Origin of the sequence: Chryseobacterium defluvii (assembly GCF_003634775.1) — a bacterium.
GTDB lineage: Bacteria > Bacteroidota > Bacteroidia > Flavobacteriales > Weeksellaceae > Chryseobacterium > Chryseobacterium defluvii.
Genome location: NZ_RBXB01000001.1, coordinates 173014 through 403699 on the forward strand (window position 1 = coordinate 173014; position 230686 = coordinate 403699).

216 protein-coding genes, 4 tRNA genes, 1 CRISPR repeat array and 1 riboswitch (1 of these 222 cut by a window edge) are annotated in these 230686 nt (G+C 35.7%); of the genes, 149 read left to right on the forward strand and 71 right to left on the reverse strand.

Features of this window, described 5'->3' with window-relative positions; all coding sequences use genetic code 11:
• The 4 genes from BCF58_RS00800 to BCF58_RS00815 all read left to right on the forward strand — a co-directional run.
• Positions 1 to 304, forward strand: partial view of an ATP-binding protein gene (locus BCF58_RS00800; RefSeq protein WP_121459905.1) — the 3' portion only. 1061 nt of this gene lie to the left of the window's left edge; 304 of the gene's 1365 nt are visible here — the last part of the coding sequence; the start codon falls outside the window, past its left edge; its stop codon occupies positions 302 to 304.
• Positions 305 to 367: 63 nt separating this feature from the next.
• On the forward strand, positions 368 to 1624 hold the full coding sequence (locus BCF58_RS00805) for a TolC family protein (protein WP_228434697.1): 1257 nt from the start codon (positions 368 to 370) through the stop codon (positions 1622 to 1624).
• Between the two features lie 2 nt (positions 1625 to 1626).
• Positions 1627 to 2712, forward strand: a complete 1086-nt coding sequence (locus BCF58_RS00810; RefSeq protein WP_121459906.1) for an efflux RND transporter periplasmic adaptor subunit — start codon at positions 1627 to 1629, stop codon at positions 2710 to 2712.
• A 47-nt stretch (positions 2713 to 2759) separates the two neighbouring features.
• Positions 2760 to 5858, forward strand: coding sequence for an efflux RND transporter permease subunit (locus tag BCF58_RS00815; protein WP_121459907.1), 3099 nt, complete (start codon positions 2760 to 2762; stop codon positions 5856 to 5858).
• 71 nt (positions 5859 to 5929) lie between these two features.
• Here BCF58_RS00815 and BCF58_RS00820 read toward each other — a convergent pair whose 3' ends face one another.
• Positions 5930 to 7426 carry a DUF4394 domain-containing protein gene (locus tag BCF58_RS00820; protein ID WP_121459908.1) on the reverse strand — a complete coding sequence of 499 codons (1497 nt, stop codon included), beginning with the start codon at positions 7424 to 7426 and terminating at the stop codon, positions 5930 to 5932.
• 342 nt (positions 7427 to 7768) lie between these two features.
• Between BCF58_RS00820 and tuf the strand changes: the two genes are divergently transcribed.
• From tuf to BCF58_RS00935, 23 genes are all read left to right on the forward strand, one after another.
• On the forward strand, positions 7769 to 8956 hold the full coding sequence (tuf, locus tag BCF58_RS00825) for an elongation factor Tu (protein WP_121459909.1): 1188 nt from the start codon (positions 7769 to 7771) through the stop codon (positions 8954 to 8956).
• A gap of 55 nt (positions 8957 to 9011) precedes the next feature.
• Positions 9012 to 9082 (forward strand) — tRNA-Trp (locus BCF58_RS00830).
• 12 nt (positions 9083 to 9094) lie between these two features.
• The gene (gene secE / locus BCF58_RS00835; protein WP_121459910.1) at positions 9095 to 9301 is read left to right on the forward strand and encodes a preprotein translocase subunit SecE; all 207 of its coding nucleotides are present in this window, start codon (positions 9095 to 9097) and stop codon (positions 9299 to 9301) included.
• 19 nt (positions 9302 to 9320) lie between these two features.
• The gene (nusG, locus tag BCF58_RS00840; RefSeq protein WP_121459911.1) at positions 9321 to 9863 is read left to right on the forward strand and encodes a transcription termination/antitermination protein NusG; all 543 of its coding nucleotides are present in this window, start codon (positions 9321 to 9323) and stop codon (positions 9861 to 9863) included.
• A gap of 490 nt (positions 9864 to 10353) precedes the next feature.
• Positions 10354 to 10800 carry a 50S ribosomal protein L11 gene (rplK, locus tag BCF58_RS00845; RefSeq protein WP_027375531.1) on the forward strand — a complete coding sequence of 149 codons (447 nt, stop codon included), beginning with the start codon at positions 10354 to 10356 and terminating at the stop codon, positions 10798 to 10800.
• Positions 10801 to 10811: 11 nt separating this feature from the next.
• Positions 10812 to 11504, forward strand: a complete 693-nt coding sequence (gene rplA / locus BCF58_RS00850; protein WP_121459912.1) for a 50S ribosomal protein L1 — start codon at positions 10812 to 10814, stop codon at positions 11502 to 11504.
• Between the two features lie 18 nt (positions 11505 to 11522).
• The gene (rplJ, locus tag BCF58_RS00855) at positions 11523 to 12116 is read left to right on the forward strand and encodes a 50S ribosomal protein L10 (protein WP_121459913.1); all 594 of its coding nucleotides are present in this window, start codon (positions 11523 to 11525) and stop codon (positions 12114 to 12116) included.
• Positions 12117 to 12162: 46 nt separating this feature from the next.
• On the forward strand, positions 12163 to 12531 hold the full coding sequence (gene rplL, locus BCF58_RS00860) for a 50S ribosomal protein L7/L12 (protein WP_072997912.1): 369 nt from the start codon (positions 12163 to 12165) through the stop codon (positions 12529 to 12531).
• A gap of 581 nt (positions 12532 to 13112) precedes the next feature.
• A complete protein-coding gene (locus tag BCF58_RS00865; protein ID WP_121459914.1) occupies positions 13113 to 14327 on the forward strand; it encodes a hypothetical protein in 1215 nt (404 codons plus the stop codon).
• Positions 14328 to 14377: 50 nt separating this feature from the next.
• Positions 14378 to 16963 (forward strand): T9SS type A sorting domain-containing protein, encoded by a 2586-nt coding sequence (locus BCF58_RS00870; protein WP_121459915.1) that lies wholly within the window; start codon positions 14378 to 14380, stop codon positions 16961 to 16963.
• A 187-nt stretch (positions 16964 to 17150) separates the two neighbouring features.
• Positions 17151 to 20828 carry a DUF11 domain-containing protein gene (locus BCF58_RS00875; protein WP_121459916.1) on the forward strand — a complete coding sequence of 1226 codons (3678 nt, stop codon included), beginning with the start codon at positions 17151 to 17153 and terminating at the stop codon, positions 20826 to 20828.
• Between the two features lie 31 nt (positions 20829 to 20859).
• Positions 20860 to 21390, forward strand: coding sequence for a hypothetical protein (locus BCF58_RS00880; protein WP_121459917.1), 531 nt, complete (start codon positions 20860 to 20862; stop codon positions 21388 to 21390).
• A 419-nt stretch (positions 21391 to 21809) separates the two neighbouring features.
• Entirely contained in the window at positions 21810 to 25631 is a 3822-nt protein-coding gene (gene rpoB, locus BCF58_RS00885) for a DNA-directed RNA polymerase subunit beta (protein WP_121459918.1), read from the forward strand.
• Positions 25632 to 25744: 113 nt separating this feature from the next.
• Positions 25745 to 30010 carry a DNA-directed RNA polymerase subunit beta' gene (gene rpoC, locus BCF58_RS00890; RefSeq protein WP_121459919.1) on the forward strand — a complete coding sequence of 1422 codons (4266 nt, stop codon included), beginning with the start codon at positions 25745 to 25747 and terminating at the stop codon, positions 30008 to 30010.
• Positions 30011 to 30105: 95 nt separating this feature from the next.
• The gene (locus BCF58_RS00895; RefSeq protein WP_121459920.1) at positions 30106 to 30411 is read left to right on the forward strand and encodes a DUF3467 domain-containing protein; all 306 of its coding nucleotides are present in this window, start codon (positions 30106 to 30108) and stop codon (positions 30409 to 30411) included.
• 208 nt (positions 30412 to 30619) lie between these two features.
• Positions 30620 to 31270 (forward strand): Crp/Fnr family transcriptional regulator, encoded by a 651-nt coding sequence (locus BCF58_RS00900; protein WP_228434698.1) that lies wholly within the window; start codon positions 30620 to 30622, stop codon positions 31268 to 31270.
• A gap of 123 nt (positions 31271 to 31393) precedes the next feature.
• Complete coding sequence (locus BCF58_RS00905) at positions 31394 to 32233, forward strand: DUF5777 family beta-barrel protein (RefSeq protein ID WP_121459922.1); 840 nt, start codon at positions 31394 to 31396, stop codon at positions 32231 to 32233.
• Position 32234: 1 nt separating this feature from the next.
• Positions 32235 to 32573, forward strand: a complete 339-nt coding sequence (locus BCF58_RS00910) for a c-type cytochrome (protein WP_228434699.1) — start codon at positions 32235 to 32237, stop codon at positions 32571 to 32573.
• A 19-nt stretch (positions 32574 to 32592) separates the two neighbouring features.
• Complete coding sequence (locus tag BCF58_RS00915; RefSeq protein ID WP_121459924.1) at positions 32593 to 33138, forward strand: YceI family protein; 546 nt, start codon at positions 32593 to 32595, stop codon at positions 33136 to 33138.
• Positions 33135 to 33662, forward strand: coding sequence for an ankyrin repeat domain-containing protein (locus BCF58_RS00920; protein ID WP_121459925.1), 528 nt, complete (start codon positions 33135 to 33137; stop codon positions 33660 to 33662). The genes BCF58_RS00915 and BCF58_RS00920 overlap by 4 nt, the downstream gene beginning before the upstream one ends.
• A gap of 2 nt (positions 33663 to 33664) precedes the next feature.
• Positions 33665 to 34423, forward strand: coding sequence for a T9SS type A sorting domain-containing protein (locus tag BCF58_RS00925; RefSeq protein WP_121459926.1), 759 nt, complete (start codon positions 33665 to 33667; stop codon positions 34421 to 34423).
• A gap of 127 nt (positions 34424 to 34550) precedes the next feature.
• Complete coding sequence (locus BCF58_RS00930) at positions 34551 to 35828, forward strand: alkaline phosphatase family protein (RefSeq protein WP_121459927.1); 1278 nt, start codon at positions 34551 to 34553, stop codon at positions 35826 to 35828.
• 172 nt (positions 35829 to 36000) lie between these two features.
• Complete coding sequence (locus BCF58_RS00935; protein ID WP_121459928.1) at positions 36001 to 37332, forward strand: carboxylesterase family protein; 1332 nt, start codon at positions 36001 to 36003, stop codon at positions 37330 to 37332.
• A gap of 59 nt (positions 37333 to 37391) precedes the next feature.
• Here the strand turns inward: BCF58_RS00935 and BCF58_RS00940 are convergent, their stop codons facing one another.
• The 5 genes from BCF58_RS00940 to lpxK all read right to left on the reverse strand — a co-directional run bounded on the left by BCF58_RS00940 (position 37392) and on the right by lpxK (position 42214).
• On the reverse strand, positions 37392 to 38864 hold the full coding sequence (locus tag BCF58_RS00940) for an alpha-amylase (RefSeq protein ID WP_121459929.1): 1473 nt from the start codon (positions 38862 to 38864) through the stop codon (positions 37392 to 37394).
• A gap of 44 nt (positions 38865 to 38908) precedes the next feature.
• A complete protein-coding gene (gene dinB, locus BCF58_RS00945; protein WP_121459930.1) occupies positions 38909 to 40006 on the reverse strand; it encodes a DNA polymerase IV in 1098 nt (365 codons plus the stop codon).
• Positions 40007 to 40048: 42 nt separating this feature from the next.
• Positions 40049 to 40504 (reverse strand): GNAT family N-acetyltransferase, encoded by a 456-nt coding sequence (locus BCF58_RS00950; protein WP_185144815.1) that lies wholly within the window; start codon positions 40502 to 40504, stop codon positions 40049 to 40051.
• Entirely contained in the window at positions 40504 to 41028 is a 525-nt protein-coding gene (locus tag BCF58_RS00955) for a TlpA family protein disulfide reductase (protein WP_121459931.1), read from the reverse strand. Before BCF58_RS00955 ends, BCF58_RS00950 begins: the two co-directional genes overlap by 1 nt.
• A 160-nt stretch (positions 41029 to 41188) precedes the next feature.
• Positions 41189 to 42214 carry a tetraacyldisaccharide 4'-kinase gene (gene lpxK, locus BCF58_RS00960; protein WP_121459932.1) on the reverse strand — a complete coding sequence of 342 codons (1026 nt, stop codon included), beginning with the start codon at positions 42212 to 42214 and terminating at the stop codon, positions 41189 to 41191.
• A gap of 132 nt (positions 42215 to 42346) precedes the next feature.
• Here lpxK and truA point away from each other — a divergent pair, with 132 nt between their 5' ends.
• The 5 genes from truA (at position 42347) to BCF58_RS00985 (ending at position 46779) form a co-directional block, all read left to right on the forward strand.
• The gene (gene truA / locus BCF58_RS00965) at positions 42347 to 43081 is read left to right on the forward strand and encodes a tRNA pseudouridine(38-40) synthase TruA (protein ID WP_121459933.1); all 735 of its coding nucleotides are present in this window, start codon (positions 42347 to 42349) and stop codon (positions 43079 to 43081) included.
• A 19-nt stretch (positions 43082 to 43100) separates the two neighbouring features.
• Entirely contained in the window at positions 43101 to 43445 is a 345-nt protein-coding gene (locus tag BCF58_RS00970; protein WP_121459934.1) for a hypothetical protein, read from the forward strand.
• An 11-nt stretch (positions 43446 to 43456) separates the two neighbouring features.
• Entirely contained in the window at positions 43457 to 44044 is a 588-nt protein-coding gene (locus BCF58_RS00975; RefSeq protein WP_121459935.1) for a Crp/Fnr family transcriptional regulator, read from the forward strand.
• Between the two features lie 77 nt (positions 44045 to 44121).
• A complete protein-coding gene (locus tag BCF58_RS00980; RefSeq protein ID WP_121459936.1) occupies positions 44122 to 44892 on the forward strand; it encodes an alpha/beta hydrolase in 771 nt (256 codons plus the stop codon).
• A gap of 126 nt (positions 44893 to 45018) precedes the next feature.
• Positions 45019 to 46779, forward strand: coding sequence for an ABC transporter ATP-binding protein (locus BCF58_RS00985; protein ID WP_121459937.1), 1761 nt, complete (start codon positions 45019 to 45021; stop codon positions 46777 to 46779).
• Positions 46780 to 46851: 72 nt separating this feature from the next.
• On the opposite strand, the gene BCF58_RS00990 is transcribed toward BCF58_RS00985, so the two are convergent.
• Together BCF58_RS00990 and BCF58_RS00995 are read right to left on the reverse strand one after the other, a co-directional pair.
• Entirely contained in the window at positions 46852 to 48633 is a 1782-nt protein-coding gene (locus BCF58_RS00990) for a M43 family zinc metalloprotease (protein WP_121459938.1), read from the reverse strand.
• Between the two features lie 68 nt (positions 48634 to 48701).
• Positions 48702 to 49316, reverse strand: a complete 615-nt coding sequence (locus BCF58_RS00995) for a class I SAM-dependent methyltransferase (protein ID WP_121459939.1) — start codon at positions 49314 to 49316, stop codon at positions 48702 to 48704.
• Positions 49317 to 49619: 303 nt separating this feature from the next.
• Here BCF58_RS00995 and BCF58_RS01000 point away from each other — a divergent pair, with 303 nt between their 5' ends.
• A complete protein-coding gene (locus tag BCF58_RS01000; RefSeq protein WP_121459940.1) occupies positions 49620 to 49832 on the forward strand; it encodes a hypothetical protein in 213 nt (70 codons plus the stop codon).
• 58 nt (positions 49833 to 49890) lie between these two features.
• On the opposite strand, the gene BCF58_RS01005 is transcribed toward BCF58_RS01000, so the two are convergent.
• From BCF58_RS01005 to BCF58_RS01055, 11 genes are all read right to left on the reverse strand, one after another.
• Positions 49891 to 51186, reverse strand: a complete 1296-nt coding sequence (locus tag BCF58_RS01005; protein ID WP_262696981.1) for an MFS transporter — start codon at positions 51184 to 51186, stop codon at positions 49891 to 49893.
• A 134-nt stretch (positions 51187 to 51320) separates the two neighbouring features.
• A complete protein-coding gene (locus BCF58_RS01010) occupies positions 51321 to 52073 on the reverse strand; it encodes a DUF3575 domain-containing protein (protein WP_121459941.1) in 753 nt (250 codons plus the stop codon).
• 186 nt (positions 52074 to 52259) lie between these two features.
• Positions 52260 to 53255 carry a T9SS type A sorting domain-containing protein gene (locus BCF58_RS01015; protein WP_121459942.1) on the reverse strand — a complete coding sequence of 332 codons (996 nt, stop codon included), beginning with the start codon at positions 53253 to 53255 and terminating at the stop codon, positions 52260 to 52262.
• Between the two features lie 145 nt (positions 53256 to 53400).
• The gene (gene ribB, locus BCF58_RS01020) at positions 53401 to 54051 is read right to left on the reverse strand and encodes a 3,4-dihydroxy-2-butanone-4-phosphate synthase (protein ID WP_121459943.1); all 651 of its coding nucleotides are present in this window, start codon (positions 54049 to 54051) and stop codon (positions 53401 to 53403) included.
• 93 nt (positions 54052 to 54144) lie between these two features.
• Positions 54145 to 54270: riboswitch (FMN riboswitch) on the reverse strand.
• A 175-nt stretch (positions 54271 to 54445) separates the two neighbouring features.
• Positions 54446 to 54805, reverse strand: coding sequence for a DUF2200 domain-containing protein (locus tag BCF58_RS01025; RefSeq protein WP_121459944.1), 360 nt, complete (start codon positions 54803 to 54805; stop codon positions 54446 to 54448).
• 4 nt (positions 54806 to 54809) lie between these two features.
• Positions 54810 to 55355 carry a dihydrofolate reductase family protein gene (locus BCF58_RS01030; RefSeq protein WP_121459945.1) on the reverse strand — a complete coding sequence of 182 codons (546 nt, stop codon included), beginning with the start codon at positions 55353 to 55355 and terminating at the stop codon, positions 54810 to 54812.
• On the reverse strand, positions 55352 to 56074 hold the full coding sequence (locus tag BCF58_RS01035; RefSeq protein ID WP_121459946.1) for a hypothetical protein: 723 nt from the start codon (positions 56072 to 56074) through the stop codon (positions 55352 to 55354). Before BCF58_RS01035 ends, BCF58_RS01030 begins: the two co-directional genes overlap by 4 nt.
• A 68-nt stretch (positions 56075 to 56142) precedes the next feature.
• Positions 56143 to 56673, reverse strand: coding sequence for a DinB family protein (locus BCF58_RS01040; protein WP_121459947.1), 531 nt, complete (start codon positions 56671 to 56673; stop codon positions 56143 to 56145).
• Positions 56674 to 56774: 101 nt separating this feature from the next.
• Entirely contained in the window at positions 56775 to 57434 is a 660-nt protein-coding gene (locus BCF58_RS01045; protein WP_121459948.1) for a DUF2461 domain-containing protein, read from the reverse strand.
• Between the two features lie 131 nt (positions 57435 to 57565).
• Entirely contained in the window at positions 57566 to 58411 is an 846-nt protein-coding gene (locus tag BCF58_RS01050; RefSeq protein WP_121459949.1) for a hypothetical protein, read from the reverse strand.
• Positions 58412 to 58520: 109 nt separating this feature from the next.
• Positions 58521 to 59045 carry a hypothetical protein gene (locus BCF58_RS01055; protein WP_121459950.1) on the reverse strand — a complete coding sequence of 175 codons (525 nt, stop codon included), beginning with the start codon at positions 59043 to 59045 and terminating at the stop codon, positions 58521 to 58523.
• 512 nt (positions 59046 to 59557) lie between these two features.
• On the opposite strand from BCF58_RS01055, the gene BCF58_RS01065 reads away from it, so the two are divergent.
• Entirely contained in the window at positions 59558 to 59782 is a 225-nt protein-coding gene (locus BCF58_RS01065) for a helix-turn-helix domain-containing protein (RefSeq protein WP_109622130.1), read from the forward strand.
• Positions 59783 to 59901: 119 nt separating this feature from the next.
• Here BCF58_RS01065 and BCF58_RS01070 read toward each other — a convergent pair whose 3' ends face one another.
• From BCF58_RS01070 to BCF58_RS01095, 7 genes are all read right to left on the reverse strand, one after another.
• The gene (locus BCF58_RS01070) at positions 59902 to 61374 is read right to left on the reverse strand and encodes a P-loop ATPase, Sll1717 family (protein ID WP_121459953.1); all 1473 of its coding nucleotides are present in this window, start codon (positions 61372 to 61374) and stop codon (positions 59902 to 59904) included.
• 121 nt (positions 61375 to 61495) lie between these two features.
• Positions 61496 to 63121 (reverse strand): chaperonin GroEL, encoded by a 1626-nt coding sequence (groL, locus tag BCF58_RS01075; protein ID WP_121459954.1) that lies wholly within the window; start codon positions 63119 to 63121, stop codon positions 61496 to 61498.
• Positions 63122 to 63187: 66 nt separating this feature from the next.
• Positions 63188 to 63544 (reverse strand): four helix bundle protein, encoded by a 357-nt coding sequence (locus tag BCF58_RS01080; RefSeq protein WP_121459955.1) that lies wholly within the window; start codon positions 63542 to 63544, stop codon positions 63188 to 63190.
• A 52-nt stretch (positions 63545 to 63596) separates the two neighbouring features.
• On the reverse strand, positions 63597 to 63875 hold the full coding sequence (locus tag BCF58_RS01085; RefSeq protein ID WP_121459956.1) for a co-chaperone GroES: 279 nt from the start codon (positions 63873 to 63875) through the stop codon (positions 63597 to 63599).
• 174 nt (positions 63876 to 64049) lie between these two features.
• Positions 64050 to 64181 carry a hypothetical protein gene (locus BCF58_RS17635; RefSeq protein ID WP_262696982.1) on the reverse strand — a complete coding sequence of 44 codons (132 nt, stop codon included), beginning with the start codon at positions 64179 to 64181 and terminating at the stop codon, positions 64050 to 64052.
• Between the two features lie 266 nt (positions 64182 to 64447).
• Positions 64448 to 66826, reverse strand: a complete 2379-nt coding sequence (locus BCF58_RS01090; protein WP_121459957.1) for a M1 family aminopeptidase — start codon at positions 66824 to 66826, stop codon at positions 64448 to 64450.
• A gap of 65 nt (positions 66827 to 66891) precedes the next feature.
• The gene (locus BCF58_RS01095) at positions 66892 to 67470 is read right to left on the reverse strand and encodes a HupE/UreJ family protein (protein ID WP_121459958.1); all 579 of its coding nucleotides are present in this window, start codon (positions 67468 to 67470) and stop codon (positions 66892 to 66894) included.
• Positions 67471 to 67534: 64 nt separating this feature from the next.
• On the opposite strand from BCF58_RS01095, the gene BCF58_RS01100 reads away from it, so the two are divergent.
• Positions 67535 to 68041, forward strand: a complete 507-nt coding sequence (locus BCF58_RS01100) for a DUF6702 family protein (protein WP_121459959.1) — start codon at positions 67535 to 67537, stop codon at positions 68039 to 68041.
• A gap of 492 nt (positions 68042 to 68533) precedes the next feature.
• On the opposite strand, the gene BCF58_RS01105 is transcribed toward BCF58_RS01100, so the two are convergent.
• The 4 genes from BCF58_RS01105 to BCF58_RS01120 form a co-directional block, all read right to left on the reverse strand.
• Complete coding sequence (locus BCF58_RS01105; protein ID WP_121459960.1) at positions 68534 to 69127, reverse strand: acyl carrier protein phosphodiesterase; 594 nt, start codon at positions 69125 to 69127, stop codon at positions 68534 to 68536.
• A gap of 78 nt (positions 69128 to 69205) precedes the next feature.
• Complete coding sequence (locus BCF58_RS01110; protein WP_121459961.1) at positions 69206 to 70744, reverse strand: M12 family metallo-peptidase; 1539 nt, start codon at positions 70742 to 70744, stop codon at positions 69206 to 69208.
• A 95-nt stretch (positions 70745 to 70839) separates the two neighbouring features.
• A complete protein-coding gene (gene radA / locus BCF58_RS01115; RefSeq protein WP_121459962.1) occupies positions 70840 to 72189 on the reverse strand; it encodes a DNA repair protein RadA in 1350 nt (449 codons plus the stop codon).
• 58 nt (positions 72190 to 72247) lie between these two features.
• Positions 72248 to 72835: a hypothetical protein gene (locus tag BCF58_RS01120; protein WP_121459963.1), complete on the reverse strand. Its 588-nt coding sequence runs from the start codon at positions 72833 to 72835 to the stop codon at positions 72248 to 72250.
• 98 nt (positions 72836 to 72933) lie between these two features.
• Here BCF58_RS01120 and BCF58_RS01125 point away from each other — a divergent pair, with 98 nt between their 5' ends.
• Together BCF58_RS01125 and yidC are read left to right on the forward strand one after the other, a co-directional pair.
• Positions 72934 to 74541 (forward strand): CTP synthase, encoded by a 1608-nt coding sequence (locus BCF58_RS01125; protein ID WP_121459964.1) that lies wholly within the window; start codon positions 72934 to 72936, stop codon positions 74539 to 74541.
• Between the two features lie 178 nt (positions 74542 to 74719).
• A complete protein-coding gene (yidC, locus tag BCF58_RS01130) occupies positions 74720 to 76519 on the forward strand; it encodes a membrane protein insertase YidC (RefSeq protein ID WP_121459965.1) in 1800 nt (599 codons plus the stop codon).
• Between the two features lie 107 nt (positions 76520 to 76626).
• Here yidC and BCF58_RS01135 read toward each other — a convergent pair whose 3' ends face one another.
• A complete protein-coding gene (locus BCF58_RS01135) occupies positions 76627 to 77211 on the reverse strand; it encodes a ribonuclease HII (protein WP_121459966.1) in 585 nt (194 codons plus the stop codon).
• A gap of 134 nt (positions 77212 to 77345) precedes the next feature.
• Between BCF58_RS01135 and BCF58_RS01140 the strand changes: the two genes are divergently transcribed.
• From BCF58_RS01140 to argS, 3 genes are all read left to right on the forward strand, one after another.
• Positions 77346 to 80357 carry a SusC/RagA family TonB-linked outer membrane protein gene (locus BCF58_RS01140; protein WP_121459967.1) on the forward strand — a complete coding sequence of 1004 codons (3012 nt, stop codon included), beginning with the start codon at positions 77346 to 77348 and terminating at the stop codon, positions 80355 to 80357.
• Between the two features lie 11 nt (positions 80358 to 80368).
• Positions 80369 to 81805, forward strand: a complete 1437-nt coding sequence (locus tag BCF58_RS01145; protein WP_121459968.1) for a SusD/RagB family nutrient-binding outer membrane lipoprotein — start codon at positions 80369 to 80371, stop codon at positions 81803 to 81805.
• Between the two features lie 117 nt (positions 81806 to 81922).
• Entirely contained in the window at positions 81923 to 83689 is a 1767-nt protein-coding gene (gene argS, locus BCF58_RS01150) for an arginine--tRNA ligase (RefSeq protein WP_121459969.1), read from the forward strand.
• A 44-nt stretch (positions 83690 to 83733) separates the two neighbouring features.
• Here argS and BCF58_RS01155 read toward each other — a convergent pair whose 3' ends face one another.
• The 5 genes from BCF58_RS01155 to ccoN all read right to left on the reverse strand — a co-directional run bounded on the left by BCF58_RS01155 (position 83734) and on the right by ccoN (position 95489).
• Complete coding sequence (locus BCF58_RS01155; protein ID WP_121459970.1) at positions 83734 to 84663, reverse strand: YihY/virulence factor BrkB family protein; 930 nt, start codon at positions 84661 to 84663, stop codon at positions 83734 to 83736.
• A 1-nt stretch (position 84664) separates the two neighbouring features.
• Positions 84665 to 86992, reverse strand: coding sequence for a translocation and assembly module lipoprotein TamL (gene tamL / locus BCF58_RS01160; RefSeq protein ID WP_121459971.1), 2328 nt, complete (start codon positions 86990 to 86992; stop codon positions 84665 to 84667).
• Positions 86992 to 92013 carry a translocation/assembly module TamB domain-containing protein gene (locus tag BCF58_RS01165; protein WP_121459972.1) on the reverse strand — a complete coding sequence of 1674 codons (5022 nt, stop codon included), beginning with the start codon at positions 92011 to 92013 and terminating at the stop codon, positions 86992 to 86994. The genes tamL and BCF58_RS01165 overlap by 1 nt, the downstream gene beginning before the upstream one ends.
• 285 nt (positions 92014 to 92298) lie before the next feature.
• Positions 92299 to 93186 (reverse strand): c-type cytochrome, encoded by an 888-nt coding sequence (locus tag BCF58_RS01170; protein ID WP_121459973.1) that lies wholly within the window; start codon positions 93184 to 93186, stop codon positions 92299 to 92301.
• A 23-nt stretch (positions 93187 to 93209) separates the two neighbouring features.
• On the reverse strand, positions 93210 to 95489 hold the full coding sequence (gene ccoN / locus BCF58_RS01175; RefSeq protein ID WP_121459974.1) for a cytochrome-c oxidase, cbb3-type subunit I: 2280 nt from the start codon (positions 95487 to 95489) through the stop codon (positions 93210 to 93212).
• A gap of 182 nt (positions 95490 to 95671) precedes the next feature.
• Here ccoN and BCF58_RS01180 point away from each other — a divergent pair, with 182 nt between their 5' ends.
• From BCF58_RS01180 to cas2, 18 genes are all read left to right on the forward strand, one after another.
• Positions 95672 to 95980 carry a helix-turn-helix domain-containing protein gene (locus tag BCF58_RS01180; RefSeq protein ID WP_121459975.1) on the forward strand — a complete coding sequence of 103 codons (309 nt, stop codon included), beginning with the start codon at positions 95672 to 95674 and terminating at the stop codon, positions 95978 to 95980.
• 427 nt (positions 95981 to 96407) lie between these two features.
• Positions 96408 to 97337: a hypothetical protein gene (locus BCF58_RS01185; protein WP_121459976.1), complete on the forward strand. Its 930-nt coding sequence runs from the start codon at positions 96408 to 96410 to the stop codon at positions 97335 to 97337.
• A 652-nt stretch (positions 97338 to 97989) separates the two neighbouring features.
• Positions 97990 to 98982, forward strand: coding sequence for a site-specific integrase (locus BCF58_RS01190; protein ID WP_170148957.1), 993 nt, complete (start codon positions 97990 to 97992; stop codon positions 98980 to 98982).
• Between the two features lie 634 nt (positions 98983 to 99616).
• Positions 99617 to 101173, forward strand: coding sequence for a T9SS type A sorting domain-containing protein (locus BCF58_RS01195; protein ID WP_121459978.1), 1557 nt, complete (start codon positions 99617 to 99619; stop codon positions 101171 to 101173).
• Between the two features lie 109 nt (positions 101174 to 101282).
• Positions 101283 to 104111, forward strand: coding sequence for a hypothetical protein (locus tag BCF58_RS01200; protein ID WP_147462000.1), 2829 nt, complete (start codon positions 101283 to 101285; stop codon positions 104109 to 104111).
• 11 nt (positions 104112 to 104122) lie between these two features.
• Positions 104123 to 107713: a DUF6443 domain-containing protein gene (locus tag BCF58_RS17530; RefSeq protein WP_185144816.1), complete on the forward strand. Its 3591-nt coding sequence runs from the start codon at positions 104123 to 104125 to the stop codon at positions 107711 to 107713.
• Entirely contained in the window at positions 107700 to 108185 is a 486-nt protein-coding gene (locus BCF58_RS01210; RefSeq protein WP_121459981.1) for an ankyrin repeat domain-containing protein, read from the forward strand. Before BCF58_RS17530 ends, BCF58_RS01210 begins: the two co-directional genes overlap by 14 nt.
• An 88-nt stretch (positions 108186 to 108273) precedes the next feature.
• A complete protein-coding gene (locus BCF58_RS17550; RefSeq protein WP_228434700.1) occupies positions 108274 to 108906 on the forward strand; it encodes an immunity protein Imm33 domain-containing protein in 633 nt (210 codons plus the stop codon).
• A gap of 216 nt (positions 108907 to 109122) precedes the next feature.
• Entirely contained in the window at positions 109123 to 109914 is a 792-nt protein-coding gene (locus BCF58_RS01220; protein WP_121459982.1) for a hypothetical protein, read from the forward strand.
• A 75-nt stretch (positions 109915 to 109989) separates the two neighbouring features.
• Entirely contained in the window at positions 109990 to 110778 is a 789-nt protein-coding gene (locus BCF58_RS01225) for a hypothetical protein (protein WP_121459983.1), read from the forward strand.
• A gap of 109 nt (positions 110779 to 110887) precedes the next feature.
• Positions 110888 to 111166, forward strand: a complete 279-nt coding sequence (locus tag BCF58_RS01230) for a helix-turn-helix transcriptional regulator (protein ID WP_121459984.1) — start codon at positions 110888 to 110890, stop codon at positions 111164 to 111166.
• A 10-nt stretch (positions 111167 to 111176) separates the two neighbouring features.
• Positions 111177 to 111611 carry a hypothetical protein gene (locus BCF58_RS01235; protein WP_121459985.1) on the forward strand — a complete coding sequence of 145 codons (435 nt, stop codon included), beginning with the start codon at positions 111177 to 111179 and terminating at the stop codon, positions 111609 to 111611.
• 101 nt (positions 111612 to 111712) lie between these two features.
• The gene (locus BCF58_RS01240; protein ID WP_147462001.1) at positions 111713 to 112726 is read left to right on the forward strand and encodes a hypothetical protein; all 1014 of its coding nucleotides are present in this window, start codon (positions 111713 to 111715) and stop codon (positions 112724 to 112726) included.
• An 11-nt stretch (positions 112727 to 112737) separates the two neighbouring features.
• The gene (locus tag BCF58_RS01245; protein WP_121459987.1) at positions 112738 to 113055 is read left to right on the forward strand and encodes a hypothetical protein; all 318 of its coding nucleotides are present in this window, start codon (positions 112738 to 112740) and stop codon (positions 113053 to 113055) included.
• A 225-nt stretch (positions 113056 to 113280) separates the two neighbouring features.
• Positions 113281 to 113871, forward strand: coding sequence for a hypothetical protein (locus BCF58_RS01250; protein WP_121459988.1), 591 nt, complete (start codon positions 113281 to 113283; stop codon positions 113869 to 113871).
• Positions 113872 to 114114: 243 nt separating this feature from the next.
• Complete coding sequence (gene cas9 / locus BCF58_RS01255) at positions 114115 to 118404, forward strand: type II CRISPR RNA-guided endonuclease Cas9 (protein WP_228434701.1); 4290 nt, start codon at positions 114115 to 114117, stop codon at positions 118402 to 118404.
• A gap of 7 nt (positions 118405 to 118411) precedes the next feature.
• Positions 118412 to 119305, forward strand: coding sequence for a type II CRISPR-associated endonuclease Cas1 (cas1, locus tag BCF58_RS01260; protein ID WP_121459989.1), 894 nt, complete (start codon positions 118412 to 118414; stop codon positions 119303 to 119305).
• Positions 119302 to 119640 carry a CRISPR-associated endonuclease Cas2 gene (gene cas2 / locus BCF58_RS01265; RefSeq protein WP_121459990.1) on the forward strand — a complete coding sequence of 113 codons (339 nt, stop codon included), beginning with the start codon at positions 119302 to 119304 and terminating at the stop codon, positions 119638 to 119640. Before cas1 ends, cas2 begins: the two co-directional genes overlap by 4 nt.
• A 57-nt stretch (positions 119641 to 119697) precedes the next feature.
• Positions 119698 to 120976: direct repeats of the CRISPR family, unit length 47 nt; unit sequence GTTGTGACTAATCACGAAGATAATAATTTTTGAAAGCAATTCACAAC.
• 339 nt (positions 120977 to 121315) lie between these two features.
• Here cas2 and BCF58_RS01270 read toward each other — a convergent pair.
• The 4 genes from BCF58_RS01270 to BCF58_RS01285 are packed head-to-tail and all read right to left on the reverse strand — an operon-like array spanning position 121316 to position 124277.
• The gene (locus tag BCF58_RS01270; protein WP_121459991.1) at positions 121316 to 122590 is read right to left on the reverse strand and encodes a site-specific integrase; all 1275 of its coding nucleotides are present in this window, start codon (positions 122588 to 122590) and stop codon (positions 121316 to 121318) included.
• A gap of 4 nt (positions 122591 to 122594) precedes the next feature.
• The gene (locus tag BCF58_RS01275) at positions 122595 to 122918 is read right to left on the reverse strand and encodes a hypothetical protein (protein ID WP_121459992.1); all 324 of its coding nucleotides are present in this window, start codon (positions 122916 to 122918) and stop codon (positions 122595 to 122597) included.
• Positions 122896 to 123438, reverse strand: coding sequence for a DUF4468 domain-containing protein (locus tag BCF58_RS01280; RefSeq protein WP_121459993.1), 543 nt, complete (start codon positions 123436 to 123438; stop codon positions 122896 to 122898). Before BCF58_RS01280 ends, BCF58_RS01275 begins: the two co-directional genes overlap by 23 nt.
• Before the next feature lie 14 nt (positions 123439 to 123452).
• Positions 123453 to 124277, reverse strand: a complete 825-nt coding sequence (locus BCF58_RS01285; RefSeq protein ID WP_121459994.1) for a helix-turn-helix domain-containing protein — start codon at positions 124275 to 124277, stop codon at positions 123453 to 123455.
• Between the two features lie 124 nt (positions 124278 to 124401).
• Here BCF58_RS01285 and BCF58_RS01290 point away from each other — a divergent pair, with 124 nt between their 5' ends.
• From BCF58_RS01290 to BCF58_RS01420, 26 genes are all read left to right on the forward strand, one after another.
• Positions 124402 to 124635 carry a hypothetical protein gene (locus BCF58_RS01290; RefSeq protein WP_121459995.1) on the forward strand — a complete coding sequence of 78 codons (234 nt, stop codon included), beginning with the start codon at positions 124402 to 124404 and terminating at the stop codon, positions 124633 to 124635.
• Positions 124622 to 124843, forward strand: coding sequence for a hypothetical protein (locus tag BCF58_RS01295; protein ID WP_121459996.1), 222 nt, complete (start codon positions 124622 to 124624; stop codon positions 124841 to 124843). The genes BCF58_RS01290 and BCF58_RS01295 overlap by 14 nt, the downstream gene beginning before the upstream one ends.
• Before the next feature lie 4 nt (positions 124844 to 124847).
• Positions 124848 to 125162, forward strand: coding sequence for a DUF3853 family protein (locus BCF58_RS01300; RefSeq protein ID WP_121459997.1), 315 nt, complete (start codon positions 124848 to 124850; stop codon positions 125160 to 125162).
• Positions 125163 to 125186: 24 nt separating this feature from the next.
• Positions 125187 to 125507, forward strand: coding sequence for a hypothetical protein (locus tag BCF58_RS01305; RefSeq protein WP_121459998.1), 321 nt, complete (start codon positions 125187 to 125189; stop codon positions 125505 to 125507).
• Between the two features lie 388 nt (positions 125508 to 125895).
• The gene (locus BCF58_RS01320; RefSeq protein ID WP_121460001.1) at positions 125896 to 126570 is read left to right on the forward strand and encodes an ERF family protein; all 675 of its coding nucleotides are present in this window, start codon (positions 125896 to 125898) and stop codon (positions 126568 to 126570) included.
• Between the two features lie 11 nt (positions 126571 to 126581).
• A complete protein-coding gene (locus tag BCF58_RS01325; protein ID WP_170148958.1) occupies positions 126582 to 127577 on the forward strand; it encodes a PD-(D/E)XK nuclease-like domain-containing protein in 996 nt (331 codons plus the stop codon).
• Entirely contained in the window at positions 127577 to 127951 is a 375-nt protein-coding gene (locus BCF58_RS01330; RefSeq protein ID WP_121460003.1) for a DUF3127 domain-containing protein, read from the forward strand. The genes BCF58_RS01325 and BCF58_RS01330 overlap by 1 nt, the downstream gene beginning before the upstream one ends.
• 12 nt (positions 127952 to 127963) lie before the next feature.
• Positions 127964 to 128401, forward strand: coding sequence for a hypothetical protein (locus tag BCF58_RS01335; protein WP_121460004.1), 438 nt, complete (start codon positions 127964 to 127966; stop codon positions 128399 to 128401).
• On the forward strand, positions 128398 to 128565 hold the full coding sequence (locus tag BCF58_RS17315; RefSeq protein ID WP_170148959.1) for a hypothetical protein: 168 nt from the start codon (positions 128398 to 128400) through the stop codon (positions 128563 to 128565). Before BCF58_RS01335 ends, BCF58_RS17315 begins: the two co-directional genes overlap by 4 nt.
• Before the next feature lies 1 nt (position 128566).
• Positions 128567 to 129163 (forward strand): hypothetical protein, encoded by a 597-nt coding sequence (locus BCF58_RS01340; protein WP_121460005.1) that lies wholly within the window; start codon positions 128567 to 128569, stop codon positions 129161 to 129163.
• A gap of 3 nt (positions 129164 to 129166) precedes the next feature.
• On the forward strand, positions 129167 to 129775 hold the full coding sequence (locus tag BCF58_RS17555; protein WP_228434702.1) for a hypothetical protein: 609 nt from the start codon (positions 129167 to 129169) through the stop codon (positions 129773 to 129775).
• A 4-nt stretch (positions 129776 to 129779) separates the two neighbouring features.
• Positions 129780 to 130385: a hypothetical protein gene (locus BCF58_RS01350; RefSeq protein ID WP_121460006.1), complete on the forward strand. Its 606-nt coding sequence runs from the start codon at positions 129780 to 129782 to the stop codon at positions 130383 to 130385.
• A 1-nt stretch (position 130386) separates the two neighbouring features.
• On the forward strand, positions 130387 to 130644 hold the full coding sequence (locus BCF58_RS01355) for a hypothetical protein (RefSeq protein WP_121460007.1): 258 nt from the start codon (positions 130387 to 130389) through the stop codon (positions 130642 to 130644).
• Between the two features lies 1 nt (position 130645).
• A complete protein-coding gene (locus BCF58_RS01360) occupies positions 130646 to 131863 on the forward strand; it encodes a DEAD/DEAH box helicase (RefSeq protein ID WP_121460008.1) in 1218 nt (405 codons plus the stop codon).
• 6 nt (positions 131864 to 131869) lie between these two features.
• On the forward strand, positions 131870 to 132115 hold the full coding sequence (locus BCF58_RS17250) for a hypothetical protein (protein ID WP_147462003.1): 246 nt from the start codon (positions 131870 to 131872) through the stop codon (positions 132113 to 132115).
• A 42-nt stretch (positions 132116 to 132157) separates the two neighbouring features.
• Entirely contained in the window at positions 132158 to 133078 is a 921-nt protein-coding gene (locus BCF58_RS01370; RefSeq protein ID WP_121460010.1) for a Lin1244/Lin1753 domain-containing protein, read from the forward strand.
• The gene (locus BCF58_RS01375; RefSeq protein ID WP_121460011.1) at positions 133066 to 134157 is read left to right on the forward strand and encodes a P-loop NTPase family protein; all 1092 of its coding nucleotides are present in this window, start codon (positions 133066 to 133068) and stop codon (positions 134155 to 134157) included. Before BCF58_RS01370 ends, BCF58_RS01375 begins: the two co-directional genes overlap by 13 nt.
• The gene (locus tag BCF58_RS01380) at positions 134132 to 134566 is read left to right on the forward strand and encodes a hypothetical protein (RefSeq protein WP_121460012.1); all 435 of its coding nucleotides are present in this window, start codon (positions 134132 to 134134) and stop codon (positions 134564 to 134566) included. The genes BCF58_RS01375 and BCF58_RS01380 overlap by 26 nt, the downstream gene beginning before the upstream one ends.
• Complete coding sequence (locus BCF58_RS01385; RefSeq protein WP_121460013.1) at positions 134553 to 134792, forward strand: hypothetical protein; 240 nt, start codon at positions 134553 to 134555, stop codon at positions 134790 to 134792. The genes BCF58_RS01380 and BCF58_RS01385 overlap by 14 nt, the downstream gene beginning before the upstream one ends.
• The gene (locus tag BCF58_RS01390) at positions 134789 to 135202 is read left to right on the forward strand and encodes a hypothetical protein (RefSeq protein ID WP_121460014.1); all 414 of its coding nucleotides are present in this window, start codon (positions 134789 to 134791) and stop codon (positions 135200 to 135202) included. The genes BCF58_RS01385 and BCF58_RS01390 overlap by 4 nt, the downstream gene beginning before the upstream one ends.
• Positions 135199 to 137925, forward strand: coding sequence for a DNA methyltransferase (locus tag BCF58_RS01395; RefSeq protein ID WP_121460015.1), 2727 nt, complete (start codon positions 135199 to 135201; stop codon positions 137923 to 137925). Before BCF58_RS01390 ends, BCF58_RS01395 begins: the two co-directional genes overlap by 4 nt.
• Positions 137925 to 139718 carry a DNA cytosine methyltransferase gene (locus tag BCF58_RS01400; protein ID WP_121460016.1) on the forward strand — a complete coding sequence of 598 codons (1794 nt, stop codon included), beginning with the start codon at positions 137925 to 137927 and terminating at the stop codon, positions 139716 to 139718. Before BCF58_RS01395 ends, BCF58_RS01400 begins: the two co-directional genes overlap by 1 nt.
• A complete protein-coding gene (locus BCF58_RS01405) occupies positions 139715 to 140632 on the forward strand; it encodes a phosphoadenosine phosphosulfate reductase domain-containing protein (protein WP_121460017.1) in 918 nt (305 codons plus the stop codon). The genes BCF58_RS01400 and BCF58_RS01405 overlap by 4 nt, the downstream gene beginning before the upstream one ends.
• Positions 140633 to 140683: 51 nt before the next feature.
• Positions 140684 to 140977, forward strand: a complete 294-nt coding sequence (locus BCF58_RS01410) for a hypothetical protein (protein WP_121460018.1) — start codon at positions 140684 to 140686, stop codon at positions 140975 to 140977.
• 11 nt (positions 140978 to 140988) lie between these two features.
• Positions 140989 to 141285 (forward strand): hypothetical protein, encoded by a 297-nt coding sequence (locus BCF58_RS01415; RefSeq protein ID WP_121460019.1) that lies wholly within the window; start codon positions 140989 to 140991, stop codon positions 141283 to 141285.
• A 147-nt stretch (positions 141286 to 141432) separates the two neighbouring features.
• Positions 141433 to 141885 (forward strand): ASCH domain-containing protein, encoded by a 453-nt coding sequence (locus BCF58_RS01420; protein WP_121460020.1) that lies wholly within the window; start codon positions 141433 to 141435, stop codon positions 141883 to 141885.
• On the opposite strand, the gene BCF58_RS01425 is transcribed toward BCF58_RS01420, so the two are convergent.
• Complete coding sequence (locus BCF58_RS01425; protein ID WP_228434703.1) at positions 141875 to 142129, reverse strand: helix-turn-helix domain-containing protein; 255 nt, start codon at positions 142127 to 142129, stop codon at positions 141875 to 141877. The genes BCF58_RS01420 and BCF58_RS01425 overlap by 11 nt on opposite strands.
• A 140-nt stretch (positions 142130 to 142269) precedes the next feature.
• Here BCF58_RS01425 and BCF58_RS01430 point away from each other — a divergent pair, with 140 nt between their 5' ends.
• The 20 genes from BCF58_RS01430 to BCF58_RS01520 all read left to right on the forward strand — a co-directional run bounded on the left by BCF58_RS01430 (position 142270) and on the right by BCF58_RS01520 (position 153167).
• Positions 142270 to 142638 carry an LPD29 domain-containing protein gene (locus tag BCF58_RS01430; RefSeq protein WP_121460021.1) on the forward strand — a complete coding sequence of 123 codons (369 nt, stop codon included), beginning with the start codon at positions 142270 to 142272 and terminating at the stop codon, positions 142636 to 142638.
• A gap of 73 nt (positions 142639 to 142711) precedes the next feature.
• Entirely contained in the window at positions 142712 to 142912 is a 201-nt protein-coding gene (locus BCF58_RS01435) for a hypothetical protein (protein WP_121460022.1), read from the forward strand.
• 8 nt (positions 142913 to 142920) lie between these two features.
• Complete coding sequence (locus tag BCF58_RS01440) at positions 142921 to 143151, forward strand: hypothetical protein (protein ID WP_121460023.1); 231 nt, start codon at positions 142921 to 142923, stop codon at positions 143149 to 143151.
• Positions 143152 to 143214: 63 nt separating this feature from the next.
• A complete protein-coding gene (locus tag BCF58_RS01445; RefSeq protein ID WP_121460024.1) occupies positions 143215 to 143424 on the forward strand; it encodes a hypothetical protein in 210 nt (69 codons plus the stop codon).
• Positions 143425 to 143460: 36 nt separating this feature from the next.
• A complete protein-coding gene (locus tag BCF58_RS01450; protein ID WP_121460025.1) occupies positions 143461 to 143859 on the forward strand; it encodes a hypothetical protein in 399 nt (132 codons plus the stop codon).
• Positions 143860 to 143866: 7 nt separating this feature from the next.
• Positions 143867 to 144139, forward strand: a complete 273-nt coding sequence (locus BCF58_RS01455) for a hypothetical protein (protein WP_121460026.1) — start codon at positions 143867 to 143869, stop codon at positions 144137 to 144139.
• A gap of 103 nt (positions 144140 to 144242) precedes the next feature.
• Positions 144243 to 144569 carry a helix-turn-helix domain-containing protein gene (locus BCF58_RS01460; RefSeq protein ID WP_170148960.1) on the forward strand — a complete coding sequence of 109 codons (327 nt, stop codon included), beginning with the start codon at positions 144243 to 144245 and terminating at the stop codon, positions 144567 to 144569.
• Positions 144570 to 144822: 253 nt separating this feature from the next.
• Positions 144823 to 144925 (forward strand) — tRNA-OTHER (locus tag BCF58_RS17320).
• A gap of 137 nt (positions 144926 to 145062) precedes the next feature.
• A tRNA-Cys gene (locus BCF58_RS01465) sits at positions 145063 to 145134 on the forward strand.
• A gap of 127 nt (positions 145135 to 145261) precedes the next feature.
• Entirely contained in the window at positions 145262 to 145894 is a 633-nt protein-coding gene (locus BCF58_RS01470; RefSeq protein ID WP_121460028.1) for a hypothetical protein, read from the forward strand.
• A complete protein-coding gene (locus BCF58_RS01475; protein ID WP_121460029.1) occupies positions 145891 to 146130 on the forward strand; it encodes a hypothetical protein in 240 nt (79 codons plus the stop codon). The genes BCF58_RS01470 and BCF58_RS01475 overlap by 4 nt, the downstream gene beginning before the upstream one ends.
• A gap of 1 nt (position 146131) precedes the next feature.
• Positions 146132 to 146713, forward strand: coding sequence for a DNA-packaging protein (locus BCF58_RS01480; RefSeq protein WP_228434704.1), 582 nt, complete (start codon positions 146132 to 146134; stop codon positions 146711 to 146713).
• Positions 146700 to 147062, forward strand: a complete 363-nt coding sequence (locus BCF58_RS01485) for a hypothetical protein (protein ID WP_147462004.1) — start codon at positions 146700 to 146702, stop codon at positions 147060 to 147062. Before BCF58_RS01480 ends, BCF58_RS01485 begins: the two co-directional genes overlap by 14 nt.
• Positions 147063 to 147069: 7 nt before the next feature.
• Entirely contained in the window at positions 147070 to 147279 is a 210-nt protein-coding gene (locus tag BCF58_RS01490; protein WP_121460031.1) for a hypothetical protein, read from the forward strand.
• Positions 147280 to 148836, forward strand: coding sequence for a hypothetical protein (locus tag BCF58_RS01495; RefSeq protein WP_228434705.1), 1557 nt, complete (start codon positions 147280 to 147282; stop codon positions 148834 to 148836).
• Positions 148836 to 149186: a hypothetical protein gene (locus tag BCF58_RS01500; RefSeq protein ID WP_121460032.1), complete on the forward strand. Its 351-nt coding sequence runs from the start codon at positions 148836 to 148838 to the stop codon at positions 149184 to 149186. Before BCF58_RS01495 ends, BCF58_RS01500 begins: the two co-directional genes overlap by 1 nt.
• On the forward strand, positions 149183 to 150595 hold the full coding sequence (locus BCF58_RS01505) for a phage portal protein (RefSeq protein WP_121460033.1): 1413 nt from the start codon (positions 149183 to 149185) through the stop codon (positions 150593 to 150595). The genes BCF58_RS01500 and BCF58_RS01505 overlap by 4 nt, the downstream gene beginning before the upstream one ends.
• A complete protein-coding gene (locus BCF58_RS01510) occupies positions 150595 to 150981 on the forward strand; it encodes a hypothetical protein (RefSeq protein ID WP_121460034.1) in 387 nt (128 codons plus the stop codon). The genes BCF58_RS01505 and BCF58_RS01510 overlap by 1 nt, the downstream gene beginning before the upstream one ends.
• Entirely contained in the window at positions 150962 to 152929 is a 1968-nt protein-coding gene (locus tag BCF58_RS01515) for a hypothetical protein (protein WP_121460035.1), read from the forward strand. Before BCF58_RS01510 ends, BCF58_RS01515 begins: the two co-directional genes overlap by 20 nt.
• A gap of 1 nt (position 152930) precedes the next feature.
• A complete protein-coding gene (locus BCF58_RS01520; protein WP_121460036.1) occupies positions 152931 to 153167 on the forward strand; it encodes a hypothetical protein in 237 nt (78 codons plus the stop codon).
• A gap of 184 nt (positions 153168 to 153351) precedes the next feature.
• On the opposite strand, the gene BCF58_RS01525 is transcribed toward BCF58_RS01520, so the two are convergent.
• On the reverse strand, positions 153352 to 153756 hold the full coding sequence (locus BCF58_RS01525; protein ID WP_121460037.1) for a hypothetical protein: 405 nt from the start codon (positions 153754 to 153756) through the stop codon (positions 153352 to 153354).
• Positions 153757 to 153768: 12 nt separating this feature from the next.
• The gene (locus tag BCF58_RS01530; protein ID WP_121460038.1) at positions 153769 to 153978 is read right to left on the reverse strand and encodes a hypothetical protein; all 210 of its coding nucleotides are present in this window, start codon (positions 153976 to 153978) and stop codon (positions 153769 to 153771) included.
• Positions 153979 to 154140: 162 nt separating this feature from the next.
• Between BCF58_RS01530 and BCF58_RS01535 the strand changes: the two genes are divergently transcribed.
• The 19 genes from BCF58_RS01535 (at position 154141) to BCF58_RS01620 (ending at position 172660) form a co-directional block, all read left to right on the forward strand.
• The gene (locus BCF58_RS01535) at positions 154141 to 154773 is read left to right on the forward strand and encodes a hypothetical protein (protein ID WP_121460039.1); all 633 of its coding nucleotides are present in this window, start codon (positions 154141 to 154143) and stop codon (positions 154771 to 154773) included.
• 27 nt (positions 154774 to 154800) lie between these two features.
• Positions 154801 to 155172, forward strand: coding sequence for a hypothetical protein (locus BCF58_RS01540; protein ID WP_121460040.1), 372 nt, complete (start codon positions 154801 to 154803; stop codon positions 155170 to 155172).
• A 19-nt stretch (positions 155173 to 155191) separates the two neighbouring features.
• Positions 155192 to 156301 (forward strand): major capsid protein, encoded by a 1110-nt coding sequence (locus tag BCF58_RS01545; protein ID WP_121460041.1) that lies wholly within the window; start codon positions 155192 to 155194, stop codon positions 156299 to 156301.
• Positions 156302 to 156303: 2 nt separating this feature from the next.
• Positions 156304 to 156630, forward strand: coding sequence for a DUF6706 family protein (locus BCF58_RS01550; protein WP_121460042.1), 327 nt, complete (start codon positions 156304 to 156306; stop codon positions 156628 to 156630).
• Positions 156630 to 156947 carry a hypothetical protein gene (locus BCF58_RS01555; RefSeq protein ID WP_121460043.1) on the forward strand — a complete coding sequence of 106 codons (318 nt, stop codon included), beginning with the start codon at positions 156630 to 156632 and terminating at the stop codon, positions 156945 to 156947. Before BCF58_RS01550 ends, BCF58_RS01555 begins: the two co-directional genes overlap by 1 nt.
• Positions 156938 to 157408 (forward strand): hypothetical protein, encoded by a 471-nt coding sequence (locus BCF58_RS01560; RefSeq protein ID WP_147462005.1) that lies wholly within the window; start codon positions 156938 to 156940, stop codon positions 157406 to 157408. The genes BCF58_RS01555 and BCF58_RS01560 overlap by 10 nt, the downstream gene beginning before the upstream one ends.
• Positions 157405 to 157806 carry a hypothetical protein gene (locus BCF58_RS01565; RefSeq protein ID WP_121460045.1) on the forward strand — a complete coding sequence of 134 codons (402 nt, stop codon included), beginning with the start codon at positions 157405 to 157407 and terminating at the stop codon, positions 157804 to 157806. Before BCF58_RS01560 ends, BCF58_RS01565 begins: the two co-directional genes overlap by 4 nt.
• Positions 157807 to 157817: 11 nt before the next feature.
• On the forward strand, positions 157818 to 158324 hold the full coding sequence (locus BCF58_RS01570) for a hypothetical protein (protein ID WP_121460046.1): 507 nt from the start codon (positions 157818 to 157820) through the stop codon (positions 158322 to 158324).
• Positions 158325 to 158387: 63 nt separating this feature from the next.
• The gene (locus BCF58_RS01575) at positions 158388 to 158918 is read left to right on the forward strand and encodes a hypothetical protein (protein ID WP_121460047.1); all 531 of its coding nucleotides are present in this window, start codon (positions 158388 to 158390) and stop codon (positions 158916 to 158918) included.
• Between the two features lie 8 nt (positions 158919 to 158926).
• The gene (locus BCF58_RS17255) at positions 158927 to 159136 is read left to right on the forward strand and encodes a hypothetical protein (RefSeq protein ID WP_147462006.1); all 210 of its coding nucleotides are present in this window, start codon (positions 158927 to 158929) and stop codon (positions 159134 to 159136) included.
• Positions 159133 to 163932 carry a tape measure protein gene (locus BCF58_RS01580; protein ID WP_121460048.1) on the forward strand — a complete coding sequence of 1600 codons (4800 nt, stop codon included), beginning with the start codon at positions 159133 to 159135 and terminating at the stop codon, positions 163930 to 163932. The genes BCF58_RS17255 and BCF58_RS01580 overlap by 4 nt, the downstream gene beginning before the upstream one ends.
• The gene (locus BCF58_RS01585; RefSeq protein ID WP_121460049.1) at positions 163932 to 164429 is read left to right on the forward strand and encodes a hypothetical protein; all 498 of its coding nucleotides are present in this window, start codon (positions 163932 to 163934) and stop codon (positions 164427 to 164429) included. Before BCF58_RS01580 ends, BCF58_RS01585 begins: the two co-directional genes overlap by 1 nt.
• Positions 164422 to 165444 (forward strand): hypothetical protein, encoded by a 1023-nt coding sequence (locus tag BCF58_RS01590; protein WP_121460050.1) that lies wholly within the window; start codon positions 164422 to 164424, stop codon positions 165442 to 165444. Before BCF58_RS01585 ends, BCF58_RS01590 begins: the two co-directional genes overlap by 8 nt.
• 20 nt (positions 165445 to 165464) lie before the next feature.
• Positions 165465 to 167993: a hypothetical protein gene (locus BCF58_RS01595; RefSeq protein ID WP_121460051.1), complete on the forward strand. Its 2529-nt coding sequence runs from the start codon at positions 165465 to 165467 to the stop codon at positions 167991 to 167993.
• A 3-nt stretch (positions 167994 to 167996) separates the two neighbouring features.
• On the forward strand, positions 167997 to 170717 hold the full coding sequence (locus BCF58_RS01600; RefSeq protein ID WP_121460052.1) for a phage tail protein: 2721 nt from the start codon (positions 167997 to 167999) through the stop codon (positions 170715 to 170717).
• 11 nt (positions 170718 to 170728) lie between these two features.
• A complete protein-coding gene (locus BCF58_RS01605; protein ID WP_121460053.1) occupies positions 170729 to 171283 on the forward strand; it encodes a hypothetical protein in 555 nt (184 codons plus the stop codon).
• Positions 171258 to 171833, forward strand: a complete 576-nt coding sequence (locus tag BCF58_RS01610) for a hypothetical protein (protein ID WP_121460054.1) — start codon at positions 171258 to 171260, stop codon at positions 171831 to 171833. The genes BCF58_RS01605 and BCF58_RS01610 overlap by 26 nt, the downstream gene beginning before the upstream one ends.
• Positions 171830 to 172411 carry an N-acetylmuramidase family protein gene (locus BCF58_RS01615; protein ID WP_121460055.1) on the forward strand — a complete coding sequence of 194 codons (582 nt, stop codon included), beginning with the start codon at positions 171830 to 171832 and terminating at the stop codon, positions 172409 to 172411. Before BCF58_RS01610 ends, BCF58_RS01615 begins: the two co-directional genes overlap by 4 nt.
• An 18-nt stretch (positions 172412 to 172429) precedes the next feature.
• Positions 172430 to 172660, forward strand: a complete 231-nt coding sequence (locus tag BCF58_RS01620; RefSeq protein WP_121460056.1) for a hypothetical protein — start codon at positions 172430 to 172432, stop codon at positions 172658 to 172660.
• Between the two features lie 73 nt (positions 172661 to 172733).
• Here BCF58_RS01620 and BCF58_RS01625 read toward each other — a convergent pair whose 3' ends face one another.
• Together BCF58_RS01625 and BCF58_RS01630 are read right to left on the reverse strand one after the other, a co-directional pair.
• Complete coding sequence (locus BCF58_RS01625) at positions 172734 to 172961, reverse strand: hypothetical protein (RefSeq protein WP_121460057.1); 228 nt, start codon at positions 172959 to 172961, stop codon at positions 172734 to 172736.
• An 88-nt stretch (positions 172962 to 173049) separates the two neighbouring features.
• A tRNA-Gln gene (locus BCF58_RS01630) sits at positions 173050 to 173120 on the reverse strand.
• Positions 173121 to 173223: 103 nt separating this feature from the next.
• Between BCF58_RS01630 and BCF58_RS01635 the strand changes: the two genes are divergently transcribed.
• The 5 genes from BCF58_RS01635 to BCF58_RS01660 all read left to right on the forward strand — a co-directional run bounded on the left by BCF58_RS01635 (position 173224) and on the right by BCF58_RS01660 (position 177008).
• Positions 173224 to 174234 carry an AMP-binding protein gene (locus BCF58_RS01635; protein WP_121460058.1) on the forward strand — a complete coding sequence of 337 codons (1011 nt, stop codon included), beginning with the start codon at positions 173224 to 173226 and terminating at the stop codon, positions 174232 to 174234.
• A gap of 18 nt (positions 174235 to 174252) precedes the next feature.
• A complete protein-coding gene (arfB, locus tag BCF58_RS01640) occupies positions 174253 to 174645 on the forward strand; it encodes an alternative ribosome rescue aminoacyl-tRNA hydrolase ArfB (protein ID WP_121460059.1) in 393 nt (130 codons plus the stop codon).
• Positions 174646 to 174691: 46 nt separating this feature from the next.
• Positions 174692 to 175339 (forward strand): autotransporter domain-containing protein, encoded by a 648-nt coding sequence (locus BCF58_RS01645; RefSeq protein ID WP_121460060.1) that lies wholly within the window; start codon positions 174692 to 174694, stop codon positions 175337 to 175339.
• A gap of 26 nt (positions 175340 to 175365) precedes the next feature.
• Positions 175366 to 176340 carry a deoxyhypusine synthase family protein gene (locus BCF58_RS01650; protein ID WP_121460061.1) on the forward strand — a complete coding sequence of 325 codons (975 nt, stop codon included), beginning with the start codon at positions 175366 to 175368 and terminating at the stop codon, positions 176338 to 176340.
• A 371-nt stretch (positions 176341 to 176711) separates the two neighbouring features.
• The gene (locus BCF58_RS01660; RefSeq protein WP_121460063.1) at positions 176712 to 177008 is read left to right on the forward strand and encodes an MGMT family protein; all 297 of its coding nucleotides are present in this window, start codon (positions 176712 to 176714) and stop codon (positions 177006 to 177008) included.
• Here BCF58_RS01660 and BCF58_RS01665 read toward each other — a convergent pair whose 3' ends face one another.
• Complete coding sequence (locus BCF58_RS01665) at positions 177009 to 177380, reverse strand: helix-turn-helix transcriptional regulator (RefSeq protein ID WP_121460064.1); 372 nt, start codon at positions 177378 to 177380, stop codon at positions 177009 to 177011. It abuts the gene before it with no gap.
• Between the two features lie 141 nt (positions 177381 to 177521).
• Here BCF58_RS01665 and BCF58_RS01670 point away from each other — a divergent pair, with 141 nt between their 5' ends.
• Positions 177522 to 178220, forward strand: a complete 699-nt coding sequence (locus BCF58_RS01670) for a hypothetical protein (RefSeq protein WP_121460065.1) — start codon at positions 177522 to 177524, stop codon at positions 178218 to 178220.
• A 454-nt stretch (positions 178221 to 178674) separates the two neighbouring features.
• Here the strand turns inward: BCF58_RS01670 and htpG are convergent, their stop codons facing one another.
• The 4 genes from htpG to BCF58_RS01695 all read right to left on the reverse strand — a co-directional run bounded on the left by htpG (position 178675) and on the right by BCF58_RS01695 (position 184042).
• Positions 178675 to 180567, reverse strand: a complete 1893-nt coding sequence (gene htpG, locus BCF58_RS01680; protein WP_121460067.1) for a molecular chaperone HtpG — start codon at positions 180565 to 180567, stop codon at positions 178675 to 178677.
• Positions 180568 to 180813: 246 nt separating this feature from the next.
• Positions 180814 to 181815 carry a recombinase RecA gene (gene recA, locus BCF58_RS01685; RefSeq protein ID WP_121460068.1) on the reverse strand — a complete coding sequence of 334 codons (1002 nt, stop codon included), beginning with the start codon at positions 181813 to 181815 and terminating at the stop codon, positions 180814 to 180816.
• A gap of 194 nt (positions 181816 to 182009) precedes the next feature.
• Positions 182010 to 183206, reverse strand: coding sequence for an oxygenase MpaB family protein (locus tag BCF58_RS01690; RefSeq protein ID WP_121461010.1), 1197 nt, complete (start codon positions 183204 to 183206; stop codon positions 182010 to 182012).
• 56 nt (positions 183207 to 183262) lie between these two features.
• On the reverse strand, positions 183263 to 184042 hold the full coding sequence (locus BCF58_RS01695; RefSeq protein ID WP_121460069.1) for a response regulator transcription factor: 780 nt from the start codon (positions 184040 to 184042) through the stop codon (positions 183263 to 183265).
• A 571-nt stretch (positions 184043 to 184613) separates the two neighbouring features.
• Here BCF58_RS01695 and BCF58_RS01700 point away from each other — a divergent pair.
• Positions 184614 to 185543 carry a hypothetical protein gene (locus BCF58_RS01700; RefSeq protein WP_121460070.1) on the forward strand — a complete coding sequence of 310 codons (930 nt, stop codon included), beginning with the start codon at positions 184614 to 184616 and terminating at the stop codon, positions 185541 to 185543.
• Between the two features lie 359 nt (positions 185544 to 185902).
• Here BCF58_RS01700 and gap read toward each other — a convergent pair whose 3' ends face one another.
• The 5 genes from gap to BCF58_RS01725 form a co-directional block, all read right to left on the reverse strand.
• Positions 185903 to 186907 carry a type I glyceraldehyde-3-phosphate dehydrogenase gene (gene gap, locus BCF58_RS01705; protein ID WP_121460071.1) on the reverse strand — a complete coding sequence of 335 codons (1005 nt, stop codon included), beginning with the start codon at positions 186905 to 186907 and terminating at the stop codon, positions 185903 to 185905.
• Between the two features lie 28 nt (positions 186908 to 186935).
• On the reverse strand, positions 186936 to 187922 hold the full coding sequence (gene pfkA, locus BCF58_RS01710) for a 6-phosphofructokinase (protein WP_121460072.1): 987 nt from the start codon (positions 187920 to 187922) through the stop codon (positions 186936 to 186938).
• An 80-nt stretch (positions 187923 to 188002) separates the two neighbouring features.
• Positions 188003 to 188878 (reverse strand): DUF4846 domain-containing protein, encoded by an 876-nt coding sequence (locus tag BCF58_RS01715; RefSeq protein WP_121460073.1) that lies wholly within the window; start codon positions 188876 to 188878, stop codon positions 188003 to 188005.
• A 108-nt stretch (positions 188879 to 188986) separates the two neighbouring features.
• Positions 188987 to 189745: a TIGR03915 family putative DNA repair protein gene (locus tag BCF58_RS01720; RefSeq protein WP_121460074.1), complete on the reverse strand. Its 759-nt coding sequence runs from the start codon at positions 189743 to 189745 to the stop codon at positions 188987 to 188989.
• A gap of 37 nt (positions 189746 to 189782) precedes the next feature.
• Positions 189783 to 191042: a putative DNA modification/repair radical SAM protein gene (locus BCF58_RS01725; protein WP_121460075.1), complete on the reverse strand. Its 1260-nt coding sequence runs from the start codon at positions 191040 to 191042 to the stop codon at positions 189783 to 189785.
• A 199-nt stretch (positions 191043 to 191241) separates the two neighbouring features.
• Between BCF58_RS01725 and BCF58_RS01730 the strand changes: the two genes are divergently transcribed.
• The 5 genes from BCF58_RS01730 (at position 191242) to BCF58_RS01750 (ending at position 196305) form a co-directional block, all read left to right on the forward strand.
• The gene (locus BCF58_RS01730; protein WP_121460076.1) at positions 191242 to 192570 is read left to right on the forward strand and encodes a hydroxymethylglutaryl-CoA reductase, degradative; all 1329 of its coding nucleotides are present in this window, start codon (positions 191242 to 191244) and stop codon (positions 192568 to 192570) included.
• 166 nt (positions 192571 to 192736) lie between these two features.
• Positions 192737 to 193123 (forward strand): DUF423 domain-containing protein, encoded by a 387-nt coding sequence (locus BCF58_RS01735; RefSeq protein ID WP_121460077.1) that lies wholly within the window; start codon positions 192737 to 192739, stop codon positions 193121 to 193123.
• Positions 193124 to 193131: 8 nt separating this feature from the next.
• Positions 193132 to 194409 (forward strand): chloride channel protein, encoded by a 1278-nt coding sequence (locus BCF58_RS01740; RefSeq protein ID WP_121460078.1) that lies wholly within the window; start codon positions 193132 to 193134, stop codon positions 194407 to 194409.
• Positions 194410 to 194540: 131 nt separating this feature from the next.
• Positions 194541 to 195731 carry an ADP-forming succinate--CoA ligase subunit beta gene (gene sucC, locus BCF58_RS01745; RefSeq protein WP_121460079.1) on the forward strand — a complete coding sequence of 397 codons (1191 nt, stop codon included), beginning with the start codon at positions 194541 to 194543 and terminating at the stop codon, positions 195729 to 195731.
• Between the two features lie 79 nt (positions 195732 to 195810).
• Entirely contained in the window at positions 195811 to 196305 is a 495-nt protein-coding gene (locus BCF58_RS01750) for a hypothetical protein (RefSeq protein ID WP_121460080.1), read from the forward strand.
• A 49-nt stretch (positions 196306 to 196354) separates the two neighbouring features.
• Here the strand turns inward: BCF58_RS01750 and BCF58_RS01755 are convergent, their stop codons facing one another.
• A complete protein-coding gene (locus BCF58_RS01755) occupies positions 196355 to 197239 on the reverse strand; it encodes a mechanosensitive ion channel family protein (RefSeq protein ID WP_121460081.1) in 885 nt (294 codons plus the stop codon).
• Between the two features lie 95 nt (positions 197240 to 197334).
• Here BCF58_RS01755 and BCF58_RS01760 point away from each other — a divergent pair, with 95 nt between their 5' ends.
• Positions 197335 to 197967, forward strand: coding sequence for a peroxiredoxin (locus BCF58_RS01760; protein WP_121460082.1), 633 nt, complete (start codon positions 197335 to 197337; stop codon positions 197965 to 197967).
• A 94-nt stretch (positions 197968 to 198061) separates the two neighbouring features.
• On the opposite strand, the gene BCF58_RS01765 is transcribed toward BCF58_RS01760, so the two are convergent.
• The 3 genes from BCF58_RS01765 to BCF58_RS01775 form a co-directional block, all read right to left on the reverse strand.
• Entirely contained in the window at positions 198062 to 198652 is a 591-nt protein-coding gene (locus tag BCF58_RS01765; protein ID WP_121460083.1) for a hypothetical protein, read from the reverse strand.
• A gap of 161 nt (positions 198653 to 198813) precedes the next feature.
• Positions 198814 to 199329 carry a hypothetical protein gene (locus tag BCF58_RS01770; RefSeq protein WP_121461011.1) on the reverse strand — a complete coding sequence of 172 codons (516 nt, stop codon included), beginning with the start codon at positions 199327 to 199329 and terminating at the stop codon, positions 198814 to 198816.
• A gap of 85 nt (positions 199330 to 199414) precedes the next feature.
• The gene (locus tag BCF58_RS01775) at positions 199415 to 201649 is read right to left on the reverse strand and encodes a TonB-dependent siderophore receptor (protein ID WP_121460084.1); all 2235 of its coding nucleotides are present in this window, start codon (positions 201647 to 201649) and stop codon (positions 199415 to 199417) included.
• A 163-nt stretch (positions 201650 to 201812) separates the two neighbouring features.
• Between BCF58_RS01775 and BCF58_RS01780 the strand changes: the two genes are divergently transcribed.
• Entirely contained in the window at positions 201813 to 202871 is a 1059-nt protein-coding gene (locus tag BCF58_RS01780; protein WP_121460085.1) for a Gfo/Idh/MocA family oxidoreductase, read from the forward strand.
• A 63-nt stretch (positions 202872 to 202934) separates the two neighbouring features.
• Here the strand turns inward: BCF58_RS01780 and BCF58_RS01785 are convergent, their stop codons facing one another.
• Positions 202935 to 204836: an ABC-F family ATP-binding cassette domain-containing protein gene (locus BCF58_RS01785; protein ID WP_121460086.1), complete on the reverse strand. Its 1902-nt coding sequence runs from the start codon at positions 204834 to 204836 to the stop codon at positions 202935 to 202937.
• A gap of 101 nt (positions 204837 to 204937) precedes the next feature.
• Between BCF58_RS01785 and BCF58_RS01790 the strand changes: the two genes are divergently transcribed.
• The 4 genes from BCF58_RS01790 (at position 204938) to BCF58_RS01805 (ending at position 209122) form a co-directional block, all read left to right on the forward strand.
• Positions 204938 to 205585 carry a DoxX family membrane protein gene (locus BCF58_RS01790; RefSeq protein ID WP_121460087.1) on the forward strand — a complete coding sequence of 216 codons (648 nt, stop codon included), beginning with the start codon at positions 204938 to 204940 and terminating at the stop codon, positions 205583 to 205585.
• Positions 205586 to 205668: 83 nt separating this feature from the next.
• Positions 205669 to 206187, forward strand: a complete 519-nt coding sequence (locus BCF58_RS01795; RefSeq protein WP_121461012.1) for a DUF1761 domain-containing protein — start codon at positions 205669 to 205671, stop codon at positions 206185 to 206187.
• A gap of 7 nt (positions 206188 to 206194) precedes the next feature.
• Positions 206195 to 207355 carry an 8-amino-7-oxononanoate synthase gene (locus BCF58_RS01800; RefSeq protein ID WP_121460088.1) on the forward strand — a complete coding sequence of 387 codons (1161 nt, stop codon included), beginning with the start codon at positions 206195 to 206197 and terminating at the stop codon, positions 207353 to 207355.
• Positions 207356 to 207475: 120 nt separating this feature from the next.
• Entirely contained in the window at positions 207476 to 209122 is a 1647-nt protein-coding gene (locus BCF58_RS01805) for an alpha/beta fold hydrolase (protein WP_121460089.1), read from the forward strand.
• Here BCF58_RS01805 and BCF58_RS01810 read toward each other — a convergent pair.
• Positions 209119 to 209982, reverse strand: coding sequence for a glycoside hydrolase family 25 protein (locus BCF58_RS01810; RefSeq protein WP_121460090.1), 864 nt, complete (start codon positions 209980 to 209982; stop codon positions 209119 to 209121). The two genes, BCF58_RS01805 and BCF58_RS01810, sit on opposite strands and share 4 nt — an antisense overlap.
• 65 nt (positions 209983 to 210047) lie before the next feature.
• Here BCF58_RS01810 and BCF58_RS01815 point away from each other — a divergent pair, with 65 nt between their 5' ends.
• The 5 genes from BCF58_RS01815 to deoC all read left to right on the forward strand — a co-directional run bounded on the left by BCF58_RS01815 (position 210048) and on the right by deoC (position 214524).
• Complete coding sequence (locus BCF58_RS01815) at positions 210048 to 211310, forward strand: NAD(P)/FAD-dependent oxidoreductase (protein WP_121460091.1); 1263 nt, start codon at positions 210048 to 210050, stop codon at positions 211308 to 211310.
• Positions 211307 to 211978, forward strand: coding sequence for a tRNA (guanosine(37)-N1)-methyltransferase TrmD (trmD, locus tag BCF58_RS01820; protein ID WP_121460092.1), 672 nt, complete (start codon positions 211307 to 211309; stop codon positions 211976 to 211978). The genes BCF58_RS01815 and trmD overlap by 4 nt, the downstream gene beginning before the upstream one ends.
• 366 nt (positions 211979 to 212344) lie before the next feature.
• Complete coding sequence (locus BCF58_RS01825; RefSeq protein WP_121460093.1) at positions 212345 to 213277, forward strand: endonuclease/exonuclease/phosphatase family protein; 933 nt, start codon at positions 212345 to 212347, stop codon at positions 213275 to 213277.
• 27 nt (positions 213278 to 213304) lie between these two features.
• Positions 213305 to 213775 carry an Lrp/AsnC ligand binding domain-containing protein gene (locus BCF58_RS01830; protein ID WP_121460094.1) on the forward strand — a complete coding sequence of 157 codons (471 nt, stop codon included), beginning with the start codon at positions 213305 to 213307 and terminating at the stop codon, positions 213773 to 213775.
• A gap of 5 nt (positions 213776 to 213780) precedes the next feature.
• A complete protein-coding gene (gene deoC / locus BCF58_RS01835) occupies positions 213781 to 214524 on the forward strand; it encodes a deoxyribose-phosphate aldolase (protein ID WP_121460095.1) in 744 nt (247 codons plus the stop codon).
• Between the two features lie 60 nt (positions 214525 to 214584).
• Here the strand turns inward: deoC and dusB are convergent, their stop codons facing one another.
• Both dusB and BCF58_RS01845 read right to left on the reverse strand, forming a co-directional pair.
• Complete coding sequence (dusB, locus tag BCF58_RS01840) at positions 214585 to 215580, reverse strand: tRNA dihydrouridine synthase DusB (RefSeq protein WP_121460096.1); 996 nt, start codon at positions 215578 to 215580, stop codon at positions 214585 to 214587.
• Positions 215581 to 215685: 105 nt separating this feature from the next.
• Positions 215686 to 218937 (reverse strand): hypothetical protein, encoded by a 3252-nt coding sequence (locus tag BCF58_RS01845; protein WP_228434706.1) that lies wholly within the window; start codon positions 218935 to 218937, stop codon positions 215686 to 215688.
• A 187-nt stretch (positions 218938 to 219124) separates the two neighbouring features.
• Between BCF58_RS01845 and BCF58_RS01850 the strand changes: the two genes are divergently transcribed.
• The gene (locus BCF58_RS01850; RefSeq protein ID WP_121460097.1) at positions 219125 to 219946 is read left to right on the forward strand and encodes a T9SS type A sorting domain-containing protein; all 822 of its coding nucleotides are present in this window, start codon (positions 219125 to 219127) and stop codon (positions 219944 to 219946) included.
• 64 nt (positions 219947 to 220010) lie between these two features.
• Here the strand turns inward: BCF58_RS01850 and BCF58_RS01855 are convergent, their stop codons facing one another.
• The 8 genes from BCF58_RS01855 to BCF58_RS01890 form a co-directional block, all read right to left on the reverse strand.
• Positions 220011 to 222833 carry a gluzincin family metallopeptidase gene (locus tag BCF58_RS01855; protein ID WP_228434707.1) on the reverse strand — a complete coding sequence of 941 codons (2823 nt, stop codon included), beginning with the start codon at positions 222831 to 222833 and terminating at the stop codon, positions 220011 to 220013.
• Between the two features lie 54 nt (positions 222834 to 222887).
• Positions 222888 to 224267 (reverse strand): orotidine-5'-phosphate decarboxylase, encoded by a 1380-nt coding sequence (gene pyrF / locus BCF58_RS01860; RefSeq protein ID WP_121460099.1) that lies wholly within the window; start codon positions 224265 to 224267, stop codon positions 222888 to 222890.
• 118 nt (positions 224268 to 224385) lie between these two features.
• On the reverse strand, positions 224386 to 224733 hold the full coding sequence (locus BCF58_RS01865; RefSeq protein WP_121460100.1) for a YkvA family protein: 348 nt from the start codon (positions 224731 to 224733) through the stop codon (positions 224386 to 224388).
• Between the two features lie 85 nt (positions 224734 to 224818).
• On the reverse strand, positions 224819 to 225358 hold the full coding sequence (locus BCF58_RS01870) for a TlpA family protein disulfide reductase (RefSeq protein WP_121460101.1): 540 nt from the start codon (positions 225356 to 225358) through the stop codon (positions 224819 to 224821).
• Positions 225355 to 225918, reverse strand: coding sequence for a thioredoxin family protein (locus tag BCF58_RS01875; RefSeq protein ID WP_121460102.1), 564 nt, complete (start codon positions 225916 to 225918; stop codon positions 225355 to 225357). Before BCF58_RS01875 ends, BCF58_RS01870 begins: the two co-directional genes overlap by 4 nt.
• Positions 225919 to 225933: 15 nt before the next feature.
• A complete protein-coding gene (gene aroC / locus BCF58_RS01880; RefSeq protein WP_121460103.1) occupies positions 225934 to 227004 on the reverse strand; it encodes a chorismate synthase in 1071 nt (356 codons plus the stop codon).
• 50 nt (positions 227005 to 227054) lie between these two features.
• Positions 227055 to 228689 carry an LIC_10190 family membrane protein gene (locus BCF58_RS01885; RefSeq protein WP_121460104.1) on the reverse strand — a complete coding sequence of 545 codons (1635 nt, stop codon included), beginning with the start codon at positions 228687 to 228689 and terminating at the stop codon, positions 227055 to 227057.
• A 53-nt stretch (positions 228690 to 228742) separates the two neighbouring features.
• The gene (locus tag BCF58_RS01890) at positions 228743 to 229294 is read right to left on the reverse strand and encodes a YMGG-like glycine zipper-containing protein (protein WP_121460105.1); all 552 of its coding nucleotides are present in this window, start codon (positions 229292 to 229294) and stop codon (positions 228743 to 228745) included.
• A gap of 233 nt (positions 229295 to 229527) precedes the next feature.
• Here BCF58_RS01890 and BCF58_RS01895 point away from each other — a divergent pair, with 233 nt between their 5' ends.
• Together BCF58_RS01895 and BCF58_RS01900 are read left to right on the forward strand one after the other, a co-directional pair.
• A complete protein-coding gene (locus tag BCF58_RS01895; protein WP_121460106.1) occupies positions 229528 to 229983 on the forward strand; it encodes a hypothetical protein in 456 nt (151 codons plus the stop codon).
• 243 nt (positions 229984 to 230226) lie between these two features.
• Complete coding sequence (locus tag BCF58_RS01900) at positions 230227 to 230433, forward strand: hypothetical protein (RefSeq protein ID WP_121460107.1); 207 nt, start codon at positions 230227 to 230229, stop codon at positions 230431 to 230433.
• Positions 230434 to 230686 lie beyond the last annotated feature (253 nt).

The following is a 230686-nucleotide window of genomic DNA, read 5'->3' on the forward strand; positions in this document are numbered from 1 at the left end:
CGTATTCATTAATTTGTTCAAAAATGCAGCCGTATATTCTGATAATATTGAAGTTGATGTTTTAATTACTGAAACCAATTCCGAACTCAAAGTAGATGTTATTTCTCAAGGGAATACTATTCCTGAAGAAGAACGGTCCAAATTATTCGAAGCCTTTATGAGGGGAAACAACTCCCAGAATATTTCAGGTTCCGGTTTAGGCCTTAGAATTGTTAAAAGAATTCTTGAGTATCATGGTGCTGAAATTACCTATTCTTCCCCTGAACAGCACATCAACAAATTCACTGTATTTTTCAAAAAATAAAATTTAATTTTTTTTTAAGCGCCCTTTAAGTTCGTTTTAATTGTGTAAAGGCAATTTTGTCTCATGAAAATTGAGAAAATAAACAGAATTGCCGGACTGTTTGTTGTCATTTCTTCATTCATGACAGCACAGCGCCCGATGTCACTTTCAGACTGTGAAGAAGTCTTTCAGAAAAACAATCTGCAACTGCTTGCCGAGCAATATAACATCAATATGGCAGATGCAGATATTCTGCAGGCAAAGATTTGGGAGCTTCCTCAGCTAAGCGGGCAAATCAATGCATACAATCCTGAAGATAAGAAAATATTTGATATCGCTCATGCAAAAGGTGCTCAGGTAACCCAGTTAATTTATATGGGTGGAAAAAAGAAGAATGAAATAGCTTTTGCAAAATCAAATAAAGAACTTGCCCAACTTCAGTTTTCTCAATTGCTGATTGATCTGAGGGCTCAACTTCGTACGGCTTATTTTAATCTTTATTATGAAAATCTGAAACTGGAAAATACGAATAAGCAATTAGGCTATATGAATGATCTTCTAAAAGCATATAGGATACAGTCTGCTAAAGGTAATGTATCACTTAAAGATGAGGTCAGATTACAAAGTATAGTTATTCAGCTTAATAACGACAAACAGGGGATCAATAAAAATATTTTAGAACAGCAACGGAATTTGAAAGTCCTGACAGGAATTGCAGAAGATATTGAGCCCCTGCTTTCCGATACTGAGGCAATGGAAATCCTGGCTTCCCAACCTTTCGGAGATGATGAAGACCTGAAAAGAAAAGCATTGGAAAATAATGCAGATTATCAGTATTATTTAAAACTGATTGATAACAGTAAGCTATACGCTCAATGGCAAAAATCTTTAAATGTTCCTGATCTGAACGTAGGAGCAGGGTGGGATCAAAATGGAGGCACTTTTAAAAATGAAGTAAATCTGATGGTAGGAATTCCTTTACCGTTGTGGAAAGCCAATCAGGGAAATGTTGAAAAAGCAAACTACACCATTCAGCAAAATCAAAAAAATGCAGCTTACCGTAAGCTGGATCTGGAAACACAGGTAGAGTCTGCATTCAAAGCTTGGAAGAATCAGTATGACCAATTAGCGGAAATTAAAACGACGGACCTCGATGATATGAATCTGGTGTATAATGGAATGCTCAAGAACTTTAGAAACCGAAATGTAAGCCTTATAGAATTTACCGATTTCATGGAAAGCTACAGGCAAACTGCTCTTCAGATCTATGACATGAAAAACGAGGTGATACGGTCAATGGAATTGCTCAATCAATTAGTACAAACAAAAATCTTCTATTAGAAATGAAAAATTATATCATACCTGTATTCCTGATGCTTGTATTTTTTTCCTGTTCAGGGAAGAAGGAAGAAACGGTACCGCAAGCTAAAAAAGGATTTGAGCTCAGCAATACCATGCTAAAATCAATCTCTCTGGCAAAGGTTGAGAAACAATACATAGAAGATGATTACAGTTTTTACGGGAAAATATCTGCAGATAAGAACAGCTATATCGATGTTTATCCTTTGGTTGGCGGAAATGTTTTGAGTGTAAATGTCGAATTGGGAGATTATGTAAAGAAAGGAGAGGTTTTGGCAACGATAAGAAGTACGGAGCTGGCGGAAATTCAAAAAGATGTAAGTGATGCCAAAACAGATTTGGTAATAGCTCAGAATAATGTGAGAGTCGCCAAAGAAATGTATGAAGGCAGACTGAATACAGAAAAAGATGTCCTGGAAGCCAAAAGCCAATTGCAGAAAGCCCGGGATCAATTGCAGAGAGCTTCTGCGGTAAGTACAGTTTATAATGTCAGAAAAGGAAATATTTACAGTGTTGTAGCACCAATCAGTGGATACATTGTTCAAAAAAACATTAATAAAGATATGCAGTTGAGAAGTGACAGAAGCGATAATATCTTTGATGTCGCCAATACAGCCAATGTTTGGGCCATCATGAATGTCAATGAATCCGATATTGATAAAATCAGTCTCGGGATGAAAGCTGAAGTATCCACCTTGTCTTATCCGGACAAAATTTTTCACGGAAAAATTGATAAAATTTTTAAGATTATCGATCCCCAAACCAACGCCATGCAAGCGAGAGTCGTCCTTGATAATGCCAATGGGTTGCTAATTCCGGAAAGTAAGGCGACCATCAAAGTGACCAGTTCGGAAAACAATAGGGCACTCACCGTTCCGTCTAATGCAGTAATCTTTGATGATAACCGCAGTTTTGTAGTGATATTTAAATCACGAACAGATGTAAAGATTAAAGAAATAAAAATTTTAAAGCAAACCGGAAATACCACATACGTTTCTGAAGGATTGTCTGAGGGGGAACAGGTAATTACCAATAATCAACTGCTGATTTATCGGTCTCTGAACAGTTAAAATGAAATTTTTCCTTCAACGGCTTTTTAAGCCATCAAAACCATCTTATGAACAAATTCATCAAAAATATCATTGCCTTCTCATTAAAAAATAAAGCATTCACCTTTATCTGGGTGGCTATACTGGCGATTGCAGGATTTATAAGTTTCAAAAATATGCCTATTGAAGCTTTTCCTGATGTTACCAATACCCAGATCGTCATTATTACCCAATGGAATGGGCGAAGTGCGGAAGAAGTAGAGCGGTTTGTGACTACTCCCATCGAATTGGCAATGAGCCCGGTTCAGAAAAAGACCAGTGTGAGAAGTACAACGATGTTTGGGTTGTCCATTGTTAAAATCCTGTTCGATGACGGAGTAGATGATACTTTTGCCAGAAATCAGGTTAATAATCAATTAAGGACCGTCAGTCTTCCCGATGAGGTAGATCCAGAGGTACAACCACCTTACGGACCAACCGGTGAGATTTTCCGATATACGTTAGAAAGTAAAACCAAAGATTCCCGGGAATTGCTTACTCTTCAAAATTGGGTGATAGACCGTACTTTGAGAGGAGTTCCCGGAGTGGCAGACATCAATGTTTTCGGAGGACAGGATAAAGTTTTTGAACTGAGCATTGATCCGAGAGCACTGGATAAATACAATCTTACGCCGCTTCAGGTCTATGATGCTGTAACGAAAAGTAATTTGAACGTAGGAGGTGACGTGATTGAAAAAAACGGACAGGCTTATGTGGTAAGAGGAATAGGCTTGGTAAAATCTGTAGCTGATATCGGAAATATTACCATCCAGAATGATAGTGGAAATCCCGTTTTGGTTAAAAATGTGGCAGATGTACATGAAAGCTCAATGCCCAGAGTGGGACAAGCCGGATTGAATCATCATGAAGATACGGTGGAAGGGATTGTGGTTATGAGAAAAGGCGAAAACCCGCGTGAAGTATTGGTCGGCGTTAAAGCTAAAATTAAAGAGCTCAACGAGAAAGTATTACCGAAAGATGTAAAAATGGTTACTTTCTACGACCGGGACAATCTGATGGATTTTACAACCCACACCGTAATGCATAACCTGATCGAAGGAATTATTCTGGTCACTGTAATGGTACTGATCTTTATGGCAGACTGGAGAACAACATTTATTGTTTCCATCATTATTCCGCTCTCCTTACTGTTCGCTTTTCTGTGTCTGAAAATAGCGGGAATGAGTGCTAATTTATTATCACTGGGAGCTGTTGACTTCGGAATTATCATCGACGGAGCCGTCGTTATGGTAGAAGGACTCTTCGTCATGCTCGATCATAAAGCGCATAAATATGGTCCGGAAAGATTCAATAAGCTCGCTAAAGCAGGCTGGATCAGGCAAACCGGGACAGGATTAGGAAAAGCCATCTTCTTTTCAAAATTAATTATCATCACCTCATTAATCCCCATTTTCTCATTCCAGAAGGTAGAAGGTAAAATGTTCTCACCACTGGCTTTTACCTTGGGGTTTGCATTAATAGGAGCTTTGATTTTTACTTTAACGCTGGTTCCTGTTCTTTCCCACCTTTTACTGAATAAAAATGTAAAGGAAAAGAATAACCCGTTTGTGAATTTTTGGGACAGAATGGTTTTAAAAGGATTCAGCTATACTTTTAAGCATAAAAAAATAAGCTTAATTGCAGCCCTTTCATTTCTTGGAGTTACCCTGTTTTCCGGAAAATTTTTGGGAACGGAATTTTTACCCCAACTGAATGAAGGATCACTCTGGATCACTGCAGAAATGCCGATGAGCTCATCATTAAAGGAATCATTGAAAACCGCAGATCTTTTAAAGAAAGATATCATGAGCTTTCCTGAAGTTACGGATGTTTTGGCACAAACAGGCAGAAGCAATGACGGAACAGATCCAAACGGATTCGGATTTGTTCAATTTGCAGTAAACCTTAAACCCAAAGAAGAGTGGAAGAGAAGTATCAGCTATGAAGAGCTTATAGAAGGAATTGATCAAAAGCTCAGGAGCTATCAGGGAATTACCTTTAATTATTCCCAGCCGATCTCCGACAACGTAGCAGAAGCAGTAGCCGGATTTAAAGCGGAAAACGGAATTAAAATATATGGAGATAATCTGGCAACATTAGATAAACTTGCAGAAGAAGCTTTAAAAGCCATTAAAAATGTGGAAGGGGTAAAAGATCCGGGAATCATTAAAAATATAGGACAGCCCGAAGTAAGTGTGGTATTGGACAGAGATAAAATGGCTGCGTACGGAGTAATGCCTGCGGATGCACAAGCCGTTCTCGAAATGGCCTTTGGAGGGAAAACAGCTTCGGAAATGTTCGATGGAGAACGGAAATTCCCCATCCGTTTACGTTACTCCCAGGAATACAGGAAAGATGAAAATGATATAGCCTCCTTAATGGTTCCCACACAAGACGGAACAAAAATTCCGCTGAAAGAAATCAGCAATATTGTTAAAGATAATGGAGCGGCATTTATTTACAGAGATGATATCAAGCGGTATATTGGGGTGAAATTTTCTATTCGTGACCGGGACTTGGGAAGTACTATTGCAGATGCGCAAAAAGAAGTCTCAAAAATTGATCTTCCCGATGGATATTCTGTCGGTTGGACGGGGCAGTTCGAAAATCAGCAGAGAGCTTCCCACAGACTGGCCCAGGTGGTGCCGGTAAGTATTCTGATGATTTTCTTCCTCTTATTCATTCTTTTCGGGAATATGAAAGATTCATTGCTGGTATTGGCTAATGTACCTTTTGCATTGATCGGGGGAATTATTGCACTCCACGTCACCAGAATGAATTTTGGGATCTCGGCAGGTGTGGGAATGATCGCTTTACTGGGAATATGTATTCAAAACGGAGTTATTCTTATCACTGAGTTTCATCAGAATGTCAGAAACGGATTACCCCTTGATTCAGCCATATTGAATGGTGTGAAATCAAGGACAAGACCCGTAGTAATGACAGCTTTAATGGCTTCGATAGGGCTCTTACCGGCAGCATTATCCACAGGTATTGGTTCCGAGTCTCAAAAGCCATTGGCTATTGTCATTATTGGCGGCTTAATTACAGCCACGATACTTACATTGCTTATTTTTCCCGTTATTTTCTGGATATTTAGCAGAACAAAGAAATCACAGGAAATCTGACCATCTTTTAATATAATGAAGCCCGGAACCAATTTGTCCCGGGCTTCTACCTATTGAAATCGCGTTACGAGCTAAAATCCTAGTCCAATGGAAAAAGCTTTTACTGCATTAGGGAAATTGGAAAAAGATGTCACCGCTCCCGTTGAAGTATTTACGGTATATATTTTTGTAGTGCCATTTACAGTTGCTATTAAATAAGCTTTCTGGCTTTTACTGCCTATATCGAATCCATTGGCGCTGCTTATGTCGATGCCTAAAGATCCTGTTTCTATTAGAGTTCCATTATTAGGTGGGTTTTGTTGATAAAGTTTATCACTATTATGATCTGTAACAAATAAAACCGTTGCCGTAGCTCCTGCAAAATTATTAGTGTAAGCAGCTGCAGTCACGGCAGGAGTACCTGGATTAATATTTCCGTCTACAGCGGCAATGGTACCATCATTTGGGTTGATGCGTAAATTTTGTCCTGTATTGCTTACGACTCTTATTCTGTCAACAGTAGGGTTGAAGTCAAAGCCGAAATCAGTTCCCTGAAGTGCCGTTGAGAATGGAGTGGTGTTTACTGCTGTAGCTGCTCCGGTAGCAAGATTGATGGTGTAAAGCCTGCTTGAGCTTCCCAACGCATATAATTGCCCATTCAAAGGACGGAAATCTATGCCAAGAATATTTTCTCCTGACTGAAGCCCGGCAATAGCTTTCGAGATGGGGCTTGGATTTTCAGGATTAAAGATTTGTAAATTATTGGAAGAATCCACCGCGTAAGCTACAGGCTCTGTTGGAATGGCTAAATCGCGGATAGGGTCCTGAAGCGAGCCTATAAGGCCGGCTTTTCCGTTATTTATGTCTACTAAATATAAATTATTGCCCGCTCCTAATAAGGCAACATTATTATTGGGATTAATGTCAAATGCGGCCTGTCCGTTCAATGTAATCCCCAGGCTGCCTACTTCCACTAATGTTCCGTTATTAGGTGGATCCTGTTTAAACAGTTTTCCTGAAGCAACGTCAATATCATATAAAATTGTTGAGGATGCCCCTGCTTTACTGTTGGTATAGGCAATGCCTGTAACGGAAGGTGTTCCCGGGCCGTTAATAGACATATCCGTGGCGGCTGTTGCTCCGGTTTCAGGATGAAGACGGAGATTTTGTCCTGTATTGCTCACTAATCTTATACGGTCTACGGTTGGGTTAAAATCAATGGAGGCAATGGCTCCCGATAAGGCAGGTGTAAATGCAGTTCCGATTGCTCTTGCTGAGGAAGAAGAAGTATTGATGACATATAGTTTGCTTGCACTGGACAAGGCATAGAGTTCACCTGTAGAAGGCCTGAAATCGATACTTAAAATTTGTTCTCCGGAAGCAACTCCGGTTATGGCGCTTTTCGATAAGAACATTCCCGGTTTTTTTGCATTGAAAGAAACCAGCTCATTGGCGGCTGTAACGGCATATACCAAAAGATCCGGTCCCTGAATCGTATTTTCAGGCATGTTGAAATCTTCTGAATCATTGCAGGATAAAGAAGTTCCCAATAGTATCACTGCGAATAAGGCTCGTAAAAACTTTTTCATAATGCTTATTTTTAGGTTAATTAAAAGAATATACGAGAGATTATCTGTCTTGGATTTACAATAACTTTTTTTCCTGAATAGGATAGGAAAAAGAGGGCTCCTTTATTCCTAATAGCAGATAATTTACATAAAATACAGAGTTTTTTAGGAAATCCCTTTTTAGGATTTTTTCAATTGAGAAATTTGTGTAAATTTGCAATCTCAATACAGAGAAATATGAGTTTGTAATTCTTTGGATTTTGAATATTAAAATTTTTTTAATAAAAAGGTTTTGATATTTAAAAAATCGCTATATTTGCAAACCGAAATTTTGAATAAACAATAAATAAATAATTTTAAATCATGGCAAAGGAAACGTTTAATCGTAACAAACCACACTTGAACATTGGTACTATTGGTCACGTTGACCATGGTAAAACTACTCTTACTGCTGCAATCAGTAGCGTATTAGCTAACAAGGGTCTTGCTGAGAAAAAAGACTTCTCTTCTATTGACTCTGCTCCAGAAGAAAAAGAAAGAGGTATCACTATTAATACAGCTCACATTGAGTACGAAACTGAAAAACGTCACTATGCACACGTTGACTGTCCAGGTCACGCCGACTATGTAAAGAACATGGTAACTGGTGCTGCTCAGATGGATGGAGCTATCTTAGTATGTGCTGCAACTGATGGACCAATGCCTCAAACTAGAGAGCACATCCTACTTTGCCGTCAGGTAAATGTACCAAGAATCGTTGTTTTCATGAACAAAGTGGATATGGTGGATGATGCTGAATTATTAGAGCTTGTTGAGCTTGAACTTAGAGATTTATTATCTACTTACGAATATGATGGAGATAACTCTCCAGTAATCCAGGGATCTGCTCTTGGTGCTCTTAACGGAGATGAGAAGTGGGTTAAAACTGTAGAAGAATTAATGGATGCTGTTGATACTTGGATCGAGCAACCGGTAAGAGATCAGGATAAGCCATTCTTGATGCCAATCGAAGACGTATTCTCTATTACAGGTAGAGGTACTGTAGCAACTGGTAGAATCGAGGCTGGAGTTATCAATACTGGTGATGCTGTTGACATCGTAGGTATGGGTGATGAGAAGTTAACTTCTACTGTAACTGGGGTTGAGATGTTTAGAAAAATCCTAGACAGAGGTGAAGCTGGTGATAACGTAGGTCTATTGTTGAGAGGTATTGAAAAAACTGACATCAAGAGAGGTATGGTAATTGCTAAAGCTGGATCTGTAACTCCACACAAAAAATTCAAAGCTGAGGTTTATATCCTTTCTAAAGAAGAAGGTGGACGTCACACTCCATTCCACAACAAATATCGTCCTCAGTTCTACGTAAGAACTACAGACGTTACAGGTGAAATCTTCTTACCAGAAGGTGTAGAAATGGTAATGCCTGGTGATAACTTAACAATCACTGTAGAATTGTTACAACCAATCGCTCTTAACGTAGGTCTTAGATTTGCGATCAGAGAAGGAGGTAGAACAGTTGGTGCTGGTCAGGTTACTGAAATCTTAGATTAATATCTTAAAATAATATAAAGCTTCCGCAAGGAATCTCTTGCGGAGCTTTTTATCTACGGGCATCGTCCAATGGTAGGATACCGGTCTCCAAAACCGTTGATCAGGGTTCGAATCCTTGTGCCCGTGCAAATAAAAATTATGAGTTCATTTATCGATTTTTTAAAAGGTTCTTATAACGAATTCAGACATAAAGTTGAATGGCCAAAGTGGAGTGACTTACAGTCTTCTACTATCGTTGTAACCATTGCCACTGTTATTCTTGCGTTATTTACCTTTGGAGTTGATGAATTGTTTTCTAAAGCAATCAGCAACATAATAGGAATGCTAATCAACGTGTTCAACTAACAAAAAGTATTTTCCCATAATGAGCGAATTGAAATGGTATGTGCTGAAAGCAATCAGCGGACAGGAAAATAAAGTGAAAAACTATATTGAGACAGAAATCAAACGTTTAGGGTTTGAGCAGTACGTTACTCAAGTGGTTATTCCTATGGAAAAGGTTATCCAACTTAGAAACGGTAAGAAAGTTCCTAAGGAAAGACCTTATTATCCTGGTTACCTGATGATCGAAGCTGATCTGATGGGAGAGATTCCTCATATTATTAAGAATATCCCGGGAGTTATTTCTTTCTTGAGCTTAACAAAGGGTGGAGATCCTGTTCCAATGAGAAAATCAGAAGTGAACAGAATGTTGGGAAGAATGGATGAGCTCTCTGAATTTGCTACCGATGTTGAAATCCCTTACGTAGTTGGTGAAAACGTTAAAGTAATTGACGGACCATTCAACGGATTCAACGGAACAGTAGAAAAAATCCTTGAGGATAAGAAGAAGATTGAAGTTTCTGTACTGATCTTTGGAAGAAAAACTCCAATGGAACTAAGCTACATGCAGGTAGAAAAAATCTAAGAAATATTTATTTCAACATAAATAAAAGACCACTTCATCAAGTGGTCTTTTTGTTTTCTCTATCGGATTCTATTTTTTAATGAATTTCTGAGATATGATATCTCCTGACGAATTCATTCGCCTCTAAAATGAATATTTTTTGTTGCATATCGGTAGCCTGAGAAATGTCCAGGTTCCCAATCGGCTGATCAAATAACAGGGTGTTGAAAAATAATTAACTCATATCAGCCACTTTGGAAACATATATGTTTAAAATTAGTATAGGTTGCATTATTGGGCACAGAATTTAATGGAGTGCCAATCAATTAATATTCAGAACGGGTGTTATATTATCAAATGTTTCTAAAAATCAACATATTCTGTTTGCTATTTCAAAAATATTTTATACTTTTGCAATCCGAAAAGTAGGTTTATCTAATGTGAGAATGGGTAACCTGCTGAATAATAATGCTTCCAAACTCATTAATTATTCAAATTTAAAAAACAAAAAATGGCTAAAAAAGTCTTTAAAATGGTAAAACTTCAGGTGAAAGGTGGCGCTGCCAACCCTTCTCCACCAGTAGGTCCAGCTTTGGGTTCTGCAGGTGTGAACATCATGGAGTTTTGTAAGCAATTTAACGGAAGAACCCAAGATAAGCCAGGGCAAGTTTTACCTGTAGTAATTACAGTATACGAAGACAAATCTTTTGAATTCGTAATTAAAACTCCACCTGCAGCAATCCAGTTAATGGATGCGGCTAAGATCAAAGGAGGTTCCGGAGAACCAAACAGAAACAAAGTAGGTTCTGTATCTTGGGATCAGGTGAAGAAAATCGCTGAAGACAAAATGGCAGATCTTAACTGCTTTACAATGGATTCTGCAGTTTCTATGGTTGCAGGTACTGCTAGATCTATGGGATTAAGAGTAACAGGAACTAAACCAACTTTTAACGCTTAAAACTAATAGAAATGGCAAAATTAACAAAAAAGCAAAAGGAAGCTTTAAGCAAAGTAGAAAAAGGAAGAATCTATAACCTTGAAGAAGGTTCAGCTCTTGTAAAAGAAGTGAACACTGCAAAGTTTGATGCTTCTGTAGATATCGCTGTAAGATTGGGTGTAGATCCAAGAAAAGCAAACCAAATGGTAAGAGGTGTTGTATCTCTTCCTCACGGAACTGGTAAAGATGTTAAAGTTTTGGCTTTAGTAACTCCAGATAAAGAAGCAGAAGCTAAAGAAGCTGGTGCTGACTATGTAGGTCTTGATGAATATTTACAAAAAATCAAAGACGGTTGGACAGATGTTGACGTTATCGTTACTATGCCGGCTGTTATGGGTAAATTAGGACCTTTGGGTAGAGTATTAGGACCAAGAGGTTTGATGCCTAACCCTAAATCAGGTACTGTAACTATGGAAATTGGTAAAGCAGTTACTGAAGTAAAAGCTGGTAAAATTGATTTCAAAGTAGATAAATATGGTATCGTTCATGCAGGTATCGGAAAAGTATCTTTTGATGCTGCTAAATTGAAAGAAAATGCTCAGGAATTAATCCAGACATTGATCAAAATGAAGCCGACAGCTGCTAAAGGAACTTATGTGAAAAGCATCTACTTGTCTTCTACAATGAGCCCGGGGATTGCAATCGATACTAAATCTGTTAACTAATATTAAATCCTTAAGACAATGACAAAAGACCAAAAAGTTGTAGCAATACAAGAGATCAAAGATTTGCTTCAGGATGCAAAGGTAGTATACGTAGCAGATCTAGAAGGATTGAACGCTGCTAAGTCTTCAGAATTCAGAAGACAGGCTTTCAAACAAAATATCAAAGTGAAAGTGGTAAAAAATACACTTTTACAAAAAGCAATGGAGCAAATCGAAGGGGTAGATTACTCTGAGATGTTTGAATCTTTCAAAGGAAACTCAGCTTTAATGATTTCTGAGACGGCAAACGCTCCTGCAAAACTAATCCAGAACTTCAGAAAGAAAGAAGAAAAGCCGGCCTTAAAATCAGCTTATCTTCAGGAAACTTTCTATGTTGGTGACAACAACCTAGATGCGTTGGCAAACATCAAGTCTAGAGAAGAAATGATCGGTGAAATCATCGGATTACTTCAGTCTCCAATCCAGAGAGTTGTTTCTGCTCTTCAAAACAAACCTGAAACAGTAGAAGCTAAAGCTGAAGAAGCTGCACCTGCTGTGGAAGAAACTCCTGCTGCTGAAGCTCCGGAAGCTCCTGCTGCAGAAAGCACTGACGAAACGCCAGCTGCTGAATAATTACACTCAAAAAATTAAATAAATAATCAACAAAAACATTAGAACAATGTCAGATTTAAAAAATTTAGCTGAAACGCTAGTAAACTTAACAGTAAAAGACGTAAATGAATTAGCTGCTATCCTTAAGGATGAGTACGGAATTGAGCCAGCTGCTGCTGCTGTAGTAGTTGCTGCAGGTGGTGCAGGTGAAGCTGCTGAAGAAAAGACTGAATTCGACGTAATTCTTAAGTCTGCAGGTGCTTCTAAATTAGCTATCGTTAAATTAGTAAAAGATTTAACTGGTGCTGGTCTTAAAGAAGCTAAAGATATCGTAGACGGTGCTCCAGCTCCAATCAAAACTGGTGTATCTAAAGACGAGGCTGAAGCTCTTAAGAAGCAATTAGAAGAAGCTGGTGCTGAAGTAGAATTGAAATAATTCAATTGAACTCTAAAAATAATTAGCCCGGGCAATTGCCCGGGCTTTATTATTTCTATAAACTCATTAAATTGTGAGTTATTTATAAAGGTATTTAAATATTGTTAGTAAATAAATATAAATATAACATTATTTTTTGTTAATTAACAAAAAAAATACATTGTTTTATGATTAAAATTCAATAAAATTTTCAATTTTAATGTTAATTATTAAAAAATAGAACTTTTTTTTGAAAAAATCATTATATTTGCATCGGAAAAAAACACACATAGTTTGAAAAGAAATTATTTTCTTTTTTTAAAATTATTTTTTGATTGTATCCACTTTGGAGAGCTATAAGGAAAATTTAATTCGCCAATAAGGCAATTGCGGAAAATTTTGTTAATATGACTTTCTATAGCTCTGCATAATCTGATGGTAATGATGTTGATCCTGTACAAGGATAATCTAATGTGTGTTTTTTTTAAGGTATTAGGAGTGCACAAATAGGGATGGGATAAACTCCAGTCATCCATAGTAGTAAATTCTTAAACTCTTTTTTCTAAAATAGAACATAAAAAAACAACAAATATTATTACAAAATGAAAAACAGATTATTAACGCTTGCAGTTGTATCTTCTACTGCTTTTTTGGCAAATGCACAAGTTGGAATTAATACAAATCAGCCGGCAGCTACTTTAGATGTAGTAGGCTTTCCTGCAAACATTACCAAAGCTGACGGGATGATTGCTCCAAGGCTTACAGGCGATCAGCTAAGAGCAAAATCTGCCGTTTATACAGCTTCTCAAACAGGAGCAATGGTATATGTAACGGTAGCAGATAGTGCTCCTGCGGGACAAACGATTAATGTAACTGTTCCGGGTTATTATTATTTTAATGGGACCTTGTGGGTAAGAAATGATGTTGGTTGGCGTACCTCTGGAAACACTGATGCAGAAATTGGAACTGTTGCGGAAACATTAGGAAATGCTCCGGCTTCAACCAATTATCTGGGAACAAAAGGAGTTGGTGATGACCTTGTAATTGTTACAGCCAATCAGACCCATGCCGTATTAGATATAAATGGTTCATTAAAAGGGGGGAACTCTAATACTGTGGCTCCTTTTGCTTCTTTATCATGGGGGTCAAACAATACTATCTCCAATGCAGCTTCTTCAAGTATTGCCTTAGGAAGAAATAATACAGTTTCTGCATCAGCAGCAAACTTTCCGGGCGTTGCTGTGGGGGCGAATAATAATGCTACCAATGGGGCCAAGTTAATTGGAAATGGCAATTCAGGGGATAACAGCAGTGCGTATGTATTGGGAAACAATAATACAATTACTTCTCCTGCCGGCGGATTCGCTGTTGGAAACGGTAATACAACCAATGGTTTTGTTTTCGGTACAGGCAACACGGTTACGTCTGGAAACTATGCATTCGGAAATAACAATAATGTTACAGGAACAGCCAATGCAATGGTATTCGGTAGTGGAACAACCAACAGTGTTGCCAACCAAACTGTATATGGAAACGGGGCTCATGTTTTTTCGGGGCAGGGAGCTGTTGGAAGCGCAATCACAGACGTAGGAATCAATATGGTTCCCAATACTACCAATGTAGCTGATTTGGAGGTGAGCAAAGGGATTTTGTTGAAGCCGAATTCAGGAGCGGGTGTTCCGAGCCTGACATGTGATTCATCCAATGCAGGAACTCTTATCTACTGGCTGAATACAAGCACAGGTGTTGGAAACTTCTACGGTTGCAGACAATTATCTACTACGCCGTCCGTTACTTTTGGCTGGTCTTCATTATAATAAAGCACAAATAAAATAAAACACACAATTTAACAACTAAACAAAAACAAATGACAAAAGAATTATTCGGGAAAATTACAACGGTTCTAATGTTTTTAGTGACTACTGTAATGGTTTTGGCACAGGGCTATACTCCAATAAGAGGGATGGGAGTAGAAGCGAAGCCGGTAAATAGCAATGGAATTTGCTTAGGGTGTTATAATGGGAGTATGAATCCCGTTATTGATGCAAATCTTGATAATAGTGTAAGTCTGGGTAGCTTTGCTACGTTGGTGGGTGGAAACGGAATTTCGGTAAAAAACACCAATACTACTTATCCTGCCGGTTATATCACCGGTTTCAATGTTGACCTTGGAACAAGTGTCATTACTGCGAGTCTTTTAAGCAATATAAGAATCAGTACTTATAAAGGAGGAGTTCTTCAGGAAACTTCTTCGAGCTCGACTTTATTATCTGTTCCTGCTTTTGGAGGAACAAAGACCAGAATTTTCTTACATCTTAGAACAACAAAGGAATTTGATGAAGTAAGACTGTATCAGGTAAATGCACTTTCCATCTTTAGTGCTCTTAATGTATACTATGCTTTTGCATTTGATCCTACTAAAGTACCGGTGGATAACAATGGTATTTGTGATGACATTATTGCAGGAAGCGGAGTAGATGGAAATGTATCTGGAAGCAGCAGTTTCTTAGCGCCGTTATCATACGTTACTGATAGGGAAAAAATTGGAGATGGGGATAAAAATTCTTATGGACAGATTGTTTTGCCGGCTGGTTTATTAGGTTCATACTCGGTAGGAGTATTGGATAAAAATCAGATTTATCCGGCCGGGAATAAAGCCGGGTTTGTTATTGAGCCGGACGATCAGGGGAAACTTTTAAGTGCTGAGTTTTTAAAAAATATTACCATCGAAACTTATCTGTTTGGGCAACTGCAAGATTCTAAAAACCTGAGTGATGGAGGAGGACTTATCAACATTAAAGTGTTAAGATTTGGTTCTAACAAACAGAAGATTTCTCTTACAACGACTAAGCCTTTTAATGAAATAAGATTGAAAGTAACTCAAACTTTAGGAGTGAATTTCGGTGCGTTAAAAGTGTTCTATGCCTTTGAAGAGCCGCAAGGTTGCGATTGTAATGAATATATCCAGACTTCAGGAACGTCCAGGTTAGGAGACATCGTGTACGGGTCTTCGTGGACAGGTGCTTCGGGAACCCTTTTCGGGCTTACTAATATTACAAATCCGGGAAATGTTGTAGATACCAATACCACCAATTTTGCAACAGTGAATTTATCTCCGATCAATCTTTTGATTCCTACTGTAAGGCTTACAGTAAAAAGTAATACAGGTGTGTATCCTGCCGGAACATTCGGAGGGTTTACCCTGACAAAAAGTGCCAATCTTTTTACCATCAACGCTCTTGATTATATTACAATTACCTTCTATAAAGGAACTACGGTAACAGAATCCAGAACGTCAGGTGGTCTGTTCAGCGGACAATTTATTACCTCGGCTTCCAATCAGTTTTATGTAGGATTTACTGCTACAAAGCCGTTTGACAGGATGAAAATTGAGATCAATCCGGGAATTGGTATTACATTGGCACAACAATATTATATTTATAATGCCTTTGTTCAGTTAGATGATGATGGGGACGGAGTGTCCAACTGTAATGATAAATGTCCTAATGGTGATGACAGTATAGATGCTAATGGAAATGGTATTCCGGATTGTGCTGAGGGTTGCACGGTGGTGAATGATAAATCTCCTTCAATGGATTCAGATGGAGACGGAATTGTGGATGCTTGTGACGGAGATTCAGATAATGATGGTATTCCTGATGCTCTTGAAGACCTAAACAATAATGGTAAATTTGAGGATGATGATGCTGATGGGGATCCTGTATTTGTGGCTGTACCGGGTGATGGTGTGCCAAGTTATTTGGATTTGGATTCGGATAATGATGGGGTTTTAGACTTATTTGAATCCGGTATCCCTGTTTCAGTGATTGATCAGATCGACACGGATCATAACGGAATTGTTGATAGCGGAGTAGCAAAAGGAAACAATGGCATTGCTGATGTTTTAGAGACTTCACCTGATTCCGGTATTATGAAATACCCGCTTAGGAATACAGACGGTGATGATAAGCCTGACTTTGTGGATTTAACATCTAACGGATCTCAGTATGACCTTTATGTAATTGGTAAAGATAATCTGGATGATCTTGGCGGTGGATTTATCTCAAGAATTAGTGATGCGGATTCAGATGGTATCCAGGCTGTAGTAGACACTGATCTTGTAAATAAAGGAGCTCCGGATTCTCCACTTTCTCCTTATGCTTCATTTGCTAAGAACGGAAGTTTAACCACAGGTTCTAAAGCTTCAGATACAGCTGCTGCAATCAATGATATTAAAATATATCCAAACCCTGTAAAAGCAGGTGAAAACCTTAATATCAGATCTTCAGAAGAAGGAACTTATACCATCTTCTCCATTCAGGGGCAGATTGTAAAGTCTGATAAGTTTGAAAGAAATACTGAGATTAATACGTCTGCACTACCGGCAGGAATGTATGTCATTAAAATTGACACAAAATCTACAGTGAAATCATATAAAATTATTGTGAAATAATAGCTGTAGAATATTTTTTACAAGAAAAAGGCTGTCCATTTTGGGCAGCTTTTTTTATTCTTTTAAAAATTATAATAAATTAATATTGTACATGTTAGTGTATTTAATTCATATTGTATATTTTTGTAAAATAATAATTAATATATATAATTGTTGTTTATTTATATTAATCTAAAAAAAACAATTTATGAATGATAAATCTTTATTTCTTTCCAAGAAACCTTGGAACAGGATTGGTAAAAAGCTACCTTGTATTATAGGTTTTCTTTTTATTTTCTTTGTAAAAGCACAGAATCCGGCTTTAGAAATGACAGATGGTGATAGTAATCCCACTGCGAACGTAACTAACGTTGTAAGTAATACAACGATTAGACTCAGGAATAACACCAATAACCCCACAGGGAATACATTTGCTACCTACGCAAATCCCACGGCATTAAATGTTACCTACACTTTAAGCAATCAACAGTATGCGCAGACCAATTTTACAGGATATAACGGATCTGTGTTTATGGGGTATCCGGGTGAACCAATTCTTACTTTAATGAATGCTTTTGGAAGTACCACTGCGAGTACTCCTTTTACGAGCAATGGTGCACCAGTAGGGAATGGAATAGATGTCGCAGTAAACAGGGCGGTTAATATGATGGTTAATGTACAGCCGCTTACTGCGGCGGGAAGAGCAACCAATCAAAGGTGGCAGATGGCAGATCTTACACTTACTTTCAGCAGGCCTGTTACCAATCCCTATCTACAGGTCAATGCATTGGGAGGTACTTCTAACGGACAGAGCTATACTACTGAATTCGATTATGTTTCTTCTAATGTACCTGTTACCTTTTCTAAAATTTCAGGGACTGCTCTTCTGAATGTTACCTCTACGCAGATTTTGAATTCGGCCACCACTCCGGATGGGACGGCCGCCAATGCATCAAGGGGGACTGTACAAGTTACCGGAACAGGCATTACTACCCTTACATTAAGGATATACATGCGTGGAGGTACTGCAAATACAGGGACCAACTGGCATGGGACAACAGCAACAGCAGGTGATGGCTTCATGATCGGAGCTACTGCTGCAGAATCTAATTTAAGTGTGACTAAAACGATAAATAACTCTACACCGGCAGCTGGAAACAATGTGAGTTTCATGATTACCGCAACCAATACGGGGGCATCCAATAACACCGGAGTTGTTGTGAATGATCTGCTTCCATCAGGATATACTTACGTTAGTTCCACGGCGTCTACGGGGACTTATATCAGTGGAACCGGAGTTTGGACCATTGGTAATCTTAATGCGGGGCAAAGTGCAAATCTGGAAATTATAGCAACCGTAAAAAGCACAGGTAGCTATACGAACACGGCAACTATTTCCGGAGATCTTATAGATCCTGATACCACTAATAATACAGCAAGTGTAACACCTGCTCCTGTTATTACCGATACAGATGGTGACGGAATAGATAACAGCCTGGATCTGGATGATGATAATGATGGGATTTCGGATACGGTAGAAGGATTTTGTACTTCCCAAAGTGTGTATACATTAAATATGGCCAATACTTTAGCAGGAGCTACTTTCGGGGCAAACGGGGGAAGTTTTAATTTGGTATATACATTGACGTCAGGTAGCGCTGTACCATCGCTCGGAGCTAGCTTTAATGTTCCTTTTTCCTATTCAGATTTCAATAACACTGTAAATGCGCAGAATCATACCTGGAGTGCATTCAATACTTCTGCAACTGAATTTAGAATTCTTCCTAATACTACAGCTTTATATACAGGCCTTCCAACCAATAATACAACCACTGAAGATCAGAGCGGGGCATCACCCAATACATCGGATTCATGGTTCAGGTATTTTCTGAGTACCAACAGGATCTCCCAGTTGGGAACCTTTACCACCACCATAGGAAATTTACCAACGGTGACAGGAACTTCTTCTTATAGCAGTAATACTTCATTGGATCTTTTTTCATCTTTCAATGCAGCTAATTCTGGTGCAGTTTTGGGAAGTGGATATTATGCAAGAATGGAATTCCAGAATACCACTAATACAGGAGCTGGAGCGAGCACATTGCCTTTTGGGGTGAGTTATGGCAATACTTATACCTGGGATTACACGGCATTTACAAGTACAGCAGGGACAGGAGCGACAAATGCTGGAAACAGAGGGCTTATAACCATTTCACAGAATACGGTCACTTTCTGTAATCACAGAGATACGGACGGGGACGGAACTCCGGATTATCTTGACCTGGACTCCGACGGAGATGGTTGCTTTGATTCTATTGAAGGAGATGAAAATGTAACCAAAGCACAGATTAATGCAAATGGGAGTATATCAGGGAGTGTAGATGCTCAAGGGGTGCCTGTTCTTGTAAATACAGGCGGAGCGGCAGATGTGGGTTCAGACCAGGGGCAAGGCGTTGGATCTTCTGCAAATGCAAGCATTCAAGATGTTCAGTGTGCCAATGCTTTTGGTTGTACGAGTGCAATGTATCTTTCTCAGACGGCAAGTCTTTATAATGTGAATACGACTACTAATCCATTCACTTATCCGCTTATAGGAACAGCTTCTTCTAATTATAATGCAATTGGAATTAACCCATTGAACGGCTATATGTATGGTATGGTAGCTAATACAAATAATATTGTAGTTATTAATACAGATGGGACTTCTATTGCTTTAGGTGCTGTAACAGGTCTTCCTTCGGGAGTTATATATAATTCCGGAGAAATAGATAACCTGGGCAACTATTATGTAAAAATAAATACAAACAATAACCAGCTATACAGGATAAACCTTACGACATTAACGGCAACATTAGTAACGCTTTCTGCAAGTAATACTTTGCCGGATATTGCGTATAGTGTGACAACCGGACTTTTATATGGTGTGAATTCAGTAAACGGACAGTTGGTATCCATTAATCCTACAACGGGAGCTGTTACTCCAATAGGAATTACGCCGGGAGCGGTAAACTTTGGAGCTATGTTCGCATCAAGTACCGGTGAAATGTATGGTGTTGATAATGCGGGAGGGTTTTATCAGTTTAATCTTACTACAGGACAAAGAGTTCTTATTTCCGGAGCTCCTGCAAGTTCGGCAAATGATGGTGCACATTGTGTTACCACGCCAATAGCATTTAGTGCAGATCTGGCTGTAACCAAAACAGATGGCGTTACATCATATGCTCCGGGAACCAGTACCACTTATACGGTAGTTGTAAGTAATAATGGTCCTTTTGGGGTTTTAGGAGCTACTGTGGCAGATCCTGTGCCTGCAGGAATTCCTTCAGCGAATGTTTCCTATACTGCTGCTGTAGCTGGCGGAGCCACGACTTCTGTGACGGGAACCCAGTCCGGGGCAATTAATGATGTGGTAAGCCTTCCTGTTGGAGGCACTGTAACCTATACTATAGTGGTGAATATCCCTGTTTCTTATTCAGGAAACCTTGTTAATACGGTTACTGTGACTTCACCTTCCAATAGCACTGATGGAACTCCTGCCAACAATACTGCAACAGATACGGATACTCAGGCAGCGTGCTACAGGCCGGCAGTGACTGCAGGAACTATTTTGGATACCCCTCAGGGAATTACTTCGCTGGGAAGAGCCGGAAATAATACATCAGGGAATAACTGGCCAATGGTAAGAAAAGGAGCATGGACTGTGTTGGAAGCCAAAACAAAAGGATTTGTTCTCAACAGGCTTACTACGGCACAAATCGCTGCAATTCCTGCTGCTGATCTTGTAGAAGGGATGATGGTGTATAATGTTACCTTAGACTGTCTTCAGGTAAATACCACGGGTACCCCTGCGGGATGGGCTTGTTTTAATACGCAAACATGTCCTTAACCTTATTTGTATAATTAAAATTGAAATTAACATGAAAAATATATTCATACTTATCGCAGCATTATTTTTTAATAGTTTGTTTGCGCAGGTTGCAATTGGAAAAGTATCTGTTGCCTCTCCGTCTGTTTCATTAGATTTCGGAACGGCAAACAGGGGAATGATTCTTCCCTGGGTTACCTCAACAGGGGCGGTTACAGGCGTTGTAAACGGGACCATGGTTTACGATCTTACCGATAAGAAAATAAAAGTAAAATATGCTTCCGGCTGGAAGGATCTTTCTATTCTTACAGGAACTACAGTTGATCCTTTAACCAGTGTGGATGGAGCTACTATCCAAAACGCTCCTGTGGAAAATTCTACGGCAAAAACTGCTATAGGTACTCCTACAGCTACACCGGGAATTCTGGTGTTGGAGGATGCCAATAAGGCTATGGTTCTTCCTAAAGTGGCCAGTCCGCACCTTAATATCATAAATCCTGCCCCCGGGATGATGGTTTATGATACAACTGCTAAACTTCTAGCTGTTTTCAACGGAAGTGTTTGGACTTTCTGGAAACAATAGCCTGGGATTGTAGCAAAAAAATAGAACCGTTTCATTTTGAAACGGTTTTTTATTTGTGAATGTGGATAACTTTTTGTATCTTTGCTCCTCTTTTGGCGCGAATAATTGTTTGTAAATCTGTAAAATATTATGAATCAGCTCTTTCATATTTATGAAAGGGATTTCGTGTATATAGATATTGCGGTAATTTCTGCCTCAAAAGTAATAAAAATATTTTGCATTACGCTGTGAAAAGATATACCAGTGTTGCAGTTAGAAGTCAGATTGAAGACTTTAAGAATAAAGGATAAAGAACAAAGACCGATGATTGCGCCAAAATTTTCTTGCTTTTTCTTTTTCTTGCCTCTTTTCTCTTTACTCTCTTCTGATATTTTTTTAATGAAATCAAAATATTTTTTAACCCCTTTCTTTAAAGTTTTATGAGTAAAACAACAGCAACAACTCAGGGAAATCAGAGAATTAATTTCTCATCAGCGAAAGGAAAAATCATTACTCCGGACTTCCTGGATATCCAGATCGAGTCCTTTAAAGAATTTTTCCAGCTTGATACACTTCCTGAAGACAGAAGGAGTGAAGGTTTATACAAAACCTTCCAGGAAAACTTCCCTATTACGGATTCCAGAAACCAATTCGTATTAGAATTCCTAGACTATCTGGTAGATTCTCCACGTTATTCAATCGATGAGTGTGTGGAAAGAGGTTTAACGTATTCAGTTCCTCTGAAAGCAAGACTTAAATTGTATTGTACAGATCCTGAGCACGAAGATTTCCAGACCGTAGTTCAGGATGTATATTTAGGCCCGGTTCCTTACATGACGCCTAGTGGTTCTTTCATCATCAATGGTGCTGAAAGAGTTATCGTTACCCAGTTACACCGTTCACCTGGTGTATTCTTCGGACAAACATACCACGCCAACGGAACTAAACTTTATTATTCAAGAATTATCCCTTTCAAAGGATCTTGGATGGAATTTACAACTGATATCAACAGCGTAATGTACGCGTATATCGACCGTAAGAAAAAATTGCCATTAACGACATTATTAAGAGCAATCGGATATGAATCTGATAAGGATATCCTTCAGATTTTTGACCTTGCTGAAGAAGTGAAAGTTTCTAAAGCTGCCCTTAAAAAAGTAGAAGGAAGAACATTAGCTGCGAGAGTATTGAACACCTGGTTCGAAGACTTCGTAGATGAAGATACAGGAGAGGTGGTTTCTATCGAAAGAAACGAAATCATCCTGGATAGAGAAACTGTTCTTGAAAAAGAACATTTAGATCTTATTTTGGATGCTGGTGTGAAATCTATCCTGATTCATAAAGAAAACAGCAATGAATTCTCTATCATCCAGAATACATTACAAAAAGACCCTACCAACTCTGAAAAAGAAGCGGTAGAATATATTTACCGTCAGTTAAGAAATGCAGATCCGCCAGATGAGGAAACAGCAAGAGGAATCATTGAAAAATTATTCTTCTCTGAGCAGAGATATTCATTAGGTGAGGTTGGACGTTACAGACTAAACAAAAAGTTAGGTCTAAACATCCCGACTACCACTGAGGTTCTTACAAAAGAAGATATCATTGCGATCGTAAGACACTTGATCGAGCTTGTAAACTCTAAAGCTGAGGTTGATGATATCGACCACTTATCAAACAGAAGAATTAAAACTGTTGGTGAGCAATTGGCAGGACAGTTTGGTGTAGGTCTTTCAAGAATTGCAAGAACAATCAAGGAAAGAATGAACGTTAGAGATAACGAAATCTTTACTCCGCTTGATCTTGTGAATGCTAAAACGTTGACATCTGTAATCAACTCGTTCTTTGGTACCAACCAGCTTTCTCAGTTCATGGACCAAACCAACCCGTTATCAGAGATTACTCACAAGAGAAGATTATCTGCATTGGGGCCTGGAGGTTTATCAAGAGAAAGAGCAGGGTTCGAGGTTCGAGACGTTCACCATACCCACTACGGAAGAATTTGTCCGATTGAAACTCCGGAAGGACCGAACATCGGTTTGATCTCTTCTTTAGGTATTTATGCAAAAATTAATACTTTAGGTTTCATTGAAACACCATATAGAAAAGCTGAAAACGGTAAAATTGATTTGAATTCAGATCCGATTTACTTAAATGCTGAAGATGAGGAAGCTAAAGTAATTGCTCAGGCCAACGTTGAAATGAATGATGACGGTAGCATCAGTACAGACAGGGTAATTGCAAGATTGGATGGTGACTATCCAGTGGTAGAGCCTAATCAGGTTGACCTTATTGACGTTGCCCCTAACCAGATTTCCGGTATTTCCGCTTCATTGATTCCATTCCTGGAGCATGATGATGCGAACCGTGCATTGATGGGATCGAACATGATGCGTCAGGCAGTTCCTCTATTGAAGCCACAGGCTCCGATCGTAGGTACAGGTCTGGAACAGCAAGTTGCAAAAGATTCAAGAATCTTAATTAATGCAGAAGGTACAGGTGTTGTAGAATATGTAGATGCTGACAAAATTGTTATCAAATATGAAAGAAGTGAAGATGAGGATTTAGTACAATTCGAATCTGCTACTAAAACTTATAACTTAACTAAGTTCAGAAAGACCAACCAAAGTACAACCATTACACTAAGACCAAACGTAAGAGTTGGTGATACGGTAGAAAAAGGGCAGGTACTTTGTGACGGGTATGCTACTGAAAATGGAGAGCTAGCGCTTGGTAGAAACCTGGTGGTTGCCTTCATGCCTTGGAAAGGGTACAACTTCGAGGATGCGATCGTAATCAACGAAAAAGTTGTACGTGAAGACTGGTTTACTTCCATCCACGTAGATGAATATTCATTGGAAGTTCGTGATACCAAATTAGGTATGGAAGAATTGACAGCAGATATTCCAAACGTTTCTGAAGAAGCTACCAAAGATCTTGACGAAAACGGTATGATCCGAATCGGTGCTGAAGTGAAGCCTGGAGATATTATGATCGGTAAGATCACTCCAAAAGGTGAATCAGACCCGACTCCTGAAGAAAAACTTCTAAGAGCGATCTTCGGTGACAAAGCCGGTGATGTAAAAGATGCTTCATTGAAGGCGGACTCATCATTAAGAGGTGTTGTGATCGATAAGAAATTGTTCTCAAGAAATATTAAAGATAAAAAGAAAAGAACTGAAGAAAAACTTAAGCTTGAAGAAATTGAAAACACTTACAAGGCTAAGTTTGATGATTTGAGAAACACTTTAATTGAAAAATTAAATACACTCGTAAGCGGTAAAACTTCTCAGGGAGTGAAAAACGACCTGGATGAAGAAATCATCGGTAAAGGGGTGAAGTTTACTCATAAATTATTGACTTCAGTTGAAGATTATGTAAATGTTAGTGGTTCAGACTGGACTGTTGATGCTGATAAAAATGAATTGATCAAACAATTAATTCACAATTACAAAATCAAATACAACGATATCCAGGGAGTTAAAAACCGTGAAAAATTTGCAGTTTCTATTGGAGATGAGCTACCTGCAGGTATTATGAAGCTGGCTAAAGTTTACATCGCTAAGAAACGTAAACTGAATGTTGGAGATAAAATGGCAGGACGTCATGGTAACAAAGGTATTGTTTCAAGAATCGTTCGTGAAGAAGATATGCCATTCCTTGAAGACGGAACACCGGTAGATATCGTATTGAATCCATTGGGGGTACCTTCCCGTATGAACATCGGTCAGATCTATGAAACAGTTCTTGGATGGGCTGGTCAGAAATTAGGAATGAAGTTCGCTACGCCTATCTTTGACGGAGCAAGCCTTGATCAGATTACTGAATATACAGATAAAGCTGGTCTTCCGAGATTTGGTAACACTCACCTTTATGATGGTGGTACCGGAGAAAGATTTACACAGCCTGCAACAGTAGGGGTAATCTATATGTTGAAATTAGGACACATGGTTGATGATAAGATGCACGCACGTTCTATTGGTCCTTATTCATTGATTACTCAACAGCCGTTAGGAGGTAAAGCTCAGTTCGGGGGTCAGAGATTCGGAGAGATGGAGGTTTGGGCTCTTGAAGCATTCGGAGCATCCAATATCCTGAGAGAAATCCTGACTGTGAAGTCGGATGACGTGATTGGTAGAGCGAAAACTTATGAAGCAATCGCAAAAGGAGAAGCAATGCCTGAACCAGGTATTCCGGAATCCTTCAACGTATTACTTCACGAGCTACAGGGTCTTGGATTAGACGTAAGATTGGAGGAGTAAATTAAAAGATTTAATTATTAAAAAATTAAAGAATTAATGAACTCCGAGATGATAAGAGCGAAAGTAATTTTTAAATCTTTCAATCTTTTAATCTTTTAATCAAAATAAAAATTATGTCAAATAAAAATAAATCAAGTAGATTTAATAAAATAACCATCGGTTTAGCTTCACCGGAATCAATTCTTCAGGAATCGAGAGGGGAGGTTTTAAAGCCGGAAACTATTAACTACAGAACACACAAGCCTGAAAGAGACGGGTTGTTCTGTGAAAAAATCTTTGGTCCTGTAAAGGATTACGAATGTGCTTGTGGTAAATATAAGAGAATTCGTTACAAAGGGATCGTTTGTGACCGTTGTGGAGTAGAAGTTACTGAGAAAAAAGTAAGAAGAGAAAGAATCGGGCACATCAATCTTGTAGTTCCAATTGCGCACATTTGGTATTTCCGTTCATTGCCAAACAAAATCGGATACCTGTTAGGAATCCCTTCTAAGAAATTAGATATGATTATCTACTACGAAAGATATGTAGTGATTCAGCAGGGTATTGCTAAAAAATTAGATGGTTCCGATTTTGATCACATGGAATTCTTAACAGAAGAAGAGTATCTTGATATCTTAGAAACCCTTCCGGTTGAGAACCAGTATCTGGATGATTCAGATCCTAATAAATTCATCGCCAGAATGGGTGCTGAAGCTGTGGAAGATCTTTTAAAAAGAATCGATCTTGATGCATTGTCTTTCGATTTAAGACACAAAGCTCACAATGAAGGCTCCAAGCAAAGAAGAACTGAGGCTCTAAAAAGATTGAATGTTGTAGAAGCGCTAAGAGGTGCCAATACAAGAATGATCAATAAGCCTGAGTGGATGATCATGCGTGTGCTTCCAGTTATCCCACCGGAATTAAGACCATTGGTTCCATTGGATGGTGGACGTTTCGCAACTTCTGACCTTAATGACCTTTACAGAAGAGTAATTATCAGAAACAACCGTTTGAAGAGATTATTGGAGATCAAAGCTCCTGAAGTAATCTTGAGAAACGAGAAGCGTATGCTTCAGGAATCAGTAGATTCATTATTTGATAATACAAGAAAATCTTCAGCCGTAAAATCTGAATCAAACAGACCGTTGAAATCACTTTCAGATTCATTGAAAGGTAAGCAAGGGCGTTTCCGTCAGAACTTATTAGGAAAAAGGGTTGACTACTCTGCGCGTTCGGTAATTGTTGTAGGTCCAAACTTACAGCTTCACGAGTGTGGTATTCCTAAAGATATGGCTGCGGAATTGTACAAACCGTTTATCATTAGAAAACTAATTGAAAGAGGTATTGTAAAAACGGTAAAATCTGCCAAGAGAATTATTGATAGAAAAGAACCTGTAGTATATGATATCCTTGAAAATGTGATGAAAGGCCACCCTGTTCTACTGAACAGAGCACCTACGCTTCACAGACTGGGTATCCAGGCTTTCCAGCCTAAGATGATCGAAGGTAAAGCGATCCAGCTACACCCGTTGGTAACAACGGCATTCAACGCCGATTTCGATGGTGACCAGATGGCGGTACACTTACCGTTAGGCCCGGAAGCAATCCTTGAAGCTCAGTTATTGATGTTAGGTTCTCAAAACATCCTGAACCCTGCTAACGGTTCTCCTATTACTGTACCTTCTCAGGACATGGTTCTTGGTCTTTATTTCATGACTAAAGAAGCAAGCTCTACAGAAGACTATAAAGTAAAAGGTGAAGGATTGGCATTCTATTCTCCGGAGGAAGCGGAAATTGCTTATGCTGAAGGGAAAGTTTCTTTAAATGCGAAAGTAAGATGTAGATTACCGGTTAAAGAAAACGGAGAATTAGTAACAAGATTAATTGAAACTACAGTAGGTAGAATTTTATTCAACCAGATTGTACCTAAGCAAGTAGGATATATCAATGAGCTTCTAACGAAGAAATCATTAAGAAATGTTATCGGTAAGATTCTTGCTGACACAGACTTCCCTACAACAGTGAAGTTCCTGGATGCAATGAAAGACTTAGGATATTCAAATGCATTCAAAGGAGGTCTTTCATTCTCATTAGGAGATATCGTAGTTCCTGCTGAGAAGAAGCAAATGATTGCTCAGGCTGTTGAAAATGTAGACGAAATTAGAGCCAACTATAACATGGGTCTTATTACAGATACGGAACGTTATAACCAGGTAATTGACGTTTGGACAAACACCAACGCGGGATTAACGGAAATGATCATGAGCAGAATGAAATCTGACCAAGGTGGATTCAACTCTGTATATATGATGCTTGACTCTGGTGCGAGGGGTTCTAAAGAACAGATCCGTCAGTTATCAGGGATGAGAGGTTTGATGGCAAAACCGCAAAAAGCCGGATCTACCGGAGCGGAAATCATCGAAAACCCGATTGTTGCCAACTTTAAAGAAGGTCTTTCGATCCTTGAATACTTTATCTCTACCCACGGTGCACGTAAAGGTCTTGCGGATACTGCTCTTAAAACAGCTGATGCGGGTTACCTGACAAGAAGATTGGTAGACGTAGCGCAGGACGTTATCGTAACGGAAGCCGACTGTGGTACTCTAAGAGGTACTGAAGTTACTGCACTTAAGAAAAATGATGAGATCGTTGAAAAAATCTCTGAAAGAATCTTAGGTAGAGTTTCCCTTCATAATATTTATGATCCTGAAACAGATGAATTAATCGCTGGAGCAGATCAGGTAATCAACGAAGAGCTGGCTAAGAGAATTGAAGAAGCAGGATTAGAAGCAGTTGAAGTTCGTTCACCATTAACCTGTGAAGCTAAGAAAGGTATCTGTGCGAAATGTTACGGAAGAAACTTAGCAACCGGTAAAGTAATCCATATGGGTGAAGCGGTAGGTGTAATTGCAGCACAATCCATCGGGGAACCGGGAACTCAGTTAACATTGAGAACCTTCCACCAAGGGGGTACTGCAGGAAACGTATCAGAAAACCCTTCTATCGTTGCAAGAAGAGACGGTATCGTAGAAATGGATGAAGTAAGAACCATTACTTCTGAAGATGAAAACGGTAACACGGCTGAGGTTGTGGTTTCCCGTTCAACAGAATTCAGATTGGTAGCTGATAACGAAACCAGAACTCCGCTAATGATTGCCAACGTTCCTTATGGTTCCGTATTGGCAGTAAAGCCTGGTGATAAAGTGAAGAAGGGAGATATTATCTGTAAGTGGGATCCTTATAATGCGGTTATCATTGCTGAAACGGCTGGTAAGGTAGAATACGAAGATATTATCCAGGGGGTTTCATTCCAGCTTGAAATTGACGAGCAGACAGGATTTGAAGAAAAAGTAATCTCTGAATCCAGAAATAAGAAAGCCGTACCTACATTGAGAGTAGTAGATTCTAAAGGTGTTGAGCAAAAAGCTTACAACTTACCGGTAGGAGCTCACTTAATGGTTAACGACGGTGAAAAAATTAAAGCTGGTAAAATCTTAATCAAGATTCCGAGAAAATCTGCAAAAGCAGGGGATATCACCGGAGGTCTTCCGAGAGTTACCGAATTATTCGAAGCAAGAAACCCTTCAAACCCGGCGGTTGTTACAGAAATCGATGGGGTAGTTTCTTACGGAAAAATTAAGAGAGGTAACAGAGAATTGATCGTTGAGGCTAAAACTGGGGAAAGAAAAATTTATTTAGTTAAATTATCAAACCAGATTCTTGTTCAGGAGAATGACTTCGTAAGAGCGGGAGCACCGCTTTCTGACGGTTCTATCACACCGGAAGATATCTTAAGAATCAAAGGTCCAACTGCGGTTCAGGAATATCTGGTGAATGAAATTCAGGAAGTTTACCGTCTGCAAGGGGTGAAAATTGATGATAAACACTTTGAAATCATTGTAAGACAAATGATGACGAAGGTAGAAATTGTTGATGGAGGTGATACCCAATTCCTTGAAGGTGCTTTAGAGCATAAGTATGATTTCTTGGAAGAGAACAACAGAGTATTCGGTCTTAAGGTAGTTGTAGATGCTGGAGATTCTAAAGAATTCAAACCAGGTCAGATGATTACAGCAAGAGAATTAAGAGACGAGAACTCCAAGCTGAAACGTGAAGATCAGAAATTAGTAGAAGTAAGAGAAGCGCTTCCTGCTACGGCAACGCCGGTACTACAGGGTATTACAAGAGCCGCTCTTCAGACTAAATCATTCATGTCTGCAGCATCGTTCCAGGAAACTACGAAAGTACTTAACGAGGCAGCGGTTGCAGGTAAAGTTGATGAACTGAATGGTCTTAAGGAAAATGTAATTGTAGGACACAGAATCCCTGCAGGTACAGGTCTTAAAGAATATCAGAGTGTAATCGTAGGTTCTAAGAAAGAATTCGAGGATATTAACTAAAAAATTAATTATAGATTACGGATTTTAAATTCTAAATGATTTATATTCGTAGTCTATAATTTAAGATATAAAAATTAAAAATTTTTTAAAAAAACATGGACAATCAAAATCAAAATCAAGACGGAAACATCAACATTGAATTAAATGAAATGGTAGCTGCTGGAATCTATGCTAACTTAGCATTGGTAAACCACTCTCCATCAGAATTCGTTGTAGATTTCATCCAGTTAATGCCAGGTGTTCAACAAGCTAAAGTAAGATCAAGAGTTATTCTTGCTCCACTTCACGCGAAGAGAGTTTTATCTGCTCTTCAACAAAACATCGCTAACTACGAGCAACAATTTGGTGAAATCAAAGAAGTTGAGCCTTTCGTATTAGGTGGTAACAATGTACAAGCTTAAGATTTTTATCTAAAAAATAAATCAGAATGCCTCAAATTTATTTGAGGCATTTTTTTATGCTTTTTTGATATTTTAAATGATAGTGATGAAATCTGTTGGATTTTAAAAATATATTTATGTTTTATTGATAATTTGTAATAAAAGTTTAATCCTATACTGTCTTATCAATACTTCAATTTTATATATTTGTCTTAAATATGTAATGGATATGATAGATCATCAGTTTATAATCAATAAGTTCGGGTTCCTGGGTAGTGATTTCTTTGATGAAATGCAGAAACATGCCATAATAGATACAATAAAAGCAAAGACCGAAATCATACGGGAAGGGCAAAAGATAAGGTATGTCCCTTTTTTAATCAAAGGATCTATAAAAGTCTATTCCCTGAATGACGGCCGCGAACTTATTTATTATTATGTCCGGCCGGACGACAGCTGCCTGATGACCTTTGCTTCCATTTTTGGGGATTACACCAGCAAAGTATATGCGATCGCTGAAGAGGATTCGGAAGTATTGCTGATTCCCGCTTCCGTTTTGCACAATTGGCTCATCCGTTTCCCTGAGATTAATAAACTCTTCTATCACGAATATGACAAAAGATTTACTGATGTCATGAATATGGTCAATGAAGCTGTTTTCCACAGACTGGATAAAAGGATACTCAGCTACGTGAAACAACAGATTTCACTCACAGGAAATAACCCTATTAAGCTTACTCATAGAGAAATTGCCAGCAACCTGGGAACTTCGCGGGAAGTTGTAAGCAGGGTATTGAAAAAAATGGAAAATGAAGGAGAAGTTGTACAGACTAGAGACGGAATACAAATACTTGCTAATGAAAATGTTAGAACAATCTAATAAATATTGTTTAATGTTTTTAATTCTATGATTGATAAAAACAATGCAGTAGGTGACTTTTATCACATATTTTTGAAACCATAACTCGATAAGTTTGTTATATACATTTTAATTGAAAATTATATGACGAAAACTCTCTTATTTTTGTCGGTATTGATTTCAAATCTTGCCTATTCCCAGGAAGATTTGCTTAAAGATATTGACACACTCAAGACAACCGAAACTTCACCACCTGCTTTTAAAGCCTTACAGGTCGTTACCGGTCAATCTACCAAGCTCACTGCCAAAAATGAATGGTATATTGTGGTGGCACACCGTTTTGGAGATATAAGTACCGGCTTCAAAAACTTTTTTGGATTAGACGATGCTTCCACCAAATTAGGAGTGATCTATGGTGTAACTGATGGACTTTCTTTAAGCCTTTCCAGAGAAACCAATATGAAAACATTTGAAGGAGCGGCCAAATATAAACTGGTAAAGCAAAATGAAAATTTCCCCGTAGACATTGTAGGATACAATGTAATGGGTGTAAATACAGATTTGGATAAAGATAACTATCCGCATCTGAAATTTGGGGATCGGCTTTCTTACCTTACACAGGCATTAATTTCAAGAAGGTTTAATGATAAGTTTTCTTTACAGTTAAGTCCTTCTTATATTCATAAAAATTTATATGATCCGAATATAGAAGACAAAAATCAGTTCTTGGCCGGATTAGGGGGACGTTATAAAGTCTCCAAAAGAATTTCGGTAAATGCGGAATATTTTGTCAATTTTGATAATCACAGTTTCTATAAAAACCCGTTGTCATTAGGAGTAGATATAGAAACCGGGGGACATGTTTTCCAGCTTTTGTTCACCAATTCCCAGCTCAATTCCGATATCGGATATTTATCCAATGCGACGGGGGAGTGGGGAAAAGGTCATATTTTCTTTGGGTTTAATCTTTATAGAGTTTTTTAAAATGAAAAAGATAATATATATATCATCACTCGCCATTACTTTAATCGCTTGTGAAAGCAGAACCTATGAAGAAATTTCAGATAACACGCCTATTGTTGAGAAAATAACGTATAACAAAGATGTAAAACCAATAGTAGAAGCCAATTGTGTATCCTGCCATTCTCCGGGAGCACAGGCTTTGACGAATTATGACCAGGTTAAAACACATATTGATAATATTTTGGACAGGATTCAGAGACCTAATGGTGATCCTGGGAAAATGCCGCAAGGAGGGGCGTTAACCCAAACTCAGATCAATATTTTCATCAAATGGAAAGCCGACGGTCTGGTAGAAAATTAGAAACAGAAAAAATAGAGAAATGAAAAATATAATACTAATCATTGTCACGTTACTGTTCAGCAACCTGATTTCGGCGCAGAAATACAGTTCTAAAACAGGGAAGGTAACGTTTGAAGCATCAGTTCCTTTATTTGAGGATGTTTTTGCACAGGATGACACTAATGTGGTGGTGTTGAACGCGGATACGGGAGATATCGCTTCTATTTCTGCCGTTAAAAACTTTCATTTTAAAGTGAAATTAATGGAAGAACATTTCAATGAAAGCTATGCCGAATCATCAAAATATCCCAAAACCACTTTTACCGGAAAGATTTTGAACTTCGATAAAACCAAACTTACAACCTCTCCTCAGAAATATACAGTTCAAGGGAAACTCAACTTCCATGGAGTGGATAAAGCAGTTACTTCTTCTGCAACCATATATGCTAAAGACGGGAAAATATATATGCAGGGAGGCTTCGTAGCAAGACCAGCGGATTTTAATGTGAAGATCCCTAAAATGGTTACGAAAAAAATTGCTGAAACGGTAAATGTTGAATATAATTATGCACTGGTAAAACAATGAAAAATCTACTCTTAATAATAAGTATGTTCCTGAGTTGTACATTTTTTTCAGCCCAGGAAAAAGCAAAATCAATTTTTGATATTGCAAGAACCGGAACAGTAGCAGAAGTAAAAGAACTGATGAAGCAGAATCCGGACGTCATCAACCAGGCTAATGAAAATGGCTTTTCTCCGCTTATTTTAGCATGCTATAGGGGAAATGTAGAAGTGGCTAAATTTTTGATGGATAACGTAAAAGACATTAACTATAAAAGTCAGGAAGGAACGGCATTAGCTGGCCTTTCTGTAAAGTATAATAAAGAACTCGTAGAGTATTTATTAGAGAAGAAAGCTGATCCCAATATTGCAGATTCTACAGGATCCACACCATTATTTTGGGCGGTGAAATTCGGGAATAAAGAATTGATAGAATTATTATTAAAGCATAAAGCTGATAAGTCTAAAAAAGATTCAATGGGAATGACTCCATTTGAATATGCCCTACAAACCAATAACAAAGAAATCATCAACCTCTTAAAAAATTGAATATGAAAAAAGTTTTACTAACACTAAGTTTAGCTCTTGCAGGGATCGTTGGAGCGCAATTTTCTTCTGGGACAGTAAGTCTGGGAGCAACAGGAATGACAGTAAGGCTGGAAACTACACCAACTCTGGCTACTTTAACAATTACGGGAAACAGTACTTCTTATTTGGGAATAGGATTTGGAGCAGTAGGAGATGGCATGGCTGATGGTGCTGATGGATTTATATATAACGCAACTGCTAACAGGGATTATACATTTAATGGAGTTGGAACGGCACCATCTCCTGATGCTGGTGGCCAGGATTGGACAGAAACTTCTAATACGGTTTCAGGTACCACAAGAACTGTAATTGCGACAAGATCACTGACTGGGGGAGCTGGAGATATGGCAATTCCTAATGCGGCAGGACCCATCCCTATTTTCTTTGCCAGAGGAGGAAGTACAACCATTACTCAACACAGTTCTACCAACAGAGGATATGCGACATTAAATATGGCTGCTACTCTGGGAACGCAAGAGGCTGCTCTGGCAGAAAGTAAGAAAGTGGTTCTTTATCCAAACCCGGCCAAAGAAACGGTAAGCTTTAAAAACTTTGATAAAATAAAATCTGTTGATATCTACGAATCATCAGGAAGAAAAGTAAAATCTGTAAAAATGGATGGTGAAAGTATCTCGGTTTCCGATTTAAAATCAGGAAGCTATTATTTCGAGATCACTTTAAAGGACGGAACTTTATCTTATGAAAAATTAATTAAAGAATAAATAAAAAAGCCGCTTTTCAGCGGCTTTTTTATTTACAACAATTCTAAAAAGAGCTTTTAATGTTTTTTTAACCTGCCAAACTTTCAGCAGCGGAATACAGATAGTAACTTTGCTGAAAATTTTTCTCATGAAGCGTGGAATGCAATTATTCTTGCTGTTTATTTCGTTATTTGTTTTTGCCCAAAAAGGCGATATAGATACGGCTCAAATAGTGATTCCGAATCGATATAACAGCGTGGAAGCACAAACAAAGCCTTATGTCATCATGATCTCTGCAGATGGTTTTCGTTATGACTATGCTCAGAAATACAAAGCTGAAAATCTTTTAAAGCTGTCTTCGCAAGGCGTTCAATCCAAGGCGATGATTCCAAGCTATCCAAGCATCACTTTCCCGAATCATTGGAGCCTGGTTACTGGTCTCTATCCATCTCATCATGGTTTGATCGATAATTATTTTTATGATTATCAAAGAAAAGAAGGATATGCAATGAGTGACCGGAAAAATGCCGAAGACGGAAGCTGGTACGGTGGAATTCCGCTTTGGGGATTAGCCGAGAAACAAGGAATGGTCTCCGCTTCCTTAATGTGGGTAGGTTCTGCAAGCGACGCCGGAGGTAAAAGACCCACCTATTATTACCCGTATCACGAAAAATTCACACCTTCTGAAAAAGTAGATAAGGTCGTCCATTGGCTACAATTACCAATGGATAAACGCCCTCATTTTATTTCATTATATTTTCCTGAAGTAGATGGAAGCGGTCATCATTATGGCCCGGATAGTAAAGAAACTGAGAATGCTGTTCATCTTGTTGACGAAGCTATTGGAGAATTGGTTCGAAAAGTAAATAATCTGGGATTGAAAAATGTGAATTATATCTTTGTTTCTGATCATGGAATGATCAAAGTGGACGGCAGAAACCCTTTGGAAATACCGGAAATTCTAATGGACAAAAAAAGGTTCGACTTTTATAATTCCCAGACCTTATTAAGAATTTATGTTAAGAACCCATCCGAAGTTAAATCGGTTTTTAAAGAATTAAAGGCCCAGAAAACAGATGACTATAAAGTATACCTGGATAAAAAATTTCCAAAATATCTTCATTTTGCCACCAAAGACGATAAATATAACAGAATAGGACAGATTCTGTTGGTTCCGAAAGCGCCAAAAGTATTTTTACCGAAAGGAAAAACAACTTCTGTTGGAAAGCATGGATATAATCCAAGAATAGTTCCCGAAATGAAAGCGACCTTTTTAGCTTGGGGAGCAGAATTCAAAAATAATTTGGTCATTGATGAGTTTCCGAATGTCCATGTATATCCATTAATTGCTGAAATACTAGAATTAAAAATAGACCAGCCTATTGACGGGAAAACAAAGGTTTTAAAGAAAATATTGAAAAAATAATAGTTTTCGGCGCACCGCAGGTGCGCCGAAAACTATTAACTATGTTCTAAACAATAATTTCGTCAGTAAATTCAGAGCTTTAATTAATATCAGATCAAGTGTTAAAAACGAAAAATAATTCGGATTTTTGAAAAAACAAGCTTAATTTTAAAAAGTAAAGTTATTGTTTTTAATGACGTCACATCAAAACATAGGAACACATACTTTTCATACTCCCCTTGGAAAGATCATAGCATTAAAAGAAAATGGTGTTATCAAAGCCAAAAGTATTCGTTATGCCTATTCTGAAAGATATAAAATGCCGGTTCCGGTAGATCCCTCTGAATCAGACATCATTTTCAAAGAAAAAACACCCGTTTGTCCGCAGATAATAAGCCCGCTTTTAGAAAGGTTGATAGAAAAAACGGATTTGGAAAAGTTCGAAGTGGAGGAGTCATCGCAATTCCTCACCGTTACTCGTCCCGGAGATTTTACAGAAAAGGAAAAGCTACCTGTTGTAGTATGGATTCATGGCGGGTCCTATGAAGTCGGTTGTGGCGATCTTCCTACTTCTGATCCTGAACTTTGGGTGAAAGAACAAAATATCATTGTTGTTTCAGTTTCCTATCGTCTTGGGCTTTTCGGATTTTTAGGCGGAGATGAAAAGAGACCTCCCAATCTTGGGCTTTTTGATATTATAGAAGCCTTGCGGTGGATTAAAAAGAATATCGAAAGCTTTGGCGGACATCCTGAAAACATTACTCTTTTCGGACAATCTTCCGGAGGAGATGCTATTGCACATCTTATCATTTCTGAGGGCGTTGAAAATTTATTTCAAAGACTGATCATTCATAGTGCTCCTTTAGGGTTTCGACATAAAAGGCAGAAAATGTCTGCAGAACTTTTCAGGAAAACAGAATATTTGAAAGATGAGACAGACGTTGTGAAAATGATTTCGGAATACACACAACATTTGCCTTCGGTGATCAAATATGGTCTGAAAGCATCAATGCCTTTCTGCTTACAGTATGGTTATCCTCCTTTGTGTACAGAAAACGAAAGTCTTGAGCGGTGGAAAAAGAATGCGGAAAAATATGATGTGTTAATAGGCTTAAATCATGATGAGACTGCTTTTTATGTAAAAACTGCCGAAGATGGCATGTACACTTACCTGAATGATCCTATTCTCAACAGAATAGTTCGTGCAACAACAAAATTTATTTATGAAAAACCAGCTCGCATTTTTGCCGAAAACTATGCGGAAGGCGGCGGAAATATTTACCTCTTTAAAATTCATTCAAAAATAAAACATAACTCTATCGGAGCGTCGCATTGTATTGATCTTCCTTTGATTTTTGAGAATGAACATGCCTGGGAAACTTCGGAACTACTAAAAAATATTCCTTGGGAATATATTCATGAGAACGGGAAAAAGCTGAGAGCGCTCTGGGCTGAGTTTGCCCGAAGCGGAACTATTTCCGATAACTCGGAAAGACCCGAAATTTTAGAACTCCGAAAAGTTTAGATCGTCTAAAAGATAAAATATTCTTTTAAACTAAGTGTTAGAAGCTTTTGTGGTTGAGATTATTCCGGCACCCAAACGCTTACATTTCCTGCCGGAACAGGGAAATCGCCCCAGCCGTTTTTATCAATAATTACCTTTTCCTCAGACCTTTTAAGCAGATCATAAAATTTTTTTCCGGCATATTGTTTACCTATTTCCATAGGTTTATTATAATGGTCCTTATTGCTCAGAACAACAGCACAACCTCCATGCTTTTCATTACCTTCACGAATCCAGCCTAGGCAATTGGCATCTTCAAAATAATCTCTTTGGGCTCCATAAGCGTGCTCTTTCCTTGCCTTTAAAAGCTCTTCGATGCCATCTACTTTAGGTAAGAAAATTTCCTGATCATTCCCCGCCTTGTCTTTATCAACATAATGAGCTCCATAAAGGTCGGGATAAAAAACACATGGATAGCCGTTTTCCCTTAATAGGATCAGAGCATAGGCAATTGGTTTGAACCAGCTTTCAACCGGAGCTTCCAGATCCTGTAAAGGCTGAGTATCATGATTGTCAACCAGACTTACAGAATGTAGAGGATCGGCCTGTGTGAGTGTTTCATCAAAAATCCGTCTTAAATCATAGGAAGCTCCTTCTTTGGAGGCATTGTGGAAATTATTCTGGAATGAGCTGTCAAAAAGACTCATACAACCTTCAGTCACGTCAATATATTTTTGGAGAAGATGTAAATATCCCGGGGCCCAGTATTCACCCACCGCAAAAATATCTTTTCCTGAATTGGAGCGCAACAACGTTAACCACTCCTTATAAAAATCAAAAGAGATATGTTTTAAGGCATCCAGTCTTACTCCGTCAAAATCTGTCTGATCAAAATACCACTTTGCCCATTTATTAAGTTCTTCCCGTACATGCGGATTGCGATGTTCAATATCATTGTACATCAGGTAATCATAATTTCCTTTTTCATCATCTATCATTTCTTCCCAGTTGTTTCCATATTCAGACTGGGTTTTGAAGATATGGGAATCTAATCCTTCTGCATAATCCACACCACTGAAACAGGTGAAATTCCATTCAAAATCCGAATACTTTTTACCCCTTCCCGGAAAAGTAAACTTGGTATAAGACTGAATATCGAAAAATTCTGAAATAATTTTATTCCGGTTGTTTTCATCCACTTTTGCCGCCTTGAAGGTCTCAAGCTCATCACCACCGCCTTTATGTCCGAGAACAATATCCACAATAACCTGGATATTATTTTCCTTAAGCGCCTTTATAGCATTTAAATAATCCTGTTTCGTCCCGTATTTTGTAGGAATGGTTCCTTTTTGGTCAAATTCTCCTAAATCGTACAGGTCATATGAATCATAACCCGTTGAATAGCCACCGTTTGCCCCTTTATAGGCAGGAGGAAACCATACTGATGTAATTCCCAGATTGGCTAAATGATTGGCTTCCTTTTCAGCTTCTTTCCACAGTTTTCCACCACCTTCCGAGTACCAGTGGAAAAATTGAATCATGGTCTGGTTCATATAAAGTAAGATTTGGTTCTTACAATGTAGTGAAAAAATACCAATTAATAACTTTCAAACTCTTTAAACGGGATTTTTAGTTGAACGGAAACCTGCTTTTTTTCTTCCGTATTGAGATGAGAAAGTGATAATCCTAACAAACGTACCGGCTTATCAAAAGGACGAAGTTTCCAAAGTTCTTTTGAAGTTTTGAAATATTCTTCTTCTGAGCTGAAATATTTCTCTTTGGTGATGCTTCTTGTAAAAAGTGAAAAATCTTTGTATTTGATCTTCAGCGTTAAAGATCTTCCGAGAATATTATTTTTTTGCAGTCTTTGATGAAGTTCAGCACTTAGACTGTTTAATTTTTCATCAATCTGTTGTTCATCAAGGAGATCTTCAAAAAATGTGCGTTCAACAGCAACACTTTTTTGAATGCGATGAGGTTTTACTTCCGAAGTATGGATTCCTCTTACTACATTATAATAATATGCCCCTGATTTCCCGAACAGCTTTACAAGTTCGTCCAGAGATTTCTTTTTGAGGTCACTTCCTTTGAAAATGCCCAGTGTAAACATTTTATTGGCAGTAACTTTTCCTACCCCGTAAAACTTTTCAACGGGAAGCTCTTCCAGAAAATCTTCAATTCTATCGGGATGAATGGTTTTTTGGCCGTTAGGTTTATTGATGTCGGAAGCTACTTTGGCCAAAAATTTATTTACGGAAATCCCTGCAGAAGCAGTTAATCCGGTTTGCTCAAATATTTTCTGGCGGATTTCCCTTGCTATCTGGTTAGCCGACTCTATATTTTTTTTATTTTCCGTAACATCCAGGTAAGCTTCATCTAAAGAGAGAGGTTCTACCAGGTCGGTATATTCATGGAAGATTTCACGGATCTTTCTTGAAATCTCTTTGTACCGGGCAAAACGGGGTGGAACAAAAATAAGATGCGGACATTTTTCTTTGGCTGTTTTACTAGGCATTGCAGACCGGACTCCGAATTTTCTGGCTTCGTAGCTCGCCGCGGAAACCACACCTCTGTGCCCGCCACCGACAGCAATTGCTTTTCCTCTTAGAGCCGGATTATCATGCTGTTCCACGGAAGCATAAAATGCATCCATATCTACATGAATAATTTTGCGGATGGGAAAAGGAAAATCCATATCACAAAGATATGGATTCTTGTATTTCTGATGATTCAAATATCATACTTTCAGCCGCATAGTGAGAAGGAGTGGCTCAAAGCCTGCTTTTTCATATGCCCTTACCGCGGGCTCATTCTGATCATATACATCCAGCCTGACTTCGGAAATTCCTTTTTCCTTTGTCCACCCGAGAAGTTGATCAAGAATTAATTGATTGACGCCTTTTCCTCTGTGTTCAGGCTTTACAAACATAAAGCCGAGATAGGCATATTTCTTAAAATTATAATAAGGCTTTCCGGATTCCTTTATCAAAGCATATCCTGAGGCAACGACCTCATTGTTTTCTTCAGCTACCTGCAATGTGGCATCAGGAGAATCAATTAAATAATCCAGATTATAATAGTGGATTTCTCCTTCAATCAATGTGCTGTCAAAAGGTCTTTCCGCATCCACGATACCTTGCTCAAACTTCAGGAGTGTTGTAAGGTCTGCTTTTGTAGCCTCTCTTATAATCATTATCTGGCATTTTTTAGCAGGTTGTCGATAGTTGATTGAATTTCCGGATCTTCCGGCGAAATAGCATAATATTTGGCTATAGCGGATTTCTGATCGATTACCATATATCTCGGAATCCAATTAAGATCTACATAATTATTAAAATCATTCTTCCAGCCGGATGCAAACCAATAATTATTCTTTTCTTTCATATGGAATCTTTCAAGGCTCTTATCGAAACCTTCCTTTGATCTTTCCAGGGAAAGGAACACAAAATCTATATCCGGATTGTTTTTTTCAAGCTCCTCGGCTTTTGGAAGTGCTTTTAAACAGTCTCTACACCATCCGGCCCAGAAATCAATTACCAGGACCTTTCCTTTATGTTGATCAAGAATTTGCTGTATGGTAACGCTTTGCCCCTCTTCATTTTCCAGTTTTTGGTTTAAAGCTTCTTTAGAAAAATTGGTTTTAAGAACTTTTGGAGTCTCCTGCGAACAACCCAGTCCAAAAATACCCATCATTAATAGTAACAATAGCTTTTTCATTTCAATTTCATTTTTGCAAATCTAAACAATGAAACGTAATTATGGCTTGATTTTGTATGAATTAGTAAAAATTTAAGAATTGAGAAATTCTATGATGAAAAAAATAACCGGCATCAAGCTGATGCCGGTTTATGCGATTTTTTTAAGGTCCTACTGTTTTCTAGTTTTTTCTGACGTAATCCAGGATGATCTGGTTAAACTCTTCCTTCTTATCAATAATGACATTGATTGGCCAGTAATAAACAAGATCTCTGAGATAATCAAAGGTTTTCAAACGAACATAATCCTTTTCTGTAGTCAGAATCAATTTATACTCTCCTAATTTTTTATATTCGGCAACGATTTTCTTAATATCATCATCAGTGAAATTATGATGGTCGCGGAACTTTAAATGCTTAACTCTTTGGGAAAATTTAGCCAGATGCTCCAATAATGGTTTAGGATTGGCAATTCCTGTGATGAGCAGAATATCATAATAATTCAGATTATTATCAGGAAGCATTTTTTCTCTTCCGTAAACATTTTCGTCATAACCGATTGATGAAAAAAACACTTTCTGCTTGTAGGAAGGCCTGATTCTGGAAATATAATATTGCTTGGTTTCTTCAGTTAATTCATCAGGACATTTGCTGACCATGATGATATCGGCTCTTCTAGACCCGGCTCTTGATTCTCTTAAATCTCCGGCAGGAAGAAGATGATCTTTAAAGTAAGGATCATTAAAATCCGTCATCAGAATATTGAAACCTGCTTTTATGGCTCTGTGCTGCAGGGCATCATCCAGTACAAGAACATCAAGGTCCATGTCGGCAATCACTTTCTTTGCTCCGGGAACTCTTTCTTCTGAAACTGCGATCACGAAACGGTTTTTAAAACGTTCAAATAACTGCATGGCTTCATCACCCACTGTTTTATAGTTGCTGTCATAATTAGTGATGTCATACCCTTTTGTTAGCCTTCCATAGCCGCGAGAAAGAACCCCGGTTCTGTAATGCTTTGAAAGGTATTGGGCCAAATACATCACCATCGGCGATTTTCCACTTCCGCCAACAGATAAATTACCGACGTTAATTATCGGTGTCTTGAACTTTGTAGATTTTAAAATCCCCAGATCATACATTGTGTTTCGGATACCCGTTACCAAATGATAACCGAGGGAAAAAGGAAAAAGGTACCATCTTTTCATACGTTTGCAAAAATAGGAATTTTAATAAGGATTTTAACTAATATTAACAATGACTTTTCAACATTTATTTTTGAGGGTCATAAAATGAATTGTCATTAAATTAAAGTATTTTTGTAGAGTTATTTTATTGCATTGAGGTACTTTATTGAGTTTTCTTACAACGGTAAAAATTATTTCGGCTATCAGATTCAGCCGGATGCAATTTCCGTGCAGGAAGAGCTGGAAAGAGGGCTTTCCACAATTTTAAGGGAAAAGATTACAACAACGGGAGCGGGAAGAACAGACACGGGAGTTCATGCCAGAAAAATTTTTGCCCATTTTGATACGCAACAGGTGTTGAATGACCAGTTGGCCCACAGGCTGAACAGCTTCCTGCCTCCGGATATTTCTATTACAAGGATTTTTCAGGTGAAAGATGATTTTCATGCCCGGTTTGATGCGACATACAGGACATATGAATATTACATTTCCTTGGAAAAAAATCCTTTTACACAAGATTTTGCATGGCAACACTGGAAAAGGCCGTTAGACATTCATCCTATGAATGAAGCCTGTAAAATCTTATTTGAATATGAGGATTTTACAAGTTTTGCTAAGCTGAAGACAGATAATAAGACCAATATTTGCAAAATCTACAAAGCGGAATGGGAACAGAACGGAAATGAATTGAAATTTACCGTGTCGGCGAATCGTTTTTTACGTAATATGGTGAGGGCAATTGTAGGAACGATGGTGGAAATCGGTGCCGGCAAAATGAAGCCTGAAGATTTACGAAAAGTCATTGAAAATAAAAACCGTAATTCTGCGGGAACTTCCGCACCTGCACAAGGCTTGTTCCTGGTGGATGTGGGATATGATTTTGAATAAAATAAAAAACTAATACTTTATGATGTCAATTTTTATCATGATCGGTGCCTACAAATATTATGCAGGCCTGGCTGAAAGATATGGGAAACCCAAATGGCAGCTCGGCATCTTAGCCATTGCTATTTATTTAGGCTTTCAGGTAGCATTTCTTTTTTGCTACGGAATATATAGGGCTCTTACAGAACCTGAATATCTGAATAACAACAATTACACAGGCTTTTCCCTGATCAATATTATAAGCTGGCTATTTGCTATTGGAGCAGTATACGGAATTTATAAATTGCTGGAAAAAAAGTTCACGAAAGAGAATCTTAAAAAACCAGCTCTGGAAATAGAAGAAATCGGAAGAAAACAGGAATTTTAAAATGTATTGTCATGACCGAAATCGAGAAATTGTCTTTTGCTTTACAGCAGTTTGCCGGTCTTTCGGAGGAGGAGTTTAAGCTGTCGGAAGATTTTTGGCTACCGAAGGCATATAAAAAAGGAGATTTCTATAATCTTCGCGGAACGGTTTGTACCTATTTCGGATTTATTGTAGACGGTGTTTTTCGTTCTTATACAATAGATGAGAAAACCGGGGAAGAGAAAAATGTTTTTTTGTATTCTGCTAATGGTTTTGTAGTGTCTTTCAAAAGTTTCATCAACCAGATTCCGTGTGATTATCATACTCAGGCTTTAACGGATTCTTCTATTATTTACATTCGGTATACGGATTTACTTTCATTATATCAGCAATCGCATCACTGGGAGAAATTCGGGAGATTATTGGCTCAGGAGGCTTTCAATGTGACTATGACAAGGATAGAGGGCTTTTTGCTTAAGTCACCGGAAGAAAGGTATCTGGACCTGATTAAACAGCATCCGGATATTTTCAATAATGTTCCTTTATATCATATTTCTTCCTATCTGGGAATCCAGGGACCGTCTTTAAGCAGGATAAGAAAAAGAATTTCAGGGAAGTAGTACGATTTTAACCGAAGTTAAAATTAACGTCATTTTATCTCCGCAACTTTGTCTCATAATTTAAAACAATAAATATTATGAAAACAAAAACTATCGTACTGATTCATGGATTATTTGTGAATAATACAAGCTGGAGAGAATGGAAAACTTATTTTGAAGCTCAGGGATATACTGTTCATACCCCATCCAATCCCGGACATGATGGAGATCCCGTAAGTCTGAAAGCCAATATTCCATCCGTATTAAAAGATGTAGGTTTCGATGATGTGGTGGATCATTTGGTGAGATTTATTGATGCGCTTCCCGAGAAGCCCATTATAGTAGGGCATTCATTTGGAGGATTGATGGTTCAGAAACTGATTGACATGGATAAGGCCGTTGCCGGAGTGAGTATCGACGGTGCTCCACCTAAAAATATGATGGCTCCTTTTTCCACCGTTAAAATTGTTTGGCCTGTGGTGAACATTTTCAAAGGAAACAATCCTTATCTGGGCACTAAAGAATGGTACCACAAAGCCTTTTTCAATAATTATTCCAAGGAAGAAAGTGACAGGCTGTATGAAATGGTAGCGGCTCCTGAAAGCAGAAAGCTGGCAAGGGATCCTTTGTTCAAATCTTCTGCTCAACTGGATATGAAGAAGTCTCATCAACCCTTGCTTTTTATTGCCGGTTCAAAAGATCAGATATTTCCGGCAGCATTTTCAAGAAAAATAGCCAATGCGTATCAAGATGCAAACAGTATAGTGGATTTTAAAGAATTTGAGGGGAGAAGCCATTTTATCTGTGGAGAAAAGGGTTGGGAAGAGGTAGCGGAATATATTCTCAACTGGTTGAGAGGGCTTGCATAAGATTCATATTATAAATAACTGATATCTGAAATTTTCTATGACTATTTTGATGAGGTAGCAACCTAATGAATTTTTAAAATCTTATTTTTGCAAAAGAATTTTTAGTTCTATTCATCAATTCGTACAATGAAAAAACAAGATACCTGGGCAATTATCAGAAGGTTGTTCTTTATCGGAATGAAGTTCCGTTCCTGGTTCATCCTTACCCTGATCATTTCCATCATATTATCGGTAGTTTCCACATACAGGCCTTATCTTACCATGCAGGTGGTGGATAATGATATTACAGGATTAAAGGACAAGGCCTTAATGATGAAGCATGTCTATATCCTCGTAGGCCTGGTTTTTGCGGAAACTGTCCTGAACTTCTTTCTGGTGTATTTTTCCAATTTTATCTCCCAGAATGTAATCCGTGATATCAGGGAAAGACTGTATGCCAAACTGATTTATTTCAAAACTTCTTTTTTTGATAAAACACCGATCGGGCAGCTTGTAACCCGTGCTGTAGGGGATGTGGAAACCATTGCCACAGTTTATACCGATGGATTCCTGATGGTTTTCGGGGATATTCTCAGGATTATATTTGTATTGGTGATGATGTTCATGACGAATGTGCATCTGAGTTATATTACACTGGCTATTTTGCCATTGATGGTTGTAATTACCAGGGTGTTCCAGAAGAAGCTAAAAAAAGCATTCGGAGATGAAAGGAACTGGACGGCCAATCAGAACTCTTTTGTGCAGGAAAGATTGGCAGGAATGCCGATTATTCAGGTTTTCAACAGGCAGAAAGCGGAATTTGAAAAATTTGATGATATCAATATCACATTAAAGGATGCTTTATTGAGAACAGTATTCATTTTCTCATTATTCTTCCCTGTTGTAGAGCTTATTTCTTCCCTTTTTATAGGATTTATATTGCTTTATGGAGGATATACCACTATAAAAGCGGGTGTTGTGATTGCTTTTATCCAATATATTTCAATGCTGATCCGTCCTTTGAGGCAGATTGCAGACCGATTTAATAATATTCAGAGAGGTATTGTGGGAGCAGAGAGAGTATTAGGCTTAATGGACGAGGAAAATGCAATACCTAATACAGGAAAGGTGGCAAAAGATCACTTCGATGGAAAGATTGAGTTCAGGGATGTACATTTTGCGTATGATGAAAAACAGGAGGTCTTAAAAGGAATCGATTTTAAAGTCAATCCTGGTGAAACGGTAGCCATTGTGGGGGCAACCGGGGCCGGAAAATCTACGATCATCAGTCTTATTACAAGATTATATGACATTAACTCGGGGAAAATTCTTATCGATGATATTGATCTGAAAGATTATGAGCTGTATAACTTAAGAAGTCACGTTGGAGTGGTATTACAGGATGTGTTCCTGTTTCATGGAAGTATTTATGAAAATCTTGCTTTCGGGGATGAAACCATTACTTTAGATAAAATAAAAGCCGGAGCCAGGGAAATAGAAGTAGACGAATTTATCGAACAGCTTCCGGGGGGATATGATTATGTGGTAAGTGAAAGAGGTTCATCCATTTCTCTTGGACAAAGACAATTGCTGTCTTTCCTGAGAGCTTATTTATCTGATCCGAAAATATTAATTCTGGATGAGGCTACCTCTTCAATAGATCATGAAAGTGAAAAGCTGATTCAAAGAGCTACAGAGAAGATTACCAAAAACAGAACATCCATTATCATTGCCCACAGACTTTCCACGATTGAAAAAGCGGATAAGATCATTGTGATGGACCATGGTAAAATTGTAGAAGAAGGAAAACATTTGGAGCTTTTGGATAAAAACGGATATTATGCGACGCTTTACAAAGCCCAATTAAGGCATGAAGTAGAGTTGGAGGAAGAAAACCGTAACTCATAAACCAGATGCATTATAGCAAATAAATAAAAAAGAGAGCTGAAAAGCTCTCTTTTAATTTTATAAAATGACCGGTTAGAATTTCAGCTTCTTGGTAATCACTTTGCCGTTTTCTAAAGTGGCACTTGCAATAACTACTATATTTTTTACATTCAGAGGAGTTGAGAATTCGGTAGCCTTAATATTAGACTGGTCGAAAAGAATTCTTCCTGATGCATCATATATCTTTAATGAAGAGATTTTGTCATCACTTTTCACTACAACCGTATGTTCTACTTTAATGATGTTGGTTTCGCTTTTCTTTATTTCTCTGGTTGCTAATGCATCTCCTGCAGTAATAGTTACCGAATAATCTTCCACCTGTCCGTATTTTGGAGTGTAACAAGAAGTGACGGCTGTGCCATTATAGTCACCGATTACCCTCATTCGTAAAGGAGTGTTGAGAACTGCACCGGCTGGTGGAGTTACAGAAGCTGTGGCAACAGAAGTATTGCTTACATTGCTTTGATTGAGAACCAATTCGGTAGTTTCATTAAACTGCCCGTCATTATTATAATCAATATAAGCTTTAATGATATGTGAATTGCTTGTTCCCGGAGCAACGGTAAGCGTAGTGGCAGAATTGGCCGAGATGTTAGTTTTTGATGTTCCTAAGCAATAATTGGCCGTAAAGTTTTCATAGAAATTATTGGTGGCTACCTTGTAATTGGTTGAATAATTATTAATGCTTCCAAACTTAACGGAAGTAACGCCAATATTGTAATTTCCCGGATTGGTAATTGATGTAGGGGCACAAGCTGTAGCTAAAGTCACCGTATTATTTGGAGGGGTAGTACTGGCTGTAGGAGAATTAATTAGGGATTGTCTGTACTGTAGAAGCTGAGCAATGGCTCTGGTTGTCTGTCCCTGTGTGAAAAGATCCCTGAAACAGAACGTATAAGACATCACATTTCTTTCTCCTCCTGCATACACCTGGGTTGTACAGGGATTGATCTGCCCAGTCTGGCAGGTATAAGGAATGGAAGAATGATAAAGACTTTTCATAGGTTCGGTATCACAAACCAAATCTCCTTCCAGTGTACAGTCTGCATTAGGAGGGCAGGCTCCGGTGCTATCATTGAAGCCTTCATGGGTATGTCTTAGTCCCAATGCGTGCCCAAATTCATGAGCTAATGTTTGAGCATTGACGGCAGAAGCGCTTGTAGACATGAATGAATAATCCAGGCTTCCTCCGGGATAATAGGCAAAACCATTTAAAGTTCCTGAATTGGAAGCTAGTTTTTTTACCACATAAATATTATAATATTTACTGGTATCCCACATTCCTAATGCTGTAATTTCAGAAGCGGCAACAGCATTCGTGGTATTATCACTGTTCACCCCGCCGCTTACATATTTTGGAAGATGGGAAGCGTTGATTCTATTGATACCATTTGTAGCTGTGCAACTCGGGCTTATTTTGGCAAAAACGAATTTTACAGGCAAAACAGCACTCGTTGCAGACATACCACTGGAAGAGTTTCCCGCGAATACACCATTGGTATAATTGATCCATGCAATAATATCAGCGTCAGACTTGTTATTAACGGAACCGATAGGGCTCCCGTCACCCACAACATGTACTACAACTGGGATTTCATAAATCTGATTTTTGTTGATCTGAGAGGCGATTTTTCCACTTTTGATCAATTTTGATAATTTTAAATTGAAGGCGTCATCCTGAGCTTTCTGCTCTGGAAATCTTTCGTAATGCTTTCGCATCAATTCATCAGTCCCGCATTCCAAAACCTCAATTTTTTGTGAGTAGGCGTGTGAAACTATCAATCCTAAGAAGAGAGAAAAGAGTAGTTTTTTCATAAAGGGTTTATATTTAAGCGATTAGATTTTAAAATTCTAAAATAAGTGAAATATTTAAAATGGACAAATTAAAGTTTTTTGAAACGGCAGAATATAAAATTCTGTATGGTATTGAACGGGGTAGTATGATCTTCTGTAAAGCAGTCTAATTTTTCAAAACTGTCTTGGAACAGGCTGTCGAGTGAGGATTCATCATATTGCTGAATATCCAGTCCGCTGCATTTTGTAGGTCCATTGGTTGAAAAAGTTCCCAGAATGATATATCCGGTTACATTGTCTTTGGTAATCTGCAGGTATTTCTGAACCTGTTCCTGTTGGGTTAGAAAATGGAATGCCGCTCTGTCATGCCAAATATCGTAGGTTTCTTTAGGGTTGAATTCTGTAACATCTGCTTCAATCCAGGTTACTTTCCCTGCGTGAACTCCTAAACGTTGTTGTGCCCTTTCCAAAGCTTTGGCTGAAATATCGAGTACCGTGATGTTCTGATAGCCTTCCTCAAGCAGAAAATCGACAAGATGGCTATCACCTCCACCGATATCAATTATGCTGGCTTCTTTTCCTAATCCGCAAGAGTGGATGAGGTTAAGTGATGTTTGTGGTTTTTCCTGGGTCCAGCTTACTTCTTTAGGAGTTTTGGTTTGATAGACTTTTTCCCAGTGGTCTTTTTTTATGTTCTCGTTCATGATTACGATGTAAGTGTTTCAAAAATAAAATATTTTCTTTTGAAATGTACCAATAATGGGAATATTGTAAAATGAAGTACTCATTATAGGGTTAGGCTTTGATATTGTAGTAAATGTATGAATTGTTCTATTGAATGTTTTATTTGGGTGGTAATTCCGCAAAAAGATATAAATAATATTGATAACCCTTGATTATTTGGTGGAAATTGTTTAATTTTATTTAAAATTAGATTTTGTCCCTGTCAAAATTATGGGATGTTTGTCTTTTTGTTATTTAATATTTTAACTAAACCCAATTTATAGATGAACAATATCCAAGATGAATTTCAAATGCTGAAAGACGAATTGAAGAAACTGAACATTGATGTACAGAAGATTGTGAAAGTGGGAAATGGAAGTATGGATTTCCATGAGGTTTTTTACAGATCTCCAAGATATGATGAGGTAAAAAGTGTATATGTACAACGCCATACGATGGATCATCTGATTGAAAAATTCAAACAAGTTTACAGTTAAAAAATAGCCGCGGCTCAGAAGAATTCTGAGCCGCGGTTTTTTAAGTCTATGGCTTATCTTAATCTTTATCCAGCTCAGAGTTGTCTTTAGTATCCTTCATTCTGGAATATACCACTAGAGAAAAGAAAATACATGCGGTAATATACCAGTAGAAATAATGTTCCATTTCCATTTGCTTGAGCCATAATGCGATATATTCTGCACTTCCCCCGAAAATAGCTACCGTTAAGGCATAAGGAAGCCCCACGCCAAGAGCTCTCACTTCGGAAGGGAATAATTCTGCCTTTACCACAGCGTTGATGGAAGTATAACCACTGACGATAATCAAAGCGGCCATGATCAGAAAAAATGCGCCCCACATGGAAGTGGTAGCACTTAATGCGCTCAGAAGAGGGTAGGTGAACAGGGTTCCTAAAATCCCAAAACTTAAAAGCAGTGGCCGTCTTCCAATTTTGTCTGATAATGCTCCGAATACAGGCTGCAGGCATGCAAATATGAAAAGCGAAATAAATGAAATGAGGGTAGACTGCTCTTTGGTAAGGTGAACCGTGTTTACCAGAAATTTCTGCATATAAGTCGTATAGGTATAAAAAGCTAAAGTTCCTCCTAACGTTAATCCTACAACGGTAAGTAAAGCTTTTGGGTGCTTTAAAAGTTCTTTAAGGGTACCTTTTTTCTGTTCACTGACTTCTTTTTTATTTTCAAAAGCTTCGGTTTCATGAAGGCTTGACCTCAAATATAAAGCGATGACAGAAAGCATGGCTCCAATGATAAAAGGAATTCTCCATCCCCATTCTTCAAGCTGGGACTCAGTTAACAAAAGTTTTTGCAGGATTAGCTGAATACCTAATGCAATAAGCTGTCCGCCAATTAATGTCACATACTGAAAACTGGAATAAAACCCTCTCCGGTCTTCGGTGGCCATTTCGCTCAGATAGGTTGCGGAGACACCATATTCGCCACCTACACTCAAACCTTGTAATAATCTTGCAAGCAGCAATAATGCGGGAGCCAGAACACCAATAGTTTTATAGGTTGGAGTAAAAGCGATCAGTAAAGAACCAAACGACATCAGTAACACGGAAAGTGTCATCGCTTTTTTTCTCCCGATTTTATCGGCAATGCTGCCGAAAAGCCAACCACCTACGGGTCTCATTAGAAAACCGACGGCAAAAATCCCTGCAGTATTCAATAACTGTGCAGTAAGATCCGAATCCGGAAAGAAGGAATGGGAAAAATAAATGGCAAAGGCTGCATACGCATACCAGTCATACCATTCAACGAGATTTCCGATAGAACCTCCTATAATTGCTTTGATTCTTTGGGCCGTGGTGATTTGTGATGAATTCATCATTTTTCTAATAGTCGTATTTTGTAGAAGCGCTAAATTTGTGCTGGTTCATTAGTTTGTGCAAATTAAAGGTTTTTATAAGAATATAAAAACCGTTCCTGATTGGAACGGCTGCATTTTTATTAAATTTAATTTTTCTAAAATCTATATCCAATCGACAATCCGCTTCTGAATCCTGCCCATGGACCGTCCACTTTTATTTTTGCTCCGTTGGCATTGGTTTCTACCGTATAATCTACAAAAGGAATGTCGAGATTTTCAATTTCTTCTTTCAGTTGAGCCTGCATATCCGGGGTAAGAACAACATCGCTGGTTAAGTTGAAATCTCCTTTTCCGCTTCCGTAATGGGCTCCGGCAATCCACAAGTCTAAGACAAGATTCTGGCTTTTGGTTAAGAAAAACTGTACACCAACCATGAGTCCGCCACTGTTTCCGTTGGTACTTCCGTTTCCTTTAAGAGGAATCCGGTAGGTAACTCCGTTGGTGGCATTGTAGTCATAATAAAAATCAAACGTGTTGGAGGTCACTTTTGAATACCGGTAGTAGGGAGCAAAATAGAAACCCTTGCCGTATCCCTGTCCTATGTAAAAACGGGGTTCAATTGTAAAATTGGTAGCTTTTACTCTAAGATTCTGAAACCGGTTTTCATCTTCGTCGCTTAAAAACGCATTGATGAAAGGAACTTTTCCCTCTGTCATGGTTCCGAAACCGACATTTACTGAAAACCATTGGTTAATGGCTCTTTCATAAGATAAATTGATATTCCTGAATACATATCCCGTGACATTGGTTTTTACGATATTCATTTTTTCCGGGGAAGCCGTCCCTGATTCCTGTGCGGCAGCTTCAAAAGAGAATAATGAAAGGATGATAAGAAGGCTTTTTTTCATGACCCTGTATTTTCATTAAACATAAGTGATAAGTGCGTTATGGAAATGAAAGCAAAAAACGGGCAAATAATTCAAGTCTATATAAACATAATGTGAAATTGGAGATAATTTTCTAATAATAAATTATTTTTTTTGCAATAAAAAATCCGATCATCATGATCGGATCTGATATGTTTACTAGCATAATTATTTCTTGATGAACTTCATTGCTTCTGATTTTCCTTCTTTTCCTGAAATTTCAATAAAGTAGTTAGCTTGTGGTAATTCCGATACTTGTATTCTTCCGGAAGTAATATCTGCTGTTTTTATTAATCTTCCATCCAATGTGTAAACATGGGCAGTAGAGTATTTTCCCGTATTTCCTCTGAATTCTATAAAATCCTGTGCCGGGTTAGGATAAATTCTGAAGCTTTCCTTTTTTACGGTGTCAATAGCAGCCAGGTAAACTTCAGCTAAAGCCTGTGCCCCGTTCGTTGTTTGATTGATGCTCAATAAAGGAACATTAATGTTTCCATTGGTAGAGCTTAATAGAGCAAATTTATGAGTGGCATCATAGTACGAGTAAGCCGTATTGATAATTGTTCCTATCGGGTTAGAATAGATCACATCAAAAGAAGCGTACAGATTAAAATTCTGTACAGATTTTATCCTGATAACATTGGTATATGTTTTTGATCCGATAAGCAAAGTTCCGTACGCATCAGCAGTCGTAGTAATGGTTCCTTTAAACAGCCCGGAAGCTGCTGTAGAAGAGAAAGTACCTCTTGCATTATCCGTTTCCGAATGCCCGAAAGCTGCAGGGTATGTAATAAATGTACCGTTGTCCGCAGAAAAGTTTAAGGTAGCATCAGGAGTAACTACTCCGGTTATTTCCAGCTTGGTGGCAGATGATTTGTAAAGAATGGTGTTCCCTGTTGCTACCATTTTAATATTGGATCCCGGAAAAGTGGATATTTCCGTAGCAGTGGGAGCTGCATAGGTGGTGTTGCTTGCCGTTCCCTGCGTTAACCCAGTATTCATAAAAGTAACTCCGTTCCCTGTTGCAGAATTATCTACAGTTCCGTTCACGGTGTAGCCGTTTACCGCGTCACCCACAACGGGATCATTAAAGGCTTTGGTAATAGTTGTTTGCGCAGATAGAAGACCACAACCAGCCCATAAAAGAAGTATAGTTTTTTTCATAAGGTTTATTTTTGCTAAAGATAGGAATATTGCATACAATTAGGGATGTATTTTTTAATAATAAGTGAATTTTATTATTAATCTTATAAAATAAAAGCCGTTCAATCTAAATGAACGGCAATAATCTGTGCGTTAAATGCTATTTTTAATTTTGGCTGATTTTTGTTTTACGGTAAGAATAAATATCTTCAATCGTAACGACGCTCATCTGCTTTTTTACGGCAAAATCCACAATCTCAGGAAGCCTTGCCATGGAACCGTCTTCATTAGTCAGTTCACAAAGCACGGCATCTTCCCCGAGACGCGCCAGTTTTACCAGGTCCACACTTCCTTCCGTATGGCCTCTTCTTTCGAAAACGCCATTTTTTCTGGCTATTAAAGGAAAAATATGTCCGGGACTTGCAATGTCTTCTGCCTGAGCACTTTGAGAGGTTGCTGCTTTGATTGTTGTTACACGGTCTTTCGCTGAAACTCCTGAAGAAACCCCTTCTTTAGCCTCAATGGAAATAGTGAATGCTGTCTGGTTTTTGCTGGTGTTGTTTTCTACCATCGGACGAAGATTAAGATATCGGCTTTTTTCTTCGGAAATGCATAAGCAGACAATACCGCTGCATTCGCGGATCAAAAGTGCCATATCCTGTTCTGTGATGGTGGAGGCCGGAAAGATGATGTCGCCTTCGTTTTCACGGTTTTCATCATCTACTAAAATAATGCCTTTGCCTTGTTGTAGTTTCAGAAGTGCATTTTCTACACGTTCTGTGGAGGTAGATCCGAATGTTTCTAATAATGTTTCCATGCTGTATTTACTTTTAAAAGTTAAATAGCTCTTCGGTACATGGAAATGAAATACAATACGATAAGTCCATCGAAATAGTCTTACCGATTGCTCCATTTTCTTCTCCCATCCAGACTGTAACTGTCGGTTTTGGAATTCCACCAAATCAGTCCCTTCAAACGAAAGGAGTCGCGGACTGTAACCGCCGGTAGGGAATTTCACCCTGCCCCGAAGAAAACTTATCCTAAGTTTTACTGTTTGTTTTAATTAATTTTTTATTTCATTGATTTTGATTTAACGCACAGACTGCTAATTTCGGAAAGTTTTTTGAGATGGGGAAGAGGTTCTAGAGGGATTTTAAAGTTTGAGAAATAAAAAAAACGTTCTGTTTTTAGAACGTTTTTTATGAGTTTGGTTATTTTCTTAATATTTTCTCCATTGCTTTTCCTTTGGCCAATTCATCAATTAATTTATCCAGATAACGGATATTCCTCATCAATTCCTCTTCAATATCTTCCACACGATATCCGCAAATAACGCCTTTGATCAATGAAACATTAGGATTGATTTGGGGAGCCTGCTCAAAGAATGTTCTGAAATTGGTTTTATTATCCAGATGTTCCCGGAAACTTTTTTCATCATATCCCGTCAACCAGAATATGATTTCATGCACTTCTTCTTTTGTGCGTCCTTTCTTTTCTGCCTTTTCAATATAATGCGGATAAACGCCTGCAAAAGACATATTGTAAACTCTTTCGTAATTTTTATTTTGCATGGTTTTATTTTAAAGGTTCATAAATCAATTGTACTACTCCGGATTTAAAAACATTTGCTTTGATTAATTGTAAATTCAATCGGTCTTTCAGGTCTTCAAACAAAGGTTTTCCTTTTCCTAAGGCAATCGGATGAACGGAAATCCTGTAGATATCAATAAGATTCAGATCAATAAATGTTTTAATCAGGCTTGCTCCGCCATATAGCCAGATGTCTTTTCCATCCTGCTTTTTTATCTCAGCAACGGTTTCAGCAATATCGGAATCAATAAAGACCGCATTTTCATTTTCTCTTTTCTGGGTGGAAAACACGTATTTATTTTTTGCATGAATGACTTTCCAGAGATTGTTTTCTTCCGGACCTGCATTTTCATCCGGACGATAATTTCCCCACATGTCATAACTTACTCTTCCATAGAAAATAGTGTCAATAGTTGAAAGAAAGCCGTCAAAATCCATATCATCATCCAGGATGCACCAGTCGATTTCCCCATTGGGTCCTTCTATAAATCCATCTAAGGTTACGGCGAGGTCCAGGATTACTTTTTTCATTTTAATTGGTTTTTTTTCATTTTAACCAAAGGAGTTCTCATTACATCTTTTTTACCCTTTTTGCTTGGATAGTATAAGGATTTTCCGTCCAGAATAAAAAACTCATCTTTGATGATATCTTCATCGTATGGAATATCTTCTATTTCAAATTCAAAAACATTCGAATTCGGATTACTTTTTGTAAAAACAATATAATCGTTCAAATTATGGGTCATAAAGCCAATTTGTGAAAAATCTTTTTTTGAAATGGTTACAGCATGATTGCTGTTGAGTATTTTTTGTTTTCTTACAGGTGGACCCCATGCACAACTGGATAAGGGAGTTTTGGAAATATGGATATAATCGTTTTTCTTATCAAAATAAACGGTAGCCATTTGAAAGGTTGTACTTTTTGTCCCGGAGTTGTACTTAGGAATATAATTAATTGTAATGGTTATAGAATCAGAATCAATTTTAAAAGATTCCTTCATTCTTACTTTAGCAAACTCTTTTTTGATTTTTGGGTTTAATAGAACCTTGTTTTGGGAAAGCTCCCATTTCCCATAATATTCTCTCCCTAAATTAGTATAGATAAATGTAGAATCAGATTTAAGTTCAATGTAATTTCTGTAAGAGCTTAGGTTTCCCATTACTCCCTCCTTATAAATCCCTGTAATCTCTTTATTTTGTGAATAAAGAACAGAGTGAATGAGAATTAAAATAAGAAGAAGATTTTTCATTCGTGAAATTTTATACGAATATAAAAAAATCGTTCTGTTTCCAGAGCGGTTTTCGGTATAATAGAAGCTTACATTGTATTTACAGAGCCGGCTGCCACATCCACATCTTTATAGATGTTCCAGAAGTTATAATCCGTCATTGGAGCATCGGTGATTCCGACGTTTCGTCCCATGGTTACGATCTGTCCCCGGTGATATGTTCCGTGCATCACGATATGCTGAATGTACTCATATTTGGAAAAATCACATTGAAACCATTGTGATTCTATTTTTACGTTTTTTGCCAAGTCCTCTTCAGAAAGGCTTCCCACATATTGCATCAACTTTTCCGAATTGTTTTTTATTCCTGAGAAAATTTCATCCCTTGTTGTCTTAGCTGAAATTTCGGTGAAATTAAAATCATTATTTTCTGCAATGTGGCTCCACCAGTATTCCTGAGTTTGCCAGATATGATGTAATGTGGCCAAAATAGTCGGGAAACTTGAAATGACTTCCTGATTAAGCTGTTCATCAGACTTGGTGGAAAGCCAGTCGAGGTACTTATTCACCACCCAGTTGTTGTATTGCACAGTGTGGGTGATTAGGGTTTTTAGATTCATGATCGTAATATTTTGTTTTAATGCTTTGTTGTATAAAATTAAGTAAAATAATAAGCGTATTGATACGCGGCAGAAAATTCTTAAACGGGTTTCTTTATATTTTAAAATAAAGATTCTCCATTTAAATCCGTAGTAAGCACTTCGCTCATATAATCAAAAAAAGGACGCATGGCTAATAAAGTGAGAACCGCCTCTTTCTGAAAGCCATCCGATAAGACTTCCTTATCGGTAAATTTTCTCATGACTACATATTGTTTTTTTCTGATCAGGTCTATGGCGGGATGATCCTTATCAAAACCTCTCGGGGCGGTTTTTACGGCATCCCCTTTAATCTCTTTAAAATATTGTACGAAGGTATCGTCTGAAGTGATCTTTTCAATTTCCGCGGTACTGCTTTCAAATTCTTTACGGATGCGGAGCAGGTCTTTGGCATCCGGTCCCCAGAATCCGCCTCCTACAAAGCTGTTTCCGGGTTCAATCTGAATATAGTATCCTCCTCTCAGCATCGGTTTTGAACGGGAATATCCGACCCCGAAATTAGTTTTGTATGGAGTTTGGTCCTTAGAAAAGCGGACATCCCTGTAAATTCTGAAAATATGGATTCCTTTTAAGTTGTCATGTTCCTGAAGCTCGGTATACACCTGATTGAAAAATGCTTTGTTTTCTTTTACCACCGCATCATATTCTGCTTTATGCTGGGAAAACCATTCTCGGTTGTTGTTTTTTTCTAGCTGTTTAAGGAATTCAAAGGCTTTTTTCATCTTTATGGATTATTTTTTGAAGAAGATTATATTTTGCGTTTTTCAGAATGGCTGTAATGATATCAGAAATTTCAAATAATTTTCCATTCTCAGTCCGATATTTTTGACAACAAGATATTATGATTTAAGATTTAAAAGTTTGTTTCAAAACCTTTTCGTAATGCTTTTAATTCAGGTTCTGTTAATTCCCTTTCATTAATTTCTTGCCAGAGTAATTTTGCTTTGTTTAGTTCTTTTATACCGTTTTTTTTAACAGCAGCTCCCCACATCAATATGGCAAAATCTTTTTTGTTATATAAGACTCCTTCAAAGTTTATAAAAGCACCATCATATTTTTCGACAGTATTTTTGAAGTCTAACTTTCCTCCTTTAGATTCGGTTTTAATATATTCTTCGATATTGGAATTTTCATTATCATGATTGTCAATAATTTTTTCCTTTGCAATAATTTTCACTTCCTCAATCACATCATGGTATTTTAAAATTTGAAAATCTTTATTGCCGAATTTTAAGACATCATCATTTACAATTGCGTTAGTTTTTTTAATGCCTGCTAATTCTTTTGCTCTGTTTTCTGTTATTTTTCCTTTTAGTTTTGAGGCAACCTGAAAATTTTCATTTTTACCCAGGATTATTATGTTATAGAAAAATGAGTCATCTTCTTTTTTAGGAATTAGCATCAACATTCCTTTAACATTTCCCTTGTCAGCAATCATAAAGTAGTAAGTTGGTAATTTAGTCGAAAAATTCCAATAATCATCTAAACTTGGATTTTCATTGATAAAAACTGATGATTGCTTATTGTCAATATTATCTTTAATTGTATAATAACTTGAAATTATTTCAACATTTTCGAAATTAAAACTTTCTATTTTTTCACTGTTGAATATTGGATTTCCATTTTTATCCAATTGTGAATACAATTTTGAACTTATAAGAAAAATCAAGAATATAAGTATTGATAATTGTTTTTTCATCGTATTTGTAATATTTCCGCTAATGCCTCAAATTTACGCATTACACCAATATTATAAATATACAATCGCAATAATGTTGTTTTAGTTTTTGTGAATTTTTGTAAAAAACTTATTTTTTCTCCCTTCTTTCAAGAATGAGATACCCCGCATCCAGCATTTTGGTCAGATGAATGTACGGGCTTATCATATTCCTTTCCGGCAGATGGTTATGGATTCCCAGTGAAAAATAGACCATCCCGGAAATAAAATACTCAAATTCTTTGATACTGTATTCTTTGAACGCTTTTTTAAATACCAACAACGGATGTTGGTATTCTTTCTCCGAAAGCAGGCCAAGAACCAGTGGAGAGACTTCTTCCAACTGAATATTAACGGTCTTTTTCCTTTCCTGCAATGTGATGAGGTAACCTGCCCGGATGAAAGACCGCATAGCCCGGTGAAAATGAAAAATGACGGAGGGGTCTTCTTTTATCCGGCTATATCTTTTGACGGCATGGTTCATAATGCTGTTTAGCTGTTCTTTAGATGCTGAAAGTTCATTCAGCTGGAAAAAGGTTTCCATGAGCTGTAAGCCGCAATGTTTCCTGCGATATTTCCCAAGCCGAAATTGAAAGTCTGTTTTGTTTTTTTTCATGAATTTGTATTTTTTACTGTACGATTTTACTGGCCGTAAAGGAGGAAGTCCGCCTGAACTTCCTGCCATACAAGCCATAAATATGATAGAATTTGTGTTTTTTAAAGCCCTAAAGCCGCAATGGATTGTGCACTCCATTGTACCGTATCATGATACTTTATGTTGTAAAGCAGGCTTAGAAAAAGATGATTGTAGAAGAACAGAACGGCATGAAAATAAAAACGGCATGGAACTCTACAATATCCGTAATAGAGGTACTGGTATACCCACACACAGGATAAGAGAGCCCACGCCTAGGTCGTGAGCTTCTGCTTATCGTCTCGTGTGTTTAAAAATTACCAGTTTTCTATTACAAGATTCTAAGCAATAGCTTCTATATTTTGTTGAAGTATCGCAAAGCTACATTTATTGTAGCTTATGGTACAAATATAATATAATTTTCTAATTGTAGGTTAATTCAACTACATTTTTTTATTGTAAACTTTCCAAATTGCTTGATAATGGTATTTACAATGGACAAAATTGAATTTCGAATAGCTTTTGGGAAAAGAGTTGAAAAATTTAGAAAGAAGATGGGATTAAGCTATCGTGAGTTAGCTCAAAAATGTGATGTTGACCATAGTAATATCAGCAAAATTGAAAAAGGAGAAGTTGACTTAAGGATTTCAACAATACAGGAGTTAGCGAAAGGTTTAGAAGTTCATCCTCAAGAATTATTCGATTTTAAAATCGAATAAGACAAGCTCCAAAGTCTGAAGACTTTGGAGCTTGTTTTTAAAGAGGTATTTTATTTTGCTGAGGTAAAGTCATAGACTTTGCGAAACGGGAAAGTTGAAAATCGATGTTTCTTTACAATTTATATTTCTATAATTTTGTTTTCAATCATATGCCTAATTTTAGGATCAATAACATTATAAACATATTGTTCGTCTGTCATTTTAATGAAATTAAAATCAGACATGATTTTGATGTATGAATTCGCTGTGGCTGGATTGACTTTTAAAACAGATGCTAAGTCATTTGATCTTAATTTTGTTTTTGCAGTCTTGAGCAACCTATTAATATTTCTAAAAACATCATCTTTTGAATTTCTATTAGATGGAAATAATGCATAATATTCATATTCCTTACAAAACTTTAGTTTTCCATTATTAATTGCTTCATGAGTGAAAAAGGTACTGGAACTATTAATAACAGATTGTTCATCGTAAATATTTGCTAGTAAATGGAACAAATCTCGAGGTGAATAATTTGCTAATTCAATAATCCCATTTTTTTCATTTCTATCAACTAAAAGGTCATCAATTTCTTTTGAATTGTTAGAAAAAAAACCAATTCTTTTGTTTATAATTTCAGTGATTTCTTCATTAGTCCAAGTTACATCGATAGGCCGGAATTTATCAAAGCGAACCCCTCGCGATGCTAAAACGTTTCTAACTTCATCCCATATACTAAATACCAAACCAAAATCATTTTGCATTAAAAGATTTGTATCTTTTAGTATTTCTTCGATAAAGTTGCAAACATCATTAATTGAACCTTTTAAATTTCGATTTTCATCAATCTTATCAATTAGAATAACAACATTTCTGTAGCCAATTTTTTTTATAATTTTACATAAATCAATTAAAATTTCTTTTAATGAATTGTATTCAAAATCTTTTATAGTTAATTTTTTCTCAGGAGTAGAAATTTTAAATTCTGGAAAATAATTCTTATAAAAATTTTGAGTTTGAACTTTAGGTAAACCAAGTGATTTTGCTACAGAATCAGAGAAAATTTCTATTCCTCCAGAAATTAAAAGATTTATTGGCTTATTTAGATAAGAATTAAAAAAATCCTTTAGCCAATTCTGCGTTTTGAAACGCTTTACTTTATTGTTTCTATCCAGATATTCTTTTTTACTTAAAGTTTTAAAAAACTCTTCTATAATGAATGATAGTTTCTCTTTCTCAAATTTATTAAGTTTTTTTAGTAAACTAGGATTTTTTGCTAATATTAAGCTAAAGTCAGAAGTAATTCCTTGTATAATTTCAAATATGAAATATTTTTCATTATCCTTTTTGGGAATGTTCTCGAAATTATCTAAAAGAAAAGTATATACCTCCTCATTTTCAAGAGCATTTTTTAACTGTAATATTAATGCTGTTTTTCCACTTCCTCTTGAACCTATGATAAAACGGCTACTTGCATCTTTCAGATTACTATAAAGAGAATTAAAGTATTTAGGTATGACATAAATTGAATCTAAATACTCTATTTCTTCTTCTGCTGAAAATTTTGAAAATAAATTTGTAGTTAGTCCCAGAGATTGATATAATTCTTTCATAAGTGGTTATTGTTTTATTTACATTAATATTCAAATTTACGAATTAGGTTGGTACAAAATAAGAAAACCGCCCTACAAAAGTAGAACGGCTTATATATTAATTTGCCTCGGTCGCTGACCGTTACATCATTCCCGGCATTCCTCCACCCATTGGCATGGCTGGTTCGTCTTTTTTCACTTCAGTGATTACACATTCAGTAGTTAAAAGCATTCCTGAAACAGAAGCTGCATTTTCAAGGGCAACTCTTGTTACTTTCGTAGGGTCAATGATTCCTGCTTCAAGCATGTTTACATACTCGTCAGTTTTAGCATTGTATCCGAAATCTCCTGTACCTTCCGCTACTTTAGCAACGATTACAGAACCTTCACCACCTGCGTTAGCAACGATTTGTCTTAAAGGCTCTTCGATGGCTCTTTTTACGATTTTGATCCCTGTAGTTTCATCAGCATTAGCTCCGGAAAGATTTTCCAATGAAGTGATTGCTCTTACCAAAGCAACACCACCACCAGCAACGATACCTTCTTCTACAGCAGCTCTTGTTGCGTGAAGAGCGTCGTCTACTCTGTCTTTTTTCTCCTTCATTTCCACTTCAGAAGCAGCACCTACATAAAGTACAGCAACACCACCAGCTAATTTAGCCAGTCTTTCCTGAAGTTTTTCTTTGTCATAATCAGAAGTGGAAGTTTCCATCTGAGCTTTGATCTGGGAAACTCTTCCTTTGATCTTGCTCTCGTCACCACCACCGTTTACGATCGTTGTGTTATCTTTATCAATAGACACTTTCTCAGCAGTTCCCAACATATCCAAAGAGATGTTTTCCATCGTGAAACCTTGCTCTTCAGAAATAACCTGTCCACCTGTTAGGATGGCGATATCTTCTAACATTGCTTTTCTTCTGTCTCCGAATCCCGGAGCTTTTACCGCAGCAATTTTAAGAGAACCTCTCAATTTGTTTACTACTAAAGTTGCCAAAGCTTCTCCTTCCACTTCTTCAGAGATGATCAATAAGGATTTACCTCCTTGTGCGATTGGCTCAAGAACAGGAAGCAATTCTTTCATGGAAGAGATTTTCTTCTCTACCAAAAGGATGTATGGATTTTCAAGTTCAGCTAACATTTTCTCAGGATTTGTCACGAAGTAAGGCGACTGGTATCCTCTGTCGAACTGCATTCCCTCTACAACATCAACAGTTGTATCAGTACCTTTTGCTTCTTCTACAGTAATTACTCCTTCTTTACCTACTTTTCCGAACGCTTCAGCGATCAGAGAACCGATGGTATCGTCGTTGTTTGCAGAAATAGAAGCTACCTGCTTAATTTTTTCAGAAGAATCTCCCACTTCCTGAGATTGAGATTTAAGATTGGCAACTACTGTTGTTACTGCTTTATCAATACCTCTTTTCAGATCCATTGGATTTGCACCTGCAGCTACGTTCTTAAGACCTTCTCTTACGATAGCCTGTGCCAATACAGTAGCGGTAGTTGTACCGTCTCCTGCGATATCATTAGTTTTGGAAGCTACTTCTTTTACCATTTGAGCTCCCATGTTTTCTACTTTATCTTCAAGTTCGATTTCTTTTGCTACAGAAACACCGTCTTTAGTAACGTGAGGAGCACCGAAAGATTTTTCAATCACTACATTTCTCCCTTTAGGTCCTAAAGTTACTTTTACTGCATTTGCCAATGCATCAACACCTCTTTTTAAAGCGTCTCTAGATTCAATATCGAATTTAATATCTTTTGCCATAATGTTTAGCTTTTGGCGGCTTGCCTTTGGCTTTTAGCGTAAGCAAGTCGCAAGTTTAATTATTTTTTAATTTGTTTTTAGTTTGTTCCAAAGCGTTACAAGCTTCTTTTTCAATATTGTTAATTCTTCCAGAAGACTTTGGTAATCATTTTCATTAATGTATCCTAAATCTTTTGCAAGAACTAATTGGTTTTCAGCTTCATTGGACGATCCTAATGCAATGTTAATAAAATTAGCAAACTCTTTATCTGAATTTCTGCCGCTCCCTTCTGAAATATTATATCCAATTGAAGCGAACGATCTTCTGATCTGAGAAGTGAGCCCAAAAATTTCTTCTTTAGGAAAATTTTTAGTCAAAGTATACATTTTTAAAGTGAGCTGATGGCTTAATTGCCAAACTTCAAACTTTTTAAAATCTCTCATAAAGCTAATTTTATGCAGAAACGCCATTAGCCAAAAGCCAATAGCAAGAAGCCTATCCGATGATTCCCAATAAATCAGATTCTCTTACGATTAAGTAATCTTTTCCTTCCAATTTTAATTCGGCTCCTGAATATTTTCCGTAAAGTACTTTGTCACCTACTTTAACTGTTGTAGGCTCATCTTTTTTACCAGGACCTACTGCTACTACCGTACCTTCTTGTGGTTTTTCTTTTGCCGTGTCCGGAATAATAATACCTGAAGCTGTTTTAGTTTCTGCAGCAATTGGCTCTATTAGAACTCTGTCTGCCAATGGTTTAAAGTTTACTGACATAATATATCTGTTTTAAATTTTATTACTGTCTTGAATTTCTCTAAATGTATGCCAAGTACCTGAAACGAAATTTTTGGCAGAGTTTTATTTCCGGATGTGAAAATTTGGCAGAAAAATGAAAAAACAAAAGCCGGAAACTTCCGGCTTTTGTTTTTTCATTTTAGTAATGTTGGATTAAGGACAATTCTGTCCGGGTCCGATCCATAAAATACATTTCCCCTGATCATTGTATTCACAACAAACGGTTCTTGCGCCTCCGAAAATAACTTTTTGGGCGTCTCTGCTTAATGATTTGGCATTTTTCATAAGTAATATTTTGTTTTTTAGCACCCCTGAACATTTTACGTCAATCAGGACCTTTGACTTTTGGTGTTTTAAAAATAATTTTTTTTATCTTAATGGATATTGTTCGATGTCCAAAAGAGGTATAATGACGACGAAAAACAAGTTTTAGCATTCTTATGAAGATCTGGAAGAAAAAAAGCCACTCTGTCCGGAGGGCTTGGGCTATAAAAATTAAAAAAAGTATTCAAGTTCTGAATACTTTTTTTAATGAATTTTATTTTTTACAATTAATTTTTCTTTCCGGCGGCCTGCATCGGGTTTACTTTTCCATTGGCTCCCCCTCTTATGCCGTCTTGCTGTTTCTGTTTGAACACCTGGAATTTTGAAGATTCAGAACCGGATCCGCCATCACTCCAGAAATTGTTTGACGTATCAATATCTGCTGTTTCTCTCATCGGGTCCAGTTGGATGGATTTCACTTTTTTATTGAAATAATAAGTCTTTGAAACTTTTTCCTCATCATGTCTCCAGATTTGCGCAGAAGACTTGTCATGTAATTTTGAACCGTCTTCAAAAGTGAATTCAAGAATAATTGGCATTACCAGTCCGCCTTTATTGGCAAAATCGATCTGATAGGCAGTGATATTTTTGAATTTCTCTTTATCTTTTGTATCAAGACTTGCCATATTATCAACCTTGAAAGAGTACTCTTTATTGGTGTCCACTTTTTCCTGTCCTCTGTCATAGCGGTAATAAAAATCCTGTACGTCTTTATCTTTGTCTACGTAGAACGTAATGTTTTTATCTTCTCTGTTTCTGATTTTTGAGATATCTTCAAAATCATTCTGTACAGGCTTATCCACTTTATATTTTACTTCGTTGGATTTTGGAACGGCATCCAGATCCGGTGTTGCAATCGTAACTTTTTCAATGGCAATATCCACAGGGTCTGTTCCGTAAAACCATCCTCTCCAGAACCAGTCAAGGTCTTCGCCGCTTGCATCTTCCATTGTTCTGAAGAAATCTGCAGGTTCAGGATGTTTGAAAGCCCATCTCTTGGAATAGGTTTTAAAAGCCTTATCAAAAAGTTCTCTGCCCATGATGGTTTCACGAAGGATATTCAATCCGGTGGCCGGTTTTGAATAGGCATTCGGTCCGAAATGAGTAATATTTTCCGAGTTGGTCATAATAGGTTCCAGCTGATCTTTCGGAAGCTTCATATAGTCTACAATCGTCCATGCCGGACCACGTTTTGAAGGGAATTTATTGTCCCACTTTTCTTCCGTAAGATATTCTACAAAAGTATTTAATCCTTCATCCATCCAGCTCCATTGTCTTTCATCGGAGTTGATGATCATCGGGAAGAAGTTGTGTCCTACTTCGTGGATAATTACACCAAGCATTCCATTCTTGATTCCTTCGGAATACGTTCCGTCTTTCTCGGTTCTCCCGTAATTGAAGCAGATCATAGGGTATTCCATTCCGTTGGCTGCTTCCACAGATTGTGCTACAGGATAGGGATAAGGAATAGTGAATTCCGAATATGTTTTAATAGTGTGGGCCACTGCTTTAGTAGAGTATTTTCTATATAATCCGTAAGATTCCTTAGGATAGAAGCTCATGGCCATTACTTTATTGTTGTTCTCAGGAATCGTAACGCTCATACCGTCCCAAACGAATTTTCGGGAAGACGTCCATGCAAAATCTCTTACGTTGCTTGCTTCAAACGTCCATGTTTTTCTTTGTTTTGAATGATTTTTTTCTGCTTTTTTCGCTTCATCCAGGGTTACGATTTCCACTGGCTCATTAGCATTTTGTGCCTTTCTGTATCGGGCTAACTGATCTGAAGATAAAACTTGTTCGTAATTTTTACATTCTCCTGTACCGCCCACAACGTGATCTGCAGGGACATTCATAGACACTTTGAAATTTCCGAATACCAAAGCAAATTCACCTCTGCCGGTGAACTGGTGGTTTTGCCATCCCTGGAAATCACTATAAACGCACATTCTGGGATACCATTGAGTCATAGTATAAAGATCATTTCCGTCTTCAGGGAAATTTTCATAACCTCCACGTCCTCCTTTCGCTATCCTGTTGGGAATATTGTAGTTCCAGTCTATTTTAAAGACAAATTTTTCACCTTTTTTTAAAATTTTCGGAAGGTCAATACGCATCATTGTTTTGTTGACCACGTATTTTAAATTATTTCCCGAAGCATCCGTCACCTTCTCCAGGTTTACACCATACCCGTTGTCTTTTGCAGGAAGATCGGTAGTTCTCAACTGCTGATCGCTGGCCATTCTTGGAAGGGTGGATGAGTTGTCATAATCCGCATTTTTAATATTGGATTGCTGGTTTTCATCCAACTGCAGCCATATATAATCCAGATCGTCTGGCGAATTATTGTAGTAAGTAACTGTTTCGGAACCTTTCAGATTTCTTTTGTCTTCATCAAGGTACGCCGAAATTTCATAATCTGCCCTGTTTTGCCAGTATCCTTGTCCGGGTGCACCTGAAGCAGCTCGGTAAATATTGGGAGTAGGAAGAATGGTTCCCAATTGTTCAAATTTATTTCCGTGATTGCTTCCCGGATTATTTTGAATATTTTGAGCCGTTAAGCCTATATAAGCAAATGCTGAAAGTAAAGTTACTTTTAATTTCATGACAAAATTGTTTAGAATTTTCAAATATAATAATAAGTAGTTGAAAAGTTGAAAATGTTTCAATACTAAAAGGGAATTCTTTCCAACGCCATTTTTAATGATAAGGCGAATACCCCTGATGAGACAAAAAGGATCCAGTCTTTTTTATTTACCTTGAACACATTCAATAACATAAAGAGTAGAATAAGAATTGCCAGTACAATTAGTATTTGACCCAGTTCCAGTCCAATATTGAATCCCAGAAGCGGAATCGCAATGCTTTGACTTTTAGCAATCATCACTCTTGCGGTATTGGCGAATCCCATTCCATGGATAAGCCCAAAGACTAGGGCCAGGTAATAATTGGCCTTCATCAGGGTCTGTTTTTTGTTTTTCATGATGATATTATCTAATGAAGTCAAAACTATAGTTAGAGGAATCAGGAATTCAACCCAGTCTGAAGGAACCCGGAAAATATCTAAAATACTTAACGCCAGGGTAATGGAATGGCCGATAGTGAAAGCTGTTACAAGAATCAGAATTTTCTTCCAGTCCTGATAAGAGTATACTGCGATCAGAGCTAATACAAAAAGCTGATGGTCTAAGGCGTCTAATGAAATAATGTGTTCCCAGCCGAGGTTCAGATAGAATAAAAAATCCTGCATCATAGAATATTATATTAAAGCTTACGAAAATAATGATTAATTTCGGAACAAATTTCAACAGACAATGGGTAAAAAAATATTTCTGATTATAGGAATTCTGTTTTTTTCTTTACAGGCTTTCGCAAAAGATATTCATCCGTATCATGTGGGTTCTGTAGAAATCAGCTATAATTCAAAATCGAAAACATTTGAAATTACCGGGCGTTTTTTTCTTGACGACCTGGAAAATGCATTGAATAAAAAATACGGAAAGTCACTTCATTTTAATGATCCAAAATATAAATCGCTACTTAATGAGGCCTTAAAAGGTTATTGTGCAGAGTATCTGAAGCTAAAAACCAATAACAAATTTTTAAAGATTGATTATCTGGGATATGAGGAAGATAATGAATCTGTAAATATTTTTTTGGAATCGGAAGCGGTTGATCATCCTAAAAAGATAGAAACAGCCGTAAGTTTTTTATATAACCTGTTTGATGATCAAATCAATATTGTACATATCATCGCATATGGGGAAAGAAAAAGTGAAAAACTGACTTATCCTGATCGTTATTTATACAAACAATTCTAACTTTCTATCTATTTTTTCAAGGAACAGTATTGTAATCACATATACTGTTTTACACTTTTGTGTGAATTATTTTATTTAATAATGATTTATTTAATAGTCTGATAATCAGTTTTTTTAATTTTTATAGCAGGTAGGTGACGATAATGAATGCAAATTAATATTTGTTAATGTACTTGTTTTTAAAGTATTTTTATTAAATTTGTGTTAATAAGTTAAAATATCATAAAAAATAATACAGGATTTATTATTTATTGTTTACTTTTATATAATATTTAAATTAAATTTATTATTAATGATATTTTTTTAATTATTTGTCTGATAAAATAATAATTTTTTGTTTAGGTAGGGATTAGTTCAATGTGGATTTAACAAATAACTATTAAAAAATAACCTTGAACCCTCAATTTTTTGTCTGGAGACAGACGCAGAATTCTATTAACACAAATAGTAAAAAACACTTACTCCCGTGAGTGTTTTTTTTATTTAATTATTTTAATTTTCCAATTGAAGTAGGCTGTTCATTCCTTTAACATGTGCTTCCAGGTCAGGAAAAAAGGTGTCATAACATTGTTGAAGAATATCTTTGTTTTGGAGGAATATATTAAATACCGGAATGTCTTTATCTAAATATTTAGCTTTATGAAGAACATTTTGCATACTGAATTGTATGCCCTGGTTTTCACGGTAATTATACAGCCAGTCATCCTGTTCCATTCTTATTAACATCCTTTTTAGATTCTCCGGGAGCCATATTTCATATTCATGAAGAACTCTGTATACTTTCAGGGAATGTTCTTTCCAGCCATGAAGCGAGTTCAGGGTGAGATCGTTGGCTACGAAATAATCCATGGCAACATCTACAAATGCTCCCGAATATAATCTTACAAGAGGACTGAATATTTTTTTAGCTTCATGGATAGCCGGGTGAGAATCTGTAAACGTATCAATAGCTCTGTGCAATGTAATTCCCTCCTGAATATCCCTGGGAAAAGAAAAACGCTCTTTATTGGGAATAAAGTCTTCTAAAAACTGTCCGACAATCTGTCCGTCAGAAAAGGTGAGAAATGAGTGAGCCAGATAATTCATATACCAATATAACACATAAAATTAAATCCTCCGAATATTTTATTGATTCGGAGGATTTAAATAATATTTTTTTGAAGATTATTGGACAATAAATTTCTTATTTCCAATCAACGTATTTTTTTCATCATAAATGCTAAGGAAATATTCTCCGGAAGCAAGACCTTTTAAATGGATACTTTTTTCTGAAGTAGTCAGTAAGAGCTGGCCAAGAGAGTTGATTACTTTGAATGAATACTTTTTGTTATCATTAATGGAAATGTGAATAATATCTTTTGCCGGATTAGGATATAAAATAAATTCTTTAGATTTAAAATTGATATCCGCTGTAGCTAAATTAGCTTCAGGCATAAAATTCGAAACCACACACGCAAAACGGGAAAAGCCGAAAGCTTCATCTGAAGGATTTGTATTCCCTATAGCAATTCCTGTAGGTTCCGTATTGTAATTGACGTTCGGGTTTGCCCAACGGTTGATTCTGGTACAACTGATGGAAGCAGCAGTACACTGATCATTATAAGCCATAATAGTTCTCCATCTTTGAGAAGAAGCGCTGGCTGTTCCTAAAGTAATGGCTGTCTGATTAATATAGCCGTGTTGGTGACTGCAAGGAAGAGAGCCTGTTGCAACATACCAGTCATGATTAAGCCCCATATTATGTCCCATCTCGTGAGCTAAAGAATAATTGGATACTACACAGTTATAGATGGTCACAGAAAAAGCAGCGTTACTACTGTAGTTGGTAGGATTCGTATTAAGGTTTCCTAAACCACAAGTGTTCGTTGGAGTAGAGGTAACCAGACTGCAAAGATCTGCTCCATATGTCGTTCTCAAGGTGTGTACATCATCCATATAAGAGTCGCCGTTGGTTCTGAATCTTGTAAGGTCTGTATTGATATTCCCAGACTCTGTATAGGATATTTCCCCCGAATATACCAGGTTGATAGTGGTGTTGGTAACTCCGGAATTAATAAGTGCCGTATTGAAATTAGTAACAGCAGTAGCAATTAGGGTATTACTTTGTGAAACTCCGCCCCAGACTGTTCTTGCTGCGGTAGTGTATACAACCATTACATCGATTCTGGTTGCACTGCATACCGGAGTAGATGCGGAACATACATCGGCATTAACTTTATTGGCATTGTCTAAAATTGAAGGATCTAAAACATAATCATTTTTAGAATCCTGGCTGATCATTTTTTCATCACTTACTACCGATAGGGCAAAAACGTCTCCCTTAGTTTGGTGAAACATCACTTTTTCTGTACCGGAAGCATACATTCCGGTCACAATATTGTCGTATTTTGAGAGTACTAATTCTGCGTTGGGAGAATTCACTATATCATAAACATACGATTCTGTACCGTTGCTGTATCTGAAAATACGATTGAATTTAGCGGTAATCTCTTTATTGGTGGGAAGCGCGATCTGTAGGTCAGACTGTAAATTGAAAGCTGGTTGCAGATAATACTTCGTTAAAGTATAATTAGAAGCAAGTTCTTTATGTATTTTTTGTTCAGTAGGTAAATTATTTTCATTAATGATATTCTGGAAAACTTTATTTTGGGCAAAGAACAAGCCTGTACAAAAAATCAACAAAGCTGTAAATTTTGTTTTCATAATTATTTAGTTTTAAAATGGTTTTAGAGACAAATATATAAATAAGAGTTTTATAATATAAATAGTTAGCTTAAGGTTGTAATAGCTGGATAAGTTTAAAAAAGCCTTTCATGAAATTCTTCAATTTTACTTACCTCTTCAATTTTGATCCCGAATTTCTTCTTGGAAATTTTGTTAAGATTGGAAATGAAAATTTTCTCATAACCCAGTTTTTCAGCTTCAGAAATCCTTTGTTCAGCTTGTGCGATAGGACGAATTTCACCGCTCAAACCAATCTCGCCCGCAAAACAAAAATGTTCAGAAATAGCAATGTCTTCATTGGAAGATAGGATAGACGCTACAACAGCTAAATCTAAAGCCGGATCGTCCGTTTTAATTCCCCCTGTAATATTCAGGAAAACATCTTTGGCTCCCAATTGGAATCCTGCTCTTTTTTCCAGGACGGCGAGAAGCATATTCAGTCTTTTAGCATCAAAACCTGTTGAACTTCTTTGTGGAGTTCCATAAACGGCAGTACTCACCAAAGCCTGGATCTCTAATAACATAGGACGGTTTCCTTCCAATGTTACCGCAACAGAATTTCCGGAAAGCTCTTCGAATTTCTTGGTGATTAAAATTTCAGAAGGATTTTTGATTTCTCTCAGCCCTTGTGCAACCATTTCGTAGATTCCGATTTCAGCAGTTGAACCGAAACGGTTTTTATTGGCTCTCAACAATCTGAAAAGGTGGTTTCTGTCCCCATCGAAATTCAAAACGACATCTACCATGTGCTCCAGAACTTTCGGTCCTGCAATTTGGCCGTCTTTAGTAATGTGACCTACAAGAAAAACAGGAGTGTTATTTTCTTTGGCATATTTGATGATCTCATTGGAACATTCCCTGATCTGGGAAACGGTTCCCGGTGAACTTTCAATAAGCTGGGACTGTAAAGTTTGAATGGAATCTATGATGATAAAATCGGGTTCCAGCTTTTTGGCTTCGTGAAGAATTTTCTCCAGTGAAGTTTCAGTGAAGAGAAAACAATTGGGATTCTGAATTTCTGTTAATCGGTCTGCCCTCATTTTGATCTGAGACGCACTTTCTTCCCCCGAAACGTAGAAAATCTTTTTCTTCATTTTCAAAGCAAGCTGAAGAAGAAGGGTGGATTTTCCGATTCCGGGTTCTCCACCGATCAGAGTGACCGAACCTAAAACAATTCCGCCGCCCAATACACGATTGAGTTCTTCAGAAGGGGTTTTAATTCTTGGTTCTTCACTGGTTTCAACCTCAATAATATTAATGACGTGCTGTTTCGATTTTGATGAAGGAAGGCTTTTATGGGAGGGTTTTTCTATCACTTCCTCCACCAAAGTGTTCCATTGCCCGCAATTTTTGCATTGCCCCATCCATTGGGAATACTGGGTTCCGCAGTTTTGACAGAAATATGCTGTTTTAAGTTTTGCCATACCGCGAAGTTCTTGAAAATTTTTTAATTTCTTTCTTTTGAGTTGATTTAAAGATCTCCTAAGACTCTTTTAAATTTTGTCTTAGCTCTTTCAGATTATTCAACACATCTTCTGAGGAAGGTATCATAGGAATTTGTGATTCAATTCTTTCAACTAAGCTCTGGAATGTAGCTTCATTATTCAATACTTTTAGGCTGTATTCAAAAGGATATAGAGAAAGTACCCCGCCATTGTTATTATATTTTAAGGTAAGGCCCCTTAAAGGATATTCAGGTTCCGAATCCTTATATAATATAAAATCAAAATTCTTGATAAGATATTGTGAAAAAACAATTGCTAAATTTAATATGACCATTGAATCCGCCATTTGGAAATTCTGGCAATAAGCATGGAAACCCGGACCTTCATGAATGATTTGATCCAAATTGACTGGATGGTTAATAATAGTATGCTTTTGAGAGATATGATTATCTATGTAATAACTTTCGATCATTTTTATACTGTCGTCGAAAGACATTTCATATATATTTTGTTCGGTATATCTTTTGTCAAAATATTCCGTTGAATAAACACCGGAAATACTTGCCGGACTTTCATTATGCGGGGTGTGTTTTCTTGAGGAAAAGATTTTTTTGAAAAAATTCATGTATTGATTATATTAAGTTTTAAAACAAATATATGAAATATTAAAATCGGGTTTGACTTGTATCTCTTTTTCCCCTAACTTTGCACAAACCTAATCTAATGAGTAAAAAGAATACAAAATACATCTTTGTGACAGGAGGTGTAACTTCATCTTTGGGAAAAGGAATCGTTTCTGCTTCTCTGGGACTACTACTAAAATCACGCGGTTTTAATGTAACGATCCAAAAACTAGATCCTTATATCAACATCGACCCAGGAACACTGAATCCTTATGAACACGGAGAATGCTATGTAACCGAAGATGGTGCGGAGACGGATCTGGATTTAGGTCATTACGAGCGATACTTAGATGCTCCCACTTCCCAAAACAACAACGTTACTACAGGAAAAATTTACCAGACTGTTATTGAAAAAGAAAGAAAAGGAGACTTTTTAGGAAAAACAGTTCAGGTAATTCCCCATATTACTAACGAAATCAAGCGTAGAATTAAAATTCTTTCCAAGCAGAACTACGATATCATCATTACGGAGATCGGAGGAACTGTGGGAGATATTGAATCCCTTCCTTATATTGAAACTGTCCGCCAGCTGAAGTGGGAATTGGGAGAGAAGAATTCTATGGTCATCCACTTGACCTTATTGCCATATCTGGCTTCAAGTGGAGAATTAAAAACAAAACCGTCACAACATTCCGTTCGTCAATTGATGGAAAGCGGAATTATGGCAGATGTATTAGTCTGCAGAACGGAACATAAAATTCCAAAAGATCAGAGAGCAAAATTGGCTCAGTTCTGTAACGTTCCTTTAGATAATGTCATTGAATGTAAAGATTTGGATACGATCTATGAGGTTCCGATGTATCTTCAAAAGCAAAATTTTGATGATGTAGTTTTAAAAGGGCTGGATCTTAAAAGCGATAAAGATGCTGATCTTAAAGACTGGAAAAATTTCCTTAAGAAATTCCAGAACCCTAAAAAGACAGTGGAAATTGCATTGGTAGGTAAATATATTTCTCTTCAGGATTCTTATATCTCTATTGCTGAAGCTTTCAAACATGCAGGAGCAGACCTGGAAACAGGTGTGAAAGTAAGATGGGTATACAGTGGAGATATCACAGAAGAAAATATCAAGGAAACTTTAAAAGGAGTGAACGGAATTCTGATTGCTCCGGGCTTCGGAGACAGAGGAATTGAAGGAAAAGTTCTTACCGCACAATATGCAAGAGAAAACAAAATTCCAATGTTGGGAATCTGTTTAGGTATGCAGATTATGACGATTGAGTTTGCAAGAAATGTCCTTGGACATTCAAAAGCCAACTCTATGGAATTCGATACAGCTACGCCGGATCCTGTGATTTCATTAATGGAAGAGCAGAAGAATATTGTGGACAAAGGAGGAACTATGCGTCTTGGAGCTTGGAAATGTGCTTTGAAAAACGGTTCTAAATTATCAGATATCTACGGAAGCAAAAATATTTTGGAGAGACACCGTCACCGTTATGAATTCAATAGCGATTATCTGCAGGATTTCGAAAAGAAAGGCTTTTTTGCTACAGGGACAAACCCGGAAACAGGATTGGTTGAAGCCCTTGAAATGCCGGACCATCCGTTCTATGTAGGAGTACAGTACCATCCGGAATATAAAAGTACGGTAGCAACACCGCATCCTTTATTCAGAGCTTTTATTAAAGCTTGTGCATCGAAATAAAGTAATTACATACGATAAACGTCTTACTTTAAACTCAGGTTGATTATTATCAGCCTGAGTTTATTATTTTGTAATAGGGTAAAAGATAGAGTTTTGATAAAAAAACAGTATTTTTGTCAGCTCAAAAAGTAAGTACAATTGTACGTACAGATAAAAATAAAATTTTAATAAAATCAACATGCAACAGAACAACGGACTCGATAAAAGTCAAATGATTAGTTTTGCGGTTTTATGTTTGGTTCTTTTCGGCTTCATGTTCTATTTCCAGAACAAGCAGCAAAAAGAAGAGGAGCTGAAAGCTCAGCAACAAAAAACTGAACAGGTAAAAACTGCCGTAAAACAAACTCAGGCAAGTAATATCAATCCAAATGTAACTCCCAATGCGATTCAGGTTTCCAATCTGGCCAACAACGAATTGAAACTGGAATTTTCCAGCTTAGGAGGACAGGTTTCTAAAGTAGAGCTTTCTCAATATAAAGCTTATGATCAGAAAAGTGATAAAGCAGATCTGCCTCTTTATCTGATTAATAAAAATAATTCGAACTACGGATTTCAGTTTAAAGATAAAACAGGGAAAGTGATCAATACCAAAGATTTGGTATTCTCTCCGACAGTTAACGGAAACTCAGTGACCATGACCGCTAATTACGGCGGTGCTGTTATCCAGTTTATCTATACATTACTTCCGAAATACACCCTAGATTTTAAAGTAAGAACCCAGGGACTTGCCAAGGTTACTTCTGATACAAAAGCAGATTTCATCTGGAACTATAATGTAAGAAACTTAGAAAAGGGTAGATCCCAGGAGCAGTCACACTCGGAATTTTCTTATGCATTCAATAATTATAAGGATTATGATTACGATGCAAGAACAACTATGGATGAGCCGGAGGAAACTTTAAACTGGATAGGAGTAAAACAGCAGTTTTTCTCATCAATCATTGAAGCTAAGACCGGATTTACACAAAGTAAAGGAAGTCAGGAAAATGTGGAAGAAGGAGAATATCTGAAGAAATTCAATTACGAAGGTTTTGTTCAGATGACCGGGAATGAATTGAACCAGGATTTTTCATGGTATTTCATGCCGTTGGATCTGCCTTTATTGAAATCTTATGATAAAAACTTTGATGAAATTTTACCATTAGGCTGGTCGTTTATCGGATCCATGAACCGTTGGTTCTTTATGCCGATGTATAACTTTATTTCTTCTTGGGGAGTTACTGCAGGCTGGGCTATTTTCATATTGACAATCATTGTAAAGCTTATCCTGTCGCCAATTATGTACAAACAGCATAAATTGAGTGCGATGATGAGAGTGATCCGTCCTGAAATTGATGAGGTGAATGCCAAATTGAAAGATGCAGACCCGATGAAGAAGCAACAGGCGACTATGGAAGTGTACAGAAAAGCAGGTGTCAATCAAATGGCAGGTTGTTTGCCGGCATTGGTGCAAATCCCGATTTTCTATGCCTTATTCCGTTTCTTCCCGAACTTTATAGATTTAAGAGGGGAGGGCTTCTGGTTTGCAAAAGACTTAACTGCTTATGATGATCTCATTAAGTTACCATTTAACATTCCTTTCTTAGGCGATCATTTAAGTGTGTTCGCGTTGGCATGTACGGTGGTAATCCTTATTTATACCATTATGACTTCAGGAAATATTCAGCAGCCACAACAGGAAGGAATGCCGAACATGAAAGTATTAATGTATATCTTCCCGATTACATTCCTGTTCTTCCTGAATACATCTGCATCCGGTTTATCTTGGTATTATTTTGTATCAAATGCCATCAATATTTTAATTATCCTTGTTATTAAATACTGGATTTTGGATGAGAAAAAGATTCACGCACAAATTCAGGCTAATAAAGAAAAGCCAAAAGCGGAAGGAAAGTTCCAAAAGAGAATGAGAGAAATGATGGAGAAAGCTCAGGAGCAACAGAAAATGACAGAGCAGCAAAGAAATAAAAAGAAATAACATATCATAACAGAAAGAGAAGCAAATTATTGCTTCTCTTTTTTATTTAGAGGGATTTTAAATTTCATTTCTGAAGGCTGTAAAATCATAATTCAAATTTGAAAAATTTAATCGTATTCAAGCCTGAAGGATCTTCTGTGATATTTGGTAGGACCATGCTTCGAAAGCGCTTCCTGATGCAGTTTGGTTGCATACCCAAAGTTTGTATTCCAGCCATACTGCGGGAATTCATCATGCAACCTAATCATCAATCTATCTCTGTAGTTCTTTGCTAAAATAGATGCTGCAGCGATAGATAATACTTTAGCATCGCCTTTTATAATACATTGATGGGGAATATAATTATAGGGATGGAATCTATTTCCGTCTACTAAAATAAGTTCCGGCCTTATAGTTAATTGATCTAATGCTTTATGCATCGCATGTATGCTGGCGTTCAATATATTGTGCTGGTCTATGAACTCTGCAGGAAGTTCAGCAATGGCATAGCTTTTAACATTATCTTTAATGTAGTCATCCAATTGCATACGGGTCTGAAAATTTAACTTTTTGGAATCATTAACTAAACTTTGCTTAAAATTATCACCTAAAATGACAGCTGCAGCCACCACAGGACCACTTAAACAGCCTCTTCCTACCTCATCGCACCCTGCTTCGATGTAATTATCCGTCCATTTCTTTAACAAATCCATAAATTTTAACAATTTCCCTCATACAAAATTAACAATATTTCAACAATTATGGAAAAAATAATAATTTTTTGGGTTTTTGTTTTGTGTTTTTAAGAAAGTTTTACAAATTTGTACTAAGCAAAAATTAATTTGATATGAAGAAACTAACAGCAGGTGTGCTTACGTTAGTGTTATCTTCTTCTTTAGCTGTGGCCAATGCCCAGGAAACGAAGAATGACACAGTAAAAACACAAGACATTGAAGGTGTAGTCGTTACCGCGCTCGGTATTAAAAGAGAAAAGAAAGCTCTTGGATATTCTTCTCAGGAAGTGAAAGGAGAAGATATCAGTAAAGCTCCTACTACAAACTTTCTTAATAACTTGTCGGGAAAAGTTGCCGGTTTGGATATTAAGCAGGGAACTAACTTTGGTGGATCTACGAATGTTGTATTGCGTGGATACAAATCAATTTTAGGAGATAACCAGGCTTTATTTGTAGTAGATGGGGTTCCTATTATCAATAGTAATATCAACTCAACTGATCAAAAAACAGCAAGAGGTGGATATGACTATGGTAATACGGCTTCAGATATTAATCCCAATGATATCGAAACCCTTAACGTACTCAAAGGGGCTGCTGCAACAGCACTTTATGGTTCTCGTGCTCAAAATGGGGCAATTATCATTACAACAAAAAAAGGAAGTAAAAGAAATAAAGGAGTAGGCGTTGAGTATAGCTCATCTTTTACTGTTTCTTTTGTAGATAAAACTACATTCCCTGAATATCAAACAGAATATGGGCAGGGATACTTAGGACAAGGATTTGGAAGTTACCAAGGTTTCCCAAGAGTTTCATTTGGACATGATGCTTCCTATGGGCCAAAATATGATGGAAGTCTTGTTTGGCAATATGATGCTTTCATTCCCGGATCTCCAACATTTGGACAAAGAACAGCTTGGGAAGTTGCTAAAAATGGCCCAATTGAATTCTTTAATGTTGGGACAAACACTGTAAATAATATTTCCTTAAATGGCGGAAACGATGTTGCAACATACAGATTCTCTTATGGAAATACGTATGCAACGGACATTATGCCGAACAGTAAATTGAATAAGAACAATTTTGCTGGTAATGCGAGTTACAAGTTTACAGATAAATTAACGGCTAATTTATATGCTAACTTTATTACTCAGAGAACTCAGGGAAGAAGCACAACAGGATATAGTGACAACATTATGTCCAATTTCAGACAATGGTGGGCTACTAACGTAGATTTGAAAGAACAGGAAGCGTTGTATAATATGTCTCATCAGAACTATACCTGGAATATTAAGAGTGTTTCGGATATCAGACCACAATATTGGGATAACCCGTATTTCAAAGTATATGAAAACTATCAAACTGACTCCAGAGACAGGTTAGCAGTAAATGCAAGCTTAAATTATGACCTTACTCCGGATATTAGCTTAATGGGTAGAGTGGGTAGAGACGGGTATACAATGAAAGTGGAAGAAAGGAGAGCTGTAGGTTCAGTAGCGGCCCCATTCGGATTGAACGATGTAGACCAGCCTTCAGGTTATGCGGTATCTAATTATAATGTTTCCGAGACCAACTATGATTTCTTGGCAACATATAAAAAGACATTGAATGATTTTAATATCAATGCCTTATTAGGAACGAACTTAAACGTTCAATCTAATGAGATCAATCAGCAATCGACTTCCGGGGGATTATTAATTCCTGGATTATATACCATAAGTAACTCGGTATCTACACCGGCACTACCATTCCTTTCCGAAACAGAAAAAAGAATATTCGGCGTATTTGCTCAGGCATCTTTAGGGTATAAAAACACTTACTATTTAGAAGGAACCATCAGAAGAGATCAGTCAAGTGCTTTACCTGATGATAACAATGTTTATTGGTATCCATCAGTATCGGGAAGTTTAGTGTTCTCTAATTTAATTAAGCAACCGTGGTTGTCTTTTGGTAAAGTGAGAGCTGCGTATGCTCAGGTAGGATCAGATACAAATGCTAACTTATTATCAAATGTATATCTGGCTCAAAACCCATTCTTATCATCAATGTATGCTTACAATACCATTGCTAAGAATAAAGATCTTAAGCCTCAACGACTTGATAACATAGAACTAGGTGCAAATATGGAGTTCTTCAAAAACAGATTAGGTTTTGATGTTGCTTGGTTCAAAAATAAAGCATTTGATCAGATTCTTGCATTACCGGTATCTACGGGAACAGGTTCTGGAAGCCAGTATAAAAATGCAGGAACATTGGAAACAAAAGGATTTGAAATTTCAGGACATGTAGTTCCAGTTAAAACTTCAGATTTTACATGGAATATTGATGTAAACTGGTCTAACCCTAACACTAAAGTAGTGGAACTAGCTCCTGGTATTGAAAATATCCAATTAGGATCTTTACAGGGAGGAGTTTCTATTAACGCGCCTTTAAATCAGGATTATGGAACAATCTGGGGCGCCGATTTTGTATATGCTAACGGCCAGAAAGTTGTTGGTGAAAATGGAGCTTACTTATCTACAGATTCATCAGATAAAAATCTTGGATCATTCCAGGCAAAATGGATGGGTGGTTTAAGAAACAGCTTGACTTATAAAAATCTATCATTCAGCTTCTTAATTGACGTGAAACAAGGAGGAAAAGTATTCTCTCTAGACCAATATTATGGGTATGGAACAGGTTTATATCCTGATTCAGTAGGATTGAATGATTTAGGAAATCCTATCAGAAATACATTGGCTAATGGAGGAGGAGTTATTCTTCCGGGAGTAATGGTTGATCCTAATAACCCTAATAATTATATTGTAAATACCACAAGACTAGACAAATCTCAATCCAGCCAGGTGTTAGGAACTGACCCACCACCAGCAGCGTTTGTATATGATGCAAGTTTTGTTAAATTAAGAGAAGTTGCTATAAGCTATAAATTACCTAGCAGTGTATTAGCCTCCACATTTTTGAGAGACTTAACTGTGGGATTGGTAGGAACTAACCTATGGATCATTCATAAGAATTTACCATATGCAGATCCGGAAGCTGGATTATCTTCAGGAAATATCCAGGGATATCAGTCTGGGCCAATGCCGGCAACACGTAACATCGCATTTACTTTAAAAGCTAACTTCTAAACGAGAAAAAAATGAAAAAAATATTAATAGGTACCCTATTTTCGATGTTGGTGCTGAACAGCTGCGCTGACGAAAGTATCAACGAAGATCCACATAGTGCATATACTACAACTGCTGAGTCTGTAGTATCATATGCTCAAAAATCTTTAGCTGATTATGTTAATACCCCGAGTGTTAACGAAAATAACTTCAGATTAACCATGCAATATTGGCAGGAAACAACTTATGTTAACGAAAGTAACTATGATTTTGTTAACAGAAATGTTTCCAATAATATCTGGACAGACAATTATGTTCAGGTACTTAACAATCTGAATAAGGCTAAAGAACTTACAGAAAGCTATAGTCCTACGGCTGCAGAAATATCAACATGGCCTGTAACCAAGAAAAATCGATTAGCTATTATTGATTTAATGATGGTGTACACTTACCAGAATATGGTAGATACATTTGGTAATGTCCCTTATAGCCAGGCATTACAATTGGAGGCTTTTCCTCTTCCTGCGTATGATGATGCTGCAACAATCTATAGCTCATTAATCCAAAGAGCAAAAACGGATGTACAATCACTTGCTACAGGAAGTTCTTTTGGTGCCGGAGATTACTATTATCAAGGAAATATTGCTAAATGGAAAAAATTTGGTAATTCCTTATTATTAAAATTAGGTATTGCGATTGCTGACTCTAATCCTTCGTTGGCACAATCTACTGTTACTGATGCTATTGCAGGCGGAGTATTTACTTCATCAGCAGATAACTGTCAATTACCATATCAGGCAGCTTCTCCGAACTATAATCCATTATATGATGCATTAGTAGCAAGTGGAAGGGATGATTATATTGCTGCAAAGCCGTTTGTTGATTTCTTATTAGCAAATAATGACCCTAGAATTTCATCTTACTATCAATTAAACGAAGATGATGAATATGTTGGGCAAGTGGTAGGACAACCGGGAGAAGTAGATGTATTTTCCAGAATTGGAGAATTCGCTCATGAGCCAACTCACCCTGGAACTATCATGAACTATACGGAAGTAGCATTCTATCTTGCTGAAGCTGCTGCTAGATGGGGAACTTCAGTTCCTGCAACTGCTTATGCAACTGCAGTTCAAGCATCAATGGATGAGTGGGGTGTTTCTGCTGTAGATGCTACTGCTTATTTAGCTGCGCATCCTTATAATGCTGCTAACTGGAAGCAATCTATAGGTTTACAGGCATGGGCTGCATTATTTAACCAGGGGCAAACTTCTTGGAACTTCTATAGAAGATTAGATTATCCTGTATTACAGGCATCTGCTACAGCTGCTCCTGAAGCTGGTGGTAAAGTTCCTGTAAGAATGACTTACCCTGTAAGAGAACAGTCTGTAAATGGAACTAACTGGGCTGCTGCTTCATCAGCAATTGGTGGAGATAAATTAACAACAAAACTGTTCTGGGATAAATTCTAATTCTAAAGCAGATATATAAACTGTAAACCGCCTTCGGGCGGTTTTTTTATTTCCGTATATTTGTATTTCCAAAAAGCAGGCAATTTCATATGCCTTTCAAAAACGAATATAAAATACATGAATATTAAAGATATCATAGAAGAAAAACTTTCGGGGATTATTTTAAATGTGTACCAGTTAAAAGATATTAATCTGGAAGTTCAGGAAAATAAAACCGAATTTGAAGGTGATTTTACAATCGTAACCTTCTCATTGGTAAAACAGCTTAAGAAAAATCCTGAAAGCATAGGTATTGAATTAGGAGAATCTTTGACCGCCCAAACTGATCTGGTTGAAAGTTTCAATGTGGTAAAAGGTTTCCTTAATATTAAAATCAATAACCAGTTTTTTGTAGACAACTTCAGATCATTACATGATAGTTTTTCAAAAATTGAAAGAAAGAATTCAACCGTAATGGTGGAATATTCTTCTCCGAATACCAACAAGCCTTTGCACTTGGGACATATCAGAAATAACCTGTTAGGATTTTCGGTAGCTCAGATTTTGAAAGAAGCGGGATATGATGTGATTAAAACTCAGATCATCAATGACAGAGGAATTCATATCTGTAAATCGATGTTGGCCTGGGAAAAATTCGGGAATGGAGAAACACCGGAAGCAACCCATATAAAAGGAGATAAGTTTGTCGGAAACTACTATGTGGAATTTGATAAAAATTACAAAAAAGAAATTTCAGAACTGGTTGAGCGGGGAGTTGCAGAAGAGCAAGCTAAAAAAGAGGCGCCGGTGATGAAGGAAGCTCAGAAAATGCTTTTGGACTGGGAAAATGAAGATGAGAAAGTGAGAAACCTTTGGAATGAAATGAATTCTTGGGTATATAAAGGTTTTAATGAAACGTATAAAAGATTAGGAGTAGATTTTGATCAGGTTCAGTACGAAAGCAATACTTATTTATTAGGAAAAGATCTAATCCAGGAAGGACTGGATAAAGGTGTATTATATCAAAAAGAAGACGGATCGGTTTGGTGTGACTTAACGGATGAAGGCCTTGATCAAAAGCTTTTATTACGTTCAGACGGAACATCCGTATACATGACTCAGGATTTGGGAACTGCTGTAGAGCGTTTTAAAGATAATGATATTCAAAAGCTGATTTATACGGTAGGAAATGAGCAGGATTACCATTTCCAGGTTTTATTTAAAATTCTTAAAAAATTAGGCTATTCTTGGGCCGATCAGTTATTCCATTTATCATATGGAATGGTAGAGCTTCCGGAAGGAAAAATGAAATCCCGTGAAGGAACCGTAGTAGATGCGGATGATCTGATGCAGGAAATGTATGAAACAGCAAAATCGAAAGCACAGGAATTAGGAAAGCTGGAAAATCTTTCAGAGGAAGAAAAAGAAGCTTCTTACGAAACCGTAGGTCTGGGAGCATTGAAATATTTCATGCTGAAAGTAGATCCTAAAAAGAAAATGTTATTCAATCCTGCGGAAAGTATTGAGTTTAATGGAAATACAGGACCATTCATTCAGTATACTTATGCTCGTATTCAATCTTTGCTTACAAAAGCAAGTTATGAACATACAGAAGTTTCCAAGATAGATATCAATGAATATGAGAAAGAGCTGATCATGTTGTTAGCCAATTACAAAACCGTTGTAGAGAAAGCTGCGGAAGCTTTAAGTCCTGCTTTGGTTGCCAATTATGTATATGATTTAGTGAAATCGTATAACTCGTTCTATCAAAATCAAGATACACCGATTGTAAAGCTTGAGGACGAGAATCTGAAGCAATTCCGTTTGAACTTATCGGATTTAACAGCCAAAACAATAAAAAAATCCTTGGAATTACTGGGAATAGGAACCGTAAACAGAATGTAAAAATAGAACCTCCTGAATTCAGGAGGTTTTTTTATTCAAATCATTCATGATTGTGAGGTTGGGTTTTTATGACTTTCGACGTACAATTTTGCCTTACTCCATTTGGCATGTTTGGAAGGGGTTATTTTATATCCTTTTCTATAAGTATATATTTTAGTAAACTCCGCACCGAAAAATATCAGCATACACGAATAATTGATCCACATCATAATCAAAATCACAGTTCCGGCAGCTCCGAAAGGTGAAGTAGGCTTGAACTGTCCAAAATAAAGGCTTAATAAAAACTTACCCAGTGTAAATAATAAAGTTGTCAGAAAAGCTCCTCTCCATACAGGCTGCCAATTCATCTTCACATCCGGGAGCACTTTAAACATCAGAGCAAACAGCAACATAACAACTCCAAAACCTATAATAAAGTTCACGGTCTCAACAAACATATAGGTTTCAAAGCCGAAATAACTGGTGATCCAATTATTAAACAGACTGATGAATGAAGATAAGATCATGGTGATCATCAGCAAAAAACCAAGGATCAGGATCATTCCCAAAGAATTAGCTCTGTCCAGCAGAAATTTGACGAATGCTTTTTTCGGGGCAGATTCCACATCCCAAAGTGTATTCAAAGAATGTTGCAATTGAAAAAACAGGGTAGTGGAACCGAACACAAGAGATCCTATTCCCACAATTTTCATAAAAACGTTTTCTTTATCAATCAGGGCTCCTGCAATCATATTTTCTATACTTTTGGCCGCATCCGACCCCATAATTCCGCTGATCTGGTTGCTGATTTCTCCCTGTATCGCTTCTTCACCGAAAAAATATCCGGCAATCCAGATGATGATAATTAAAAGTCCGGGAATAGAAAATATGGCATAATAGGCCAAACTCGCCGAATCTCTCGAGGCATAAGAATCATTCCACTCTGTGAATGTATCTTTTAAGACTTCCCAGAAAAATTTTGCCCTGCTGATCATGTTAGAAAGGATATCCGATTGCAATATTCAAAATAAGATTATCTTTTCTCCAGCTGCTGTCTCCAAAGTTAACCTTATCAAAAGTCCATCTGTTACCTTTTTCATAATAAGGCACTCTCAAAGGCATAGCCAAATCTAACCTTAGAATTAAAATTGAAAAATCAAGTCGTAATCCTACTCCTGCACCTACGGCAATTTCACTTAAAAAGTTTTTAGAGAACTTTCCACCGGGTCTTTCGGGATCTTCGTTTACCAGCCAGATATTTCCGGCATCAGCAAAAACCGCAACATTTAAAAATTTATAAAGATTAGCACGGTATTCCGCATTCAGCTCCAATTTAATATCTCCTGCCTGATCAAAGAAAATTCCATCCGGCTGCGTTCTGGGATCATAACTTCCCGGTCCTAATGTTCTGGCACGGAAAGCACGGATACTGTTGCTCCCTCCTGCAAAAAACTGTCTGGAGAACGGAATATGCTCCGAGTTTCCATATGGATAGGCAAGTCCGGCAATCAATCTTGAAGCAAAAGAAGTTTTTTCGGCAAACTTGTGATAAAACCTGAAATCATTTTCAATTTTTGCGTACTGGCTGAAAGGAATGTCAAAGATTTCCTTTTGCTTATCCTTTTTCACATTGGCCCCGGTAAATAAACCGGTGAGATTTCCGGCTAAATCAAGCATACCACGATAATACACCGTATTGGTTTTCTGCATCATGGTATTGGTGTAAGTATAAGTATAAATAGGACCGAAAATAAGTTGTCTTTCAACGACTCTTCGCAAAGCAGAACTGTTTTGAGCCAAAGAATCATATTTTGGAGTTACATTGGCAGGAGAAACTAAGGTAACGTCGAATATTTTTAAATCGTGTTCCTTTCTCGCATTTTCTTTCCATACATAACCGAACGATGCATTAAAATTATTCAATGTATAATATTGAGTACGGTTCTGGAACTCATATCCTAAACTGATATTGGTCCTCGGAACAAACGCGCTGGATGAATGGAAACGGAAAGGTGCGACAATTCTCGGGATCGAAAGCTGTGCATTGGCTCCTGCACGGAAAATATTATTGGCATCTTTCGGACCTCCGATTTGTACATCAAAAGCGCCATAAACAGAAGCTTTGAATTGTTCGGCTCCACGGAAGAAATTTCTGTGAGTCCAGTTCAGGTTAAGCTCACTACCTGCGTAATTGGCGGAATTTGTTCTTCCCAATGCTTCAAGTCGAAGCGACTGCAGTTTTCTCGGAGTTAACAGATAATAGGTATCAAACTTATGATTCAGGGAATCTGAAACAATGAACTCATTTTTTACAAATTTGAAGACCCCTAAGCTGATCAGACGGTTCAATGTAAGATTATGGTCTGCACGGTTGTATAAATCTCCCCTCTCAAAATATAGCGCTCTGTCGAAGATTTTCGGTTTGAAAGTATGTTTGGGATCAATGACGTAAATGTCATTATAGGCATATTTAGAAAGTGAATCCGTATTCATGGGAATACTGTATTTACCGTCTTTTACATCCTGTATGTTGTAATTGGGAAAAACAATCACCTTGTCAATAGTGAACTGTTGTTTGGCAAGATTAGGAGTATTATCTTTCAGTTTTACATTAAGCTCCACCTTATGGTTTTTACTTACCGTACTGTCTGCCTGAACAATGATATTGTCCGGATGAAAGTAATAGAACCCTTTTTCTTTTAATCCGTTATCAATCCGTTCTCTTTCTGTTTTGATGACATCCAGGTCAAAAGGCTTTCCTGTCTTCAGTAATGTTTTATCCGTCAGATTCTGAATTTCCTGATTGACAAGCGAAGAATCTTTTTGAAATTTCACGCTGCTGATCAGATATCTTGCTCCCGGTCTTACCGTATAGATAACCTTTGCTTTTTTATTTTTAGAAACAGTGTCATAAGTAGCTCTTGCATTGAAATAACCCTTATTCTCAGAATGGTTTTCAATAATGTCTTTATTGAATTCCCTGTCAACATCTCCCAGTAAGACAGGTTTTTCTCCTACTTTATATTTCAGCCAGTAACGGAATCCTTTTTCCTTTTCAGGCTCTTTGGTAATATTATAGAAATATAATCTTGGACGTAATCCCAGAAATGAAGAATTGGGTTTTGGAGTCAGATTATCTTCCAAAGCCGTTTTCAGGTTGTTCTTTTCCTTCTTTGAAATGGTATCATCTTCAATCTTGATGTCCGCTCCGGTATACAGCATTTGCCCTTCTTTCAGAAATCTGGTGTTACTGCATGAAAATACAATCACGGAAAGTCCTGAAACAAATAAACAGGTAAGATAGGTATGGAATTTATTTTTCATTATTTAAACTCTACTACTTGATTTGTCTTATTCTCTCTAGCTCTGTTCTTTCTGGATTTTTGAAAAATCTCACGGAATTTATCATAGTCCAGTGTGATGATAAACCCGACTCCTGTTTCTACAATCTGCCCCTGAAGAGCCACCTGATATTCATTCTTACGATACGCACGCAACATGTATCTTCCATCTTTGGAAAGGCTGTAATCTACGGTAACGTCACCTGCAATATTCGTCATGTTCTCATTTTGTCTGGCTTCGCCTTCCAGTCCGAAATTACTTCCTACCGAAACTTTTAGACGGTCATTCAGTAATTTTTTGCTGATGTCTACATTCAGGTCGGTTCTTGTATTTTTTTCTCCGGAAGAATAATCCTCGGAAGATTCAAGGTCAAAATTCAAATCCACTCCTTTGATTAACCCGGATGCAAGATTATTCAATTGCTGAGAAAGAATTTTACTCACACTCTGTCTCGCCATGGATTCTGCGGAAAGTCCTGCACCGCTTTGGAACGGATTTTCCCCTACAAAACGGTTCAATAATAATAAAGCAAAAACCTGCTTGTTCATTTCAGACTCTTCGGTTCTCAGCTGGGCAAGTTTGGCATTTACATTATCTACAACAGAAGATGCCACCGCATTGTTTTCTTCTTCAGTGGTAATGTCAAAAGTGATCTGAGGCTTTAAGAGTTCTCCTTTCATTTTAAGTAAAGTATTGAAAGGAATTTTTTGCTTATACATATTCATATCAGCCGTTGACATACCGCTTAATTGTTGCTCCAGTAGATCAATCGGTGGAGCTTCGGTTTTATAAACGGCTGTGATGTCCAGATTAGCGGCAGTCGGTTCGCCGGTCCAGGTAATCGTACTTCCTTTCTGGATATCAAACTTACGTTTCAGGACACTTACTGTTAGCTCGTAAGAACCTTTTTCAACTTCATATACTCCTACCAGAGTTGTTTTTCCGGATGGGTCAATTCCCCCGGTTAATTGTGCTTCGCCTTGAAGTTTTACGAAATCTCCGTTCACTTTATCAATAAGAATGGACAATTGTGCTTCTTTATGAACTTCAATATTTACATTCACATCCATTCCTCTGATACGGCTGTCGGTATTCAACGAATCTGCTTTGATCGTTTTATTGAGCACCACCTGATCCTGATCAATGAATTCAACAATACCTTCTCTTTCCTGTACCGAAGGAGTAGATTGAGGAAGTACGAAAGTGAAGTCCGTATTGTCTGTAACGGCTAATCTTCCATCAACTTTTGGGAGGTCTAGATTTCCACGAACATGCAGATTCGCATCAATGGCGAGAGTTCCGTACATAATGGCTTCATTCGATTTTTCTGAATTGACCACTTTGAAGTCTTTGGCATTCACATCAAAATTGAAGGTAAAATCTCTATAATTTTGAGTAAGGATTTCCCCATTCAGAGCGAGGGAATTTCCATCTTTATCTTTTATTTTGAATTGATTGAAGGCTATTCCCCGGTTGGTAAAATCAATTTCATCGTTAATATTTCTGAAATCGCTTCCCGTTTGTGAAATCATCAGTCCTGCATTATTGAATTTTACTTTTCCTAAAATGTTAGGCTTTTCGGTACTTCCTGTGATTTTGAGGTTTCCTGAAAGATATCCTTCCGTATTGGTAATCGCATTCATCGTGAATCCCTGGATACTCTTCATCTGAAGCTGATTGATATCCATATTGAGGTCAAATGTGCTGGAAGAAGTATTATAGTTTCCAAGAACTTTCACATCATTATTATTTCCTGAAAGGGCAATATCTGCATTGAGAAGTTTAGGGGAAGTGCTGTTTACTTTTACGGCCAGATTACCAACCGGACTTCCATACACCATAAGGTCAGAAATATTCAGATCGGAAGTGAACGTCATATCTTTCGTGACATTTCTGAGCTGTGCAGTTCCGTTGATGGTCCCTTTAGCCAGCAGTGAATCTTTTTTAATGATTTCCGTAATGGTTTCTATTTTAAAATCTTTCAGCGAAACATTTAAAGGACTGGAAGGAGAATTGGTTTCCGATTGCAGCAGAATTTCACTTCCGGCGTTGGAAAGCCTGAAATTATCAGCTACAATTCCGTTGCTGCTGATCTGGATTTTATTATTTTCGGCCACAGTCCAATCGTTGTAATTTAATTTTAAACCATTTGGATTCAACGAGATTTCCGTAACATCATTCAAAGATTTTGCATTTCCTGCGATTAAGAAACGGGTCGTATTTTTTTCGTCTTTGGTGGTAATATGATAATTGAGAATGTTATTGGCAACATCTCCATTGATATTTACCCTGTTCAAAGCAAAGCTTTCACTTTTTAATGATGCGACATCCAAATTATATTGTAAAGCCTGGTTTTCATTGGTCACCCGCAATGAGGCATCTTCAATTGAATTTTCCCCATATAAAACCTGTGGGATTTGTCCGTCTATTTCAATTTTCTGGGTATCGGCGTCATAATTTCCCACTACATTAATCGTTTCAAAGCTCTTCAGATCCGGAACAAATTTTCTGATCAGATCATCATTCTTGATTTTAGCATTAAAGGTAAAATATTGTCCGGCTTCAATCTTTTGGGCTTTATCCGGCTTCTGGAACTGGTAATATTGGTTGATGGTCTGCAGTAATGATCCGAAAATCTGAGTAAGCTTATACTTGCCTTTTAATTCTATATCTGCAATCTGAGAATTCAGGTTAATTTTGGTTGAATCTGCTGTAGAAACAGCTTTTACATTCACTTCCTGGACTGGGAATACTTCTTTGGTATCAGAGAACGCGAAATTTTGAAGATTGAGATAGCCGTTCAGATGATCAGGATCTAAATTGGTAAAATCGCCGTCAATTTTTCCTGCAATGATCATTGGCTTTTCATAGAAGCCAAGTTTGTTCAGATCAAGCTTAATGATGTTTCCGTTTACTTTTACCGTTGGATTTTTTTCGTCATAAACTCCGGAAGCAGTTAATTGTACATTGGCATTCGGGTCTTTTGAATTCAATACAACATCATAAGCACCACGATTGATTTTGCCCGTTAAATTCATATTCTGGTAGCGGTAGCCTTTATACCCGACTGAATTGACATATCCTTTCAGGTTTGCTTTGGCATTTTTAAAATCAAAACTTTCCCCTTTGGCAGAAATTTGTGCAGTAATAGATCCCAAATCCTTATTCTGAATGATTTTGCCGATCTGCAGGTTCTGAAGATTGGCTTTAACATCATATAACTCATGATTTTTCCTCCTCATGTCTACCTGAGCGACAATTCCGGCATTTCCCAGAGTTGAGGTAAGTTTCAGATTGGCGTTTACCACTTTTGTAGTTCCCTTAGCCGTACCTTTTATACTGAAAAAAGAGGGTAGAGAGATATTGGAAGGGATTGTATTTTTAGGGACCAGATTGAAGATCGTTTTTCCTGATGAAGATAGTTCCCCGATCCGAAGGTCATAATATAAGTTCTCAGGATTCATTGCATTTCTGATTCTTCCGGATGCGGAAACTTTCAGCTGGTCCAGACCGGATAATTTCAGGTCTTTGATCAATAAATCATTTACTGTTCCATTGACCAAGGCATTCACATTTAATATGGCATTGGGATATTTATTGAAAGGGACCGTATTTCTTAACGTCGGAACAAAATTCAGAATATCAGAAAATCCAATTTTGGAATTACGGATATTCGCTGAAATTCTTACCGTTCCCGGATTAGCGCTTAACTGTTCAATGGAATTATAATTTAGAATAATTTCATCCCGCAAAACGGTTTTGGGAGTTTGTAGGTAAAGATCTTTCAGGTAAGCCTGTTTTTCGTCATAAATAAAATCGGTATTAAATTTCTGGATATTCAAACCCCGTGCTTCCTGGATTTCTGCGGAATTCACTGTCCCTGCAAAAGTGTTGTTCTTCATTCTGAAATTTCTGGCTTCCAGATTCATTTTGGAAAAATTCAGATGGTTAAAATCCATTCCTGTTTTTGTGGGAGCTATTGCTGTATTATTATAAACAACCTTCACATCATTGAGAAGAAGCTTGCCTAAAAGCAATTGGAGGGCTTTTTCCGGTTCAGGCTTTACCGTTGGTTGTTTTGAATTTTTTGGATTCGCATTTTCTGCAGGCAGATAAAGATTGGCATTAATATCCGCACCGGAGAGTATCACATTGGAAATGTTGTAAGAATTATTTTCCAGATCAAGTTTATTGACTTTAGTGCTTAATTCTTTAAACAGAACTTTGGCGAAAGTTTTGGTATTGTCATCACCGTAATCAATATCGAAGTTGGTCAGTTTTATTCCCCTTAAACCAATTTTCATGGGCTTTTTCTGATTGAGGGAATCCACTTTTTCTTCTACATTTTCAGCAACTTCCTCTACCAGATCCTGTTTTAACTTCAGCTTTAAACCGTCAAGATTGATATCATTGAAAGCATAGGTGTTTTTATCTAGATCAAATGTTCGTACTCTTGTATCAAACGACCGGAAATATACTTTAAGGTCATTTCTGGATTGCTGGTCGTTGAAAGTAACTCCAATATCTTTTAGATTGATTTTATCCAGGGAAATAATAAAGGGTTTAGATGGGCTTTCTTCTTCATCTTTCGTTGCAAAAGCATCAATGATATAATCAAAGTTGAATTTTCCATCCGGTTTTCTTACTACATGGGCCCGGACTCCTTCCATACTGGCAGAAGTAATATCTGCGGTGGAATTGATCAGTTTGAGCATGTGTAAACCGACATCAAGCTTTCTGACCGCTAAAAGAGTATCTTTATTCTGACCTTCCAGATACAGCTTTTCCATGACCAGGCTGTTAGGAAACCCAACGTATACTCTGTCTATGCTAACTTTTGTTTTGATTTTTTTCTCCAGGTAGACAACCAGTTTGTCTTTAAGGAAATTCTGAACTACCGGAAGTCGTAAACTGAAAATAAGCAGGGTAAGTAAAACCAATATCGAAATAATCGTTATTAGAATACCCCTTATAATTTTTCTTTTATTAATTTTCAGTTTCAAATTTTCGGGTTTTAAACAAAGATAACAAATGAGGATTCAAATATTATCTCCGTTGGTATCCTAATTTGAATACAAAAATCCTGCCTTGGCTGCTCTATTATGGAATTTAGTTTAGTTTAGTCAAGTGAATTAGTTGATGAAACAGCCAAAGCCAGGATTATTTTAAAAGCCCCCTTAGATCATTTTATGTATGAAAAGGTTTTTGCAAAAAATGAAAATTCAAATGTTAGTAGAGGGGGCATATATGGCATTTATATAATTGAGTGTTTTTTTTAATTGTTGCCATTATTCATTGATGTTTTCCCATTTTGCCTGTTCTCCTTGTGGAGCTGCTCCTCCCTGAGCCTCAGTGACGGGTGTTTTTTCCTGATTGATGTGGTATACATAAGCCGCTATTTTTTCGGCATCTCTTCCTGTGATGGTTCCTTCTTTAATGAAAGGTCTCATAGTCGGGTTATTGGGAGAGCCATTTTCCAGCATCCAGAATACATTTTTAAAAAGCGTTTTTTCTTTAATATTGATCCAGTGTCCATCGGTAAGATTGGGTCCGATTCCTCCTTTTCCTCCATCAGAATGACAGGTAACGCAATTGGTTTTAAAAAGCTGTTCACCTTCTGCAATATTATCGGCGCTGTATTTTGCTGTTTCCAGATTAACGGAAGGAGCGTTTTTTTCAAATTCTGCGATAGAAGCCATCATGGTTTGTGTTTCTGATTCATACTCAGAATCCGGATGTGCATAATCCGTGAAGGCAAACGCCACCATGTAAACAGCACAAAATATACACCCGAACCAGAACAATCCGATCCACCATTTCGGAAGTGAATTGTCAAGTTCCGTAATTCCGTCGAAACCATGATCGATAAGGATATCCTTTTCTTCAGACTGGGATTGTTTTTTAAAGGCGGAGTTCCAAAGCTTTTGAAAATAAGACGTTTTTTTCTCTTCCAGGTATTGTTTCTTTTCTTCTTCCGTCAATCGGCTGAAGTTTTCATTTTCAATCAGATCTCCTATAGAATTCATGATGAAAAGAAGAATCGTAGTAATGATCAGCAATACCCAAAAATAAGGGGAGGAGAAATAATTTCCATCCTGGCTGAACATTTCGAATGCCATAATAGTTAAGCCTATCGTTACGGCAATATATACTGAAATTGGGGTTCTCGTTTTCATTGTACTTTCATTTCATTTAATCTTTACTCTGCACTTGCTGTTTTGACATCAGTAGTCTTAATGTCGGTTCCCAATCTTTGCAGATAAGCAATCATGGCTATGATCTCTCTTTGCTCAAGCGGTACGAATGTACCTCCTTTTGTCATTCTGTCTTTTTCTACCTGATCTTTTACATCTGTAGCTTCAGCATAAATTCTTTTAACAATGGCTTTTGACTGATTATCTGCCCATTGATTGGCGGAATCTATCTGTGCTTTTGTATAAGGTACTTCGAAGGCATTTTTCATCAGCTTCATTTTATTCACCATTTCAGAACGATCCAGCTTGTTGGTGATCAGCCAAGGGAAACGGGGCATAATGGAACCTGCAGAAGTAATTCTTGGATTGTACATATGTTTAAAATGCCATGAATCAGGGTTTCTGCCTCCTTCTCGGTGCAAATCCGGTCCTGTTCTCTTAGATCCCCATAAGAAAGGTCTGTCATACACGAATTCTCCTGCTTTTGAGTATTGTCCGTTTTTACCTTCAAATCTTACGACTTCATCACGGAAAGGTCTTATCATTTGTGAGTGGCAGGAATTACACCCTTCACGGATATATAAATCTCTTCCTTCCAGTTCTAGCGGGGTATAAGGCTTTACAGCTGTAATTTGCGGAAGGTTACTTTTTACAGTAAGAGTAGGGATGATCTCTATCACTCCGCCTATAGCAATGGTTACAAAAGCTAAGATGGAGAGTAACTTTGGGGTTCTTTCCAGCCAAAGATGTATTCCTTCTCCTTCTTTTCTCTGGCTTCCGATATTTGCTAAAGCAGGTGCTTCTGCAGGAACTTCTCTTTGGAATGAGCCTGATGTAATGGTTTTATAGACATTGATAGTCATTAAAATTGCTCCTGAAATGTAGAAAAGCCCTCCTAAGAACCTCATTTTGAAATAAGGAATGATAGCAGTTACTGTATCCAGCCAGTTTTTCCATAATAATGTCCCGTCCGGATTGAATTGTTTCCACATTAATCCCTGAGTGAACCCTGAAATATACATAGGCACTGCATAGAAAATAATTCCTAATGTACCCAGCCAAAAATGCCAGTTAGCCAATTTTACAGACCAAAGTTTGGTTCTCCACATCACTGGAACAAGGTAGTACACAATTCCAAAAGCCATGAATCCGTTCCAGCCAAGCGCACCAATATGAACGTGACCAATTACCCAATCTGTGTAATGTCCGATTTTATTTAAAGATTTTGTAGCTAAAAGCGGTCCTTCAAAAGTAGCCATACCATAACAGGTTACTGCTACTACGAAGAATTTAAGGATAGGATTTTCTCTTACTTTATCCCAAGCTCCTCTTAGAGTAAGAAGTCCATTTAACATTCCACCCCAGGACGGTGCAATAAGCATAATCGAGAACCCTGTTCCCAATGCCTGCGCCCATGCAGGAAGTGCTGTATACTGAAGGTGGTGAGGTCCGGCCCAAAGATAAACGAAGATTAATGACCAGAAGTGGATAATAGACAGTTTATAAGAGAATACCGGTCTGTCCGCTGCTTTCGGTAAGAAATAATACATCAAACCTAATACTGGGGTAGTCAATACGAATGCTACTGCATTGTGGCCATACCACCACTGGACAAGGGCATCTTTAACACCGGCGTACATTGAATATGACTTCCAGCCTGTAAAAGATAACGGAACCTCCAAGTTATTAAAGATATGAAGCATGGCAACAGCAATCCAGGTACCGATAAAGAACCAGATGGCTACATATAAATGTCTTACTCTTCTTTTCGCAATCGTTCCAAACATATTGATACCGAATACGATCCAGGAGAAAGCAATCAAAATATCAATCGGCCATTCATGCTCTGCATATTCTTTAGAGGTATTGATTCCCATTAAAAAAGTAATCACTACACTGATGATCATGATCTGCCATGTCCAGAAATGAAGCCAGGACAACGTATCGCTGTACATTCTTGTTTTCAGTAATCTTTGTAAGCTGTAATAAGCACCACAAAAGAAGGAATTACATACAAAAGCGAAGATCACGGCACTGGTATGAAGCATTCTTATTCTTCCGAACCCCAAGGCCCCCTGTGTGTTGATTAATCCCTGGATATTGCCGCTTCTTAAACTCTGAATAGTAGTATCATCAGTTCCGAATAAGAATTCCGGAAGTTCAGGATAGAAAAGCATGAGTGCGGCTGTGAGTCCTAAAAGAAAACCAATAAGCCCAAATATAACGGTAGCATACAAGAATGCTCTGACAATAGTATTGTCATAATTAAATTTTTGCGTCTCCATAATTCCAATGTGTTGTCCAGAGATGATATTTATCCTTTATAGCTTCGTTTTTTTAGCCGGATTTTATTAGAGAAATAAATATCATGTAAGTGTATAATGTTATGCCAAAGGTATTTATTAACTTTGTTAGAGGCTAGTAGATATCCTTCTAAACTATACCGAAAACTACTAAAACAAATACTATGAAAATATGCAGTCAAAACATTAGAAAAATCCGGAGAAGCAAGGACTTTACCCAAGAATATATGGCCTTCGAGATGGGAATTTCCCAGAAGGCTTATTCGGATATTGAAAATTCCAAGGTGAAAATCAACCTCGAGATCCTGACAAAAATCTCAGATATTCTTGACATTAAACCTTCGGAAATATGCAGCATTTCCCATAAATGCTCGGATGATTATGAAGATAAATATCATGAGCTGCTCAATTATATAAAGCAAAATAATATTCCGGTTCCTGATGAATATTTAAAAGAGAATAAAATGAAATAGCGTATCGCAATAATTTTTGTCCAGGTTGTATTTTTATTCAATTCAAATGAAAATAAATAAAAGTATAAAATAGGTTTAACTAAAAGGAGTATTGGAATACAATACTCCTTTTAATTTATTGAAAATCATCCTATAAATTGTAGATAAACAAAAGTAGAATTTTACTGCTTTTTGTTTTTTTTAGATATGTTATTTAAAAAATAAAATAATATTAATTTATTGTTATTAATTGATTAATATATTTTTTAATTATGTTTAAAATGTTTAATTTAGTGCCATATTTAATAACAATTCTAAAATGGAGAATTTAATAAATTATTTGCTATGCTATATTTTGAAAATCATTTACATAGAATAGGATTTATTATTTCATTTCAAGCTGTTTTCAAGAATAATTTCTTCCAATATTTAAAATAATCTTATTTTCATGAAAAAAAAAGTACTTTTTAGTGCCTTATTGGCTTTTATTAATTGTGCCGTAATGTATGGCCAAACTGGTAATGTGGGAATCAACACAGTGACTCCGGGGAGTAATCTAACAGTAAATGGTTCCTTTGCGGCAACTTATCGAACTGTATCCACGAGTGGAGCTGTAGGTTCAAATGACTATTATTTAGCTTATGATGGCGGTACCAACGGAACATTAACTTTACCGGCTGCAATAAGCGGTACGGGTAATTTTTTAGGACGTACTTATCATTTCAAAAACACAGGGACAGCTACGCTTTCCATAGCAGCTAGTGGAGCAGAGTTGATTGATAACCAAAGTGGAGCTGGAGTGTCATCTATTAATATACCACCAGGTTATTATGCTTTCTTTATAAATAAGGGTGGAACTACCGGAACAACATGGGAGCTTATTTTATTATCGAGCTCAAACAGTGTGCCTGCAGCGGCTTCTACTTATCCCTTTTCTACGGTTGCAACGACTACCCGACAGACACTTCCTGCTACGCCAGGGGCATCTTATGTGGTGACAGAAATTAATTATCCTGAAGGGACGGTAATCAATACAGGAAATGTTTTAAATACTGCAAATGGAAGATTCACGGCTCCTACAAATGGCTACTATATGTTTTATGGCTCCACTCAGTTTGATAATGGGGCTATTTCAGGAAATCCGACTTTTGGCTTTACGGTTTTGTATCTTGTAAAGAATTTCAGTACTAACCCGAATAATGTTTTAGTTCAGTCTTACCAGCCTAATCCGGGGTCTCTTGTTGGAACGAATGTTTCCTGTGTTACTTACCTGAATGCAGGGGAAACGGTAAGTATGGCTGCGGTTGCTTCCGTTGCGAGCGGAAGCGTTTTTCAGGTGGTCGTAAGCTCATTATATGGATATAAAATAGCAAATTAATATACGTATTGATCAATGGAAAATATTCACAGCTCCGACATTAGTTGGAGCTGTTTTTTGTTGGTCAGAAATAAAAAAGCCATCCTAAAAATAGGATGGCTTGTAGACCCACAGGGACTGTAAATATTTAATTAACTGAAATGTATTTTACTTTTGTTTATTTTTAAAATTTTTAAATTATTGATTATAAGTATTTTAATTAATTTAAAAACTATATTGTAATTAAATAGATTAAGATTGATTTAAAATAAATTGGATTAATATTGACTAGAAATTGACTAAATGAATATATTTGTATTGTTCAAACTTTAACAATAAAATGGCTACCGTAAAATTCATAATTCAGTCAAAGAAACCAAATTCAGTAATTTATGCAAGATTTTCCGTTGGAGTAAATCAGGTATTTAAACGTAAAACCCGCGAAACAGTCAATCCTGAAAACTGGAATTCTAAAAAAGGTTCAATTATTCAAAGGACAGCATTAAATAAGGATAACTTACAAAAGCAAAACGAACTTATTAGCACTTTAAATAAACTGGAAACATTCATATTAGAACAGTACAGGAAAAGAACCGATACCGAAATTATTAACGGCGAATGGCTAGAAGAAATTATTACTGCTTATTATTCCGGAGGTCGTAAATTTGAGCAGTTGGATTTTATTGAAAATTATTTGGAGCATTATAAAACGGAAATTTTGCCTTTTAGAAAATATAAAGGAAAACCGATCACACAAAGAACCAAACAAAAGCACCTCACGATTATAGAAAAATTCCAGGATTTTTTAAAAACAGAAAAAAAGAGATTAAAAGTTTCGGATTATAATATTGCTGTTGGTAACAGATTTGTTACTTTTTTGCGAGGACAGTATTTAAACGATAATACCGTAGGGAAATATTTAAAGTATACTAAAACCATTTTTAAAGATGCTAAGCTCGAAAATATTCAAGTCAATGAGCAATTAAATGAAATTAAGGGATTTACAACTGAAACACCGACTCCTTACCTTAAAATTGAGGAACTGAAAAGAATACAGAAATTACTAATTGTAAATGAAAGGCTTGAACAAACAAGGGACTGGCTGATTATCGGTTGTTACACCGGACAAAGAGCCTCAGATCTTTTTAGAATGACACCAGAAAAAATAATTAATATCAACGGAAAAGAATTTATTAATTTAAGCCAAAAGAAAACAAAAAATCCTGTTTTAGTTCCAATTCATGACGAAGTAAAGAAAATTCTTGATAAAAGAAAAGGGAGTTTTCCCCCACAGTATTCAACTAATTTAGAAAGTTCAAAAACTATTTTTAATGAGAATCTGAAAAAAATCTGTAAACTAGCGGGGATTGATCGTCAAGAATATGGAAGGGTTTATGATGAAGTTAACAAACATTATGTATTTGGAAACTTTCCAATGCATGATTTAGTTTCATCCCATATCTGTAGAAGAACATTTGCAACAATGTATTATTCTAAAATTCCTACTGCTATTATTATGAGTGTAACAGGACATAAAACCGAAACCGAATTTTTAGGTTATATAGGTATTGATAATAATACGCTTTCTGAGCAGATGTATTCTTACTGGGAGAAATTAGATAGTAAGCAGGATAAAAACGATTTACAGATTAAGAATGTGAATTAATTAAAATTTTGATTTTTTTCTTCTGTATTACTGTAATTCGTTTTGCGGTAATATTTTTTTTCTTTTAATTTTCTTAATAATTTAGGTTATTTAATAGCTTAAAATAAATTTCAACCGAATATCTCCCTATCTGCTCACACGTAAGAAATACCAGAGATTTGTTTCTTAAACATTTTTATTTCTATTATCAGTGAATAGAATTTTAAAAATATTTATATCTTCGTAATTAAGATTTTAACGGAAAAATATAAAGCATTAGCTTTTTCTTGCCTTGGTAAACTGGTAATTTATAAAAGAAACAAGAATAGCGATGCTCACGTCTGGCGTGGGCTTTTCTCTATTTGTTTCTAAGGTATACCAGTACCTCCAAGGCAGTAGGATTAGTTCCACGCTTTCTTATTTTCTAAATCACTGCAACCAATTGAATAAAATGTATCTAAAATATAATACGACATAGTTTGTCGCTATGGAGATATAGCTTTGCAATAGATAAACAAAAATATGAATTATGAATAAACTATTTCTATCAGGTTGAAAAGTTGATAATAAATTATTCTTTTCAAAATATGGGGTTTTTACGGATTGCGAAAAACCACCAAATAAAATAAGTTAGCAACTTTAATAAAATAAAAACATGAAAAAAAATTACAAAGGCGCACTCTTCCTGTGCGCATTCCTGAGTACATTTGCTTATTCTCAGGAAGTAGTCTGGCAGAAAGACATTAAATCCAATACCCAGGATTTTCTTTCACAAGTAACCACTACTATTGACGGACAGTATCTCATCACAGGAAGCTCTATTCAGGCATCAAAACAAACAGAAAGCAAACAAAACAATGGCTATGACTTTCATTTAGTCAAACTTGATCAACAAGGGAATGAAGTCTGGGAAAAATACTTCTCAGGACAGAACCATGATTTTTTATCTGCAACGGTGAATACTCAGGAAGGAGGCTTTCTTCTGGCTGGAACTTCATTTTCAGGAAAATCTTTGGATAAGAAAGAAGATTCCAAGGGAGGCTCAGATTTATGGCTTATTAAAATCAATGAATTCGGGGAAGAGCAGTGGCAGAAAACATTAGGCACAGCTTCCGATGAAGAAGCCAGAACTGTGATTCAAACCACAGACCTAGGCTATTTTGTGGCAGGAAATGTTCAGAACTCAGCTAAAGGATTTGGTTCTAAAGATATATGGATCATAAGACTCGATAAAACAGGAAAACAGACTTCAGAACTGATCTTAGGAGGAAAAGGACTCGATGAAGTGGAGAAAATGATTCCGACCAAAGATGGAGGTGCATTATTAGGAATCTATTCCAGAAGCACTACCGGAGGATCAAAGAAAACTGAAAACTTTGGTGAAGGGGATTACTGGATCATCAAACTTTCCAAAGACGGAAAAGTAGAATGGGAAAAGAACTATGGTGGAAAAGCTGATGATCATTTGAGAACCCTTGCTTTAACTTCTACAGGATGTTTGATTGGTGGAGAATCAAGATCAGAAAGATCAGGAAACAAAACCTCTGGAATAGAAGAAGGAACCGATTTATGGCTGATTTCCTTAAATGAAAGAGGAGAAGAACAATGGCAGAAATCATACAACTTTAAGAACAGGGATGTACTTATGGGAATGAGTGTGATTAATCATCTCTCAACTGACAACTCTACCCTGTCAACTAAAGGAATCTTATTGGGTGGTTATACTCAGGCAGAAGGAAGAATAGAAAGTGATGATGAAACCTTCTGGATGCTGTATCTGAATCAGGAAGGAAAAGAAGAATGGAGAAAACATGTGAAAGGAGAATCCAGGAAGAAGGAAGAAAGACTTTCAGATATTAAGCTTAACAGAGATGGCTCTATCATCTTGGCAGGAACCAGCGCAGAGGAATTAGGAAAAGAGAACTGGAAGATCGTGAAACTGGGAGACGGACAGATCGATCAACTAATAGAAAAACAGGACATCAGAGTCTATCCGAATCCTGTATCGGATTACACCTATGTAGAAATCGGCTATGAGTTTAAGGAAGCGGATATTTTGCTATATGATATGAGTGGGAAGCTTCTGCAACAAACCAAGACGAAAAATAAAGTAACCAAGATCAATACTCAGCCTCTGGTTCAGGGAGCTTACCTTGTGACTATTAAAACAGATATCAACAAAAACGCAAGTGCGAAAATCATTAAGAAATAAATACAAAATGAAAAAAATAATTAAAGCTTTTAGTGTGATGATTGGAATCATCATATTTAATCCACTCGAAGCTCAGCAAGACATTAATTTTGGAGATTTTTCCAAGCCTGTGGCGTCAGTATCCTCTTTGGCCACCTATAATAAGACACCTGTATCATTAGCCGTTGGCACTACAAATGTGACTATTCCACTATTGACACTATCTTCAAAATCCAAAAATGTCACTATGCCAATACAGCTATCGTATAATCCGATGAATTTGAAGGTAACTGAGCCCGCAAGTGAAGTAGGAACCGGATGGTCATTATTTGGAGGAGGAGTTATATCAAGAGAAAATATTGGGCCTATAAACGAAGCTAAATACCGCCCCAATGCAACTGATTATAAGGCTGATGAATTTGATGATGTATTTCACTATAACTTACCAGGTATTTCAGGAAGATTTAGGTTTAACCGAAATATTATTAACAACACAATTGATGTAGAAAATCTTTCCCCTAACAAGGTGAAAATAACTTACATTAGAAATAGTGATCTCAATTTCTTTAAGATCAATAGTTTTACCATTACTGATGAAAAAGGATACAAGTATATCTTTAGCGATTACAGTGAGAGTTCAAGAGATGAAATCGCTTTGTATAGATCAGCTTTCTTTTTAACACAAATTAGATTGCCGAATGATATTCCTGTGGTGAGTTTAGAATATAGAAAAGATGATAAGCACCTTAGCGATGATCCCCTTTCAGGAGTTATCTATAGAAGTTGTAAGCTCACTAAAATAATCTCTGAAGGAGTAGGTTCAATTGAAATTACTTATGTGTATGATGCTAATAAGGAAAACTCAATGAACGATCCATATAGCATTTCTCAGATCCTACTTAAAAATATGCAAGGGAATAGTATCTCTGGATATAGGTTTTCCTATACAGATCAAGGACTTTACACAATCGCGAGTGAGAGTAATGGTCGCAGAATGCTAGATAAACTTATTAAGCTAAATAAGGATTTAGTAGAGTACGAAAAAACAAAGTTTACTTATTATAATCCTAATGGAGGAGAAGTACACCCTTTTGGCCCATATTATTGGACCCCGACTTTTGATTCAAACAATGTTCGTGCTTATATTCTTCCCGGATTACTGAAGAATATAATTTCTCCAACCGGCGGTGTTGTTGAGTATAATTATGAACCACATGAAGTATTCTTCAATAGAAATACGCCGGAGTATTTGCAGCACATGCAGTCTAGTAAGGGAATTGTTGATCCCATAATTCAGTATCAGGGAGATTTTGCTTCGGTTTTAAATATGGATACTAATCAAAGTTCAACTTATAATTTAACTATTTCAGGAGACCCGGTTAAGCAGAAAACGGTATATTTTCAGTTTGCCATTGATGAATTGTATCAACCGGGTATTTGGGTTCCGGACCCTCCTACAGATCCTAACGATAATCCGGATCCCAATAATCCAGGAGGAAGTCCCGGAGGTCATTATCATACCGAGCTAAAATATGTCCTGAAAAAAGATGGAGTGATAATAAATTCTTATAACAATTCAAATACACAAACAGATTATTATCTGTATCCCGGAAATTATACTATTGAAGTAACTGGGACAGGAGGGAAAGCAAGGTTGTTGCAAGCCGAAATAAAACTAAAAAACCCTCCATATATCAACAAGAATATTGCTCTTGAGTATGGTGCCAGAATAAAGAGTATTAAAAATTACAATAGTAGTTCTGAAATCATACCAGTGATTACTGAGTCTTTCTCATATAATAATTTCAATGACATTAATAGTTCCAGTGGCTACCTATTTTGCAACGAAGCAGAGGACGAGAATATTACTCCGGGTTATGTCCTCTATAAGAATATAACAACAACAGATGAACAAAACGGTTATAGTAGATACTATTACAAAACGCCTAATGACTATCCTAAAGTACCTTATACAGTAGATGGTAATTCTACAGAGTTTTGGGCAAATTACATGATAGCTAGGTCGGGTATTTTGGAAAGAAAAGAAGTTTACAATGCTCTAGATAACCTATTGTCCTCAACAGATTATAGCACCACCCTTGAAACACTAAATAATGTTCCTGATTTGAAGATAAATGGATTTAATGGTATTCCAACAAGATATACCAAGCCGGCTTATGTCAAAAATACGATGGAGATATCCAGAACTTATGCTGGTAGCCAGTATATGGAAAATAAAATTGAAATTACAAATAACAATATTGGGAATTATGAACCGGCATATGTGAAAGAATCTGCCTCTGATGGCACTATATCAGAAAAATGGGTAAGATATGCTCTGGACAAAAACAATACACGTCTTTTGAATGCCAATATGGTATCGGTTCCATTGGAAATTGAAACAAAAGTAAATGGAAAATTGATAGGGAAAATTGAAACAAAATATGATGATATAAGCCACCTTTATCCGTCTTCAACAGTAACTACCAACCCCAATGATGGAAGTGTTAAAACATTTGAGAAGTTTGATTCATTTGATATGTATGGAAAAATACGCCAATTGACAGAAAGTATTAGTGAAGCTACAGGAATCGGAGTATCTAGTACAATTATTTGGGGATACAATCAAACTTTACCAATAGCAAAAATTGAAGGAGCTAAACTATCAGATATTGGAAATCTTGCAGATGATATTATTGCAAAGTCAAATGCTGATATAAATACGTCCACAGAAGTTTCTCTTATCAATGCGTTAGACACTTTTAGAACTCATCCAGCATTAAAGGAATTTGAAATTACGACTTTTACCTATGATCCTTTAGTGGGAATTACCACAATCACTCCGTCTAATGGAATGAGAGAAACCTTTGTTTATGATAATAATAGGCTGAAATCTACTTTAAACGTAAATGGAAACATTGTTCAGGAGTATAAGTATAATATGAAGCCACAACCCTAAAAAACATGAATATGAAAAAGACCATATCAATAATTACATTTCTAATGATTGCTTGGTTTCAGGCACAGAATTTAACAATAACTGAAAATTATGTCTATAACAGGACATATCTTGAAGCCGTAACATCAGAACAACCCGGTGCTAAACAGTTACAAAGTATTCAATATTTTGACGGTTTAGGAAGGCCAAAACAAAATACCGCCATTAAAGCTTCTCCTTCGGGAAAAGATATTGTTATCCCTTCGGTTTTTGATAATGATGGGAAACAAACGAAATTGTATTTACCCTTACCTACAGATTCTCAAAACGGAGCTTTCCTTACCGCAGCTACAGAAAATGCTGTGAATACCTACTATGGTGTTAGTAATGCATTCTCTGAGGTGAAAGTTGAAAAATCACCATTAGCAAGAATTGAAAAATCAGCATCTTCGGGTCCAGACTGGCAAATAGGGGGAAACCACACCCGAAAAACAGAATACCTTCTAAATACTGTAAATGAAGTAAAAAGATTTAGATCGGTTTCTACATGGAATACTTCAACACAAATTAATGATGTGTCTGTTACCATTGCTTCTGACGATACATATACCTCCAATGGGTATTATAATGCTAACATATTGTTCAAGTTTGTTACAAAAGATGAAGATGATAATGAAACGCATACGTATACGAACGATAAAAATCAAAATATACTAGTAAGAAAAATCAATAAGAAATCGGACGGAAGTATAGAAAACTTTGATACTTACTATGTGTATGACGAGTATGGGAACATTTCATTAATTATTCCTCCTAAAGCTGCAATTTCCCCTTTAACATCAATTTTAGCAGATCAATTATGCTATCAGTATAAATATGATAAATACAATAGGCTGGTGGAAGTTAAACTGCCTGGAAAAGACTGGGAATATATGGTCTATGACAACCAGAACAGATTGGTTGCCACTCAAGATGGGAATCTAAGAGCAAAAGGTCAGTGGGTATATTCGAAATATGATCAATTCGGGAGAATTGCTTTTTCTGGAATAGCGACAGGTTCTTCAAGAACTACTGAGCAATCAGCTGCTAATTCCTTTGGAATAAATAATGTTAAAAGGACCGATTTTGTATCTTTCAACATGCAAGGTTTGGATGTGTACTATGACCATAATGGTACCTATCCTGGAAATATCGGGGTTACCTTATTGTCTGTTAATTATTATGATACTTATCCTGGTGGGTCTCCCATTCAACCGACACAGATTCAAAATCAAACTACCTTATCTTCCTCGCCTGCAACTATTGCTTCAAATGGCTTTGCATCTATCAGGAGCACCAAAGCATTTCCAACTGTTAGTTATATCAAAAATATTGAGAACGATAACTGGTCTTCTTCTGTTATTTGGTACGATACTTTGGGAAGACCCATAGGTACTTATGGAAAAAACCATTTGGGTGGTTTTACTAAAACTGAAAGCGTACTTGACTTTGCAGGAAACGCAACTGAAGTCAATACTTATCATTCCAAAAATACCTCCGCAACTGAGGTTACGGTAAAGGACAGGTTTGTTTACACGCAACAGAATTATTTATCAAAACATTATCAGCAGATCAATTCCAATGCCGAAGAACTGCTTGCTGAGTATACTTATAACGATCTTGGACAGCTTATCAATAGAAAAACGGGTAATAATCTTCAAAGCGTAGACTATGTTTACAATATCAAGGGTTGGCTGACCAAAGTCAATGATCCGGCGAACCTGAATGGGAAACTTTTCGGATATGAACTAAAATATACCAATCCTATTTATCCCGGCTATTCCTCACCAAGATATAACGGTAATATTGCACAGGTAGATTGGGCGACTGGAAATGATGGTGTGTTAAGAAGATATTCTTATCAGTATGATGCTTTAAACAGATTAGTGGATGCTAATTACTCAGAAACGACTAGTACTGTTCCAATAAATGAGTTTTTTAGTGAATCTGTGGCATATGATTTTAATGGGAATATTACTAATTTCTATCGTAACTCGAAAGGTTTAAATGGAACGGCAGAACAAATTGACAGGCTTGAATATAGTTATGATGGAAACAGGTTGAAATTCGTAAAAGATGCAAGTCACAATATTTCTGGTTATCCAGATGGGGGAAACTTTATCTCTTACGATGCTAATGGTAATATGACCAATCATGTTGATAAAGGTTATACTGGGATCATTTATAATTTCCTGAATCTTCCTTCAAAATTCACTCATACCAATAAAGCTCTTGCTACTAATTATATCTATGCTGCCGATGGAACTAAAATGCAGATGAGCAATGGAGCGGCGGTGAGTGATTACTTGGGGAATTTTCAATATACAAGTACATCCGGAGCAATTACCTCGTCTGTTTTATCTAATGAAGAAGGTTATTTCGATTTTATCAACAACAGGTACGTATATCAATACAAAGATCACTTAGGAAATATCAGAATTTCTTACACAAAAGGTAGTGATGGCAAGCCTGTTATATTGGAAGAGAATAATTATTATGCTTTCGGCTTAAAACACTCAGGATATAATACAGGAGATACAACTAACAATAATTTTAAATATCTTTATAACGGAAAAGAATTGCAAACCAATGGTAATTTAGATTACGGTTGGAGGCAGTATATGCCGGATTTAGGGAGATGGAATGGGATTGACCAGCTTTCTGAAAAATTCCATTTTACCAGCCCATACGCCTATGTTAGTAACAACCCGATTTCTAACATAGACCCTGACGGAAGGAATATATATAAGACAGCCTCTGGATGGGAAGTTACTGGTAGCGATATTTCATCGGTTAGTGCTTATTTTGATAATGGAGGCACACTAAAGGATTTGGATACAGCATTCAATTCATGGTTAGATGGTGGAGGCTCATTATTAGGTAACACTGGTGGATTTTGGAATGATTTTGATGAGACTATTCCGCTTCCTGAAGTTATCATTAAAGCAAAAGGGAACAAGCATAACTGGAATTTAGGAGAAAATTACCTGGTTAATATGCTTGCCATGAGGATGGCATTCAATCAAGCTATTGCTGGGTGGAACTATTCAAATGGCGCGACGACTTTTGATCCGATGACGTGGGTAAGAAATGATGGGCCTATTAGGTATATTGGGGGTGCAGGTGATCCTTGGGGAATTTGGGAAGTAGCGGGAATTGCTGCCTCATCTTCGGACAAATCAGAAATGAATTTGGCAGCTATACCATTATTGGTGCTGACAAGAAATGGCGATGATGCACTGAAGATATTAGCTGCAGAGAAAGGCTCTTTAAAAATGCCCTATAGCAAAAGTAGGCCATCATATGCTAAAGGGCAAGTAGATGAGGTTTGGGAAGCGGCAAAACAGAAAAATGGTAAAGTTTACGATCCAAATACAGGGGAAGAACTTATATGGGATAAAACAGTAAAACCTAGATCATGGGATATGGGACATTTACCAGGACATGAATACAGAACATTGCATGAAAAATACATGAGTGGAAAAATAACAAAAGCAGAGTTTTTAAAAGAATATAGAGACCCTAAAAATTATCAACCAGAATCAAAATCAGCAAATAGAAGTCATAAATATGAACAAAAATAGTATAAATGAAGTTTTTCATATGGTCGATCTTAATAATTTGGAAGACTTAAGAAAAATTGTAGATGAGAGTAATGTCAATCTTTTTGTAAATGAGTTTGAACAAAATCTTTTACATATGGCGATTACAAGAAACTCTACCGAGGTATTTGATTACCTTTTATATTGTGATATAGATGTAAACAAATTGGATAAAGACGGCAAAACTCCATTACATTATAGTACAGCTTATAGTAACTATGATTTTACAAAAAAATTATTAGAATCTACAGGTATTGAAAAAGATATAAGAGATCAATATGGTAATAATCCCATGTGGGTTGCAGTTTTTAATTCTCGCGGATCCTATGATGTAGTTAAATTATTAATGGAGCACAAAGCTGATGCAAAATCTAAAAATAATAGTGGTAGATCTGCTTTAGATTTTGCAAAACAAATTGAAGATGAGGAATTAATAGAAATTCTTGAGTCCTAATGATTAACAATTAAAACTTAAGAAGGTATCCTTTTGAGATACCTTCTTTTAGAAGCTTTCTCCAAAAAGCATATACAATTTAAATAATATGGTATCCTATGAAGGAATTGAAATAAATGTAAATGATAACATTTATCTGGAAACTAAAGGGATAAATTCTTATTTAGATAAGGAAATTAGGGTTTCTATTGGTAACCAACACCAAGATGATTATATAGATGTTATTAAATATATAATAGATTACATTATTGAAAACAAACCTATTATTTCTGAAAATCAGAATATAGGATATTATTCATGGCTTTTGCAATTTCGATTAGAAAATAAAAACTATTTTGATCTTTATGAAGTAAATTCCGATGGGAATGATTTTAATAAAGGCTGTGATATAGCAATTTCAATCACTAGAAGTCAATCTGAATTATGTTCACATTATGGCCTGCCTGCTCAATTTCCTAATTTTAATCAGATGATTGTTATTTCTGATGGAGTTTATGAGGGAAAAGATATTGAAGGAATCAGATATGAGTCGCCTGAACATATGTCAGGATGGTGGTTAATTACTGATGATTATGATAATAATATTGAATCTTTAAAGACAGTTCATTTTCACCATGTAGTTTTTACCCGACCGGATATTTTAAAATATTTGTCTTTGCCATTTGGTTATAGATTTTTAATGCAAAACGGAAATGTTGAAGTATATAAAAATGACGAATAATAGTTAGAAGATTATATCTATCTTTCAAAAAAAGAAAAAATCTGATTCACAAACAATTATAGAACCTCCACTAGTTTGGAGGTTTTTTTATAACCATTTCAATTTTAAAGGCTTTACTACAGTATTGCTAAAATATTTTTTATACGACATCCTTTGTCGCATTAGCTTATTAATTTAGTGTCTGCTAACTAAGTCACTATTTTAAAATGAAATACAATGGAAGGTACAAAATATCAAAAAGAAGTTGAAGAATTAAAAATGGAATTATTTGGATATAAAGTATTATCCTATGAAGTTGATTTGGTTGGAGGGTTGGAAAAATCTATGAACATGGTTTTCCAAAAACTTAATAAAGCTTTTGAGTTTAATAGCCCTATTGCGGAGGATGAAATATTACAGTTAGGAAATGATATTCAGCGTAGAGCCGTTGAGATATTTTCACTTTCTTCACAAGAAATGAAGGTATTTGAAACTTTTAAATATGCATTAAACCCGGAAGATAAAACGATTTACTTTCAAAGTAAATGCATATTGGAGGTACTTTCAAACTATTTATTATCCATTGAATCCAAATTGGATTTTGATGATAATGACCCAATTTTTGACCTTTTACATTACCTGTATAATTCCAATATTGAAGATGATAAAGAAGAGGCTTTAAATATCCTGATTGAATTTAATCTAAAATTATATGGTTTTATCATATACAGGGATTATTTAAAAATCATAGGGTTTCTAAACAATGATTTTTTAATTTCCCCTCATGACAACCATATCCCGATCAGGATTGCGATGTTGGATTCCCTCAACCTTATCAGTGAGCTTAATAACAGCGTTCCCAACAAAGAAAATATTTACAGGATTATTCATGCTATTGTAGGAGGAAATGAAGACAACGTAAAAAAATATTGTCTGTCATTAATTGGTAAAAATAGTTTGTCACAAAAGCAGATCACCAAAAAGCACAAAGAGTTTGCACAAAAATATATTAATGAAAAGAAGATATAATAAAGACTAGGTATTATTTATCATCATCTATTATGATTTATTTTTATCTTGTATTAAGATTTAAATTATTGAAAAATGGATGTAACAATTGATAAAAAAATATTGGATGATTTGGAAAAAGGTTTTTTTATAAATACAATATTGTCTTATGAGCCATATCTTATTCATAATTTGGAAACAAGTATTAATGTACAATTTGAAGATTTTTACAATATTTTTGAAAGTCAAGTCCCCCTTATAAGTGAAGGCGATGATTTTGATGTTATAGAAAACCAACAATTTTATTTAAATACATTTTCTCTGAATGATTATTTAGATGTCTTTAATAACTTTGAATATGCGATAAATACTAAAAATAAAAAAATATACTTTGCAAGCAGTGATATTTTAGAAATTTTCTCAAAATTTTTAGTAAAGGTTAAAGGTGAGTTAACATTTACAGAAAACGATCCTGTATTTGATTTTGCATATTATAATTTTCATCCTGACGCAGAAGAATACAGACAGGCAACTGTTAAAATAATTATAGATTTTGGATTGAAATTAAATGGCTTTTTACTTTACCGAGATTTTGAAATTATTTTTAAACAGATAAATAAAGAGTTGATAATTCAGCCCAATGATAACCATATCCCAATTAGAATTGCCATATTGGATTCCTTAAACCTTATCAATGACCTTAATAATAATGTCCCCAATAAAGAAAATATCTACAGGATTATTCATGCTATTGTTGGAGGAAATGAAGACAATGTGAAAAAATATTGTTTGTCATTAATTGGTAAAAATAGTTTGTCACAAAAGCAGATCACCAAAAAGCACAAAGAATTTGCACAAAAATATATTAATGAAAAGAAATTCTGATTTAATTAAAATAGACCCCAACTGTACCCTAAGCATACCCCTAAAGAGTAAAATACGGTAAGCATATTTTAAACCTTTGTATTGTGAAACAAACAAAAATCACAATACAATGGAATCTATTAATTTTATCGGGGTTGAGCCTGAAAACCTCATCAATGAAATCGTAAGTAAGGTAAAAGAATCCTTGCTTACAGACTTAGAAAAAACTTTCAAGGAAAAAGAGCCGAAACGCTATCTTTCCGCAGATGACATCTGCGAACGCTTCGGAGTATCAAAACCCACCATCCATGAGTGGCGTAAACGCGGAATTCTGAAATCCTATAAACTCGGTTCCAGGGTTTATTACAGATTGGATGAGATAGAAAATGCAATGATTGTTAACGATTAAATTTTCTATCATGCCAATCTCTAACAACAATTACCGAACTATTATATACAAGTTAGATGAGGTCAAAAAGACCTTTCGACAGTATAAAATACAGGATGACATACAACCAACTATAGAAAGCCATTTTCTGCCTGAATTGCTTCGTGTTGAAAAGAATAACGGGTACAATACCTTTAGCGGGTTTAACAACCTTTTACAGCTCCGTGATGTCTCCAATTGGTCTTTATGCACAAGACAAGGTTTAAAACCTACCGGAATCAATCATTTCTATAGCACAGACTTATTTATAGAAAATGACAGACTGTTATGTATTCTCTACTATCCAAAAGAAGGTCAAATCATTGAATTAAATGTTTTCCGGGAATTTTACCCATGTAAGAAATCAGGAATTCCGGAAAGAGTAAGAGAAATTACTCAAAGTATAGCCCATAAAAAAGAGATATAAAACTTATATCCCTTTCGTTGTTCAAACTTGACAAAGATGAGAATCTTTTGTCTTTACAAAGACAAGAAAATATGCCGACCGACTTTGTAAAATTTCAATATATGGATAAGAATTATGAGCTTCCCACGGATAAGACCGATTTTATTATTTCCGTGAATAATGAGACAGGAGAGACCGATGATAAAAAAGAGGGTAAATATTTTGGTATGCAGATCATTAAATATTCCTCAGGTCGTGTGATGATTAAGGGAAGCATTCACAAATTTTTTAACCGTACCGATTTTAACGGAAACGATTTTGATATGCAAAACCTTTCCATTGCACTCAAAGACCTTGAAACAGAAATAGGCTTAAAACCTGAATACTGCAAACTGGAAAATATCGAAATAGGAGTGAATATACAATTACCATTCAATCCCAATAAGATATTACAAAACTTACTCTTTCACCGATCCGTAGAATTTAATAAAACCATTTCCGGAGCTTTTTATTACCAATCGGCAAAGAGAGACTATATTGTTAAAATATACAATAAAACAGCACAGTATGAAAAGAAACTAAAGAAGTATTCCGAGAATCAAAGCTTTATGAAACCTGACGAAAAGAAGCAGTTTACGTTATTCAAAAAGACAGTAAACGAACATTTACAACCCAATACCTTACGATTTGAGTTGAAGTTTTTAAAAATGAATGTGTTGAATGATCTGGGTATTGTATATCTATCAGACCTTATAAAACCTGAAATGGTGGATACATTCAAAAACCTATTATTAAAAGAATTTGAGGAAGTCTATTTCTATGACTACACTACCGATGAAACCAACATGAAAAAAACAGAAATAAACAAGCTCAAAGATTACCGGAATCCTAATTACTGGGTCAACCTCAACAAAAAAGATAAATATTACCACAAGAGAAAGTTTCAGGAAATGACATTGAAATATTCTCAAAATATAAAAGCAAAAGTTTTGGAACTGATAAAACAGAAAATAGAAAAGATGAGAGAAAAAAGTTTAGACTTTTCGACCGACAATTTTACAGAAAATGGAAAACGGAAATTTAGACTTTTCGACCGTTCAGATATAGGGTCAAAAAGTCCAAAATTAACCACTTAAAACTAAGAGAGATGAAAAAGATAGTTTCAACGAAAAATAAGGCTCAAAATGCAGATATTGAGAATTGTGATTTATTAAAAAATAGGCAGGAAAATGAAAAAGATAGTAAAGGAGGCAACAGAGAAAAAAAACAGGAAGAACAGGAATTTGAAGTAAAGATGTTGGAAATTGATTTTGTAGAATTAGATATGAGTTTTTTGGATATATTAGATATTGAAGTTGACTTATATGAATTGGAAATAACAGAGTTGATTTTAGAAATGCCGGAAATAGATTTAGATTTTCCCGAATTTGAAATACTGGATTTTGACCTGTTTACTGATGAATAGAGAGGTTTTAAAAGTAAACATACCGTATTTAACAGATGTCGTTTCTGGATATATTTTAAAACGCTTGTAAGTGCTATAAACAAAGGGTTTGCAATGAAAACAAGCTAAAGTAGGTGTAAAGTTCCTTAATAATTTAGGTTATTAATTTGAATTGAAAAAGAAAACGCAAAATTAAGCAGAACAAATATAAATACTAATAGAAACTAACATTTAAAAGTTAAAATTATGGGAAGATGGAGCAATTGCCCTGATGAAGTCGAAAGCTTGAAAAATATTACAATTAATGATTTAAAAAAATTGTGTTACTTGCAACCTAATGTGTACCTCAACAGAAATATTTTCTGGACGAACCAGATAGGAGAGAGAACAAGTTCTATTACCATTGTAATAGATACTTCCGATACCGATGGTTACATTACTTTTGATTATACTTACAACCAATCACAAAAGATCAATTATAAAGTTCGCTTAATTACCCGTCCTTCCAATTTAGGAAATGGTTTGTTATGGTTTTTTGTTTGTCCCAGTACACAAAAAGTTTGCAGGAAATTACATCTTAACAGCGGATACTTTCTACACCGGACAGCATTTAATGGTGTCTATTATGAAAAACAGTTACAGTCTAAGAAATGGAGAGAATGGGAAAGGATGTTTGGTTCTTTCTTAGATGATAAGATCTATGAAGAAATGAATAAAAAGCATTTTAAGAAATATTATAAAGGTAAGCCAACAAAAAAATATCTACAACTCATGAAGAAAATTAATTCCAGAAAAGTCGTCAATTTTGAAGATATTGAGAAAGCTTTATTGTTGTAAGATTTGTTTTATAGCAGTTTATCAGATTTGGTTGTATAGGAATGTAAGGAATTTAAAGAAAAATGCCCCGAAGATAGTCGAGGCGCTAAATGTTTTCACAACGGAATAATCCTTATTGTGAATTGCTTTCAAAAATTTATAATTCAAATATAACGAAATCCATTTTACATATCAATAAGGAAAACCGTAATTTAAATATTTTTTTTCTGCTTATTTTTATGTGTTTACAAAACTACAATTGCTATGATTAAAAATATACTTGGATTAGACTTAGGTACAAATTCAATCGGTTGGGCACTAGTTCGGCAGGATTTTGAAAATAAATTAGGTGAAATTCTTGGAATGGGAAGCAGGATTATTCCTATGTCTCAGGATATTTTGGGAGAATTTGGAAAAGGTAATTCTGTTTCTCAAACCGCAGAACGTACAGGCTACAGAAGTGTAAGAAGGTTGCGTGAAAGATTTTTATTACGTAGAGAAAGACTTCACAGGGTTTTGAATGTCTTAGGCTTTTTGCCAGAACATTACGCTTTACAGATTGATTTTGAAAATAGATTTGGTAAGTTTAGAGCCGAAACAGAGCCTAAATTGGTTTATGATGATGAGGGATTTATTTTTAAAAATTCCTTTGAAGAAATGCTCTCAGATTTCAAAAAACATCAACCTAGGCTTTTAGAAAATAACAGGAAAATTCCTTATGATTGGACAATTTATTATCTCCGAAAAAAGGCACTTACTCAAAAAATTGAGAAAGAAGAACTAGTCTGGATTCTTTTGAACTTTAATCAGAAGCGTGGTTATTACCAGTTGAGAGGTGAAGAGGAAGAAGAGAACCCTAATAAATTAGTGGAATTTTATTCTTTAAAAATTATAGATGTTTTAGCCGATGAACCTCAAAGAGGAAAACCGGATATTTGGTATTCACTGATTTTAGAAAACGGATGGATTTACAGACGATCGAGTAAAATTCCTTTATTTGATTGGAAAGATAAGATAAAAGATTTTATTGTAACTATTGATTTAAGTGATGATGGAAGCATTAAAAAGGATAGAGAAGGAAATGAGAAAAGGAGTTTTCGAGCACCAAGTGAAAATGATTGGACACTTGTAAAAAAGAAAACAGAGCAGGAAATCGACCAATCGCATAAAACTGTTGGAACATATATTTATGAAACTTTGCTTCAAAATCCCAAGCAAAAAATTAAAGGAAAACTAGTTCGTACAATTGAAAGAAAATTCTATAGAACTGAACTCAAACAAATTCTGGAAAAACAGAAAGAGTTTCATCCGGAATTACAAAATGATGATTTATATAATGATTGCGTGAGAGAATTATACCGCAATAATGAAACTCATCAACTGACATTGAGCAAAAAAGATTTTGTTCACTTATTTTTGAATGATATTATTTTTTACCAAAGACCTTTAAAAAGTCAGAAATCTTCTATTTCCAACTGTACTCTTGAATTCAGAAAATATAAAGATGAAAATAAAGTAGATCAGACACAATATTTGAAAACTATTCCAAAATCAAATCCATATTATCAGGAATTTCGTATTTGGCAGTGGGTGTTTAATTTGAATATTTACAAAAAAGATGATGATACGAATGTAACTAAAGAATTTTTAAGAAATATTCAAGACTATGAAACTCTGTTTGGCTTCTTAAATAACAGGAAAGAGGTGGATCAAAAAGCATTGTTAAAACACTTTAAATTAAATGAAAAAACACATCGTTGGAATTATGTAGAAGACAAAAAGTACCCCTGTAATGAAACCAAAACAATGATTTTGACGAGGTTGGAAAAAGTTGAAAATTGTTTGGTTAATTTCCTGACAAGAGAAATGGAACAAAGTATATGGCACATTATCTATTCCGTCAATGATAAAACAGAATATGAAAAAGCATTAAAATCATTTGCCAGAAGAAATAATTTAGATGAAAGTTCATTTTTTGAAGCCTTTAGAAAATTCCCGCCATTCAAAAGTGAATATGGTTCTTTTTCAGAAAAAGCGATTAAGAAATTGCTGCCAATAATGCGTTTGGGAAAATATTGGAATTGGGAAAATATTGATGAAAAATCTCAAGAAAGAATTGGAAAAATTATCACAGGAGAATTTGATGAGAATATCAAAGATAAAGTCAGGGAAAAAGTATTACATCTTACGAATGAAAAACATTTTCAGGGTTTGCCATTATGGTTGACTCAATATATAGTTTACGGACGTCATTCGGAAGCTTCAGTTTTAGGAAAATGGAATTCTGCAGATGATTTAGAAGAGTTCCTAAAAGAATTTAAACAACATTCGCTTCGTAATCCAATTGTAGAGCAAGTGATTACCGAAACCTTACGCGTTGTAAAAGATATTTGGTTGAAATATGGGAACGGAGCAAAAGATTTCTTTAATGAAATTCATATTGAGTTAGGAAGAGAAATGAAGCTTCCCGCTGAGGAAAGAGAAAAACTAACTCGACAAATTTCTGAAAATGAAAATACCAGTCTTCGAATTAAAGCTTTATTAGCTGAAATGATGAATGATAATGAAGTCGAAAATGTTCGTCCTTTTTCTCCGATGCAACAGGAAATTCTTAAAATTTATGAAGAGGGGGTTTTAAATTCTGATATTGAAATTGAAGATGAATATTTAAAAATCAGTAAAACAGCACAGCCTTCTTCATCCGATTTAAAGCGTTATAAGCTTTGGCTCGAGCAGAAATACCGCTCACCCTATACAGGAGAAATTATTCCGTTAAACAAATTATTTACTCCTGAATACGAGATTGAGCATATTATCCCTCAAAGCCGTTATTTTGATGATAGTTTCAGTAATAAAATTATATGTGAATCAGCAGTTAATAAATTGAAAGATAATCACATTGGTCTTGGTTTTATTAAACAGTTTCACGGAACAACTGTAGAATGCGGTTTGGGAAGGAATGTAAGAATTTTTGAAGTAGAAGCCTATGAAGATTTTGTAAAGAAACACTACGCTAAAAACCGTAGTAAGAGAACAAAACTTCTTTTAGAGGAAATTCCTGAAAAAATGATTGAACGCCAGTTGAATGATACAAGATACATCAGCAAATATATTTCAGGAGTACTTTCTAATATTGTTAGAATAGAAGACGGAACAGATGAAGGAGTAAATTCTAAAAATATTGTTCCGGGAAATGGAAAAATCACAACACAATTGAAACAAGATTGGGGATTGAGTGATGTCTGGAATGAATTAATACTTCCACGTTTTGAAAGAATGAACCAATTGACCAATTCAAGTGATTTTACAGTATGGAGTAAAAATCATCAGAAATTCTTACCTACAGTTCCAGTTGAATTTTCAAAAGGATTCTCTAAAAAAAGGATAGATCACCGACATCATGCAATGGATGCTTTGGTAATTGCATGTGCAACAAAAGATCATATTAACCTTCTAAATAATCAATCAGCAAAATCAGATACCAAAAGATACGATTTAAAGAGAAAGCTGATGAAATTTGAAAAGGTAGTTTATAATCATCCTCAAACCGACGAAAAAGTTGAAAAAGATGTTCCTAAACAATTTTTGAAACCTTGGAATAACTTTTCTGTTGATGCGAAAAACAAATTGGAAACAATTATTGTAAGCTTTAAGCAAAATTTGCGTGTTATTAATAAAGCTACTAATAATTATGAAAAATGGATTGAAAAAAATGGCGTTAAAACAAAAGAACTGGTAAAGCAAAAAGGGATAAATTGGGCGATACGAAAACCAATGCATAAAGAAACTGTTTCAGGAAAAGTTGATTTATCATGGGTTAAAGTTCCGAAAGGCAAAATATTAACGGCGACAAGAAAAAGTGTAGATTCTTCATTTGACCTGAAAACAATTGCTTCAATTACCGATACAGGGATTCAGAAGATTCTGAAAAATTATTTGGAGTTTAAAGGCAGTCCTGAATTAGCATTTTCTCCGGAAGGAATTGAGGATATGAACAGAAATATCGAAAAATTTAATGAAGGTAAACCACATCAACCTATTAATAAAGTCAGAATTTTTGAGCTTGGAAGTAAATTTCCCGTAGGACAAACAGGGAATAAAAAAAATAAATATGTAGAGGCTGCCAAAGGAACAAATCTGTTTTTTGCTGTATATGAAAATAAAAACGGGAAAAGAAGTTATGAAACAATTCCATTAAATGAAGTAATTGAAAGACAAAAACAAGGTTTGGATTCTGTTCTATTTAAAAGTAAAGAAGACTTCTTACTATGCCCAAATGATTTAGTTTATATTCCTTCAGGCGATGAGGTTGAAAATGTGTATAATATAGATTTTGAGAATTTTACGAAGCAAAAAATGGCAAATATTTATAAAGTGGTTAGCTTTTCTGGAAGTCAGATATTTTTTATTCAGCAGAATGTTTCTGTATCAATTGTAAATAAAACCGAATTTTCCACTTTAAATAAAATGGAAAGGTCGATTGATGGATTAATGATTAAAGATAATTGTGTTAAGTTGAAAATAGATCGTTTAGGTAATATTTTAAAAACATAATATTAAGATGATCACCCGTTCAATTTACATTGGCAATCCAGCATATCTGAAATTAAAAGACGAACAGATGAAAATCCTTTGCCCGGAAACAAAAGTGGAAAAGGGAAGTGTTCCTGTTGAAGATCTGGGATTATTAATGTTGGATCATTTTCAGATTACTATATCACATAATCTGATTCAGAAAATGATGGGAAATAACGTTGTTGTAATTAGTTGTGACAACCATCATTTGCCACATGGAATAATGTTGCCGCTTTACGGACATACAGAACATTCCGAGCGGGTGAAAGATCAACTAGAAGCAAGCGAACCTTTGAAAAAACAACTCTGGAAACAAACCATAGAATGTAAGATTGAAAACCAGAAAAATGTTTTAGTAAAACTGGGAAACTATCACGAACCATTGATTGAATATCAAAAAAATGTAAAGTCCGGCGATATTACTAATATGGAAGGAATTGCAGCACAACATTATTGGAAATATTTGATTAGTCTGGATTTTTTAAGAGAACGTTTTGGTGATTATCCCAATCTGTTTTTTAATTTTGGATATTCGGTTTTGAGAAGTATTGTAGCAAGAGCAATAGTGGAGACTGGTTTATTGCCTGTTCTTGGGATTTTTCATAAAAATAAATATAATCCTTATTGTCTTGCCGATGATTTAATGGAACCTTATCGTCCTTTTGTTGATTTATTGGTTATGCAATGGCTTGAAAAAAATCCTGCGACTGAAGAATTAAATAAAGAATTTAAAGCTCATATTCTGCAGATTGCAACAAAAGATGTAAAAATTGGTGGTAAAATCAGACCATTACTGATTGCAGTAAAAACAACCGCAACGTCACTTTATAAATGTTATACAGGTGAAAAGCGATTAATATCTTATCCTGAACTAAGATGAATGCCGAAAGGTTTAATGCTTACCGAATTATGTGGGTTTTAGTATTATATGATCTTCCAACCGAAACTAAAGCTAATATGCAGGATGCGAATCGTTTTCGAAAATCGCTTATTGACGATGGTTTTACATTATTTCAGTTCTCAATGTATGTTCGTCACTGTCCGAGCCGGGAAAATGCTGAAGTTCACATCAAAAGAGTAAAGTTTATACTTCCTAAAGCCGGAAAAGTTGCTATTATGTGTATTACAGACAAACAATTTGGGGACATCGAAATTTTCTTTGCCAGAAATAAGGAAGAACCACCTCCGACCTTCCAACAACTAGAATTATTCTAAATTTTAAATTCTAAAAATAAAAACAATCTGCTGAAAATCAATAGATTGTTTTTTGAGGTTGTGACTAATCACGAAGATAATAATTTTTGAAAGCAATTCACAACTAATTTTACAGGATGAACATCTATAGGGTTGTTGTGACTAATCACGAAGATAATAATTTTTGAAAGCAATTCACAACAGTAACACATCCGGTAGCGGTGTCCCACTCGTTGTGACTAATCACGAAGATAATAATTTTTGAAAGCAATTCACAACTATAGTCTCAAGGACCTGTTTTGATGAAATGTTGTGACTAATCACGAAGATAATAATTTTTGAAAGCAATTCACAACAAATGCTGAAGCGGGGATCTTTTCTAAATCGTTGTGACTAATCACGAAGATAATAATTTTTGAAAGCAATTCACAACGTCTTCCTGATGCGTCTACTGGGATTAGTGGTTGTGACTAATCACGAAGATAATAATTTTTGAAAGCAATTCACAACGGTATGATTATGATGATAAAGGTTCTGTTAGTTGTGACTAATCACGAAGATAATAATTTTTGAAAGCAATTCACAACTTAGAGGTATGCCAACTTTAGCCCCTATATGTTGTGACTAATCACGAAGATAATAATTTTTGAAAGCAATTCACAACTAAAATTATTACAAGTCGTAAAGTTACTCAGTTGTGACTAATCACGAAGATAATAATTTTTGAAAGCAATTCACAACTAAGGATCAGATCGCCTTTTTCATTCTTAAGTTGTGACTAATCACGAAGATAATAATTTTTGAAAGCAATTCACAACTGCTGATACCTCCATCACTGTTTCCAGCCCGTTGTGACTAATCACTAAGATAATAATTTTTGAAAGCAATTCACAACGGAAGTTGAGTTCACGAAAACTGGTATCAAGTTGTGACTAATCACGAAGATAATAATTTTTGAAAGCAATTCACAACAGCTTCGGTAATTAACCGCGCGGTGTTATTGTTGTGACTAATCACGAAGATAATAATTTTTGAAAGCAATTCACAACGCTTTTGTTCGGCATCTGTATAGATATATTGTTGTGACTAATCACGAAGATAATAATTTTTGAAAGCAATTCACAACCGCTTACTCGGATTGGAACTCAACTTTTGAGTTGTGACTAATCACGAAGATAATAATTTTTGAAAGCAATTCACAACACGAACCAATGATGATTGATCAGACTTACTGTTGTGACTAATCACGAAGATAATAATTTTTGAAAGCAATTCACAACAGCAATGCAGCCGCATCTTTATAGTCTTGTGTTGTGACTAATCACGAAGATAATAATTTTTGAAAGCAATTCACAACTGGCAAGCATGTTGGAAATTGCATCCGGATGTTGTGACTAATCACGAAGATAATAATTTTTTGAAAACAACTCACACTTATTAGCATTTCATAAATAAGTGAGGTCAATTATGAAAATAAGAATAAACTTATTGACTAATGGTTGACTAAAAAAATAAAAACCACTTGATTATCAAGTGGTTTAATTTCAGATTGTAGACCCACAGGGATCAATGTTTATAAATTATATTAAATCATTATTAATTGAAATGCTTTATTAAAAGCTAAAACGATTTATTATCAATCTTTAATAATCTTATTCAAGCTATAAAAAGTGTGTATAAAACTGTGTATAAAATCTTATTTTTTATTGAACTTATTCATTTCGGATTTTTTTAAATCATCTACAATTGCAATGTAAGGTTTCATTGATTGATAATCCTTATGTCCAGTCCATTTCATTATTACTTCAGCTGGAATACCCAAATATAGACTATTTACTATGAAGGTTTTACGGCCAATATGAGAACTCATCATTTCATAAAATGGATAGACTTCATCAAATCTTTTTTCTCCAATAAAATATACGTAATTAACTGGTTCATCAAATTCTAAAATACTTCCTATTATTTTTATCTGTTCATTAATTTCCTTTTCACTTTTTACTGGAAGAGATTTTACGCCTTGAAGGCTACTATATTTTGATAAGATTTCTTTAGTATAATCGTTCAAATCGATTTTAATTGCATCCGTTGTTTTCTGTGTTGTAACATAAAAGAAATCATCCCGGATCTGAGTTTTTTTTAAAGCAAATACATCTGAATATCTTAATGAACTAAAACAACAAAATGCAATAATATCCCTTGTTTCTTCCAAGTGTTTTTCTGATGGTTTAAATTTGTGATTATAAAATTTCATTAACCTTTCCCAATTCATAAAAATTGGCTCGTTCAGATCAAAATTTGCACCCTTAAACTTTGGATAGAAAGTTTCATGTAAATCTCCATCATAAAAGCCTTTTTTCTTTGCCCATTTTAGGACGGTTCTAACATCCTTAATAGTTCTGGACACGGTTGTATTTTTGTGTGGAGCACCAGGTTTACCCGTTTTAATGTTAATAGGTTCGGTTTGGAAATATTTCACAAATTTCACTAAATCTTTTTCCGTAACATTCTTTATGATTAGGTTGCTATTATAAAAATTCAAGTGATTTTCCAGTTTTTTAAATCTGTCATAATTTGATTTTGTCCAGGAATCCCTTTCTCCTGTTTCGTTTGCATACTCTAAAGCTGATTGAGCAAAAGTAGGATTAATAATTTTTTTTTTAGATTCAGATCTGCCATTTTTCTCACTAAATTTCAATTGGAGTTCTTCGGAGGAGGGGAATCTATTTTCTAAAATTTCAAACTCATCAAAAATTTTTTTTATGGTTTCTTCAATTTTATCCAGATCTTTATTCCTTGAATCTTTACGATTAACAATTCTTTGGTGTTCTTTATCCCATTCGGATGCTTTAACAGTAATTCCAGTGTATAACTCGGGACGATTTGAATTGAAGGAAACGAATGCCCTAACAGGACTGTCAAGGTCTTTTTTTGATTTATTTATATAGAAATTTACTTTATGTTTGAGCATTTAATCAATCATTGTTTTTTAAAGGTCCTTTCCCGGTTACAAGCCAATGCGCTGAAAAATTATATTTTTCTACCATTAACGTTAATAAGTTAAGTGGGAATTGTCGATGCGGTTCCTTAGTAAGTCTGGCCATATTGCTAGTATTTAAATTATTAATAACACAAAAAGTATGAAATCCTCTTAAGTTTTCGGTTGCTATAACGTGGTAAACAGCTGTAAAAAAACGTCTAACAATAGGGAAATCGTTAGAGATTCTTTCGATATTCTCTTCGTATTTTGTTTTGGTTTTCATAAATGTTTTTATTTTACCAATCTTTATTTCCTTCATATTTTGTGTTCATAGATTCTTTCAGTCCATCAATGAGTTTATTGACTTTTATTGAAATTTGTTCTTTAATGTTTTTCCATGCTACTTTATTTGGTTGTCCTCTTGATGGCCTTGGAACCTCATTAGATTCTGTAATCATTCCGTAGCTAATTGCTGGATTACCCATCACGGTTGTGCCGGAATGCCGGAATGCATAAAATTTATATTTATACCTACCATTTTTAACGAAAATGCTTATTTTAAAATCAACATCACCTTGTACTGCGGAAGATCCAAAAAATAATTTACTAGGATTGTAAAACATTTTTCCATTCCCTGAAAGTTCACCATTATTTCTGTCTTCTGTTGCGATTACATACTTTTCATCATTAAAGCTTTTGCCTATCCAGTTTCTGGCTCGGTTAAATAACTCGTCCTTTGTAATTGTAGAGTCTACTTTAATAACTTCTTCAAATTCGAAATATTGGGAAGAAATAATACCTGAAATAAAAAAACAAGTAAGGATTAAAATTTTTTTCATAATATATTAGATTTTTAATAAACATCAGAAAAAGAACTTTCTACTTTCATGACATAATAAAGCATTTTAACAGTGTTTAAAGAAACGTGAACATTATGGGCATATTCTGAGCTAGGGTTCCAGGAATCAACTGTTATTGTAGCTGTGTTTACGTTATGATCTATTATTTCCTTCAGGGTTGGTCGTCCGAAATCTGTGGAGGCTATTACCCATAAGGGAAATTTATTATATTTTAATTTATCTTTCCAGTGAATACGTTGTAATTCTCGCCCCCAAACAATACTCCCGTCAGGAACGTATCTGTTTACTTCTGTTCCCTCCATAGATCCTCCTTTTATTCTAAAAGCTGAATATTTTCCTTTAAGCGGACTTTTTACTACTGTCACATGTTGTTCAATGTCTACATAATCTGGATGCCTTGTATCTCCTTCATTATCCAACAGGCTTGCGGCAACATCCCATTCAAATAAAGGCATATACATTAGATACTCGCCATTGGGTAATTTTTCAAATCTATTTCCAAAAGAATTTTCTATTACTTCATTTTCTGCTTCATCTTCATTCATTTCTATGTAATCTACTGTGTCAACTTCTTTATTTGGTTCAATTTGTCTATTTTTTATAGCATTGCTGTATTGTAGCATTTCGCCATCACCAGTTAATAGCCAATCTATATTTAAATCGGTATAAATATTTTTGATTAATGTTAGTTTATCAGGCTGAATAGATTTTCTTATAGCATTTACATACCCAGAAGACACATTTATAGATTCAGCGAACTTTCCTTGTGAAATTTTTTTGTTTTTCAAGTAAAATTTAAGTCTCTCTTTTACAGTCATTTAGTTATTTTTTAATTAAAATACATAGCAAAGCTATTGTTTATTATATAGCAATGTTATATATTTGCTTCATAGTTAACGTAAACATTTACGCAAATATAGAAAAGTTATGAACATTAGCAAGATGGTTTACCAGAAAATTAAAGATGATTTATCATTCCGACTTGGTTTAGCCCAAGCAATGGGAATCTCAGAAAGACAAGTTCAAAACTTGGTTAAATCAGCTGAAAGAGGAGTTTCGGTAAGATTGAGAGACTTTGTTGCTGTAGAATATTATAGATCAAAAGGTCTTTCAGATGATGAAATTTTTGAAAAGGAAATATCAACACAAAAAAAAGAAATAAATGAAAAAGTTTAACGTATTAAGGGCTTTCAGTAGAGCAAAAGTTTTTCCAAAAAATCAAAAGTATCTGGGAAAAATTTTCATAAAGTCCATAAAGGAAAGTGACAATGCAGATGCAGCAAATGAGATTTTACTCGCTGCTTACATGCTAAAGCTTCCAAATTACTTCGAAATAGAAGATGAGTTTCACAAAAAATTCCCAATTAAATTTTCAAAAACTTAGAAACATGTTACCTCCAGAAATATTAAACAAACCTCTTATTTCTATGACTGGAAGCGAAATATTAGAATTATTCGGAGAAATTATTTCTAAGAATGATAAACCACAAGTTAACGATTTCACCGGCAAAAACTTGGTTTATGGAATTAAAGGTTTAGCTGATTTGCTCAAATGTGGTAAGTCAAAGGCACAAGAAATTAAAAGCTCTGGAATTATTGATGAAGCTATAATCCAGACTGGAAAGAAAATAATAATTGATTCTGAAAAAGCAATCGATTTATTAAAGAAAAATTCCCCGGCTGCAACCGAGGATGATGAATAGTTTAACCATTAAAGTCAAACATATATGTTAAGTACAAATGTAGGAATTATTTCTCCTATGGAACAAATAAAACTTCAAAAATTAGAAGCTTTTGTTTCAACAGATGAGAAAAAATACTTTGAAACAGATTATACACTTTGCGAAGATGATAAAATAAGCATTGATGTATCATTAGAAATTGATTTGGATTTCCATCCGGATCTAGGAAAATCTCCTAAAAAATTAAAGGTTCATGTATTAGGCGGATATGATGCAAGAGAAAATGAAGACTTAGCTTTTAGTAAGTCCGACCTAAAGGAATTAGAGTCCTATATAGCAAAAAAATTAATCCTTTATATCAACTAACCATGAAATGGATTGTTATTAATTATGACAGAATAATGCTCATATTCTATCTGCTATTAGCTTTATCAAGTGTTTGTGTATTGGTTCATCAATACTTTAAAGGACATTCTATCTGGGTTCCAGTGATTTTATTCTTGATCGCTTTCCAGGGGTTTAATATTCATTCTAAAAACATTTTAAATGAAAGGTAATGAAACAATTAATAAGTCTATGGTCATGGTTTTTTGTTCAGTACAGATACTTTCTTCAGTACCTAATGAAAATATAGTAGCAAAAAGAAATATCCATAAGAGAAGACTTTGGAAAGTGTGGGTCTACGAAAACAAAAAGAACACATTGGATCAACAACGTAGGAATTTTGATTTAAATAACCATTAAATAAAATAAAATGAGTTCACTATATAAAAAGCTTCACCAAATACAAACCAAAATTAATGGTCTTGGTAAAGATAAAGCCAGCGGGCAATATGGTTATGTTTCCGGGGCCAAAGTATTCGAATTTATTCGGCCTCTTATGAATGATCTTGGTTTGATTTTAAAACAAGAAATTCTATCAATTGATAATGACCGCCAAGATTATAAAACAGGAATCGGTACTCAGTATGAAAAACCAAAGTCTGAGATTCTTTCGAAAGTTATGATGCGATTCACTTGGATTGACATCGAAACTGGAGAAAAGGATGAAAACTTATTTGGAGCTAACGGACAGAATGATTGGGAAAAAGGATTAGGTTCTGCATTAACCTATGCTGAAAGATATTTCTTCCTTAAGTTCTTTCATATTCCTACTGACGAGGATGATATAGATAATGAGTTGAGGAAAAAGGTTGATGATGAAAAACATCAAAATAGCGCAGCAACACAGGCATCTGAAAATAAGCCTGCCAATACTACGACTACTCAAACTCCTCTGCCGTTCTTGAATGAAAATGATGAGAATTGGAAGAAAGTTGAGGAATCTATTAAGAAGGGAGAAAAGATAAAACTGTCAAGCCTGCAAAAGAGATTTAAAATGAGCAAAGCAACAGTTGACTTACTTAAAACCAAATTTCAAATTCAATAATCATGGGAGCAATGAAAAACACAGCTATCGAAGCACAAGAACAAGAAGCGATAAATATTCCACCAATTGAACAACCGGATGAGAGATCAAAACGTGAGATTTTAATTGATAGGCTAATAAAGAAAGATATTCATATGTCCTACTCGAAATTAAAGAATCTTACTAGCCCTATCAATTTCATGAATGCATTGCTTCAGCCAAAAAAGAAAAATGCTGGAATGAACTTTGGAAGCATGGTTGATTGTCTTGTTTTGGAAGAGGATAAGTTCGAGGACAAGTTTGTTATTATTTCAAAAGGTCCTTCAAAAGGAAATCAAGAAGACATGGTGGATGAAATTATGAAATCTCACCCTCTTGATGATTTCGACAAAGTTTTTGAACAAGCATTTAAAAACAACTACAAAGCTGGGAAAATAGAATCTGTAGAACATTTAAGAGCTTATTGTAAAGCTTTATTAAATGGTAAAGATTGCGTTTCTCAAAGCGATTATGATTTAGCTGTAAAAATTGCAGATCATCTTAAAAACGCTCCAGATGTAGCTGATGAGCTTTGTATTTGTGAGGAATTTCAAAAAATGATCAGATTTGAATTTATGGGATGGCAGTTCGTTGCAATTCTTGATACCTGGGCACCTTCTATTTTCCATGACATGAAATTTGTTTCCCAATTAAACCCTGATAAATTCAAATGGGAAATTGAAAAGTACGATTATGAAATGCAAATTGGGGTTTATGCAAAAGGGTTAGAGATTCTGGGATTATCTATCAATCCAAAATTCAAATACATTCTTTATGATGATGACTTTAATTATTCGGTTCCGGAAATTGAGGTTGGTTATATCGATTTCTGTAAAAGAAAATTCGAATACTATGTAATGCGCCTTAATAAGATGGTGGAAGAAAAAGCCTTTGACAGATCCTATGATTATTTCAAAAGCAAAAATGTGATCTATAAGCCACAGTGGGCTCCTGGATTTGATTATACAATCTTTCAAAATAACGAATAATGGAATTACAAGGAACAGTGAAATTTATTGGAGCCATTCAAACTTATCAAAGTGGTTTCCAGAAGCGAGAAATAGTTATTCTAACAGAAGAACAATACCCACAGCCAATAAGTATTGAATTTTTATCTGATAAAATATCCTTGCTGGATAATGTGCAATCAGGTGAAAGTGTAAAGATTGGAATAAATATCCGGGGGCGAGAGTGGACCAACCCACAAGGTGAAACTAAATACTTCAATTCCATAAATGGGTGGAGATTGGAAAAAGTAAATAAAGCCGGTTCACAGCCTCAAAACACACAAACCAATTCGGCTCCTGTATATAATAACGAAAATCCATTTGCTGGAGACGATGATGATGATCTTCCTTTTTAATTATTGAAAATTATGAAAGCAATTGAAATCGAAACAATCATCCGTGAGGGCAAATTCAGGCAAAATCTTGATTTAATAAAACAGGCAGCCCAAAAGTATGAAGGTAAAGAGATCATTGTGATTTTCAAAAGAAAATATAAGAAGAGATCCAATTACCAAAACAGTTTTTATTGGGGTGTTTGGATTCCTATACTTCAAAGAGCAATACATGAAACCTGGGGCGAGATAAGATCAGCTGAAGATGTTCATGATATTATAAAGATGAATTGCAATTATGAAGAAAAGATCAATGAAGAAACCGGATCATTTATAAGGGTTCCTCAATCCTCAACAAAGCTCAATACCTATGAATGGGAAAATGAATTCAAACAAAAAATTAGACAATTCGCGCTAGACTTTTTTAATGTGGTTCTTCCGGAACCTAATGAACAATTAAAAATAGACATGTGAAAATAGGTGATGAAATGACATTAAACAAAGATGCGAAGTTCGGGAAAAGCTTCTGGGCTTCCAAAGGTGAAAAAGTAAAGGTGGTAGGAATAAGCGGGAACGCTATCACCTGTGAAAATAAAAAAGGATTAAAGTTTCCCTGCAACATTAAAGATTTAGAATAATATGAAAACATTTCAAATTACAAAAGAACAAATTTCAAAAATTTATGCATGCTCAAATTCTGGATGGCTTAATGAAAAATTAAAAGAATGGTGGCCGGAAGCTTTTAACACAGAATTGCAAGTTGGTAACTGGTATAAATCAAAATCTAATAACATAGCCTTTTATCAGGGTGAAGGTGTTTTGACTTTTGGCATTAATGAACTAAGAGGTTGGATAGAATCCCCAAATTGGTTTAATGAATTCAATATTACTAAGCATAACTGTAGACCTGCTACAAAAGATGAGGTAAGAACTGCATTAATTGCTGAAGCAAAACGCCGTGGAATAAAATCAGGCTCATGTTTGAAAACACCTAAAAATTTCGGAAACGGAAAATTCTCTGACGGCTTATTTCTTAAAAGGGATTCGGAATTTGAATTTGATTGGAATGACTTAAGAATTCGGAGTGCTACAATAGAAGGCAGTGCCGCTGTGATCTTTAAAGATGGAGTATGGGCTGAAATAATTCAAGAAAAAGAGGTTACAATGGAAGAAATATCTGAAAAATTCGGTGTTCCTCTTCTAGGTCTAAAAATAGTTAACAATTCAAAATCATAAAATATGGAAAATTTCAAAGAAATTAAACAAGAAATTCTTGATCGAGCAAAGAATGTTGATGCTTGTAATGGTGAATACAAAAGAGCTTATAAAGCTGAAAACTATGAGGAACTTTTAAAAGTTGTAACAGATAATTTTAACTTTTGTTGTAATAATAAAATTATTGACTGTGAGCTTCTTTCAAGGATTGGAGAAAGTATATGTAATGAAAATAATTTGTTTTATAACGTTTCAACAGATAAAGGGTTTTTACTAGCGGATTCCGCTACTGTTAGAGCTTCGGGTTCCGCTACTGTTGAAGCTTGGGGTTCCGCTACTGTTGAAGCTTGGGGTTCCGCTACTGTTAGAGCTTCGGGTTCCGCTACTGTTGAAGCTTGGGGTTCCGCTACTGTTGAAGCTTCGGGTTCCGCTACTGTTAGAGCTTCGGGTTCCGCTACTGTTGAAGCTTGGGGTTCCGCTACTGTTGAAGCTTGGGGTTCCGCTTACATCAATTCATATAATAGCATTGAACATAAAATTTCAGAAAAAGTAATTCTACGGTATTACTATGAAAATAGGGTTGTTCTTGCTGATGTAGAAAGTTTAAAACCATTACATAATTCAAAATCATAATCTCATGGGAGAAAAACAAGTTATCGAAATCAACTCTGATCAGCTTGAAAGGTTAGCGGATCTAGCAAATGGAGAAAAGCAAATTGAGATCAAATCTGGATCTCTTAAAGATCACTTTCTCACCTATTCTTATGAGCTGCTTGTAGGAGTAATGAAAGGTGACGAATTGACCAGAAAGGGGGTTCATATCGTGCACGATGATATGTTGGAGGCTTTTAAGCAGCTAGATGTTTTCCTGGCTCATATAGACGGGCTTTACCATTGGACAAATAATCAAACACCAATTCACGAATTAGAGGAGTTTGAAGGCTTGGAAAACTACTACGTTACTGCATTCAAAATTACAGGAACCGAAGAAAACAAATCTGTTATCCTTACAGGAGGTAAAATGGGAGTTTATGGCACTATTGGGTTTAGTACTCCAAAAATTAAACTGGACAATAGCAACTATTTATATGTTGAAGAGCTTCAAAACAGACTTCGTATTGTAATTGAGCAGGTTGAAGCCTATATGAACGGAAAAACGGCTCCACAATATGAGCAGCTGTCAATGAATTTTGAAGCCGGAGATTCAGACGATGATGAGTTTAACAATGCAAAAGTAGATTGATATGGAAAACGCAGATAAACCAATAAGTCCAACATTCATAAAATTCACTGAAAATGGTAATCCAAGACCAGTTTCTGAATATGAGGTTTCTCGAGGTGGATATAGTGATTTCAGTATTGGTCTAACCAAACGAGAATACTTCGCAGGATTAGCATTGCAAGGTTTGGTAGGAAACACTCACAATAATTCTCCAAAATTTATTGCTGAGGTTGCGATAAAAATATCAGATGAGCTTTTAAAACAATTAGAAAATAATTAGTATGTCAATAGCTGAAATCGTAAAAGAAAATGCGCCGAATTTATTCACAGTTGCTGAAAAGCCAAAATATACTCTCAGGCCATACCAAAAAGAAGCGGTTGAGGCGGGCATAAGATACTTTCAGGGAAACTCAAAAAAGAATGTAGTACTTATTCTTACCACAGGAGCAGGTAAATCTGTAGTGATAGCAAATATGCTTGCTCCTTTAACCGGAAAGACGGTGATCCTACAACCTTCAAAAGAAATCTTGGAACAAAACTTTGCAAAATACATCAGCCAGGGTTTTAAGGCTTCTATTTATTCAGCTTCAGCTGGACAGAAAAAGGTTGATACTATCACCTTTTGTACTATCGGAAGTATTATTAATAAAAAGCATCTTTTTGAAGGTCTGGAACACATTATCATTGATGAGTGTCATTTGGTAAACCCAAAAGGAGGAATGTATGAGGAATTTATTTCTGCATTTCCTAAAGCTAAAGTTTTAGGGCTTACAGCAACTCCTTACAGATTACACAGTACCATGGAGGGAGCCCAATTGAAATTTATTACAAGAACCAAACCCAGGATTTTCGATGAGGTACTTTATTACGTTCAAAATTCTGAACTGTTTTATAATGATCCTCCATACTTAGCCAAACTTGAATATTTCTCTTTTAATGTTGTGGATAGATCAATGCTACAGGTAAATAGTTCAGGAACCGATTTCACAGAGCAGTCCCTTAAAAGATATTACAAAATAATCGACATGCCTTCCATTATTGTCAAGTATGCTAACAGATTACTCGCAAAAAAACCGAATCTTCTTGTTTTCTGCTCATTGATTGAAGAAGCTGAAAATGTTACCCGGAGAATTCCTGGAGCTGTAATTCTTACAGGATCTACAAGAAAAGATGAAAGAGAAAGAATTCTTTCTCAATTCAAATCAGGAAAAATAAGATGTGTTGTAAATGTAGGAGTTCTTACGACCGGTTTTGACTATCCGGAATTAGAATGTGTCCTTATTGCCCGTAGTACAATGTCTTTGGCCCTTTACTATCAGATTGTAGGAAGAGTTATGAGAATAGCCCCTAACAAGGAAAAAGCATGGGTTGTTGATCTGGGAGGAAATGTGAATTTCTTCGGCAAAATTGAAACAATGAAAATCGAGCAAACTCCAACCGGATTGTATTACATATCCAATAACGGGAGACAACTCACGAATGTACCATTTCAAAAATGATTTATAATGAAAATTAAGATAAAAATAAAAAAATCAGAGTTTAAGGCTCTGGCAGAAAGCGGTCTAATACCTCAATTACTTCAAGAGAAGAAAGAAAGTCGCCGAATTTTACGTACATTAATGCCTCTCTCTTTTTATCGATCAGGTGCAAGTACTCCTTCTTATGATCATCAGTCAGAAGCTTCTCCAAAGATTCAATCCGAGCTAAAAGACAGTGAATCTGAAGATTTAAACCCTCTAAATCATCCATAATAACTTGTTTTTTTCAAAACTAAGTAAAATAATTAAAGTAAAATGGCAAGACCGCTAAAAATAGGATTGGATTACTTTCCGCTCAATACCAATATAGATTCTGATGATAAAATACAGTTGGTAGAATCTGAATTTGGGAGCAAAGGCTTTGCCGTGATCATTAAGCTTTATTGTAAAATCTATGCCGACAAAGGCTACTATTACGACTGGACAGAGAAGGAAAAACTTTTGTTTGCTAAGAGGACAGGTGAATCTGTTGGCTTAGTCGATGAAATTGTTAAGAGGTCGGTTAAGTGGGGACTGTTTGAAGAGTCCGTGTTTAATCAGTTTCAAATTCTCACATCCGCAGCAATTCAAAGTAGATTTTTAGAGGCTGTAAATAGAAGAAAAAACATCGAAATGTTTAGTGAAATACTATTAATTGACATTAATGATCACGAAAACGGAATTAATGTTAACATTAATTCAATAAATGACAACAATAGTACACAAAGTAAAGTAAAGGAAATAAAAGAAAAGAAAAATAAAGGAGTGGTTCCGCCTTCCGGCGAATCTTCCCCACCTAAAAATCCTAAAGATCAAAAACCAAAATCTGAAGGTGAAGAAAAGGGAAGTCCTCCCGAAGAACCGAAGGAGCCAATTGCTGATAAAATTGATTTTGCTAAACTCTTACAGCTGATCAATAAAGAAACCGGGCGAGGTTTTCAGGTAATAAATGAAAATGTAAGGAAAAAGTTTCGGGCCAGGCTAAAAGAGGGGTATTCTAAAGAAACTATTCTAAAAGCTATCAAAACTGCTCCGCAAAGTGAATATCATAAGGGTAATGGCTGTCAATATCTTACTCCGGAATTCTTTTCAAGATCTGATACACTGGATAAATATGGAAATGAAGCTTCAGCAACAAGTCCCAAAACGGAAGACCCTAAAGAACAACCTAAAATACTTGGACCATGGGCTTCGTAGATTTATTAGGACGTACTAGGGACCGTATGAGGTACATCCGGGAACATGGAGAGCTTGATCCCATTCATTTCGGATTCTACACTTGGAATCAATTTGATAAAGGTCTTTACCTAATGGGTTCCAGAAAGACAACCATTCTGATCGGCGGGGAGCCCAATCACGGGAAAACACAGGTTGCAAATGAATTAGTGATACAGCTGATAGAAAAGCACAATTTCAAAGTTGCTCTATTTACTACTGAATCAGGTGATGTAGAAAAGGTTTTCTCCCAATTCTGCGGACTATATCAGGGAAAACCATATTCGAAAGTAAAACCGGATGGCTCAAAAAATTCTTTTGCAATGACTGATGCCGAAGCCGATGAAGCTGAACAATTTCTTTTGGATAAGCTTTATGTTTTCAAGCAGGACAGAAAAAACTCCAGCTATCAAACATTGGATAATATCTACAAAGAATTAGAAAAAGCTGAGAGGCTATACGGGATAAAATTCGATACACTGGTTATTGACCCGATATATGATGTTGATGATTTTGAGCCGAAAGCCAGCGAAGTATTGAGGTGTCTAAACAGGATTAACCTGGAAGCTGAGGAAAATAACCGCTATGATATCATTGTAAACCACGTAGCGGAAACCCAGAAAACTTTCGATCCGAAAACCGGTAAAAGAAGAAAGCTTCTTGCTTTGGCAGATGAGTTCTATGGAGGAAAGAACAATAACAGGAAAGCGATGCTGCAGGTTTTAGTTCACCGCCCGGAACCAAACAATGATCCGGAGAAAGGACCAATAATTAAAGAGAACCAAACCAATATCCATATTCTGAAAGTAAAGCCTGAAGGAATTGCAAAATGGGGAATATATCCCATTTACTTCGACTGGAAAAGCCGAAGATATTACGAGGACTATGTAGAAAATGAGACAACAAAATTCGCTTTTGCCAGCTGTACAAAATTCTACGACCGAAGTCCTGTAAATAGTTTGAACATTAACACATTTAGATTTACACCAGAACAAGCATTTGATAATGGACCACCAAAACAGCAACAAGGAGAAGATGATGAAGACGATTTTCCATTCTGATATGAGATTAAATTTCGCTGGCTGGATTAAGAAATGGAACGACGGAATTGCCACACAGGATGATTTTGAAACAAAGATCATGCTTTTGGAAAAACTTCAGAGAGGGTTTGCAATAATAACCAAGCTTCTTGAAGATAATGACAAAAAAATAATGATCAAAGCTCGCGGCAATTTAATTCCCGGAAGCAATGAAGCCAATGAAAAGGAGGTAATGGCACTTCTGGAAAATCAAAAAAAGCCATGGTATAAAAATCTCGAATCTGTAAGGAATGATCTTAATTATATCAGGCATGTTCTGGATAACATCTATGAGATCAAAAACCGAAGAAGCTATGAATGTTTCCAGCTCAGGGCCGAAAATCATAAACTCAGGGCCGAAATTGAAAGATTAAGAAATGAAAAAAAATAAACCTAATTGGTTAAAGCAAAAACCGAAGATGATGATGGATATAAATTTTAAAACTAAAAGAATGGAAAATACAATCAAAATATTGCTATCAGTAGTTAAAATCAAAAATAAAGCTCTTTATTTTTTTAGTAGAAAACCATCACCTGAAAATTTTGAGATACGCAAAAAATATGAATTGGATATCGCTGAAATCGAAAGAGCAATTTTAATTCTGAAAGGATTATGACCTGGAGTAAGTCTATTCTTAGTAAACTTCAAAAGGAAGGAAAAATTAAAAATGTTTTCATTCCTCCGGAGCCAAAAAACAAAATCAAAATTCCTAAAGAAATCGGAAAATATAAGCTTCACATCAATTCAGTACTTAAAAGTTCGGGATTAGAATTCAAAGAAGAATATCAATTCGATGAAAATAGAAAATTTCGGTTTGATTGGGTAATTCCTGAGCTAAAGACGGGAATAGAGTTCGAAGGAATAATGAGCGAAAAAAGCAGGCATACTACTATTGAGGGATTTTCTAATGACTGTATTAAATATAACCTAGCTCAGTGCAACGGATGGAAAGTATTACGATACACGGTATTGAATTACCTGGAAATTGAAAATGACATAAAACTATTAATTGAAAAAGCAAAATGAGATACGAAGAGTTTTTAAAAAATAAAGTAATTGTTTCGGAGGATTTCGGATTTGAAGTGTCTGAACTTTCTCCAAAACTTCACCTTCATCAGCCTGATATTGTAAGATGGTGTCTTAAAGGAGGAAGAAGAGCGATTTTCGCTTCTTTTGGGCTTGGAAAATCCATGATGCAGCTAGAAATAGCCAAGCAATGTATTTTAAAGGAAAATAAACCGTTTCTAATCGTTTGTCCTTTAGGGGTGATCGGTGAATTCAAAAGAGATAACGAAAAGCTTGAAACAGGATTTGATATTTCATACATCAAAGATACTGATGATTTGGCTGTTCAGTTAGCCGAGAAAAAGGCAATTGACAACTATGGAGAAAAAGAGTTTGAAGCTGCTAAATCAGAATATTTAGAATCATTAAATAATCAGGATTTAAGAATTTTTGACTTTGATCCGGCGACCATCTACATAACAAATTACGAACGAGTTCGTAAAGGGGATATAGATCCTTCTCTTTTTTCCGGAGTTTCATTTGATGAAGCTTCAATACTTCGAAATCTAAAAACCGAAACTACAAATTATGTTTTGAACCATTTTAAAAAAGTTCCTTACAGGTTTGTAGCAACCGCAACCCCGACACCAAATGATTTCATTGAAATTCTAAATTATGCAGAATATTTGGGTGTAGCAGACCGCGGACACCTTCTTACTAGATTCTTCAAAAGAGATTCAACGAAAGCCGGAAATCTTCAGTTACTTGAAAGTAAAAAAGATGAGTTCTGGAAATGGGTTGCAACCTGGGCGGTATTCATCAATAAGCCTTCTGATCTTGGATATGATGATTCACAATATAACCTTCCAAAATTACATATACATGAAATTGAGGTTGAAAATTATACAGATGAGGTAATTACCGATAAATATGGGAAACCAATTTTATTCAAAGATAATACAAAGTCATTGATCGATACTTCACGGGAAAAGTCGCAAACTGTAGATATAAGAGTGCAAAAAGCTCTTGAAATAGTTCAGCAGAAAGGTCCCGAAGACAATTGGATTCTATGGCACCACTTGGAGGCAGAAAGAATGGAAATAGAAAAGAAATTTAAAGGATATTCTTTGAATTCTGTATTCGGCGCTCAGGATAATAACTGGAAAGAAGAGCTTTTAATTGGTTTCTCAGAAAATAAATATCAGATTCTTTCTACAAAACCCAAAATAGCCGGATCCGGATGTAATTTTCAGCATGCATGTCATAAAATGATATTTGTAGGTATTGATTTCAAGTTTAATGATTTCATCCAGGCTGTCCACCGTGTTTACAGATTTATGCAATCTGAAGAAGTTCATGTGTATATAATATTCACCCAAAATGAAAGAGAAGTGTTAAAAACTCTATTTGACAAATGGAGAAAGCACAAAGAGCTTCAAAATGAAATGATCTCTTTAGTAAGAGAGTACGGATTAAACTCAGAATTAATAAAATCTCAAATGGAAAGACAAATTTTCGCAAATGGCAGAAAACTTATAATTGGTGATGCCACATTATATAACAATGATACTGTAATAGTTCATTCGGATCCGGAAGAAATGCCCGATAACTCAATTGGGATGCATTTAACTTCAATTCCTTTCGGTGATCATTATGAATATTCAGACAATTATAATGACTTCGGGCATAATGATGGAAATGAAGAATTTTTCAAGCAAATGGAATTCTTAACCCCAGAATTATACCGAACATTAATGCCGGGCCGTATTGCAGCAATTCACGTAAAAGATCGCCCGCGTTATTCTCATCAAACTGATGTACAATTTTTCACAATAGAACCGTTTTCCGATGCTACTGTAAGACATTTTACAAAACAAAAAGTGAAAGATCAAATTACAATCTGGGAAGGGTTGACGGCTGAGGATGGTATTTCAAATGAGTTGAAAGAAAAAAGATTGCAGGAGTTAAGGTCTGAATATGAAAATAGATTCCATTTTATTGGCCGTATTACAATTACCACGGATGTTGTACGTGAGAATAATCAAACCTATCGTTTAGGTTGGGGTGAACAGCGGAAAGATGCTTCAAAAATGGGTGTTGGGATTCCGGAATATATTCTTCTTTTCCGAAAACCTCCTAGTCATACCAAAAATGCATACGCTGATGATCCTGTAGTAAAAAAGATTGATGAATATCTTTTATCAATGTGGCAACTTGATGCTCATTCTTATTGGAAATCTTCCGGGAACCGGTTCCTTTCTGCCGAAGAAATTAAACGTTTCGACATGGATAGAATTTATAATGCCTGGAAAAAATACAATACATCTGAGGTTTATGACTATCAAAAGCATCTGGAAGCATGCAATATGTTGGAAGGAGAAGACAAGCTATCAAAACTCTTTATGACACTTCCACCTCATTCAAATCAAGAATGTGTTTGGTCAGATATCAACCGTATGAATACGCTGAATGCAAAGCAAGTCTCATCTAAAAAAGAGAAACACATTTGTCCTTTACAGCTGGATATCATTGAAAGGCTAATATACAGGTTTACCAATGAGGGAGATACAGTGGATGATTGTTTCGGTGGGCTTTTTTCCACTCCTTATGTTGCTCTTAAATTGAAAAGAAAGGCTAAAGCGTGCGAGCTTAATTCAGAGTATTTCAATGATGGAGTTAGCTATATCAATGCAATTAATTATCAAATTAATATGCCAACATTATTTGATTTAATAGATGCCTAATGAAAAATAAATATATTGAAATTGGACTTTTAGCGATCAGTCTTTTATATGTTGATCTTTTCTGCGGGGCTGGGGGAACTTCTACAGGCGTGGAAACTGCAAAAATTCACGGGGAAAAGTGTGCAAAGGTTATTGCATGTGTTAATCACGATGCCAATGCGATCGCCTCACATGCAGAAAATCATCCGGAATCACTTCATTTCACAGAAGATATAAGAACCCTTGAATTAGGCCCATTAGTTGAATATGTTGCCAAAATGCGTAAAGAATACCCATTTGCAAAATTGGTTCTCTGGGCTTCATTGGAGTGTACAAATTTCAGCAAGGCAAAAGGTGGGTTGGCCCGTGATGCTGATAGTCGTACACTTGCGGAACATTTAGATCGATATATTGAAGCCATAAATCCCGATTCCATTCAGATCGAAAATGTTGAGGAATTTATGAGCTGGGGGGATCTTGACGAAAAAGGAAAGCCAATCAGTAAAGACAAAGGACGGTTATATATAAAATGGGTAGATCATGTAAAGAAGTTCGGATATAATTTTGATTATCGCATTTTAAACTCTGCTGACTTCGGAGCTTTGACATCACGAAAAAGATTTTTTGCACAATTCAACAAAGGTGAATTTCCCATTGTATGGCCTGAACCTACACATGCCAAAAATCCAGTAAATGGATTGTTTGAAAGCCTGGAAAAATGGAGACCTGTTAAAGAGGTTTTGGATTTTTCCGATGAAGGGGAAAGTATATTCGATAGGAAAACATCTCTTGTAGAAGCTACATTGGAAAGGTTTTATTCCGGGTTAATAAAATTTGTTGCCGGAGGAAAAGATAAATGGTTATTGAAATACAATTCGATCAACGGAAAAACAAGAAAGCATATTCCTCCCAGTGTAGATGAACCATGTCCCGTTATTTCTACTCAGGGAAGATTGGGAGTTGTTAATGCTAAATTTCTTGCACAGTACAATTCTGGAAAAGACAGAGTAAAAAGTATAGAGGAGCCTTGCAATACAGTGACTACAAATAACCGATTTGCAAAAGTAGAATGTAGTTTTCTATCAAAATATTTTTCTGGAAATCCTGACAGCAAAAACATTTCCATTGAAGGACCTGCACATACAATTACTACAATAGATCATCATTCATTGGTTCAGCCAAAGTTTATGAGTACTTATTATGGAAAAGGTTCTAATATATCCGTCAATAGTCCTGCACCGACAGTAACGACAAAAGACAGGATAGCTTATGTAAATCCGACTTTTATTGATGTTCAGTATGGCAATGGTTATGTATCTGACATTAATAAACCTGTGGGAGTTTTGACAACAAATCCAAAACAAAGTTTGGTTACCTGCAATCATTTTTTAATGAATCCACAATACAATTCCCCAGGAGGTTCTATTGAAAATCCTTGCTTTACTCTTATTGCCAGAATGGATAAGATGCCTCCTTATTTAATAGAGGCTTCTGATAAAGTAGATGGTAATAATTTTCCCTCGTTCATAAAAGTAGATGGCAATACGGTTATCTATGAGATTTATGAGAATGATTCTCCGATGATGAAACAGATTAAAGAGTTTATGGCAATTTATGGATTGGTTGATCTTAAAATGAGAATGCTCAAAATTCAGGAGCTTAAAGAGATCATGGGGTTTCCTAAAGATTATGTCCTTATAGGAACCCAGGCAGATCAAAAGAAATTCATCGGGAACGCTGTTGAAGTTACAATGGCCCGAAAGATATGTGAGGCAACCGCAAACCGATTGTTTGAATTAAGAAAAGCAGCATGATGAAGAAAAAAGGGCTAATATCATTTTCTGGCGGGGAAACTTCCGGTTTCATGCTGTGGTGGTTGTTAGAAAATAAGAGTGATGAATATGATTTCACCATAGTTTTTGCCAATACCGGAAGGGAGAATGAAGAAACCCTTGAATTTGTTAAGAAATGTGCAGAACATTTTGGATGTGAAATTATCTGGATTGAAGCCGTTATTCATCCACAATATAGAAAAGGGACCACACACAAAGTTGTTTCCTACGAAACGGCGACTAGAAACCAGGATTGGAAACATAGAAATGATACGCCCTATGAATTGATGGTTAAGAAGTATGGTTTAGCAAATATAGCTTCCAGATCTTCCACGCGAGAATTAAAGGAAAGACCTATTCATTCATACATGAAAAGTTTAGGATTTAAGAAGAATGAATATGAAACTTTCATTGGGATCCGGGTTGATGAGTTTGACAGGATGAACACCAAAAAAGGTGAATATAATTTAAAATATCCACTTGTAACCTGGAAACCTTTCACAAAAAAACACGTGAACTATTGGTGGTCGTTAATGTCCTTCAGGTTGAATTTAAAAGGTTGGGAGGGGAATTGTGTCACCTGCTATAAGAAAAACCCGGATAAACTCACACAAATAATGATTGATGATCCCTGGAAATTTGAGTTTGACGAATATCTCGAAAAAGAATATGGAAACTATATTCCAGAAAACAAGAAGAAAAAATTATTAAAAGAAGGGAAGCCGCTTCTAGAATTACCAATAAAAATATTTCGGGAAAACCTGACAGTAAATGACATAAGAAAAAGGTCAAAATCTTTTAAAAAGAAAATCAAAGATGATAGCAAGACAACCGATGTACAGTTATCATTATATGATGATGAAAGCTGTGAAGTGTTTTCCCAGTGTGGTAATTAAATACAATTTTCATCAAAAATTATATACAAAAAACTCTAAAAATTATATAAAATGATCACAAAAGACATTGCAAGATTGATTCACAACTGTTATACAGAAATAGAAAGTGGTGAAAAAATGATCCAGGAATTGAAAGAAAGACTCAATGATAAAGGTGAGTTAGAATTGAAAAACACCTGGGGAGACAGTAAAGTTTTAGAACTTCATATTCCTTATGAGAGAGGGAGCTATAGCATTAGAAGGGTTCCTTTTCATCTGGCTTTAGATGTAATCAAAGAGCACATTGCAAACCAGAAAAAGGAGCTTGAAAGATTGAAAGAAGTTTGTAGAGTACAATTAGCTTAAAATTTACATTTATGAAAACATTTAAAAATTACAAGGAGGAATCCCGGAAAAATTGGGGATCAGAGCTTGATGAAGGACAAACTTTAAATTCAGATCAAATTAAAGTTGGTGCCCTTCTTCGGATAGCTGACGCATCTGAACTTATGGCTTTGAATCATTTACAGCTTCAAATAGAATTGGACCAAATGAAAAATTCAAGAGAATATTATAAAAATCTTTACGAATCTTCTCAAAAAACAATTTCCTCTTTCAAGGGTCAAATTACAAAACTTAAAAATAGACTTAAAAACTTAAATAATGAAAAATAATAATACAGTAACTGGAAGCGCAATTATATGTACTTTAATAATTGTGGTTTGTGTAGTTATCGTTACAGTTCTTTCGTACCAAACCGGAAGGGAATCCGGAATACTGGAAATGCAGAATAAATATGACTCAATTCAAAACTAAACAACATGACAAAAGCATTAAGCATAAAACAACCATGGGCTTCACTCATAGCCTTAGGAATAAAAGACATCGAAAACAGGACATGGAAAACCAACTTTAGAGGCAGAATTTATATTCATTCCTCTGGAACTGGAGCAAAAGGGAAGTTTTTAGCAATGAATGAAAAACAAAGAGAAGAAGCTGCAAAATTTGAAAAATTTTATCCTCTTTATTTTGATGATTTACAAAGAGGTGCAATAATAGGTGAAGTTGATATAGTTGATTGTGTAATCAATCATTCAAGTATTTGGGCTGAAAAAACAAACGGATGTTTTCTTGAAAATAATGTCTTCTATAAGAAAGGAACTAAAATAATTTATAATTGGGTTTTGGCCAATGCTGTGCTTTATGATAAACCAATCCTCAACGTAAAAGGGAAACTTTCTTTTTGGGATTTCGAAAAAACCATCATTTCTTAAGAAAGCCGATATTTATTAGTTTGCCGTTTTCATCCTTTTTGTAGATAGGCTCCAGATTATCCTCACCTTCATCTAATAAATCACTGACTTTAACTCCTAAAACATCAGCTATTTTAATTAAGGTTTCCAGAGAAGGTTTCTTTAAATTGTTTGATATAGTGCTTCTTGAAACACCAAATTCTTCGGCCAGGTTCACATTACTGAAACCTTTTTCTTTCATTAACTGTTCTATTTTAAATTTCATTGCCTCATAATTATGATACAAAACTATATAATTTTCATTGTTTGTTTTACGATCATAAAACTTTTAACAAAAATTTAACATTTTAAATTGTTTTATATTTATGAAACTTTATATCTTTGAAATATCAAAATAATAAAACAATGGCTTACATTTCAACAGAACAAGTTAAAGAATTCAGAAATCGAATTAAGGAAGTTTTCCCAGCAAAATTAGGGTGGAAAATTTCATTATTCAGAGAGCATTATACAGGTGTATATGTTAAAATATTAGAAGCTCCTATAAAATTAACTGAGAAAAATTATGAGCAAATAAATGAGTATTACATCGATTTTAACAAAAATCTTTCTTCCGGAATTGTTTTCAACATGATTAAGGAAATATGTAATAAAGGAAATCATAATAACAGTGATTCAATGACAGATTACTTTGATGTTGGGTGGTATTTTAGTTTAAGTGTTGGAAGCTGGGATAAGGCTTTTAAGTTATCCGAAAAGAATATCGCTGCATAAAAATTTAACTAACCTCTAAAAATAAGTCAGCGGGGTAAAACCGCTTTTGGGGGTAAAAACAAAAAAAAATATTATGGAAAGTACAAAATTAATTACAGCATTAGAAAATTTCTTAGAATCCTATAACGCCCTAACTAGACAATGGGGCATGACTGATCATCCTGAAATATTAGATGATAATTATCCATTTGAAAAGTCATTTGATGAACTTGAAATTGTAGAATGGGTTGAAAAGGCAATTGAAAAATTAAAGATCCTAAATCAGAACAAATAATAGAAATAATGAATCCAAAAACACAGGCAAATGATCTTATAATTGAATTTATTGGTTATGAGATACCGGAAGGAGCTTCCGCAATTTCAAGGAAACAAGCGATTCAATTTTCTCTGAATCTAGCTAAAAAGCTTAAAGATGAGGTTTATGATATTTATCAAAAAACTGGTGGAGATGAATACGCTAGAAAAAGGTTTCACCACTGGCATGAAGTAATACAAGAACTTGAAAAACGATGAATAAAAATAATAGATTACGGAAACCCATAATTTTAAACAAAAATCGAGAATTAAATTTGAATCATGATACAATTAATTATTACAATAGCTATTTTCATTTTATTTGTTTCTCATGAAATTTCAACTTTCAAAATCTTAAAGAAGTATAAAAAACTAACAGATGAACAAAAGGATTTTATAGATCAAATGAGAAATGATTATGATTCTTTGATAGAAAAATATTTAGATCTATTACAAAAGAAAGATGAACCTGGAAAAAACAGGGAACCTTAAAATTTCGATAAAATCAAAAGAAAATATTTTTGAATTATGAAAACAACACTATTTTTATTACTAGCCGTTTTATTTTTTTCCTGTGAAGAAAACAGGGATTCAGAATACTACAATCCTAATCATTTGATTCGAGTAAATTTCGAAACGAAACAAGCGTGGGACGGGGGTAAGGAACTTAAAATAGCTTCAGAAAATGCCACTAACATTTGTACTCAAATAATAAGAAATTCTTCTGCTCCTGAAGCAATTAAGTATGATATATTATGTTTTGGAGCCAATGACAAAGGGACAAATTTTGCTTACTTAAAAATTAAAAATTCGGCTGTTGATGGGGTTTATCTCATAGAGTACGATAACGCTAGAGCTCTTGTTCATCATTCAGACTCATATTTTCAAGCTGATTGCGGATTAAAATGGATAATTTCAGAAAATTAATATAAAAATGAGAAAAGATCAAACAAACAATTTCAAGTTTTATCAATTCCTTTCAGATCAAGGATATTCTAAAGAAACTATAAGAGATTCAACCGGGAAAGCATTTTGTTATAATTACCAAAAGGAGGTTGCAGAAAAGACCTGGAATGCAGTAACAATTTTTAATAACGGAACATTTACAGCATCCTCACATTCTGGGAAATTGGAATTTCAAAAACAACCATTACCCCAATCAAAAGAAGAAGCCGAAAAGATTTTAAAAATTATTGAAATAATTTAGGTCTAATAGACTAAAATTGAAAACTATTTTTTATATTTGTAGTGATTAAGTAATTAAGGTATAGGTAATTATTGCTCAAATGAAGAATAGTGTTCTTTTAAAGGTGAAAACAATTGTTTCTTCTGAATTGGGAATAAATAAAAATGATCTCACCAGCAAATCAAGAAAGCAAAATTTAGTTTTTGCGAGAATGATTTTCTCTTGTATTTGCAATAATCATTTCAAAATTACTCAACAAAGAATAGCAGATTATTTGAACCAAACACAGCCAATTGTTAACTATTACCTAAAAAACATTGTAAATGAAATTAACAACAATGAAGCCTTCCTTTATGATTACCAAAGGATTTTATTAAAAATTGAGCAGGTAGAACAAAGGAAAAAGCAAAAAGAAGAAAGGGATAATAAGTTATCTCTTCAGAAAAAATAAAGCACTAAAGAAAGGACTAAAAATTTAATGATCATTTAATTTTTAAAATTCGTCCAATCAGCAAAGAAGTTCAAAAAGTGCTTTTCCTTAGCATAAACATTTTTTCATTTAAATATTTTTTTTGTTTGGAGGTAGTTCTCTGCTGTGAAGCCCAGAGCTACATTCTTTTCTCATTTAAGAATCAAAACCAAAATGAGGGGTGTCGTTATCAGAGAAACCGTTTCCTTAACCCTAAACAGTGAAAGAGTGATCTGGAGAAGTGGCGGAAGGGCAGACGCTAAAGACAAGTATAGAGTGATCTGAAAAAGCTATTCAGGGAACTAACACTCATACAGGTTCGAATCCTGTCTTCTCTACAAACTTTTAAGACGGAATGAAATAAGAGCGACCTTACGACTTTGCAATGAAAACAGGCTGATCATCTGGGTTGTGCACGACTGGATATTGTAAAGGTGGAAAAAGCGGGACCCACGGGGTAAAAGCCGTGGAAACTGGGAAAGTAGCTCAGTGGCAGAGCGTGACGGTGCAAACGGCGAGGTCGGTGGTTCGAATCCATCCTTTTCCACAAGACTACGTTAAACTACAGGAAATTGTGGTAGTCTTAATGATTCTCATGTTTAATTTGAGTTTTCATGGTTATTAGTTTTTAGCCCGACTGACTTATTGTCGGTCGGGTTTTTAAATCCTACACAATGACAGAAAAATTAATTCAAAAAGCTTTATTGAAGAACTGGCATTCTCACCATTACAAGTTCATCAATGTTTTCTATTTCGACAATGAAAGTGACTGGCTTAGTTTTCTGCCATCTGGAATTTGCTATGAGGTTGAAATCAAGATCAGCCGTTCGGATTTTAAAGCAGACTTCAAGAAGCCTAAACACGAAATCCATGAAAAGAATGATGCAGGCAAAGGATATTATATTGAAAAAAGAGGTGGTAATACTTTGCTTGATCCATCCTGGGAGTTCTGCAAGAACTTTCCGGAATTAGTAATAGCTGAAGAGCATCGTTCTTATAGGCATAACAGATATAATGAAATGGATATTCGGTTGTATTACATCCCTTATTCTACTATTGAGATCCGGGAAATGAACAATTTAAAACTTCCAAACAAGTTCTTTTATGCAGTTCCGGAAGGGATGATCATTCCGGATGAGGTTCCAAGTTATGCAGGTCTTCTTTACATAGATGAAAACTTGAAAGTAAAAAAGGTAAAGGACGGCAAATTTATCCACAAAGATATTCTAAGTCCTACCAAGCTATTCAATAAAACATATAATTCTTATGTATCTAATTTATATTCAAATCTAAACAAAGTATCATGAAAGCAATAGAATTTAAAGAGCAAAATGTGGTTTTTGCAGAAAATCAACCAGAATATTTATCGTTGCCAGCCTTTAAATCCGAAGAAGGTGATGTTGTAACATGTTGGGAATTAAGTGATGAAGAAATAGAAAAGATTAAAGAGACCAAAAACATCTTTTTAGCAATTAAGACTTTTAATCATCCTTTACAACCAATTTTTATAACAGTTGATCGTAAAGAGTTATTTACAGATTAAAATGCAGAAGAAAACGACAAATAAAATACCAACCACTAAAAAGGCAGCCGCTCCCAAAAAAAGAGTGGCTAAAACAGTTAAACCCCTTCCAGAAAAACCGGAAACAATTACAACAAACAAAACATTTGGAAACCAATTCTGGAAGATGAGAGCAAAGCACGGCCGGGATAAACTTTTTGCCACTCCTGAGGAATTATGGAATGCAGCATGTGAATATTTCCAATGGGTTGAAGACAATCCCCTTCCAGAAACGAAAGTATTCCAGCATCAAGGGAAAGTTGTTACGGAAACCGTTCCAATTATGCGGGCTATGACATTAGGACAGCTTTGTTTTTACCTTAATTGTAATGAAGCATACTTCAGGCAATTTAAAGCAAGATTAACAGATGAGGATGAGGGTTTTTCTACGGTCATCGCTGATATAGAGAATGTAATTTATACACAAAAGTTCCAAGGAGCATCCGGAAACCTTCTAAATGCTAACATTATTTCCCGTGATCTTGGTTTGGCTGATAAGAAGGAAGTAAACGGGACGGTATCATTCCTGGATTTTTTAATGCAAAGCTCAGATGATGAAGAGTAAAACTATCAAAATACCAATTTTTTTCGGAAATCTAACTATTATCTACTCTGAAGGATGGGATGAAGTTAACAAAAGGTACGAAAAACAAACAGATTGGCTTACACCTCTTGAAAACCTTTCTGAAGCATGCGTTTTTACGGCACATTACAAAAGTGGATATACACAATATGTTGTTGCATTCAAAAGAATACCTAAAGGATTTGTTATAGCTCATGAATGTGTTCATTTGGTAAATCGCATTTTTCAAGATCGAAGATTAGTCTTAGATATGTACAATGATGAAACCCAAGCATATTTAACAGGTTGGTTCTTTGAGCAAATAGATAATTTCTTTAAAAATCAAAAATAATTAAATCATGGATAAAAAATATTTCATAATTGTGTCTTATAATTTCAAGAAAACAATGCTAGACGTTAGAGAAATATCACATGTAACTACATCTGTTTCAAAAGATGTTGATACGTCTACTGTCTATATGAAGAATGGAAAAGATATTGAAGTTAATGATGATGAATTCTTCAGCGAATTAAAGAGGATTGAAGAAGAGTTAAAACCTAGAGACTAAATGTCAAACACAGCGGCACAACAAAAGGCAATGCTCAAATTTAGTGAGTGGAGAGCGGACTGGAATAAGTTCGCCTTTGAAGTTTTAGGAGCACACTTGGATCCGGAACAAAAAAAGATCATTGAATCTGTTCAATTCAATCCCCGCACTTCCGTAATGTCAGGAACATCCCGCGGGAAAGACTTCGTTTCCGCAGTTGCTGCAATGTGCTTCATGTATCTGACACCGAAATGGAAGAACGGCCAGTTAATTCATAATACAAAGGTTGCTTTGACCGCTCCCACTGGAAGACAGGTAGAGAATATCATGCAGCCTGAAATTTCAAGGCTTTACAATAACGCATTAAGCAAGGGTATACAGCTCCCGGGCCGTCTTGTAGGCAATGATATCCGTACGGATTGGGATGAGTGGTTTTTGACGGGCTTTAAGGCTGATGATAATGTCACTGAAGCTTGGACCGGGTTCCACGCAGTAAATACCATGTTTGTTGTTACTGAAGCTACCGGTATTTCAGAAGCTACTTTCAACGCAATAGAAGGAAACCTACAGGGAAACTCTCGAATGTTGATAGTATTCAACCCTAACGTGTCCACCGGCTACGCTGCTAATTCTCAAAAGAAAGGAAGATGGGAGAAATTTAGCCTCAATTCTCTGAATGCCATGAATGTTGTTGAAAAGAAAATGATCATTCCCGGGCAGGTTGATTATTTATGGATAAAAGATAAATTAAATGAGTGGTGTACCATCATTTCGGCTAATGATGTCATTACAGAAGAAGATGATTTTGAGTTTGAAGGTGTATGGTACCGCCCTAATGATCTATGCAGGGCCAAAATACTTGGAAAATTCCCAAAAGTATCGGAAGACGCCCTTATCCCTCAGCAATGGGTAGAACTCGCAAATAAACGCTGGATTGAGTACCAGAAACAAGCGAATAAAGACTATAAAAAGAAAAATAATCTGATGCTTGGTTCAGATATTGCCGGGATGGGGCGGGATAACACTGTAGATTGCTTCCGGTTCGGTAATTATGTTGAAAAGTTTGCAATTAAACATTCAGCCGGAAAGGCGAACCACATGGAAGAAGCAGGCAAGATCGCTAATGTTCTTCGATCAGACGCAAAGGCAACCGCCTCAATTGACACCATTGGAGAAGGAGCAGGGGTATATTCCAGGTTAGTTGAGTTAGGCTTTGAAGAAAGAGTAATATCTTGTAAATATTCATCAAAACCAGAATTCGGAGGCTATGAACTTAAAGACAGCACTGAGCAGTATTCATTTCTCAATATGAGAGCTTATCTTTTCTGGCAGGTACGGGAATGGTTAGACCCTAAAAACAGGCATGATGCTATGTTACCGCCTTCAGAAACATTTATGGAGGAGGCTACCGAAATAAAATATTTCTTCCAATCTAATGGGAAAATACAAATTGAAAAAAAAGAAGACATAAAGAAACGTTTGAAACGGTCTACGGATGAATTTGACGCATTAGCGAACACTTTCCATCCATTTGAACCACCTGTTAATCCTGGAGCTTTAGAAGGAATACTTTGGTAATGGACGAAAAAGTATACATATTATCATTGACAAAAGAACAGCTAGACTCTCTACCCTATGATGTTTTAAAATGGGAATGTTGTTGTAAAAATTGTAATCGAGGGACAACGGTTCGTGATTATGGATTGTCACCCTTGTTTTTTCTTAATAGAAATAGCAAAAGAGCTCATAAAAACACTCCAAAATATTGGATGGATACATCAAGTATTATTTGGCTTTGCGGAAAGCATTACGCGATCATGAGACGTTGTGGTTTTGATTATATTTTGAAAAAGTATTTCGACCACCATAAAGCACCATCAGGTATTATAAAAAAAGTAAATCAAGGAATAGAAAAAATACACCCATGAACATAGAAGAAATCACAGGAAAAACAACTCCTGAAGAGCAAATAAATGCTTTGAGAGTTGATAAAACAGAAAAGCCGAAAATTGAAGATTTAAAAAAGGAATGGAAGGTTTCGCAACATAGGACTATAATTGATAATGATTTCCTTCCAAATAAAGAGGTAAAAGATCCTGAAGGTAAAGTCATAAAAACAAAGAAGGTCAACCGTATAGCAATGCCCGTTCAAAAATATATTGTAAACAGTGCAGTGTCATTCGGTTTTGGTAATCCAATTACCATCAAAAGCAATGCTGAATCTGGTTCACAAGAAGAGATTGTAGAGAAAGCAATTGAGAAAATTTTACTTCAAAATAAAGCAGATATTAAAAATAGACAGGCAGCTAGAGAACTTTATCGATCAACAGAAATAGCAGAATATTGGTATTATCAGAAGTCAGAACCGCATGAAGACTATGGTTTTCAATGTAGTTTCCGGATTAAAGTAAAGCTCTTTATTCCTTGGAAGAATGATACATTATATCCTATGTTTAATGAATATGATGATATGATAGCATTCTCCAGGGGTTTTTCCTTATTAAATTCAGAAAAAAAAGCAGTCGAATATTTTGAGACATTCACGGACACAGATGTAGTAAGGTTTATGAAAGGAGAGAATGGATGGGAAATTGTCCCAATTGAAGGAGCCGGCAAAAATCCTATACAAAAAATACCTATTGTCTATGCCAGTCAAGAAGAAACAGAATATGAGGATGTAAAGTATGATATTGAGCGATTAGAATTGCTTTTATCCCGTCATGCTGAAATAAATGATTATCATGCTGCACCAACTACATTTGTAAAAGGAAAGGTAACAGGTTTGCCTCAGGCTGGAGAAGCTAACAAGTCAATACAAGGAGGACCTGAATCTGATATGAAAGTTATATCTTGGGATGCTGCACCGGAATCTGTTAGATTAGAAATCGATACAAGGTTAGAAAACATTCATAAATTTACAAAGACTCCAGATCTATTCCGACAAGTTAAAGGACTGAACCAGGTTTCCGGAATCATGCTCAAAATGCTATTTATGGATGCTCATTTAAAAGTAATGGAGAAGGCCGAAATTTGGGAGGATTATTTTACCCGTAGATACAACATCTTAAAAGCATATGTAGGCAAACTTCTCAATACTTCTCTTCTGGAAGCTTCTAACAGGTTGGAACTGGAGCCAGTGATTAAGCCGTACATGATCCAGGACACGAAAGAATGGGTTGAAACTCTTATGACTGCCAATGGCAATAAACCTTTGATATCTCAACAACTTTCAGCTGAATTGTCGACATTAGCACCATCTGAAGATTGGCTTGTGCTTCAGGCTGAACAAGAAGCTGCCAAAACTGAAAGCGTATTCGGAAACCCTAATGAATTATAATGATCAACTTTGAAATAAATGTGTCAGTTTACAAAACTGATATCTTAGTTATTATTGGAGGAAGCTCAAAAGAAAGAAAGAAGATCCTAACAAAATATTATTCAAAATCAGAAATTGAAAATTTGTTTGAGAATACAGTCTTTCATGAGGCTACAACAATACAGCATACATCAGGATCAATAATATTGCTTTTTAATGAGAAACCAAATCAGAATAATTTTTGGCTTTCAATTTTAGCTCATGAAACTTTTCATGTATCAAGTTTTATTATGAGAAGGGTAAATATCCCCCTTTCCCAAGATTCTGAAGAAGCTTATGCTTATCTGCAACAAATGATTTTTGAAGAAATTCTGGATAATTTAGACAATGGCCAACCTGCACGATGATAATTTTGATTCAAAACACTTCCGAAGAGGTGAATACAATGTAAGGAGAATAAATTCTCTTTATAAAAAGCTTATTGATGAAATCACATCACTTCAATCTATAGGCCGAATTAAAGCCACGAAATTATTTTCCTTTTCTGATTATCCGGATCTTGACAAATCGGCAAACAAACTTTTTGAACAGTTTACAAAAAATGTGACAGCTGAGCTTTTTGCCCAAGTTGAACAAAGTTGGAAATTTGCAGAAGCAAAACAAACTGATTTCATCAACAAAATAGCCTCAAAATTGAATCTTTCTAAGGAAAGGGTAAAAGAATATACCAATCCTAACAAAGAGGCCCTAAAAGCGTTTAAAAATAGGAAAGAGAATGGAATGAATCTTTCGGATCGTGTTTGGAAGCTTTCAGATCAGTTCCGTATTGAAATAGAACTTGGTTTGGATGTCGGAATAGGAGAAGGTAAATCTGCTGCAAAGTTGGCCCGGGAACTCCGATCAAACCTTAATGATCCTGACCGGCTTTTTCGCCGAGTGAGAGATAAACACGGGAACCTTGTTTTATCTAAAGCGGCAAAGGCATACCATCCGGGACAAGGTGTGTATAGGTCTTCAGCCAAAAACGCTCAAAGACTTACAAGGACCGAAAATAATATGGCTTACCACGAAGCTAATTATCAAAAATACCAGGAATTTGATTTTGTTGTAGGAATCCAGATAAAGCTTTCTAATAACCCTAACCATTGCCCATTCTGTGAAGCAATGGCCGGAGAATATCCAAAAGATTTTAAATTCATTGGATGGCATCCTATGTGCCGGTGCACCAGCATCACAATTTTAAAGACGTGGGAAGAAATGGAAAGAGATAATCAGCTCATTTGGGATGGGAAAGAACCTTTAGGTAGCGTCAATGAGGTTAAAGAAGTTCCGAAAGCGTTTTCCTCATGGATACAAGACAACAAAGATAAAATCGAAAACGCAAAGGTAAAACCTTACTTTATTAGGGATAATCCACGTTTTGTTAATTATGTACAAAATGAAACGACAAAAATTTTAAAAGATAGTTCTGATAATTCAGATATTCCTAAGTTCATTTTAGAAAGGGTAAATCATTACAAAATGATTAATGATGATATATTAAATTTAAAATCACAATACGATATTCTGGAAGAAGAGAGAAGGATTGAGGCGAAAAAAGTTAACGAATATTACTCTGATTTCAAAAAGAAAAACTCAAAGAAAAAGCAAGATGAAATAATTAAGCTTTTAGATAAGGACGAATATTTCCGATCTATCAAGAAAAAATCAGATTCCTTAAATGGTGGTCCAAAAAGGTTAAATGATCTTATTAATGCCAAAAAGAAACAAATACTTGATGAAGGGGAATTACAATTCAAAAAATTGATAAGTGAATTGTCTGGGGAAACAAAAATGAAAATTAATGGAGGGGGAAATTTGGTTGATGATATTGTAAATGATTTCAAGAAATTAACAAAAGGATACAATGATGATAAAACAATAGCATTTTTAAAAACTTCAGGTAGGGAAGGTTTTGATTCAATAGGTCGAACAGTTAATATTAACACATCCTCATCTAAATATACAATAATGCACGAATTAGCACATTCAATTGAACTTGATGAGTCGATGCTTAAAAAGTCCGTTGACTTTTTAGAAAGAAGAACTAAAGGAGGAGAATTTAAATATTTAAAAGATGATGTTAACAAGGCTTTCAATGGGAACGAGATGTATAGAGAAGGAGGATTTTTCAATCCTTATGTAGGTAAGCATTATAAGGCTGATGCTGATAGTGTAGTTTCTTATAAAGGTATTGCAGCAACTGAGATATATTCAATGGGGATTGAAGAAATGTACAGAAATCCAACTGTTTTTTACATGAAAGATCCTGATCATTTTATGTTTATTTTTAATTTGTTTTTTAAAAAAAGATAATATGAAAATTATTGTTGAAAGGTTGGGTAATTATGCAAGTATAGAAAATTTAGAAGTCATATCTGATTCTAATTGGTTGAAAACTGAAATCAAAGATATTATTGAAATATTTCGCTTTGAAGAATCTTCGGGCCTTAATAAAATGCAGCTTATATTAACTGAAATAAATAAAAAAGAACTATATAATGTTAAAACAATAGGTTTTGATCAGAATGAAGATAAAACAATATTCTACTAACTAAAGATTGGGTGATGAGTTAAATTATTGTGAATTCATTTTTGGGAGCAAAGTATTCTTTTCCATTATCATTATCAAGTTTAATAATCCACCTAATATAGGGGTGAAATTGACTATAATAAGGTATTTCCCTAACAAAAACGCCCTCTAATCCAGTAATAATGTGTTTTAGTTTCATGGTGCTTTACTTTAGTTCTTCACCGATCAAATCAAAATAAATGTTTTGGAGCTGATGGACATATTTTAACCCATATTTATCACCTACAATGTATATTTGTACGCTTTCATCGTAAGCCGGCCCGATATGCACCAAATAAACTACACTGTTAAGATGCATGAATATTAAATCATGTTTTTGATATAGTTGATAGTTTTCAAATTCGTCAGAGTCAATATATGGAATATTAATTCTATCAAAACCAGTATTTAACAACCATTCTTCAGATATTGGAATTGGTTCGATTGAAAATTCTTTTTGTAATTCTTCACATTCAACTAGATACAATAAGCTTCTAGCATTTATTTCGTATGTTGTTTTATTTAATTTATCACGAGTATAATTACCTATTCTAAGTTCTTTTGCATTCATTGTTTATTAGAATTAATTCATATTTTCTTTTTTTATAACACATTTCTTTGTTCCGAATGATTCACCTACACTAAGGCTTTTCTGGTAAATAGTTTGTTTTGCATATCCTATAACAGTACTATCAAATCTATTAAAAATTGATGAAATAGTGCTAAAGAAATATTCGGTTTTCCCTTCAACAGGTTCAAAAAATCTTATAAAGTATATCGTTTTTGATTTCATGAAAAAGTTATTAATAATTTTTGATATAAAATATTGATCTTGAATTTATTCATTGAATAAAAATTATGAAGTTTATTTATATAATCCCATTACAAATATAAATAATTTTACCTCCATTGGAGGTAAATTAAATCATAATTTTATGAAAAATTTTTTATCATTATGATTAACCCAACTGTAAAAAAGTTCTTCCTTAAAAATGGGCTTTCTACAAAGGCTTTGCAGGTATTATCTGATACTGTTATGGGTTCTCTTGAAGAAAACGCAACAGAAGAGGATATAAATGAAAAGTGTAAGCTATTTGAACCGCTTGCAAAGACATTCCAGTCTGAAGCAGATTCCAGAGTTCAGGCAGCTTTGAAAAAGAAAGAACAAGAAGGAAATGACAATGATGATGATGGGGCTGACGAACACGAGCCAGAACCAGCATCAGGGAAACCATCTAAAAAAGCAAAAGCCGACCCTTTGCTTGCAGCAATCGAAAATCTTACAAAAACTGTTCAGGGAATTCAAACAGCACAAGCTGTAAAATCCAATAATGAAAAAGTAATTGAAGGATTGAAAGGCTTAAAAATGTCCGAGCAGGAAATCGAATCTGTAATGATGGGTAGAAGCTTTGAAAAAGAAGAGGAAATAGAAGAATTCATCGCAAAACAAGGTGAATTATATTCTCAAATTACACAAAGTAGAACCGAAGCGGCTGCCGGAGAAGGTTATAAGCCTGTTACTTCAGTTGGAAATCAAACATCTGCTCAAAAGAAGTCTGATATTGAAGAGTTCAATAAAGCCTTTTAGAGCAAATAATCTATTAACAATAACAAAATGGGATATTTAGAACCAACTTCAACACAAGGATCAAGAACGGTCCCTATTTTCCAAAAAGTATTGGAAATGGCCAGAGGTGGTTTTACTTTGGATGCAACCGGGCTAACTGTAGGAGAAACAATTCCCGCAGGAACCCCGATGGTATTTGATGAAGAAACCAGAAAGGCTAAAAAAGCAACCTTAACAGGTACAGCTCCGAACGAAACATCAGATGCAAAAGGTCTTTTGTATACTGACGTTAAGATTGAAGCGAATGCGCCTGTAGACGTAGTTCTGAGAGGAACTGTATATGCACGTAGAGTAACACCGGAAATTGAAGATGCTCATAAAAAAGCATTGCCACTGATCATTTTCTCAGAATCTCGTTAATCCCTAAAAATTAAACAAAATGGCAAAAGAAATAACCGTTTTCGGTAGTGTAGCAGATGCTGACACACTACAAATGATGATCGATACGAGATTAGAGAAATTCAACACTCCGTGGTATATTCAATATTTCGATTTTGCACTTCCACAAATCTCGTTAACATATAGCTCAGTACTTGGAAATTCTGTAATTACTCCTGCTGCATCATATGTTACTCGTGATGGTGAAACTCCATTAAGAAGCCGTGAGACTTTGGAGGCAATGAATGGTAAAATACCACCAATCAAAGTGATGCGTGATCTTGATGAAGAACAATATAGAAATTATAAGGTTCTTCAAGAAATGAAAGGTATCAAGGATCAGGAGAAAAAGAATCAGGCCTTAAAGCTTATCTGGGATGATATGAAATATGTTACTGAAGCAGTTGATAAGAGAATTGACTTAACAGTTGCTCAGGCTATTTCTACAGGTAAGATCACCATCACAAAAGATAATAATCCGGATGGTATTGTTGTCGGAGATATTGATCTTAAGATGCCCGCAGCCAATAAGGTAAACGCTATTGAGAATTGGAGTGACGCAACAAATTCAAAACCGATCACAGATATCGTTAATCTAGTAAATTCTGCTTCAGACAAAGGTCTTTCCTTTGCGAAAATGCTGATTGATGGAGCGACATTGCTTCAATTTATGAAGTCTAAAGAGGTAAAAGATACTGTTGGAACTTTCTTTGGATTATCTGCAGCAGCGAGAAATTCTCAAACTGCTCCGTTGACAATTGATCGTATCAATGAGTATATGACGGCTGCAAAGCTTCCATTATTTGAGGTTACAGATATTAGAGTTCCGGTAGAAAAAGATGGTACACCTACAATTATCAAGCCTTTCGAGGGTTCTAATATTGCCTTTATTCCTGATGGTAAATTAGGTGAGATAAAGAATGCTCTTGCGATGGAAGAAATGGAGCCGGTAAACAATGTTATTTACGCTAAAAAGGGTAGAACATTGATTTCTAAATGGAACCAGAATGAACCTTTCAAAGAGTGGACTAAAGCTGAGCTTAATGCCTTCCCGGTTGTTAATACAATCAAGTACATCTACTTGTTATCTACTACTAAAGCATTTGCATAATCATGGCAGTAACGAATAAGGACTATTTCCAAAGTAAGTTGAGACGTTTGTCTATCACTATGAGTGATGAAGATCTCGACGTGTTTTTTGCTTCAAAGCAAATTACAGAATCTGGCGATCTTGATAAACCAGACCAAATGGATATAGCTTTTACAGAAATAGTCCTTGAGTTACTTGTTAAGCCTGACATTTCAGAAGACAGCTATTCTGTAAAATGGGATCGAAAAGCATTAGAGACATGGTATTCGATCGAGTGTTCAAGACTTGGAATTCCAAATCTAATTACCCAGGGAAAAGATGAAGTAAAAGACATAAGCTTTTTAGCGTAATGCAATATCCGTACGATCTTTTTGTGTTGAAAATAACCGGTGGGGGAATTGATCCTGAAACCGGATATCCTATACCATCTACTGAAAATTGGGTTTACCACTCTAAATGTAGAGATGAAGTAGCCGTACAGCAAGGTGTTATTTTCACAGAAAGCGGAGAAATGACAAATTATTCTTCAAAAGTTGTAATGCCCTTAGGGACACCAATAATAGAGGCAAACAGCAAAATTGAAGTAAGAAAAGGTGATTTCGTACGAACTACCGGAAAAGTATTAAGATTCGTTGAAGCTCAATTGCATTGCAGATTATGGGTATAGAACCAAGAATAAACATGGCCCAGATTAATTCCTATTTACAGGAGAGAATTGAAACTTTGGATCAGCTAATGATCAGAAATCTTAATTATCTGGGAATGGAGTGCGTAAATCTTGCAAAAAACCTAGATACATATCAGGATCAAACCGGTAATCTTAGAAACTCAATAGGCTATGTAGTGGTAAAGCATGGAAATATTATTAATTCAATTTTTACTGGTGGAACATCGGGCCCAAAACAATCAGAGGAATCTGGTGAAAAAATAGGAGAAGATTATGCTAAAGAACTTGCAAAAGACTTTGGAAACGGATATGCGGTAATTGTCGTTGCTGGAATGGATTATGCGAGCTATGTAGAAGATGTAAACCATCTCGACGTTCTAAATCCAGCCAAAAACCTTGCGACATCCCGTATTAATCAAATAGCACAAAGCATAGTAAATACAATGAGAAGAAGATCATGATCACAACGTTTGAACTAAAGACAATTGTTTACAATATTGTAAAGTCCAGTAATATTAAATCTATCATTAATGGCGACGTTTTTATAGACAATAGGTTATTTGACTCCAAAAAATCAGATATAGTGATAGGATCTCTTCAGGTTGAAAACACTGTTTTACAGCCATCAGTTGTGTTAATAAACATTTATGCACCTGACATCCAGTCTGGAACAAGTTATTTACCTGATTCAGCTCTCCTAAATAATGCTACAAAGCTCCTTATTCCATTAGTAAAAGAAATTTACATAGAAGCAAAAAAAACAAATCTGGAAATAGAATATCAGCGTGATTATAAAGTGGATGGTAAAAATGAACATGTTTCTGTTATCAGATTACAAACTCGAACTATAAATAATTAAACAAAAATAAAATGGCATTTACATTTGGTATTACAAGACTTCTTTCCGGGGCAATTGCAGCGGATGGGGGAATGGGAACAACCCTAACGGAACATGATGAAACCCTAAAGGGGACAGCTGTTCTGGAAACAACTGATGAAACAATCAACTGGATTGAAACCGAAGAAAAAGGAAAAAGAATAGCAATAGGACAAAACGATGCTGAAACAACTTTGACATTTGAGGTCGCAAATCCGTCATTAGAGACACAAGCTTATTACGCGGGAGGTGAAGTAGTAACGGATCCCGTAACAACTAAGAAAAGCTATTCTCCACCAATGGTTAAAGAAGTGATTGAAAAATCATTCACGGTAGAAACCAAAGCCGGATATGATATTGACATTGTAAACGGAAAGGTACTGGCAACCCCACTTGGCGGAACTATTGGGACTGAAAATGTTTTAACAATGAAAGTTGTTGTAACTGTTCAGGCTCCTACAAAAGCTGGTGTGGAGGCAATGACATACAGAGAAAAATAAACCAACTGAAATTAAACTAAATGAAACCACCTTCTTTTGTTAGTGGGTGGTTTTTTTGAAAATATGGAAAATCCGGATGAAATATTCAATGAATTCTTAAGAAATAATATTTCGAAAGAAGAAGCTGAAAAGAAAGAAGCTGATGAGCTAATACATAGAGGATTCTATTTTGATATAGGAAAAAGAAAATGGGAAATAAAACCCTTAGTTTTTGGAACAATTTCCCACGCAAATAAGTACGCACTCGATCTAAAAATTAACCTGTTGAGTGATGATAATTCATCGGTTTTTAAGGAGATCGAAAAAAACATTAAACCTTTGATGTCCTTTATTGCAGTATGTATTCTTCATCACAAATGGAAAATTAAGCTTTTCACAAGAATTCTTTCGGTATACTTGAAATGGAAACTGGATCCTTCTAAAGCTCTAAAAATCTGCGTGGCAATATTGCAGATGTACGACATTAAAAATTTTACTACCTCTATCAGTCTGATAGGACAAATGACGATAACGAAACCGAATCCGAAAAGTCCGAAGGAGACAAGTCTGGTAGATGGGAAAACACAGGTCTCCAGTCTATCTTCGGAACCTTAGGTTTCGCAATGAAGACTTTGAAAATTTCCTACAAAGAATTAATGTGGGAAATACCATGGCCGGTCCTTCTAAGAATGCTTTATGACCTGCCAAATCAAAAATATAAAGAAAAAAACGAAGACGAAAGTCAAGACAAAGATATCAAAGAGCTAAGCCCTCAAACTTCAACGGACTTTGCTCAATACATTCAAAAGATTAACCAGCAGAATAAAAAATGAACCAAGGAGCCCTACATTTTGATGCCCTTTTAACAGTCAATAATTTTGACAGGGGTATTGACCGTATAAAAAATGGTATAAAAGAAGTATCGGGTGTAGCTCAAAAAGAAACCCAGGTAATGGATGGCTATTTCCGGAATCTTGGTACAGCAATAGGAGGGTATTTTACAGCTCAATCATTATTTTCATTTACAAAAGAACTTATCAATGTAAGAGGTGAATTCCAAAAAACGGAGATTGCATTCTCAACAATGTTAGGAAGTTCCGATAAAGCAAAAAAGCTTATGGAACAAATGGTTGATTTAGCTGCAAAAACTCCATTTTCTCTACAGGATGTATCATCAGGAGCCAAACAATTACTAGCCTTCCAAGTCCCAGCAAAAGATATTGTAGATACTTTAACAAGATTGGGAAATATAGCGGCTGGGCTTAATGTTCCATTGGAAAGAATCAATCTTATATATGGACAAGTAAAAGCTAAAAATAAGTTAATGGGTCAGGAGCTTCTTCAATTTACTGAAGCAGGTATCCCTATGTTAACTGAACTTGCTCTAAAGTTTGGAAAATCTGAATCTGAAATTTCAGATATGGTTTCTGCCGGTAAAATTGGCTTTAAAGATGTTCAGGATGTTTTATTCAAAATGACAAATGAAGGTGGAATGTTCTTCGAATTAATGGAAAAACAATCTGCCTCACTTTCTGGAAAAGTAGCGAATCTAGGTGATGCGTGGGATCAAATGTTGAATAAAATAGGTCAGTCTAATGAAGGGTTTTTGTATGGGAGCATAGAACAGTTAACAATGTTGGTTGAGAGATATGATGCTGTAATTAATGCTGTACAAACCTTAATAGTTTCTTATGGAGCATACAAAGCGGCTATTATTGTTACAGCTGCAGCTCAATCTATGGCGAATAAGACTTTAGCCACTGAAATAGGATTACTTTCATTTTCTGAGAGAATGAAATTGGGTCGGGCTTTGATTACTCAAAAACAAACTGCTGCAACACTAGCCGAAGCACAAGCTGAAAAAGTATCGTTATCAACAAAATATGCAACATTACAAGCAGAGATAAGTTCGCTTGCAGTTAAAAAACAAAAAGCGGTGGCCCTGGCAACTGAAAGAGCACAGGCTCTTGCAAATGCAAGGATTCAGTTATCAACTGCCCAAGCTGAACTTGCTTCAATAAGAACAACTGGAACAGCCCGCCAGATAAATATAGCCACTAGAAACGTAGAAAAGGCACAAAATACTGTAATTGCAGCACAGGAATCTGCTGAAATTGCTAGAAAAGCAGCATTAACAACGGCATCTAAATTTTATAATACCCAGAAGGAGCTGGAAATTACAGCTACTGCATTGAACTCAGCTACTAAAAATGTTGAAACAGCATCCGAAGTTGCAAACACAGCTGCCAAAACCGCCAATACTATAGCTACACAAAGGTTGACTATGGCCCAAGTTGCTAACACCATCGCTATGACTGCAGCGGCTAGAGCAGCGGCATTTCTAAACGCTACACTTTTTGCTAATCCTTATGCACTTGCCACAGCCTTAATAGCGGCTTTAGCTTTTGCCGTATATAAATATAGCACTGCACTTACGGTTGCTGAGGAATCACAAAACAGAATGAATGAAGATGCTAAAACCCAAATTGCAACAATAACAGAACAAGAATCTAAAATAAAGGCACTCACAAAAGTTATTGAAGATCAAACAGCTTCAGAAGATAAAAAGGCATCTGCAATAAAACAAATTCACTCACTTACAAATGGGCGTTTAGATCAACTTGACTCTGAGGCTGTAAAAACAGGTAAAGCTACCGAAATGATAAAAGAATATATCGCAATGCTGAAGTTGGAAGCCGAAGCAAAAAGATATGTTAATGAGCTTGGCAGGCTTGATTCTGATATTGAAGATCTAAAAAACAATAAAGGCAAATTTGGTTTTGGGGATCTATGGGATGATTTTACGGATTTTGATAGTGATTTCCATTGGAGTCTTAAGAAGAGAAAAGAGGAAAGGGTTAATCGAATCGTAAAAGAGAAGGAAGATGAAAAAAAGTTATTACAAGAAAAATTAGATGCATTAGCTAAAAAGGGAATCAATATATCTGAAACTGAAATAAATGAAGGTGTAAAACCTTCTGGTCCTAATAAAGGTACACAAAGGTGGTATGAAGAAGAAATTAAAAGACTTCAGGAAGCAAATAAAGATCTAGTTCCTCAATCAAAAAAATGGATCCAAAATATGTCTCTTATTGAGAAATATCAGGATTTACTTAGTAATAAAACAAAAAAAGACAATCGACAACTCGCCGAAGTTCTTCCGGAAGGGTCTATCAAAGAACTACAAAGAAGGGCTCAACTATATTCTGATGCAATCGATGTTGCTGTAAATGGTCAAGTAAAATTAAGAAAGCTTGATAAATATGGAAATGACAAAGATAAAAGCGGTAATCCTTATTTGACAGGTGAAGTAATAAGTACCGAAGAGGCTTATAACCGTATAAGTGAAATTAATGACAAAATAGAATCACTTCGTTATAAGACTTTTCAAGAAAGGATATCTGAGGCAGAAAGACAATGGAATAACTACTATAAAATGGTTGAGTTCTATGGTAAAGCATCTGCTGATGCTCAATATAAAGATCTATTAAAAGGATCTCAAAATTACTTGGAACACCTGGAAAAAGAACTTGAGACTTTGGAGAAAAGGAAAAATGATGGAGGAATATTATCAAATCAGGAAAAAGCAAATATAATTTTCCTTAGAAAAGAAATAGATAATTTAAATGGTACTGAAACCCCTTTAGAAAATTTTAAGCGTGGTATTGACGATGCTATTAAGACTATCCCTTCATTAATTGAACAATTGAAATTCCTGGAAGATCAACAAGATAAAGCATTTCAAAAAGAAGGTAATTCTGCTCCATTCCTTGAACAAAAAAAATATTTAGAAGAGCAAAAGAGAAATGTTCTACAGCAACAGCAGGAACTATATAATACCTTCTTGAATGAACAGCAGACTTTCGAGCAGAAAAAAAATGTAATTACTGAAAAGTATGAGCTTATCCGAAAAAAAATAGGTGAAAACAATTCTTTCACTCAACCTGAAAGATTAAGGCTCCTTGATGCATCTTATAAAAATGAACAAAAAGAAATATCTGATTTAACTCTGGAACTTTTCCAAAAAACAGATTTGTGGATTAAAGCCTTTGGAGACTTGTCAAATATTGGCCCTAAAACTTTGCTCAAATTGAAAAAGGGGTTATTAGATTATTTAGAAGCAAACAAAAATCTTAATGCTACTGAAATAAAAACCATTCAGGATCAGATAATCAGTATTGATGAAACACTTTCTTCAAGAAATCCTTTTTTAGCCTTATCGTTAGCCATAGATAAATATAAACAAAAGAGAAAAGAGCTTAATGATGTAGAAAAACAATCAGGAAAAAATAGTGACAAGTATCTTTTAAAATTAGAAGAAACAAATCAAACTTTCAATGAAATCATTGAAACTACAGGAGCTGCAGCATCTACTATGATTGGGTTCGTATCTGGTGTTACTGATGCATTCGGTGGAATGTCAGAAGAACTACAATCTACTCTTAAGGATGTTCAGCAGTTGGTGGATGGAATTGTAAATGTTATTGCTGGTTATTTTTCCGGAAATTATGGGCAAATGCTTTCTGGTATTGTTCAGATTATCAGTGCTATGGTCAAGTTGTTGAATGGTGATAAAAAAAGAGAAAGAGAGATTAAGCAATGGCAAAGAGCTGTTGATGATCTTAAATCTTCCTACGAAGAACTTCAGAAGGTAATTGAAAAAACTGCCGGAGAAGAATCTTTATCAATGCAAAGGGAGCTAATTGCCAATTTAAAAGAACAGCAAAGAATCCTTGTCCAGATGAGAAGTAAAGAGTCAGAGAAGAAAAAGTCTGACCAAGATAAAATCGCCACCTACAATCAACAAATAAAAGATATAAATTCTCAGATCTCCGATTTAGTAGATAATTTCAAAAACTCAATTACTACTACTGATTTTAAAGATTTATCACAGAGGATTGCAGATGCCCTTATAGAGGCTTTTGGAAAAGGGGAAGATGCCGCAAAAGCATTTGACAAGGTGGTAGAAGATGTAATGCGAAATGCAGTTGCCAATGCTTTAAGAATTAAGATTTTGGAACCTGCTGTTCAACAAATGGTTGATAAATTATATTCTTCAATGGGGTTTGGAAATGCAAGTAATGCTGAGGCTGAAGCCAAGATAAAACAATTGCAGAATGAGGTTGATAACATTGACCAGCAAATTACAACAGCCAATTTTCAAACAAAACCAATTCTACAGGCAGCAAAACAAAAATTATTACAACAAATAAACGATTTAAAATCTCAGATTGCACAATCTAATATTTCAGGGTCTTTTGATGGTTTAACTCCTGAAGAAAGAGAAAAGATTAAGGCTTTAGGTGAAACTGCAATGCAGCAGTACATGGATGCTCTAAAACAATATGAAGATCTTTTCGGATCTGCTTCCCAAAACGCTCAAGGATTAAAAGGAGACATTAAAGGCATAACTGAAAAAACTGCGGGTGCGCTAGAGGCTCAATTTAATGCTGTGAGGATAAATATTGTAGAGATTTTGAAAATCCATCAAATAAACCAGAATATCTTCCGAAGTCAACTTCAGGTCCAAGGACAAATTGAAGTTAATACTAGACCTTTAAAAGATATTTATAAGGAAATAAAAGAGCTGAATTCGAAAGTAAAGAATCAATTAGCAGGAATACCATAATGAAAACAAAAGAAATTTTTAGGATGGCAAAAAAAATAGGTTTATCGCCGGAATGTAAGGAAAGAATGTCTACCGATCTTTCTATCAAAAACCTTTGTGAGATGTTTTTTGATGGTGATGATTGGTCTATGGAAAATAATTTTCCTGATTTATCAACTTTGAGAAGATTTAAAGGTATTTCTGATCAATATGGACTATATACGGATTATAAAGGAATTAAACAAAACGAACAGAATAGTGCCTTTTTTGGCTCATCTGAAGTGAGTCTATATTATGATGCATTTAATGTTTCTACGGTTATTATAAGGCATGAATCAAAGGTTAAAATTAAGGCTATAGGAAATGCAATTGTATTGGTAAATATTTTAGATAGTGCTGAGCTTGAAGTTGAATCTTATGATAACGCTTCAGTTCGGGTTTTTTGTTATGATAATTTAAATGTTAGAACCATAGGAAATGTAAAAGTTCAAACTTCAAACTTTAATAAAAATGAATGAGGTTAAATATTATTTAAACGGTAAATATTTTAAAGATTTTGGGGTGTATGTTTCTGAATCAAATGGTATTGTAGACTCTCTGGAAAGAAAGCCTATACAACAATATGATTGGTCTGAATACCATGGACTATCTCCAGATCTTACCTCTCCTAAATATAAAGAAAGAAAATTTGAACTAAAATGTTTCATAATTGGAGATAACTGGGAGATAATGTTTGATAATTTTAAGGATTTCCTTATCAAAGAATTTTCAAAACCAGGTACCCAAAGACTTCACATTGAACCTTTCGAATTTAAGGTACTTCCTTATGAAGTTTACATGATGGAAGAAATTAAAATAGAAAAAAGGTTCAAGCAAGGCAATATGGTAGGTGTTTTCAATTTAATTCTAATTGAACCCAATCCGATTAAAAAAATTCTTAAAACAAATCTTGATACATTTCATCTTTCATACGAATGCTCATCTGAAACAGAAATTTTCCTAGGAGACGGCACAAAACTAATTGGAAGAGGAAATGTAAGTTTTACTAAAGATTATTCAGCCCCGTCTTATCAAGGATCTGGAATAAATATCATTCAGCAAAGTGCCATAAACAATAATTATTATGAATTATATGTAATCCCTTCCGGATTGAATCATTATCTATTTTCCCTGAAGGTTTCGCTTTCTTCCGCAAAAGACATGAACATGTATTTGATAGGAAAGAAGCCTGATAACACATATCACGCTGTTGCAATCAGTGAAACTTTTTCCGGAGCTATTGGTGAAAATGAAATTAGCCTGGTTAAAGAGTTAGATGCATCAACCTATTCAAAGTTCTATTTCAAAGTTCTTGACACCGAAGGAAATGAAATTTCAGGATCAACTTTCACCGATCCCAGAATTGAAACCGCCGAAGTAATTGGCGAGTGGCAAAATATGTTAGGAAAAGAAAAAATAATCATCATAGCCGGCAATGTAGATGATATTAAAAATCTATCAACTGAAGCCGAGATAATTTGGAATAAAATATAACACTTAAAAAATTAAATAAAATGCCAGAAACAGTAATTATAAATATTTCGGATACAGTTCCGCCATCAAATTACGCTACAATTGATCAAAATGGAATTGAAGGGAATGTTAATACTAAACCCCAAATAGAGCAGAAATTATCAGCTTTAAAAACGGAAATGATGAATGTTGTTGAAACAAATTTTCAAGGAACTATAAAACCATCAGATCCCGCACCAACAGATGATGGGGCTTATGAGCCAGAAGTTTCTTCTGAAGATAATAAAGATATAGATCCAACAGATTGGGGTACACTTTACGCAAACGCAGGAAACCTTAGAGCTAAAAAAGGCTATGATACCACATTTTATAAAAAAGGCTCAGTTTGGACAAAGGTAGAAAGGGAGTTAGTAAAAGGTAAAGATGCTTATGAGGATTGGTTGGACCAGGGAAACATTGGGACAAGAGCGGATTTTGTTGCTTCTTTAGGTTCTTTTACAAAGGCTCAATTTGATCAAGAGGCTGACCAGTATAAAACGTTCATTTTAGAAACTGATGATGTTTCTAGTATTAATTTTACTCAAAATATAGCACCTGGGGCTGGATCTTCAATTTATATTAAACAGATAACAGAATCCAACGCAATTACTAAAGTGAGAATAAAAGTAGCAACTGCAGGAGTTGGAGATTTTACCTTAAAACGAGCAGGTGTTAAATCCGAATTCGCATCAAATATTCCTTTAGTTGCTGGATGGAATGAATTTCCTATTGATTTGGATGTTGAGCCAGCCGATCTTGTGGGTTATAATACAGCTACTTCAACGGCTAGCCTTTGTTTTAAAGACGGAACAGGTGGACAGTATGTAACCGATGATGGCTCTGTTTTGGACGGAAATTTGGCAATCGAACTATATTCTGTTGAAGGACAAGTTAACACCTTTGAGAAAATTGTTAATGTTAATCTAGATGAAATAGGAGCGAAAATTGGAACTTCAGACCTTAACTTACTAAATACCTTTTCTAAACCAAAATTAAGAAATATAGACTATGGCGTTGTATCAGCTTTTAATCTTCCGGTAGAAAAGGATGTTCTTGACAACAATAAAATTGCAGTTACCGGTTCGGCTATTACTGGAAATTTCCCTTACAATGATTACGCATATTCATTTGGCTTTACTGTTAATTTCCCTAATGTTTATTCGGGAAATGAAGCTATTGCAACATTAAATGTGGGATCACAAACTATTAATATTTATGCCGGAGGAACTCCTACAATAGCATTTAACATTAACGGAACACAGGTAAACGCATTACCAAGTTTTGATTATGGGAATAAAACTGTAAAAATAGTTGTCGTATCGGATGCATACTTCATAAATGTTTATGTTGATGGTCAGAGAATGGGTCTGCTTAACAAAAACAAAAAAGCAACTCAATTCAATTTTATTTTAAATAAGCAAAATGGAAAATCATTTGAAAAGATTGCTTTCTGGAATCGAGATATTTCCGTGGAAAGGATAACACAATGGAATTTGGACCAGAACCCTTTCAATTTAAAAGGTATAAAAGACAAATTATTCCCGGCTAAAGGTTATCAAATAAGTGATCATTTATTGGCAGGCAACCCATATTTTAAAATCCCGGCCGAACAATCAATAATCAAGTTTAAAGGAAAATATTATTTATACTACACAGCTGCAAGATCAACACCAGATGTTTTTATAGAATCTGGAATTGCTGTAGCTGTATCAAACAGGGCTGATGGTGGATATTCCCAATATACAAATGATGTTGTAATTGGGGGCTTAAGAAACAAGGCAGGCGTAACTCGGGCAATGGGTAGTTGGGTTGGTGTTGTGGGTGATTATGTATACGTATTTGCCGCAATGGATTATACAGCTTCAAGTGCTGGAGGTAAAATTTTCAAAAGCTCAAATGGTTTAGACTTTAATTATGTAGGGGATTTCATCCCGGGTGGGACTATTCCGTATTTGGCTAATATTTCAATTTATCCTGAAAAGAAAGGTAATTATTATTACGGTATAGTTGAAGGAAAGGTAGGCGGCGTTTGGATCTCCTATTTAGTAAGATCGTTGAACTTTGAAAGCGGCTGGGAAATGGTTCAGGTGTTGAATAGCTTAGAAGTAACTTCCGGTGTAATGTATGGTGGTCCAGAGTTGCTACGATCCGCAAACGAAGATAGATGGATGTGTTTTTACCATGCTGCTTTCGAACCTGCTTCTGGTCCTAGTATCACTAATGTTGCTCCAACATCCCTATTCTATGCAGAATGTTTTGATACCGGGGCTCCAATTAATTGGGTGAACAAAAAGAAAGTTTTAGACATTAATGATGAATTGGATTTTTATAACGCCTATAATTGCGACCAGGTAGCAACACCGCAGGTTTACGAAGAAAATGGGAAAACATACCTTTCTTATGTTTTAGCCCAAAATATCAGACCGGGTGCTCCGGCTGATGAGGAACAATTATTTTGCCAGATAAGAATTGCTCAGTTTGATGGAACCAAGGAAGAATTAGCTGGAATTGTCCCTTTTGAAATAGCTTAATAAATGAATAACATAAAAATATACAGAAACGGAAATCCAATCTTCAATTTAATTGAAAGGGGGAAAAGAACAGTAGAGTCTGCTTCTTTAAATCGGGTATTATTATCTGATGATTCGATCTCAATTAAATTGAATTCTGTTTCTGTATTGGATATACGAATTAACGATTATTTCATTCTTTTCGGGTCTGTTTATAGAATCAATGTTCTACCTGCAGTAGATAAAAAAAGTAATTCTCAATATGAATACAATATTATTGCTCAGGGTTTAATGTTCGATTTGTTGAGATGTAAATACTTCAACGCAGACGCTACCGGATTTGGGCCGGATCTCGAATTTCCGCTAATCGGAACAATAGAAACTTTCCTCATTGTTCTTCGAAACAATATGAGGCGTTTTGCCTCAAACTGGGAGATAGGGAATTTCACCAATGGAGAAACAAAAACTATCACATTCAGCGAAGATAATTGCCTTTCTGCTCTGCAAAAGATTTGTAATGAATTTAAAACAGATTTCTGGATTAAAGCTGAAGATAATAAGTTTGTTATTCATACTGGAAATTATGGCAAGACGGTTCCGGTTCAATTCGAGTACGGAAAAGGGAAAGGATTATATTCTCTTTCAAGGACTAATGTTGATGAGAATGATATTATTAATAGGCTGTATGTTTTTGGAGGATCTCAGAACATACCGAATGAATACCGTAATTTCAGCACTAAACTAAAACTCCCTAGTTCAGATTATATAGAAGATCAAGCTTCAGTCTATTCATTTGGACTTAAAGAGGGATCAATTACTTTTGATGATGTTTACCCGCATCGAACTGGTAAAATAACTGGACTTGGAGGAACAAAATTCAAATTCTTTGATACAACAATGGATTTTGACCTGAATGCTAAAAATTCGGATGGGTCAACAAAATACTTGGTTGCGGGTACTTCTGCTAAAGTTCATTTTAACACCGGGAATCTTGCAGGGTATGAGTTCGAGATAAAAAAAGGCGGTTATGACCATAACACAAAATCATTTGAAATTATTCCTTTCAAAAATGATCAGGGTCAAAGTTTCCCGGATGAAAACTCTGCTGCTTTTCAGTTTTCCGTTGGTGATGAGTATGTGATATTAGATATTAATATGCCGCAATCTTACATCGATAATGCAGAAAACGAATTGCTTCAAAAAGGAATAGAACAGTTCGAGCTGCACAAAAACGCAAAAGTTTCATATTCGATGGAAGTTGATCCCGAATACATGAAGAGAATCGGAGTAGGAAAGTTTGATATTGGCGATTATATCCGGATTATTGATGAGCCACTGAAAATAAATAAAGTTTTGCGGGTAAATCAGGAAACTATAGATTTTATTCAGAATGGAGAATGGAACCAGTACCGGACAAAAATAGTGATAGCTGATTCTTATGAAATCAACTATGCGTCACAATTAATTTTGGATATCAAAGAGATCAAGAATGTAATGTCTATTACAAATCTAGGGCAAATTAATTATTCAAAATTGGGTTTAAAGACAACTGAAGAACTTAAAAACCTTGTTTTTGACACCGATGATTATTTCAACCCGGAAAATATCCGGCCGAACTCGATAGAAACAAACATGCTATCAGTTGGGGCAAAATCACAGCAAATTAGTTGTTCAGTTGTATTCTACGTGATGTTTGAAAACGACAAAAATAAGGTTAAAGTAAATCCGGGTATTGTGTATTCTCAAACATTTGACAAAGAATGGACGATCGCAGAAGATACAGAAACAATTCCGGATGATGATTACCGATATGTGTATGCAGCGTGCAGTAAAACAGGAACAAACGGCACCATAGTTTTCACGAAAGATCAAATTAAGTTCGATGCGGATCCGAACGACTATTATTTCCTAATAGGGATTCTGCATTCAGTTGTTGATAATGTAAGGGTTTTATCAATTACCGTTGGAACCACAACTATTAACGGTGGTTTGATCAGAACTGGTATTATTTCCTCTTTGGACGGACAAATGACCATTAATCTTGATACGCAAGAAATAAAGGCTAAAATCAAATTTCTAAGCGGGTCAGACGGCTTTACTTCTATTGACGGAGGTGTGCTGATGTCTGAAGTTATTGAGGTTGGGGACGGAACTGTTCAAAATGCTTTCGTTTCCGGAAAAACAGATGTAGGTGACACCACCGGAACTAGCATAAGATTTGGGGCAGGAGCAAATTATATAAACAGAAATACGGCTCCTTTCCGTGTTCAGCATAACGGAAAATTGATAGCACAGAACGCTGATATTTCAGGTGTAATTAATGCAACATCCGGTACTTTTTCTGGAACTATCAATGCTTATGCAGGTACATTCGGAAGTGTGATCACAAATAAATACTTTACAATTACTTCAGATGGGCTTGAATCGCCACAAGGTTGGATTGTGGTAGGTGATTATACATCAGCAGGAGACAGCAGAAAGTTTGCTCAATTATCGGGTCTACAAAATAGCGGATCTGGAATGTTAACTATCGTCAACACGAAATCTGACGGCACATTTCACACAGGAATTTCTCTTGATGTTAGAAATGGAACCGGTGGAAATTTAGCACTTGATATTCCAAATGGTGGAATCAGGGTTCAAGGTGAAAATGGCTATAATGGCACCCTTAAAATGGAAACAGCTGGAGGAAATACAATTTTCGTAGAAGTAAGAAATGGATTATTAACTAATTGGTTTACATAAATTAAAAAAAAATGAAAATATTAATTAAAATATTACGCTTTTTTGTCAACAATCTCAATTGTATTCATTCCGGGGTGGGTTTTGACAAAGTTATAGCTGCCTTTAAAATTGCGGCCGTTCCCGCTATTTTCGTGTCTATTTTTGAAGGCCTTTCAGAGTGGTATATCGTGAATCAATGGTTTATGATCTTTGTCTTTTATGCTATCGCAATTGACCATATTCTGGGAACAATTGTACATGCTTTCGTGAAAAAAGATTTCACTTTCAAAAAAAATGCAATGGGGTTTGTCATGAAAATAAGTATCTGCATTGCCGGCTATTCTTTGTTTGTGATGATACATGAAATCTTCAAAGGAATTCCTTTCATTGCTGATTATTTCAAGATACTTATTCAATTTATAGTTTTTATATGGCCGGCTGGCTCCGCTATGGGAAACATGAGCATTTTAACAGGAGGTAAATTTCCACCGATCGGATGGATGAAAAAACTAGAAAGGTTCCAAGAGAATGCAGATATCAACGAATTTAAAATTACGAAAGATGAGAACAATACTGATAATACTTAGTTTCTTCCTTATTCTTGGATGTAAATCGAAAAAAGTTTTGAAAACCAAAGCTTCAGAATTAGAAACAATTCATGTAGTTTCCGAAAAAAAAGAAGAAAATAAAATTGAGAAAGTTGAACAAAAACAGGAAACAAAAAAGACTGATTTGGTTGATCAGAAAAAAGAAATCCAAACCGACATTGAAATTAAAGGTAAGGCTGAAGCTGATAAACCGATTGAAATCTACAACATTGAAAACGGAGATACTCTACAAGCTATTAAAGTTACCGGGAATGCAGATGTATCGATAAAAACCAAAACATCGAAATCGGATCATATAAAGAAGGAGTATTCAAGTTCAGAATCAAACAATAAGCTTGAAGAATTGGCGAAAAATATGGTCAACGAAGAAAATTTGAAGAAAGCCGGAAAGCAGATTAATAACTCAGCAAAAGAAGTTACTACCACTACCGGAACGTTTTGGAGTTTTGGTTTAATTGGCGTTTTAGGAGCAATTGCTTTAATACTTATAGCATTATTTATTTACTTCAGAAATTACAGAAAGAGATGAAAACATTAACAGAACAAAATTACAAAGAAGCTGCTGCATTACTAAAAACAGATGTAGCAACAGTTAAAGCTGTCCGGGAAGTTGAGAGTTCAGGATCCGGGTTTCTTTCCTCCGGAGAAGTAAAAATTCTATTTGAAGGACATATCTTTTGGAGTGAACTTAAGAAAAGAGGAATTGATCCCAATAAGTATATTTCCGGAAATGAAAATATACTATACCCGAAATGGGATAAATCAAAATACAAAGGCGGCCAGGCTGAACATTCAAGACTTCAACAAGCGGTAAAAATTAATCGTGAAGCTGCATTAAAATCAGCTTCTTATGGCTTATTCCAGATCATGGGATTCAATTACAAATTAGCGGGGTTCCCAGATCTTCAAGGCTTCATTAATGCAATGCTAGAAAGTGAGGGTGAACAATTGAAAGCGTTTGTAAATTTCGTTATTAATAGTGGGTTGGCCGATGAGTTAAGAAGGAAAGACTGGCAAAGTTTTGCGAAAGTCTATAATGGACCAGGTTATAAAGCCAATAAGTATGATGAGAAGCTCGCAAAAGCTTATAAAAAATTTTCAAATTAATTTTTTAAATATAGTACAATGACAGTAAAAGCGAAATTTAAGTGTGAGTCAGTCACAAAATTTGAACAAGGTAAAGAAGTAAAGTTACATGCCGTATATGGTACAAGTGAAGAAAATAAACAATTTTCTAAGTATACACCATATGGACAGCTTTCAATTAAAATTGATAATGAAACCGAAGCTTCTGATTATTTTGAGCCCGGCCAAGAATATTATTTAGAATTTTCAAAAGCTGAAAATAAGTCTTAACCTTTTCCCCTGAACTCGGGGGAATTAAAAAAATGAGATGTTTTTATCTATCCCGGACGAGTTCCGGGATTTTTTAGAATCCATTTTGTAATTTCTCAAATTCCTTCAATGCAAATTCCTCTATTTCTTTGATTATTTTCATTCCTAATTTATTATCGAAGGCTCCCCATGAAGCGACCTGAGAAAACATCAATGGGTTTATATTGTCAATTCTATACAATACATAAGCCATATTTATATTATACAGTATATAATAACTTTCTTCATTTACTTCAAAAAAAAATCTAATTTTAGATTTCATTTTTTTTAAATATTAGTTGAAAAAATAAGTTTGTGCGTATAAAACTGCGTATAATATTAAAAAATCGCCCTTAAATAAAGGCGATTTGTAGACCCACAGGGATTCGAACCCCAGATGACTGAACCAAAATCAGTAGTGTTACCGCTACACCATGGGTCTTTTTTTTCTGTTTCAGTGGTGCAAATTTACAGCTTTTTTCTTTTTGTACAAGAACTTTTTACAATTTTTTTTAAATTTACTCCACTTTTTAAGGACGGTCATTATGCTTATAGACTTCAATAATCTCAAAATTAATAATTTAGACTTTGAGACAGATTTTGAAAAAAAAATCAAAAAATTTTTAGAGGAATGGTTTTCGAATACTGAAATGGTACAAATCCAGACTTCAGGATCTACCGGCACTCCAAAAGTTTTTGAAATCGAAAAAAATAGGATGATCCATTCTGCTATAATGACCTGCAATTTTCTGGGATTGAAAGAAGGGAATACGGCATTATTATGTCTGCCGGTAGAATATATCTCGGGCAAAATGATGATTGTGCGTTCTATGGAAAGAAAATTGAAACTGATCATAGCTGATCCATCATTAAAGCCTCTTGAAAATTTACAGTCCGAAATAGATTTTTGTGCGATGACACCCCTTCAGGTAGAAAATTCATTGGATAGGATACATCGGATCAGAAATCTTATTATTGGAGGAGCCGCTGTATCAGAAAGCCTTAAAAAAAGAATTTCAGGTTTTATGACTCATATTTATGAAACCTATGGAATGTCCGAAACACTTTCCCATATTGCTTTAAGGCAAATTACGCCTCAACCGGAAGATTATTTCACTGTTTTCGAAAATATCTCTATTTCAACCGATGAGAGAGGCTGTCTGAAGATCTTTGCTCCGGAGCTCAATGCTGAGATCATTCAGACTAATGATTTAGTTGAAATCAAAAACGAAAAACAGTTCAGGTTTTTAGGAAGAGTTGATAATGTAATCAATTCAGGAGGTGCAAAGATTTTTCCTGAACAACTGGAAGCTCTGATAAAAAGAGAAATTCCGAATGAAGCAGTAATTTCCGGAATTGAAGATGAAAGTTTGGGACAAAAATTGATATTGATTATAGAAGGAGAAGAATCAGAAGATCTTATCAAAAAAGTTTTGGAAATTCAATTTGAGAAAAGTTTTCACAGACCTAAAGAAATTATTTTCATAGATAAAATTCCAAGGACACCCAACGGTAAGGTGAATAGAAGAGAACTGCTTGCTCTCATTACAAAATAAATCTAGAATTCAATAATCATGAAAGATTTTTCAAAAGAGCTCAGCTTTAAAACTTCCCGCAGCAGTGGGGCAGGAGGGCAGAATGTGAATAAAGTAGAGACTTCTGTTACTGTACTCTGGAATGTTACTCAATCTGAATTTTTTAATGATGATGAAAAGAATCTGATTCAAGCTAAATTAAAAAACAGAATCAACGCGGATGGTTTTTTATTTTTGACGGTATCAGAGAGTAGGACACAATTAATGAACAGAAACAAAGCGATAGAGAAAATCCTTGAAATCGTTAATAAAGCACTCATCGTTCCAAAGAAAAGAGTGGCTACAAAACCGTCAAAAGCCCAAAAACAAAAAAGGCTGGATACCAAAAAGAAATTATCGGATAAAAAAGAGAACCGCCGTTTCAAATTCTAATCTTTATACTGGAATAAAAACATTATTTTTGCCGAAAATTTAAATAATGATTAAAAAACTAATGCTATTGGGAGCTTTTTCTGTCTCCGCTATCTCTTTTGCCCAGCAAAAATTTTCAATTCTTCCATCTGTAGGATATGCTTGGAGAACAGCCGGGACCTCTAAGCTTTTAACAGCTGAAGAAAAAGAGTATGTTAAAGGGCTTAAAAACGGTGTTAACTTCGATATTTCGGCTTACTATCATTTGAAAGGTGATATTGCATTGGGGTTAAAATTTTCAAACTATAGTGCTTCCAGCAGCGGAAGAATTAGTATTATCGATAATAATGGGAATGTTGTGAGCGGGATGGTGAGTACAAAAGATAACATTACTTTTTTCGGACCTTCTGTTATGTACTCCAATTTTAAGGAAGCTACAAAACATAAAGTTTTTATGGATATGGCGCTAGGTGTTATTTCCTATACAACGAAAACGGGAAATGTGAAAGGGACAGGTTCTAACCTGGGTGCTGAGCTTAATTTTGCCTATCAGTATGCCATCACCAATAACATCATGATAGGACCTAAATTTGGTTTAACGGGTGGTACATTAAATAAAATGAAGTTCAATGGAGTTACCTACGAATTTGGAGACGATCAAAAAGAAGGCTTAAGCAGAGTTTCTTTAAGTGCAGCAGCTACATTCCGTTTTTAAGTTTTATCTTTGCAAAAATCAAAATAATGAACAAACCGATTACTGAATTCATAGAAAAATACTATCTGCACTTTAATGCAGCAGCATTGGTAGATGCTTCTAAAGGTTATGTGGCACATCTTAAGGATGGCGGGAAAATGATGATTACTTTGGCCGGAGCAATGTCTACTGCGGAGCTGGGTAAAATTCTTGCGGAAATGATCCGTCAAGGGAAAGTAGATTTCATCTCTTGTACGGGAGCGAATCTTGAGGAAGATTTAATGAATCTTGTTGCGCATTCCCATTATGAAAGAGTTCCTCATTACAGAGACCTTACTCCTCAGGAAGAGTGGGATTTGTTGGAAAGAGGTTTGAACAGAGTAACGGATACCTGTATTCCTGAAGAGGAAGCGTTCAGAAGATTACAAAAACATATCGTGGATATCTGGAAAGATGCAGAGGCAAAAGGAGAACGATATTTCCCGCATGAGTATATGTATAAAATGATCCTTTCCGGGGTGTTGGAACAATATTATGAAATCCCAAGAGAAAATTCATGGATGATTGCGGCAGCGGAGAAAAACCTGCCAATTGTAGTTCCGGGATGGGAAGATTCCACGATGGGTAATATTTTCGCCTCTTATTGCATTAAAGGAGAATTAAAGGCTTCTACCATGAAATCAGGAATTGAATATATGACTTACCTTGCCGATTGGTATACTAAAAACTGTGAAGGGAAAGGAGTAGGATTCTTCCAGATCGGTGGAGGAATTGCAGGAGATTTTCCTATTTGTGTGGTACCAATGTTGTATCAGGATATGGAAATGCATGATATTCCTTTCTGGTCTTATTTCTGTCAGATTTCAGACTCAACTACCTCTTATGGTTCCTATTCGGGAGCTGTTCCGAATGAAAAAATTACCTGGGGTAAATTGGATATCACAACACCGAAATATATCGTTGAAAGTGATGCTACTATCTGTGCACCATTGATGTTCTCTTATATTTTAGAGAATTCTTAAGAATAATAATTTTTTAATTATACATAAACGCTTCAAACATTGAAGCGTTTTTTATTTAATTTCTCGCAGATTGAGCAGATGACACAGTTTTTCAGAATAGGTTAGATATCTGTTAGAAATACTTGTCTACATTCATAGGGAAAAAATATTAATCGAGGGAATTGATTAAGACAAAGTAACGATATGCTAAAATTCCTTTTTGGAGTTTAGTAAGTTTATTGGGATCTTTGTTGCTTAGTTTTGGCAAAATGGCCTTATTGATTCTATTGAGCAACCGGAAAAAAGATTTTTTCATAACTTTATATTTTGGTGCTTCTTTTTGAGTCCAAAAATAATGCAAAACACAAGTTTTCTCATTAAAATAAAGAGGTATGGACGAGATTTTCAAACAACAGGTGTATGAAGTAACAAGACTTATCCCTAAAGGGCGTGTTTCTACTTATGGGGCTATTGCAAAAGCAGTGGGCTTTCCTAATCATTCACGTCATGTAGGTAAAGCAATGGGAGGATGCCCAAAAAATGTTCCGGCTCATCGTGTGATTTCAAGTTCAGGCACTTTATCTGTGCCGGAATTTCAGTCTAAGCTGGAAGCAGAAGGGCATATTATTGAAAATTTCAGAATTAAAAATTTTAAAAAATTGTTTTGGGATCCTTTAAAGGAACTGTAGTTATTTTTTATACTCTTTCAGTTCTTCTTTTAGTTTTTCGTTTTCCTCCTTTAAAAGAGCAATATAATCCTGAAGATTCTGAATGACAGAAGTAGAAAAATTATTGAATTGAGTCATAATTGATGAAGCGGAATTGTCGTTGAACACAGGATGCTCATTATTAATTATTACTTTAGCATCGTCGTCTTCATAAATTTCTTCTACGGAAACATCTAAAAAACGAGCAATTTTATCCCACTCATCTTTTACAATTTTTACGTCTCCACTTTCTTTTCTGCTATAATTGGATACATCTGTAGCAATCACATCAGCAATCTGCTGTTGAGTATATCCTTTTTTCTTTCTCAGTGAGCGTAATTTTTCTTTTTGCATGAGGTGCTTTTTTAAACCAAGATAAAAGTACAATATGTACAAAGATTGTACAAGAAAAATACAAAAAATATACAATGAAATTCTATCTTTAGGGGATTTTAGTTTTTTAGATTTGAATTGTTAACAATAAAAAAAACAACAATGAGAAAAAAACTATTCGTAGCAGGAGCATGTATGCTCCTGGCTTTCCAGTCTTGTAATAACAACGATGAATTATCCGGACAAGATCATAGCACCATTACAAAAACAGAAACCACAAATCAATCAAGTGTGAGCAGGGTGACTTCTGATTCTCAGTCCCTTTCTGGGTATGTTTCTAATCAGATCGCCACACAGACTGAGATTAAAAATTTATTAGACAATGAAACGAATGTTGATTATTCTGCTATTCAAGCAGGTCTGCAAAATATTCAAACCATTGAAGAATTGGAATTGCTTTATAAGAATGCAAATGTTGTTCGTGCTGAGGAGCTTGTATCTTTGTATGAGGAGTTAAATTCTAATACTGAAATTTTTATAAACAGTAATCGGGATTTTTATGCTAATTATAGTGAAGAAGATAGGCTAAGGCTTTTGTCTGCTGAAATCGACTCCCAATTAAGCTATAATGATTCGGAAACTTTTGCAAGAACAAATTGCCATGCCAATTTTGTAAAAGCATCCAAGAGGTGTATGAAAAAATTTGCAATGGAAGTGGGACTAGCTGCTATAGGGGGCATATTCACAGGAGGAACAACTGCTGTTATTGGAAGTGGCATAGCTACTGTAAATATGATCATGTGTAATGCAGATGCAGATGAAGATTATCATGACTGCGTTCATGAAGGAGGACAACCATAATAATTTGATTTTATCTTATGAAGTTTAAATATGCTTTATTATTAATATTAGGTATGCTTGCTCTTACCCCACTATTTGCCGGGAATAAGAATATGTATTTTATTTTTCAAATTATCTGTTTGATTATATTCGCGTTTTGTGCTATTCTGGCATGGAAGGAAAAGAAAATAATTGACTTAGAAGTATACCTGTTTTTCTTCCTATTGTATATCTTTCGGATGTTTGACAATGACGATAAATATTTTTTTGTAGAGATCATCCTTTTTGTCGTCTTTTTCTTAATTGTTTTTTTTACATGGAGGAAAAAGGAAAAAGTATAAAGTGAATCTTATAATAAATGAGGAGGCGGGCAGCGAAATTGCTCGCCTTTCAGTTTTTTAATTCTTGAGGCCTTGCAGGTATAAATTTAGCTATAAGAGTTTCGGCGAAGCCAAAGGCTTCGCCGAAACTCTTATTATTTACTTACCTGTTGATAACTTCTCTGAATAAAATCTGTCAGTTCTTTTCCTTTCAATAAATTTTGAGAAAGTTTGGCCAGATCTAAAGCATATTTGATCAGGTTTTCCTTTTCTTCAGCATTTTCGGTTTTCAAAATCTGGTTGGCAAATTCACTGTTGGAATTTACTACAAGATTATACATTTCAGGGAAATTTCCCATTCCGAACATTCCGCCGCCGCCTGTTGCCTGCATATCTTTCATTCTTCGCATAAACTCAGGCTGAGTAATGGTAAACGGAGCATCGTTGCTGTCCAGGTCTTCTAACTGAACTGTAAACTTCACGTCTTTAATAGCTTCTTCCACATTCTTTTTTAAAGATTCCTTTTCCGTATCATTTAATTTTGAAATGACAGGTTCGTCCTTTTTAATCAGATTATTGATATGATCTGCATCCACTCTCACAAAAGAAACCTTCTCTTTGGAAGTTTCCAGCTTCTGAATCACGTGCGGAATAATAGGGGAATCAAGAAGAAGCACTTCATATCCTTTATCCTGAGCAGATTGAATGTAGCTGTGCTGTTCATCCACATTCGAAGCATACAAAACAATTAAATTACCGTCTTTATCAGTCTGGCTAGGCTTTATTTTCTCAACTAATTCATTCCATAAGAAATATTTGCCGTCTACGGTTGGATATAAAGTGAACTTGTCAGATTTTTCTGCAAATTTCTCTTCAGTCACTAATCCGTATTCGATGACTACTTTAATGTCGTTCCATTTTTTCTCATAATCTTCACGGTTTTCAGTAATCAGAGAAGACATTTTATCAGCCACCTTTTTGGTGATGTAAGAAGAAATTTTCTTCACGGCACCGTCTGCCTGAAGATAAGAACGGGAAACGTTCAATGGAATATCCGGAGAATCTATCACTCCGCGTAAAAGCATTAAGAAATCCGGAACAATTCCTTTCACTTCGTCTGTCACGAAGACCTGGTTTTGGTATAGCTGAATTTTATCTTTCTCAATATTTAAATTATTGCTCAGTTTAGGGAAAAATAAAATTCCTGTCAGGTTGAAAGGATAGTCAACGTTTAAGTGAATGTTGAATAAAGGTTCTTCAAACTGCATCGGATACAGCTCATGATAGAACTTCATATAATCCTCATTCGTTAATTCATTCGGAGCAATCGTCCATGCAGGAGTAGGATTGTTGATGATGTTATCTACTTCTTCCGTTTCAGCCACTGTATCTTCAGGAGCATCTTCCGGTAAAGGTAAGGTATGAGTTCTTGTCCCGAATTTAATAGGAACAGGCATGAATTTATTATATTTCAACAACAATTCACGGATTTTTCCTTCTTCCAAAAACTCTGTTGAATCTTCAGCAATGTGAAGGATGATCTCTGTTCCCCTTTCGGTTTTATCTGTTGTTTCTTCAAGGGTGAATTCCGGGCTTCCGTCACAAACCCAACGAACGGCAGGTTCTTCCTTATAAGATTTTGTGATAATTTCAACTTTGTCCGCAACCATGAATGCGGAATAAAATCCAAGCCCAAAATGACCGATAATTCCGGCATCTTTCGCAGTGTCCTTATATTTCTCCAAAAACTCTTCCGCACCGGAAAAAGCTACCTGATTGATATATTTCTCCACTTCTTCACCCGTCATCCCGATTCCCTGATCGATAATGTGAAGTGTTTTTTGTTCTTTGTTAATTTTAACTTCAATCTTTGGATTTCCGTATTCAACATGAGCTTCACCGATGCTTGTCAGGTGTTTTAATTTCAAAGTAGCATCAGTAGCATTGGAGATCAGTTCTCTTAAGAATATTTCGTGATCACTGTAAAGAAACTTTTTAATAAGCGGGAAAATGTTTTCCACGGATACATTAATATTTCCTTTAGTCATAATAATTTAATTTTTAATTTTATTTCAATTCTTTCTCAAAAAAAATACCGAACGAAGGAAAGTGACATTTTGACATTTTTTGTATTTAGGAATTAGGTTGTTAATAGCATTCTGAAACTCCTCTCCTTGGCGGGGCCAAATTCAAAGAATTTTAATCACAACTATCTGTGCTGTCCTTGAAATGTATAGGCTAAAAACAAAAAGACAGCTAAAGGCTGTCTTTACTATTTATTTGAATTAAAAATTTTATTTATTTTTCAATTCTTCTTTGATTTTGTTTTCCAGTTCCTCTGCAAGTTCCGGATTATCTTTCAGGACATCTTTTACGGCATCACGCCCTTGTCCTAGTTTAGTATCTTCATAGCTGAACCATGAACCGCTCTTTTTCACAATTCCTAATTCTACAGCCTGATCAAGGATTTCTCCTGTTTTAGAAACTCCCTCACCATACATGATGTCAAATTCCGCTTGCTTAAAAGGTGGAGCTACCTTGTTCTTCACGATTTTCACTTTCACACGGCTTCCGATAGCTTCATCTCCCTGTTTGATCGGTGCGCTTGCTTTTCTGATATCTACCCTTACTGAAGCATAGAATTTCAATGCATTACCACCGGTTGTTGTTTCAGGATTTCCGAACATTACTCCGATTTTTTCTCTTAACTGGTTAATGAAAATCACTGTACACTTTGTTCTGGAAATCGTAGCCGTTAATTTTCTTAATGCCTGAGACATCAATCTTGCATGAAGGCCCATTTTGGAATCACCCATTTCGCCTTCAATTTCCGCTTTTGGAGTAAGCGCTGCTACAGAATCAATCACAACAATATCAATAGCTCCTGAACGGATCAGGTTATCGGCGATTTCCAAAGCCTGTTCACCATTATCCGGTTGCGAAATGATAAGATTTTCCAAATCAATTCCAAGTTTAGCAGCATATGCTCTGTCGAATGCATGTTCAGCGTCAATGAATGCAGCAATTCCGCCAGCTTTTTGAGCTTCAGCAATAGCGTGAAGGGTTAAAGTAGTTTTCCCTGAAGATTCAGGTCCATAAATTTCAATGATTCTTCCTCTTGGATATCCACCAACTCCTAATGCAATATCTAATCCTAAGGATCCGGAAGGAATTACTTCAATCGTGTTGTCTACGGAATTATCTCCCAACGTCATTACAGTCCCCTTTCCGTACGTTTTATCTAGCTTGTCAAGCACCAATGCAAGTGCTTTTTTCTTATCTTCAATATTACTCATCGGTATTAAAATAATTTCTCAAAAATACATAATTTAAATATCAAAAACTAATATTATTTGCCTTTGAAAATCGTTTTTATAGTTAAAAATTAATAAAATTTTATATCGGATGTCATTCAGAACGAAGCTGATGGAGAGTGAAAAAACATGGTTGATAAAATAGTGATTTTCTCTTCGTCAATATGACAAAAAATCTAATGGAAATTTGATCCTTTTGTTATCTCCAAATAATCCTTTAAAACTTTCAAATGTTTTTTATTACCTGATTTAATCTGTGCTTTACGACTTACCATGGCCGTATACACTTTATTGAAAAACCTTTTTGTATTCGGAAAGCCTCTTTTATTGGAAACATCAGGAATCTGTAATCTTTTACAAACCTCATCATCCAGTAAAAACCATGTACAGCAAATGTGAAGGTACCGTAAATTCCTTCTCTGAAACTTAAATTTCAAAATAGGGTTTTCCAGCGATTCATTTAGTAAAGAATGGGCCAATAAAACGGAATCTTCATCAGAAGGAGGCTGAACAGAAGTCCACAAATAAAAATATTCGGTTGCTTGTTTTTTATCATTCGGTAAAAGGTCTTCAGGAATGCCCAATAAGTATCCGATGTATTTCCATAAATGAAAAATGCCCTGTTCTTCTTCAACAGAAAATGTGTTGCCCAGTTTTTGCAGACTGTGAAGAAATACTAAACTAAAGCCAATGTAAGTGGCCATCATATCCCAGGAATTGATGGGCTCTCCCCAGCTTTCGGTATCCCAATCTTTATAATACTTTTTAATGGAAAGCCTTGCGTATGAGTGAATGAGCCTGGTTTTTATAGCAAATTCATAACCTTTTGCATGTATTTCCAATGCATTATATCGTGTAGCATTCACCCAAAAATCCAAGGTTTCGGAAAGACGTTTTACGGCTCCTTTTTTTAAAGCTTCCGTTACAATAAGAGGTTTGTTGAGATAGGCATAATCATAACCGCCGATCAGACAATAATCCCTTAAAGAAATCAATGCATCCAGGCCGCTTCTCATACATAATTCGGCACCACTTTTTAGCAGGTTTCGATCAAGCCATTCCGGAATTGCCTGGGTCTGAGAGAATAGTTTTTTTACACTTTCAGGAACATTATCATTGTCTGAAACTCCGTTTCGGATATAATGCTCAATCTCCCTTGAGGCTTCATGGAATTTTTTAGTCAGATAAACATCTTTTACCACCTCATCTCCGATATCATCGACATGATAATAATAGGAAGCAAATTTTCCAAAATCTTTCAAACTCACTTCGGCACCGGAAAATTCAATAAGCTGTTTCCCGTTTCCGCTTTCCCAAAAATTTTTAAAATGTGATGAATCTTTAAATCGTGGCTGTAAAAATCTTTTTTCCATTGAAGATAAAATTACAGGTTTTAGTCCGAAACCCTTCAATGAAATTTATCAGTTGTTTAAATCAATCCCCATTCAAATGCTTTTTTTAGGAGTTCCTTGCTGTTTCTGGAATTTGTTTTTCTCAGGATATTCTTTCGGTGTGTCCGTATAGTATGCTCAGAAAGAATCAATATTTTCGAGATTTCATTTCCTGAATATCCTTGGGCAATAAAAGATAAAATCTCTTTTTCCCTTTTCGTGAGAGCAGTTAAAGGATATTCCACAGGAGAAACAGAGTTTGAAATTTTGATCTGGTGAAAATCTTTCCTTGGGCTTATTCCTGAAATTAAGACGGTGTAAGGATTTTGATGAGTGATATAATGGATATTGGTGTGGATATTGATTGCCTGTATGAGTTTTTTATTTTCATCTTCTAAAGTATGGATCGCCTGATGATGGAAAAGCTCATAGTTTCCCTTGGCTGTTTTCATTCTGAAACAATAGCTGGATTTTAGGTAAAGCTGATGTTCTAATCCGATTTCCAGCATTTTTTCAATGGCGGTTTGCTCTGCTTTTATCACAAAGGCCATATCATCAGGATGTACAAGATCGATGATTTCTTTCAGGTTTTCAGGATAGTTTTTTAAACCATGAATTTTTAAAATACCTTCATGATGATGAGAAAGGGTACTATTGGTGAGATTAAGAACATAATAATAAAATTCTCCCATTGAGAACATGTCACCTATCACTCTTTCAATGGGTGGTTTCTTTAGTATTTCTTTTTGTTCTTTCCCTACACCCGGATAAGAATTCCAGATTTCACGTAAAGGATGGTCGTTGTCTTCATTTTTCATGGAGTTTTTAGTTTGTACTAAAAATAGTTAAAGTTTTCTTAAAAATACTACAAAAGGGTGATTTTTTTACATTCATAAAATTGCAAAATTTGTATAAAACTAATAACCGTGAGAACTCAACTCTTAAAATATCCTTTTTAGAGTTAACATTTCTGTGAAAATTACATCTAATTCTATAAAATACCTAAAAAATACAATTGTCCAAATAAATTAGTTTATAATTTTCTTTATTAGCTGTTTGAAAATATAAACTGTAAACCTCTCAAATTTTTTGGGAGGTTTGATTTTTATCAGATAGCTCAAAAAAATTGAATTGCATTTAGTTCTCAATAGTAGTGATCAAAAAGCATTTTTTACTCATTAGTATCCATGTTTTCATGTATCGTGCAGGAAAATTTAAAGTTTTCCTAAAAATACCACAAAAGTGTGATTTTTTCGAATGATTAAAATCCCAACATTTGTGTAACTAACAACCATGAGAACTTGACTTTAAGATATTTTTTAGTCTTATCGTTATTGTTTCTTATATATTTTTCAATTAAAAAAACTTTAACCATAAAACTAAAAAACCATGAAAACAAAAATCGTATTGCTGTTTCTGCTCGGATGGGTGGGAATAGTGTTCGGGCAGGAAAAAGAGATTAAAGAAGGAGGTAACTATTATTTTAATTACCCATCAAAAGAGAATGTAAAGCGGCTTAAAAGTGAAACTAACTTGAAGGAAAATATTACTATTTCTAATATTCAAGAAGATATTCAAGGATCAAAGTTTAGAATTCAGGTTAGAAGGATAGATAATGATACAGTTTATTTTGTATTTGGTAAATTTTCTGAAGATTTGTTAGAGAATAGAATAAATAATAATTACAAAACTATTGAAACTGCCAACTCACAAAATACTTACTTTGAAGAGCTTCAGAAATTATTAAAAGAAAAAGATATAAGCTCTTCAACTATTAAAAAAATTTTCGCAGGGATTCCCAAACAATCTTCCAAAGCTAAGGATAAAAAGAAAGCGGTATATTCTTTACCAAAAGATAAATTTAAAATCGCTACAAAACCTTTATATGATAGAGTCGACTGGCGAGTAGGTGTTTATACCATTCCGTTCAAACTACGTCTTGGTGGATTTGCATTTGATGCGAATGTGAATTTAGGAGCTAACATTGGAGGGAAAATAAGATGGGATAGGGAAATAGAAAATAGTTTTGCAATTGAACCTATTTTTGGATTTGGATTGGCAAGTATCAAACTTGATGAGTCCAATAGTAATGTTACAACAGCAAATACAAATGTGAGTGCTTTTACCATAAATACAGGCGTTTTATTTCATATTACAAATTCTATTAATGTAGGTATTACATTTGGACTTGATAGAATCAGTAAAACTGATCAGAGCAATTATGATTGGAAATATAATAATAAGGGCTGGTTTGGTTTAGGAATTAATGTGGCGTTTAATAATCAAGGAGGTAATACTGGAGATAAGGGAGTGAATTAAAAATGTATTTAGTTTTGAATTTCTTTAATTACTTGTTTTTAAAATAAAACCTTCTCAAGTTTTGAGAGGTTTTTTTATTGATATGAAATACCATTACCGTCCAAAATTTCAACAAATGCCTCTTCATACTGCTCAGTTAAAGACTTTATTTCTCCTTTCTTTTCTATAGCAATATCTAAACCTTTTTGCATCATCAGTATATCTGTTTTTATTTAAATAGACTTCCATTAATTCTGTGTCAGAATATTGAGAATATCTTTCAACAAGTTCGTTGAGCATTGAGTATAGTTTTAGCAGTTAATTAACAAAAAAAAACCTTCCAATCGGAAGGTTTTATATTACTTATTGCTTATCTCTTATTACAAAGAAGCAGCGTGTACAAGCATATCAACTAACTTGTTAGAATATCCCATTTCGTTGTCATACCAAGAAACAAGTTTTACGAAATTAGGAGAAAGCATGATTCCCGCATCTTTGTCGAAGATAGAAGTTCTCTTATCTCCTACGAAGTCCTGAGAAACTACGGCATCTTCAGTATATCCTAAAATACCTTTTAATTCACCTTCAGAAGCAGCTTTGATCGCAGCGCAGATTTCATCATAAGAAGTCGCTTTTTCTAATCTTACCGTAAGGTCAACTACAGAAACGTCTACAGTAGGTACTCTGAAAGACATCCCTGTTAATTTTCCGTTTAATGAAGGAATTACTTTTCCTACCGCTTTAGCAGCACCTGTAGAAGAAGGGATAATGTTGTTCAAAGCAGCTCTACCACCTCTCCAGTCTTTTACTGAAGGTCCGTCAACAGTTTTCTGAGTAGCTGTTGTAGCGTGAACAGTAGTCATCAAACCTTCAACGATTCCGAAGTTATCGTGGATTACTTTAGCTAAAGGAGCTAAACAGTTCGTAGTACAAGAAGCGTTTGATAAGATTTTGATATCATCTGTAAGTTCTTTGTGGTTTACCCCCATAACGAACATTGGCGTATCATCTTTAGAAGGAGCAGAAAGGATTACTTTTTTTGCACCTGCATTTAAATGAGCAGAAGCACTTTCTTTATCTAAGAACAGACCGGTAGATTCTACTACATAATCAGCACCTACTTCATTCCACTTTAGGTTGTTCGGATCTCTTTCAGCAGTTACTCTGATTCTTTTTCCGTTTACCACAAGGTCGTTACCTTCTACAGAAACTTCACCCGGGAAAATACCGTGTACAGAATCATACTTTAGCATATAAGCCATGTATTCTGCATTGATAAGGTCATTGATTCCTACTACTTCAATGTTATCTCTTTCAGTCATTGCTCTGAAAACAAGACGTCCGATTCTACCAAACCCGTTAATACCTACTTTGATTGTTGACATAATAGTTGATTTTAATTATAAAAATAAGTTAGATTGCTAATATTTCTGAAATCAGTAAAAGATCTTTATTGATTTCGTTATGTTTTTTAATGGCCTCTTCAATCGGGGTATATACCAGATCGTTGGAACGCATTCCTGCCATTACGTTTGTTTTTCCTTCCATTAATCCTACTACAGCTCCATATCCAAGTCTGCTCGCCAATACTCTGTCTGCACAGCTTGGAGAACCGCCTCTTTGAATATGGCCGAGAATAGTGACACGGATGTCATAATCAGGGAACTCTTCTTTGGTTTCTTTGGCAAGGTCATAAATGTTTCCTAATTTTTCACCCTCCGCTACTACTACAATGCTGGATGCTTTTCCTGTTTTTTCTGCTTTTCTGAAATTCGCAAATAAGTCAGCCATGCTGTCTTTTTTCTCAGGAATCAAAATATCCAGAGCACCAGTTGCCAATCCGCTATTCAGTGCTATGAATCCTGCGTCACGTCCCATTACCTCCACAAAGAAAACCCTGTTATGAGAGGTCGCCGTATCACGGATTTTATCAATAGCTTCCATGGCTGTATTTAAAGCCGTATCGTAACCAATCGTATTATCCGTACCGAAAATATCATTGTCGATAGTTCCCGGAACACCAATTACTCTGATTCCGAATTCTTCATTAAAGATTTTTGCTCCCGTAAAGGTTCCGTCTCCACCAATACAAACTAAAGCATCGATACCATGTTTTACACAGTTGTCATAGGCTTTTTGACGTCCTTCTTTGGTTTTGAACTCCATGGATCTGGCGGATTTCAGAATCGTTCCGCCCTGGTTGATTATATTTTTTACGGAACGAGGCCCCATTTTCAGGAAATCATCATGGATAAGACCATTGTAACCTTCTCGCACTCCGTAACATTCAATATGATAGTAGTTTGCGGTTCTTACTACCGCCCTTAATGCCGCATTCATACCCGGAGAATCTCCTCCCGAAGTAAGAACTGCAATTTTTTTTACAGCACTTTCTTTCATCTAGTAAAAAATTTCGAACACAAATTTACAAAAACAAGTTCAGATAATGGCAGTAACTTGATAATAGTTTTGGGTAGCCGTTAAAAGCCCCTGAAATTGGTTGGTTTGAAATAATATCTTGCTGTTTTCGTTTCAGGATTGGTCGTATCCAGGTCATACCAGGGCGAAATATTTTTGTCAAAAGGATTGGTAAGCAGGTGGATAGATTGAGCAGGCGTAAAACCTTCACCGAGTAAGAACAATTTTTTACCCTGTTTATTTTGACAAGTTCCGGCAATAAAAACAACATGTCCGGGACTTCCCGGGGTAATTAAAATATCTCCTGTTTTTAAATCGGAATTTTTTGTAACGGGCCTGGTTTCCTGATTCAATGAAATAGTTCCTGAATAATTGAATATCAGGTCTAAATAATTCCTGAAATTCTGATAAGAATTATCAACATCAGCAGCTTTTCTAAAAGTTACGGAATTCCCATTGACAAATGCTCTGATTCCATTTTTATAATCATTCCAAGTCACCAGATCGCCGCTTGTAAAATGAAATTTAATATCATCGAATTTTTTGGCTTTATAGAGATACTCCGCTCTTAAACGGATAATAGCATCTGCACATTGCTGTAGGTCCTTATTTCCTGTATCCATATCAAAAACAGCTTCATGAAGATGTTGCGTAGAAATCGGAGTCCCATCATACTTCAGAATTGGTGTCCCGTAAGATTTCAGTTGGAAGTTTTCAATAAAATAACCAAAAGAATCCGGTCGTTCTTCAACCCAATCATAACCTGTAGGAGTTGAAAATCGTTCTTTTATGGTATTGCCTTCTTTATTGATTTCAACCAGACTTTTAGAATCTGAGTTTTTACTGCCAATATTGAAAACCTTACTGTCTGATGAATTTTTATCACGATTACAACTTAAAATTGTTACCAAGGCCAATAGAAATAATATTTTTCTCATGTATGTTTTTGCTTTATTTGACCACAAGTATCTATGTAATTGGTGTCATCTGTGGTTAAAAAATCTATATCATCTGCTCAATCTGCGAGAACTAAAAATAATAAAAAATTAACTCTTTTCTGTTAAATACTTCCAATACCTTTTCGGAACATGCTGTATATGCAGTTTTAAATTCTTCCTCTCCACAATATTCGTTTTCACAAAGTACCTTTGCCAGAGTTTCTGGTAGTTTTGTTCCTCATCATGATGCTTTTCCTGATAATGATGCAGGTTTAACCTTTCTTCGGGATAAAAAAAACCGCAGTTTTCAAGATCATACAAAATTCCATAATTCCGTCTCAAGTCATAGATCATCCATTTCTGATCCTGATAGCGGTCTTTAAAATGTTTGCGGATTAAAGGGATCACATTGAAATCAGGATCTATTTTGGCAAAGAAAACTCCGTCCTGCATCTTTTCAAACCTTACAAATGCGGTCATTCTGTGCCTTTCCCTGTCAACGGATTTGCAGATTTTGGAAATTTTCAAAATATCATGATCCGCATAGTTTTGCAGAATATTTTCATCAGGATGCTGAACAGACTGACGTATGGCAGACAAAATCAGCTTTTCCAGTTCGCTGTCTTCCGAAAGGAAAACTTTCAGCAATTGATGGATACCTGATTTTCCGATATTTTGCTCCAGTTTATTTAAAACTCTTTCCGATTTTTCATTTTGGGTGATTACTTCATGGATTTCCGCAAACATATTTTCCTGCTGAAATTTTTCTTTACGGATTATTTCAGCATCTTTATAGCGATACTCAAAAACCTCAAATACCGCGGTTAAAAGACCGTCGAAACTTCCGTCATAAAGAAGGGTGACCATTTTTTATACTGTATTATTAGGTATTGCTTGTTAAAAACTAAAACAAGCTCAACTGCTGGGAAAACTGGTTGTGAAACTTAGAAGAACTTCCGCCAATCAATAATTTCCTGAGGTTTTTATCCGTTAAATATTTCAGATAAGCGTTTCCTGCACTGAAATCAATAAAATATCTGGCCCTGTTTACCGCAGCACCCAGCTTTTTGAGATGATCCATATTTAACACCTGGAATCTTCTTGCAGATACAATTTTTTGTGCAGTTTTCACTCCGATTCCCGGAATTCTTAAAATCATTTGGTAGTCTGCGTTTTGAAGATTAACAGGGAACTGATCTAAATGTCTTAAAGCCCAACTCAATTTAGGGTCCACTTCCAGATCTAAAAAAGGAATATGGGGATCTAAAATTTCTTCAGCTTTAAACCCGTAAAATCTCATCAGCCAGTCGGATTGATACAACCGGTTTTCCCGAAGCATCGGAACTTCTGTTGTGAGTGAAGGCAATCTTTTATCTTCCAGAACAGGAACATAACCGGAATAATACACTCTTTTCAAATTGAAATTCTTATAAAAATGATCCGCCACTTTGATAATCTGTAGGTCATTTTCATTGGTAGCCCCAACAATCATTTGTGTCGATTGCCCTGCAGGAGCAAATTTAGGAGTCTTTCTAAAAATTTTCTTCTCATCGTTATATTGAGAAATTCCTTTTTGAATATAACGCATCGGCTGAAGCATATCTTCACGGTTTTTTTCAGGAGCCAATAATTTTAAGCCGCTTTCTGTAGGGATTTCAAGATTTATGGATAATCGGTCTGCATATAGTGCCGCTTCCTGCATCAGCTCATCGCTTGCCCCGGGAATAGATTTTAAATGAATATACCCGTTAAAGTTTTCTTCGAGACGTAATTTTTTGGCTACTCTTACCAAACGTTCCATCGTAGTATCTGCATTTTTGAAGATACCGGAACTTAAAAACAACCCTTCAATATAATTTCTACGGTAAAAATTAATGGTAAGGTCTACTACTTCTTCAATCGTAAAAGCAGCTCTTTTGATATCATTGGAGCTTCTGGAAACGCAATAGGCACAATCATAAATACAATGATTGGTTAAAAGTATTTTAAGCAAAGAAACACATCGCCCGTCTTCAGTATAGGTATGACAAATCCCACTTACGGAACTGTCTCCTAAAGCACCTTTTTTATTCTTTCGGGTGCCTCCGCTTGAGGAACAGGAAACGTCATATTTCGCTGCATCAGCAAGGATCTCGAGTTTTTCTTTCAGGCGGTCGAAGTTCATTTTTTAATTGAAATGCTATTGTTTAGATGTTATTTTTCATTCAAAATTAAATCCAAAATTGAGAAATATCACTTTTTTTAAAAGAAAGTTATCAACAAAATAAAGCCTCAAAATCATTATATTTACACTTCATTAAAAGTTATACTATGAAATCGCGAACTTGTGATTATGTATAACCTGTAAAAAATAAACATACTATATGAATCATCAACCGATTGAAGGTTTTTCCAAGCTTACCAAACAGGGGAAAATCGACTGGCTCGTGAACGAATATTTAGAAGGAAACCAGGAATACCAACATATATTAAAGCAATACTGGAACGATAATGCTGATCTTCAGAAACTTCATGAAGAGTTTTCTGAAAATACGATTTCCAATTTTTATATGCCTTACGGAATTGCTCCCAACTTTTTAATTGACGGGAAACTGTTTGCACTTCCTATGGCGGTAGAAGAAAGTTCGGTGGTAGCAGCAGCTTCTAAAGCCGCTAAGTTCTGGATCGATAAAGGAGGTTTTAAAACTACCATTATCAATACTAAAAAATTAGGACACACACACTTTATATTTAATGTAGAATCTCACAAACTACAGCACTTTTTCAATTTTAAGCTGAAGAAAAAATTATTTGAAGCTACTGATGCTATAACAGCCAATATGAGAAAGCGTGGTGGCGGAATCCTTAATATAAGGCTGATTGATAAGACTGCTGAAATGCCTCATTATTATCAGTTAAAAGCAAGCTTTGATACGGTAGATTCTATGGGAGCCAACTTCATCAACTCCTGTCTTGAACAGTTTGGAAAAACATTGAGGGAAGAAGTTGCCATAGATGAAGACTTTACCCTGGAAGAGAAAGATTCTTTACAGATCGTGATGAATATCCTTTCCAACTTTACCCCGGATTGTATTGTGAGAGCTGAGGTTTCCTGTAAAATTGAAGATTTAAAAGATGATAGCGGAATTTCTCCGGAAGAATTTGCCTGGAAATTCAAGCAGGCTGTGAATATCGCAGAAATTGAGCCTTTCCGTGCTACAACCCATAATAAAGGAATCATGAATGGAGTAGATGCGGTGGTAATTGCTACAGGAAATGATTTCAGAGCTACGGAAGCCTGTGCGCATGCCTATGCGGCAAAAGACGGGCAATACAGGTCTTTAACACATTGTACAACAGATAACGATATTTTTAGATTCTGGATCGATCTTCCTATTTCCGTGGGAGTGGTGGGAGGTTTAACGAATCTTCATCCTCTGGTAAAATTCTCCCTGGCTTTGCTTGGTAAACCTTCTGCGCAGGAATTGATGAGTATTCTTGCTGTTTCCGGTTTAGCACAAAACTTTGGGGCTATTCGTTCTTTGGTAACAACAGGAATTCAGAAAGGCCACATGAAAATGCATTTGTTCAATATTCTGAATCAGATGGGAGCAACAGAAGAGGAGAAACAACATTTTGTGAATTACTTTAAAGATAAAACAGTGAGTCATCATGAAGTGATCAATGAATTAAACAGATTAAGAGCTCTTTAAGATGTTTGGAATTGCTTTATCTGTTTTTATGCTGCTGTTCGGGATTTTTCTAAAGGTAACGAAAAACCCCGGATTTGCACAAAGTAAAAAGTTCGCATGGGTTTTTATTATCATTGGAACTTTATCATTAGTATTTAAAATTCTTAATTATAAATAGAACTTCTTCATGAAAACAATTACTTTGATTTTTGGAGCCGTTTACGGACTTGTATCAGTGATTCTAGGAGCCTTCGGAGCTCATGCGTTCAAAAAAATCCTTTCGCCAGAACGGCTTGAAAGTTTTGAAACTGGGGTAAGATACCAAATGTATGCCGCATTTTTTCTCCTGATTGTAGGCTACATCCTGAAATTTGAAACAGGATCTGAAAAATGGATATCATGGTTAATGATTTTGGGAACCATCCTGTTTTCTGTAAGTATTTATTTTCTTAGTTTCCAGGATTACTGGGGAACCAACCTGAAATTTTTAGGACCCGTCACTCCGCTTGGAGGTTTATTGATGATTGTAAGTTGGGGAATGCTTATTCTTTATTTTGCCAAAAATAAACTGTAAGATTTCTTATGAAAATAAATAGAAGAAGACGGTTGATCAGAACATTCAATCTTTTGGACCAGCCTATTAGATTCAATCCGTTTGTATTCAGCCGTACTTTTTTCATGTGGGCCTTTACAGGTTTGGTAGGTGGCATTATCGCCGGGTTATACTGGATAGTCCTTGAACATTTTACAGAATTTTTAGCTCAGTTTCAAGGTTGGATGGTTATTCCTACGATGGCGATCTGCGGTTTACTGGCAGGTTTGGTTATTTATTTTATAGGTGATCCGGGAGAAATCCATTTGATCGTTAATAATATCAGGTTCAATAAAGGAAAACTCGATCCGAAGAATAATCCTTCCATGATTCTGTCTTCCCTGTTTTGTGTGGCTTCAGGTGGAAGCTTAGGACCGGAAGCTCCGTTAGTTCAGGTAACAGGTTCTACAGGAACATGGCTGGGGAAAATTTTCAGATTGAAAGGAGAGGAGCTGCGTTCTTTAAGTATTGCGGGAATGGCGTCCGGTTTTACGGCTTTATTTGGAGCACCGCTTGGAGGTAGCCTTTTTTCATTGGAAATTCTGCATCATAAACATGCGGTAGAATATTACAAGGCCATTATTCCTGCATTGGTGGCAAGCTGTTTCAGTTATACGGTTTTTGCTTTGATCATCCATTTGGGAATTGGAGCGACCTGGGATTTGAAGGCGTATCAGTATTCCGGAGTATATGACTTTGCGTATGCATCAGGATTTGCTTTATTGGCAACTTTCGTAGGCTGGGTATTTATTTATGTCGTTAAATTCTTCAAGAAACTTTTCGAATACAGAAATTTCCCCATTTATATCAAAACATTGACGGGAGGAATTATTTTAGGAATCATTGCCTATTATTTTCCTATTACAAGATATTTTGGTCATCATGAAATTAATGAATTGATCAAAGGGAATTTTGCTTTGAATTTTTTAATCACTATTCTTGTTTTTAAAATACTGGCGATTGCTGTAACGGTGACTTCAGGATGGAGAGGCGGATTTATCATCCCCCTTTTCTTTGTGGGAACAACTTTAGGATTAATTATTCATGCACTTTTTCCGTCTGTGGATACAACATTGGCAATTGTAAGTTGTATGGCCGGAATTAATGCCTGTGTAACCAGAACACCGATGAGTACAACCATTATTTTGGGAACACTGACCGGGTTTACATATTTTGTTCCTATACTTTTTGCGAGCTTAACCGGGTATTTCCTGGCTCCGAAAATTCCGTTTATCGGTTCTCAATCAGAAAAATCAGCCGAAGAATAAAGCCCATTTTTCAGATATGTTAAAAATCAAGTTTCCTAAACTTTAATTTTTGAATTAAGAATCTTGAACTTCCATGTCTTTTTAGTAAATTTGTCAACCTTTAAATTTTAAAATAAAATAATAAAAATAATATGAATCTTCACGAGTATCAATCAAAAGAGATTTTATCAAAGTATGGAGTAGCTATCCAACGTGGTTACGTAGCAAACAACGTAGACGAAGCTGTGGCAGCTGCTGAAAAACTGACTGCTGAAACCGGAGCTCAGGGATGGGTAGTAAAAGCACAGATTCACGCAGGTGGTCGTGGTAAAGGTGGTGGTGTAAAGTTTTCTCCGAACATGGACAAGCTAAAAGAAAATGCACAGAACATCATCGGAATGCAGTTGATCACTCCGCAAACTTCTGCTGAAGGTAAAAAAGTAAACTCTGTTTTGGTTGCTGAGGATGTATATTATCCGGGAGAATCTGAAACTAAAGAATTCTACGTATCTATTCTTTTGGATAGAGCTGAAGGTAAAAATACAGTAGTATATTCTACAGAAGGAGGGATGGATATTGAGCATGTTGCAGAAGTAACTCCTCATTTGATCCACAAAGAAATCATTGATCCTGCTTTAGGATTGCAAGGGTTTCAGGCTAGAAAAATTGCTTTCAACCTAGGTCTTGAAGGAAATGCTTTCAAAGAATTTACAAAATTCATTACATCTCTTTATAATGCTTACACAGGAATTGATGCTTCTCTATTCGAAATCAATCCTGTATTAAAGACTTCAGATAACAAAATTATCGCTGTAGATGCTAAAGTAACTTTAGATGATAACTCATTGTTCCGTCATAAGGATTTAGCTGAACTTAGAGATACAAGAGAAGAAGACCCAATGGATGTTGAAGCTGGTGAAGCAGGCCTTAACTTCGTAAAATTAGATGGGAACGTTGCTTGTATGGTAAACGGAGCTGGTCTTGCAATGGCTACAATGGATATCATCAAATTATCCGGTGGTAATCCTGCTAACTTCCTTGACGTAGGGGGTACAGCTGATGCTCAGAGAGTACAGACTGCTTTCGGAATCATCTTAAGAGATCCGAATGTAAAAGCTATCCTGATCAACATCTTCGGAGGTATCGTAAGATGTGACAGAGTGGCTCAGGGTGTTGTAGATGCTTACAAAGCGATGGGTAGCCTTCCTGTTCCATTGATCGTAAGATTACAGGGAACTAACGCTGTTGAAGCTAAGCAATTAATTGATGAATCAGGTCTTCCTGTACACTCTGCAATTACTTTAGAAGAAGCTGCAAACAAAGTAAAAGAAGTTTTAGCATAAGGCTACAACTTTTAAATAAATTAAAAAACCGTTTCATTTTTTTTGGAACGGTTTTTTAATGCGTATAGAAAACCTATTCATGAAAAACCTTCGTATTCCGGATCCTTGTTCTGAAAACTGGGAATTAATGTCTCCTCAGGAACAAGGGAGATTTTGTTCAGCCTGTAATAAATGTGTGATTGATTTTACGCAAAAAGAACTTAAAGAAATTGAACAAATTCTTGAAGAAAAACCAAAGGGGAGTATTTGCGGAAGATTCTATGATTATCAATTAAAGAATGCAGATGATCAATCTGGACAATTGAAAAATAAGTTAGTTCAATACTTTCCGAAAAGCTTTCAAAATTCAAAATTCGGTTTAGCATTATTTTCTGTGATTTTCTTTATTACAGGATGCTCCAAATCTAAAGAAAATTGTGAGAGTACTGCTACAACAGGAGTTGTGGTAGTAGATTTGGAAGAAGATACCCTTAATAAGAATTATGTTATGGGAGAAGCTAAGATAGAAAATGATACTGTAGCTGAGCTTCCTAAGAAGGAGAACCTTCATCCGAAAGGGAAGACAAAGAAATAACAGTAAATTTATATAAGAAAAAAGCCGCCTTTAAAAGCGGCGTTTATTTTTATTTATCCTGGTTTCCGGATAATTCAGCTCCTTCATTGGTAATGCTTATGCTGGTTGGGGTTTCAAGACGGATACCGTCATCATCAAGTTTTTGTTTGATTTTTAAAAAAGCGTCACTTTTAATTTTTACCATATTGGCTCCGATAGCAATCCAGAATTTTACCTGAATATTAAAGGCCCCTTGCTTTAAATCGGTAAGAATGACTTCGGCTGCATCCAGACGATCTGCATTTTCCAGAGTTTTGACAACTTCCAAGATTCCTTTTTGCGCTTTATTGATATCTTCATCTGCCGGAATTTCAAAGTTCAGGATAATCCTCCGCTGTGGCGAATCTGTGATATTGGTAAACGGGGCGTTAAAAATAACCTGATTGGGAATGTATACTTTTTTTCCGTCATCCGTTATTATTTTTGTGGTAAGAAGGCCAATTTCATGTACGGTTCCGGAATTGGTTCCGATAGTTACATAATCACCTACTTTAAAAGCTTTATCTAAGCCGATCAACATTCCTGAAAATATACTGGAGACCAAATCTTTCAAAGCAACCCCTGCAATAACTCCCGCAACTCCTAAACTTCCGATGAATTTCCATAAGAAACCACTAAAGCCCATGATTTCAAGAGCTATAAATGTTCCCATCAACATGATCAGGAATCTGAAAAATCCGATCATTGCCACTAAAGAACTTTGTTTTTCACTTTTCGGGAATAATTTGTGAAATACTTTTACGGCTGCCTGACTTAAATACTTGCTCGTTATCAAAAAGAAAGAGAAGACTAAAATCCCGACAATTAATTTGGGTGTAAGTTCTGCAAATTTGATATACCAATTCTCTAAAACTCTATATACAACATCAATGTAACTTAAACCATTTTTCTGCATGAAATCTTTTTATGTTAAATATATAAATTTCTTAACAAAAATTTTGCCAGTCTCAAAAAGTCTACTAAATTTGTAGACTAATAAAACGAATTATTATGTCAATAAAGTTAGGAGATACAGCACCCAATTTTCAGGCAGTTTCTACGGCCGGAGATATAGATTTTTATAAATATTTGGGAAATTCGTGGGGAATTTTATTTTCGCATCCAGCAGATTACACCCCTGTATGTACTACAGAATTGGGAATGACCTCAAAACTGAAATCTGAATTTGATAAAAGGGACACTAAAGTAATTGCATTGAGTGTAGATGGAGTTGATGATCATCAAAGCTGGATCAGAGATATCAATGAAACCCAGAACACAACTGTGCAATTCCCTATTATAGCTGATGAAAACAGAAGGATATCCGAATTGTACGATTTTATTCATCCTAATGCCTCTGCAACTGCTACTGTACGTTCTTTACTGATTATAGATCCTGAGAAAAAGGTAAGGCTTATCATTACTTATCCTGCTTCTACAGGAAGAAATTTTGATGAAATTCTAAGAGTGCTCGATTCTTTACAGCTTGTTGACTCTCATAAAGTGGCTACTCCGGTCAATTGGAAACAAGGGGATGATGTAATTATTCCACCAAGTGTTTCCACAGAAGAGGCAAGAAAAATCTTTCCGAAAGGAGTTACGGAAATCAAGCCGTATTTAAGATATACACCACAACCTGATTGATGATTTATTTGATTTTTTATAGTTTAGTTTTAATTTGTACGAAAGCGCCCCGAAATATTTTCGGGGCGCTTTCACTATATATGTTAGAAGTGATTTATTGCACATCTTTGATTACCTGCTTAGCTTTTGAAGTCGGTAGGTAAATACTAAATCCTAAATTAAAAGTAATATTGGAATTTAAACCTTCGCTTCCAAATCCTGCTCTACCTTTATATTTCACTAAACCTTCCAAACCGATGTTTGGAGTAATGAAATAAGAATAACCAGGACCTGCTCCGAAATCTAAACCGGTTGTAGAGTCACCGTTTTCAACAGATCTGCCTCCGATACCTACATTACCTTCAAGGAACCAACGTCCATGGTGTAATAAGTTATCCACTCCTTTTTCACCGGGAGATAAATAATAACGTCCTAATCCGCCAACTCCATAAACGAATTCCGTAGGGCTTCCGTTGGTAACCTTATTGATTCCTAAATCAACATATCCACCGATCGCAACGTTATCTTCGATAAAGTATGCTCCTTTTGGCTGTAATGCAATATTATATCCTCCTCCTGTGTTAAGTCCGAAATTACTGGAAATAAGGCTACTTCCTACTAACCAGTTACCTTTTTGAATCTGAGCATTCATTGTGGTGGTCAAACCAGCTACAGCTAATATTCCTGTTACAATTAGTTTTTTCATAATTTATAATTTTAATATTGATTGTTTATCATTTGTTATGGAGGTAAAAAACAATAAATGTGCCACAATGCTTATGTTTAGGCAAATTCTTTAAAATAAATATCCATTGTGTGAAAAATAGTATTTAATTATTTTTCAATTTTTCATATTATTTTTAAGAATTAGATAAATAGTAAGATAATTGAAACTATTAGTCCTGCAATGGTGAAAACCATACCTCTTTTAAATGCTTTCGTTTTAGGATTGAACATCCAGAAACTAGAAATAACGAAGAAGAACAGGGAGATCCCAAAGAAAGTATTTAATGGAGATAAAGTATCCTTAGATTGAGATTTGTGCAGTTTGGTCATTTTATCCAGAATGAAAGGCAATTCTTTTTTTGTATATTTTGCTTCTCCTGTTGATATGTTATAGGTTCCCTGTTTAAAGTGGACCACATTTCCTTCGGTCTTTTCAACTTCCAGCCCTTTAATCTTTAGTTCTTTACCCAGTTCTTTTTCAGACAGATTCTTCTCAACAACTTTATCGTACTTTTTTTCTTTTTTTAAAAAATCAGTATCCCTGTAAACCAATAAAACCCCGCTTACGGCATAAACTGCCATAATTCCGGCAAGAAAATAGCCTAAATACCGGTGGGTAACTCTCATAAAGCTTCTGGTGTCTTTTATTTTATCCATATCTATAGTTTTTGTTTTACATTTTAAAAGTGGAAACTGCAAAAATGCAGCTTCCACTTATGAGAAAATTATTTATAGCTAAATCTTAAAGCTTATATGTGAAGGTGAAATAATAATTCCTAGGAGTTATTGGGTTTACAGAGTAGTTTTCGTGTACATTGTAATTCACTACATCAAACAGGTTACCCACTTTACCCTGAATAGAGAATTGCTTCCATTCGTAGCCTACTGAAAGGGCAACGGTTGTATAATCTTTCAATTCGAAAACTCTGCTGATACCGTTTCTGGCAGCTAAACTATTTGCTCCTGTCTTAGTATCGTTCCAACCAGCTAATCTGTCTCCGATATAATAAGCACTTGCTCCCACCTTTAAGCCTTTGGCAAATTTCTGGAAAGTATAGAATACAGATGCATTAGCTGTAGTTGCAGGAGTTCTTACCAGTCTTTGTTTTTCAACATATCCGAATGTGTCCGGAGTATCCAAATAAACTGAATTATTATAAGAGAAACCTCCAATAATAGAAAGTCCTTCCATTGGGTTACCCGTAATGTCCAATTCCACACCCCGGCTTCTCATTTTTCCTGCAAATTCCTTAAAGAATGAATCTATATTGGCATTTCCGTTTGCTAAAAATGGAGCAGTTTGGTAATAATTGTTATAAATAATTTGATAAGCTGTTAAATTTATGGCAATTGCATTATTCCAGAAATTCTTTTTAACCCCGGCTTCATACTGGTCTATCGTTGTAGGTTTCAAAGCCTGAAGGTAAATATCCTGACCTGTATTTTGTACAAACGAGTTAGTATAGGTAGCGAATACTGATAAATTATCGTTTGGCATATATACTAAACCAGCTTTTGGAGAAAAGGCTCTGTCTGAAATAGCAGTGTTTTTTACTTCTACATCACCATCACTGTTCGCAAAAGTATTTTTCTTGTTGACCATTGTTTCTATATAAGACCAACGTAATCCTGCTATTACCTTTAATTGTTTTGTTAGGCTGATATAATCCTGTACGTATACTCCGAACCTTTGTGTAGGAATTCTCGTTCTGTCTTTTAAAGAAGCATTTGGAATGGCACCGCTTGACCATGTACTTGGGTCATCCATATATATAGTAGCAGTGGATGTGTTTCCATTGGTTCCGTATTTGGTAGGATTGGTAAAGGTGTAATTGTTCTGGATTCCGTAGTCTCCGTCTGTACCAATTAATACTTTATGATTGATACTTCCGGTATTGAATTCACCATTTACGTTAACTTGTAATGAAGTATAGTTTTGCTCATTGAATGTTTTATTCAAAGGTCGGTCCCACTTCAAACGATTACTATTATCATAAGTCCATTGAACTCTTTCCGTAGAGTAATAATCCTTAGTGTAGTTTTGATAAGAGGCCACCGCGTTTAACGTCCATCTATCGCTGAACTGGTGATTGAATGTAACATTGGTTGACACCTGCTGAACGTTTTGGTACTGCCAATCTGCCCCTACGAAAGCATTTCTTGGCAACAATGTATTAAGCTCATAAGTTAATCCGTCCTTTTGTGTAATAGATCCAATTCCAAAGTCTGGAGTGAAATCATTTTTAAGGTAATCTGCTTCCACAATTAACTGGGATTTTTCACCAATATTGAATAAGAAAGACGGGTTGAAATAAAACTTCTCCGATTGAACCACATCCCTGAAACTTTCAGCATATTCATAAGCACCATTCATTCTGAAAGCAATTTTCTTAGTCAGAGGACCATAAATATCTACCGTTGGTTTATAAGAATTCCAGCTTCCAGCGTTCAAACCGATACTTCCTCCAAAGTTGAATCTTGGCTTCTTTGTTACCATATTGATAATTCCACCGGCTGCAGTATTTCCATAAAGCATAGCATTAGCACCTTTTAATACTTCAACTCTTTCCAGACCACTAACTTCAGGAAAAACCCCGCTGTTGATTCTGGCGCCGTTCTTAAAGATATTGTCATTTCCCAAGATGAAGCCACGCCCTCCAAAACTATCCTGAGAATTTCCTCTGGATGAAGTAACGTACATTCCATTTACATTTTGCATAACATCACTCAACTGTTTTGCCTGTTGCTGCTCAATGATTTCATGAGTAACAATAGCAATCGGTTGTGGAGTTTCCATTACCGTAAGATTTGATTTTGTTGATAGCGGCTTAGCTTTATTAGGATTACCTGTTTTATGAAGATTAACATCTTCAATAGTCTGAATTCTAATAGTATCAGAATCAGATGAATATTTCATCTGGGCACTTAGAGATAGAGATCCTGCAAGAAATCCTAAGGAAATAAGTTGTCGTTTCATTCTACTTTATTTAGAGTGGTTTTAAATAAAGCGCAAAAGTAAGTATTATTTAGAATAATTAAAAATAAAATTCCTGATTTTTGTCACCCTTTTTAATTGCGGCAATCAAATATTGTAACTGACTCAATGAAATTTTATGGATATATTTGTCTAAAAAAAGAATATGCAATTGGTAAAAGTAGGTCTTTGTGCTTTTGGAATGAGTGGTAAAGTTTTCCATGCTCCTTTTCTAAAAGAACACCCGGGTTTTTTTATGTCGGCTGTTGTAGAAAGAAGTAAGAATGATTCACAGGAGAAGTATCCGGGAACTACCATTTATCGTTCAGTAGAGGAAATGCTTCAACATTCAGATATAGAAGTGGCAGTAGTGAATACACCGGTACAAACCCATTTTGAATATGCTAAAATGGCACTTGAAGCCGGAAAAAGTATTATTGTTGAAAAGCCATTCACCGTAGATGTCTCTCAAGCAGAAGAATTGGTGAGATTAGCAGAAGAAAAAAATCTTTTTATAAGTGTTTATCAAAACAGAAGGTTTGACCGTGATTTCCTTCAGGTACAAAAAATCCTTAACGAGCAGAATTTAGGGACAATTAAAGAAGTTGAAATCCGTTTTGACAGATTCCGTACTGAACCAAGCGGAAAACAGCATAAAGAGAATCCGATGCAGACCGGTTCCGGATCACTGCATGATCTGGGGGCTCACCTGATAGACCAGGCTGTTCAGCTATTTGGTTTTCCTGAAAAGCTTTTCGCAGATGTTTTTTCAATGAAAGGTAACGATTTTGCGAATGATTATTTTGAAATTCTTCTTTACTACAGGGATAATTTAAGAATCCGGTTAAAATCTTCCGTATTTAGTAAAGAAGCTCATTATGCTTACATGATCCATGGCAGTAAAGGGAGTTTCTTGCAGGAAAGATCAGATAATCAGGAAAATGAACTTGTTGCCGGCAGTATTCCCGTGTATGGTGAAAACTGGACCGCACCTTTGAATGAGCCGGATGGAATTTTAAATTTTCTGAATGATAATTCTGAGACTGAAAGAATATTAACATCCAGTGAGTCCGGAAATTATATGAACTATTATCAGGCAATCTATGAACATATTGTTTTTGGATACCCATTACCTTCACCTGGAAAGGAAGTAGTACAGAACATGAAAATCATTGACGCTGCTATGAAGAGTGCTTCGGAAGGAAGAATCATAAGTCTGAGCTGAATAATATAATATCATCCAAAAAGGTTTCGGCGGAGCCAAAGGCTCCGCCGAAACCTTTTTGGACTATGCTTCTCCCAAAATTTCCTGCAATTCCAGCCATCTCATCTCATGATTTTCCAGTTTTTCTGAAATTGTTTCCAGCTCAGAAGAAAGAGATGCTACTTTTTCATAATCAGTTTCATTATTGAGAAGGTTTAATATTTTTGACCGTTGTTCCTCAAATTCAGGCATTTCCTTCTCGATGATTTCCAATTCTCTTTGCTCCTTAAACGTAAGTTTTCGTTTTTTAGAATGATTGGCCTGCGTAGCTGCGACAGGATTATTTTCTTTTACAGGCTCTGCTTTTTGAACTGTATTTTTCCCTAAAGCTTCCTCCTTGCTTTTTGTTTCCCGGTATTCGGAGAAATTGCCTACAAAATCCCTGATTTTGCCATTCCCTTCAAAGGCCAGAATATGATCTACGATTCTGTCCATAAAATAACGGTCGTGGGAAACAATGATAAGAGAGCCTTGGAACTGTTGTAGGAAATTTTCTAAAACAGTTAAGGTAGGAAGATCAAGATCATTGGTTGGTTCATCGAAAATCAGGAAATTAGGATTCTGATAAAGAATATACATCAAATGTAACCTTCTTTTTTCACCTCCTGAAAGTTTGGAGATAGGAGAGTATTGGGTCTGATCGTCAAACAAAAATAACCTTAAGAACTGGGATGCGGAAAGGCTTTTTCCATTAGCCAAAGGATAGAATTCTGCAATTTCTTTGATAAAATCAATTACCCTTTCATCTTCTTTATACTGAAGACCTTTTTGAGAAAAATAGCCGAAAGAAATAGTTTCACCGGTTTCAATTTCCCCTTTATCGGCCTTTTCAAGCCCTTGAATAATATTTAAAAGGGTAGATTTGCCTACACCGTTTTTTCCGATAATACCTACTTTCTCCCCGCGTTGGAACTGATAACTGAAATCTTTCAATAAAACTTTGTCGCCAAAGCTTTTATCAATATGCTTAAGTTCAAGGATTTTTTTACCGAGACGCTTCATTTCAAAATCCAGCTCAAGGCCTTGTTTTCTGGTATCCGTTTTGGCCACTTTTTCAGTTTCATAAAAAGCATCGATCCTGCTTTTTGATTTGGTAGTTCTTGCTTTGGGTTGCCTTCGCATCCATTCCAGCTCTTTTCGGTAAAGGTTATTGGCTTTATCAATGGTTGCATTAAGGTTTTCCTCACGGATCATTTTGTTTTCAAGATAAACTGCATAGGAACCGTTGTGAACATACAGATTATTATCTTCCATTTCCCATATAATATCACAAACACTGTCAAGGAAATATCTGTCGTGAGTGACCAGTAGTAAAGTGATTTTAGCTTTATTCAGATAATTTTCAAGCCATTCCACCATTTCCACATCCAGGTGGTTGGTAGGCTCATCCATAATCAATAAAGTATGGCGGTGCTCCGCTCTGGTTTCAGTCAATAATTTCGCCAGGGCAACGCGTTTAATCTGTCCTCCTGAAAGGGTACCCATTTTAGCATTCAGATTGGTAATTTTAAGCTGTGAGAGAATTTGTTTCATCTCGTTTTCCAAATCCCATGCTTTGTGGACTTCCATCTCAGCCAAAGCTTTCTCAATCAATGCGCTGTCAGTGGAATGCAAAGACTGATGATAGTATTTAAGAGCCCGGATCGGCTTTGAATCCAGTGTCATCATAAACTCGTCAACGGTTAGATCCGGATCATAGTCAATTTCCTGGTCAAATAAAACGACCTGAATATCCTTATTGATATTTACCGTTCCGCTGTCTGCAATTTCTTTTCCCATTAAAATTTTAAGCAGCGTGGATTTTCCGCTTCCGTTTTTAGCTACAATGGCAATTTTGTCACCTTCATTGATATGAAAAGAGATATTTTCGAACAAAATTTTAATGCCATACGATTTGGTAAGGTTTTCGACAGAAACGTAATTCATTGGAATGTAGTGCTTTGAATTTTATTTTGAATTTGAACCGCAAAAATACGAAAATGAAACAAGAAAAATTTTAATTATGCATATGCTAAAACACGATTTATATGATAACAAAATTATGCATGATCCCGAAAGAAAGGTATTGGGAATATTTCATTTTAGTAGCTCGTTTTTTACTGTCAATTACATTTCTAAATTATGGGTATAGCAAACTCACCGAGAGTGGGCAATTTGGAATATCTCCTGCGGAAATGGCTACTCCGATTAAAGATTTGTCCTTATTCAGGGTGATGTGGTATTTGTTTGATCATGATCCCATCAAAACTGTTATAGGAGTTTTGCAGATTATTACGGGAATTTTACTTCTTTTCAATAGAACAGCTATTTTGGGAATTATGTTTTTTATTCCGATTGCAGCTAATATCCTGCTTATGGATATCAGTTTTATGCCGGAAAGTCTGGCAATGGGCTTTGCCAAAAGGTTTGCTTTCTATTTCTTCCTGTGTTTTTTGATTTTATGGAATGACAGGGAGAGGGTAAAAGTAATATGGAATGCAATAATTAAAAAGTTTTCTTTCAAACTCAGGTTTCCAGTTATATTATATCTTATGGTTCCTGTTTTTGCTTTAATGTTAGAGTTTTCATCTGCTATTCCGCAGGTTATTTACGGATTGATCACAGAACCGGATGAGACGTTTGAGATTCTCAAGAAAACATTCCGGGTATTGGTTGATGCTTTTAAGGGAATATAAACAGGTAGTAAGGAAATGCAAAAAAATAAGTTTTTGTAATGTTTTTTAATGTAGATTTGATAGCATAATAAACACTGATGCCTATGTTACAATTTAATTTCCTGGCTATTTTAGTAGCCGCTTTTGTTCCCCTCATTATAGGATTTATCTGGTATAATCCAAAAGTAGCTGGAACAGCTTGGATGAAAGCTTCCGGAATGACGGAAGATAAAATGAAAGGTTCTAATGTGGCAATGATTTTTGTTTTTACAATTATTTTGTCTTTTCTTATTTCTTTTTTTATGCAGTTTCTTACCATTCATCAGTTTGGAGCTTCGGGAATGATCGGTGGTGACGAGTCTCATGCAACACCATCTTATTTTGCATTCATGAAGGAATATGGAACCGCTTACCGTTCTTTCGGCCATGGTGCTCTACATGGATTTATATCGGTGCTTTTTTTCGTTTTTCCGATATTTGCTATTAATTCCATGTTTGAAAGAAGGTCATGGAAATACATCTTTATCAACGTGGCATATTGGGCCATTACTATTACCATTATGGGCGGGATAATTTGTGGCTGGTATGCTGTAGATGGTTTTCATTGGGTGACACAGAAATAATAATTAAATGAACAAGGCTGCACAGGTGGCCTTTTTTATGTCTTATACATTTACAATATACAACAGCGTTTCCGAATTGCCCTTAAACTGGAATACCATAATTGGGAATCATAATATTATGCTGTCCCAAGAATACTTCAATGTGTTGGAAAAGTCGGCTCCGAATAATATGCAATGTTATTTTATGGGGTTTTTCAAAGATGAAGAACTCATTGGGGGCGCTCTGTTTCAGTACCTGAATTTTCAATATCATTCCTCTTTTCAAAAAAATCAGGTGTGGTGCAGTATCAGGAATTTTTTCGCCAAAAGATTGGGGAGAGACGTAATGATTTTGGGAAATAATATGCTTACCGGCCAAAACGGGTTTTATTTTGATTTTTCAGAAATAACACCCGAACAGGTAATTCCTCTATTAGATGAAGCCGTTGAATTCATACAAAAAAGAAAAAGAAGAACCGATTTAATTATTTATAAAGATTATCAGGCCGGATTCATCAATTATTTTCAAGGGAAAAGTCATCGGACCTATTTCAGATTTTCAGTACAGCCCAATATGATCTTAAGGCTGAGAAAAGACTGGCTTGTCTTTGAGGATTATCTTAATGCCTTTTCTACAAAATACAGGACCAGGGCAAAAACTGCAAAGAAAAAACTTCAGGGAATTGAAAAGCGTGAACTGAGCCTGGAGGAAGTCAGAAAATATCAGGCGGCAATGAATCTGTTGTACCAGAATGTAGCGGAAAATGCACCATTCAATACCTTTTTTCTTGCCGGGAATCATTTTGAAAAAATGAAGGAGTATTTAGCCTTGAACCTGAAAATATTCGGATATTTTTACAATGAAAGGTTAATTGGTTTTTACACATTGATTCTCAATAATAACGATATTGATACTTATTTTCTGGGATATGATAAAGCGCTTCAGAAAGAAAAACAATTGTACTTGAATATGTTGCTCGATATTGTAGAATTTGGCATTCGTCATGAGTTCAGCAGAATTATTTTCGGAAGAACAGCTTTGGAAATAAAATCTACTATCGGTGCAGAGCCTGTCGACATTTTTGGTTTAATAAAACATAATAACGGAATACTGAATACCTACATGGAAAAAATATTTGTTTCCCTTAACCCCAAGACAGAATGGATTCAAAGAAAACCATTCAAATAAATTCTATCTATCTTAAATATGATATTTTAAAAGAATTTTAACGAAAAGGGCTGTAAATTTAATAAGGTGTTATGAGTTTTGAAGGTAGGAAATAAGGATTTTTGTGTCAAATTTTTTACCATGAAAAACTTTATTGCTTTATGTCTTCTGTTTTCCGGGATATATGCTCAAGCACAAATTGTCTCCGGGACGGTTTTTTCAAAAGAAGAAAACAAACCTATTCCTTATGTGAAAATTGGAGTTGAAAGAGAAAAAACAGGAACAATCTCTGATGAAAACGGCCATTTTTCTATCGATCTTTCTCAAACAGACAAATCCCATACCATCAGAATTGAAGTGGCAGGATTTGAGAGTTACACACAAGCTGTTTCAGATTTTATAAATAACAGCGCCCCAAAAATATTTTTAAAAGAAAAAGTTAAAAATATTCAGGAAGTAAAACTCAATCCTAAAAAGTTTGTAGATAAAAACTGGGGAGTCAATACAAAAACCAAAAGTGTCTTGTATTCTGTAAACCCGGAATTCCGGAAAGAAGATTTCCTCGGAGAAACTGCTTTGGAATTTAATGCCAGTAAAAGATCAAAAATTAAGAATATTAATTTAAACGTTGCCAATTATAATTCAGACAGGCCGGTTATCATGCGTTATGCGATCTACAGTGAAAAAAATGGTTTTCCGGATCAGAATATTCTGGAGGAGGAAATTACCGTGGAGCTTACCGAAGACATGATTAAATCAGGTACATTCATGCTAGACGTTAACGATTATAATATCTGGGTGCAGGGGAAATTTTTTATAGGTATTCAGTTTCTAAAAGAATTTAAAGGAAGGGTAAACATCAGTGCAGCATTATTCAGAACCGGTTTTATAAGAAAATTTTATGGAGATTGGGAAAGGATAACGTTAGCCGCCCCAGCCATTAATATAGATGTGAAAGTAGACAAAAACGGGAAAAATAAGAAAGACGAAATGGAGGATAATAATGAAAAGCTTTCTATGTTGGCTCCGGATATCAGCCAATACAAAGATGAATCCGGAAACTCGATATATGGTAAAAATGAAGCAGTAGGAAAGACATTGAAATTGAAAGATGCCGAATTGTACTATGAAGTTTACGGAGAAGGGCAGCCTCTTCTTTTACTTCACGGAAACGGAGGAAGTATTAAAGAATTCTATAAACAAATCCCTGAACTTTCCAAACATTTTAAAGTAATTGCCCTGGACACGAGATCTCAGGGAAAAAGTAAAGATTATACCAGGAATAATCTCAGCTATAAAATTTTTGCAGATGACCTGAAATCTTTAATTGATCACTTGGGGCTGAATACAATAAACATTCTAGGTTGGAGTGATGGAGGAAATACAGGACTTGAATTCAGTCTGAAGTACTCGGAAAATCTTAATAAATTGATTGTGATTGGAGCAAATGCTTTCCCGGAAGGAGTTGAAGAAAGCCTTCTGAATAATTTTAAAACAAAAGTACAGGTTTTACAGCTTGAAAACAATCCTGATCATTCTAATGAGGTCAGATTGTTGAAATTAATGATCAATGAACCTGAGATTAGTAAAAAATCTTTAAATCAAATTTCCAATCCGGTTTTTGTGATTGCAGGCGAAAATGATGTGATCAAAAAAGGGCATACGGAAATGATGGCCAAAGAGATCAAAAATTCAAAACTGAAGATTTATAAAAAAGCATCTCATTATGTTCCTTTTGAGGTCGCAGATGAATTGAACAAGGATGTGGTCGATTTTTTGAAAAATTAATCCAGCGTTAACGCTTTTAAAGACCAGGAATTGCCATTATAAATATCCAGATCCACTTTGGTGTTGATTCCATGTACAATCCCGTTTTCCGTAAATTGCCAGAAATCCCACTGATCATCCGGTGATGGAATAGGAACATCATTATAGTTGGCCAGCCAAAGCGGATACCCATCAAATTCACCTTTTAAAAAATCTTTGTAATAATGATAATAAGTATAGATAATCGGCTTTTCTCCATAAGCTTCCTCTACAATTTTGCACCAGACCTTTAGATCTTCAATCAATTTTTTATTGGTTTTTCGCTTCGGAATTTTTTCAATATCCAGAATAGGGGGAAGGTCTCCGCTTTCCAGTTTTACATTTTCCAGAAAATTGTTGGCCTGGATCACGGGATCTTCATCCGCTCTGTAAAAATGATAAGCACCACGAATCAGCTCATGCTTTTTAGCCAGTTCCCAGAAATCATCAAAATGCTTATCTGCACTGCGGTTTCCCATTGTTGCACGCATCACAACAAATTCCAACGGAATGGTTTTATTCCCGATGCTTAAGCTGTCCCATTTGATGTCCTCTCTGTTCTGATAATGGGAAATATCAAAACCGTATGTTTTATCCAGATTGGAGGAAAGAATTTTTTGAATTCTGAGCGTTTCCTTTTCACTGTTGTGCAGTTTCTTATGCGTAAACTTATTAAAGTATAAAGCGTAGTAGTAGCTGATGGACTGTTTCAGGTATAATCCGGTTCCGATAAGCGCCAGGATCAGAATGATCAATACAACTTTACGGCGAAAAAAATAATTCTTTCGTCTCTTGCTGTGTAGCTTTCTGGCAGTCTTTTTGGTATACTTTTTTTTCGTCATAAAGTTTTGCAAAACTAACTTTTTACCAACTAAAATGCTAAATAAATTCAGTAAATTTGTGTGATATGGAAACACGTGAGAAAATCATTATCATAGGGGGTGGTTTCGCGGGATTACAGCTTGCGAAGACCCTAAACAATAAGAATAAGAAAGTAATCCTCCTGGATAGGGTAAATCATCATATGTTTCAGCCCCTTTTTTATCAGGTAGCGTGTGGAAGGATAGAACCTTCCAATATCTCTTTTCCTTTCAGGAAAATATTCCAGCAATCCAGAAACACGCAATTCCGTTTGACGGAAGTAAAAGAGATTGATCCTGTTCATCATAAAGTCATTACCGATGAAGCTGAATTTACTTATGATAAACTGATTATTGCTACAGGCTGCAAAACCAATTTTTTCGGTAATCAAGATCTTGAGGGCAAAGCTTTTGCCATGAAAAATACTCAGGAAGCGATCAGCATCAGAAATCATGTGCTTATGACTTTCGAAAAGCTGATCATTGAAAAAAGCCGGAGTGATGACGGGAACTGGAATATCGTTATTGTAGGAAGTGGACCGACAGGTGTGGAGCTGGCCGGAGCTTTTGCGGAAATGAAAAAAGAAATTCTTCCAAGGGATTATCCGTATATGAATTTTAATCATCTTAAAATTATTCTTGTAAGCTCTACGGAAAAGCCGCTTGCCGTAATGAGCCCTGAAGCTCAGGAAAAATCAGAAAAGTATCTTAAAGAACTGGGTGTGGATTTTCTAAGCGGAGAATACGTTACGGATTATGATGGGGATAAAGTATACATGAAGAGCGGAAAGCAAATTCCTTCCAACAACGTCATCTGGGCGGCAGGGGTTACCGGTAATGTAGTACAGGGGTTTCCTCAAGAAAATTTAATAAAGAACCGGTACATTGTAGACAGGTATAATAAAATAAAAGGCTATGATAATGTTTTTGCCATCGGAGATATTGCATCTATGGAAACTCCGAAATATCCGCAGGGACATCCGCAAGTAGCTAATGTAGCGATTACACAAGCGAAAAATTTAGGTAAAAATCTTTTGAAAAAAAGCAAAGATGAATGGACGGAATATGAATATCACGATAAAGGCTCCCTGGCAACCATTGGGAAACACAGAGCAGTGGTAGATTTGCCGTTTTTTAAATTCCAGGGATTTTTAGCATGGTATTTCTGGATGTTTCTGCATTTAATGTTAATTTTGAGCGTGAGAAATAAGCTTGCAATTTTCTTCAACTGGATGTGGAGTTATTTTAATAAAGATTCCTCTCTGCGATTAATTATTTTACCCAATAAGAAAAACGGAACTTTACAATGAGAATTGATATAATAAGCGTACTGCCGGAATTAATGGAAAGCCCTTTCAAAACCTCTATTTTGAAAAGAGCAATGGATAAAGGGCTCGCGGAAGTGCATTTTCATCATCTTAGAGACTGGTCAACCAATAAGCACAGACAAATTGATGATGAACCTTATGGAGGCGGGGCCGGAATGGTCATGATGGTTGAGCCTCTGGATAAATGTATCTCCGAGCTTAAATCGCAGAGGAATTATGATGAGGTAATTTATCTTACACCGGATGGAATTACACTGAATCAGAAAATTGCGAATACGCTTTCTATAAAAAATAATCTGATCTTTCTTTGCGGACACTATAAAGGAATTGACCAACGGGTAAGAGACCTGCACATTACCAAAGAAATTTCGATCGGAGATTATGTTCTTACCGGTGGAGAATTAGCCGCATGTGTGCTTGCCGATAGTGTGATCAGATTGATTCCCGGAGTTTTGAATGATGAGCAAAGTGCACTCACCGATAGTTTTCAGGATGATTTATTATCTCCTCCCATCTACACAAGACCTGAAAATTATAAAGGATTAGAAGTGCCGAAAATCTTGCTAAGCGGGAATTTTGCCAAAATTGAAGAATGGCGTCATGAAGAAGCGGTAAGAATCACCAGAGAAAAACGCCCGGATTTACTTTAATTCAAATTTATTACAAGGTTCAACGGTGTTTTTTTTGATCAGCAAGAATAAATCAGAAAATTAATCGTTATAATATTAGAAATGGTTAATGTTATTGTGATATATTATTCGCTGCATTGTTTTTTTTCCTGATTTTTAAAAATTTCATTTTTATTTTAATTGTAAATTAATGGTACGTTTTTTGCAATGATTGAAAACTTTATATTAAATATATAAATTAATTGTGATTGTTTAGTTGAAAATTTATATTTAAAGTATAAAATCAATCTTAATATATTATAAATTAATTAATCATATTTAAAAAAAAATAATAAATTTACATTCTAAAATTAAAGTGCCAAAATTTAAGAATACAAATGTGTGTTGATGGAGCTGTTCAGTTTTTACAATGTTGAAAATTTGTTTTTACCGGATCCAAAACCAGTACATAAACTAGACCCTACTGTTTCAGGGTTACGGAATTGGGACGAACGGAAATACAGGAATAAGCTTTTTAAAATCTCACACGTTTTCCAATTGATGAAGGAGGAAAATGATGTTTTACCATTTATTATAGGTTTATCTGAAGTGTCCGGAAGGAAAGTCTTGGAAGAACTGGTAAAAATGGAACCTTTTAATTCAAAATATGGGATTGTTCATTACAATTCTATGGATGAAAGAAAAGTAGATGTGGCAATGCTATATGATAAAGATAAAGTAGAGGTAATGGACTCAGAACCCATTTCCTTCTTCTTTGAGATTATAGATAAAAACACAGGGGATTACGACACAACTAGGGATGTACTCTATTCAAAAGTAAAATATAAAGAAGAGATTATTAATGTCTTTATCGCGCACCTTCCCTCAAAGCGAGACAAAGACCCTAATAAACCAAAAAGATCCTTTATACTCGGAGAAATCCGGGAAAGAATTTTGAATATTGTGAATGCAGAAAAAGAACATGTGATTTTGTGTGGTGATTTTAACGAGAACCCAGATGATGAAAATTTAGTAAAGATTCTCTATGACGACAATGATCGGAAAGTGTTGGAAAACCCTTTTCAGGCATTGTTCTCTACAAGGAAATATTCTACTTTTCATTATAAATCTGGATTGCTATTTGATCAGATTATAATGTCAAAATCTTTTTTTGATAATAGTGGTCTGACTTTTCGGAATGCACAAGTGTTTAATTCCGAGAAAATTAGCAGTCGAGACAGAAGATTCGAAGGTCGCCCTTTTCGAACCTTTGCAGGTACCCGATATTTGGGAGGCTATAGCGATCATTTTCCGGTTTTTGTACAATTTGAATGCTTATAGTAAAAACATGAATAAAAAAAGTAGAAAATGAAAAATTCAAGTACCACAAGTTATCATTTAGATTCTATCGACAAGGAGATCATCTACATGTTGATGGACAACGCTAAGACATCGTTAGCGCACATTTCTAAAAATGTCGGAATTTCAACAACGGCAGTCCACCAGAGAATTAAAAAACTGGAACATGCCGGAGTTATCGAAAATTCAATTTCTTTCCTAAACCCAAAGAAAATCGGTTACAAAGTTACCTCCTATATAGGAGTGTTTTTGGATCAGCCCAGCCATTATCCGGATGTGGTAAAATCCTTAAAGGACATCAATGAGGTGGTGGAAGCTCATTACACCACCGGTAATTACACTATCTTTTTAAAGGTGTTGTGTAAGGATAATGACCATTTGATGCAGATTCTCAGCAAACTTCAAAAGCTGAAAGGAGTGACGAGAACCGAAACTTTCATATCTTTGGAACAAGGAATTAACAGACAATTGAAAGTATAAGAGATATGAATATTGCTCAGTATTTGGATTCAACTTATCTGAAAACACCCTCTCAATCGGGTCTTTCAGAAGAAGAAACTTTACAGAAAGATAAAGACCTTGCGCAGGAAGCTGCAGATAACGGGATATTTGCCGTAATGATCCGTCCGGATTATATACCCGAGATTAAAAAATATCTTCAGGAAAGGAATTCAAATGTTAAGGTAGGTACGGTGATAGGATTTCATGAAGGAACGTATTCTATTGATGAAAAACTTGCCGAAGCCTCAAAAGCAATAGAAGACGGGGCAGATGAATTAGATTTTGTTATTAATTACAACGCTTATCTTCAAGGAAATATAGGACTGATAAAAGAAGAGTTTGTGAAATGTACACAGCTGTGTCTGGATCATCATAAAGTTGCCAAATGGATTATTGAAATTGCGGCTTTAACCGATGAACAGATTGCAGATCTTACTAAAAATATTTCTGCATGGGCAGAAGAAAGCTTTTCCGAAAAAGATTTACCTTATATCTTCGTTAAATCTTCTACCGGTTTTTTTGAAACTACCGGAGGAAAACCTAACGGAGCAACATTTGAAGGCATAAAAATTATGCTGGATAATGCCGGAAAACTTCCTGTAAAAGCCGCTGGAGGAGTAAGAACTCCCGAAGATGCGGAAAAAATGATTAATATGGGAGTGAAAAGAATCGGAACATCTTCAGCCTTGGCGCTAATTAAAAATCAATCATCTTCGGAAGGATATTAAAACATAGTCTTCAATAATAAAAAAGAACCATCAAAATCAGCTGATGGTTCTTTTTTATTGTTATACCTGTGCCTGATACTCGGCGTAAAACTCCTGTGTTTCTTTGATCAGGGCGTCCATTTCTTCTAAAGTGAAAACTTCCAGGAATTTCTTTCTGAAGTCTTTGAAATGGGGTATTCCTCGGAAATAATTGCTGTAATGTTGTCTCATTTCTACTAAGCCTAATCTTTCACCTTTCCATTCTGTGCTCCATTCCGCATGTTGACGGACTGCCAATAATCTGTCTGAGATAGTAGGGGCCGGAAGATGTTCCCCGGTTTTAAAGAAATGTTTGATTTCATTAAAAATCCATGGATATCCGATAGCCGCACGACCGATCATAATTCCGTCGCAGGCATATTTTTGCTTGTATTCCAAAGCCTTCTCAGGAGAATCAATATCTCCGTTTCCGAAAATAGGAATCTCAATATTAGGGTTTTGCTTGATTCTTGAAATATGTTCCCAGTCCGCTTCACCTTTATACATCTGTGCACGTGTTCTGGCATGTATGGTTAAGGCTTTAATACCTGTTTCCTGTAAACGTTCCGCTACTTCATCAATATTAATGGATGTACTGTCCCAGCCTAAGCGGGTTTTTACGGTTACAGGTAAGTGAGTAGAGCTTACCACAGCCTTTGTAAGGCGAACCATAAGATCAATATCTTTTAATACTCCGGCTCCGGCTCCTTTGCAAACTACTTTTTTTACCGGGCAACCAAAATTAATATCTACTAAATCAGGATTTACGGTTTCCACAATTCTTGCAGACATAGCCATTGCCTCTTCATCCCCACCAAAAATCTGAATCCCGACAGGCCTTTCGTAATCAAAAATATCTAGTTTTTTTCGGCTTTTAATAGCATCACGAATCAAGCCTTCGGAAGAAATAAATTCCGAATACATCAGATCTGCACCATGCATTTTGCATAAGCGTCTGAATGGAGGATCACTTACATCTTCCATCGGAGCCAGCAAAAGCGGAAATTCCGGCAGTTCTATGTTGCCTATTTTTATCATGGTGCAAATTTACGAATTTCTAACTTTCCATCAGACTGATATTATCTATTAGTCTAAATGATGAGTAAATATTATGAAATTGAGGGATTATTTTTAAGCTATTAACTAGAAACTGGCTTTTACCTGCATGCTTCCAATGTGGATGGTTCTGTCACCGGAATTTCTTCCTTCATAGTTTAAATTCAATTGTAAGAAAGAATTAATGGCTTGCTGTATAAACACGCTCCAAACCTGGTTTTTCCCGGGTTTTAATCCATCAAGCATCTGGTTTCCGACAATACTAAAGTTGTTTCCGGTGAAATCATTGTTGATGAATGAGAAATTTCCCCGGATGGACGTTTTCTTACGTTCCCACTGAATGGTGCCTGTAATATCAAATGCTTTAAGGAATTCTTCACCGTCTGTTCTTTGTTTTTGGCGGAAGGCTGAAGAAAGCTCAGCCTGGATGGCATCAGTGAATTTATAGGTAGCCTTAGGCTTGGTTTCAAAATTACTCAAACGATAATCCCGCGTTTTGAACAATTGAGATGAGTTCCGAATATCATGTACGGAATTTTCCCAGTCTATCCTGAATTCTTTATTGAACCAATATCCGATATTAAGGAAATGGGAAGTCTGTTCTCTTTCTTCATTACTGAAATTAGCATTGATGAGATTATCATTCGAAATAAAACGATAATTTCCATTCCATCCTGATTTTTCGGTAGGACTGAACTGAACGGAGGTTAAAATATTTTGATTTTTAAGAATTTGGTCTTCATTTTTTTCAAAAGGATTAAGTACCAAAACCTTATCTTTTTTATAGAATGAATTTTGTGAGTTTAAGGAAATATTAAAATTCCATCGTTTTAAAAAGGCATTTTCAGAATTGAAAATGATTGACGGATTAACAAATAAGGCGAGCTGGAGCTTATTTTTATTGGAAGGAAGATATCTTACGGAATTGGTGTAAATTCTTATATATTGTGCCAGATCCGAATATTCAGCGATCTCAAACTCATCTAGCTGTTGAATTCCGTCCCCGTTGTAATCTGTCCATTTATAAATCCCTTGTCCGTCCGTCACCTTCACATACTGGAATTCTCTTTGAGCTTCCTGTCCGTTTCCAAGTTCATAAAATGCCTGTAACCGCATACCGTTTCGGAAAAGCTGCTGGTTATAAAGAATGTTTCCCACTACAAAATCATTATTTCTGGTCATATCGGCATCTGCATTCTGATAAAAGAATTTTCTGTAATGAACCAAAGCATTCAGGGTGGTTTTTTCAGTTTTAATAATCTGGCTTTCCGCCATAATCCCTAAAATATTGTTCATACTTTGCAATCTGTTATCACGAACGGAGTCGTTGTCCCGCATATAAATTTTTGTCAATAACTTTGTTCTGGTACTGTCTCCGATTTTTTTCTGTACAAAAATTTCTTTCCAGCTAAAACTCGTAACATCCATCAACTGAGTATCATTATACTTTTTTTCATTATGCTCCATGCTTCCACCAATGGCCCAGCTTCCTTTTTTGCCGACATATTCAGTGGAAGCTCCTCCTCGTATAAATTTGGTGTCCTGAAGTGTTGCATTCGTATTCAGATAAGAAAGATTTCCTTTGGTGAAGAATTTTCCACTAATCCAGCCAAAATCAAGGTCATTTTTAATCCCTTTATAGGAGTCACGCTCATCAAGGTAATTGATACGGTAATTCAAGGTTGACTTATTGTTCCATTTATTTAAAAAACTGAAAATAAACCTGTTTTGAGTTTTACCGCTAAACTCCTGTGCCAAGTTGAAATCTCTGGAAAACTCCACATCATTAATACGGTCTAAAATATGGAATTGCCTGTCGATATATTGATATTCAAAGCTTGGTGTACCTTTCCAGTTATTTTTTGTGAAAGTTTTATTTCCAAAGATGCGTCCTGCATATCCTATATTCTGTTGAGAATCTCTGGAAGAAAATAAATTAATGTCATAATTGCTCAGAGAGAAATCCGCTCCGATTTTCCCTTCTTTCAAGAGGAATTCTGAATTCAGTGAATACACCTGGGATTTTTGAGGCGAAGGAAGTTTTCTTACAGCTCTGTAATCTCCCATATTGGGTCCCACATATTCAAATACACGGCCATTGTTTGTGGTTTGAGTAATTTTATAATCGCCCAGATTAGCTCCAAAATACGTATAGGAGACCTGATAAAGAACTTCATTAGGATCTGTGGAGAATTCATAATAATTTCCATTCGGGTCCTGAACCAAACGGTACAGGATTTTGTTCACATCATAATCTGTGACAACCCCTGATGGTGCATACATTAAATTAGGATCGTTTCCGGCATTGGCAAGAATCTGTTCATCTTCCTGGGAAAGGTTAAGAGATAACGGAGCATTTTTATTATCATTCTCCATAAACCAATTCAATCCTAATCTTAGCTTTTCTCTCTTGTGCTCAACTTTTCCGGTAAACAAATATCTTGAATAATTCCTATTGGTATAGTTATAGGAAATCGTGATGAAGTTCTGCTGGAAAATAGGGCGGAAGCTGGTAAAAGTAACTTCACCTGTATTATAGTTGATAACATAATCCTGGTTTTCTCCACGCTTCATCAAAATACCATCTATGAAAACCTGTTCGGATCCTGAAATAAGAGTAATGAATTGTTCACCGTTTTTACCGGTAAGACGATAAGGTCCCTGGTTTCCTTCCACCCCTTGAAAACGGATTCTGTGGAATTCACTTCGTGCAACACCCATGGAAACATCAACAAACGTTTTATTGTCTTTTCCGAATTCTGTCTGGAATTCCAATCCCATACTTCGTCTCTGATATTTTGCAAAATAATTTTTAGCTTCCACCAAATCCAGATGTCCGGCCCTGAGAATAGATCTATCCTTAATATTAAGCTGCATATAGATCTTATCAAACTCTTCCAAAGTCTGTGTATATCCATCAGCCTGGATAGGTAAATTGTGGTCCGATATGCTTGCGAGAATTGTTACATCTTTAGACAGCCTTCCGGAAATCTGAAGGTCCATGGAACTCTGCACAGATTGCCCCTGATTATTACCAAAAGTAATCCCACGGATAATAGAACCTTTTGAATTAAGCTCTCCTAAAAACCTTTTTTTATCATTTTTGGCCAGAACGGCTTCATCAACAATGATTTTGTTGTTTGTTTTTACAAAATCAAGGGTGTCTTTGGCAAAAATGTCCTGCTCAAGTTTGGCCGCTATAATGCTATCTTTTCTGATAGAAAATATACTATCTCTCTTAAAAGTGAAAAGAGTATCATTTTTTATTGTATCTTTATCTGTAGGAAGGTTTGGATTTTTCCACGTGAATATTTGCGCATTACCCGAAAATATGCCCATGAAAAGAAACACGAATATTAGAAGATAATTTCGCAAGCCCTCTATAAATAATTGGTAAAAATAACTAAAAATTGTTAATAGTAATGGTTTTAGGATTATTAACAAAAAATTAACCCGATTATTGTTTTGAATTGAAAAATAGACGTAATTTTGTTTTGTAAATTAATAATATAAAAAAAAATAGATTATGAAAAAAGTATTTACTATTTTAAGCGTTATTTCGATATCTACATTTGCAAGTGCGCAAATTGTAATTAATGAAGTATACGGAGGAGGAGGTAATTCCGGGGCACCATATAAAAATGATTTTATTGAGCTGAAAAATGTAGGAAGCTCATCTGCTACTTTGACCGGAGCCTATATACAATATGCATCAGCTACTGGAACTTTTAATGGAGGAACAAATACACATTCAATTCCAAATATCACTTTAGCTCCAGGACAAACTTATTTAATTCAAGAAGCGGGAGGTACAAATGGAGCCGATTTACCTACACCTGATACTACAGGTAGTATTAATTTATCTGGAACAGCAGGAAAAGTGGCATTAACTTCAAGCATCACAGCTCCAACGGCAGCGAATAGTGCTAATGTAATTGATTTTATTGGTTTTGGAGCGACTGCAAGCTATTATGAAGGTGCAGGGGCTGCACCAGCGCCATCAAATACAACTTCTGTTGCCAGAATTGCTGGTGATACCAATAATAATTCTACTGATTTTGTTGCCGGTGCACCAACTCCTCAGAATTCTACCTCAGGTTCTCTAGCAGTTTCCGATATCAAAAACGTAAAAGAAAGCTTTATTAAAAATTCTTTTGTTACAGACGATGAGATCGTTTTCGGTTCTCAGGTAAAGGATGTTAAAGTTTATAACATGCTGGGACAAGTTGTAAAAACTTCTGCAAAAGATTCTGTTATCTTAAACGTTGCTGAATTAACAAGAGGAAACTATATCGTTACCGGTACAGTAAATAACCAGCCGGTTTCTCAGAAAATTTTAAAAGACTAATTAATCGTTAAGATTTAAATATAGACCCCGGGCATTCGAAGAATGCCCGGGGCTTTTTTTATTTTTAATACCAGCCTCTTCTGGCGGCATTGATAACGGCTCCCAAGTTTAATACTAAAGTATATCGTATTCGTTTTGCATAATCTTTAAAAGAAGGCTCAAAGCCTAAAGAAGACTGAATGGGGAAGTATACCTCAAGAAAATCCGGGATTACCCTTACTTTTATTCCACTATCCCAGATAAACTGAGTAGGTGCATTTTTATTTTTATAGATTCCAACATCAGCATAGACATGGAATATTTTCCATACACTGGAATCCACATTAAAAGAAGTGATCCATTGATTAACGGTTCCGGGAATAAAAGATTTAAAACCTCCGTCAGCCAGAATATATTGTTGGGATAAAATTCCCCCGGTAGCACTTTCACCTAAAAGATTGTAAGAAAAAGCATAATTTGAAACCCTGGAAATACCATAATTAAAAGTGTTGTTTCTGGTTTCATTTCTGATAAAATATCCAGCAAATAATCTTAAGCTTAATTTCTGTTTCGGTGCAAATTCCCATCGGTAATACCCTTCTGCGGTCACCTTATTGAAGTCTTCCATCCATTGCGTACTTACACTCAGGCTTTTTTCGTGAATCATCTGGTTGTCCGTATACCCATATCCTATGCTCCAAAGGTTATACTTGTCATAATCCTTTCTTGCGATCATGGCAGGGCTTAAATCCCTTTCAAGAAAATTGTAGGAAACTGCGATTCCTCTGCTTACTGTACTTCTAGGGTTTTTTCTGAAATTGATGTTAGAAAAAACAGATGCTTTTCTATAAGCGAGGTCATAATCATAATGGAAATAGGAACCATTAACTCCAAAGGTCAGGCTTCTGATGATGCTTTCAGCCGGTAAGAATGAGTAGGAAACCGTACCGGAACCTGTAAGTTTTCCTGTTCCGGAACTATACATCGGGGTGATGGAGTACAAGAATTTCTGATCAAAAAACGATTGGTTTTTGAAATTTATTCCAAACAAAAATTTATCATAGGTATTGTTAAAACGTACTCTTGGATTTAAGTAAATTTCATTGAATTCCGGATTGGGAATATCTTTTATAAGTTTTATTTTGATTTTCTTCATATTGGAAAAAAATCCTTTAGCATATAAAAAATTATCACGGTAATTGGATTCCGGGAAAATATAATCGTCGTTAAGGGTGATTTTATAAGTGTCCAAAGCAGGGATGGAAACAGTCATTCTTTTTTCAGCTTCCTTGGTTTCTACCCAATAACTTTGTTTCTGTTCATTTTTAGACTGGGATTCTAATTTTACAGGAATAGCCTCGTTGGTATTTTTAAATATTTTAACATTGAGAGAATCTCCCTCTTTTCTAAATTTCCGTAATTTAAAATTAACCCTGTTTTTTTGGTTAAGAAATCCTGAAAGATAACCGGCAGAATGATCTTTTAGCGTCAGTTCCTGAAGGAAATCTCTTGGTTTAGTCTGCTGATGTGTATTTTTATCAATGTATTGCTTTAAAATCAGCTCAAAGTGTTCAGTGCCCATTTTATCGGCAGTATAATTGAACAGCGTTCCTGTTTCAAAACTGCTGATGGCCATGTCATTAAAATTGCTTAAAGCAGCAAATTTTTCGTCAATCTTCTGGTCGAGATTCTGTGACATGATATATTGGTACGCCAATCCGTAACGATCTAATAGTTTTACCTCGGAGGCATGAAAAAGCTTTAAAGGTTTGATCCCGAAAATTTTAGCTTCAGGGAGTTTACCAAGCAGCATTGCTTCATTATAAAACTTTTTCAGATATTGGATTTCCAGGTAAGATTTTAACCCGTTTTTAAACCAATGGTCATTTTGTTTATCGGCAATAATCTTTTCATCCAGAATTTTTTTTGTAATAATTCCGAAATAATCCTGGTCTGTCTTTTCTGCATCTGTAAACAATTGGAATTTGAATTTCCAGAATTTGATATCATTATTCCCGAAAAAATCTTCTTTTCCTTTGAACTTATCAGAAATAAAAATCTTTTGAGGAATAGAGCCAATTTTTTCCTGAAGGAATTTCAAATGTAATGGAAGATAAAATTCTAAGTTTTGTTTTTCCTCAGGCTTTAAATTATATCCGAATTTTATTTCAGTATCTATTTCTTCCGTTTTAATTTTTATAGACGGATACTCGTATTGGGAGATCATAAATTCCGGGTCAGAATCTAAATATCCTTTAAAAGAGTTCATCTGTACTTGGGGAAGATTACTTTCAATGAAGTAATTAACAGGAAGATCAAAATTGATCGTCCAATAGGTGTTGAAATTGACAGACTCTTCAATATCGTGATAATTTCTTTTGGAAATATTGTCCGGATCAAAATGATCCGGAACAATAAAGAAATATTTTAAGGCTACATTTTGATCAGACGTTCCGTAATCGGTAAATTTACGATCCGGAAGCTGAAGCTGATATTGTAGTTGTAATTGTACACTTTCTCCAGGCTTTAAAGGACTGGCTAAAGGAATAAAAAGGTTTTCTTCAGAAATTTTGTTAGCAGGTAAAAGCTCATGGTCCCCATTCCGGATGCTTAAAGACAAAAGATTTCCGATCTGATCCGGTTTTGCAAAATGCAGATCATTATTTCTGTCTTCAAGCTTGCGGTACACCAAAGAAGTACCTCTTTTCTTATAAGCGGAAACCCAGCTTAAAAGTTTTATCGTTTGCAGATCCTTCTCCGAATGGTTATAATAAACAAGCTCCTGATTTACAGATAATGTTTTTTTGTCCGGAGACAATTTTGCTTCAATGTAGATACTGTCACTTTGTGCTGCAACTTCAGCAACACCAACAAACAAAATAAGACAAATACTAATAACCTTTTTCAAACTTTTGTGATAAAGTTCAAATATAAACTTATTTTGACTATACTCTATAAGATTTTACCCCTGAATTGCTTTTTTTTCCAAAGAATTAACATATGCTTTCCAGCCTTCATTTTTATAAATGATAGCCGCTTCTTCGGCATTAGAAGCCTTATAAATTCCTCTTCCTACGATAATGAAATCTGTATGAAGATTTTTGAAAACATGTTCCGGAGTATTATACTGTTGTCCTTTCCCGTCACCAGAATCAGCGAGGTTTACTCCCGGAGTAAATAATAAAATTTCATCCGGAAGCTGATTTTGAGATACTCCACCAATTACATTGGGATGGGATAAAGCTATTTTAAGAGCTTCTTCACGATATTCATTAGTGGTCAAAGTGCCTTTTGAAGACATACCGATGATTGCTACGACACCTACATTGTTAAAGCAATCCAAAGATTCGAAACCCCCGATTACCTGAGAAGTAACGAAGTCTGCCCAATCAGTAATTCTGAAAACGCCACTGGTGAACTGAAGCTCCTGTGTATTACCAATGTCGGCGAACTTTCTGTCCTCCATCAGTAAAAACTGGTGTTTTGCAGCCAATGCTTTCAACGGAACGATTGTTTTTTCGTATTCAAAATCGGAAATGATATCAATATGAGTTTTTAAGGCAATAATGTGGGGGCCGACTTTTTCAGCCAGCTCTAATAATTCATGGGTAGTGGTAACATCTGCAGAGGCAATAAGGTTGGATTGTTTTGCCAAGGCAACTTCCAATAATTTTTTGGAAACCGAATGTTGGGCATTTTTCAGTTTTTGTTCATAGGAACATCTTGTTTTTTCTTCAAACTGAATATGATTTCCCTGAAGGAATTCTTGTATTCTTTTTACCTCTTCATCCGTTAATTCGCCATTCTCCTGAAGAATACCGCATACTTCGGAAATATTGAAAAGAGTATGAACTCTGTAGCCTTTGCTTTCTAAAAGCTGTTTTCCGCCCTGCTCCCTGTCAAGCACCACAACAATATCAGAAACTTTAATGTCCTCCTGTTCAACTTCAGCGATGGTTTCCACTAAAGATTTTCCGGAAGTAATAACGTCTTCTACCAAAAGACAGTTTTGGCCTTTCTGGTAAATTCCTTCAATCATCTTTTTAGTTCCGTAGCTTTTTGCCTCTTTTCTTTTAATGATCAACGGAATATAGCTTTCCAGAGACATTGCTGTTGCCATTGGAAGTGCAGCGTAAGGAACTCCGCAGATTAAGTCGAAATTATCGAGTGGAAGCATTTCCAATAGATAATTAGCAAGGTTTTTTAAAATTTTAGGGTCTGAAGCCAAAGGTCTTAAGTCTACATAAAACGGGCTTTCGATGCCGCTTTTCAAGGTAAATCTTCCGAATTTAATGATTCCCAGTTTGTAGCACTCTAAAAAGAATTCTTTTTTACTTTCCATTATTTTTTATTAGATGTTGCAAATTTAATGATTTGAAATAAGGCTTAAAAATTTATCATCAATTTCTAAAAAAAGCCATCCCGATTAATGGAATGGCTTGAAGAATATTATCTGTAAATTATTCTACAATTTCAGCGTCGATTACTTTAGTATCTCCGTCTTTATATTTTTTTTCAGCTTCCCAAAGTAAGAATTTATCCACTTCTCTTATCAATTTGGGAATGGCAAGGGATAAAATGGCCAGATCATCCATTACACCCAATACAGGCAGGGCAAAATCAGGAAGCAGGTCGATAGGGGAGATGACATATAAAAGTCCTAATAGCGGGAGAATAATATCTACGGATTTCATAGGATAAAGTCCTTTTCTCCATAATTTTACCATTCTGAAAATATCAGGGATCTTTTTAACGAAACCTTTATGGTTAATCGCCTCTTTAGCCAGATTCAGTTTTGAATACTTCATTTTGTGTTTAGTTTTAATAAATTTTCTAACTCTACAAAATTCTCAAATTTTATACCAAATCAGTTATAAAATTTAGTTAAAAAAATTATTTGATGATATTATCAATAAACTGATGAGTGGATTCTGTATTCCAGTCTCTGTAAGCGTCCTCCTTAATCAGGATTCTGCCGGTTTTATCCAAAAGGAAAGTGGTAGGAAACACTTTAGGTAGTAGTTTCTCCGAAATAGGGCTTTGTGCAATATATACCGGAACAGTATAATTATTTTCCTGTAAAAATTTTCTCACGGCCGCCTCTTCATCATTCATGGCGATCAGAACAAAATCTACATTTCCTTTTCTGCTATCATAGAGCTTTTGAATACTTGGCCATTCTTTTCTGCATGGGGGACACCATGTTCCCCAAAAGTTCAGAAAAACAGGTTTATCCTTGAAATTTTTCAGGTTGGTGCTTGGAACATTAATTCCCTGAAGGTCTATATTATAATCTTCTTCACTTACGGTAACGGCATTTTCAATAGTGGCGATCGGAAAAAACTGATCCTTCAGAAAATCTTTTACTCCCGGTACAAATGCGATAATACCAATAACAACGATCAATACGATATAAACTATATTTTTTTTCATAATAATTCTACAATTTCCTGAATGGCATCTTTACCTCTGTTTTTTGCATAATAAATCTGGAGGTCATTATAAAATTGTTCTCTCGGATACGCTTCAGGGTCGGCTTTGAATTTCATTAATAATTCTTTACCAAACTTAGGACGTGGACCCCAGGAGTTTTTTACATTAAAATCACTATCTAAAATAAGAACTTTTGGGATAGATTGGGTTCCGTCCGTCAAAAACTGATCGATAAGGCTGGTATCGCTGTCCCTAAGAAAAATTCTCACTTCGTTGTGTCCTTCAAAAAACTTTACCAACGCAGGAACGGTAGCGCTTGCATCACCACACCATGCTTCTGAGATGATTAAAATTTTTCCGTCAAAGTTTTTAGCATTCAATAAATTGATCTGTTCTTCATCAGCCACATACTTTTTTAAAGTCCTGTCGATTCTTTGAAGACCTAATTCATAATATTGTTTATAATCTGCCTCCTGTTGATTGGAAGGGTTTTCAAGTCTTTGCTTTGCAATCCGGATGTATTCTTCAAAAGTGATTGCTGTATCCCAGTAATTTTTCATTACTACAATGTGATATTAAAAGTTATTGATATTTCTCGTTTTATTAATCAGGAAAAGATCTGCAAGTACAAAAGCGGCAAGGCTTTCCACTACAGGAACGGCTCTTGGCAATACACATGGGTCATGTCTTCCTTTTCCTTCCACAATCACAGGATTACCTTCTTTGTCTACACTTTCCTGCGGTCTTAAAATAGTCGCTACGGGTTTAAAGGCCACTCTGAAGTAAATATCCATTCCATTGGAAATTCCGCCCTGGATACCACCGGAAAGGTTCGACTTTGTCGTGAAATCGGTATTGAAAACATCATTGTGTTCTTTTCCCGTCATTTTTGCACCGCAAAAACCGCTTCCGTATTCAAAGCCTTTGCAAGCATTGATATTAAGCATAGCTTTGGCCAGTTCAGCCTGTAATTTGGAAAAAATGGGCTCACCTATACCTACAGGTACATTTTTAATGACGCACGTAATGGTTCCACCAATCGTATTTCCTTCCTTTTTTATCTCTTTGATTCTGGAGATCATTTTTTCTGCCGTTTCCGCATCGGGACAGCGAACTTCATTGCTTTCTGTTTTTGAGAAATCCAGATCCTGATAAGGTTTCTCACAGAAAATATCGCCCACGGAAGAGACATACGCATTAATTTCAATATCTGATAAAAGCTGCTTGGCCATAGCTCCGGCAACTACCCAGTTCATGGTTTCTCTGGCAGAAGATTTTCCACCACCACGGTAATCCCTGATCCCAAATTTCTGATCGTAGGTGAAATCTGCATGACTTGGGCGATAAGATTTCGCGATATGGTCATAATCTTTTGATTTCTGATTTTCATTTTCTATAATAAAACCAATAGGAGTACCTGTTGTTTTGCCTTCAAAAATGCCGGAAAGGAATTGCACTTTGTCACCTTCTTTTCTTTGGGTGACAATAGCTGATTGTCCGGGTTTTCTACGGTCTAATTCGTATTGAATTTTATCGAAATCCAGGGTTAAACCTGCCGGGAAATTATTGATGATGCCGCCGTAAGCAGCACCGTGACTTTCTCCAAATGTTGTAAGACTGAGAAGATTACCTAAAGTATTGAACATGATACAAAATTACCGTTTTTTCTTCAGATAATAAAGCGTTTGTATTTGTTCTATTGATAAGCGTTTTTGATATTATGAATGACGTTTTCCGCCTGCTTTTTTTCCTGCAGGTTCATTTTTTGCCAGATAAATCCTTTTTTCATATTTTTTTCATCAATAAGCTGAGGAAAGATTCCTGCTTTGGCATCATCAAAAATATAGCTTGAAGAAATCGCGGGAAGAGGAGTGTCAAAATTAAAAGGATAATTTCTGGAAACGTTAAATTTCAGATTTCCCACTTTATAACAATCAAATGGTTGATATTGGTAAGAAGACGGTTGATAAAGCTGTTCTTTTTTAAATTTTCCCATAAAGCTGCCTAATCTGAAGCTGGGAACATTCTGTCGGATGATTTCCGGGAAAGATAAAAATCCAATAAAAAAAAGGCTCATGCAAGTAAACAGCAGAAGTGATCTTTTTTTATTGAAAAACTCAAAGAAAACGACAAAAAAGATGACCAACAATACATCAATAAAAAACCGGTATTGTGCTGAAAAGATTAAGACCAATATACTTTTCATCAGGATTGAAATACAGATCAGGGAGATCACGGTTTTCTTTTTTAGAAAAGTGAAAATAATAAACAATAATAAGCTTATGATAAAAAGAATATTGATTTTAGATTTAATTCCATGCAGGAAAAGCCAGTTTTTAATATAATCCACCCGGGAAAATTTCTGAATTTCCTGATATGAATACTGCATGTCATAAGTTTTTAAAATGGCATATTGGGAAGATATTCTTATAACTTCAGGGTTAGGTTTCCAGCTTACTCCGACATCCATTATAGCAACCGGAAAAACAGGGTACCCGAATGTCCAAATATTTTTAATGCAGAACAGCAGGATAATCACGGTTCCCGGAATAAAGCTTTTTATGCTGGTTTTGGCTATGATAATTGTATAGAGAAAGCTTAGGACAGGAAGCCATATCATGGTTGGTTTGATAGCAAAAACAAATGCTGAAAATGCAAAAATAAGACTGGTTTTTTTATTTCCCGAGATTATTTCATTTACAATAATCAGTGAAAAGATCATCACCGGTAAATCGGGACTTGGTGATTGGGTAAATAATAAAAGAACAGGAATGAAACAAAGGTGTATCCACTGCTGTTTTTCCATAATATATATGGTGTAAACGATCAATAGAATGGCATTGATTCTAAGAAAAGGGTCTGAGAAATTAGAAAAACCGGCCTGAAAAATATGCCAGAAGGAGACCTGCCCCAATGTAAGGTCCAGATTGGAAATACCTTTTATGATTCCATATTCTGTAAGCCATTTTATCGTTGGAACATAATACCCGAAATGATCCAAAATATAGGGATAGAAAGAGCTGCAAAACAGAATGATCAAAGAAATGACAGCTGTTAAAAGACTATTTTTATTGAAAAAATAATACCATTCATGATATAATCTATATTTGAAGAAACAGAAAATGCCCGATAATAAGGTGAGGGTTTCTACATATATATTTAAAGGGATGAAAAATGCAAGAACGGTCCAGATGATAGTGCATGCTAAAATCCCTGAAATTATCTTACCCGAAATTCCGTGCCATAAAGAACCTGAAAGGTTTTCGGCAATTTTCCCCAATCCCATGAGTGCAGGAAGGAGGAGTATTAAAGAGAATAGAATGAAGACCATAAAAAAAGATTGCTTAAAAATAAGCAATCTTTTGTCTTTCTTTATAATATTGTTTACTGAGGCTGAACTCTTCCGTCTTTCCTATCCTGTGATCTACCGATTGTATAACCGGTTGCACCTCCTACAACACCACCGATAACGGCTCCAAGACCTCTGTTTTTCTTGCTAATAATTGCCCCTGCTGCTGCGCCACCTACTGTACCAATGATGGTACCTTTAGCTGCTTTACTCATCCCTTGTTTCTGGGTGGTACCCTGTGATGAGCTGGTACCGTTATTGGCATAGGTACCGTTACCTGAACCGGATCCGGAGCTTGTTTCTCTATCTCTGTATACTGTTCTTGTTTCTCTGATCACTTGTGGTCTTGAATTATTTTCTGCCACCGCCTTAGCTTTTTTGCTTTCAGCAATGCTATCTGCTTTTTTCTGTGCTTCGTATACAATTTTCTCTTTTTCTATAGCTAACTTTTGCTTTTCAATTTCAAGCTGTCTTGCCTGAAATTCTAATTTCTGTTGTTCAAGAGATTTTTCAGCTGTTCGGTCATCTTTTTTACAAGCTGTCATTAAAAATACTGACAATAAACCTGTTAATACTATATTTTTCATAATTCAAATTTTTATACTTAAGAGCCTGCTGGCTATTATCTAATTCTCAATTATGAAGCCAAGTTTAAGTTAAGTAATGTTAAAAAGTTAAAAAAAATCTTAAAGTTTATTGTATTTACCATTAATACCTGATAAAACGTGAAGGAAATAATTAAAAGTTATTTTAATTAATACTAAATTTTTATTGTGTTAATATTAAATAAGTTAAATTTGAATTACCAAATTACATTTTTATGAAAAAAACAATTTTTAAAGCTTTGCTTATTGCAGGCTTCGGGATTACTGTTACAGCGTGTACTTCCAATGATGATTTAGTGATGGATTCTCCAACAGCTTCCCATTCAACAGCTTCTAAAGTGGCTTCTCAAACAGAAACATATCAAATCCGTTATGGGCTGGTTTCCCAGAATGGAGTTAAAACACTTTCCGGAAGTTATGATTTAGGCGGTTTTGTGGCTACCAATGTGGTCACTGGAGAAACGTATGACTCTTATGGCAGTGGAAGCGGAGGTTTTCAGTCTCTTCCGCAATTTTATGATGGCCTTCCTGAAGGGACCTATACTTTCACTGCAAACCAGGGACAAGGAGGTTGGGTTGGCTACGGTTCAGTAGTAGCCACGGTTTCTGATGCTCAGGTTGATGCTGACGGATATGTAACTATATATGTTCCGATTGCCTGGGAAGAATAATTAGGCAAAGTTTTTGCAATTCATTATACATAATATAGTTATTTAACTATTACAATATTCTGTTCAGAATTACTTTTGAGTAGAATTTTTCATCATTTGTGTTTTTACGGCCTCCTTTTCGGAGGCCATTTTATGTATTATCATATGCTTTATGATTCTACGCATATAATCTAAGATGATTACTGTATATATTTGAATATATTTATTACACATCACATTAACATAACTTCTAAATATTGATATATGAAAAATTTTTTGTTATTACTAGGAATAGCTCTTTTTATTTTAAGTTGTAAGAAAACGGAAACACAGGATAACATTAACGCTACCGATTCTGTAACGATGTCTAATGATACCATTTCTGATACGGTTGTATCAACAGCTCCTGCGGATACTTTATCTACGGTTCCGGATAGTGCGAATCATAATAATATGAATAACAATAGGTAACACTTTTTTAGACCCCATATACTTTTTTAGCTCCTCTCTTTAGAGGAGTTTTCTGTTTTTTATAAGAAAAGATGTGGATTTTATATTTATTTTTTAGCTTTAATCTTATTTTATTTCTTTAATTATTTTCTTTTAATAAATAATTTATTTTATAAAAAAAATAAACATAACACTTTATATTTTTTCAGAATTATTTGGTTTGAAAATTTTTATGATTATTTTGATTTTTCTCTTGATTAAACGCTGAATATTT

What these genes read in the sequence shown, in the direction of transcription:
- BCF58_RS00805 (WP_228434697.1), top strand. Translation starts at nt 368, where the DNA reads ATGAAAATTGAGAAAATAAACAGAATTGCCGGACTGTTTGTTGTCATT.
- BCF58_RS00810 (WP_121459906.1), top strand. Translation starts at nt 1,627, where the DNA reads ATGAAAAATTATATCATACCTGTATTCCTGATGCTTGTATTTTTTTCC.
- BCF58_RS00815 (WP_121459907.1), top strand. Translation starts at nt 2,760, where the DNA reads ATGAACAAATTCATCAAAAATATCATTGCCTTCTCATTAAAAAATAAA.
- BCF58_RS00820 (WP_121459908.1), bottom strand. Translation starts at nt 7,426, where the DNA reads ATGAAAAAGTTTTTACGAGCCTTATTCGCAGTGATACTATTGGGAACT.
- tuf (WP_121459909.1), top strand. Translation starts at nt 7,769, where the DNA reads ATGGCAAAGGAAACGTTTAATCGTAACAAACCACACTTGAACATTGGT.
- secE (WP_121459910.1), top strand. Translation starts at nt 9,095, where the DNA reads ATGAGTTCATTTATCGATTTTTTAAAAGGTTCTTATAACGAATTCAGA.
- nusG (WP_121459911.1), top strand. Translation starts at nt 9,321, where the DNA reads ATGAGCGAATTGAAATGGTATGTGCTGAAAGCAATCAGCGGACAGGAA.
- rplK (WP_027375531.1), top strand. Translation starts at nt 10,354, where the DNA reads ATGGCTAAAAAAGTCTTTAAAATGGTAAAACTTCAGGTGAAAGGTGGC.
- rplA (WP_121459912.1), top strand. Translation starts at nt 10,812, where the DNA reads ATGGCAAAATTAACAAAAAAGCAAAAGGAAGCTTTAAGCAAAGTAGAA.
- rplJ (WP_121459913.1), top strand. Translation starts at nt 11,523, where the DNA reads ATGACAAAAGACCAAAAAGTTGTAGCAATACAAGAGATCAAAGATTTG.
- rplL (WP_072997912.1), top strand. Translation starts at nt 12,163, where the DNA reads ATGTCAGATTTAAAAAATTTAGCTGAAACGCTAGTAAACTTAACAGTA.
- BCF58_RS00865 (WP_121459914.1), top strand. Translation starts at nt 13,113, where the DNA reads ATGAAAAACAGATTATTAACGCTTGCAGTTGTATCTTCTACTGCTTTT.
- BCF58_RS00870 (WP_121459915.1), top strand. Translation starts at nt 14,378, where the DNA reads ATGACAAAAGAATTATTCGGGAAAATTACAACGGTTCTAATGTTTTTA.
- BCF58_RS00875 (WP_121459916.1), top strand. Translation starts at nt 17,151, where the DNA reads ATGAATGATAAATCTTTATTTCTTTCCAAGAAACCTTGGAACAGGATT.
- BCF58_RS00880 (WP_121459917.1), top strand. Translation starts at nt 20,860, where the DNA reads ATGAAAAATATATTCATACTTATCGCAGCATTATTTTTTAATAGTTTG.
- rpoB (WP_121459918.1), top strand. Translation starts at nt 21,810, where the DNA reads ATGAGTAAAACAACAGCAACAACTCAGGGAAATCAGAGAATTAATTTC.
- rpoC (WP_121459919.1), top strand. Translation starts at nt 25,745, where the DNA reads ATGTCAAATAAAAATAAATCAAGTAGATTTAATAAAATAACCATCGGT.
- BCF58_RS00895 (WP_121459920.1), top strand. Translation starts at nt 30,106, where the DNA reads ATGGACAATCAAAATCAAAATCAAGACGGAAACATCAACATTGAATTA.
- BCF58_RS00900 (WP_228434698.1), top strand. Translation starts at nt 30,620, where the DNA reads ATGATAGATCATCAGTTTATAATCAATAAGTTCGGGTTCCTGGGTAGT.
- BCF58_RS00905 (WP_121459922.1), top strand. Translation starts at nt 31,394, where the DNA reads ATGACGAAAACTCTCTTATTTTTGTCGGTATTGATTTCAAATCTTGCC.
- BCF58_RS00910 (WP_228434699.1), top strand. Translation starts at nt 32,235, where the DNA reads ATGAAAAAGATAATATATATATCATCACTCGCCATTACTTTAATCGCT.
- BCF58_RS00915 (WP_121459924.1), top strand. Translation starts at nt 32,593, where the DNA reads ATGAAAAATATAATACTAATCATTGTCACGTTACTGTTCAGCAACCTG.
- BCF58_RS00920 (WP_121459925.1), top strand. Translation starts at nt 33,135, where the DNA reads ATGAAAAATCTACTCTTAATAATAAGTATGTTCCTGAGTTGTACATTT.
- BCF58_RS00925 (WP_121459926.1), top strand. Translation starts at nt 33,665, where the DNA reads ATGAAAAAAGTTTTACTAACACTAAGTTTAGCTCTTGCAGGGATCGTT.
- BCF58_RS00930 (WP_121459927.1), top strand. Translation starts at nt 34,551, where the DNA reads ATGAAGCGTGGAATGCAATTATTCTTGCTGTTTATTTCGTTATTTGTT.
- BCF58_RS00935 (WP_121459928.1), top strand. Translation starts at nt 36,001, where the DNA reads ATGACGTCACATCAAAACATAGGAACACATACTTTTCATACTCCCCTT.
- BCF58_RS00940 (WP_121459929.1), bottom strand. Translation starts at nt 38,864, where the DNA reads ATGAACCAGACCATGATTCAATTTTTCCACTGGTACTCGGAAGGTGGT.
- dinB (WP_121459930.1), bottom strand. Translation starts at nt 40,006, where the DNA reads ATGGATTTTCCTTTTCCCATCCGCAAAATTATTCATGTAGATATGGAT.
- BCF58_RS00950 (WP_185144815.1), bottom strand. Translation starts at nt 40,504, where the DNA reads ATGATTATAAGAGAGGCTACAAAAGCAGACCTTACAACACTCCTGAAG.
- BCF58_RS00955 (WP_121459931.1), bottom strand. Translation starts at nt 41,028, where the DNA reads ATGAAAAAGCTATTGTTACTATTAATGATGGGTATTTTTGGACTGGGT.
- lpxK (WP_121459932.1), bottom strand. Translation starts at nt 42,214, where the DNA reads ATGAAAAGATGGTACCTTTTTCCTTTTTCCCTCGGTTATCATTTGGTA.
- BCF58_RS00970 (WP_121459934.1), top strand. Translation starts at nt 43,101, where the DNA reads ATGATGTCAATTTTTATCATGATCGGTGCCTACAAATATTATGCAGGC.
- BCF58_RS00975 (WP_121459935.1), top strand. Translation starts at nt 43,457, where the DNA reads ATGACCGAAATCGAGAAATTGTCTTTTGCTTTACAGCAGTTTGCCGGT.
- BCF58_RS00980 (WP_121459936.1), top strand. Translation starts at nt 44,122, where the DNA reads ATGAAAACAAAAACTATCGTACTGATTCATGGATTATTTGTGAATAAT.
- BCF58_RS00985 (WP_121459937.1), top strand. Translation starts at nt 45,019, where the DNA reads ATGAAAAAACAAGATACCTGGGCAATTATCAGAAGGTTGTTCTTTATC.
- BCF58_RS00990 (WP_121459938.1), bottom strand. Translation starts at nt 48,633, where the DNA reads ATGAAAAAACTACTCTTTTCTCTCTTCTTAGGATTGATAGTTTCACAC.
- BCF58_RS00995 (WP_121459939.1), bottom strand. Translation starts at nt 49,316, where the DNA reads ATGAACGAGAACATAAAAAAAGACCACTGGGAAAAAGTCTATCAAACC.
- BCF58_RS01000 (WP_121459940.1), top strand. Translation starts at nt 49,620, where the DNA reads ATGAACAATATCCAAGATGAATTTCAAATGCTGAAAGACGAATTGAAG.
- BCF58_RS01005 (WP_262696981.1), bottom strand. Translation starts at nt 51,186, where the DNA reads ATGATGAATTCATCACAAATCACCACGGCCCAAAGAATCAAAGCAATT.
- BCF58_RS01010 (WP_121459941.1), bottom strand. Translation starts at nt 52,073, where the DNA reads ATGAAAAAAAGCCTTCTTATCATCCTTTCATTATTCTCTTTTGAAGCT.
- BCF58_RS01015 (WP_121459942.1), bottom strand. Translation starts at nt 53,255, where the DNA reads ATGAAAAAAACTATACTTCTTTTATGGGCTGGTTGTGGTCTTCTATCT.
- ribB (WP_121459943.1), bottom strand. Translation starts at nt 54,051, where the DNA reads ATGGAAACATTATTAGAAACATTCGGATCTACCTCCACAGAACGTGTA.
- BCF58_RS01025 (WP_121459944.1), bottom strand. Translation starts at nt 54,805, where the DNA reads ATGCAAAATAAAAATTACGAAAGAGTTTACAATATGTCTTTTGCAGGC.
- BCF58_RS01030 (WP_121459945.1), bottom strand. Translation starts at nt 55,355, where the DNA reads ATGAAAAAAGTAATCCTGGACCTCGCCGTAACCTTAGATGGATTTATA.
- BCF58_RS01035 (WP_121459946.1), bottom strand. Translation starts at nt 56,074, where the DNA reads ATGAAAAATCTTCTTCTTATTTTAATTCTCATTCACTCTGTTCTTTAT.
- BCF58_RS01040 (WP_121459947.1), bottom strand. Translation starts at nt 56,673, where the DNA reads ATGAATCTAAAAACCCTAATCACCCACACTGTGCAATACAACAACTGG.
- BCF58_RS01045 (WP_121459948.1), bottom strand. Translation starts at nt 57,434, where the DNA reads ATGAAAAAAGCCTTTGAATTCCTTAAACAGCTAGAAAAAAACAACAAC.
- BCF58_RS01050 (WP_121459949.1), bottom strand. Translation starts at nt 58,411, where the DNA reads ATGAAAAAACAATTATCAATACTTATATTCTTGATTTTTCTTATAAGT.
- BCF58_RS01055 (WP_121459950.1), bottom strand. Translation starts at nt 59,045, where the DNA reads ATGAAAAAAAACAAAACAGACTTTCAATTTCGGCTTGGGAAATATCGC.
- BCF58_RS01065 (WP_109622130.1), top strand. Translation starts at nt 59,558, where the DNA reads ATGGACAAAATTGAATTTCGAATAGCTTTTGGGAAAAGAGTTGAAAAA.
- BCF58_RS01070 (WP_121459953.1), bottom strand. Translation starts at nt 61,374, where the DNA reads ATGAAAGAATTATATCAATCTCTGGGACTAACTACAAATTTATTTTCA.
- groL (WP_121459954.1), bottom strand. Translation starts at nt 63,121, where the DNA reads ATGGCAAAAGATATTAAATTCGATATTGAATCTAGAGACGCTTTAAAA.
- BCF58_RS01080 (WP_121459955.1), bottom strand. Translation starts at nt 63,544, where the DNA reads ATGAGAGATTTTAAAAAGTTTGAAGTTTGGCAATTAAGCCATCAGCTC.
- BCF58_RS01085 (WP_121459956.1), bottom strand. Translation starts at nt 63,875, where the DNA reads ATGTCAGTAAACTTTAAACCATTGGCAGACAGAGTTCTAATAGAGCCA.
- BCF58_RS17635 (WP_262696982.1), bottom strand. Translation starts at nt 64,181, where the DNA reads ATGAAAAATGCCAAATCATTAAGCAGAGACGCCCAAAAAGTTATTTTC.
- BCF58_RS01090 (WP_121459957.1), bottom strand. Translation starts at nt 66,826, where the DNA reads ATGAAATTAAAAGTAACTTTACTTTCAGCATTTGCTTATATAGGCTTA.
- BCF58_RS01095 (WP_121459958.1), bottom strand. Translation starts at nt 67,470, where the DNA reads ATGCAGGATTTTTTATTCTATCTGAACCTCGGCTGGGAACACATTATT.
- BCF58_RS01100 (WP_121459959.1), top strand. Translation starts at nt 67,535, where the DNA reads ATGGGTAAAAAAATATTTCTGATTATAGGAATTCTGTTTTTTTCTTTA.
- BCF58_RS01105 (WP_121459960.1), bottom strand. Translation starts at nt 69,127, where the DNA reads ATGAATTATCTGGCTCACTCATTTCTCACCTTTTCTGACGGACAGATT.
- BCF58_RS01110 (WP_121459961.1), bottom strand. Translation starts at nt 70,744, where the DNA reads ATGAAAACAAAATTTACAGCTTTGTTGATTTTTTGTACAGGCTTGTTC.
- radA (WP_121459962.1), bottom strand. Translation starts at nt 72,189, where the DNA reads ATGGCAAAACTTAAAACAGCATATTTCTGTCAAAACTGCGGAACCCAG.
- BCF58_RS01120 (WP_121459963.1), bottom strand. Translation starts at nt 72,835, where the DNA reads ATGAATTTTTTCAAAAAAATCTTTTCCTCAAGAAAACACACCCCGCAT.
- BCF58_RS01125 (WP_121459964.1), top strand. Translation starts at nt 72,934, where the DNA reads ATGAGTAAAAAGAATACAAAATACATCTTTGTGACAGGAGGTGTAACT.
- yidC (WP_121459965.1), top strand. Translation starts at nt 74,720, where the DNA reads ATGCAACAGAACAACGGACTCGATAAAAGTCAAATGATTAGTTTTGCG.
- BCF58_RS01135 (WP_121459966.1), bottom strand. Translation starts at nt 77,211, where the DNA reads ATGGATTTGTTAAAGAAATGGACGGATAATTACATCGAAGCAGGGTGC.
- BCF58_RS01140 (WP_121459967.1), top strand. Translation starts at nt 77,346, where the DNA reads ATGAAGAAACTAACAGCAGGTGTGCTTACGTTAGTGTTATCTTCTTCT.
- BCF58_RS01145 (WP_121459968.1), top strand. Translation starts at nt 80,369, where the DNA reads ATGAAAAAAATATTAATAGGTACCCTATTTTCGATGTTGGTGCTGAAC.
- argS (WP_121459969.1), top strand. Translation starts at nt 81,923, where the DNA reads ATGAATATTAAAGATATCATAGAAGAAAAACTTTCGGGGATTATTTTA.
- BCF58_RS01155 (WP_121459970.1), bottom strand. Translation starts at nt 84,663, where the DNA reads ATGATCAGCAGGGCAAAATTTTTCTGGGAAGTCTTAAAAGATACATTC.
- tamL (WP_121459971.1), bottom strand. Translation starts at nt 86,992, where the DNA reads ATGAAAAATAAATTCCATACCTATCTTACCTGTTTATTTGTTTCAGGA.
- BCF58_RS01170 (WP_121459973.1), bottom strand. Translation starts at nt 93,186, where the DNA reads ATGAAAACGAGAACCCCAATTTCAGTATATATTGCCGTAACGATAGGC.
- ccoN (WP_121459974.1), bottom strand. Translation starts at nt 95,489, where the DNA reads ATGGAGACGCAAAAATTTAATTATGACAATACTATTGTCAGAGCATTC.
- BCF58_RS01180 (WP_121459975.1), top strand. Translation starts at nt 95,672, where the DNA reads ATGAAAATATGCAGTCAAAACATTAGAAAAATCCGGAGAAGCAAGGAC.
- BCF58_RS01185 (WP_121459976.1), top strand. Translation starts at nt 96,408, where the DNA reads ATGAAAAAAAAAGTACTTTTTAGTGCCTTATTGGCTTTTATTAATTGT.
- BCF58_RS01195 (WP_121459978.1), top strand. Translation starts at nt 99,617, where the DNA reads ATGAAAAAAAATTACAAAGGCGCACTCTTCCTGTGCGCATTCCTGAGT.
- BCF58_RS17530 (WP_185144816.1), top strand. Translation starts at nt 104,123, where the DNA reads ATGAAAAAGACCATATCAATAATTACATTTCTAATGATTGCTTGGTTT.
- BCF58_RS01210 (WP_121459981.1), top strand. Translation starts at nt 107,700, where the DNA reads ATGAACAAAAATAGTATAAATGAAGTTTTTCATATGGTCGATCTTAAT.
- BCF58_RS17550 (WP_228434700.1), top strand. Translation starts at nt 108,274, where the DNA reads ATGGTATCCTATGAAGGAATTGAAATAAATGTAAATGATAACATTTAT.
- BCF58_RS01220 (WP_121459982.1), top strand. Translation starts at nt 109,123, where the DNA reads ATGGAAGGTACAAAATATCAAAAAGAAGTTGAAGAATTAAAAATGGAA.
- BCF58_RS01225 (WP_121459983.1), top strand. Translation starts at nt 109,990, where the DNA reads ATGGATGTAACAATTGATAAAAAAATATTGGATGATTTGGAAAAAGGT.
- BCF58_RS01230 (WP_121459984.1), top strand. Translation starts at nt 110,888, where the DNA reads ATGGAATCTATTAATTTTATCGGGGTTGAGCCTGAAAACCTCATCAAT.
- BCF58_RS01235 (WP_121459985.1), top strand. Translation starts at nt 111,177, where the DNA reads ATGCCAATCTCTAACAACAATTACCGAACTATTATATACAAGTTAGAT.
- BCF58_RS01240 (WP_147462001.1), top strand. Translation starts at nt 111,713, where the DNA reads ATGGATAAGAATTATGAGCTTCCCACGGATAAGACCGATTTTATTATT.
- BCF58_RS01245 (WP_121459987.1), top strand. Translation starts at nt 112,738, where the DNA reads ATGAAAAAGATAGTTTCAACGAAAAATAAGGCTCAAAATGCAGATATT.
- BCF58_RS01250 (WP_121459988.1), top strand. Translation starts at nt 113,281, where the DNA reads ATGGGAAGATGGAGCAATTGCCCTGATGAAGTCGAAAGCTTGAAAAAT.
- cas9 (WP_228434701.1), top strand. Translation starts at nt 114,115, where the DNA reads ATGATTAAAAATATACTTGGATTAGACTTAGGTACAAATTCAATCGGT.
- cas1 (WP_121459989.1), top strand. Translation starts at nt 118,412, where the DNA reads ATGATCACCCGTTCAATTTACATTGGCAATCCAGCATATCTGAAATTA.
- cas2 (WP_121459990.1), top strand. Translation starts at nt 119,302, where the DNA reads ATGAATGCCGAAAGGTTTAATGCTTACCGAATTATGTGGGTTTTAGTA.
- BCF58_RS01270 (WP_121459991.1), bottom strand. Translation starts at nt 122,590, where the DNA reads ATGCTCAAACATAAAGTAAATTTCTATATAAATAAATCAAAAAAAGAC.
- BCF58_RS01275 (WP_121459992.1), bottom strand. Translation starts at nt 122,918, where the DNA reads ATGAAGGAAATAAAGATTGGTAAAATAAAAACATTTATGAAAACCAAA.
- BCF58_RS01280 (WP_121459993.1), bottom strand. Translation starts at nt 123,438, where the DNA reads ATGAAAAAAATTTTAATCCTTACTTGTTTTTTTATTTCAGGTATTATT.
- BCF58_RS01285 (WP_121459994.1), bottom strand. Translation starts at nt 124,277, where the DNA reads ATGACTGTAAAAGAGAGACTTAAATTTTACTTGAAAAACAAAAAAATT.
- BCF58_RS01290 (WP_121459995.1), top strand. Translation starts at nt 124,402, where the DNA reads ATGGTTTACCAGAAAATTAAAGATGATTTATCATTCCGACTTGGTTTA.
- BCF58_RS01295 (WP_121459996.1), top strand. Translation starts at nt 124,622, where the DNA reads ATGAAAAAGTTTAACGTATTAAGGGCTTTCAGTAGAGCAAAAGTTTTT.
- BCF58_RS01300 (WP_121459997.1), top strand. Translation starts at nt 124,848, where the DNA reads ATGTTACCTCCAGAAATATTAAACAAACCTCTTATTTCTATGACTGGA.
- BCF58_RS01305 (WP_121459998.1), top strand. Translation starts at nt 125,187, where the DNA reads ATGTTAAGTACAAATGTAGGAATTATTTCTCCTATGGAACAAATAAAA.
- BCF58_RS01320 (WP_121460001.1), top strand. Translation starts at nt 125,896, where the DNA reads ATGAGTTCACTATATAAAAAGCTTCACCAAATACAAACCAAAATTAAT.
- BCF58_RS01325 (WP_170148958.1), top strand. Translation starts at nt 126,582, where the DNA reads ATGAAAAACACAGCTATCGAAGCACAAGAACAAGAAGCGATAAATATT.
- BCF58_RS01330 (WP_121460003.1), top strand. Translation starts at nt 127,577, where the DNA reads ATGGAATTACAAGGAACAGTGAAATTTATTGGAGCCATTCAAACTTAT.
- BCF58_RS01335 (WP_121460004.1), top strand. Translation starts at nt 127,964, where the DNA reads ATGAAAGCAATTGAAATCGAAACAATCATCCGTGAGGGCAAATTCAGG.
- BCF58_RS01340 (WP_121460005.1), top strand. Translation starts at nt 128,567, where the DNA reads ATGAAAACATTTCAAATTACAAAAGAACAAATTTCAAAAATTTATGCA.
- BCF58_RS17555 (WP_228434702.1), top strand. Translation starts at nt 129,167, where the DNA reads ATGGAAAATTTCAAAGAAATTAAACAAGAAATTCTTGATCGAGCAAAG.
- BCF58_RS01350 (WP_121460006.1), top strand. Translation starts at nt 129,780, where the DNA reads ATGGGAGAAAAACAAGTTATCGAAATCAACTCTGATCAGCTTGAAAGG.
- BCF58_RS01355 (WP_121460007.1), top strand. Translation starts at nt 130,387, where the DNA reads ATGGAAAACGCAGATAAACCAATAAGTCCAACATTCATAAAATTCACT.
- BCF58_RS01360 (WP_121460008.1), top strand. Translation starts at nt 130,646, where the DNA reads ATGTCAATAGCTGAAATCGTAAAAGAAAATGCGCCGAATTTATTCACA.
- BCF58_RS17250 (WP_147462003.1), top strand. Translation starts at nt 131,870, where the DNA reads ATGAAAATTAAGATAAAAATAAAAAAATCAGAGTTTAAGGCTCTGGCA.
- BCF58_RS01370 (WP_121460010.1), top strand. Translation starts at nt 132,158, where the DNA reads ATGGCAAGACCGCTAAAAATAGGATTGGATTACTTTCCGCTCAATACC.
- BCF58_RS01375 (WP_121460011.1), top strand. Translation starts at nt 133,066, where the DNA reads ATGGGCTTCGTAGATTTATTAGGACGTACTAGGGACCGTATGAGGTAC.
- BCF58_RS01380 (WP_121460012.1), top strand. Translation starts at nt 134,132, where the DNA reads ATGATGAAGACGATTTTCCATTCTGATATGAGATTAAATTTCGCTGGC.
- BCF58_RS01385 (WP_121460013.1), top strand. Translation starts at nt 134,553, where the DNA reads ATGAAAAAAAATAAACCTAATTGGTTAAAGCAAAAACCGAAGATGATG.
- BCF58_RS01390 (WP_121460014.1), top strand. Translation starts at nt 134,789, where the DNA reads ATGACCTGGAGTAAGTCTATTCTTAGTAAACTTCAAAAGGAAGGAAAA.
- BCF58_RS01395 (WP_121460015.1), top strand. Translation starts at nt 135,199, where the DNA reads ATGAGATACGAAGAGTTTTTAAAAAATAAAGTAATTGTTTCGGAGGAT.
- BCF58_RS01400 (WP_121460016.1), top strand. Translation starts at nt 137,925, where the DNA reads ATGAAAAATAAATATATTGAAATTGGACTTTTAGCGATCAGTCTTTTA.
- BCF58_RS01405 (WP_121460017.1), top strand. Translation starts at nt 139,715, where the DNA reads ATGATGAAGAAAAAAGGGCTAATATCATTTTCTGGCGGGGAAACTTCC.
- BCF58_RS01410 (WP_121460018.1), top strand. Translation starts at nt 140,684, where the DNA reads ATGATCACAAAAGACATTGCAAGATTGATTCACAACTGTTATACAGAA.
- BCF58_RS01415 (WP_121460019.1), top strand. Translation starts at nt 140,989, where the DNA reads ATGAAAACATTTAAAAATTACAAGGAGGAATCCCGGAAAAATTGGGGA.
- BCF58_RS01420 (WP_121460020.1), top strand. Translation starts at nt 141,433, where the DNA reads ATGACAAAAGCATTAAGCATAAAACAACCATGGGCTTCACTCATAGCC.
- BCF58_RS01425 (WP_228434703.1), bottom strand. Translation starts at nt 142,129, where the DNA reads ATGAAATTTAAAATAGAACAGTTAATGAAAGAAAAAGGTTTCAGTAAT.
- BCF58_RS01430 (WP_121460021.1), top strand. Translation starts at nt 142,270, where the DNA reads ATGGCTTACATTTCAACAGAACAAGTTAAAGAATTCAGAAATCGAATT.
- BCF58_RS01435 (WP_121460022.1), top strand. Translation starts at nt 142,712, where the DNA reads ATGGAAAGTACAAAATTAATTACAGCATTAGAAAATTTCTTAGAATCC.
- BCF58_RS01440 (WP_121460023.1), top strand. Translation starts at nt 142,921, where the DNA reads ATGAATCCAAAAACACAGGCAAATGATCTTATAATTGAATTTATTGGT.
- BCF58_RS01445 (WP_121460024.1), top strand. Translation starts at nt 143,215, where the DNA reads ATGATACAATTAATTATTACAATAGCTATTTTCATTTTATTTGTTTCT.
- BCF58_RS01450 (WP_121460025.1), top strand. Translation starts at nt 143,461, where the DNA reads ATGAAAACAACACTATTTTTATTACTAGCCGTTTTATTTTTTTCCTGT.
- BCF58_RS01455 (WP_121460026.1), top strand. Translation starts at nt 143,867, where the DNA reads ATGAGAAAAGATCAAACAAACAATTTCAAGTTTTATCAATTCCTTTCA.
- BCF58_RS01470 (WP_121460028.1), top strand. Translation starts at nt 145,262, where the DNA reads ATGACAGAAAAATTAATTCAAAAAGCTTTATTGAAGAACTGGCATTCT.
- BCF58_RS01475 (WP_121460029.1), top strand. Translation starts at nt 145,891, where the DNA reads ATGAAAGCAATAGAATTTAAAGAGCAAAATGTGGTTTTTGCAGAAAAT.
- BCF58_RS01480 (WP_228434704.1), top strand. Translation starts at nt 146,132, where the DNA reads ATGCAGAAGAAAACGACAAATAAAATACCAACCACTAAAAAGGCAGCC.
- BCF58_RS01485 (WP_147462004.1), top strand. Translation starts at nt 146,700, where the DNA reads ATGATGAAGAGTAAAACTATCAAAATACCAATTTTTTTCGGAAATCTA.
- BCF58_RS01490 (WP_121460031.1), top strand. Translation starts at nt 147,070, where the DNA reads ATGGATAAAAAATATTTCATAATTGTGTCTTATAATTTCAAGAAAACA.
- BCF58_RS01495 (WP_228434705.1), top strand. Translation starts at nt 147,280, where the DNA reads ATGTCAAACACAGCGGCACAACAAAAGGCAATGCTCAAATTTAGTGAG.
- BCF58_RS01500 (WP_121460032.1), top strand. Translation starts at nt 148,836, where the DNA reads ATGGACGAAAAAGTATACATATTATCATTGACAAAAGAACAGCTAGAC.
- BCF58_RS01505 (WP_121460033.1), top strand. Translation starts at nt 149,183, where the DNA reads ATGAACATAGAAGAAATCACAGGAAAAACAACTCCTGAAGAGCAAATA.
- BCF58_RS01510 (WP_121460034.1), top strand. Translation starts at nt 150,595, where the DNA reads ATGATCAACTTTGAAATAAATGTGTCAGTTTACAAAACTGATATCTTA.
- BCF58_RS01515 (WP_121460035.1), top strand. Translation starts at nt 150,962, where the DNA reads ATGGCCAACCTGCACGATGATAATTTTGATTCAAAACACTTCCGAAGA.
- BCF58_RS01520 (WP_121460036.1), top strand. Translation starts at nt 152,931, where the DNA reads ATGAAAATTATTGTTGAAAGGTTGGGTAATTATGCAAGTATAGAAAAT.
- BCF58_RS01525 (WP_121460037.1), bottom strand. Translation starts at nt 153,756, where the DNA reads ATGAATGCAAAAGAACTTAGAATAGGTAATTATACTCGTGATAAATTA.
- BCF58_RS01530 (WP_121460038.1), bottom strand. Translation starts at nt 153,978, where the DNA reads ATGAAATCAAAAACGATATACTTTATAAGATTTTTTGAACCTGTTGAA.
- BCF58_RS01535 (WP_121460039.1), top strand. Translation starts at nt 154,141, where the DNA reads ATGATTAACCCAACTGTAAAAAAGTTCTTCCTTAAAAATGGGCTTTCT.
- BCF58_RS01540 (WP_121460040.1), top strand. Translation starts at nt 154,801, where the DNA reads ATGGGATATTTAGAACCAACTTCAACACAAGGATCAAGAACGGTCCCT.
- BCF58_RS01545 (WP_121460041.1), top strand. Translation starts at nt 155,192, where the DNA reads ATGGCAAAAGAAATAACCGTTTTCGGTAGTGTAGCAGATGCTGACACA.
- BCF58_RS01550 (WP_121460042.1), top strand. Translation starts at nt 156,304, where the DNA reads ATGGCAGTAACGAATAAGGACTATTTCCAAAGTAAGTTGAGACGTTTG.
- BCF58_RS01555 (WP_121460043.1), top strand. Translation starts at nt 156,630, where the DNA reads ATGCAATATCCGTACGATCTTTTTGTGTTGAAAATAACCGGTGGGGGA.
- BCF58_RS01560 (WP_147462005.1), top strand. Translation starts at nt 156,938, where the DNA reads ATGGGTATAGAACCAAGAATAAACATGGCCCAGATTAATTCCTATTTA.
- BCF58_RS01565 (WP_121460045.1), top strand. Translation starts at nt 157,405, where the DNA reads ATGATCACAACGTTTGAACTAAAGACAATTGTTTACAATATTGTAAAG.
- BCF58_RS01570 (WP_121460046.1), top strand. Translation starts at nt 157,818, where the DNA reads ATGGCATTTACATTTGGTATTACAAGACTTCTTTCCGGGGCAATTGCA.
- BCF58_RS01575 (WP_121460047.1), top strand. Translation starts at nt 158,388, where the DNA reads ATGGAAAATCCGGATGAAATATTCAATGAATTCTTAAGAAATAATATT.
- BCF58_RS17255 (WP_147462006.1), top strand. Translation starts at nt 158,927, where the DNA reads ATGAAGACTTTGAAAATTTCCTACAAAGAATTAATGTGGGAAATACCA.
- BCF58_RS01580 (WP_121460048.1), top strand. Translation starts at nt 159,133, where the DNA reads ATGAACCAAGGAGCCCTACATTTTGATGCCCTTTTAACAGTCAATAAT.
- BCF58_RS01585 (WP_121460049.1), top strand. Translation starts at nt 163,932, where the DNA reads ATGAAAACAAAAGAAATTTTTAGGATGGCAAAAAAAATAGGTTTATCG.
- BCF58_RS01590 (WP_121460050.1), top strand. Translation starts at nt 164,422, where the DNA reads ATGAATGAGGTTAAATATTATTTAAACGGTAAATATTTTAAAGATTTT.
- BCF58_RS01595 (WP_121460051.1), top strand. Translation starts at nt 165,465, where the DNA reads ATGCCAGAAACAGTAATTATAAATATTTCGGATACAGTTCCGCCATCA.
- BCF58_RS01600 (WP_121460052.1), top strand. Translation starts at nt 167,997, where the DNA reads ATGAATAACATAAAAATATACAGAAACGGAAATCCAATCTTCAATTTA.
- BCF58_RS01605 (WP_121460053.1), top strand. Translation starts at nt 170,729, where the DNA reads ATGAAAATATTAATTAAAATATTACGCTTTTTTGTCAACAATCTCAAT.
- BCF58_RS01610 (WP_121460054.1), top strand. Translation starts at nt 171,258, where the DNA reads ATGAGAACAATACTGATAATACTTAGTTTCTTCCTTATTCTTGGATGT.
- BCF58_RS01615 (WP_121460055.1), top strand. Translation starts at nt 171,830, where the DNA reads ATGAAAACATTAACAGAACAAAATTACAAAGAAGCTGCTGCATTACTA.
- BCF58_RS01620 (WP_121460056.1), top strand. Translation starts at nt 172,430, where the DNA reads ATGACAGTAAAAGCGAAATTTAAGTGTGAGTCAGTCACAAAATTTGAA.
- BCF58_RS01625 (WP_121460057.1), bottom strand. Translation starts at nt 172,961, where the DNA reads ATGAAATCTAAAATTAGATTTTTTTTTGAAGTAAATGAAGAAAGTTAT.
- BCF58_RS01635 (WP_121460058.1), top strand. Translation starts at nt 173,224, where the DNA reads ATGCTTATAGACTTCAATAATCTCAAAATTAATAATTTAGACTTTGAG.
- arfB (WP_121460059.1), top strand. Translation starts at nt 174,253, where the DNA reads ATGAAAGATTTTTCAAAAGAGCTCAGCTTTAAAACTTCCCGCAGCAGT.
- BCF58_RS01645 (WP_121460060.1), top strand. Translation starts at nt 174,692, where the DNA reads ATGATTAAAAAACTAATGCTATTGGGAGCTTTTTCTGTCTCCGCTATC.
- BCF58_RS01650 (WP_121460061.1), top strand. Translation starts at nt 175,366, where the DNA reads ATGAACAAACCGATTACTGAATTCATAGAAAAATACTATCTGCACTTT.
- BCF58_RS01660 (WP_121460063.1), top strand. Translation starts at nt 176,712, where the DNA reads ATGGACGAGATTTTCAAACAACAGGTGTATGAAGTAACAAGACTTATC.
- BCF58_RS01665 (WP_121460064.1), bottom strand. Translation starts at nt 177,380, where the DNA reads ATGCAAAAAGAAAAATTACGCTCACTGAGAAAGAAAAAAGGATATACT.
- BCF58_RS01670 (WP_121460065.1), top strand. Translation starts at nt 177,522, where the DNA reads ATGAGAAAAAAACTATTCGTAGCAGGAGCATGTATGCTCCTGGCTTTC.
- htpG (WP_121460067.1), bottom strand. Translation starts at nt 180,567, where the DNA reads ATGACTAAAGGAAATATTAATGTATCCGTGGAAAACATTTTCCCGCTT.
- recA (WP_121460068.1), bottom strand. Translation starts at nt 181,815, where the DNA reads ATGAGTAATATTGAAGATAAGAAAAAAGCACTTGCATTGGTGCTTGAC.
- BCF58_RS01690 (WP_121461010.1), bottom strand. Translation starts at nt 183,206, where the DNA reads ATGGAAAAAAGATTTTTACAGCCACGATTTAAAGATTCATCACATTTT.
- BCF58_RS01695 (WP_121460069.1), bottom strand. Translation starts at nt 184,042, where the DNA reads ATGAAAAATGAAGACAACGACCATCCTTTACGTGAAATCTGGAATTCT.
- BCF58_RS01700 (WP_121460070.1), top strand. Translation starts at nt 184,614, where the DNA reads ATGAAAACAAAAATCGTATTGCTGTTTCTGCTCGGATGGGTGGGAATA.
- gap (WP_121460071.1), bottom strand. Translation starts at nt 186,907, where the DNA reads ATGTCAACAATCAAAGTAGGTATTAACGGGTTTGGTAGAATCGGACGT.
- pfkA (WP_121460072.1), bottom strand. Translation starts at nt 187,922, where the DNA reads ATGAAAGAAAGTGCTGTAAAAAAAATTGCAGTTCTTACTTCGGGAGGA.
- BCF58_RS01715 (WP_121460073.1), bottom strand. Translation starts at nt 188,878, where the DNA reads ATGAGAAAAATATTATTTCTATTGGCCTTGGTAACAATTTTAAGTTGT.
- BCF58_RS01720 (WP_121460074.1), bottom strand. Translation starts at nt 189,745, where the DNA reads ATGGTCACCCTTCTTTATGACGGAAGTTTCGACGGTCTTTTAACCGCG.
- BCF58_RS01725 (WP_121460075.1), bottom strand. Translation starts at nt 191,042, where the DNA reads ATGAACTTCGACCGCCTGAAAGAAAAACTCGAGATCCTTGCTGATGCA.
- BCF58_RS01730 (WP_121460076.1), top strand. Translation starts at nt 191,242, where the DNA reads ATGAATCATCAACCGATTGAAGGTTTTTCCAAGCTTACCAAACAGGGG.
- BCF58_RS01735 (WP_121460077.1), top strand. Translation starts at nt 192,737, where the DNA reads ATGAAAACAATTACTTTGATTTTTGGAGCCGTTTACGGACTTGTATCA.
- BCF58_RS01740 (WP_121460078.1), top strand. Translation starts at nt 193,132, where the DNA reads ATGAAAATAAATAGAAGAAGACGGTTGATCAGAACATTCAATCTTTTG.
- sucC (WP_121460079.1), top strand. Translation starts at nt 194,541, where the DNA reads ATGAATCTTCACGAGTATCAATCAAAAGAGATTTTATCAAAGTATGGA.
- BCF58_RS01750 (WP_121460080.1), top strand. Translation starts at nt 195,811, where the DNA reads ATGAAAAACCTTCGTATTCCGGATCCTTGTTCTGAAAACTGGGAATTA.
- BCF58_RS01755 (WP_121460081.1), bottom strand. Translation starts at nt 197,239, where the DNA reads ATGCAGAAAAATGGTTTAAGTTACATTGATGTTGTATATAGAGTTTTA.
- BCF58_RS01760 (WP_121460082.1), top strand. Translation starts at nt 197,335, where the DNA reads ATGTCAATAAAGTTAGGAGATACAGCACCCAATTTTCAGGCAGTTTCT.
- BCF58_RS01765 (WP_121460083.1), bottom strand. Translation starts at nt 198,652, where the DNA reads ATGAAAAAACTAATTGTAACAGGAATATTAGCTGTAGCTGGTTTGACC.
- BCF58_RS01770 (WP_121461011.1), bottom strand. Translation starts at nt 199,329, where the DNA reads ATGGATAAAATAAAAGACACCAGAAGCTTTATGAGAGTTACCCACCGG.
- BCF58_RS01775 (WP_121460084.1), bottom strand. Translation starts at nt 201,649, where the DNA reads ATGAAACGACAACTTATTTCCTTAGGATTTCTTGCAGGATCTCTATCT.
- BCF58_RS01780 (WP_121460085.1), top strand. Translation starts at nt 201,813, where the DNA reads ATGCAATTGGTAAAAGTAGGTCTTTGTGCTTTTGGAATGAGTGGTAAA.
- BCF58_RS01785 (WP_121460086.1), bottom strand. Translation starts at nt 204,836, where the DNA reads ATGAATTACGTTTCTGTCGAAAACCTTACCAAATCGTATGGCATTAAA.
- BCF58_RS01790 (WP_121460087.1), top strand. Translation starts at nt 204,938, where the DNA reads ATGATAACAAAATTATGCATGATCCCGAAAGAAAGGTATTGGGAATAT.
- BCF58_RS01795 (WP_121461012.1), top strand. Translation starts at nt 205,669, where the DNA reads ATGTTACAATTTAATTTCCTGGCTATTTTAGTAGCCGCTTTTGTTCCC.
- BCF58_RS01800 (WP_121460088.1), top strand. Translation starts at nt 206,195, where the DNA reads ATGAACAAGGCTGCACAGGTGGCCTTTTTTATGTCTTATACATTTACA.
- BCF58_RS01805 (WP_121460089.1), top strand. Translation starts at nt 207,476, where the DNA reads ATGAAAAACTTTATTGCTTTATGTCTTCTGTTTTCCGGGATATATGCT.
- BCF58_RS01810 (WP_121460090.1), bottom strand. Translation starts at nt 209,982, where the DNA reads ATGACGAAAAAAAAGTATACCAAAAAGACTGCCAGAAAGCTACACAGC.
- BCF58_RS01815 (WP_121460091.1), top strand. Translation starts at nt 210,048, where the DNA reads ATGGAAACACGTGAGAAAATCATTATCATAGGGGGTGGTTTCGCGGGA.
- trmD (WP_121460092.1), top strand. Translation starts at nt 211,307, where the DNA reads ATGAGAATTGATATAATAAGCGTACTGCCGGAATTAATGGAAAGCCCT.
- BCF58_RS01825 (WP_121460093.1), top strand. Translation starts at nt 212,345, where the DNA reads ATGGAGCTGTTCAGTTTTTACAATGTTGAAAATTTGTTTTTACCGGAT.
- BCF58_RS01830 (WP_121460094.1), top strand. Translation starts at nt 213,305, where the DNA reads ATGAAAAATTCAAGTACCACAAGTTATCATTTAGATTCTATCGACAAG.
- deoC (WP_121460095.1), top strand. Translation starts at nt 213,781, where the DNA reads ATGAATATTGCTCAGTATTTGGATTCAACTTATCTGAAAACACCCTCT.
- dusB (WP_121460096.1), bottom strand. Translation starts at nt 215,580, where the DNA reads ATGATAAAAATAGGCAACATAGAACTGCCGGAATTTCCGCTTTTGCTG.
- BCF58_RS01845 (WP_228434706.1), bottom strand. Translation starts at nt 218,937, where the DNA reads ATGGGCATATTTTCGGGTAATGCGCAAATATTCACGTGGAAAAATCCA.
- BCF58_RS01850 (WP_121460097.1), top strand. Translation starts at nt 219,125, where the DNA reads ATGAAAAAAGTATTTACTATTTTAAGCGTTATTTCGATATCTACATTT.
- pyrF (WP_121460099.1), bottom strand. Translation starts at nt 224,267, where the DNA reads ATGGAAAGTAAAAAAGAATTCTTTTTAGAGTGCTACAAACTGGGAATC.
- BCF58_RS01865 (WP_121460100.1), bottom strand. Translation starts at nt 224,733, where the DNA reads ATGAAGTATTCAAAACTGAATCTGGCTAAAGAGGCGATTAACCATAAA.
- BCF58_RS01870 (WP_121460101.1), bottom strand. Translation starts at nt 225,358, where the DNA reads ATGAAAAAAAATATAGTTTATATCGTATTGATCGTTGTTATTGGTATT.
- BCF58_RS01875 (WP_121460102.1), bottom strand. Translation starts at nt 225,918, where the DNA reads ATGAAAAATTACTGGGATACAGCAATCACTTTTGAAGAATACATCCGG.
- aroC (WP_121460103.1), bottom strand. Translation starts at nt 227,004, where the DNA reads ATGTTCAATACTTTAGGTAATCTTCTCAGTCTTACAACATTTGGAGAA.
- BCF58_RS01885 (WP_121460104.1), bottom strand. Translation starts at nt 228,689, where the DNA reads ATGGTCTTCATTCTATTCTCTTTAATACTCCTCCTTCCTGCACTCATG.
- BCF58_RS01890 (WP_121460105.1), bottom strand. Translation starts at nt 229,294, where the DNA reads ATGAAAAATATAGTATTAACAGGTTTATTGTCAGTATTTTTAATGACA.
- BCF58_RS01895 (WP_121460106.1), top strand. Translation starts at nt 229,528, where the DNA reads ATGAAAAAAACAATTTTTAAAGCTTTGCTTATTGCAGGCTTCGGGATT.
- BCF58_RS01900 (WP_121460107.1), top strand. Translation starts at nt 230,227, where the DNA reads ATGAAAAATTTTTTGTTATTACTAGGAATAGCTCTTTTTATTTTAAGT.